The organism is Arthrobacter sp. PTI12 (assembly GCF_056679915.1).
Genome location: NZ_CM155256.1, coordinates 2,275,874 through 2,506,559, shown reverse-complemented (window position 1 = coordinate 2,506,559; position 230,686 = coordinate 2,275,874). Strand labels below are relative to the sequence as shown.

General features: G+C 63.1%; 204 protein-coding genes, 9 tRNA genes, 1 other RNA gene, 2 pseudogenes and 1 riboswitch (2 of these 217 cut by a window edge). Of the genes and pseudogenes, 124 read left to right on the top strand and 92 right to left on the bottom strand.

Features of this window, described 5'->3' with window-relative positions; genetic code table 11:
• Positions 1-1,003, bottom strand: the 5' portion of a protein-coding gene (locus AC1MBU_RS11995) for a nicotinate phosphoribosyltransferase (RefSeq protein WP_479789774.1). 263 nt of this gene lie to the left of the window's left edge; 1,003 of the gene's 1,266 nt are visible here — the first part of the coding sequence; it begins with the start codon at positions 1,001-1,003; the stop codon falls past the left edge of the window.
• 151 nt (positions 1,004-1,154) lie between these two features.
• Between AC1MBU_RS11995 and clpS the strand changes: the two genes are divergently transcribed.
• The 12 genes from clpS to AC1MBU_RS11935 all read left to right on the top strand — a co-directional run bounded on the left by clpS (position 1,155) and on the right by AC1MBU_RS11935 (position 9,931).
• Complete coding sequence (gene clpS, locus AC1MBU_RS11990) at positions 1,155-1,460, top strand: ATP-dependent Clp protease adapter ClpS (RefSeq protein ID WP_204531134.1); 306 nt, start codon at positions 1,155-1,157, stop codon at positions 1,458-1,460.
• Between the two features lie 9 nt (positions 1,461-1,469).
• Positions 1,470-2,036, top strand: coding sequence for a DUF2017 domain-containing protein (locus tag AC1MBU_RS11985; protein WP_056548123.1), 567 nt, complete (start codon positions 1,470-1,472; stop codon positions 2,034-2,036).
• A 105-nt stretch (positions 2,037-2,141) separates the two neighbouring features.
• Entirely contained in the window at positions 2,142-3,098 is a 957-nt protein-coding gene (gene murI, locus AC1MBU_RS11980; protein WP_346028121.1) for a glutamate racemase, read from the top strand.
• Positions 3,095-3,886: an MBL fold metallo-hydrolase gene (locus tag AC1MBU_RS11975; protein ID WP_479787263.1), complete on the top strand. Its 792-nt coding sequence runs from the start codon at positions 3,095-3,097 to the stop codon at positions 3,884-3,886. Before murI ends, AC1MBU_RS11975 begins: the two co-directional genes overlap by 4 nt.
• Before the next feature lie 57 nt (positions 3,887-3,943).
• A complete protein-coding gene (gene rph, locus AC1MBU_RS11970) occupies positions 3,944-4,741 on the top strand; it encodes a ribonuclease PH (protein WP_479787262.1) in 798 nt (265 codons plus the stop codon).
• The gene (gene rdgB, locus AC1MBU_RS11965) at positions 4,734-5,366 is read left to right on the top strand and encodes an RdgB/HAM1 family non-canonical purine NTP pyrophosphatase (protein ID WP_277358588.1); all 633 of its coding nucleotides are present in this window, start codon (positions 4,734-4,736) and stop codon (positions 5,364-5,366) included. Before rph ends, rdgB begins: the two co-directional genes overlap by 8 nt.
• A gap of 86 nt (positions 5,367-5,452) precedes the next feature.
• Positions 5,453-6,112: a DedA family protein gene (locus AC1MBU_RS11960; protein ID WP_277358587.1), complete on the top strand. Its 660-nt coding sequence runs from the start codon at positions 5,453-5,455 to the stop codon at positions 6,110-6,112.
• Positions 6,109-6,759, top strand: a complete 651-nt coding sequence (locus tag AC1MBU_RS11955) for a GNAT family N-acetyltransferase (protein WP_479787261.1) — start codon at positions 6,109-6,111, stop codon at positions 6,757-6,759. The genes AC1MBU_RS11960 and AC1MBU_RS11955 overlap by 4 nt, the downstream gene beginning before the upstream one ends.
• Positions 6,760-6,876: 117 nt before the next feature.
• Entirely contained in the window at positions 6,877-7,254 is a 378-nt protein-coding gene (locus AC1MBU_RS11950) for a GntR family transcriptional regulator (RefSeq protein WP_479789773.1), read from the top strand.
• Positions 7,251-8,171, top strand: coding sequence for an ABC transporter ATP-binding protein (locus tag AC1MBU_RS11945; protein WP_277358584.1), 921 nt, complete (start codon positions 7,251-7,253; stop codon positions 8,169-8,171). The genes AC1MBU_RS11950 and AC1MBU_RS11945 overlap by 4 nt, the downstream gene beginning before the upstream one ends.
• Positions 8,168-8,857, top strand: coding sequence for a hypothetical protein (locus tag AC1MBU_RS11940; RefSeq protein WP_277358583.1), 690 nt, complete (start codon positions 8,168-8,170; stop codon positions 8,855-8,857). Before AC1MBU_RS11945 ends, AC1MBU_RS11940 begins: the two co-directional genes overlap by 4 nt.
• An 84-nt stretch (positions 8,858-8,941) precedes the next feature.
• The gene (locus AC1MBU_RS11935; protein ID WP_277358582.1) at positions 8,942-9,931 is read left to right on the top strand and encodes a 3'-5' exonuclease; all 990 of its coding nucleotides are present in this window, start codon (positions 8,942-8,944) and stop codon (positions 9,929-9,931) included.
• Between the two features lie 8 nt (positions 9,932-9,939).
• On the opposite strand, the gene AC1MBU_RS11930 is transcribed toward AC1MBU_RS11935, so the two are convergent.
• The gene (locus tag AC1MBU_RS11930; protein WP_479787260.1) at positions 9,940-10,893 is read right to left on the bottom strand and encodes an ADP-ribosylglycohydrolase family protein; all 954 of its coding nucleotides are present in this window, start codon (positions 10,891-10,893) and stop codon (positions 9,940-9,942) included.
• 131 nt (positions 10,894-11,024) lie between these two features.
• Here AC1MBU_RS11930 and AC1MBU_RS11925 point away from each other — a divergent pair, with 131 nt between their 5' ends.
• The 4 genes from AC1MBU_RS11925 to AC1MBU_RS11910 all read left to right on the top strand — a co-directional run bounded on the left by AC1MBU_RS11925 (position 11,025) and on the right by AC1MBU_RS11910 (position 17,583).
• Positions 11,025-11,903 (top strand): aquaporin, encoded by an 879-nt coding sequence (locus AC1MBU_RS11925; RefSeq protein ID WP_346028124.1) that lies wholly within the window; start codon positions 11,025-11,027, stop codon positions 11,901-11,903.
• 86 nt (positions 11,904-11,989) lie between these two features.
• Entirely contained in the window at positions 11,990-13,150 is a 1,161-nt protein-coding gene (locus AC1MBU_RS11920) for an exonuclease SbcCD subunit D (protein ID WP_277358579.1), read from the top strand.
• Positions 13,147-16,242: an AAA family ATPase gene (locus tag AC1MBU_RS11915; RefSeq protein ID WP_479787259.1), complete on the top strand. Its 3,096-nt coding sequence runs from the start codon at positions 13,147-13,149 to the stop codon at positions 16,240-16,242. The genes AC1MBU_RS11920 and AC1MBU_RS11915 overlap by 4 nt, the downstream gene beginning before the upstream one ends.
• A 72-nt stretch (positions 16,243-16,314) precedes the next feature.
• The gene (locus AC1MBU_RS11910) at positions 16,315-17,583 is read left to right on the top strand and encodes an MFS transporter (RefSeq protein ID WP_479787258.1); all 1,269 of its coding nucleotides are present in this window, start codon (positions 16,315-16,317) and stop codon (positions 17,581-17,583) included.
• Here the strand turns inward: AC1MBU_RS11910 and AC1MBU_RS11905 are convergent.
• Complete coding sequence (locus AC1MBU_RS11905; RefSeq protein WP_346028127.1) at positions 17,576-18,289, bottom strand: IclR family transcriptional regulator; 714 nt, start codon at positions 18,287-18,289, stop codon at positions 17,576-17,578. The genes AC1MBU_RS11910 and AC1MBU_RS11905 overlap by 8 nt on opposite strands.
• 202 nt (positions 18,290-18,491) lie before the next feature.
• Here AC1MBU_RS11905 and AC1MBU_RS11900 point away from each other — a divergent pair, with 202 nt between their 5' ends.
• Positions 18,492-19,829 carry an MFS transporter gene (locus tag AC1MBU_RS11900; protein ID WP_277358574.1) on the top strand — a complete coding sequence of 446 codons (1,338 nt, stop codon included), beginning with the start codon at positions 18,492-18,494 and terminating at the stop codon, positions 19,827-19,829.
• Positions 19,830-20,083: 254 nt separating this feature from the next.
• Here AC1MBU_RS11900 and AC1MBU_RS11895 read toward each other — a convergent pair whose 3' ends face one another.
• The gene (locus AC1MBU_RS11895) at positions 20,084-20,755 is read right to left on the bottom strand and encodes a TetR/AcrR family transcriptional regulator (protein WP_479787257.1); all 672 of its coding nucleotides are present in this window, start codon (positions 20,753-20,755) and stop codon (positions 20,084-20,086) included.
• 148 nt (positions 20,756-20,903) lie between these two features.
• Between AC1MBU_RS11895 and AC1MBU_RS11890 the strand changes: the two genes are divergently transcribed.
• Together AC1MBU_RS11890 and AC1MBU_RS11885 are read left to right on the top strand one after the other, a co-directional pair.
• The gene (locus AC1MBU_RS11890; RefSeq protein WP_277358572.1) at positions 20,904-21,779 is read left to right on the top strand and encodes an Fpg/Nei family DNA glycosylase; all 876 of its coding nucleotides are present in this window, start codon (positions 20,904-20,906) and stop codon (positions 21,777-21,779) included.
• A 102-nt stretch (positions 21,780-21,881) separates the two neighbouring features.
• Positions 21,882-22,055: a hypothetical protein gene (locus tag AC1MBU_RS11885; protein ID WP_277358571.1), complete on the top strand. Its 174-nt coding sequence runs from the start codon at positions 21,882-21,884 to the stop codon at positions 22,053-22,055.
• A 31-nt stretch (positions 22,056-22,086) separates the two neighbouring features.
• Here AC1MBU_RS11885 and AC1MBU_RS11880 read toward each other — a convergent pair whose 3' ends face one another.
• Positions 22,087-23,049 (bottom strand): serine/threonine-protein kinase, encoded by a 963-nt coding sequence (locus AC1MBU_RS11880; protein WP_277358570.1) that lies wholly within the window; start codon positions 23,047-23,049, stop codon positions 22,087-22,089.
• 139 nt (positions 23,050-23,188) lie between these two features.
• Positions 23,189-23,989 carry an alpha/beta fold hydrolase gene (locus AC1MBU_RS11875; RefSeq protein ID WP_479787256.1) on the bottom strand — a complete coding sequence of 267 codons (801 nt, stop codon included), beginning with the start codon at positions 23,987-23,989 and terminating at the stop codon, positions 23,189-23,191.
• A 321-nt stretch (positions 23,990-24,310) separates the two neighbouring features.
• Here AC1MBU_RS11875 and AC1MBU_RS11870 point away from each other — a divergent pair, with 321 nt between their 5' ends.
• From AC1MBU_RS11870 to AC1MBU_RS11850, 5 genes are all read left to right on the top strand, one after another.
• A complete protein-coding gene (locus tag AC1MBU_RS11870; protein WP_277358568.1) occupies positions 24,311-25,030 on the top strand; it encodes an NUDIX hydrolase in 720 nt (239 codons plus the stop codon).
• 66 nt (positions 25,031-25,096) lie between these two features.
• Complete coding sequence (nadA, locus tag AC1MBU_RS11865; RefSeq protein WP_277358567.1) at positions 25,097-26,398, top strand: quinolinate synthase NadA; 1,302 nt, start codon at positions 25,097-25,099, stop codon at positions 26,396-26,398.
• The gene (gene nadB, locus AC1MBU_RS11860; RefSeq protein WP_479787255.1) at positions 26,395-27,936 is read left to right on the top strand and encodes an L-aspartate oxidase; all 1,542 of its coding nucleotides are present in this window, start codon (positions 26,395-26,397) and stop codon (positions 27,934-27,936) included. Before nadA ends, nadB begins: the two co-directional genes overlap by 4 nt.
• Positions 27,933-28,862 (top strand): carboxylating nicotinate-nucleotide diphosphorylase, encoded by a 930-nt coding sequence (gene nadC, locus AC1MBU_RS11855; RefSeq protein WP_277358565.1) that lies wholly within the window; start codon positions 27,933-27,935, stop codon positions 28,860-28,862. Before nadB ends, nadC begins: the two co-directional genes overlap by 4 nt.
• The gene (locus AC1MBU_RS11850; protein WP_479787254.1) at positions 28,859-30,007 is read left to right on the top strand and encodes a cysteine desulfurase family protein; all 1,149 of its coding nucleotides are present in this window, start codon (positions 28,859-28,861) and stop codon (positions 30,005-30,007) included. Before nadC ends, AC1MBU_RS11850 begins: the two co-directional genes overlap by 4 nt.
• Here the strand turns inward: AC1MBU_RS11850 and AC1MBU_RS11845 are convergent.
• The gene (locus AC1MBU_RS11845; RefSeq protein ID WP_479787253.1) at positions 29,969-30,862 is read right to left on the bottom strand and encodes an alpha/beta fold hydrolase; all 894 of its coding nucleotides are present in this window, start codon (positions 30,860-30,862) and stop codon (positions 29,969-29,971) included. The two genes, AC1MBU_RS11850 and AC1MBU_RS11845, sit on opposite strands and share 39 nt — an antisense overlap.
• Before the next feature lie 94 nt (positions 30,863-30,956).
• Here AC1MBU_RS11845 and AC1MBU_RS11840 point away from each other — a divergent pair, with 94 nt between their 5' ends.
• The gene (locus AC1MBU_RS11840) at positions 30,957-31,739 is read left to right on the top strand and encodes a hypothetical protein (RefSeq protein WP_479787252.1); all 783 of its coding nucleotides are present in this window, start codon (positions 30,957-30,959) and stop codon (positions 31,737-31,739) included.
• A gap of 128 nt (positions 31,740-31,867) precedes the next feature.
• Here the strand turns inward: AC1MBU_RS11840 and AC1MBU_RS11835 are convergent, their stop codons facing one another.
• Positions 31,868-32,791, bottom strand: a complete 924-nt coding sequence (locus tag AC1MBU_RS11835) for an oxidoreductase (RefSeq protein WP_277358561.1) — start codon at positions 32,789-32,791, stop codon at positions 31,868-31,870.
• A 91-nt stretch (positions 32,792-32,882) separates the two neighbouring features.
• Between AC1MBU_RS11835 and AC1MBU_RS11830 the strand changes: the two genes are divergently transcribed.
• On the top strand, positions 32,883-33,686 hold the full coding sequence (locus AC1MBU_RS11830; RefSeq protein ID WP_346028136.1) for a transglutaminase-like domain-containing protein: 804 nt from the start codon (positions 32,883-32,885) through the stop codon (positions 33,684-33,686).
• An 87-nt stretch (positions 33,687-33,773) separates the two neighbouring features.
• Here AC1MBU_RS11830 and AC1MBU_RS11825 read toward each other — a convergent pair whose 3' ends face one another.
• The 8 genes from AC1MBU_RS11825 to bcp form a co-directional block, all read right to left on the bottom strand.
• Positions 33,774-34,253 (bottom strand): MarR family winged helix-turn-helix transcriptional regulator, encoded by a 480-nt coding sequence (locus tag AC1MBU_RS11825; RefSeq protein WP_277358559.1) that lies wholly within the window; start codon positions 34,251-34,253, stop codon positions 33,774-33,776.
• Positions 34,246-35,328: an LLM class flavin-dependent oxidoreductase gene (locus AC1MBU_RS11820; RefSeq protein WP_479787251.1), complete on the bottom strand. Its 1,083-nt coding sequence runs from the start codon at positions 35,326-35,328 to the stop codon at positions 34,246-34,248. The genes AC1MBU_RS11825 and AC1MBU_RS11820 overlap by 8 nt, the downstream gene beginning before the upstream one ends.
• 35 nt (positions 35,329-35,363) lie before the next feature.
• The gene (locus tag AC1MBU_RS11815) at positions 35,364-38,534 is read right to left on the bottom strand and encodes an efflux RND transporter permease subunit (RefSeq protein ID WP_479787250.1); all 3,171 of its coding nucleotides are present in this window, start codon (positions 38,532-38,534) and stop codon (positions 35,364-35,366) included.
• A 44-nt stretch (positions 38,535-38,578) separates the two neighbouring features.
• The gene (locus tag AC1MBU_RS11810) at positions 38,579-40,075 is read right to left on the bottom strand and encodes a malate:quinone oxidoreductase (protein ID WP_277358557.1); all 1,497 of its coding nucleotides are present in this window, start codon (positions 40,073-40,075) and stop codon (positions 38,579-38,581) included.
• A gap of 151 nt (positions 40,076-40,226) precedes the next feature.
• Positions 40,227-41,951 (bottom strand): ABC transporter substrate-binding protein, encoded by a 1,725-nt coding sequence (locus AC1MBU_RS11805; protein ID WP_479787249.1) that lies wholly within the window; start codon positions 41,949-41,951, stop codon positions 40,227-40,229.
• Positions 41,952-42,196: 245 nt separating this feature from the next.
• Entirely contained in the window at positions 42,197-42,889 is a 693-nt protein-coding gene (locus AC1MBU_RS11800) for a fasciclin domain-containing protein (protein ID WP_479787248.1), read from the bottom strand.
• Between the two features lie 247 nt (positions 42,890-43,136).
• Positions 43,137-43,218 (bottom strand) — tRNA-Leu (locus AC1MBU_RS11795).
• A gap of 98 nt (positions 43,219-43,316) precedes the next feature.
• The gene (gene bcp / locus AC1MBU_RS11790; protein ID WP_277358555.1) at positions 43,317-43,787 is read right to left on the bottom strand and encodes a thioredoxin-dependent thiol peroxidase; all 471 of its coding nucleotides are present in this window, start codon (positions 43,785-43,787) and stop codon (positions 43,317-43,319) included.
• Between the two features lie 148 nt (positions 43,788-43,935).
• Here bcp and AC1MBU_RS11785 point away from each other — a divergent pair, with 148 nt between their 5' ends.
• A complete protein-coding gene (locus AC1MBU_RS11785; protein WP_346028140.1) occupies positions 43,936-44,430 on the top strand; it encodes a MarR family winged helix-turn-helix transcriptional regulator in 495 nt (164 codons plus the stop codon).
• Between the two features lie 77 nt (positions 44,431-44,507).
• Here AC1MBU_RS11785 and AC1MBU_RS11780 read toward each other — a convergent pair.
• Positions 44,508-44,580: transfer RNA gene (locus AC1MBU_RS11780), tRNA-Lys, on the bottom strand.
• A 90-nt stretch (positions 44,581-44,670) separates the two neighbouring features.
• A complete protein-coding gene (locus AC1MBU_RS11775; protein ID WP_471671818.1) occupies positions 44,671-45,807 on the bottom strand; it encodes a PQQ-dependent sugar dehydrogenase in 1,137 nt (378 codons plus the stop codon).
• A gap of 69 nt (positions 45,808-45,876) precedes the next feature.
• On the opposite strand from AC1MBU_RS11775, the gene AC1MBU_RS11770 reads away from it, so the two are divergent.
• Positions 45,877-46,845: a 2-hydroxyacid dehydrogenase gene (locus AC1MBU_RS11770; protein WP_479787247.1), complete on the top strand. Its 969-nt coding sequence runs from the start codon at positions 45,877-45,879 to the stop codon at positions 46,843-46,845.
• A 3-nt stretch (positions 46,846-46,848) separates the two neighbouring features.
• On the opposite strand, the gene AC1MBU_RS11765 is transcribed toward AC1MBU_RS11770, so the two are convergent.
• Entirely contained in the window at positions 46,849-47,325 is a 477-nt protein-coding gene (locus tag AC1MBU_RS11765; protein WP_277358551.1) for a hypothetical protein, read from the bottom strand.
• Positions 47,326-47,554: 229 nt separating this feature from the next.
• Here AC1MBU_RS11765 and ilvD point away from each other — a divergent pair, with 229 nt between their 5' ends.
• From ilvD to serA, 5 genes are all read left to right on the top strand, one after another.
• Complete coding sequence (gene ilvD / locus AC1MBU_RS11760) at positions 47,555-49,270, top strand: dihydroxy-acid dehydratase (protein ID WP_346028142.1); 1,716 nt, start codon at positions 47,555-47,557, stop codon at positions 49,268-49,270.
• Between the two features lie 346 nt (positions 49,271-49,616).
• A complete protein-coding gene (locus tag AC1MBU_RS11755; RefSeq protein WP_277358549.1) occupies positions 49,617-51,512 on the top strand; it encodes an acetolactate synthase large subunit in 1,896 nt (631 codons plus the stop codon).
• Between the two features lie 2 nt (positions 51,513-51,514).
• A complete protein-coding gene (gene ilvN / locus AC1MBU_RS11750) occupies positions 51,515-52,027 on the top strand; it encodes an acetolactate synthase small subunit (protein ID WP_056548179.1) in 513 nt (170 codons plus the stop codon).
• Positions 52,028-52,114: 87 nt separating this feature from the next.
• The gene (gene ilvC, locus AC1MBU_RS11745; RefSeq protein ID WP_056548180.1) at positions 52,115-53,140 is read left to right on the top strand and encodes a ketol-acid reductoisomerase; all 1,026 of its coding nucleotides are present in this window, start codon (positions 52,115-52,117) and stop codon (positions 53,138-53,140) included.
• Positions 53,141-53,346: 206 nt separating this feature from the next.
• Entirely contained in the window at positions 53,347-54,936 is a 1,590-nt protein-coding gene (gene serA / locus AC1MBU_RS11740; RefSeq protein WP_479787246.1) for a phosphoglycerate dehydrogenase, read from the top strand.
• Here serA and lepB (AC1MBU_RS11735) read toward each other — a convergent pair.
• Positions 54,933-55,445 carry a signal peptidase I gene (gene lepB, locus AC1MBU_RS11735; protein ID WP_277358547.1) on the bottom strand — a complete coding sequence of 171 codons (513 nt, stop codon included), beginning with the start codon at positions 55,443-55,445 and terminating at the stop codon, positions 54,933-54,935. The genes serA and lepB (AC1MBU_RS11735) overlap by 4 nt on opposite strands.
• A gap of 147 nt (positions 55,446-55,592) precedes the next feature.
• Here lepB (AC1MBU_RS11735) and AC1MBU_RS11730 point away from each other — a divergent pair, with 147 nt between their 5' ends.
• Complete coding sequence (locus AC1MBU_RS11730) at positions 55,593-61,304, top strand: peroxidase family protein (RefSeq protein WP_479787245.1); 5,712 nt, start codon at positions 55,593-55,595, stop codon at positions 61,302-61,304.
• A gap of 380 nt (positions 61,305-61,684) precedes the next feature.
• On the opposite strand, the pseudogene AC1MBU_RS11725 reads toward AC1MBU_RS11730, so the two are convergent.
• The 3 genes and pseudogenes from AC1MBU_RS11725 to AC1MBU_RS11715 form a co-directional block, all read right to left on the bottom strand.
• Positions 61,685-63,012: pseudogene (locus AC1MBU_RS11725) on the bottom strand (transposase).
• A 138-nt stretch (positions 63,013-63,150) separates the two neighbouring features.
• Positions 63,151-64,140, bottom strand: a complete 990-nt coding sequence (locus tag AC1MBU_RS11720; RefSeq protein WP_479787244.1) for an AfsR/SARP family transcriptional regulator — start codon at positions 64,138-64,140, stop codon at positions 63,151-63,153.
• Positions 64,141-64,328: 188 nt separating this feature from the next.
• Complete coding sequence (locus tag AC1MBU_RS11715) at positions 64,329-64,871, bottom strand: hypothetical protein (RefSeq protein WP_479787243.1); 543 nt, start codon at positions 64,869-64,871, stop codon at positions 64,329-64,331.
• Between the two features lie 99 nt (positions 64,872-64,970).
• Between AC1MBU_RS11715 and metG the strand changes: the two genes are divergently transcribed.
• Complete coding sequence (gene metG, locus AC1MBU_RS11710) at positions 64,971-66,539, top strand: methionine--tRNA ligase (protein ID WP_056548187.1); 1,569 nt, start codon at positions 64,971-64,973, stop codon at positions 66,537-66,539.
• Between the two features lie 11 nt (positions 66,540-66,550).
• Here the strand turns inward: metG and AC1MBU_RS11705 are convergent, their stop codons facing one another.
• The 6 genes from AC1MBU_RS11705 to AC1MBU_RS11680 form a co-directional block, all read right to left on the bottom strand.
• Entirely contained in the window at positions 66,551-67,060 is a 510-nt protein-coding gene (locus AC1MBU_RS11705) for a hypothetical protein (protein WP_277358542.1), read from the bottom strand.
• A gap of 58 nt (positions 67,061-67,118) precedes the next feature.
• A complete protein-coding gene (locus tag AC1MBU_RS11700) occupies positions 67,119-69,596 on the bottom strand; it encodes an ABC transporter permease (protein ID WP_479787242.1) in 2,478 nt (825 codons plus the stop codon).
• 2 nt (positions 69,597-69,598) lie between these two features.
• Entirely contained in the window at positions 69,599-70,366 is a 768-nt protein-coding gene (locus AC1MBU_RS11695) for an ABC transporter ATP-binding protein (RefSeq protein ID WP_346028146.1), read from the bottom strand.
• Between the two features lie 111 nt (positions 70,367-70,477).
• Positions 70,478-71,170, bottom strand: coding sequence for a response regulator (locus AC1MBU_RS11690; RefSeq protein ID WP_277358461.1), 693 nt, complete (start codon positions 71,168-71,170; stop codon positions 70,478-70,480).
• A complete protein-coding gene (locus AC1MBU_RS11685; RefSeq protein ID WP_479787241.1) occupies positions 71,171-72,370 on the bottom strand; it encodes a sensor histidine kinase in 1,200 nt (399 codons plus the stop codon).
• A 53-nt stretch (positions 72,371-72,423) separates the two neighbouring features.
• Positions 72,424-73,533 carry a hypothetical protein gene (locus AC1MBU_RS11680; protein WP_479787240.1) on the bottom strand — a complete coding sequence of 370 codons (1,110 nt, stop codon included), beginning with the start codon at positions 73,531-73,533 and terminating at the stop codon, positions 72,424-72,426.
• A gap of 195 nt (positions 73,534-73,728) precedes the next feature.
• On the opposite strand from AC1MBU_RS11680, the gene AC1MBU_RS11675 reads away from it, so the two are divergent.
• Both AC1MBU_RS11675 and AC1MBU_RS11670 read left to right on the top strand, forming a co-directional pair.
• Positions 73,729-74,784 (top strand): 3-isopropylmalate dehydrogenase, encoded by a 1,056-nt coding sequence (locus AC1MBU_RS11675; protein ID WP_479787239.1) that lies wholly within the window; start codon positions 73,729-73,731, stop codon positions 74,782-74,784.
• 117 nt (positions 74,785-74,901) lie between these two features.
• Positions 74,902-76,008 (top strand): branched-chain amino acid aminotransferase, encoded by a 1,107-nt coding sequence (locus AC1MBU_RS11670; RefSeq protein ID WP_277358464.1) that lies wholly within the window; start codon positions 74,902-74,904, stop codon positions 76,006-76,008.
• Between the two features lie 60 nt (positions 76,009-76,068).
• Here the strand turns inward: AC1MBU_RS11670 and AC1MBU_RS11665 are convergent, their stop codons facing one another.
• Genes AC1MBU_RS11665 through AC1MBU_RS11655 form a run of 3 tightly spaced genes read right to left on the bottom strand, consistent with a single transcriptional unit; the run spans position 76,069 to position 80,380 of the window.
• Complete coding sequence (locus tag AC1MBU_RS11665) at positions 76,069-77,622, bottom strand: putative bifunctional diguanylate cyclase/phosphodiesterase (protein ID WP_346028148.1); 1,554 nt, start codon at positions 77,620-77,622, stop codon at positions 76,069-76,071.
• Positions 77,612-77,995 (bottom strand): DUF7793 family protein, encoded by a 384-nt coding sequence (locus AC1MBU_RS11660; RefSeq protein WP_277358466.1) that lies wholly within the window; start codon positions 77,993-77,995, stop codon positions 77,612-77,614. The genes AC1MBU_RS11665 and AC1MBU_RS11660 overlap by 11 nt, the downstream gene beginning before the upstream one ends.
• 60 nt (positions 77,996-78,055) lie before the next feature.
• Positions 78,056-80,380: a glycosyltransferase family 2 protein gene (locus tag AC1MBU_RS11655; RefSeq protein ID WP_277358467.1), complete on the bottom strand. Its 2,325-nt coding sequence runs from the start codon at positions 80,378-80,380 to the stop codon at positions 78,056-78,058.
• 237 nt (positions 80,381-80,617) lie between these two features.
• Between AC1MBU_RS11655 and AC1MBU_RS11650 the strand changes: the two genes are divergently transcribed.
• Complete coding sequence (locus AC1MBU_RS11650) at positions 80,618-82,177, top strand: chitinase (RefSeq protein ID WP_346028150.1); 1,560 nt, start codon at positions 80,618-80,620, stop codon at positions 82,175-82,177.
• A gap of 58 nt (positions 82,178-82,235) precedes the next feature.
• Here the strand turns inward: AC1MBU_RS11650 and AC1MBU_RS11645 are convergent, their stop codons facing one another.
• Positions 82,236-83,279 (bottom strand): hypothetical protein, encoded by a 1,044-nt coding sequence (locus AC1MBU_RS11645; RefSeq protein WP_346028151.1) that lies wholly within the window; start codon positions 83,277-83,279, stop codon positions 82,236-82,238.
• Positions 83,280-83,517: 238 nt separating this feature from the next.
• On the opposite strand from AC1MBU_RS11645, the gene AC1MBU_RS11640 reads away from it, so the two are divergent.
• Positions 83,518-83,670: a hypothetical protein gene (locus AC1MBU_RS11640; RefSeq protein WP_277358470.1), complete on the top strand. Its 153-nt coding sequence runs from the start codon at positions 83,518-83,520 to the stop codon at positions 83,668-83,670.
• 79 nt (positions 83,671-83,749) lie between these two features.
• Here AC1MBU_RS11640 and AC1MBU_RS11635 read toward each other — a convergent pair whose 3' ends face one another.
• Entirely contained in the window at positions 83,750-84,778 is a 1,029-nt protein-coding gene (locus tag AC1MBU_RS11635; protein ID WP_479787238.1) for a hypothetical protein, read from the bottom strand.
• A gap of 457 nt (positions 84,779-85,235) precedes the next feature.
• On the opposite strand from AC1MBU_RS11635, the gene AC1MBU_RS11630 reads away from it, so the two are divergent.
• The 7 genes from AC1MBU_RS11630 (at position 85,236) to AC1MBU_RS11600 (ending at position 92,180) form a co-directional block, all read left to right on the top strand.
• Positions 85,236-86,009, top strand: coding sequence for a fumarylacetoacetate hydrolase family protein (locus AC1MBU_RS11630; protein ID WP_277358472.1), 774 nt, complete (start codon positions 85,236-85,238; stop codon positions 86,007-86,009).
• Positions 86,010-86,056: 47 nt separating this feature from the next.
• Positions 86,057-87,556 carry a glutamate--tRNA ligase gene (gene gltX / locus AC1MBU_RS11625; protein ID WP_277358473.1) on the top strand — a complete coding sequence of 500 codons (1,500 nt, stop codon included), beginning with the start codon at positions 86,057-86,059 and terminating at the stop codon, positions 87,554-87,556.
• Positions 87,546-88,274, top strand: a complete 729-nt coding sequence (locus tag AC1MBU_RS11620; RefSeq protein WP_479787237.1) for an HAD family hydrolase — start codon at positions 87,546-87,548, stop codon at positions 88,272-88,274. The genes gltX and AC1MBU_RS11620 overlap by 11 nt, the downstream gene beginning before the upstream one ends.
• Positions 88,275-88,342: 68 nt before the next feature.
• Positions 88,343-88,414 (top strand) — tRNA-Gln (locus AC1MBU_RS11615).
• A gap of 130 nt (positions 88,415-88,544) precedes the next feature.
• Positions 88,545-88,617: transfer RNA gene (locus AC1MBU_RS11610), tRNA-Glu, on the top strand.
• A gap of 102 nt (positions 88,618-88,719) precedes the next feature.
• Positions 88,720-90,525, top strand: coding sequence for a dynamin family protein (locus tag AC1MBU_RS11605; RefSeq protein WP_479787236.1), 1,806 nt, complete (start codon positions 88,720-88,722; stop codon positions 90,523-90,525).
• Positions 90,522-92,180: a GTPase family protein gene (locus AC1MBU_RS11600; RefSeq protein WP_479787235.1), complete on the top strand. Its 1,659-nt coding sequence runs from the start codon at positions 90,522-90,524 to the stop codon at positions 92,178-92,180. The genes AC1MBU_RS11605 and AC1MBU_RS11600 overlap by 4 nt, the downstream gene beginning before the upstream one ends.
• Before the next feature lies 1 nt (position 92,181).
• On the opposite strand, the gene AC1MBU_RS11595 is transcribed toward AC1MBU_RS11600, so the two are convergent.
• Positions 92,182-92,712 (bottom strand): DUF1697 domain-containing protein, encoded by a 531-nt coding sequence (locus AC1MBU_RS11595; RefSeq protein WP_277358477.1) that lies wholly within the window; start codon positions 92,710-92,712, stop codon positions 92,182-92,184.
• Positions 92,713-92,808: 96 nt separating this feature from the next.
• Positions 92,809-93,528 (bottom strand): IclR family transcriptional regulator, encoded by a 720-nt coding sequence (locus tag AC1MBU_RS11590; protein WP_056548220.1) that lies wholly within the window; start codon positions 93,526-93,528, stop codon positions 92,809-92,811.
• Between the two features lie 114 nt (positions 93,529-93,642).
• Here AC1MBU_RS11590 and leuC point away from each other — a divergent pair, with 114 nt between their 5' ends.
• From leuC to AC1MBU_RS11555, 7 genes are all read left to right on the top strand, one after another.
• Complete coding sequence (gene leuC, locus AC1MBU_RS11585; RefSeq protein ID WP_346028158.1) at positions 93,643-95,115, top strand: 3-isopropylmalate dehydratase large subunit; 1,473 nt, start codon at positions 93,643-93,645, stop codon at positions 95,113-95,115.
• Between the two features lie 23 nt (positions 95,116-95,138).
• Positions 95,139-95,738 (top strand): 3-isopropylmalate dehydratase small subunit, encoded by a 600-nt coding sequence (leuD, locus tag AC1MBU_RS11580; protein ID WP_277358479.1) that lies wholly within the window; start codon positions 95,139-95,141, stop codon positions 95,736-95,738.
• Positions 95,739-95,934: 196 nt separating this feature from the next.
• Positions 95,935-97,278, top strand: coding sequence for a UDP-N-acetylglucosamine 1-carboxyvinyltransferase (gene murA, locus AC1MBU_RS11575; protein ID WP_056548381.1), 1,344 nt, complete (start codon positions 95,935-95,937; stop codon positions 97,276-97,278).
• Between the two features lie 17 nt (positions 97,279-97,295).
• Positions 97,296-98,054 (top strand): lysophospholipid acyltransferase family protein, encoded by a 759-nt coding sequence (locus tag AC1MBU_RS11570; RefSeq protein ID WP_277358480.1) that lies wholly within the window; start codon positions 97,296-97,298, stop codon positions 98,052-98,054.
• Positions 98,051-99,076, top strand: coding sequence for an NAD(P)H-dependent glycerol-3-phosphate dehydrogenase (locus AC1MBU_RS11565; RefSeq protein ID WP_277358481.1), 1,026 nt, complete (start codon positions 98,051-98,053; stop codon positions 99,074-99,076). Before AC1MBU_RS11570 ends, AC1MBU_RS11565 begins: the two co-directional genes overlap by 4 nt.
• Positions 99,073-100,206, top strand: coding sequence for a D-alanine--D-alanine ligase family protein (locus AC1MBU_RS11560; RefSeq protein WP_404800718.1), 1,134 nt, complete (start codon positions 99,073-99,075; stop codon positions 100,204-100,206). The genes AC1MBU_RS11565 and AC1MBU_RS11560 overlap by 4 nt, the downstream gene beginning before the upstream one ends.
• A gap of 19 nt (positions 100,207-100,225) precedes the next feature.
• Positions 100,226-101,221 carry a LacI family DNA-binding transcriptional regulator gene (locus tag AC1MBU_RS11555; RefSeq protein WP_479787234.1) on the top strand — a complete coding sequence of 332 codons (996 nt, stop codon included), beginning with the start codon at positions 100,226-100,228 and terminating at the stop codon, positions 101,219-101,221.
• Between the two features lie 11 nt (positions 101,222-101,232).
• Here AC1MBU_RS11555 and AC1MBU_RS11550 read toward each other — a convergent pair whose 3' ends face one another.
• Genes AC1MBU_RS11550 through AC1MBU_RS11515 form a run of 8 tightly spaced genes read right to left on the bottom strand, consistent with a single transcriptional unit; the run spans position 101,233 to position 108,379 of the window.
• The gene (locus tag AC1MBU_RS11550) at positions 101,233-102,159 is read right to left on the bottom strand and encodes an aldose 1-epimerase family protein (RefSeq protein WP_479787233.1); all 927 of its coding nucleotides are present in this window, start codon (positions 102,157-102,159) and stop codon (positions 101,233-101,235) included.
• A gap of 53 nt (positions 102,160-102,212) precedes the next feature.
• Positions 102,213-102,479: a sortase domain-containing protein gene (locus AC1MBU_RS11545; RefSeq protein WP_479787232.1), complete on the bottom strand. Its 267-nt coding sequence runs from the start codon at positions 102,477-102,479 to the stop codon at positions 102,213-102,215.
• A gap of 49 nt (positions 102,480-102,528) precedes the next feature.
• Positions 102,529-102,936: a hypothetical protein gene (locus tag AC1MBU_RS11540; protein ID WP_479787231.1), complete on the bottom strand. Its 408-nt coding sequence runs from the start codon at positions 102,934-102,936 to the stop codon at positions 102,529-102,531.
• A gap of 22 nt (positions 102,937-102,958) precedes the next feature.
• Positions 102,959-103,450 (bottom strand): DUF3515 domain-containing protein, encoded by a 492-nt coding sequence (locus AC1MBU_RS11535; RefSeq protein ID WP_277358486.1) that lies wholly within the window; start codon positions 103,448-103,450, stop codon positions 102,959-102,961.
• Between the two features lie 52 nt (positions 103,451-103,502).
• A complete protein-coding gene (locus AC1MBU_RS11530) occupies positions 103,503-103,727 on the bottom strand; it encodes a hypothetical protein (protein ID WP_277358487.1) in 225 nt (74 codons plus the stop codon).
• 49 nt (positions 103,728-103,776) lie between these two features.
• On the bottom strand, positions 103,777-106,119 hold the full coding sequence (locus AC1MBU_RS11525) for a glycoside hydrolase family 65 protein (RefSeq protein ID WP_479787230.1): 2,343 nt from the start codon (positions 106,117-106,119) through the stop codon (positions 103,777-103,779).
• A gap of 43 nt (positions 106,120-106,162) precedes the next feature.
• Positions 106,163-107,095, bottom strand: a complete 933-nt coding sequence (locus tag AC1MBU_RS11520) for a PfkB family carbohydrate kinase (RefSeq protein ID WP_346028163.1) — start codon at positions 107,093-107,095, stop codon at positions 106,163-106,165.
• A gap of 33 nt (positions 107,096-107,128) precedes the next feature.
• Positions 107,129-108,379 (bottom strand): MFS transporter, encoded by a 1,251-nt coding sequence (locus AC1MBU_RS11515; protein WP_471671797.1) that lies wholly within the window; start codon positions 108,377-108,379, stop codon positions 107,129-107,131.
• A gap of 118 nt (positions 108,380-108,497) precedes the next feature.
• On the opposite strand from AC1MBU_RS11515, the gene AC1MBU_RS11510 reads away from it, so the two are divergent.
• From AC1MBU_RS11510 to AC1MBU_RS11490, 5 genes are all read left to right on the top strand, one after another.
• Positions 108,498-109,526, top strand: a complete 1,029-nt coding sequence (locus AC1MBU_RS11510; protein WP_277358491.1) for an LCP family protein — start codon at positions 108,498-108,500, stop codon at positions 109,524-109,526.
• Positions 109,501-110,154, top strand: a complete 654-nt coding sequence (locus AC1MBU_RS11505; protein ID WP_277358492.1) for a DedA family protein — start codon at positions 109,501-109,503, stop codon at positions 110,152-110,154. Before AC1MBU_RS11510 ends, AC1MBU_RS11505 begins: the two co-directional genes overlap by 26 nt.
• A gap of 85 nt (positions 110,155-110,239) precedes the next feature.
• Positions 110,240-111,244, top strand: a complete 1,005-nt coding sequence (locus AC1MBU_RS11500; RefSeq protein WP_479787229.1) for a thiamine-phosphate kinase — start codon at positions 110,240-110,242, stop codon at positions 111,242-111,244.
• 22 nt (positions 111,245-111,266) lie between these two features.
• Positions 111,267-112,241 carry a DAK2 domain-containing protein gene (locus AC1MBU_RS11495; protein ID WP_471673583.1) on the top strand — a complete coding sequence of 325 codons (975 nt, stop codon included), beginning with the start codon at positions 111,267-111,269 and terminating at the stop codon, positions 112,239-112,241.
• A gap of 107 nt (positions 112,242-112,348) precedes the next feature.
• A complete protein-coding gene (locus tag AC1MBU_RS11490; protein ID WP_479787228.1) occupies positions 112,349-113,551 on the top strand; it encodes an MFS transporter in 1,203 nt (400 codons plus the stop codon).
• A gap of 21 nt (positions 113,552-113,572) precedes the next feature.
• Here the strand turns inward: AC1MBU_RS11490 and AC1MBU_RS11485 are convergent, their stop codons facing one another.
• Entirely contained in the window at positions 113,573-114,034 is a 462-nt protein-coding gene (locus tag AC1MBU_RS11485; RefSeq protein WP_346028169.1) for a MarR family winged helix-turn-helix transcriptional regulator, read from the bottom strand.
• A gap of 189 nt (positions 114,035-114,223) precedes the next feature.
• Here AC1MBU_RS11485 and AC1MBU_RS11480 point away from each other — a divergent pair, with 189 nt between their 5' ends.
• Both AC1MBU_RS11480 and AC1MBU_RS11475 read left to right on the top strand, forming a co-directional pair.
• Entirely contained in the window at positions 114,224-115,021 is a 798-nt protein-coding gene (locus AC1MBU_RS11480; protein WP_346028170.1) for a GAF and ANTAR domain-containing protein, read from the top strand.
• 84 nt (positions 115,022-115,105) lie between these two features.
• Positions 115,106-117,319 carry an ATP-dependent DNA helicase RecG gene (locus AC1MBU_RS11475; RefSeq protein ID WP_479787227.1) on the top strand — a complete coding sequence of 738 codons (2,214 nt, stop codon included), beginning with the start codon at positions 115,106-115,108 and terminating at the stop codon, positions 117,317-117,319.
• Positions 117,320-117,333: 14 nt separating this feature from the next.
• On the opposite strand, the gene AC1MBU_RS11470 is transcribed toward AC1MBU_RS11475, so the two are convergent.
• Both AC1MBU_RS11470 and AC1MBU_RS11465 read right to left on the bottom strand, forming a co-directional pair.
• Positions 117,334-117,714, bottom strand: coding sequence for a GNAT family N-acetyltransferase (locus AC1MBU_RS11470; protein WP_056548248.1), 381 nt, complete (start codon positions 117,712-117,714; stop codon positions 117,334-117,336).
• 112 nt (positions 117,715-117,826) lie between these two features.
• The gene (locus AC1MBU_RS11465) at positions 117,827-118,087 is read right to left on the bottom strand and encodes a hypothetical protein (protein ID WP_346028173.1); all 261 of its coding nucleotides are present in this window, start codon (positions 118,085-118,087) and stop codon (positions 117,827-117,829) included.
• 270 nt (positions 118,088-118,357) lie between these two features.
• Between AC1MBU_RS11465 and AC1MBU_RS11460 the strand changes: the two genes are divergently transcribed.
• Both AC1MBU_RS11460 and AC1MBU_RS11455 read left to right on the top strand, forming a co-directional pair.
• Positions 118,358-119,224 carry a YsnF/AvaK domain-containing protein gene (locus tag AC1MBU_RS11460; RefSeq protein ID WP_346028174.1) on the top strand — a complete coding sequence of 289 codons (867 nt, stop codon included), beginning with the start codon at positions 118,358-118,360 and terminating at the stop codon, positions 119,222-119,224.
• Between the two features lie 18 nt (positions 119,225-119,242).
• Entirely contained in the window at positions 119,243-119,602 is a 360-nt protein-coding gene (locus AC1MBU_RS11455) for a hypothetical protein (protein ID WP_346028175.1), read from the top strand.
• Here AC1MBU_RS11455 and AC1MBU_RS11450 read toward each other — a convergent pair.
• Both AC1MBU_RS11450 and AC1MBU_RS11445 read right to left on the bottom strand, forming a co-directional pair.
• Positions 119,599-120,291, bottom strand: coding sequence for a class F sortase (locus AC1MBU_RS11450; RefSeq protein ID WP_479787226.1), 693 nt, complete (start codon positions 120,289-120,291; stop codon positions 119,599-119,601). The two genes, AC1MBU_RS11455 and AC1MBU_RS11450, sit on opposite strands and share 4 nt — an antisense overlap.
• An 8-nt stretch (positions 120,292-120,299) precedes the next feature.
• Positions 120,300-121,280 (bottom strand): hypothetical protein, encoded by a 981-nt coding sequence (locus AC1MBU_RS11445; protein WP_479787225.1) that lies wholly within the window; start codon positions 121,278-121,280, stop codon positions 120,300-120,302.
• 141 nt (positions 121,281-121,421) lie between these two features.
• On the opposite strand from AC1MBU_RS11445, the gene rsmD reads away from it, so the two are divergent.
• Both rsmD and AC1MBU_RS11435 read left to right on the top strand, forming a co-directional pair.
• A complete protein-coding gene (gene rsmD, locus AC1MBU_RS11440; protein WP_479787224.1) occupies positions 121,422-121,988 on the top strand; it encodes a 16S rRNA (guanine(966)-N(2))-methyltransferase RsmD in 567 nt (188 codons plus the stop codon).
• Between the two features lie 162 nt (positions 121,989-122,150).
• Positions 122,151-123,497, top strand: coding sequence for a UDP-glucose dehydrogenase family protein (locus AC1MBU_RS11435; protein WP_471671788.1), 1,347 nt, complete (start codon positions 122,151-122,153; stop codon positions 123,495-123,497).
• Here the strand turns inward: AC1MBU_RS11435 and AC1MBU_RS11430 are convergent.
• The 11 genes from AC1MBU_RS11430 to AC1MBU_RS11380 form a co-directional block, all read right to left on the bottom strand.
• Positions 123,494-123,802: a FitA-like ribbon-helix-helix domain-containing protein gene (locus tag AC1MBU_RS11430; RefSeq protein WP_479787223.1), complete on the bottom strand. Its 309-nt coding sequence runs from the start codon at positions 123,800-123,802 to the stop codon at positions 123,494-123,496. The genes AC1MBU_RS11435 and AC1MBU_RS11430 overlap by 4 nt on opposite strands.
• Positions 123,803-123,940: 138 nt before the next feature.
• The gene (locus tag AC1MBU_RS11425) at positions 123,941-124,222 is read right to left on the bottom strand and encodes a hypothetical protein (protein ID WP_277359083.1); all 282 of its coding nucleotides are present in this window, start codon (positions 124,220-124,222) and stop codon (positions 123,941-123,943) included.
• Positions 124,223-124,342: 120 nt separating this feature from the next.
• The gene (locus AC1MBU_RS11420; RefSeq protein ID WP_346028414.1) at positions 124,343-125,467 is read right to left on the bottom strand and encodes a phosphotransferase; all 1,125 of its coding nucleotides are present in this window, start codon (positions 125,465-125,467) and stop codon (positions 124,343-124,345) included.
• Complete coding sequence (locus tag AC1MBU_RS11415; RefSeq protein ID WP_277359084.1) at positions 125,467-126,663, bottom strand: phosphotransferase; 1,197 nt, start codon at positions 126,661-126,663, stop codon at positions 125,467-125,469. The genes AC1MBU_RS11420 and AC1MBU_RS11415 overlap by 1 nt, the downstream gene beginning before the upstream one ends.
• Positions 126,660-128,492: an ABC transporter ATP-binding protein gene (locus AC1MBU_RS11410; RefSeq protein WP_346028182.1), complete on the bottom strand. Its 1,833-nt coding sequence runs from the start codon at positions 128,490-128,492 to the stop codon at positions 126,660-126,662. The genes AC1MBU_RS11415 and AC1MBU_RS11410 overlap by 4 nt, the downstream gene beginning before the upstream one ends.
• Entirely contained in the window at positions 128,489-129,616 is a 1,128-nt protein-coding gene (locus tag AC1MBU_RS11405) for a glycosyltransferase family 4 protein (RefSeq protein ID WP_479787222.1), read from the bottom strand. The genes AC1MBU_RS11410 and AC1MBU_RS11405 overlap by 4 nt, the downstream gene beginning before the upstream one ends.
• Positions 129,613-130,932: a glycosyltransferase family 4 protein gene (locus AC1MBU_RS11400; protein WP_479787221.1), complete on the bottom strand. Its 1,320-nt coding sequence runs from the start codon at positions 130,930-130,932 to the stop codon at positions 129,613-129,615. Before AC1MBU_RS11400 ends, AC1MBU_RS11405 begins: the two co-directional genes overlap by 4 nt.
• Positions 130,919-132,160: a glycosyltransferase family protein gene (locus AC1MBU_RS11395; protein ID WP_479787220.1), complete on the bottom strand. Its 1,242-nt coding sequence runs from the start codon at positions 132,158-132,160 to the stop codon at positions 130,919-130,921. The genes AC1MBU_RS11400 and AC1MBU_RS11395 overlap by 14 nt, the downstream gene beginning before the upstream one ends.
• Positions 132,161-132,364: 204 nt before the next feature.
• On the bottom strand, positions 132,365-132,655 hold the full coding sequence (locus AC1MBU_RS11390; protein ID WP_056548383.1) for a DUF1540 domain-containing protein: 291 nt from the start codon (positions 132,653-132,655) through the stop codon (positions 132,365-132,367).
• A 108-nt stretch (positions 132,656-132,763) separates the two neighbouring features.
• Entirely contained in the window at positions 132,764-133,540 is a 777-nt protein-coding gene (locus tag AC1MBU_RS11385; protein WP_346028186.1) for a spermidine synthase, read from the bottom strand.
• Positions 133,537-134,763 carry an aminotransferase class I/II-fold pyridoxal phosphate-dependent enzyme gene (locus tag AC1MBU_RS11380; RefSeq protein ID WP_471671783.1) on the bottom strand — a complete coding sequence of 409 codons (1,227 nt, stop codon included), beginning with the start codon at positions 134,761-134,763 and terminating at the stop codon, positions 133,537-133,539. The genes AC1MBU_RS11385 and AC1MBU_RS11380 overlap by 4 nt, the downstream gene beginning before the upstream one ends.
• Positions 134,764-134,840: 77 nt before the next feature.
• Here AC1MBU_RS11380 and coaD point away from each other — a divergent pair, with 77 nt between their 5' ends.
• Entirely contained in the window at positions 134,841-135,317 is a 477-nt protein-coding gene (coaD, locus tag AC1MBU_RS11375) for a pantetheine-phosphate adenylyltransferase (RefSeq protein WP_479787219.1), read from the top strand.
• A 59-nt stretch (positions 135,318-135,376) separates the two neighbouring features.
• Positions 135,377-135,688, top strand: a complete 312-nt coding sequence (locus AC1MBU_RS11370) for a hypothetical protein (protein ID WP_471671782.1) — start codon at positions 135,377-135,379, stop codon at positions 135,686-135,688.
• A 4-nt stretch (positions 135,689-135,692) separates the two neighbouring features.
• Here the strand turns inward: AC1MBU_RS11370 and AC1MBU_RS11365 are convergent, their stop codons facing one another.
• Genes AC1MBU_RS11365 through AC1MBU_RS11350 form a run of 4 tightly spaced genes read right to left on the bottom strand, consistent with a single transcriptional unit; the run spans position 135,693 to position 138,704 of the window.
• Positions 135,693-136,730, bottom strand: a complete 1,038-nt coding sequence (locus AC1MBU_RS11365) for a sulfate/molybdate ABC transporter ATP-binding protein (protein ID WP_479787218.1) — start codon at positions 136,728-136,730, stop codon at positions 135,693-135,695.
• Entirely contained in the window at positions 136,727-137,497 is a 771-nt protein-coding gene (locus tag AC1MBU_RS11360; protein WP_479789769.1) for an ABC transporter permease, read from the bottom strand. Before AC1MBU_RS11360 ends, AC1MBU_RS11365 begins: the two co-directional genes overlap by 4 nt.
• Positions 137,498-137,514: 17 nt before the next feature.
• Entirely contained in the window at positions 137,515-138,273 is a 759-nt protein-coding gene (gene modA, locus AC1MBU_RS11355; protein ID WP_479787217.1) for a molybdate ABC transporter substrate-binding protein, read from the bottom strand.
• Entirely contained in the window at positions 138,270-138,704 is a 435-nt protein-coding gene (locus AC1MBU_RS11350; protein ID WP_471671779.1) for a TOBE domain-containing protein, read from the bottom strand. The genes modA and AC1MBU_RS11350 overlap by 4 nt, the downstream gene beginning before the upstream one ends.
• Before the next feature lie 217 nt (positions 138,705-138,921).
• On the opposite strand from AC1MBU_RS11350, the gene AC1MBU_RS11345 reads away from it, so the two are divergent.
• The 6 genes from AC1MBU_RS11345 to AC1MBU_RS11320 all read left to right on the top strand — a co-directional run bounded on the left by AC1MBU_RS11345 (position 138,922) and on the right by AC1MBU_RS11320 (position 143,057).
• Entirely contained in the window at positions 138,922-139,455 is a 534-nt protein-coding gene (locus AC1MBU_RS11345; protein WP_082566049.1) for a YceD family protein, read from the top strand.
• Positions 139,456-139,457: 2 nt separating this feature from the next.
• Positions 139,458-139,661, top strand: a complete 204-nt coding sequence (rpmF, locus tag AC1MBU_RS11340) for a 50S ribosomal protein L32 (protein ID WP_056548281.1) — start codon at positions 139,458-139,460, stop codon at positions 139,659-139,661.
• A gap of 56 nt (positions 139,662-139,717) precedes the next feature.
• Positions 139,718-140,449 (top strand): ribonuclease III, encoded by a 732-nt coding sequence (gene rnc / locus AC1MBU_RS11335; protein WP_056548283.1) that lies wholly within the window; start codon positions 139,718-139,720, stop codon positions 140,447-140,449.
• 15 nt (positions 140,450-140,464) lie between these two features.
• The gene (mutM, locus tag AC1MBU_RS11330; protein WP_346028190.1) at positions 140,465-141,475 is read left to right on the top strand and encodes a bifunctional DNA-formamidopyrimidine glycosylase/DNA-(apurinic or apyrimidinic site) lyase; all 1,011 of its coding nucleotides are present in this window, start codon (positions 140,465-140,467) and stop codon (positions 141,473-141,475) included.
• Positions 141,476-141,559: 84 nt separating this feature from the next.
• Positions 141,560-141,841 carry a hypothetical protein gene (locus AC1MBU_RS11325; RefSeq protein WP_056548287.1) on the top strand — a complete coding sequence of 94 codons (282 nt, stop codon included), beginning with the start codon at positions 141,560-141,562 and terminating at the stop codon, positions 141,839-141,841.
• 111 nt (positions 141,842-141,952) lie between these two features.
• A riboswitch (cyclic di-AMP (ydaO/yuaA leader) is annotated at positions 141,953-142,132 on the top strand.
• A gap of 4 nt (positions 142,133-142,136) precedes the next feature.
• Entirely contained in the window at positions 142,137-143,057 is a 921-nt protein-coding gene (locus tag AC1MBU_RS11320; protein ID WP_056548289.1) for a C40 family peptidase, read from the top strand.
• Between the two features lie 123 nt (positions 143,058-143,180).
• On the opposite strand, the gene AC1MBU_RS11315 is transcribed toward AC1MBU_RS11320, so the two are convergent.
• From AC1MBU_RS11315 to AC1MBU_RS11305, 3 genes are read right to left on the bottom strand one after another with little or no spacing between them, the layout of a single operon-like run.
• Positions 143,181-144,170, bottom strand: coding sequence for an NAD-dependent epimerase/dehydratase family protein (locus tag AC1MBU_RS11315; protein ID WP_346028192.1), 990 nt, complete (start codon positions 144,168-144,170; stop codon positions 143,181-143,183).
• Entirely contained in the window at positions 144,167-146,761 is a 2,595-nt protein-coding gene (locus AC1MBU_RS11310; protein WP_479787216.1) for an alpha/beta fold hydrolase, read from the bottom strand. The genes AC1MBU_RS11315 and AC1MBU_RS11310 overlap by 4 nt, the downstream gene beginning before the upstream one ends.
• On the bottom strand, positions 146,755-147,777 hold the full coding sequence (locus tag AC1MBU_RS11305; RefSeq protein WP_277359099.1) for a 3-oxoacyl-ACP synthase III: 1,023 nt from the start codon (positions 147,775-147,777) through the stop codon (positions 146,755-146,757). Before AC1MBU_RS11305 ends, AC1MBU_RS11310 begins: the two co-directional genes overlap by 7 nt.
• Before the next feature lie 281 nt (positions 147,778-148,058).
• Here AC1MBU_RS11305 and smc point away from each other — a divergent pair, with 281 nt between their 5' ends.
• Positions 148,059-151,631, top strand: coding sequence for a chromosome segregation protein SMC (gene smc, locus AC1MBU_RS11300; protein WP_479787215.1), 3,573 nt, complete (start codon positions 148,059-148,061; stop codon positions 151,629-151,631).
• Here the strand turns inward: smc and AC1MBU_RS11295 are convergent.
• Entirely contained in the window at positions 151,606-152,868 is a 1,263-nt protein-coding gene (locus AC1MBU_RS11295) for an MFS transporter (protein WP_404800683.1), read from the bottom strand. The two genes, smc and AC1MBU_RS11295, sit on opposite strands and share 26 nt — an antisense overlap.
• A 66-nt stretch (positions 152,869-152,934) precedes the next feature.
• On the opposite strand from AC1MBU_RS11295, the gene ftsY reads away from it, so the two are divergent.
• From ftsY to AC1MBU_RS11280, 3 genes are all read left to right on the top strand, one after another.
• On the top strand, positions 152,935-154,140 hold the full coding sequence (ftsY, locus tag AC1MBU_RS11290; RefSeq protein ID WP_277357237.1) for a signal recognition particle-docking protein FtsY: 1,206 nt from the start codon (positions 152,935-152,937) through the stop codon (positions 154,138-154,140).
• A 187-nt stretch (positions 154,141-154,327) separates the two neighbouring features.
• Positions 154,328-155,635 carry an ammonium transporter gene (locus AC1MBU_RS11285; RefSeq protein WP_479787214.1) on the top strand — a complete coding sequence of 436 codons (1,308 nt, stop codon included), beginning with the start codon at positions 154,328-154,330 and terminating at the stop codon, positions 155,633-155,635.
• Positions 155,632-155,970 carry a P-II family nitrogen regulator gene (locus AC1MBU_RS11280; protein WP_277357238.1) on the top strand — a complete coding sequence of 113 codons (339 nt, stop codon included), beginning with the start codon at positions 155,632-155,634 and terminating at the stop codon, positions 155,968-155,970. Before AC1MBU_RS11285 ends, AC1MBU_RS11280 begins: the two co-directional genes overlap by 4 nt.
• 63 nt (positions 155,971-156,033) lie before the next feature.
• On the opposite strand, the gene AC1MBU_RS11275 is transcribed toward AC1MBU_RS11280, so the two are convergent.
• Entirely contained in the window at positions 156,034-157,485 is a 1,452-nt protein-coding gene (locus AC1MBU_RS11275) for a glucose-6-phosphate dehydrogenase (protein ID WP_277357239.1), read from the bottom strand.
• Between the two features lie 114 nt (positions 157,486-157,599).
• On the opposite strand from AC1MBU_RS11275, the pseudogene ffh reads away from it, so the two are divergent.
• From ffh to AC1MBU_RS11185, 18 genes and pseudogenes are all read left to right on the top strand, one after another.
• Positions 157,600-159,181 (top strand): annotated as a pseudogene (gene ffh, locus AC1MBU_RS11270) (signal recognition particle protein).
• A 64-nt stretch (positions 159,182-159,245) separates the two neighbouring features.
• A complete protein-coding gene (locus AC1MBU_RS11265) occupies positions 159,246-159,968 on the top strand; it encodes an alpha/beta fold hydrolase (RefSeq protein WP_479787213.1) in 723 nt (240 codons plus the stop codon).
• A gap of 73 nt (positions 159,969-160,041) precedes the next feature.
• A complete protein-coding gene (locus tag AC1MBU_RS11260; RefSeq protein ID WP_479787212.1) occupies positions 160,042-160,926 on the top strand; it encodes a VOC family protein in 885 nt (294 codons plus the stop codon).
• A gap of 175 nt (positions 160,927-161,101) precedes the next feature.
• Positions 161,102-161,506 (top strand): 30S ribosomal protein S16, encoded by a 405-nt coding sequence (rpsP, locus tag AC1MBU_RS11255; RefSeq protein ID WP_056548307.1) that lies wholly within the window; start codon positions 161,102-161,104, stop codon positions 161,504-161,506.
• 1 nt (position 161,507) lies between these two features.
• Positions 161,508-161,750 carry an RNA-binding protein gene (locus tag AC1MBU_RS11250; protein WP_026543804.1) on the top strand — a complete coding sequence of 81 codons (243 nt, stop codon included), beginning with the start codon at positions 161,508-161,510 and terminating at the stop codon, positions 161,748-161,750.
• Between the two features lie 97 nt (positions 161,751-161,847).
• Entirely contained in the window at positions 161,848-162,426 is a 579-nt protein-coding gene (rimM, locus tag AC1MBU_RS11245; protein WP_277357242.1) for a ribosome maturation factor RimM, read from the top strand.
• Complete coding sequence (trmD, locus tag AC1MBU_RS11240; RefSeq protein ID WP_277357243.1) at positions 162,426-163,214, top strand: tRNA (guanosine(37)-N1)-methyltransferase TrmD; 789 nt, start codon at positions 162,426-162,428, stop codon at positions 163,212-163,214. The genes rimM and trmD overlap by 1 nt, the downstream gene beginning before the upstream one ends.
• A 216-nt stretch (positions 163,215-163,430) precedes the next feature.
• The gene (rplS, locus tag AC1MBU_RS11235; protein WP_056548310.1) at positions 163,431-163,790 is read left to right on the top strand and encodes a 50S ribosomal protein L19; all 360 of its coding nucleotides are present in this window, start codon (positions 163,431-163,433) and stop codon (positions 163,788-163,790) included.
• Positions 163,791-163,894: 104 nt separating this feature from the next.
• Complete coding sequence (gene lepB / locus AC1MBU_RS11230) at positions 163,895-164,533, top strand: signal peptidase I (protein WP_277357244.1); 639 nt, start codon at positions 163,895-163,897, stop codon at positions 164,531-164,533.
• On the top strand, positions 164,533-165,339 hold the full coding sequence (gene lepB / locus AC1MBU_RS11225) for a signal peptidase I (RefSeq protein ID WP_277357245.1): 807 nt from the start codon (positions 164,533-164,535) through the stop codon (positions 165,337-165,339). Before lepB (AC1MBU_RS11230) ends, lepB (AC1MBU_RS11225) begins: the two co-directional genes overlap by 1 nt.
• Positions 165,336-166,052, top strand: a complete 717-nt coding sequence (locus AC1MBU_RS11220; protein ID WP_277357246.1) for a ribonuclease HII — start codon at positions 165,336-165,338, stop codon at positions 166,050-166,052. Before lepB (AC1MBU_RS11225) ends, AC1MBU_RS11220 begins: the two co-directional genes overlap by 4 nt.
• A 7-nt stretch (positions 166,053-166,059) precedes the next feature.
• Positions 166,060-166,386 (top strand): DUF2469 domain-containing protein, encoded by a 327-nt coding sequence (locus AC1MBU_RS11215; protein WP_056548317.1) that lies wholly within the window; start codon positions 166,060-166,062, stop codon positions 166,384-166,386.
• Positions 166,387-166,490: 104 nt separating this feature from the next.
• Positions 166,491-166,847, top strand: a complete 357-nt coding sequence (locus tag AC1MBU_RS11210) for a YraN family protein (protein ID WP_056548318.1) — start codon at positions 166,491-166,493, stop codon at positions 166,845-166,847.
• Entirely contained in the window at positions 166,847-168,388 is a 1,542-nt protein-coding gene (locus tag AC1MBU_RS11205; RefSeq protein ID WP_277357247.1) for a YifB family Mg chelatase-like AAA ATPase, read from the top strand. The genes AC1MBU_RS11210 and AC1MBU_RS11205 overlap by 1 nt, the downstream gene beginning before the upstream one ends.
• A complete protein-coding gene (dprA, locus tag AC1MBU_RS11200; RefSeq protein WP_479787211.1) occupies positions 168,385-169,590 on the top strand; it encodes a DNA-processing protein DprA in 1,206 nt (401 codons plus the stop codon). The genes AC1MBU_RS11205 and dprA overlap by 4 nt, the downstream gene beginning before the upstream one ends.
• 69 nt (positions 169,591-169,659) lie before the next feature.
• Positions 169,660-170,226: a methylated-DNA--[protein]-cysteine S-methyltransferase gene (locus tag AC1MBU_RS11195; protein WP_277357249.1), complete on the top strand. Its 567-nt coding sequence runs from the start codon at positions 169,660-169,662 to the stop codon at positions 170,224-170,226.
• A gap of 172 nt (positions 170,227-170,398) precedes the next feature.
• Complete coding sequence (locus AC1MBU_RS11190) at positions 170,399-171,334, top strand: tyrosine recombinase XerC (RefSeq protein WP_277357250.1); 936 nt, start codon at positions 170,399-170,401, stop codon at positions 171,332-171,334.
• A gap of 218 nt (positions 171,335-171,552) precedes the next feature.
• Positions 171,553-172,056, top strand: coding sequence for a DUF3145 domain-containing protein (locus AC1MBU_RS11185; protein WP_056548325.1), 504 nt, complete (start codon positions 171,553-171,555; stop codon positions 172,054-172,056).
• An 86-nt stretch (positions 172,057-172,142) separates the two neighbouring features.
• Here the strand turns inward: AC1MBU_RS11185 and fabF are convergent, their stop codons facing one another.
• The 6 genes from fabF to aceE form a co-directional block, all read right to left on the bottom strand.
• Positions 172,143-173,378, bottom strand: a complete 1,236-nt coding sequence (gene fabF / locus AC1MBU_RS11180) for a beta-ketoacyl-ACP synthase II (protein ID WP_056548327.1) — start codon at positions 173,376-173,378, stop codon at positions 172,143-172,145.
• A 91-nt stretch (positions 173,379-173,469) separates the two neighbouring features.
• The gene (locus tag AC1MBU_RS11175) at positions 173,470-173,715 is read right to left on the bottom strand and encodes an acyl carrier protein (RefSeq protein ID WP_056548330.1); all 246 of its coding nucleotides are present in this window, start codon (positions 173,713-173,715) and stop codon (positions 173,470-173,472) included.
• A 76-nt stretch (positions 173,716-173,791) separates the two neighbouring features.
• Positions 173,792-174,847 carry a beta-ketoacyl-ACP synthase III gene (locus AC1MBU_RS11170; RefSeq protein ID WP_277357251.1) on the bottom strand — a complete coding sequence of 352 codons (1,056 nt, stop codon included), beginning with the start codon at positions 174,845-174,847 and terminating at the stop codon, positions 173,792-173,794.
• Positions 174,844-175,809: an ACP S-malonyltransferase gene (locus AC1MBU_RS11165; RefSeq protein WP_277357252.1), complete on the bottom strand. Its 966-nt coding sequence runs from the start codon at positions 175,807-175,809 to the stop codon at positions 174,844-174,846. The genes AC1MBU_RS11170 and AC1MBU_RS11165 overlap by 4 nt, the downstream gene beginning before the upstream one ends.
• A gap of 78 nt (positions 175,810-175,887) precedes the next feature.
• A complete protein-coding gene (locus AC1MBU_RS11160; protein ID WP_277357253.1) occupies positions 175,888-177,126 on the bottom strand; it encodes a PucR family transcriptional regulator in 1,239 nt (412 codons plus the stop codon).
• Between the two features lie 129 nt (positions 177,127-177,255).
• A complete protein-coding gene (gene aceE, locus AC1MBU_RS11155) occupies positions 177,256-180,000 on the bottom strand; it encodes a pyruvate dehydrogenase (acetyl-transferring), homodimeric type (RefSeq protein WP_479787210.1) in 2,745 nt (914 codons plus the stop codon).
• A 419-nt stretch (positions 180,001-180,419) separates the two neighbouring features.
• Here aceE and AC1MBU_RS11150 point away from each other — a divergent pair, with 419 nt between their 5' ends.
• The 5 genes from AC1MBU_RS11150 to gndA all read left to right on the top strand — a co-directional run bounded on the left by AC1MBU_RS11150 (position 180,420) and on the right by gndA (position 184,120).
• Complete coding sequence (locus AC1MBU_RS11150) at positions 180,420-180,839, top strand: DUF3052 domain-containing protein (protein ID WP_056546830.1); 420 nt, start codon at positions 180,420-180,422, stop codon at positions 180,837-180,839.
• The gene (locus AC1MBU_RS11145) at positions 180,840-181,328 is read left to right on the top strand and encodes a redoxin domain-containing protein (RefSeq protein WP_471671767.1); all 489 of its coding nucleotides are present in this window, start codon (positions 180,840-180,842) and stop codon (positions 181,326-181,328) included. It abuts the gene before it with no gap.
• Positions 181,325-182,281: an NAD-dependent protein deacetylase gene (locus AC1MBU_RS11140; protein ID WP_479787209.1), complete on the top strand. Its 957-nt coding sequence runs from the start codon at positions 181,325-181,327 to the stop codon at positions 182,279-182,281. Before AC1MBU_RS11145 ends, AC1MBU_RS11140 begins: the two co-directional genes overlap by 4 nt.
• Before the next feature lie 77 nt (positions 182,282-182,358).
• A tRNA-Val gene (locus AC1MBU_RS11135) sits at positions 182,359-182,434 on the top strand.
• Positions 182,435-182,683: 249 nt separating this feature from the next.
• The gene (gene gndA / locus AC1MBU_RS11130; protein ID WP_277357256.1) at positions 182,684-184,120 is read left to right on the top strand and encodes an NADP-dependent phosphogluconate dehydrogenase; all 1,437 of its coding nucleotides are present in this window, start codon (positions 182,684-182,686) and stop codon (positions 184,118-184,120) included.
• Positions 184,121-184,200: 80 nt separating this feature from the next.
• Here the strand turns inward: gndA and epsC are convergent, their stop codons facing one another.
• From epsC to msrA, 3 genes are all read right to left on the bottom strand, one after another.
• Positions 184,201-184,788, bottom strand: coding sequence for a serine O-acetyltransferase EpsC (gene epsC, locus AC1MBU_RS11125; protein ID WP_056546842.1), 588 nt, complete (start codon positions 184,786-184,788; stop codon positions 184,201-184,203).
• Positions 184,789-184,813: 25 nt separating this feature from the next.
• Positions 184,814-185,749 (bottom strand): cysteine synthase A, encoded by a 936-nt coding sequence (cysK, locus tag AC1MBU_RS11120; RefSeq protein WP_056546844.1) that lies wholly within the window; start codon positions 185,747-185,749, stop codon positions 184,814-184,816.
• A 74-nt stretch (positions 185,750-185,823) separates the two neighbouring features.
• Entirely contained in the window at positions 185,824-186,348 is a 525-nt protein-coding gene (gene msrA / locus AC1MBU_RS11115; RefSeq protein ID WP_277357257.1) for a peptide-methionine (S)-S-oxide reductase MsrA, read from the bottom strand.
• A 111-nt stretch (positions 186,349-186,459) separates the two neighbouring features.
• Between msrA and AC1MBU_RS11110 the strand changes: the two genes are divergently transcribed.
• The 3 genes from AC1MBU_RS11110 to AC1MBU_RS11100 all read left to right on the top strand — a co-directional run bounded on the left by AC1MBU_RS11110 (position 186,460) and on the right by AC1MBU_RS11100 (position 189,159).
• Positions 186,460-187,350 (top strand): Nif3-like dinuclear metal center hexameric protein, encoded by an 891-nt coding sequence (locus tag AC1MBU_RS11110; protein WP_277357258.1) that lies wholly within the window; start codon positions 186,460-186,462, stop codon positions 187,348-187,350.
• A gap of 92 nt (positions 187,351-187,442) precedes the next feature.
• The gene (locus tag AC1MBU_RS11105) at positions 187,443-188,183 is read left to right on the top strand and encodes a zinc ribbon domain-containing protein (protein WP_277357259.1); all 741 of its coding nucleotides are present in this window, start codon (positions 187,443-187,445) and stop codon (positions 188,181-188,183) included.
• Between the two features lie 4 nt (positions 188,184-188,187).
• Complete coding sequence (locus AC1MBU_RS11100; RefSeq protein WP_479787208.1) at positions 188,188-189,159, top strand: reverse transcriptase-like protein; 972 nt, start codon at positions 188,188-188,190, stop codon at positions 189,157-189,159.
• Between the two features lie 17 nt (positions 189,160-189,176).
• On the opposite strand, the gene AC1MBU_RS11095 is transcribed toward AC1MBU_RS11100, so the two are convergent.
• Positions 189,177-189,947 (bottom strand): YaaA family protein, encoded by a 771-nt coding sequence (locus AC1MBU_RS11095; protein ID WP_277357260.1) that lies wholly within the window; start codon positions 189,945-189,947, stop codon positions 189,177-189,179.
• 91 nt (positions 189,948-190,038) lie between these two features.
• Here AC1MBU_RS11095 and rnpB point away from each other — a divergent pair.
• Positions 190,039-190,424: RNase P RNA component class A (rnpB, locus tag AC1MBU_RS11090), an RNA gene on the top strand.
• Between the two features lie 166 nt (positions 190,425-190,590).
• Positions 190,591-191,826 (top strand): MFS transporter, encoded by a 1,236-nt coding sequence (locus tag AC1MBU_RS11085; protein WP_479787207.1) that lies wholly within the window; start codon positions 190,591-190,593, stop codon positions 191,824-191,826.
• Here AC1MBU_RS11085 and def read toward each other — a convergent pair.
• The 4 genes from def to orn form a co-directional block, all read right to left on the bottom strand.
• Positions 191,823-192,392: a peptide deformylase gene (def, locus tag AC1MBU_RS11080; protein ID WP_056546858.1), complete on the bottom strand. Its 570-nt coding sequence runs from the start codon at positions 192,390-192,392 to the stop codon at positions 191,823-191,825. The genes AC1MBU_RS11085 and def overlap by 4 nt on opposite strands.
• Positions 192,393-192,416: 24 nt before the next feature.
• Positions 192,417-193,571 (bottom strand): acyl-CoA dehydrogenase family protein, encoded by a 1,155-nt coding sequence (locus tag AC1MBU_RS11075; protein WP_346028206.1) that lies wholly within the window; start codon positions 193,569-193,571, stop codon positions 192,417-192,419.
• A gap of 122 nt (positions 193,572-193,693) precedes the next feature.
• Positions 193,694-193,769 (bottom strand) — tRNA-His (locus AC1MBU_RS11070).
• Between the two features lie 145 nt (positions 193,770-193,914).
• Positions 193,915-194,523, bottom strand: coding sequence for an oligoribonuclease (gene orn / locus AC1MBU_RS11065; RefSeq protein ID WP_471671763.1), 609 nt, complete (start codon positions 194,521-194,523; stop codon positions 193,915-193,917).
• A gap of 141 nt (positions 194,524-194,664) precedes the next feature.
• On the opposite strand from orn, the gene mptB reads away from it, so the two are divergent.
• Both mptB and AC1MBU_RS11055 read left to right on the top strand, forming a co-directional pair.
• Positions 194,665-196,179, top strand: a complete 1,515-nt coding sequence (gene mptB / locus AC1MBU_RS11060; protein ID WP_346028208.1) for a polyprenol phosphomannose-dependent alpha 1,6 mannosyltransferase MptB — start codon at positions 194,665-194,667, stop codon at positions 196,177-196,179.
• A 52-nt stretch (positions 196,180-196,231) separates the two neighbouring features.
• Positions 196,232-196,642, top strand: a complete 411-nt coding sequence (locus tag AC1MBU_RS11055; protein WP_277357265.1) for a DUF3224 domain-containing protein — start codon at positions 196,232-196,234, stop codon at positions 196,640-196,642.
• Between the two features lie 5 nt (positions 196,643-196,647).
• On the opposite strand, the gene AC1MBU_RS11050 is transcribed toward AC1MBU_RS11055, so the two are convergent.
• Positions 196,648-196,720, bottom strand: a tRNA-Arg gene (locus AC1MBU_RS11050).
• 183 nt (positions 196,721-196,903) lie between these two features.
• On the opposite strand from AC1MBU_RS11050, the gene AC1MBU_RS11045 reads away from it, so the two are divergent.
• The 3 genes from AC1MBU_RS11045 to ettA all read left to right on the top strand — a co-directional run bounded on the left by AC1MBU_RS11045 (position 196,904) and on the right by ettA (position 199,746).
• Positions 196,904-197,458 carry a single-stranded DNA-binding protein gene (locus AC1MBU_RS11045; RefSeq protein ID WP_277357266.1) on the top strand — a complete coding sequence of 185 codons (555 nt, stop codon included), beginning with the start codon at positions 196,904-196,906 and terminating at the stop codon, positions 197,456-197,458.
• Positions 197,459-197,740: 282 nt separating this feature from the next.
• Complete coding sequence (locus AC1MBU_RS11040; RefSeq protein ID WP_346028209.1) at positions 197,741-197,989, top strand: DUF6993 domain-containing protein; 249 nt, start codon at positions 197,741-197,743, stop codon at positions 197,987-197,989.
• A 74-nt stretch (positions 197,990-198,063) separates the two neighbouring features.
• Positions 198,064-199,746: an energy-dependent translational throttle protein EttA gene (ettA, locus tag AC1MBU_RS11035; protein WP_479787206.1), complete on the top strand. Its 1,683-nt coding sequence runs from the start codon at positions 198,064-198,066 to the stop codon at positions 199,744-199,746.
• A gap of 69 nt (positions 199,747-199,815) precedes the next feature.
• Here ettA and AC1MBU_RS11030 read toward each other — a convergent pair whose 3' ends face one another.
• Positions 199,816-200,772, bottom strand: a complete 957-nt coding sequence (locus tag AC1MBU_RS11030) for an acyl-CoA thioesterase (protein ID WP_277357269.1) — start codon at positions 200,770-200,772, stop codon at positions 199,816-199,818.
• Positions 200,773-200,914: 142 nt separating this feature from the next.
• On the opposite strand from AC1MBU_RS11030, the gene AC1MBU_RS11025 reads away from it, so the two are divergent.
• Positions 200,915-201,586 carry a DUF8185 domain-containing protein gene (locus tag AC1MBU_RS11025; RefSeq protein ID WP_346028211.1) on the top strand — a complete coding sequence of 224 codons (672 nt, stop codon included), beginning with the start codon at positions 200,915-200,917 and terminating at the stop codon, positions 201,584-201,586.
• 23 nt (positions 201,587-201,609) lie between these two features.
• Here the strand turns inward: AC1MBU_RS11025 and AC1MBU_RS11020 are convergent, their stop codons facing one another.
• From AC1MBU_RS11020 to pepN, 4 genes are all read right to left on the bottom strand, one after another.
• Positions 201,610-202,083, bottom strand: a complete 474-nt coding sequence (locus AC1MBU_RS11020) for a globin (protein WP_277357271.1) — start codon at positions 202,081-202,083, stop codon at positions 201,610-201,612.
• Positions 202,073-202,696, bottom strand: a complete 624-nt coding sequence (locus AC1MBU_RS11015; protein ID WP_277357272.1) for a mechanosensitive ion channel family protein — start codon at positions 202,694-202,696, stop codon at positions 202,073-202,075. The genes AC1MBU_RS11020 and AC1MBU_RS11015 overlap by 11 nt, the downstream gene beginning before the upstream one ends.
• Before the next feature lie 138 nt (positions 202,697-202,834).
• The gene (locus AC1MBU_RS11010; RefSeq protein WP_277357273.1) at positions 202,835-203,356 is read right to left on the bottom strand and encodes an OsmC family protein; all 522 of its coding nucleotides are present in this window, start codon (positions 203,354-203,356) and stop codon (positions 202,835-202,837) included.
• Positions 203,357-203,431: 75 nt separating this feature from the next.
• The gene (gene pepN, locus AC1MBU_RS11005; protein WP_479787205.1) at positions 203,432-205,984 is read right to left on the bottom strand and encodes an aminopeptidase N; all 2,553 of its coding nucleotides are present in this window, start codon (positions 205,982-205,984) and stop codon (positions 203,432-203,434) included.
• Between the two features lie 259 nt (positions 205,985-206,243).
• On the opposite strand from pepN, the gene AC1MBU_RS11000 reads away from it, so the two are divergent.
• On the top strand, positions 206,244-208,787 hold the full coding sequence (locus tag AC1MBU_RS11000; RefSeq protein ID WP_479787204.1) for an IPT/TIG domain-containing protein: 2,544 nt from the start codon (positions 206,244-206,246) through the stop codon (positions 208,785-208,787).
• Between the two features lie 492 nt (positions 208,788-209,279).
• Positions 209,280-212,462, top strand: coding sequence for a chitobiase/beta-hexosaminidase C-terminal domain-containing protein (locus AC1MBU_RS10995; protein ID WP_479787203.1), 3,183 nt, complete (start codon positions 209,280-209,282; stop codon positions 212,460-212,462).
• A gap of 643 nt (positions 212,463-213,105) precedes the next feature.
• Here the strand turns inward: AC1MBU_RS10995 and AC1MBU_RS10990 are convergent.
• Entirely contained in the window at positions 213,106-214,701 is a 1,596-nt protein-coding gene (locus AC1MBU_RS10990; protein ID WP_277357277.1) for a multicopper oxidase family protein, read from the bottom strand.
• Between the two features lie 163 nt (positions 214,702-214,864).
• On the opposite strand from AC1MBU_RS10990, the gene AC1MBU_RS10985 reads away from it, so the two are divergent.
• Positions 214,865-215,338, top strand: coding sequence for a ribose-5-phosphate isomerase (locus tag AC1MBU_RS10985; RefSeq protein WP_479787202.1), 474 nt, complete (start codon positions 214,865-214,867; stop codon positions 215,336-215,338).
• Entirely contained in the window at positions 215,338-216,234 is an 897-nt protein-coding gene (locus tag AC1MBU_RS10980; RefSeq protein ID WP_479787201.1) for an Fpg/Nei family DNA glycosylase, read from the top strand. The genes AC1MBU_RS10985 and AC1MBU_RS10980 overlap by 1 nt, the downstream gene beginning before the upstream one ends.
• Positions 216,235-216,275: 41 nt before the next feature.
• Here the strand turns inward: AC1MBU_RS10980 and AC1MBU_RS10975 are convergent.
• Positions 216,276-216,349 (bottom strand) — tRNA-Gly (locus AC1MBU_RS10975).
• A gap of 144 nt (positions 216,350-216,493) precedes the next feature.
• Here AC1MBU_RS10975 and AC1MBU_RS10970 point away from each other — a divergent pair.
• The 6 genes from AC1MBU_RS10970 (at position 216,494) to AC1MBU_RS10945 (ending at position 221,728) form a co-directional block, all read left to right on the top strand.
• Positions 216,494-216,567 (top strand) — tRNA-Pro (locus AC1MBU_RS10970).
• A gap of 110 nt (positions 216,568-216,677) precedes the next feature.
• Positions 216,678-218,105 (top strand): trigger factor, encoded by a 1,428-nt coding sequence (tig, locus tag AC1MBU_RS10965; protein ID WP_479787200.1) that lies wholly within the window; start codon positions 216,678-216,680, stop codon positions 218,103-218,105.
• Positions 218,106-218,300: 195 nt separating this feature from the next.
• The gene (locus tag AC1MBU_RS10960) at positions 218,301-218,897 is read left to right on the top strand and encodes an ATP-dependent Clp protease proteolytic subunit (RefSeq protein WP_056549607.1); all 597 of its coding nucleotides are present in this window, start codon (positions 218,301-218,303) and stop codon (positions 218,895-218,897) included.
• Between the two features lie 45 nt (positions 218,898-218,942).
• The gene (locus AC1MBU_RS10955) at positions 218,943-219,617 is read left to right on the top strand and encodes an ATP-dependent Clp protease proteolytic subunit (RefSeq protein ID WP_056549360.1); all 675 of its coding nucleotides are present in this window, start codon (positions 218,943-218,945) and stop codon (positions 219,615-219,617) included.
• Positions 219,618-219,803: 186 nt separating this feature from the next.
• Positions 219,804-221,096 (top strand): ATP-dependent Clp protease ATP-binding subunit ClpX, encoded by a 1,293-nt coding sequence (clpX, locus tag AC1MBU_RS10950; protein ID WP_277357281.1) that lies wholly within the window; start codon positions 219,804-219,806, stop codon positions 221,094-221,096.
• Positions 221,097-221,107: 11 nt separating this feature from the next.
• Positions 221,108-221,728 carry a mycothiol-dependent nitroreductase Rv2466c family protein gene (locus AC1MBU_RS10945; RefSeq protein ID WP_479787199.1) on the top strand — a complete coding sequence of 207 codons (621 nt, stop codon included), beginning with the start codon at positions 221,108-221,110 and terminating at the stop codon, positions 221,726-221,728.
• Between the two features lie 95 nt (positions 221,729-221,823).
• Here AC1MBU_RS10945 and valS read toward each other — a convergent pair whose 3' ends face one another.
• Positions 221,824-224,460, bottom strand: a complete 2,637-nt coding sequence (gene valS, locus AC1MBU_RS10940; protein ID WP_277357283.1) for a valine--tRNA ligase — start codon at positions 224,458-224,460, stop codon at positions 221,824-221,826.
• A gap of 65 nt (positions 224,461-224,525) precedes the next feature.
• Between valS and AC1MBU_RS10935 the strand changes: the two genes are divergently transcribed.
• The 4 genes from AC1MBU_RS10935 to AC1MBU_RS10920 all read left to right on the top strand — a co-directional run.
• Positions 224,526-225,281 carry an SDR family oxidoreductase gene (locus AC1MBU_RS10935; protein WP_056549367.1) on the top strand — a complete coding sequence of 252 codons (756 nt, stop codon included), beginning with the start codon at positions 224,526-224,528 and terminating at the stop codon, positions 225,279-225,281.
• A gap of 340 nt (positions 225,282-225,621) precedes the next feature.
• Entirely contained in the window at positions 225,622-228,930 is a 3,309-nt protein-coding gene (gene ileS, locus AC1MBU_RS10930) for an isoleucine--tRNA ligase (RefSeq protein WP_479787198.1), read from the top strand.
• On the top strand, positions 228,927-230,330 hold the full coding sequence (locus AC1MBU_RS10925) for a bifunctional folylpolyglutamate synthase/dihydrofolate synthase (protein WP_277357285.1): 1,404 nt from the start codon (positions 228,927-228,929) through the stop codon (positions 230,328-230,330). The genes ileS and AC1MBU_RS10925 overlap by 4 nt, the downstream gene beginning before the upstream one ends.
• Before the next feature lie 11 nt (positions 230,331-230,341).
• A protein-coding gene (locus tag AC1MBU_RS10920; RefSeq protein ID WP_346028221.1) for a DUF4233 domain-containing protein crosses the window boundary here: on the top strand, positions 230,342-230,686 show its 5' portion. It continues 114 nt past the right edge of the window; 345 of the gene's 459 nt are visible here — the first part of the coding sequence; it begins with the start codon at positions 230,342-230,344; its stop codon lies beyond the right edge, outside the window.

Here is a 230,686-nt window from a genome sequence, read left to right as displayed (position 1 = left end):
CATACTTGCGGCCGCCTACTGACGTTTTGTTCTTGGCCGCCTTCGCCACGGAGACGAAAGCGCCGTCGTCGTCGGTCCGGCTGACCAGCTTGTACACCATGCCGGCGGTCGGTGCGCCCGAGCCGGTGACGAGGGACGTGCCCACACCGTAGCTGTCTACGGGAGCGGAGGCGAGCAGCCCGATCGCGTACTCATCAAGGTCCGATGTCACCACAATGCGCGTCTGGTGGTTCCCCAGGTCATCGAGCAGCTGCCGCACCCAGCGGGCCTGCTCCACGAGATCACCGGAATCCAGGCGCACTGCGCCCAGGTCCGGCCCACCGGCGGCGACGGCGTTACGGACGCCCTGTTCGACGTCGTACGTGTCGACGAGGAGTGACGTGCCCTTTCCGAGGGCAGCCACCTGTGCCGCGAAGGCCTCAGGCTCCGAATCGTGTAGCAGCGTGAAGGAGTGCGCTGCGGTACCGACAGTGCGCAGGCCGTAACGGCGTCCCGCCTCGAGATTGGAGGTGGTGGCGAAACCACCGATGATGGCTGCGCGGGCGGCTGCCACCGCGGACTCCTCCTGCGTGCGCCGCGAACCCATCTCAATGCACGGGCGGGACCCGGCTGCTCCGGTCATACGGGATGCGGCGGAGGCGATGGCGCTGTCATGGTTGAGTACCGAGAGCAGATAGGTCTCGAGGATGCAGGCCTCAGCAAACGTGCCCTCCACAATGAGGATGGGGGAGGAGGGGAAGTATGCCTCGCCCTCGGCGTACCCCCAAATGTTTCCGGTGAAGCGGAAGTCGGCCAGCCAGGCCAATGTAGTGTCATCGACGACTCCGGCAGCGCGGAGAGCGTCCAGTTGCTCCTGCCCGAAGCGAAAGTGCGCCAGGCCCTCCAACAGGCGCCCGGTTCCTGCCACGACACCGTAGCGGCGGCCCTCGGGCAGCCGCCGGGTGAAGACTTCAAAGACCGATCTGCGATGCGCGGCCCCCGAGTGGAGGGAGGCCTGCAGCATTGTCAGCTCGTAGTGGTCCGTGTAGAGCGCGGAATTGGGGTGCTGCCAGGTTCGATGTGGGCTCACAGGAAAACTCTAGCCCCGTTCGCGCTCCGGGTGGCTCGAAGAGCGCAGCGCAGGCAGAACCATGCGCCAATCTACAATGGAGACCATGAGTGTTGGCGTAATTCCCGAAACCCACCAGCTTGAGGAGACGGAAGAAGATCTGGCAGCCGGCACCGCCGTTCCGTGGGTGGTCATCGTGTGGAATGACCCGGTGAACCTGATGAGCTACGTGACCTACGTATTCCAGACCTACTTTGGTTACAGCGAGGCGAAAGCGCGGACCCTCATGCTGGAAGTCCACGAACAGGGCAGATCGGTTGTCTCCACCGGTTCGCGCGAACAGGCGGAGCGTGACACGGTGGCAATGCATTCGTACGGCCTGTGGGCTACTTTCCAGACAGCGGACGCGTAGGGAGCAGCAGTGGCCAGGGCATTTCGCAAAACGCGGCGCGGTATCGCCGGTGAATTCGAACCGGGGGAGCTGCGGCTGCTCCGGCGCCTGTTCGCGGACGTCGTGCAGTTGCTCGAGACCGAGAAACGGGAGGACGAGGATCCGCTGGCGGCGCTGATCGGCCTCGACCTCGAGGCGGTGAAGCCCGAGGACAGCGCGGTGATCCGTCTGCTGCCGGACGCAGTAAGGAACGACGACGACGGCGCGCTGGAATTCCGTCGCCTCACCGAACGCTCGCTACGGGAGGAGAAGGTCAGTGCGCTGCGCGGGGCGGCGCTGCTGCTCGAGAACCCGCAGATGGTTCTGAATCCCGACCAGTCGCAGGTGCTGGCCCGTGCCCTCAATGATGTCCGGCTGGTGCTGGCGGACCGCCTGGAGATCAAGACAGACGAGGATGCAGCCCGGCTGCACGGGATCGCCGACCTTGAGGATGCCGAGGATCTTGAGTCCTACCTTGCCCTGGTCTACAACTTCGTCACGTGGGTGCAGGAGGGGCTGATGCAGGCTCTTCTGTCATCGGCAGGGCCCTCCGATTGACCGTCCTGGTGAAGGCTTCCGCCTGGAAACCGGAGCTGCGCTGTGATTAAGGACACGCCTTCCTGCTTAGCCAACTCCGGCGGTGCATCCTATCCTCAAAGGATCATGAGTTCTGACCCCGCCGACTCCGAGGCTGCCGAACTGGCCGCTCTGAGGTCCACCGAAGCCCCCATCGGCATCTTCGACTCAGGCGTCGGAGGCCTCACGGTGGCCCGGGCCGTCATCGATCAGCTGCCCCACGAATCGGTGCTTTATGTCGGAGACACCGCGCACGCACCGTACGGTCCGCTTCCCATTGCGCAGGTAAGGGCCTACGCACTCGGTGTCATGGACGAACTGGTGGATTCGGGCGTCAAACTGCTCGTCATCGCCTGCAACTCAGCGTCCGCTGCCGTTCTGCGTGATGCGCGTGAGCGCTACACCGCCCGGTACGGAATTCCCGTCATCGAAGTGATCCAGCCGGCAGTCCGCCGCGCAGTCGCCTCGACGAGGACCGGACGGATCGGCGTCATCGGAACCAGCGCAACCGTTGGATCCCGCGCCTATGAGGACACCTTCGCCGCGGCTCCCCACCTCGATATCTTTTCCGCCGCGTGCCCGGCGTTCGTCGACTATGTGGAAGCGGGCGTCACGGCCGGCTCGGACGTCCTCGAGACGGCCGCCCGCTACCTTCGTCCGCTGCAGGATGCCGACGTCGACACCCTGGTTCTTGGCTGCACCCACTATCCGCTTCTGACAGGCGTGATTTCCTACGTCATGGGTGACTCGGTGACCCTCGTCTCCAGCGCGGAGGAAACCGCCAAGGACGTCTACCGCGCGCTTGTGTCCCACAATCTCCTGCGCACCGGATCCGGGCAGCCGCGGCACCACTTCGTGGCTACGGGCAACGCAGCCCGCTTCGAGGAACTGGCGCGGCGCTTCCTTGGACCGGAAGTCTTGAGCGTGGAACATGTCGACCATGTGTCCGCGCAGTATCCGACAGGAAGCATGGCTCGGATCACGCCGGAAATGATTTCCACGGCCCGGGCGGACGCTGGCGCTGCCGGGAACCGCCGTCCATGAAGCTCACCATCGTCGGGTGCAGCGGATCGTTCCCCGGACCTCACTCGCCTGCCTCCTGTTACCTCGTGACGGTGCAGGAGGAGGGCAAGACCTGGCGGATCCTGCTCGACCTCGGCAACGGATCCATCGGCGCACTCCAGCGCTATATGGACCTGCGGGATATTGACGCTGTCCTGCTGACCCATCTCCATCCGGACCATTGCATGGACCTGTGCGGTCTGCATGTGGCAGTGCACTGGGACCCGGCAGGCTGGAACCAGCCGCGGATTCCCGTGTGGGGTCCCGCCGGAACCGCAGACCGGATGGCCACCGCCTACGGGCTGGACCTGGATCCGGGGATGCACGATGACTTCGACTTCCGCGCCTGGTCGCCGCGCACTCCCGTGCAGGTTGGTCCCTTCACCATTACTCCCTACCCCGTCCTGCACCCGGTGGACGAGGCGTACGCCCTTCGCATCGAGGTTACGGATCCGGAAGCTCCGGGCGGCAAGCGGGTCCTCACCTACTCGGGGGATACAGACGCATGTGACGGTTTGGTCGAGGCCGCCGCCGACTCAGGGATTTTCCTGTGCGAAGCAGCCTTCCACGAGGGCAGGGACGATGCCATCCGTGGCGTCCACCTCACTGGGAAACGCGCCGGGGAGGTCGCATCCGCTGCCTCATCGCGGCGGCTGCTGCTGACACACCTACCGGTGTGGAACGATGCCGTGCTCACCATGGAAGAGGCACGCAGCAGTTATCCGGGGGATGTCGCCGTTGCGGTTGCCGGGGTCTCGTACCTGGTCTGACCGTTTGCGTGCGGGCGTGAATAGCCCGCACCGAACCGGCTCTGGCAGACTGGAACCATGACTTCCCCCTCTTCTTCCGAGCCTGACTCTGCGCCTGTATCGACTTCCGAAAGCAACGGTGTCCGTGCGGATGGACGGACACCTGACCAGCTGAGGCCCATCAGCATCACGCGGGGCTGGTCCAACCAGGCCGAAGGGTCCGCGCTGATTGAATTCGGGAACACACGGGTGCTGTGTACTGCGTCGTTGACCACCGGAGTTCCGCGGTGGCTCAAGGGGGAGGGCAAGGGCTGGGTTACGGCCGAATATGCAATGCTTCCCCGGGCGACCAACACCCGCTCCGACCGCGAGTCCGTCAAGGGCCGCATTGGCGGGAGGACCCACGAGATCTCCCGCCTGATCGGACGCTCCCTCCGCTCGATCATTGATACGCGGGCCCTTGGGGAGAACACCATTGTTCTTGACTGCGACGTACTGCAGGCCGACGGCGGCACCCGCACGGCCGCTATCACCGGCGCCTACGTGGCGCTCGCGGAGGCAATCCGCTACGCCAAGGAACACAAGATGATCCCGCAGTCCTCCCGCCCGCTGACGGACACCGTGGCGGCCGTGAGCGTCGGCATCATCGACGGTGTGCCGATGCTTGACCTGCCCTATGTCGAAGATGTGCGCGCAGAGACAGACATGAACGTCGTGGTCACGGGAAGCGGAAGCTTCGTCGAGGTTCAGGGCACAGCCGAGAGTGCACCCTTTGACCGGGCGGAACTGGATGCGCTGCTTGATCTCGCACTGCTGGGCACGTCCCAGCTTGCCCAGATGCAGCGCGAGACACTGGGGGAGTCCGCCGGTGTCTGAACATCCTGTCGCTGCGCCGCGACTGGTCCTCGCAACGCGAAACGCGGGCAAGCTGCGTGAACTGCGCTCGCTGCTGCGCGGAAAGGTACCGGGGCTCGACGTCGATACCCAGGTGATTGACGCTGTCACCGCCGGCGCACCCGATGTGGTGGAAAGCGGCACAACCTTCGAGGAGAACGCTCTGCTCAAAGCACGTGCGGTTGCAGAGGCAACAGGCATCCTTGCGATCGCTGACGACTCCGGTCTGGCAGTCGACGTACTCGGCGGTGCTCCCGGCATCTTTTCGGCACGGTGGGCCGGCCGCCACGGCGATGACTCCGCAAACCTGAACCTCCTGCTCAGCCAGCTAGCCGACATTCCGGAGGGCCGGCGGCAGGCGCGGTTCGTCTGCGCGGCGGCTCTTGCACTACCCGGCGGCACCGACGTCGTGAGGCGTGGTGAACTGGAAGGAACGCTTCTGAGTGAGCCGCGGGGCGAGGGCGGCTTCGGATACGACCCCGCGCTTCAGCCCCTGGGAATGAACCGCAGTTGCGCCGAGCTGGCACCGGAGGAGAAGAATGCTATCAGCCATCGGGGGCAGGCGTTCGAGGCGCTGTTGCCGTCGATCGTCGAACTCCTGGGCTGACTGGCCGTTCAAAGGCAGCGGCCCGGTTGCCGCTTTCAGTGTGGGCGGCCTGATAGGGCAGACTTAACCGGGTTATGAGAACAATCATGAGTTACCTGCCCCTGCAGACCGGGAATGAATCCACACTCGGAGGTGTCGCTGACTGGGCGGTAACCATGATGGAGACGATCGGTGCACCCGGTGCGGGCCTGGCGATCGCCCTCGAGAATCTTTTCCCCCCGCTTCCCAGCGAGGTCATCCTCCCGCTTGCAGGTTTCACGGCCAGCAGGGGAGATTTCACCCTGTTCGAAGCACTCTTCTGGACCACCGCCGGCTCGGTGGTGGGTGCCTACCTGCTCTACCTGCTGGGAGTACTGCTCGGCCGGGACCGGATGAGGACTCTGGTGTCCAAGGTCCCCCTGGTCGATCTTGAGGATGTTGACAGCGTTGAGGCGTGGTTCGACCGCCACGGCTACAAGGCCGTTTTTTTCGGTCGGATGGTGCCGATTTTCCGCAGCCTGGTCTCCATTCCTGCCGGTATCGAACGCATGCCGGTGTGGAAGTTCCTTGGCCTGACCCTCGCGGGAAGCCTGATCTGGAACACCATCTTCGTGTTATCCGGCTACTACCTGGGTGAAAACTGGCATTTGGTGGAGCAGTATGCGGGCATCTTTCAGAAACTGGTGATTGCCGCCGTCGTGCTGGTGGTTGCCTTCTTCATTGTCAGCAAGGTACGGAAGGTGCGTCGCAAGCGCGAAGCCTCATGACCCGGCTGAGTGACGTGTGGCCGCTCTTCGGTCTGGAACTCCGGACGCCGCGGCTGTCGCTCACGCCGGTTCGGGACGAGCAGTTGCCGGAGCTGATCGATGCCGTGCTGGATGGAATCCATGACCCGGCGAAGATGCCGTTCGGTGTGCCGTGGACGGACGCGCCGCGGGACGTGTTGATCCGCGAGACCGTCAGGCACCAGTGGCGCCAGCGCTGCTCTGTTGAGCCGGGTTCCTGGACAATCAATTTCGCCGTGAGCTTTGAGGGCCGGGTGGTGGGAATGCAGGATGTCTCCGCCCGTGATTTCCCGCTTCTGCGCACCGTTCACAGCGGGTCCTGGCTCACGCAGCCTGTTCAGGGCAGGGGCCTCGGCAAGGAGATGCGCGCCGCAATACTCCTGTTCGCGTTCGATCACCTCGGTGCCGTCGCGGCGCTCTCGGAGGCAGCTGAGTGGAACAACTCCTCGCTCGGAGTTTCGCGCAGCCTCGGCTATAGAGCGAACGGTGTGTCGGAGATTGTTTCCCGGCCCGGTGAGGTGACGCGGCAGGAGCATCTTCGGCTGGAGGCAGCCGCGTTGGTCCGACCGGAGTGGACCCTCCGCGTGGATGGGATCGAGCCGGTCCTGCCCCTTCTCGCCGCAGGTTAGCCGCGCCCGCAGCACCTTAGCCATTGACAGCACCGTTTTTGGTTATATGGTTAGTTACATGAGTAATGAACCAGCTAAGCGCGTCGATCGCGCAGCCCCTGGTCCTGGAGCGCCATGCTGATCGACAACGGACGGCCGATCTTTCTCCAGATCGCTGAACGTATCGAGAGCGACATCATCTCCGGAACCCTGGCCGAGGAATCCCAGGTTCCGTCAACCAATGAGTTTGCGGCTTTCTACCGCATCAATCCGGCCACGGCGGCAAAGGGCGTCAACCGCCTGGTCGATGACGGGATTCTCTACAAGCAACGAGGAATCGGCATGTTCGTTTCAACCGGAGCCCGGACGGTGCTGATCCAGCGTCGGCGGGAGCAGTTCTTTGACCAGTACGTCCAGCCGCTTTCCAGGGAAGCCCGCAAGCTCGGCATTGAACCGGACGAACTTGCAGACATGATCAGGCAGGGCGAACACGCCCTGCAGGGGGGAGCGCAGTGAAAACCATCATCGAGGTCACCGACCTCACGAAGAAGTACCGGAAATCGGAGGCCCTGCGCGGGATCAACCTCGCGTTGGAGCCTGGCCGCATCTACGGGCTCCTCGGCCGTAATGGTGCCGGTAAGACCACCCTCATGTCGATCCTTACCGCCCAGGGTTTCGCATCATCCGGGGAAGTACGGGTTTTCGGCGAGCATCCCTACGAGAACGAGCGCGTCCTCAACCGCATCTGCTTCATCCGCGAATCCCAGAAGTACCCGGACTCCTTCACCGCGGAGCACGCCTTCAAATCCGCCGCGCTCTTCTTCGCAAACTGGAGCCAGGAACTTGCGGATCGCTTGGTTACGGATTTCCAGCTTCCGCTGCGCCGCAACATCAAGAAGCTGTCCCGAGGCCAGCTCTCAGCAGTAGGAGTAATCATCGGGCTGGCCTCCCGCGCGGAGCTCACGTTCTTTGATGAGCCCTACCTGGGACTCGACGCGGTTGCACGCCAGCTCTTCTACGACCGCCTGGTCGAGGACTACTCGCGGCACCCGCGCACAGTGGTCCTGTCGTCTCACCTGATCGACGAAGTAGCGAACCTGCTGGAGCACGTGATCGTGATCGATCAGGGGAGGATCATCATGGATGATGACGCCGAAACCATCCGCGGATCAGCATTCACGGTAGTGGGCTCGGCCGAGAAGGTTCGCACCTTCCTCGGCGGCCGCGAGGTGGTCCACGCAGACAATTTCGCTTCACTGGCGTCGGTAACGGCACTCGGCACGCTGAACGAGTCCGAAACCCGGGAAGCTGCTGAACTCGGCCTTGAGCTCGCGCCCGTTTCCCTGCAGCAACTCATTGTCCGCAGAACCATGTCCGCATCACCGGCAAGTTCCGGGGCCGCGGACCGGCCCCTCTCGGAGGTAGCACGATGAACCGCGTCGTCAAAGTCATGCGGATGCAACTGGCCAACCGCTGGATCTTCATCGGGATACCCCTGATCATCCTCGCCGCATCCTTTCTGCTGACCCTGATCATCTGGTCGTTCATTCCGAACGACGGCGGGGTGCGCATCTCAGGCGGATCCCAGGCTGTCATGTGGTACTTCTTCGCCCTGGGCATCCAGTCCCTGACGCTCACCTTCCCGTTCTCCCAGGGACTGAGCATCACCCGGCGCACCTTCTTTCTCGGCACCCTGTCCCTCTTCTCGCTGATAGCGCTTATCACCGCCGTGACCTACTGGTTGCTGGGACTGGTGGAGCAGGGGACCGGTGGCTGGGGAGTGGGCGGAAGCTTCTTCGCCCTCGACTGGATTGCGGACGGCCCCTGGTATCAACCAATAGCCTTCTACTTCGCCGTGATGATGGCTCTCTTCCTGATCGGGTTCTGGTCAGCCACAATTTACAAGCGCTGGCAGGCAACGGGATTGCTGATCGCCGGAATCAGTGTGGCTCTTGCGCTGGTGGGAACCCTGTACCTGATCGGCTCACGCAGCGCCTGGCCCGAGGTCGGAGCCTTCCTTGGTTCGCAGACGCAGCTAACAGTTGCCGGCTGGCTCGCCGTTCTGGCCCTTGCCCTTGCCGGCGGTTCGTTCCTCACCCTGCGTCGGGCAGAGCCTTAGTCGGTTCCGCCGTGAAGTGGAACCGGCCCCGCCACGCGGACTCGGTTCCACTGCCTACGCTTCTCCACCGGATACCGTGAGCGGGTGGGAATTGAGTTCACGGCCATCGACTTCGAGACTGCCAACGGGTTTCGCGGATCGCCCTGCGCCGTAGGGCTCACGAAGGTCCGCAATGGCCGAATCGTCGAGGAAGCGCAGTGGCTGATGCGCCCGCCGGCAGGCCACGACCACTTCGACTCCCGCAACGTCGCCATCCACGGGATCACCGCCGACATGGTGGCGCACCAGCCGACTTTCGGTGAGCTGTTCCCGGAGATCGGTGCCTTCATTGGAAGCGATGTCGTAGTGGCCCACAACGCTGCCTTCGACATGGGCGTTATCCGTTCGGCGCTTGAAGTGTCCAACCTGGCCGGTCCTGCTTACGACTACGCTTGCACGGTTCTGCTCTCGCGCCGCAGCTACTTCCTTGTCTCCTACTCGCTGCCTTACGTGGCGGAAGCTGCCGGAGTGCCGTTGGTGAACCACCATGACGCTGTTGAGGATGCCCGCGCCTGCGCAGGAATTCTGGTGGACATCGCGCGTCGCGCCGAAGCGGCGACGCTCGAGGAGCTTGTATCCGGGCACCGGCTGAAGCTGTCCCGTCTTGAAGCCTACGAGCCAGGAATTTCCGAGCTTTCGAAGGCGACCCGTACGGCGCTGGAACGGGGGCCCGCCACCGGCTGGGCAGGTTGGCCGGACGAAGGACTGAACCCGGACCCGAACCCGGCTGCGGATCCCACACACCCGTTGTACGGGCAGACTGTTGTCTTCACCGGCGACCTCGGGATTCCGCGGCCGCAGGCAAAGCAGCGGGCCGCTGTGCTCGGAGCGCAACCGGCAAGCGCCGTGACCCGCAAGACCACAGTGCTGGTGGTGGGGAACGGTTTCGTTGCCGCAGATCTGCGCAGTGGTCGGGTAACGGGCAAGGCACGACGCGTGATGGAGCTTCACGGCCGGGGCCAGAACATTGAAGTGCTCTCGGAAGCAGAGTTCCTGCAGATGACCGAGGGACGCTGGCCCGTCACGAGCCAGTAGAGCCTTTCCTATGCGCCCATTTCGGAGGCGAAGCGGCCGGCTAATTCCTCGACCGCCCGTGCTCCCGTGAGCTGATCAATTGCGGCGGCAGGGAGTACATCGCGTCCATGCAGTGCGCCGATGATTGCACCGGCAACAGCTCCGGTAACCCGCGCTGCAGGCGCATCCTGCTCCGCAGCAGCGGCGAGGAAAGCGCTCACATGGGCAGCGTCGTCGTCGGTTGCGGTGGCAAGCACCAGCCTGATTGCCTCGCACAGGATGTTTCCGGCAGTCGGTGAAGCAGTCGGGAGCGCGCCGGCATCCGGACTCGTGAGCTGGACCGAGAGGTCGGTCGACCCCAATGCCGCCGCGTGCGCTGCAGCTTCGGCTACAGCGTCCGACAGCGAGAGTTCCCGGTGGGCGATCGCATGAATCAGGCCGGCGAAGACTGCTGCGGGAATCCGGGCAGCGGGATTGCCGTGTGTGATCGCTGCGGCATCGAGTGTGAGCTTCTCGACCATCGCGGGCGGAACATTGGCGATGAGGCCGAAGGGTGCGGACCGCTGGAGCGCACCGGGGCCGTCGTCGTCCGTTTCAAGCGGCCGCTGACGGCTGCCCATCTCGCCGCTTCTGAGCGCACGGATGCTGGCAGCGTCCGAGTGCCGTCGGGTATGCAGGACGTCCTGCCTGTCGATCCAGCGGGCAGGAGGAGCGGGAGCGGACGACGGCGGTGCCTCTCCCTGAGTCCCGAGCCACCGGAGGTATGCAAGCCAGAGACAGGCGGTTTCATCGGCTGCGACGCCGTCGTTGGCCCACTCGAGCGCTTCAGTCATGCCGTCGACCGTGTAGAGCGTCAGTGCGGTGGCATCGCCGAAGATAGACGCATCGGGTGATCCTGCGGCAGCCTCACCGAGTGCACAGGCCAGGATCGAGCCGGTGATTCTGCTGCGCAATGCAGGGGGGAAGCATTCAGAAGATGTCACCCCGCTAGTCTAGGCAGTCCGCCCAGCCGATCCCTGCCACGATGCCTTCAGGAAACGCCCAGATACGAGTGGAACGCTTGACGGGTTTGCCTCGTGCCCAGCACGCACCACCATCGAAGGAATCAACCACCATGCACCCGATCAGCCAGGAAAAGCCCGCCACGGGCACTCGGTACGACGACAACGGCCCGGGCCTCATCACGGCTTCCCTGCTGGAGGCGCTTGGATCGTTTCTGGTGATCCTGGGCGGCTTGGGCGTGACCATGCTCAATCCGCAGGGCGGCATTGCTCCCGGTGTGGCATTCGGGCTGGGGATGGCCGCGGCCATCGCCGCATTCGGCCGGCTATCGGGCGGTTACTTCAACCCCGCTGTCACCCTCGGACTGGCGATGGCCGGGCGCCTGGCGTGGAGGTCGGTGCTGCCCTTCATCATGGCGCAGGTTCTTGGCGGGCTTGCGGCGTCCGGCCTGTTCTGGGTGATTTTCAGCGCGCACCCGCAGGACATCCAGACTGCCGGGCTGTTCTCGGCAGCGGCGAACGGATATGCGGAGCACTCCTCCACCCAGTTCCCGATCGCGAGTGTGCTGTTGATCGAGGTCACTGCGGCTGCTCTGCTGACCGCAGTAGTGCTTGGATCGACCGGCCGGTCACTTTCACGTGCAGCGGCTCCCTTCGCCATCGGCCTGGGATACGCCGTCTTGCTCACCGCGCTCGCTCCCATGGACAACGGCGCGATCAATCCTGCCCGGTCCACGGCAACGGCACTGTTCGCCGAGGCGTGGGCAGTCCAGCAGCTGTGGCTCTTTTGGCTTGCACCCCTGCTCGGTGCGCTGATCGCGGGCCTGCTCTACCGGAGCTTCGACCTCGCGATCCACAGCCGGCAGAGCGTGTCCGCCCCGGCGGGGGACAACGGCGCTCCGGAAACCGGCGACACTGCAGCCGGTTCCGCGGCAGCCGCCGCTACGCTGGCAGCCCGCCGTGACACCCATGACGACGACGGCACCCCGTAGCGCGTACCGACCGTCCGGGCGGCGTTCCAACCGGTGCTTCGGCGTTGCCGTCCGAAACTGTCGGAGACGGCCGGTAGCTTGGAATCATGAGGTTATTGCACACGTCAGACTGGCACTTGGGCCGCTCCTTCCACGGTGTTGGGATGCTCGAGGCTCAGCGGCTTTTCGTCGATCAGTTGGAGAAGACGGTCCGCGAGGAGAACGTGGACGTGGTGCTTATTGCCGGTGATGTCTATGATCGCGCTTTGCCTGGCGTTGACGTCGTCGAGCTCTTCGACGAGGCATTGGAACGGATTACGGTAGCCGGCGCGCAGGTGGTGGTCAGCAGCGGCAACCATGACTCGGCAGTGCGGCTGGGATTCGGCGGGAAGCTCATTGAGCGCGGAGGGGTCCACCTCCGTACCCGGTTGGAAGACATCGGGCGCCCTGCCGTTTTCAGAATTGACGAGGGGATTGAGGTTGCCGTCTACGGTGTGCCATATCTTGAACCCCGGATGGTTGCGGATCCGCTTAATTGTGAGAGTTCCACGCATACGGCAGTGACTGCTGCGGCGCTGGATCAGATCAGGTCGGACCTGCGGCGGCGCCGCACGCAATCAATCGTGCACTCGGTCGTCATGGCACATACCTTCGCCAGTGGCGGCGTCGGCTCGGACAGCGAACGGGAGCTCAGCATGGGCGGTCTCGGCGTTGTGCCCTTGAACCTCTTCGAAGGGTTTGACTACGTTGCGCTGGGCCACCTCCATGGGCAGCAGCAGTTGCAGGAGCGGGTACGTTATTCCGGATCTCCGCTGGCATATTCCTTCTCCGAGGCGCGGCAGTCGAAGGGAGCCTGGCTGGTAGACATCGATGAAGGTGGGGTAGGTGAAATCCAGCCGGTGAAGTGGGCCCCGCAACGCGAGCTTGCAATCCTGCGCGGTCCTATCGCTGAGCTCATCACTGCGCCGGAGCACGCAGCGGCAGAAAACGCGTGGTGCCAGGTGACGCTCACCGATGCCGAGCGGCCGCACCAGGCCATGGAACGGTTGCGGGCACGGTTTCCGGGAACCCTGGTGCTCGCGTTCGAACCGTCCCGAAACGCGGGGGAAGAGCGTACCTACAGTGAACGGATCGCCCAGGCCGCTGATGATGCTTCCATCTGCTGCGGGTTCCTTGAGCATGTACGTCAACGCAGTGCCAGCACCGAGGAGGCAGCCCTGTTCGCTGAGACGATCGACGCCCTGCGGGCAGCTGAAAGCGGCGCATGAGAATCCACAGACTCGAGATACAGGCCTTCGGGCCCTTTGCCGTGCGCCAGCACATCGATTTTGACGCCCTCACCGAACAAGGCCTGTTCCTGCTGAACGGGCCCACCGGGGCGGGTAAGTCCAGCGTGCTCGATGCCATCTGTTTCGCGCTGTATGGTTCCGTTCCGGGAGCACGTCAGAACGCGAAGCGGCTGCGCAGCGACCACGCCCCCGATGCGCTTGCGCCGGAAGTGGTGTGCGAGTTCTCGGCGGGATCCCGGCGTCTGGAAGTGACCCGAAACCCTTCCTGGAACCGGCCGTCCAAACGCGGAAGCGGAACAACCACAGAGCAGGCCAAGACCTTGCTGCGCGAAAGGGTTGCCGGCGAGTGGGTAACCCGGTCCACTCGCAATGATGAAGCGGGAGCGGAGCTCCAGAATCTTCTGGGAATGAACCGTGAACAGTTTACGCGCGTCGTCATGTTGCCGCAGGGAGAGTTTGCGGCTTTCCTCCGGTCGGACGCAGCCGCTCGCGGCGAGCTCCTGCAGCGGCTGTTCGCAACCGACCGGTTCTCGACTATGGAACACATGCTGGCAGAGCACTCCGCACGGACATCCGCGCGGCTCCAGGAGGCCGAGACCGAGCTGGAGGCCCTCCTCAGTCGGGCTGCAGAGGAAGTTGAGCGCCACGGCCTGACGCCCCGGCAGTCAAGCACCCCGGCGTCATTCCCGGAAGGAGAACCGGATGGTTCCGGCCACGAGGGCAGTGCCTCCGTTGATTGGACGCCTGATCCCGTGCTTCTTCAAGACCTGCTGACGGCGGCCGTGGCTGAGGGTCGGAAAAGGACCCGCGAGCTCAGGATCCTGCGCGATGCCGCCGCAGAGAGGCGCACCCGGTTTGAGGCGGAGCGCAGGGATCGCCTGACGTTCCGCGAGCTGGTTTCAGAAGCGCAGGCTAACCAGGGTGCCTTGGTCGGGGCTGGAACTCTGAGGGCAAAGCTGGCAGATCACCAACGCGCTCAAATCCTCCAGGGAGCGCTGCAATCGAGGGACGAGGCGGCTGCAGAGGTGCATAATCTGCGGGAGGGCCTGCAATCAGCAGCACGTCCGTTGCAAGCCGATCCCGCAGTCCGGCACGAAGCCCCCGAGGTTCTCCATCCCGACTCCCTGCGGTCGCTGGCCACGTTCGAACGTGCTCACGAGGTGGTTCGTGAATCTTTGGCCGCGACGCGCGCAGCCCTGCCGCTGGAAAAGGACCTCAGCCAGCTGTCAGCAAGGATTCGTCTTACCGAGACTGCTCTGGAGCGTCAGAAGGCCGAGGCAACGCGCTGCAGTGAAACAGATGAACAGTTGCGGCGGGAATACGTCGAACTGACATCGCGCCTGGAAGACGCGCAGGTGATGGCAGCCCGTGAAGGACAACTGGCAACGGAGTGCATCGAAGCGGCCAGCCGGTTGGAGTTGCTGGGGCAGGCGGACAGTGCGGAACGTGCTGTGCGTGAGCTGAACGAGCTGCAGCAGGAGCATCAAGCACTCTTTCTCACAGCGAAAGATGACTGGCTGCGGAAACTCCAGGCGCGTCTGGAACAGGCAGCTGCGGAGCTTGCCGAGCGGTTGGATGCAGGGGAGCCCTGTCCCGTCTGCGGGAGTGAGGATCATCCGGCGCCTGCAGCTGCGGATCCGCAGTCCCTCGTCACCCGCGAACACGAAGCACTTGCCAGGGAAGAGCAGGATGCAGCCGAGAACCGGCTGCGGAAGACCGCCGCGGCCCGCGACGAGGCCGCGTTGAAGGCCGCCGGGCTACGCGCCAGAAGCGGCGAAGCCGATGCCGGGCAGCTTCGCGCTACGCTTGTGTCCCTTGAGCAGGAGCATGCGGAAGCGGAACGGGCGGTCCGTCTGGCCACCGACCTCAGCACACGGAAGACCGCGGCGGATACAACGCTTGCCAGGCTGCACGAGCAACAGGCGGACCTTGCGCGGACTCAGGCAGAAGAATCATCACGGCTAGCCGCACTCGCGGAGCAGGAGGCGGCGTTGGCCGCAAAGCTGTCTGACGTGCGTGGTTCTTACGATTCCGTTGAGAAGAAAATCACGGCGCTCGAAGCAACGGAGCGGAGTCTTGGGGCGGTGTGCGCTGCCTTGAATCGCTGTGAGCAGGCAGAGGAGAACCTTGACAAGGCCGAAGCTGCATTGCGGACACGCCTGTCTATAACGGACTTCGCTTCAGCGGAAGCCGCCCGCGACGCGCTGCTGACCAGCACGGAGGCCGAAACCGCGGAGCGGGCCATCCGCGATGCCGAAAATTCTGCTCATCGGATCGAACGGGACCTGCGGCGGCCGGAGAACCTGGCCGCCGCCATTCTGGAGAAGGACGGCAGCCCCGTGCCGAACGAAGATGACATTGCGTCGGCCGCGACCGAGGAAGCGGACGCATCGAAGCTTCTTGACCAGGCTGTCCTGGAGGTGGGGCTGCTGGAGCAGTCAGTGGTTCAGATGGGCTCCTATGCGGACAGGGCAGCAGCGCTTGAGGAACGGCTCGTGCCGCTGCGGCACGCTCACCAGCTCGCCAGGTCGATTGCTGACACAGCCAGGGGCAACGGCGAGAACCTGTATCGGATGAGCTTGGCGACCTATGTGCTGGCGGCCCGCCTGGAACAGGTTGCAGGTGCCGCAACCGAGCGGCTGCAGAAAATGTCAGACGGCCGGTACTCGCTTGTCCACAGTGATTCCAAGTCGGGAAATCGAAAATCGGGCCTTGGTTTGAATGTCATTGACAGCTGGACCGGACTGCACCGGGATACGGCAACGCTGTCCGGCGGCGAGTCATTCATGGCATCATTGGCGCTCGCATTGGGGCTTGCCGACGTCGTGCAGCAGGAGTCAGGCGGCCTGGATATCGAGACGCTTTTCGTTGACGAGGGGTTTGGAAGTCTCGACGAGCATTCCCTCGAGCAGGTGATGGACGCCCTGGAGAGCCTGCGTGACGGCGGACGTGTAGTCGGACTCGTCAGCCATGTTGCCGACCTGATGCAGCGGATCCCCGCCCAGCTGCACGTTTCCAAGAGCCGGACAGGGTCTACCGTGCGCTTCGTCAATCAGCTGCAGCGAGTGTAAAATTGCTGGTGTTACCGGGTTGGGCGCATCGGGAGGAGGGACGATGCGCGTTTCATAGCACCCGGAGTGCACATGGCTACACCAACCTCTGAAGTAGATACCTCGCACCGCGGACGTTTCGGCCGGCTACCTGAGATTGCAGGCGCAGGTTTCCTTCCACTCGGCTTGATTGCCCGCCTGCCTCTGGCGATGCTCACCGTTGGAGCGCTCACCCTGGTGACAGCCGGCACGGATTCCTACGCTTTCGGTGGTTTTGCAGCCGGCGCTGTCGGCGTCGGTTCTGCACTGGGCGCGCCGGTCCTCGGTTTCCTGGCGGACCGCTACGGCCAACGCCCGGTCCTGCTGCTCTCAGCCGCACTCAATACCGTGGCGATCGTCGGTTCGATCATTGTCAGCGGCGTGTCGGGCATCGAAACAGGGCTGCTTCCCACGCTCATTGCTGCCTTCCTCATGGGCGCCACCTGCCCTCAAATCGGTCCATTGGCAAGGGTTCGCTGGATGGCACTGACCCAGGACAAACGACCAACGGATCTCGACACGGCGCTCTCCTACGAGAGCACGGCCGATGAGTTGACCTTCGTGCTGGGTCCTGCGCTGGTGGGACTGCTGGCGAGCCTGATTGCGCCCTGGCTGCCGCTAGCCCTCGCAGCAGCACTGACCCTGGCTTTTGTTTCCGCCTTCGCTGTGCACCCAACGGAACGGGCGGTAATTCCGCTGCGGCGCCGCCCTCGGACGCGAAGCTCGGAGGTGAAGACCCAGCGAAGAGCGCATACCGGTTTTCTTGTGGCGTTGCCGGTTCTCGGGATGGTGATGATGGGCACCTTCTTCGGTTCGACCCAGACCGCCTTGATCGCCTTCGCCGGAGGTTTCGGAGCGGAGACGGCGGCGGGCCTGCTGTATGCCGTCATGGGCGTCAGCTCCGCCCTCACCGCCTTGTCGGTAGCGTACTGGCCACAGCGATTCCGCCACCCACTGCGGTGGGTGGCTTCAGCGGCGATGATGAGCGCGGCCGCTTTCCTGCCCCTCCTTGCTCTGGACATTCCGTTCATGCTCGCAGCACTACTGATCCTCGGGATCCCGGTCGGTCCAACGATGGTCACAATTTTCAGCGTCGGCTCACTCGTGGCCCCGAAGCACCTGGTCGGCACGGTGATGACCCTGTTGGCTAGCGGCATTGTCGCCGGCACGGCGCTTGGAGCGTCCATAGCAGGAGCGCTGGCGGAGGCGAGCGTCCGTGAAGCTTTCGCGGTTCCGATGGCGGCCGCCGTCGTACTCCTGCTGTTGGGCGTGGTGTCGACCGTGGTGCTGCCCAGCAGGACTGACGCGGCGGAAGTCAGCTGAGCTGTTCCTCGATGGTGCGGGCGCTGCCCGCAATCCGCAGACCGAGTTCAGCCTCCGGGTGGGCTGAGCGGATGTAGACGACGGCCACCGCCGCAGGCAGTCCGCCGGCGAGCCGGATGGGAGCTGCAACGGACGACAGGCCGGCGATAACCTCATCGTGGCTGGTGGCGAAGCCCTGCAAGCGCGCTGCAGCAGCTTCTTCCCGGTAGAGCTGGCCCGGCGCGAGCCGCTCCCAATCCTCCTCGCTCACCGCCGACTGGATTGCAATGCCCGGCGCGCCCGCGCTGAAGGCGTGCCGTGTTCCCGGCCGCTGGGCGACGGCGGCGCTGGAGTGGCGCGGCTCGACCGTCACAAGCGTGACGCAGTCGTGGCGGTCCCAGACGGCGACAAATGCGGTCATACCGAGTTCGTTCGCCAGAACCGTCAATTCAGGAAGCGCTGCAGTCTGCAGGTCACGGGAAACTCCTCGCGCTAGGGCGGCCAGACCAGGGCCGGACGTGATTTTGCCGGCATCGTCCCTGACGATGAGCGAATGATCTTCCAGCGTGCGCACAATCCGGTATGCGATGGAGCGGTGGACGCCCAACTCCACTGACAACTCGGCAATTGATAGCGCCCGCGGAGCATCCGCGAGAATCTCGAGGGATCGCAGGCCGCGGGACAGGGTCTGCGAATGCTGGGGCGATGGTGTTGTGTCGGAGCTCACACTCGGATATTATTCTATATCGGAACGATATGTTCAACTATCGAACTGCAACTGCCTGTTTGGTCGGTTAACGGCAGCGGCGGGCAATAGGAGGCGTCGACTTCCGGTAATGCTGCGGTGTAGTGCCCCTGAAGAGTATGATCTGAACCACAGTTACCGAACGTTCTGTCGGTAATTAAAGTCCGTCCCACCTGGAGTAACAATGACGTCTTCAACGGCTGCCCCACGGCAGCGCATGTCTCGGGAGGACCGCAAGGTCGTCGCGGGGACCATGGTCGGTACCACCATCGAATGGTATGACTTCTTCATATTCGCGCAAGCCGCGGGTCTCGTCTTCGCGCAGCTGTACTTCGCGCCGCTGAACGAGGACAGTCCGGGCCTGGCGCAGCTGGTCTCATGGGCCACTATCGGCATCAGCTTCTTCTTCCGGCCGCTCGGAGCGGTAGTTGCAGGTCACCTGGGGGATCGCATCGGGCGCAAGGCCATGCTCGTCTTCACCCTGGTGATGATGGGTTCGGCCACCGCCTTGATCGGCCTCCTGCCGACCTACGCGCAGATCGGCGTGGCGGCGCCGATTCTGTTGATGCTGCTGCGCATCCTACAGGGCTTCTCGGCAGGCGGAGAATGGGGCGGTGCGGCCCTGATGGCGGTAGAGCACGCTCCGGTTCACAAGCGCGGCTTTTGGGGTGCATACCCCCAGATCGGTGTTCCCGTTGGCATGATCATCGCAACGTTGGTGCTGTTCCTGCTGCGCTCTTCCATGTCCCAGGAAGATTTCCTCGCCTGGGGCTGGCGGGTTCCGTTCCTGCTCTCCGTGGTCCTCATCGTTGTCGGCTACTTCATCCGCAAGGCAGTTGCGGAAAGCCCCGTTTTCAAGGAGATGACCGAGCGGAAGCAGGAATCATCTGTTCCGCTCAAGGAGCTCTTCCGCCACAACACCAAGCAGGTTGTACTGACCGCAGCCATCTTCATTGCTAACAACGCGGCAGGCTATCTCCTCATCGCCTTCTTCTCGGCGTACGCCCAGCGCACGCTGGGGATGCCCGGCGGGCCCGTGCTGTTCGCCACCCTGCTTGCCTCCTTCGGCTGGCTGATCTTCACGATGTACGGAGGCATTCTTTCCGACCGGATTGGCCGGGTGCGTACTTTCCAGATCGGCTATGGGCTCGTGTTCGTCTGGATGATCCCCCTGTTCCTGATGATCGACACGCGCAACATCCTCGCCTATGGAGTCGCTCTGTTCGTCCTTACGATCGGTTTGGGGCTGTCCTACGGACCGATGTCCGCGATGTATGCCGAAATGTTCCCTGCGAACGTGCGGTACTCCGGTATCGGAATCGGTTACGCACTGGGCGCCATCCTCGGTGGTGCCTTCGCCCCGCTGATTGCGGAAGCATTGCTGAGGGGCACCGGCTCGTCCATTTCGATCGGCGTCTACATCATGGTGCTCTGCGCCATCTCGTTCGCGGCTGTGACCATGGTGAAGGAGACACGCGGGGTACCGCTGCACGTCGGTTCCGGTCACACTCAGGCGAAGTAGCCGGAACGTCGGCGCCCGGCAGTGGAATCCATGGGTAGTTCTCCCCATGGCGTCCGCTGCCGGCCCTTCATACACTGAGGATCAAGACGGGCCTTGTACGAGGGGCCCGCCGCCGGACTGACGGGTCCGGTACACGAAAGGCCGGCTCGCCACGGGTTCCCCCAGCCCACCGAGCCGGCCTTTTGCATGTCCGGCCTCTGATTCAACAAACCGCATACGTTCAGCTGCGCGAACTTGTGCCGGTGTATTTGGCGTCACTGCTGATGCACTGCCGCCGCTGACTTGAGCCCAGTGATGAGTGAGTCAAGCCCGAGACCGAACGCAGCGTCCGCCTGCCGTTGGTTCGCCTGGTCCTTGCGCGCGGACACGGCAGCAGTGAATCGGGGATAAGCCCCTGCCAGAGGTCCCGATTCGAAGATCGTTTCCGGGGCCGTCGCGTCGAACGCGGACCCGAAGATAAAAGACTCAAGAGCAATGATTGCCGGCACGATCAAAGGTTCCGGCCAGCCGACCTTCTCAAATCCACGGGTCACTGCCTCATAGACGGCAAGGGTCTGCGACGCGCCGCTCACGGGCAGTACGGCGATCACCGGGATAAGCGGAGTATGCCGGGTGAAGACATCGCGATAGGACCAGGCGAACCGGCGGACAGCCTGCTCCCACGGTTCGGACTCGAAACCTGACACGTCCACCTGAGTCATGACGTGGTCCTGCAGAAGGATGAGTACGTCGCCTTTGGATTCCACGTGGTTATATAACGACGACGGCGCCACTTTGAGAGCGCGGGCAAGGGAAGACATGGTCAAGCCCTCATACCCGCGGGTTTCGATGAGCGTGAGAGCCGCCCGGGTGATTGCTTCCTGGGAAAGAATCCTGTTCAGCGGCCTGCCCGCTGAGCGGGGGGATGTACCGGTTGCGCCGACCATCGTTTGTGTTCCTGATTCCTTCCGGCCCGGAGCCGGCACCGTTCACCTGCTCCCTCCTACACGGTAGTGGAAGACCTGCTGCTCTGTTGCCCTGGAGGTTTCGTGGCGCAGCACTCGCAGCGAAGGCCTCCCGCGGTACCGTAGTGCCATGCCTGAGATGCCTGAGGTACAGGGACTGGCCCACTTCCTGGCCGGCAAATTAGTGCCGGAGGACGGTGAACCAGCCCGGGTAGGGAACGTTGAGCTTGGCTCTTTCGCCGTGCTGAAGACTGCCGAGGTTCCCCTTGACGCCGTGTCCTCGATGACCTTCACCGGCGTGGACAGGAGGGGAAAGTTCCTCATCCTGAGCCTTGAAGGCGTGTATCTCGTGATGCATCTCGCGCGAGCCGGCTGGCTGCGTTGGTCTAACGCGCTTCCGGATACCGCCCTGCGGCCGGGCAAGGGGCCGATTGCGTTGAGATTGAGATGTTCGGAACCAGCAGGCTACGGATTCGATCTCACCGAGGCGGGCACAAAGAAGTCAGCAGCGGTCTACCTCGTCCGGAAGGTGGCGGAGGTTCCGGGGGTAAGCCGGTTGGGACCCGAAGCGCTGGACATCGGCCGGGAGCAGTTCATGGCAATGCTCCATGGGCACCGCAGCCAGGTGAAGAGTGCGTTGCGGGACCAGTCTTTCATTGCGGGAATCGGCAACGCCTACAGCGACGAAATCCTGCATGCCGCCCGCCTGTCTCCGTTTGCCCTCGCATCCAAGCTGACTGATGAACAAGTGGGGGTGCTTCACGACGCGATGCACTCGGTCCTGCAATCGGCTATTGCTGCGGCCGACGGCAAGCCGGCGAAGGAGTTGAAGGATTCCAAGCGGCGGGAGATGAAGGTTCATGGCCGGACCGGTCAGCCCTGCCCGGTGTGCGGGGACTCTGTTCGTGAAATTTCATTCGCCGATTCCGCGCTCCAGTACTGCCCAACCTGCCAGACAGGAGGGAAGCAACTGGCAGATCGGCGGACCTCCAAATTTCTCAAGTGATTGGACATCGCCGGTCCTGGTGGCGGCTGCACCTTTCGCAGGCGACATCAATGACCCTAGGATCGAAGATGTAACAATCCGGTTCCAACTACGGAGGTCACCATGACGCATGATTCACACGACCGGGAAGACGACCGCCAGAGCGGGGATTCCACCAGCACGGAGCCGGAAGGAACCATACCCGACACCGAGGACGGTGTGGGCGCGACTACAACTGAGGAGCCGAGCAGCTTCGAACCGGAGGAAGACCCGGATGAGGACGGGGACTCCAAGTGAGGCACTGAGCGGTTTCTGACGCTGGAAGCTGCTAACCCAGTGACGGGGCGTGTGAGGGCGGTTCGGGAATGTGAACGTTTCCGGTCGTCACTCCGCCCGTGATCACGTCGGGTGTATCTGCCTGAGTGTCACTGGGTGTTGGCAGATTGAGGATCATGCCGCCGTCCTTATCGGAGTCGCTTCCCACGCGCAGCGCAAGCGCGACCTCATGCGCGTCAGGGCGCGACTGCGGATTTCTGGCGGTCATGCGCGTGAGGAGATTGACCCAGTCGGCGCCGAGGGACTCAGGAACATCCGGGTCCCGCAGGAGGCGGGCAACGGCGGCCTCGACGACGGGGCCGGGAAACGCCTTTTCCCCGGTAAGGCATTCCAGAAGCACCAGGCCGAGCGAATAGATGTCGCTGCTCGTTTCCACGTGCGCACCCTCTGCCTGCTCCGGACTGAGGTAGTTGGCCGTGCCGATGGTGGCGCCATGTGCGGTGGAGTGCGTTGCTTCCACCATTCGGGCAATGCCGAAGTCGGTGAGTTTGGGGTAGAGGCGGGTGTCCTGCTCCCCGGAGTGGTACATCAGGATATTCGCAGGTTTCACGTCGCGGTGGATGACTCCCTGCGAGTGGATGTAGGCCAGCGCATCCGCGAGATCCGCACCCAGTTGAGCCACGTGCTCGGAAGGAAGCGGACCGGATTTCAACAGCTTGCGCAGATCCAGTCCGTCGACCAGTTCCATGACAAGGAAACTGGTGGTCTTGCCGCTGCCGTCATCCTGCAGGCCGGCATCATGCAGCGTCACCAGCCCGGGATGGTTCAGCGTCGAGAGCAACAGGGTCTCTGTATGCTGACGCCGGTAATCGTCATCATCGGAGGTGGTGGGGTTGAATACCTTGATTGCCACGTCCCGGCCGAGGTTTCGGTCCAGTGCCCGAAACACCGATGCTGCGCCGCCGGTACCAATCAGCTCAATGGGTTGGTACCGCTCGGCCAGGAGTTCATCCACGTGAGACCTCCGGGGAAGAAAGAAAAGTTATGGGGGTGAAGAGCAGGTGATAAGCATGCTGATCACCTCTAACATTCTACCCTGCGCGGAGAGATGCGGAAGACCGCCCCGCGCCGCAGCCTCAAACGTTCAATAATCGTTACGCGGCGAGGAAATTGATGGCCGCGCTCTTGAAGGTCCGGGACGTTACTGCGTTGGTATGGGTTCTTCCTGGGAGCCAGAGTATTTCCGCATGGCCGCTCAGCTCCGCCAGTTCCGGGAGGGTCTGCGCTCGTTCGTCCTTGTCTCCGGCCACCAGGAGGAGCGGCATGTGAGGTATGGCGTCACCGGGCACGAAAGGCTCTCGCTTGATTGCCTCGACCATGGTGAGCAGTGCAAAGACGTCGTTTGTCGGAATAAGCCGTGCCATCCGAAGCAGACTGCTGGTCGACTCGTCGGCGATGGGTGACCCGTCGGTCAGGAATCGTTGCGCGGCTGCCAGGTCGAACGCCGCCAGCGGATCGCCGCTTCCAGGTCCGCCAAGCACCATACGGTGCACCAGTTCCGGTTGCGTGGCGCCGAATTCCCACGCCAGACGTGAACCGAGCGAGTATCCGATGATGTCGACGCCGCTGCCCGGCTGACCGTCGGCGAGGGGGTGGACGTGTGCATCGAGCAGTATCTGGAGCAGGTCCGCCCGGATGCGGCTGGGGGAGTAGGAGTCCATTTCTTCGGGAGCCGTACTTGATCCATGACCGGGGAGGTCGAGGGTGACGACTTTGCGGCCGGCGTCAGTAAGGGCACGAATCCAGCCGGAATCTTCCCAATTGAGCCGGGCCGAGGAGGCGAACCCGTGAAGGAGCAGGATGGGGCGCAGTGCTGACGGGCTCGCGGGCTCGTGGACAAGGACATTCAATCCCGGGTTTGTTCCCTCAACCAGATGATCGCTGTGACGTCCCATGAGTTCCTCCCCGGTGCTCTTGCTGCGGTCTTTCCTGAACTCTAGCGTCCCTTGCCGGGACTCGTACGAAAAGAAAAAGCGGCAGAGAACTGTGCTTCATTGAACAGATCTCCGCCGCCCGGCCAGCAGTGGCCAACCCGTGTGACTTTAGTCACCGCTTCTGCCCGGATGCAAATTGGCTGATAGTGCTTCGCTGTCATTCCCGGAATCTTCCGGCATGTCCGTCATGGAGCGCATCAATTCGGCGCCGATCGAGGTGCCGCGCTAGAATCACTTATAGTCATGATGACTATAAGTACGGAGGGTGAAGGGAGAGCCAGCATGAGCGCAACTTCAGCGAACGTCTCCGAACGACGCGTGCAGCCGCCGTCGTTGGCTATTTCCACAGTGATCTTCGCCCTGCGCCCGAGTGAGTCCTCGGGCAGGCCAACGCTGTGGTTGCCGTTGGTCAGGCGAATTCGCCAGCCGTACCTTGGCCAGTGGGCGCTGCCGGGTGGACCATTGGCGCACTCAGAGTCGCTCCAGGATGCGGCATCGCGCAACCTCCTCGAGACCACCGGGCTTGCACCTCGTTATCTGGAGCAGCTGTACGCCTTCGGAGGCCTGGACCGGTCTGCGGGGCAGCGTCTGGTGTCGATCGTGTACTGGGCGCTGGTTCAACCGGACGAGGCAGCGTTGACGCGCGAATCCGAGAACGTTCGGTGGTTCCGCGCGGACCGGTTGGAGTCGCTCGCCTTCGATCACAACGAAATCGTGAAGTACGCGCTCTGGCGGCTGCGCAACAAGATGGAGTACGGCTCGATTGCCTACCACCTTCTGGGCGAACGGTTCACGCTTGCGCAGGTCCGGGAGGTATACGAGGCGGTGCTCGACAAGGAACTGGACCCCGCCAACTTCCGTCGGCAGCTCCGTTCAACTCCGCACATCGAACCTACTGACGAGCACCTCACGGGCACACGGCACCGGCCACCGCGGCTCTACCGCTATGCCGGGCCCGTCCCGGACGGCAGTGTCAGGCAACCCCTGCCGGCCTCGCCTTGAAGGCACGCCCAGACCACCAAACACCCACCGGCTCACCGGAGCCCGTTTCCATCAGGGAGAACCACCATGACGAGCATTAATACCGCCATCCAACTCATGTCCCGCCAGGACGCCGAGCGGTCAAGCGCACGCGGTGGTACCTGCAGCCCGGACCTCGCGAGGGGACCATGGGAGTTCGACATGCCTGGCGTCTCCAATCAGGGTCCGGACTACGGGCCCGGCGCTTCGATGACTGACACGGCGCCGGTTTCAACGCCGCGGCAGGAGGTGCTTCCAGAGGAATACCAGCGGGCCGGTGAGGTGGAGCTCGAAGCGCGGATCCTCGCAGCAAAGGAAGCGATGGGCGAGCGCCTTGTCATCCTCGGCCACTTCTATCAGCGGGACGAGGTCGTCAAGCACGCTGACTTCGTGGGAGATTCCTTTCAGCTCGCCAACGCGGCGCTAACCCGGCCCGACGCCGAAGCCATCGTGTTTTGCGGAGTGCATTTCATGGCGGAGACCGCTGACATTCTGTCCAGTCCTGACCAGACTGTCATTCTGCCGAACCTTGCCGCGGGATGCTCGATGGCGGACATGGCTGACGCCGATTCGGTGGCGGACTGCTGGGAACAGCTCGAGGAGCTTTTCGGAACAGAGCCCGACGACGCCGGCCGCCAACCGGTCATCCCGGTCACCTACATGAATTCCTCAGCTGCGTTGAAGGCCTTCTGTGGCCGCCACGGCGGCATCGTTTGTACGTCGTCGAACGCTGCCACAGTGCTCGACTGGGCGTTCGAGCGGGGCCAGCGCGTTCTCTTCTTCCCGGATCAGCACCTGGGCCGGAATACAGCCAAAGCCATGGGGGTGCCGCTCGAGCGGATGCCCATGTGGAACCCCCGCAAGGTGCTGGGCGGCAACACCGAGCAGGAGCTCCTGGATTCGCAGGTCATCCTCTGGCACGGCTTTTGCTCCGTGCATAAGCGTTTCACCGTGAACCAGATCGAGAAGGCACGGGCTGATTACCCCGGGGTGAGGGTCATCGTGCACCCGGAGTGCCCCATGCCCGTTGTGGACGCCGCTGACGAAGCCGGGTCAACGGACTACATCCGGAAGGCAATCGCTGCGGCAGAGCCGGGTTCCGTGTTCGCGGTGGGGACAGAGATCAACATGGTGAACAGACTCGCCGCGGAGCATCCCGAGCACACCATCTTCTGCCTGGATCCCGTCATCTGCCCGTGCTCGACCATGTACCGGATCCATCCGGGCTATCTGGCATGGGTGCTTGAGGGACTGGTCGCAGGAGTGGTCCGCAATCAAATCGGAGTCGACTCCGACGTGGCGTCGGATGCACGGGTAGCGCTTGAGCGAATGCTGGCGGCCAAACCGTGACCGCCGTCCTCGTCATCGGCAGCGGAATCGCGGGGCTGTACACGGCGCTGGAGGTGCGCCGGCGAACTGATGCGCAGGTCACCGTTCTAGCCAAGGGCGCGCTTGTCGAGAGCAACACCTGGTACGCACAGGGCGGGATTGCTGCAGTGATTCCTGAGCCGGGCCAGGCCGGCGAGCGCCGCTTAGGCCTGCAGAATGACAGCATCGAGTCGCATGTAGCCGACACCCTTGCGGCAGGAGCGGGGCACTGCGACCGACGGGCCGCGCGCATTCTCTGTTCGGAGGCGGCCGCCCAGATTCAGAGGCTGGTGGATCTTGGAACACTCTTCGATCGCACCGCGGATGGTGATTTCGCAGTCGGTCGGGAAGCCGCGCACGCAGCCTCAAGGATTCTACATATTGGCGGGGATGCCACCGGGGCGGGAATCGCGGCTCCGCTCGTCCGTGCCGCTCAGGCGGATCCCGGCATCGGCGTGTGGGAGCACGCTTTTGCCGCGGACCTCGTCAGGGACAACGGGAGGGTAACCGGCGCCGTCGTCGTGCAGAACGGTGTCCATCGTGTAGTTTCCGCTGACGCGGTTGTGCTTGCGACAGGCGGTGCGGGAGGGCTCTTCCAGCACAGCACCAATCCGTCCGTGGCCACAGGCGACGGCGTCGCGGCGGCCTGGCGCGCCGGCGCGGCGGTGGCTGACCTCGAGTTTTTCCAGTTCCACCCGACATCGCTGAACGTCGCCGGGCATCCGCTCATTTCCGAGGCGGTGCGTGGGGAGGGCGCAGTGCTGAGGGACGCCTCAGGGCGTCGGTTCATGGCTGATTATCATCCTGCCGGTGAGCTTGCTCCGCGTGATGTTGTCTCCCGCAGCATCGCACTGCATCTTGCGCGGACCGGAGGGGAGGAAGTTTTTCTTGACGCGACGAACCTCGGTGCGGACTTCCTCGCTCAGCGGTTTCCGACGTTGAGCGCAGTGACTGCGCGTGCAGGCTTCGACTGGACACGCGACTTGCTCCCGGTTGTCCCTGCTGCCCACTACTGGATGGGCGGAGTGGTGACGGACACCGCAGGACGGACGTCCGTACCTGGGCTGTACGCCGTGGGGGAGGTTGCCCGAACCGGAGTGCACGGGGCCAACCGGCTCGCGTCCAACTCGCTGCTGGAGGGACTGGTGTTCGGCGCGCGGGCTGCGGAAGCGATCGCCGCAGAACGCATGCAGTGGCCGGCGGTCGAGGCGGAGGCGCTGAGCCTGGCGCCCGGTTCGGTACGCGCGGCCCGCGCTGACGTGCAGCGGGTGATGTCCGACCACGTCTCCATCCTGCGCGAGGATGCGGGGCTCCGTATTGCCTCGAAGCAACTCGCCGATTGGCATTCGAACGGCTCTTCTGTCGCGGAGCGGGAGACCGCGAATCTGCTCCTCTGTTCCCGGCTCGTCGCAGCGTCTGCGCTGGCACGCGCAGAATCGCGTGGAGCGCATTACCGAGCAGATTTTCCCGACACCTCCGCCCCCGAGGGCAGCCCCATCATCCTGAGGAGAGCTCCGTGAATTTCACACCGGCCAGACCATCCCCGGCCGACGTCGACCGCATTGTCGCAGCCGCGCTCGCCGAGGACGCGCCGTGGGGAGACATAACCTCGCAGGTACTCATTCCGGAGGAGGCACACGCTGAGGGGGTCGTTGTAGCGCGCGAACCCGGCATCTTCTGCGGAGAGCAGGTCATCGAGGCTTCCATGCGACTCACCGACCCGCGGATCCGCGTCACGTTCAGTGTGCGGGACGGCGACGCTTTCGACGCCGGCGCTGCGCTTGCTGCGGTGTCCGGTCCCGCCCGGTCGATCCTCACCGCTGAACGGGTCGCCCTGAACCTGGCGCAGCGACTGAGCGGTATCGCTACGCTCACCGGCAGATTTGTTGCGGAAGTAGCCGGGACCGGTGCGCGCGTGGTCGATACCCGCAAGACAACTCCCGGACTGCGCGTCCTGGAACGCCATGCGGTGCGCTGCGGCGGAGGGGCCAATCATCGCTTCAGCCTGTCCGATGCAGTGATGGCCAAGGACAACCATCTTGCGGTCCTGACCCAGGGCGGTGCGATCGGCCTTACGGAGGCACTCCGGGGAGTGCGTGCCAGGTTGCCGCATACCGTCCATTTCGAGGTCGAGGTTGACCGGCTCGATCAGATCGAGCCGGTGCTGGCAGCAGGCGTCGACACGATCATGCTCGACAACTTCAGCCTCGAGGATCTGGCCAGTGGAGTGAAGCAGGTCGCGGGGCGCGCGCTGGTGGAAGCAAGCGGCAACGTCCGGCTCGAGTCGATCGGCGCTATTGCGCGCACCGGCGTCGATATTATCTCGTCCGGTGCGCTCACCCACAGCGTTAAGGCACTGGACCTCGGGTTGGACATCCATATCGATGCGCTTGCGCGGGAGGACGGTTCCGGCTCCACCCGCGAAATTCCCGGGAGCGTGCGGTGATCTATCTCGATGCTGCGGCCACCACTCCGGTTCGCCGGGAGGCACTCGAAGCGATGTGGCCGCTGCTCACCACGGACTATGGTAATCCGTCGAGTTCCCATACGGTCGGTGAATCGGCCGCGCGCGCTCTCGACTACGCACGCCGTCTGGTGGCCAGGGAACTCAACTGCAAACCGAACGACGTCGTCTTCACCTCGGGCGGCACAGAGGCTGACAACCTGGCAATCAAGGGCATATCCCTGGCCCGTCCGAAGGGGAAGCATGTTGTTGCATCCGCAATCGAACATCCGGCCGTCCTGGAAACGCTGGACTATCTGCAGCGGTTTCACGGCTTCCGGATATCCCTTCTTCCTGTAACCGCGGAGGGACTGGTGGAGGAAGCGACTCTCCGCGCTGTCCTCACGGAAGAGACCACGTTGTGCACCATCATGTACGCGAATAACGAGGTGGGGACGGTGCAGTCAATTCCAGCGTTGGCCTCGATCTGCCGGGAACAGGGCGTTCCCTTCCACACCGATGCAGTGCAGGCGGCGGGATGGCTGCCGCTGGATAGTGCAGAGCTCGGCGTGGACGCTCTCAGCATCTCGGGTCACAAGCTCGGCGCGCCGAAGGGCTGTGGTGTTCTGTTCATCCGCTCGCGCCTTCCATTGGAACCGCTCGTTCATGGAGGCGGGCAGGAGCGGGGGAAGCGGTCAGGTACTGAGAATGTAGCGGGTGCGGTGGCCATGGCGACTGCCTTGAAGCTTGCCCAGCAGGAGCGTACCGCAAATACAGCGGCCTCGATCCTGCGCCGTGACCATCTGATCAGCGCCGTACTTAAGGGGGTCGAGGGCGCACTCCTGACGGGTCACCGGGAGCAGCGGTTGCCGAATATTGCCTCGTTCTGCTTTCCGGGCGCCAGCGGCGAGGCGATCCTGCTGGAACTGGAGCGCGCCGGAGTCGTGACCTCAAGCGGTTCGGCCTGCGCGGCCGGCGCCAGCGAGCCCTCGGCGGTTCTGCTGGCGCTGGGCCTGGGACCGGACATCGCCCAGACAGCACTGCGGTTGTCGTGGACGGCCGCAACGAGTGATGCAGAGATTGCGCTCGCCGGGCGCGCGGTTGTCGCTTCAGTCAGGAGCATCCAGAGTCTTGGAAGCCGCACGTAAGGCCGTCATCAACCCTGCCGTTTCGGCTGGATTTTCTATCTGCGCGAAGTGTCCGGTGCGGTTCAGCACCACGCTTTGTGAATGCGGCATGAGGGCAGCCAGGGAACGCAGCTCGCCGGGCGGGGTGAAGATGTCCTTGCTGCCGCGAGCGAGAACTACGGGGGCGGTGATGGAGTGCCAGGTGCCGGCGTCGTACTTTTTCAGAGCGTGTGCTGCAGCAATGAAGGACGCCGGCCGCGCATCGAGCGCAAGGTCAGCGAACACGGGGCGCTGCAGGTCAACAGGGGCGGCGAAGAACGGGCCAAGGACGAGCCTCAGTAATCCCGCGCGCTCTGCCCTACGCAGTAGCCAGGGGGCTGCTCTCCCGAGTATCCGCAGAATAAACATGAGTCCGAACATGCCAAGAAGCGGTGCCATGGAGGGATGGCGGAGCGGGTGGTTCAGGGCGGCGCCGGCTGTCAGTGCGGTTGGTGAAAGAGCGACGACGGCGTGCGTTTCTTCCGGATGCGACGCCGCAATGTCCAGCGCCAATACCGCGCCCATCGAATGCCCGAAGAGGTACCAGGACCGGTAGTTGAGACCCCTCAGGACCTCGGCGACGGCCCTGCTCTGCTGCTCAACCGTGAAGGGCAGCATGCCGGGGGATTCTCCCCAGCCCGGCAGGTCAATCATGACGTGGTCGCAGGTGTCCGGCAGCACTGGACTCCGAACGAGCTCACGGAACGTACGCCATGAGCCCGATGCGCCATGCAGCAGAACCCATGGCGGGGTGCCCGGTGTGATCCGGGCACTCGAATGGGCCGGGCGTACGCGCACTGCGACTGAGCCCAGGGATGTATGGATGAACCGCTTCATGTAGGTGATTCTGCGCCGCTCCCGCCGCGGATGTCTCCGAAGTGGTGTGCTTCACTGCATAGAGTGGACATCAGGTCATTCGAAAGGAGCTGTTATGAAACGCACCGTCGGGTCCCGTGCGCTGGGGGCTGTGCTGATTCTCGCCGTCGCAGCCACCATCACCGGCTGTGACGACTTCGTTGTCGGCGACCGGCCGCCTGCCAGTCCTGCTGCAAGTGCAACGAATGATGCTCCGGCTTCGGCAAGCGCCAGCCCTACTCCCGTTGCGCTTCCCATGCTCCCGGAACGGACGGCGCCGGGGAATGGATGGACCGCATTCACCGACGAACAGAGACTTGTCAGTTTCGAGGTGCCCGAGGACTGGACGGTGGAGCCGATCGAAGATTCGGGTGAGGGGTATGACGAGGGAGGCCTGCACTTCGACGTGTCGAACGCGGAGGGCGCCAGCATGGCAGAGCTGCATACCCGAATCATCCCGCCCTCCGAGGAATGCGGCGAGGAGGCAGCGAACCCGTACATCGTTCTGACCAGCGAGCCGGTTGATGTTCCATCCACAGCAGAGGCAGAGGGCTCGATCGAGCCGCGCTTTGTTGTGCGGCTCATCCAGGGCTACCGGTTCTTCAGCTCGTATGGGATCACGGACATGGTGGGCGGAGCCGATGGAGCGGCGTGTGTCCTGAACAACACAGTGCAGGGACCGGAGCACATCGGCCTGTACGCCTTCGGCGACGGCATCCAGCTCCAGGCACTGGATCCGACGCAGGTCGGCTCGCGGACGGAATCATTTGCGACCATCGCCGAGGCCCAGAAGCGATTCGATCAGGAGGACTTCGAGCGGATCCGCCGGATGATCATGTCCCTCCAGGTTGCGAGCTGACCTGGCGCCGCTTTCCTGCTTGGAAGCTCCGTTAGCGTGAAGCTCTGCGAGCGCGACCTACTCGGAGACGGCCTTGCTCACGTCAGCGGGCAGCATGCTTACTATCGCGTTCGGTTCAAGGGCAGGGATCAGGCGGCAGGAAGCCCCGCATACGTCACACCGGTCAGCTCTTCACTCGCCGCCCAGAGCTTCGCAGCAACACCCTCGTCGAGGACTGACGGAGCCGGAGCTACCAGCACGGCGTTCCCGTGGGTTTCGCCCGGTCCATCCGGGCCGTAGTAATCACCACCATGAACGTGCGGGCCGGTTGCTGCAAGAAGGATAGGCTGTGCGCCGTCCACATCCGACTGGCCCATGATCCGGAAGAATCCGCCCATGAGATCGAGCACGGCTGCTCCGCGCATCCCGGCCGTCAGGTTGGTCGTTGACAGACCCGGGTGGGCGGCAACGGCGATAAGCGGCCAACCGGCCGCCCGTACCCGCCGGTCGAGTTCCATGGTGAACATGAGGTTCGCGAGCTTGCTCTGGTTATAGGCCTTCCAGGCACGGTACCGGGCATCGGAATTCAGATCGGAAAAGTCGATGTGTCCGCGCTTGTGGGCCAGGGAAGAGACCGTCACAACCCTCGCGGACGGAGACTGCCGCAGGAAGTCCAACAGCAGGCCGGTCAGTGCGAAGTGCCCCAGATGGTTGATGCCGAACTGCTGCTCAAAACCATCAACCGTGCGCTTCAATGGTGTGGCCATGACTCCGGCATTGTTGACCAGGAGGTCCAGGGGGCCGGTCCAGTCTCGAGCGAACGAACGTACCGACTCCAGGTTTCCGAGATCGAGCTGCCGCAGCGTCAGTGACCCGCTGTCTGAGGCAATGCGTGCCCGCTCCAGCGCGGCCGCTCCGCGTTCCTCGCTGCGGCACGCCAGAACCACCGACGCCCCGCGCTGGGCCAGATCGATGACGGTCTGTAGCCCCAACCCGCTGTTGGCGCCGGTCACAACGGCGGTCAGGCCGTCCAGGCGGTGGTTTGCGGAGCTGTCAGTGGTAGAGCGATTCACCAGGGGCGCCTTTCTCGTCGTACCGTGTTACAGCCAGTGTTTCAGACCGGCACCGTTCACCGCTCATCGACGTCCGCCAGGAGCTACCGGAATGAATCGATCAGTCACGGCTCGTCTCACCGCAAATACCCGGGCCAACACATCAATGGCCTTTTCCGTAGCGGTGGCGCGAAACTCCGGGTATTCAGCGGTGAACGAAGTCCTTGAGATCACGGCCAACGGAGAACCGGTAGCGCCAACCCCCATCCGGGACAGCCATGGCGGGATCCTCCACACGCTCACCCTCGAGCAGCCGTCGGTGCTCGAACTGACCTACCGGGCCGAGGTACGGGGTTCAGCCGCCGCGCCGGAGGAGGACGACGCCGACCTCATCCGGTACGTCCGCCCAAGCCGATATTGTGAATCCGACCGGTTGCTGCCGACGTCGTACAGTCTGTTCGGAAACCTGCACGGCAGCGAGCTGCTGGCCGCTGTGCGCGCCTGGGTAAGCGGCAACATCAGTTATGTCTCGGGATCATCCCGGCCAACCGACGGTGCCACGCAGACACTGCTTGACCGCAGAGGAGTTTGCCGCGACTACGCCCATCTGGTGATCGCGCTGCTGCGGGCCAAGGACGTACCCGCGCGCCTGGTGTCCGTTTATGCTCCCGGCCTGAATCCGATGGACTTCCATGCGGTGGTTGAGGCCTGGGTGGACGAAGCGTGGCATGTCGTCGACGCAACAGGGCTCGCTCCTCGGACCAACCTGCTGCGCATCGCAACCGGGCGGGACGCCTCGGATACCGCGTTTCTCTCCACGGTCGGCGGGAGCCTCACCCTGGACACGCTGCAGGTCACCGCTGTGGCAGACACCTTGCACGACGACGACGGCACCTCGCCGGTCCAGCTCGGCTAGCGTAGAGCGGCCGGCCGGCCGGCTATTCAGCCAGCCGAAAGCGGAGCGAAGCGAGCGGAAACCGACGAAACCGACGACAAGTGGCGCTCAGTCCGGCCGGTGAGCGCCGTCGTCGTGCTCCAGGCCCGCCCGGAGCTTGGTGGTCAGGGTCAACAGCTGTTCCATTTCCTCTTCGTTCAGAAGGGGACCGAGCAGCGCGTGGATGGCGCGCACGTGTGCCGAACCGATCTCGCGCTGCAGGCGACGGCCTTCGTCGGTGAGTGACAACAGCACACCGCGCTGATCATCCGGCGCCTGCCTGCGCTGCACGAGGCCCTTGTGCTCAAGGCGCTCAGCCATCCGGCTCAGGCTTGGCTGGCTGATCAACAGATGGCTGTTCAGCTCGTTGAGCCGTGTCCAACCGGTGGGACAGCGGCTGAGGTTGAAAAGGACGTCATACTCCCCGATGGCGAGCGTCTGAAAGGAAGGATCCCGCCGGAGTCTGCGCATCACCGCCACCTGCGCCCGGAAGAGGGACTCCCAGGCGTCGGCAGTGAGGCGCAGCGGTGTTGCCGGAGACTCAGGCATGGGCAGACACCGCAGCCAGCCGGTTCTCGAAGGTCGGGGGAGCGGGTATCGAGGCCGGCGTGCGCTCAGCAATTTCCTTGCGCAGCGTGGGCAGCACATCGGAGCCGAACAGGTCCAACTGCTCCAGGACGGTTTTCAGTGGAAGTCCCGCGTGGTCCACGAGGAACAGCTGACGCTGGTAGTCCCCGAAGAACTCCCGGAAGGAGAGCGTCTTGTCAATCAGCTCCTGCGGACTGCCGACGGTCAGGGGTGTCTGCGAGGTGAAGTCCTCCAGCGACGGCCCGTGCCCGTAAACCGGTGCATTGTCGAAGTAGGGGCGGAAGTCGTTCACGGCGTCCTGGGACTTCGGCCGAATGAAGAACTGTCCGCCGAGCCCGACAATTGCCTGCTCGGGTGTGCCATGGCCGTAATGGGCGTACCGCTCGCGGTAAAGCGAGATCAGCTGTTGGTAGTGCTCCTTCGGCCAGAAGATGTTGTTGGCGAAGTAGCCGTCGCCATAATAGGCGGCGATCTCCGCGACCTGCGGCGTGCGGATGGTGCCGTGCCAGACGAAGGGTGCAACACCGTCGAGCGGCCGGGGTGTGGAGGTGAAGTTATGCAGGGGGGTGCGGTGCTTGCCCTCCCAGGTCACCACGTCCTCGTCCCAGAGCCGGCGCAGCAGATGGTAGTTCTCAACGGTGAGGTCCACGCTGTCCTGCGGATTTTTGCCAAACCAGGGGTAGACGGGCGCCGTGTTGCCGCGTCCCAGGATCAGGTCCACCCGACCATCGGCGAGATGCTGCAGCATCGCGTAATCTTCGGCGATCTTGACCGGGTCATTGGTGGTGATCAGCGTGGTCGAGGTGGAGAGGATGATCCGCGACGTCTGCGCTGCCACATAGCCAAGCATGGTGGTGGGGGAGCTGGGAACAAAGGGCCGGTTGTGGTGCTCACCGGTCGCGAAGACATCCATGCCGACGTCTTCGGCGTGCTTGGCGATGGTCACCATGGCCTTGATGCGCTCGTGTTCGCTCGGTGCTTTGCCCGTGGTGGGATCAACCGTTACGTCCCCGACGCTGAAGATACCGATCTGCATGGGATTCCTCCTCCTAGAAGTACATGCATTTGCATCTACTGTACTCCGTAACCAGCAGGCTCCGGGATTTGTTCCCGTTCACGACCCACCGCAGCACGCCGCTCCCGCCGGCCTTCGATGAGGCGGTAGAGCACCGGAACCAGTACCAGGGTCAACAGCGTCGAAGAGACAAGACCACCAACGACGACGACGGCAAGCGGTTGGGAGATGAACCCGCCTTCTCCGGTCAGACCGAGGGCCATCGGGGTCAGGGCGAAGACCGTTGCAAGGGCCGTCATCAGGATGGGACGAAGACGTTGCCTGGACCCGCGGGTGACTGCATCGGCAACGCTCAGCCCCGGCGAACCATTCTGCGGCCGGCGGTACTGGTTGATCAGGTCAATGAGCACGATCGCGTTCGTTACAACGATGCCGACCAGCATGAGCATGCCGATCAGTGAGGGCAGCCCGAGCGGGATTCCCGTGAGAACAAGCAGGGCAATCGCACCGGTGGCCGCGAAAGGAACCGAGACGAGGAGGATAAGCGGCTGGATGAGGCTCTTGAACGTTGCCACCATGATCACGTACACGATCGCCACCGCCGCCCAGAGCGCGAGGAAGAGCTGGCCGAAGGAATCAGCTTGCTGTTCGGACGCGCCGCCCAGTGTGGCAGTGGCCCCGGCTGGCAGCGTGACGGCGTCCAGCCGCTCAGTGACGGACGCCGTCAGTGCGCCCAGATTGTCCTGGGACGGCGTGATGGAAACCTGCGCTGTCCGCTCGCCGTTTGAACTGGTGATCGTCAGCGGAACCTGGACCTCTTCCACCGTGGCGACATCCGTCAGCGGGATTGGCCCGGCCGGCGTCGGCAACGAGAGATTGCGGAGTTGGTCCACGCTGGTGATTTCCGTTCCCTCACCGATCAGGATGGGGTAATCCGTGGCATCGAGCCGGACGGTGCCTCCCGGAACGGCGCTGATGCTGCCGCCCAACAGCGCGCCGATCTGGCCCTCGGTCAGCCCTGCCTCCACCGCCGCGTTCCGGTCCACGCTCACCTGGATCTGCGGCTGGGCGGCGGCGAGGTTCGACGTCACATCGCGAGCTCCCGGCACCCCCTGCATGGCGGCGACGACGGCCTGGCTTGCCTTAGCGAGGACGTCCGGTTCGGGGGCAGTGATATTGATGTCCACCGTGCTCGACGTCCCCAATCCACCCTGTTGGTTGGACAGCGAGATCTCGCCCGCTCCCTCAAGCTCGTTGAGCGCGGAGCGAACCTCGTTCTGCAGCTGCTGCTGGTCTGCGTCCTCCTCGGTAGTCACGGTGAACTGCGCGGTGGAAGCGCCGGCGGAAAAACGGGCTCCGACTGCCCCCGCTGCGTTCCCGACCGTGACCTGCACGTCACGGATCTCCTCGAAACCGGCCAGCGCTTCCTCCACGCGCCCCGCTTCGGCAACGGTGTTCTCAAGACTTGACCCCGGCTGCTGGCGCTGGATGACGCTGAAACTGTTCTGACCGGTGTTGCCCAGGAGATTGGTCTGCATGAAGGGAACCAGCGCCACTGTTCCGGCAAGCACTAGCGCTCCGGCCACCACAGTCCACACCGGATGGTGTTGGGTTATCCGGAGGATGGGAAGGTACCCCCGCTGGAGCCAGGACCGCTGCTCCTTTTCCTCAGCGCGGTGCCGCTGCTCCGCCGTAGCAGTCGCAGCCGACGCCGGATCTGCCTGATCGGCTGCGATCCGCGTCCGCGGCAGAAACCAGTAGGCCAGCACCGGGACGATTGTCAGCGACACAGCCAGGGACGCCAGCAGCGCAATCGTGACGGTCAACGCAAACGGCCGGAACAGCTCACCCGCCAGATCCCCGACAAAGGCGATCGGGGCAAAAACCGCCACCGTGGTCAGCGTGGAAGCTGTAATGGCGCCGGCAACCTCGCGGATGGCGGTGAGGATGGCCGAGCGTTTGTCCTCGCCGTAACTGAGGTGACGCTTGATGTTCTCAATGACCACGATCGAGTCATCAACGACCCGGCCGATCGCAATAGTCAGCGCACCGAGCGTCAGGATATTGAGCGAGTAGCCGGTAGCCCACAACCCGATGAACGTGATCAGCAGCGACAGCGGGATGGACACTGCGGTCACCAGCGTGGACCGCGCGGAGAGAAGGAAGACCAGAATAACGACGACGGCGAAGCCCAGCCCCAGCAGCCCCTCGGTTGTGAGGTCGGCGATGGAACGCTCGATGAAGGGCGCTTGGTCGAAGATCACCGTGATATTCGCGCCGTCGCCCAGTTCAGCCTCAAGCTCGGGGATCAGGGCAGTCACCGCATTGGAGAGAGTCACGGTATCTGCGGACGGAACCTTCGTTACCGTGAGCGCGAGTGTTTCGGTGCCGTTGGTACGCGTGATGGACGTGGCGTCGTCGTCGGCTATTGAAACCTCCGCAACCTCCCCAATTGTTGCCGGGTCGGTGGCGCCTGTACTGGCTTCCGGTGGCAGGATCGGCAGGGCGCGGATGTCGTCCAGCGACTGCACGGGACTGCCCGCCTGGATCGTAAGGGAACGTTCGCCCTCCTCGAGGGTGCCGATGGGAAACAGCTCGCCGTTGTTTTCGAGGGCGTCGATGATGTCGCCGGTGGATAGTCCCTGTGCAGCGAGATCTTCCTGGCGGGGAAGGATGGAGATGTGCTGTTCGGCACCGCCGGTGATCTCGGCGCTGCGAACACCCTCTACCTTTTGAAGCCGCGGCACCGTGAGCCTCGTCAGTTCCTCGCCCAGTTCGCTCAGGGAGCGGTCTGAGGACACGGCCATGAAGACAACGGGGAGGTCGTTGATGCTTCCGGCCAACGACTGCGGCTCAACGTCGTCCGGCAGGGCAGAACGTACGGTCGAGATGGCGCGGTCCACCTGCCCTCGGGCGCGGTCCAGATCCGTACCGTAGGCGAACATCAAGCTGACGGTGGAAACGCCGTTCCGCGACGTCGTCGAGGACGATTCAAGGCCTTCGACACCGCTGAGGGCACTTTCCAACGGTTCGCTGACCTGCTTGTCCAGGTACTCCGGCCCGGCCCCCGGCAATGAGGAAACCACAGTGATCTGCGGGAACTCCAGCGAGGGGATGAGCTCCTGCTTCAGGGAACCCATGGCGATCACACCGAACACCGCCGCACACACGGTGATGAGGGCAATCAGTGCGCGGTTCGCCAGGGATAGCTGCGCCAAACGGAACATCGGTTCTGCCTTCTGCGGGCATCCAGTCCTGGCGGCACCGCGGTCTAGTTGAGTCCCAGGACCCTGTCAGTCATTGACTGGATGTCATCGGCAAGCGACTCATTCTCGTTGAGCTTCGTGCCGTAGCCGGGGATCATTTCCTTCAATTTGGGCTCCCAGTCAGCAAGCTGGCCGGGGAAGCAACGACGCATGAGCTCAAGCATGATCGGCGCCGCAGTCGACGCCCCCGGAGATGCTCCCAGCAGGGCACCGACAGTGCCGTCTGCGGAAGTGATGACTTCCGTGCCGAACTGCAGAACGCCGCCCTTCCCGGGTGCCTTCTTGATGACCTGTACACGTTGCCCGGCGCTGATCAGTTCCCACCGGTTGCCATCAGCTGCGGGCAGGAACTCGTTGAGGTACTCATTTTTCGCCTCACGCTTCTTGAGCACCTCGCTGATCAGGTATTTGGTCAACGGGATATTGTCCTTGCCTACCGCCAGCATGGGCAGGAGGTTGGACGGGCGGATCGACGTTGGCAGGTCCAGCAGTGATCCGCGCTTGAGGAACTTGGTTGAAAAACCGGCGTAGGGGCCGAACAAGAGCGAACGTTCGCCATTGACGTAGCGGGTGTCGAGGTGCGGCACGGACATGGGCGGGGCACCGACCGACGCCTGCCCGTACACCTTGGCGTTGTGCCGTGTCACGGTCTTTGGGTTGGTGCAGCGCAGGAACTGTCCGGAGACCGGGAATCCGGCAAAACCGCGGCCTTCGGGGATGCCGCTCTTCTGCAGCAGATGCAGCGCACCGCCGCCGGCCCCGATGAAGACGAACCGCGTGTTCACGGTGTGCGCTTGCCCGGTTGCCCGGTTGCGAACGGTGACATCCCAGCGGTTCTGCGAGGTCTTCGAAAGATTGATGACGTCATGGCCGTAGCGCAGGTCAACGTCATTTTCGCCGAGGTAGCTTGTGAGACCGCGGGTAAGTGATCCGAAATCGACGTCCGTACCGCCGGTTACCCGTGATGCTGCGACGGGCTGACCAGGACTGCGGCCCTCCATGATGAGCGGAGTCCACTCTGCAATCTCCGCGTGCTCAGTGGCGAACTCAATGGTTTTGAAGAGTGGTTGCGTGCGGAGTGCCTCATAACGCCGACGGAGATACTCCACATTTGGTTCACCCCAGACGAAGCTCATATGCGGAACGGCGTTGATGAAGCCGCCCGGATCGCCGAGGTGGCCGTTCGAGACCATATGCGCCCAGAACTGCCTGGAGATCTGGAACTGCTCGTTGATGGCGATGGCTTTGGACGGGTCTACGGAGCCGTCCTTGCCTGCCGGCGAGTAGTTGAGCTCGCATAGGGCGGCGTGGCCGGTCCCCGCGTTGTTCCAGGGGTCGGAGCTCTCGAGCCCAGCGCGGTCAAGCCGCTCGAACAGAGTGATGCTCCAGTCCGGCTGCAGTTGCTTGAGGAACGCACCCAGGGTGGCGCTCATGATTCCGCCGCCGATAAGAACGACGTCAGTGTGATTCGCGGGCTTTCCCGCCTGGCTGTCAGCAGTCACGATGGGTCTCCAATAGCAAGGGCGCTAGCCCTAGAAGCGTAGCCTCTGGCAGAGGCGTTCCCTAAATCCGAATGCCGCACGGCGCAGTGATCCTCGTCCCAGTGCTCCGCCGAATTCACCCGGCTGGCAAGGTGCCGAATCAGTTCTCGGTTCAGGGGACCGGTTGTTCAACATCAGCGAGGTCAATGCTGTTGAAAACCTCGTGCATGACCGGGCTTACGGGGTAGCTGAGCACACGGGGAGACACCACTGCGGCCGAGATGGGAAAGGCGAGCGGAACGGCAGGAATGTCAACGGCGATGCTCTCACTTATCTCCTGGTACGCGGCAACGCGCTCCTCACCGTTGGGCAGCGTGACTGCCCTGGCAATCTTGCTGAAGAGCTGGTTGTCACGGAAAGCGAATTCTTCGCTGTAGCTGCCGAACAGGGCGCCCACGAAATTGTCGGGATCCTGGTAGCTCCCACTCCACCCGAGCAGGTGGAACGCACGGTTATCGTCATTTTGGACGGTCTCGATATAGCCGTCGGCCCATTCGGTCGGGACGGGCTGAAGATTGAATCCGGCGGCCGTGAGCTGACGGCTCAGCTCGGCGTACACCTTCTCCGGTGAGGAGAGATAGGGACGGGAGACGTTGCGGGGATAGTGGAAGGGGAGCGGCTCACCGCTGTACCCGGCCTCGTCCAGCAGTTCCCTCGCCAGCTCAGGATCGTACTCGTAATCGGTGATCTCTTCATTGGTCACCCCGAGCTTCGGCGGAATGAACTGGTTGGCCGGGCTGGTGCCGGCCAGGAAGCGGCCCTCGATGAGTGCATCTTTGTCGATCGCGTGGGCTACTGCCTGCCGGAACAGCACATCGTCGACGCCGGGAAAGTCCTGGTTCATCCCGAGGTACAGGACCGAATATGGATCGCGTTGCAGGATCTGCTGGCCCTCCCGGGCGAGCTCGGCGGCGTTGTCCACGGTCACGAGGTCGTATCCGTCGATTTCCTCGCTCAGCAGCGCACGCAATCGGGCAGCTGTGTTCGGAATGGTACGAAAAGTGACGGTCTGAATTTCACCCGCCGTGCCCCAGTAACCTTCAAAAGCGCTCAAGGTCACCTCATCCGCGGACCAACGGGTGAACGTGAACGGACCCGTTCCGACCGGACTGAGCGCGAACTCCGACAGTTGCCTGCCATTTCGTTCAACAGTCAGCTGGTTCGCGTTGAGCTCGTCGAGCGCTTTTGGCGAGGCCATTCCGAAGGCAGGCAAAGCAAGGGCGGGAATGAAGGACGTGAGGCGACCGGTCAGCCGGATGAGCACGGTGTGCTCTCCGAGCGGCTGACACGAATCGTAGACGGATTCCTCAGGTTCATCAGAGAAGGCTTTGAACACGGACTTGAACGCGATGGTGGCGTCCAGTACCCGGGTTTCGGGAGGCATCGTGTACCAGCGCTCGAAGTTTGCGCAGACCGCTGCGGCGTTGAACGGTTCGCCATCGTGGAAGACAACGTCCTGGCGCAGATCGAAGGCGTAGGCGCGGCCCTCGTCCCGTTCCTCCCATGACGTGGCCAGGAGCGGCGCCGGTTCTGAGGTCAGCGGGTCGATTCCGACGAGACCTTCCAACATCTGCCGGGTGATTCGGTAGGACTCAGTGTCTGCAACAAGTGCCGGATCAAGGCCGGTAGGCGTCGCGGCAGTGCCGAACGTGAACGTTGCGGTGGTGGTATTGCCAACCGGAGCCGCCGGCTCCGCACTGGTGGCGGGCGCCGTCGTCGTTGTTGGTACCGGCGTGGCTGCAGTGCACGCGGTCAGGCCGAGCACTGCTGCTCCCGCCAGCGCACGCAGGAACGGTCCCGACAGCTTACGACGGCGGTGCGTTGGGCTGGCTGGCATGGTCTCCTCGGGGCGCGCGTGCAGTAGGGCACGACTGCGGGCGGAATCTCCAGTTTAGGTCACGAGACTGAAGGGAAGCTGATCGCGGTGCATCGTACGACACGCCCGACACACAAAAACGGTGGGTATCTGCATCGGAGTGCAGATACCCACCGTGTCCCTGATCCAGATTAGAGGAGTCGAATCAAGGAGTCTTTGTCAGACGATTGCTCGCCTGGACTGCCGTGCCTGTTACCCGGGACTGACTACTCGCTCGGGGGCATCAGGATGGAGTCGATCAGGTAGACCGTTGCATTGGCGGTCTGAACGCCACCGCAGATGACCGCTGCGCCCTCTTCGCCGACGGTGATGGAGTCACCCTCGCCTTCGACCGTCAGCTCGGCACCGTTGAGCGTGGTGTGTGTTCCGGCAACCTCATCGGGAGCCAGCTGGCCCTCAACGACGTGGTAGGTAAGGATTCCGGAGAGGAGGTCTGCGTCGGTCTGCAGCGCCTCGACGGTTGCTGCATCGAGCGCTTCGAAGGCGTCGTCAACCGGCGCGAAGACGGTCAGCGCTTCAGATCCGTTGAGGGTGTCAACCAGATCGACATCAGGGTTGATGCCACCTGACACAGCGGCGGTCAGTTGAGTAAGCAGCGGGTTGTTCGAAGCAGCCGTCGCTACCGGATCCTGAGCCATGCCGGCTACCGAGCCGTCGCCGTCGGGCACCCGCTCCGCGTAACCTTCGCAGCCCGGGCCCACCAGGTTGGCGGCGGGGTCCATGGCCTCTTCGGTCATTTCCTCGGTCATCTCGGGTGCTGAGGATTCAGTCGTGGTTGATTCGGTGGTCTCCGAATCACTGGTGGCTGCTTCATCGCCACCGCCACAGGCTGCCAGGCCGAACATGGCTACAGCTGCGACACCGAATACGGAGAGATTCCTGCGCTTGAGAAGTTCCATTTCATTTCTCCTTCATTCATTCCGACCCCCACGGCAAAACGCGATGGTCTAATTTCCGGACGAACACATCGTGTCGATGTCTCACAGGTCATTCGGCTGAGCGATGAAGGTGGATGGGTGAGTGCTGAAAAAATTGTTGACAGCGGCTCGGGGCCGTGATTTCGCATTGGGGCTTAACGAGCCGGGCCCCCAGGCGTGAAGCCTGGGGGCCCGGATAATCGACGCCGATCACGTCTCCAGCTGGTAGTGCGCAAGGGGGGACTCGAACCCCCACGTCCGAAGACACTGGAACCTAAATCCAGCGCGTCTGCCAATTTCGCCACTCGCGCGTGGGCCTGCCGACCGGCCAGAACGATCCGGCGCACGGTCCATTGTACTGGTTCCATCACGGGCAACGGATGCCGCTTACGGACCTGCCGGTTTCGCGTTAGCTGATCCCTAAATCGCGGCGGAGCTTGGCTACATGACCGGTGGCCCTGACGTTGTACTGGGCGAGGCTGACCTGCCCGGATCCGTCGATCACCACTGTGGATCGGATGAGACCTTCATAGGTCTTCCCATAGTTCTTCTTTTCGCCCCACGCGCCATAGGCCTCTGCCACTGCATGATCCGGGTCGGAAAGCAGCGGGAAAGTCAGTGACTCCTTCTCACTGAAGGAGCGGAGCTTCGTTTCCGAATCGGGGGAAATTCCCAGGACCCTGTATCCTGCAGCGCCAAGCGAGGCGAGGTTGTCCCGGAAATCGCAGGCTTCGGTTGTGCAGCCCGGTGTCGCTGCTGCGGGATAGAAGTAGACGACGACATTCTCGCCGGCGAAGTCGCTGAGGGAAACGTCCGAACCGTCCGCGGACGAAAGCCTGAAATCGGGTGCGCGGTCCCCGGTCTGGAGTCGTTTTGACATATTGGTCTCTCTTTTCGGTCTCGATTGTGCATCAGCGGTGCAACTCTCCGGGTTTGCGGCCCGAGCAGTAGCTATCATATGTGGGTGGATTTCAAGGTCCCCAAGCGAAGCTACACGAGCTACGCGGGGTGAAAGGGAGTTTTTGCTGATGCCGCATCTCGAGCAATGGCCTACCGGTCGACTACTGACGACGGCCGCTCGGTTGGTGGAGCATGCGTGGAATGAACGGTTGGTTTCCATTGGTGTCACTCATGCCGGCGTGATTGCGCTCGGCGTGCTGGAAACCCAGGGAGCCATGACCCAGGCCAATCTTGCCCAGCTGGTGCGTGTCCAGGCGCAAACCATGGGCAAGACCCTGTCCCGCCTCGAACTGCGCGGACACATCTTGAGGACGCGCAGCGACATCGATCGCCGCAGCCATGCAGTCTCTATTACGCCCGCGGGCAGCCGGGTGCTCGGAGAAGCGAAAGATGTTGAGCGTACGCTCATCGCCGGCGAGGGGCTTGTCTCCAGTGAACTGAGGTCACACCTCCAGTCCGTCATTGAGGACCTCGGTGCCCCGCGCTGGAACTGGGAAGCTGATGGTGCGCCTGCAGCCTCACGGCGGGCTGGCCTTCCGGAGCCCGCGCTCATTGACGATTAGCGGGTCGCTCGGTTCTTGGAGTTAAAGCAGAAATCCTCCCGCCGGGCAGATGCCCAACGGGAGGATTTCTTTTTCTGTGCACCCCCCGGGACTTGAACCCGGAACCCATTGATTAAGAGTCAATTGCTCTGCCAATTGAGCTAGAGGTGCCTGCGGAATCCGGTCTCACCGCGTTCCGCAACAGCACTAAACTCTACCAGCACTGCGACGGAAAGTTGAAATCGGAGCGCTGCGTGTGAGCTATTGCATCTCCACCCGCAGGATCCTGGATCCACTGGTTTCATTAGTCGCAATGAGCAGGCTGCCGTCAACTCCCGCAAGAGTGTCCCTCAGCCGCCCGTGAGCGCCGTCGAGGAAGCTGGCCGGATTGCCGGCGGAACCTCCGGACACCGGTACACGCCAGAGCCGTTCACCCCGTAGACCGCCGATGTAGGCGACGTCTTCCACGATGGCCATGCCGCTGGGGGAAGCTGTAGCGGTGGACGGCCACACCACCTGGGCGTCAATAAAACCGCGCTGACCCGAAGCCCCGGTGACTGCAGGCCAGCCGTAGTTTCCGCCGGGCTCGATGAGGTTGAGCTCATCATCGCGCTCGGGGCCGAACTCGCTTGCCCAGAGCCGGTCCCCGGAGTCCCAGGCCAGACCCTGCACATTCCGGTGCCCCAGCGAATAGACGGCAGAGCCGAACGGACTATCCGGGGCGGGTTCGCCGTCAGCAGTAACCCGAAGGATTTTCCCGCCGAGGCTCGCCCTGTCCTGTGCGCTTTCTGCGTTGGACGCATCGCCCGTGCCGATGTACAGGTACCCGTCGGGGCCGAATTTGATACGGCCTCCGTTGTGGATGTTCGCCTTCGGTATGCCCGTCAGCACTTCTTCCGTGCCTTCAAGGGCACCGTTGCCATACGCCATGCTGATAACACGATTATCGTCGGTGCTCGTGTAGTAGAAGTAAAGGCGGGGGTCAGCCGTGAAGTCCGGCGGCACGGCAACGCCCAATAATCCGCCCTCGCCGTCGGCGTCGATGGCGTCCTGTACTACGCCGATGACATCAACCACGCCGTCGGTAATCCGTTTCACCTCCGCGCTTTCCCGCTCAGTGACGATGAGGCTGCCGTCCGGCAGCAACGCCATTGCCCACGGAACATCCAAGCCTGTTGCCACCTCCGCGGTGACTGCCGGAATTGGCTGCTCGGACACCGACGGCGCCGGTTCACCGGCGGTGGCACCCAGGGAGGTCGGAGCCTGCCGGACAATGGGGGCGGGCTCAGGTCCGGCATTGCATGAGGTGACTCCGGCGAGCAGACAGAACGCTGCGGCGAGACCCCGGAGTGCCGGGGTGATTCCATCGTTCCGTTTTTCCTGCTGCGCGGTGCGCATGACAGACACGTTACGACGACGGAAAACGGCTGTCCATGGGCCCCACGGTCGTCCGGCTACGCTGATCGCATGACCGCTCCCACAATCCGTACCGTGACAGTGCCTGACCAATACCTTCTGGAAGCACTCAGTCCTGCACCCGCCGGAATCACCCTCGCAGTGTGGGACTTCAAAGGCGAACCCCTTGGGGCTGACCTGCGGGAGGTCGACGTCGCAGTACTGCCCTATATGGCCAGGGGCGATTTCAGCTCACAGCTGCAGTCAGCTCCCGCGCTCAAACTGGTGCAGACCCAATCGACCGGGTATGAGGGCGTGCCGGAAATGGCAGGTGCCGGGGTTGCCGTCTGCAGTGCCGCCGGCGTCCACGCTGCGGCTACAGCCGAAATGGCAATCGGACTCGCCATTACCTCCCTTCGCGGCATCAACGTCGCAGTGTTGAACCAGCGGGAGCGGGTGTGGAAGCCCGAACGATTCCCGGGCCTTGCAGACCGCAGAGTGCTGCTCCTGGGAGTTGGCGGCATCGGAGAAGAAATAGCCAATCGACTCGATGCCTTCGAAGTCGAGCTCACGAGGGTCGGCAGGACAGCGCGTACCGACCAGCGCGGGCAGGTGCACGGCAGCGATGAACTTCTCGGACTGGCTGCCAACCACGATGTCCTGATCATCATTACGCCGCTGTCGGACTCCACCCGGGGACTGGTGGGAAGGGACGTGCTTGCGGCGTTGCCCGACGGCGCCCTCGTCATCAACGTTGCACGGGGCCCCGTGGTGGATTCGGAGGCACTCACGGCTGAGGTGGTCAGCGGCCGCCTGCATGCCGCAATCGATGTCTTCGATCCTGAGCCCCTTCCCGCGGATCATCCGCTCTGGGGTGCGGAAAACGCGATCATCACGCCCCACAACGGCGGGAATACCGGTGCGTTCCTCCCACGCATCGTGCGGCTGCTGCGGCGCCAGTTGGAGGCGTTCGCCGTCGGTCGGGAGCCGGTCAATCTGGTGGTGTCGGGACCGTGGGAAGCGGGGCGCCGCGACGTCTGAGGGCTATGCGAGCGTGATGAACGTCTGCATGAACAGTTCGAAGTCCGCGTAGTCGTCCGCCTGCTCGAGGTGGAGTTCCTGGTGGCGTGCAGGCTGGAAAATGACGTCCGGCTGAACCCCGAAGCGGAACGTCCTGCCGGTGTTTGTTGCCACCTCGTAATCGCCATCCGCCAACTGAAAGGCGTGGGCGAGGTTGGTCATGTTCAATTCGACTGGAACGCCGCCGCCGGTCAGGGTCTGCCCGTTGACGGGAGCCACCATGATCTCCGTGGGTTGCCAACGGTATCCGACGACGTAGTACCTCGGTGCGCTGATTCGCGTCCCGTCGGCGTCCCTGCCTTCGCGGCGAGCGTTCACAGCGAAGATGAGGTTGTAATCGCCGTAGTTAAGGATTTGGGAGTCGAAGATTCCGCGGAGGATGTTCTTCAGGGCATCGCTTCCGGGCTCGTCCTGTGAAGCGTGCGGCAACTGGGGAATCATTTTCGGCCTGGGTAGGGAAGTGCCCGCGGGACGGCTGGTCGGTATGCGGCCGCCGATGGCCGGCCGCACGTGGTCCGCGCCGACCACCCTACCCGAAATAAGCGGTGTCCATTCGGCCGGCGGGCGCGCTGAACGCCGGCCGCCTGTGACGCAGCACACCCCTAAGATGGGCTTAATAGGTCGGTCACACGCGCAGGGCGCACCTGCTTTCGGGCCTAGACTTTTACCCATGAGCGTGGATAGCGAAGCCAAGGCAACACCGGATATCAAGCCAAGAAGCCGTGCGGTCACTGATGGCATGGAGCGGGCACCTGCCCGAGGCATGCTGCGTGCAGTGGGAATGGGTGATGACGACTTCGCCAAGCCGCAGGTCGGCGTCGCGAGCTCCTGGAATGAAATCACGCCCTGCAATCTCTCCCTGAACCGCTTGGCCCAGGGCGCCAAGGAGGGCGTTCACGCGGCCGGCGGGTTCCCTATGCAGTTCGGAACAATCTCCGTCTCGGACGGCATCTCCATGGGCCACGAAGGAATGCACTTCTCGCTCGTATCCCGCGAGGTCATCGCCGACTCCGTTGAGACAGTGATGGAAGCGGAGCGCATTGACGGGTCGGTGCTTCTGGCAGGCTGTGACAAGTCATTGCCCGGCATGCTCATGGCTGCTGCGCGGCTGAATCTCTCGAGCGTTTTCCTGTATGCCGGCTCAATCATGCCGGGCTGGGTGAAGCTGGAAGACGGCACAGAGAAGGAAGTCACCCTGATTGACGCTTTCGAAGCCGTCGGGGCATGCGCGGCTGGAAAAATGTCGAGGGGTGACGTCGACCGCATCGAGCGCGCAATCTGCCCTGGTGAGGGCGCCTGCGGAGGTATGTATACCGCCAACACGATGGCCTGCATCGGTGAAGCGCTCGGTATGTCACTGCCCGGTTCGGCAGCGCCGCCGTCTGCGGACCGCCGTCGGGATGAATTTGCCCGAAAGTCCGGCGAAGCCGTCGTGAACCTGCTGAGACGAGGCATCACAGCGCGGGACATCATGACCAAAAAGGCGTTCGAAAACGCCATTGCTGTCACGATGGCCTTCGGTGGATCCACCAATGCAGTCCTGCACCTGCTCGCCATCGCACGCGAGGCGGAGGTGGATCTTACGCTCGATGACTTCAACCGCATCGGCGACCGCGTTCCGCACCTGGGTGACCTCAAGCCGTTCGGCCGCTACGTCATGACCGACGTGGACAAGATCGGCGGCGTGCCGGTGATCATGCGTGCCCTTCTGGACGCCGGACTCCTCCACGGAGACGTGCTGACGGTGACGGGCAAGACCCTCGCTGAAAATCTCGAGGCGATCAATCCGCCGGACGTTGACGGCAAGATCCTGCGTGCCCTGGATAACCCCATCCACAAAACCGGTGGCATTACCATCCTGCACGGCTCGATGGCTCCGGAAGGTGCGGTGGTGAAGAGCGCAGGCTTCGACGCAGAGGTGTTCGAAGGTACTGCGCGCGTCTTCGAACGCGAACAGGGGGCCTTGCAGGCTCTCGCTGCGGGGGAGGTGAAGGCGGGGGACGTCGTCGTCATCCGGTATGAGGGCCCCAAAGGCGGACCGGGCATGCGCGAAATGCTGGCCATCACCGGAGCCATCAAGGGCGCGGGACTGGGCAAGGATGTACTCCTACTGACGGACGGTAGGTTCTCGGGCGGCACCACCGGGCTGTGCATCGGCCACGTGGCTCCCGAGGCAGTGGACGGCGGCCCCATTGCGTTCGTCAAGGACGGGGACCGTATCCGCGCCGATATTCCGAACAAGACCTTCGACCTGCTGGTCGATCCCGAGGAACTGGAGCGCCGGAGGGTCGGTTGGGAGCCGCTTCCCGCCCGGTACACCAGGGGAGTGCTGGCGAAGTACGCGAAGCTGGTGCATTCAGCCTCCGAGGGCGCCTACACCGGCTAATCTGCGCCGGTTGGAAACCGGAACTGAAGACGACGACGGAGGCTGCGCGCCGGCGTCGTCGTCTTCAGTTAGTGTCCAGTAACTGGAATGGTTGTCCATATAGTGAGACGGTTCCGGGTGTTGTTGACACTGCTGGCGAGGGAGTGAAAACTACAGGTATGCAGCTCGTATCCGTAGTCCTAGTTACCAAGCGCGTGGCCTAAAAGCCCGGCTGGTACGTCTACGTCACGCGCAAACCCCTCGCAGAGCCCACCAGGCTGAGGGGTTTTTTTGTTCCCACCGAACAGATTCGCGCAGTACATTTGCGCAGCGATCAAGCTGTGCTGGATACAAAGGAAGTTCAAAGATGTCCAAGGGATCGCCCATCAGCCCGGCGCTGATGGCAACCAGACAACCCGCTCCGGCGGCACCGGTCCAGCAGCCGGGCAGGGACAACGCGGCTCCTTCCGCGCCCGCCAGTCCGGTGCTCGGGCTCAACCGCGTGGTGCCGCCAACCCAGATGACCGGATCCCAGGCGATTGTCCGCGCCCTTGAGGAACTCGGCGTTGATGACATCTTCGGCCTTCCCGGAGGCGCAATTCTTCCGACCTACGACCCGCTGATGGCCTCTACCAAACTTCGGCACATCCTCGTCCGCCATGAGCAGGGCGCCGGGCATGCGGCCCAGGGCTACGCCATGGTGACCGGGCGTCCGGGGGTCTGCATTGCTACGTCCGGGCCTGGGGCCACCAACCTGGTCACCGCAATAGCGGATGCGCATATGGATTCGGTGCCGATGGTGGCCATCACCGGCCAGGTATCCAGCGCCGTGATCGGATCGGATGCGTTCCAGGAAGCGGACATCGTCGGCATCACCATGCCGATCACCAAGCACTCCTACCTGGTGACCAAATCACAGGACATTCCCCGGGTTCTCGCTGAAGCATTCCACATCGCTTCGACGGGGCGGCCGGGACCGGTGCTCGTGGACATCGCAAAGGACGCCCAGGTCGGCGCGATGTCCTTCTCCTGGCCACCGAAAGTTGACTTGCCCGGCTACCGCACGGTGGTACGGGGTCACGCCAAGCAGGTCCGCGAGGCCGCCCGGCTCATCATGGCCTCGGAACGTCCCGTGTTTTACGTGGGCGGCGGTGTGGTCAAGGCCCATGCGGCAGCAGAATTGCTCGAGCTGGCGGAGCTGCTGGGCGCACCGGTTGTCACCACGCTGATGGCCCGCGGGGTTTTTCCCGACTCCCATCCGCAGCACGTCGGCATGCCCGGCATGCATGGCTCGGTGTCCGCGGTGACTGCCCTTCAGCAGTCGGATCTGCTGATTACGCTCGGCGCGCGGTTCGACGACCGCGTAACCGGTGTGCTTTCGAGCTTCGCGCCCGGGGCGAAAGTGATCCATGCGGACATCGATCCTGCCGAAATTTCGAAGAACCGGACGGCCGACGTACCGATTGTCGGCTCGGTGAAAGAGATCATTCCGGAGTTCACCGCGGCACTGCGCGAGCAGTTCGCCGCCTCCGGTGCGCCGGACTACAGCGCCTGGTGGATGGTGCTGAACCGGCTCCGCGAGAGCTACCCCATCGGGTTCACCCAGCCCGAAGACGGGCTCTCCGCCCCGCAGCACGTCATCCAGCGCATCGGTGAGCTCACCGGACCGGAGGGCGTGTATGCGGCAGGCGTTGGCCAGCACCAGATGTGGGCAGCCCAATTCATCAACTACGAGCGGCCGCATGCCTGGTTGAACTCCGGCGGCCTGGGCACCATGGGTTATGCGGTTCCGGCCGCCATGGGCGCCAAGGTCGGCAACCCTGACCGCGTGGTGTGGGCGATCGACGGCGACGGCTGTTTCCAGATGACCAACCAGGAGCTGGCCACCTGTGTGATCAACAACATTCCGATCAAGGTCGCCGTGATCAACAATTCCTCCTTGGGCATGGTGCGCCAGTGGCAGACCCTGTTCTACGAGGGCCGCTACTCGAACACGGACCTCAACACCGGGCACAACACCGTGAGGGTTCCGGACTTCGTGAAACTTGCCGACGCCTACGGCTGCGCCGGACTGCGTTGTGAGCGGGATGAGGACATTGATGCCACCATCCAGCAGGCACTGGACATCAACGACCGGCCCGTTGTGATCGATTTCGTGGTCAGCCGTGACTCGATGGTGTGGCCTATGGTCCCCACTGGCGTCAGTAACGACCTCATCCAGATTGCCCGCAACATGACCCCGGACTGGGAGCAGGAGGACTAACAATGGCCCGTCATACCCTTTCCGTTCTGGTCGAGGACGTCCCGGGCGTTTTGACCCGTGTCGCAAGCCTGTTTGCTCGACGCGCCTTCAACATCAACTCACTGGCCGTCGGTCCGACCGAAGTAACCGGGATGTCCCGGATAACTGTCGTGGTAGAGGCAGAAGGGGACCTGCTTGAGCAGGTCACAAAACAGCTGAACAAGCTCATCAATGTGATCAAGATTGTCGAGCTTGTCCCCGAATCCTCCGTGCAGCGGGACCACATCCTGGTCAAGGTCCGCGCGGATGCCGCAACACGGCTGCAGGTAACCCAGGCAGCAGACTTGTTCCGCGCTTCAGTGGTTGACGTGTCCACCGACTCGCTGATCATCGAAGCCACCGGCACTGCCGAAAAGCTTTCCGCGCTCCTGTCAGTGCTGGAGCCGTTCGGCATCCGCGAAATAGTGCAGTCCGGAACCCTGGCGATCAGCCGCGGCGCCAAATCGATGAGTGACAGGGCGCTCAGGAGCGCCTAGCCAGCAGCGCGAACTTCACTCTCAATACCTCAACCACGCCGGTCCACGTCAGGTGGGCGGCACAATCACATCACAGGAGAAACACAAGTGACCGAGTTGTTCTACGACGACGATGCAGACCTTTCGATCATCCAGGGCCGCACCGTGGCTGTTATCGGGTACGGCAGCCAGGGCCACGCCCATGCGCTGAGCCTCCGCGACTCGGGCGTTGACGTCCGCGTGGGCCTGAAGGAGGGCTCAAAGTCCCGCGCCAAGGCGGAAAGCGAGGGCCTGCGCGTCCTCAATGTCTCCGACGCCGTTGCCGAAGCCGACCTCATCATGGTCCTGACGCCGGATCAGGTCCAGCGCCACGTCTACGCTGAGGACATTGCTCCCAACCTGCAGGCAGGTGACGCCCTGTTCTTCGGTCACGGGTTCAACATCCGCTACGGCTACATCCAGCCTCCGGCCGACGTGGATGTTGCCCTCGTTGCGCCGAAGGGCCCGGGCCACATTGTTCGCCGCGAATTCGAAGCGGGACGCGGCGTTCCCGACCTGATCGCCGTTGAGCAGAACCCGTCCGGCAAGGCCCGCGAACTGGCACTGTCCTACGCGAAGGCAATCGGCGGCACCCGCGCGGGCGTCATCGAGACAACCTTCACCGAAGAGACCGAAACCGATCTTTTCGGGGAACAGGCTGTCCTGTGCGGCGGCGCGTCCCAGCTCATCCAGTACGGTTTCGAAACACTCACCGAGGCCGGCTACAAGCCGGAGGTCGCGTACTTCGAGGTACTGCACGAACTCAAGCTGATTGTTGACCTGATGGTGGAGGGCGGCATCGCCAAGCAGCGCTGGAGCGTCTCCGACACAGCAGAATACGGTGACTACGTCTCCGGCCCGCGCGTCATTGACCCGTCGGTGAAGGAAAACATGAAGGAAGTTCTCGCGGATATCCAGAACGGTGCCTTCGCCAAGCGCTTCATCGATGACCAGGACGCGGGTGCGCCCGAATTCGAGAAGCTGCGCAAGCAGGGCGAGGATCACCCGATCGAGGCAACGGGCCGCGAACTGCGCAAGCTGTTCTCGTGGATCAAGACCAACGACGACTACACCGAAGGTTCAGTCGCCCGCTGATCATCGTTGTTGACACCCTGGAGGCGACGGCCGGACCGGCGGAGTATCCCGCCGGTCCGGCCGTCGCCCATTGTGTGGCACTTCTCTCATCTGCTCTCCATAGCGGGTAACAAAGTGGGCTCGCCGGAGCGGCAAACTACACTTGAACAAAATTCCTGAACACACATCTGGAACACTTCTGCCCACCGCACTGCGAAGGATCTCCCGTGGAAAAACCAGTAGTTCTCCTTGCTGAAGAACTCTCGCCGGCAACCGTGGATGCGCTCGGACCGGATTTCGAGATCCGCCAGACCGACGGGGCTGACCGGTCCAAGCTGCTCTCCGCTATCGCAGAGGTGGACGCGATCCTGGTGCGTTCAGCAACCCAGGTGGACGCCGAGGCAATCGCCGCCGCCCGCAAGCTGAAGGTCATCGCCCGTGCCGGCGTCGGCCTGGACAACGTTGATATCAAGGCGGCCACGCAAGCGGGTGTGATGGTAGTCAACGCCCCCACCTCCAACATCATCTCCGCGGCCGAACTCACCGTCGGCCATATCCTCAGTCTCGCCAGGCACATTCCGCAGGCCAGCGGCGCTCTGAAGGGCGGCGAGTGGAAGCGGTCCAAGTACTCGGGGATCGAGCTCTACGAGAAGAAGGTCGGCATCATCGGCCTTGGCCGCATCGGTGCACTCGTTGCAGCCCGGCTCCAGGGTTTCGGCACTGACATCCTCGCCTATGATCCCTATGTCACCTCGGCGCGGGCAGCCCAGCTCGGGGTCCAGCTTGTGACACTCGATGAGCTGCTTGCGGAGTCGGACTTCGTGACCATCCACATGCCCAAGACGCCCGAGACCGTCGGCATGCTGGGAGCCTCAGCCTTTCAGAAGATGAAGAGCAGCGCGTACGTGGTGAACGTGGCCCGCGGCGGCCTGGTGGACGAGGAAGCGCTGTACAACGCGCTCAAGGAAGGGCAGATTGCCGGCGCCGGAGTTGATGTGTTCGTCAAGGAACCGAGCACCGATCTCCCGTTCTTCGAGCTGGACAACGTTGTGGTCACCCCGCACCTCGGCGCCTCCACGGCAGAGGCTCAGGAGAAGGCTGGTATCTCCGTTGCAAAATCGGTCCGCCTGGCACTCGCAGGAGAACTCGTGCCTGACGCCGTCAACGTCGCAGGCGGCGTCATTGCGCCGGAAGTACGTCCCGGTATCCCACTGATCGAGAAGCTGGGCCGTATCTTCACCGCACTCACCCATGATTCACTCACTCAGATCGAGGTCGAGGTAGCTGGCGAGATCGCCTCGTTGGACGTCAAGGCGTTGGAACTGGCCGCCCTCAAGGGTGTTTTCACCGACGTCGTCTCCGAGCAGGTTTCCTACGTCAATGCACCGGTTCTCGCCGAGCAGCGCGGCATCAACACGCGCCTGGTCACAACTGAGTCCTCGGAGGAGTACCGCAATGTGCTGACCATCCGCGGTGCGCTGTCTGACGGGTCCCAGATCTCGGTCGCCGGTACGCTCACAGGGCCGAAGCAGATTCAGAAGCTGGTCGGGGTCAACGGTTATGATCTCGAGATCCCGATCAGCGAGCACCTGCTCGTGATCCTGTACCAGGACCGGCCCGGTGTGATCGGAACCCTGGGCCGGGTGCTGGGGGAGCGCGAGATCAACATTGCCGGCATGCAGGTCGCCCGCAGCAAGGAGGGCGGCCAGGCGCTGTCGCTGCTCACCGTGGACAGCTCCGTGCCGCAGGATGCGCTGGAGAGCCTGAAGGACGCAATCGGCGCATCAGTGGCTCGTGAGGTGGATCTGCAGGATTAGTTCGGGAGCGGCCACACCACTGTGGCTTCGATGCTGTCGACTGGGAGCGGACCGAAGTCTCTGGAATCAATGGACTGAGCCCGGTTGTCGCCCATCACGAAGACATGCCCGGGAGGAACCGTGACGGGCCCGAAGTAGGTGCCGTCTATGAGCGCGTGGTCGACAAAAGGTTCGGATACCGGGACGCCGTCAATGTAGAGCAACGCATCTTCAATGGCAACGCTCTGCCCGCTGACGGCCACCACGCGTTTGAGCACGGTACCCGCTTCGGAGGGATTCCGGAACGAGACCAAAGCGCCCGGCGCCGGTTCCCCGTGCCGGTAGAGCACTACGATGCTCCCCTCGGGAACGGTGGGTTCCATGCTCGGCGAAGAGACCCAGAGCGGCTCGATCACCCAAAGCCGCAAGCCGACGAGCAGGAGTACAACGGCCATAAGTCCCGCCAGCGAGCGGTACCGCGGCCAGCGCGCAGACGAAGTTCGTGCGGTGCTCGCCTCCTGACCACCCATGCGATCGTCCTCCAACCGGTCATCCGTTAGTCGTTATCCTCCGCTCGGATGGTTGGGGAAACCCTGCACCTTCCAAGGTATTCATAACGCTCGTACGGGACTCTTGCGGCACCGGTGGAAGACCGTCGGTAGGTCTTGGGAGGAATTATGGGAAAGGCACAACACGCCTCGGAGGAGCACCCGGCTGCTCAGATGCGGCTCACAGGTTTTCCGTTTCGACGCACGCTTTCGGCACTCACATCACTGGCTATGCTCACGGGTATCGGCCTGCCACTGGTCGCGGCGCCCGCGCAGGCGGCGCCCGTCGGCCAGGGCTTTACCGTCACGACGTCCGACTTGGCGTTCATTCTGCGCCAGATCAAGATCGCTGAGGCACATGTCCGCAACACCACCAGCGAGACCGGTCCCTGCGGCGCACTGCTCGGTACCGGACCTGATCAGGTGCCCGGCCCGTTGGTTTCCTACGGACTGCGCACGGTGGATGGCTCCTGCAACAACCTCCAGGCAGGTCGCGAAGACTTTGCGGAGTCGAACCGTCTCTTCCCCCGTCTCACCACTCCCGATTACCTCGATGCCGACGACGGGGCCATCATCCGCCAGCCCGGTCCCACGACCTACGACGGCGTAGGCAACGTGGTCGATGCCGCCCCCCGCGTCATCAGCAATCTGATTGTGGACCAGACCTCTACGAATCCTGCGGCGGTTTCCGCAGCGCAGTACCCGGTACGGACGCAAAGCGGCGCCGACAGCGTGGTGCCCTGCGACGCCGGAGGGCTGCCGGCGGGCTGCGTGCCTGCCGGTGAAACACTCTTCATCCCGAACATCACCACAGACGTCGGCCTCTCGCCCCCGTACAACTCGTTGTTCACAATCTTCGGACAATTCTTCGACCACGGCCTCGACATGGTCAATAAGTCGGGCAGCGCGGTTTTCATCCCGCTGCAGCCGGATGACCCGCTGATTGCGGGGCCCGACGGCGTTACGCCGAGTGCGGACGATCTTCCCGCTCGCCAGCGGTTCATGGTCCTCACCCGCGCCACCAATCAGCCCGGCCTGGATGGGAAGTTGGGCACGGAGGATGATGTCCGCGAGGCGACCAACCGCACCGGCCCACTGGTAGACCAATCACAGACCTACAGCTCGGACCCGTCCCACCAGGTTTTCCTGAGGGAGTACACAAACAACGCCGGCGGCAGGCCGGTCTCCACCGGAGCGCTGCTGGCCTCCGACGACGGCGGCATGGGCACCTGGGCAATGCTGAAGGCCCAGGCGGCCGGTCAGCTGGGCCTCCTGCTCTCCGATATGGACGTGCACAATGTTCCGATGATCGCCGTCGACCCCTACGGAAAGTTCATCCCGGGTCCCGAGCACGGACTTCCGCAGTACGTCACTCCCGACGGCATGGTCGAAGGCAACACGGCGGCGCCGGTTGCCGTGCCGGCCAATGCGCTCCGGGTGAACGAATCCTTCCTCGATGACATCGCGCACAACGCTGTTCCGAAGGCGAACTTCCTTCCAGACGCCGACGACGCCATCAATCCTCCGGGAGCGCCGAGCACCAGCACTTATGACAACGAGATGCTGAATTCGCACTTCGTTGCCGGTGACGGCCGGGTCAATGAGAATGTCGCGCTGACCATGATCCATCAGGTGTTCCACTCGGAGCACAACCGCCTCCTCGAAGACATCAAGGCCACCCTCACCGCAGACACCTCACTCCGGGGAGTCACAGCTCTGGCGGAGTGGAAGAGCGCTGCCGGAGCCGGCGGCTGGAACGGTGAGCGCCTTTTCCAGGCTGCACGGTTCGTGACCGAAATGGAGTATCAGCATCTCGCCTTCGAGGAATTCGCCCGCAAGGTACAGCCGCTGATTGAACCGTTTGCCACCTATCACGACGACGTGGATCCGGCGATCACCGCCGAGTTCGCGCACGCCGTCTACCGCTTCGGTCACTCGATGCTTACCGACACCGTGTCCCGCACCAATGCCGATGGCACAACAAACGATGTGCCGTTGCTGGACGCCTTCCTGAATCCGCCGATGTACCACGACGGCGGCGGCACAGTGCCGCTCTCATCCAAGGATGCAGCCGGATCCATCGCCATGGGCATGTCGGATCAGGTCGGCAACGAGCTCGACGAGTTCGTCACCGACACGCTGCGGAACAACCTGCTTGGACTGCCGTTGGACCTGGCTGCCATCAATATTGCCCGTGCCCGTGAAACAGGCATTCCTTCGCTGAACAATCTGCGCAAGGAAATCTACAACAAGACCAACGACAGCCAGCTGAAGCCCTACGTGAACTGGATCGACTTCGGGTTGAATCTCAAGCACCCCGAGTCACTGGTCAACTTCGTGGCAGCGTACGGTCAACACCCGAGCATCACCGCCGCAACCACGCTGAAAGGTAAGCGGGACGCAGCACAGCTGATCGTGAATCCGCCGATCGATGCTGCAGCGGGCACCGTCCCTGCAGACGTTGCGGACTTCATGGGCGGCGTAGGCACTTGGGCTGGCAAGGAAACCGGCCTGAACCAGATCGACCTCTGGGTGGGCGGACTCGCCGAGCGCACCAACCTCTTCGGCGGTCTGCTCGGTTCAACGTTCAACTACGTGTTCGAGCAGCAGATGCTGGACCTGCAGAACGGCGACCGCTTCTACTACCTCGTCCGCACTCCGGGCATGAACCTGTTGGGTCAGCTGGAAGGCAACTCCTTTGCCGAGATGATCATGCGCAACACCAGCGCCACCGCCCTCAAGGCAGATGTATTCGGCACCTCCGACTGCAAGTTCGAACTTGGCCGGCTGCAGTTCAACGGCACCACGGTGCTGGACGATCCGCGGTCCGAGTGCAATGAGGAAGCCCTGCTGATCCGGATGCCGGATGGCACCATCCGCTACCGCACCACCAACTCGGAGGATCCGGCCGGCATCAACGGCCAGAGCGTCTTCAACGGAACCGCAGTAGCTGACCGTATCTGGGGCGGCGTCGACAATGACACCTTCCTCGGAAACGGTGGCAACGATGTCATCGAAGGCAGCGACGGCGCTGACACCGCCCTTGGAGGAGAGGGCAACGACATCGTGACCGACTCTGCGGGTGATGACGTGCTGAAGGGCGGTCCGGGCAATGATGCACTGGACGCCGGTCCAGGACTGGATCTTGTTCTTGGCGGCAGCGGCAGCGACTTCATCAATGGCGGAGCGAATACCAACGATTCGTTCGGCGGCGAGGGCAACGACTTCATGATTGCGGGCGGAGGCAACGACCTCTCCCGCGGCGACGCAGGAGACGACTGGCTCCAGGGCGGGGACGGCGCCGACCTCCTCATGGGAGATAGCGGTGCCCCGTTCTTCGACGATCCGAACACACCGGGCAATGACGTCCTGATGGGCCAGAACGGTGATGACGATTATGACGCCGAGGGCGGCGACGACATCATGCTCGCCGATCCCGGAATCGAGCGGAATGCAGGTGCTGCGGGCTTCGACTGGTCCTCGCACCAGGTCGACGGCCTGGCGGCGGACACGGACCTGACTCGTAACCTGTTGGGCGTGCCGCTTCCCGTGGACGTGCTGCGGGACCGTTATGCAGAAGTGGAAGGGGTCTCCGGAGCGGCGAAGAATGATGTTCTTCGCGGCGACGACGTTGTTCCCCGACTGGTTGAGGGTGAAGGAACGTCCGGCAAGAACTGGCTGGACGCCGAGGGAGTGGCACGGATCGCAGGCCTGGGCGAACTGCTTCCTGCAGGTGTCACGGCTAACGGCGGTATCTGGGGAGAGGGCAATATCATCCTCGGTGGTGCCGGCTCGGATGTGCTCGAGGGCAGGTCCGGCAACGATATCCTCGACGGCGACAAGGAATTGCGCGTCCGAATGAGTGTGCGTACTGATCCCGCCGATCCGGCTACGGAAATCGGCAGCACTGACAGCATTGAGAAGCCCTACCTGGCCAATGACCCGCGGACTTTGCAGGCCGCAGTCTTCGCCGGCGCAGTTGACCCGGGAAACATCGTCATCGTCCGTGAGATCGTCAATGCAGGGAGAACCGGCGACGCGGACGCTGCAGTCTTCTCCGACCTGGAGCAGAACTACACAGTGGCCACCGTACCGACGGGTGCTGTGCCGGGAGCCCCGGGAAGCGTCACCACGGTGACCCATCTCGGCGACGATCCCGACGCGCTTCCCCCACTGGGCGAGGGCGACGGCGTGGACACGCTGCGGAACATCGAGAAGCTGTTGTTCGCGGATTCCCTGGCTCCCGGTGTCCCGGAGATCGCCGCAGCAGTTGCCGGTGACCGCTCGGCCACTGTCGAATGGGGCGCACCGGTCTCACCGGTCACCACTTACGAGGTACGTGCAGTGGACGCAAATGGTGCTCCGGTGGGCGCTCTCCGCCAGGTTCCGGGCAATGAAACCAGCACCGTGATGACCGGACTGGCAAACGGTCAGGCATACCGCTTCCAGGTCCGCGCATCCAACGAACTGGGAACGAGTGCCTTCTCGCCGCTCTCCGCAGCGGTTGTTCCGGACGTCGTACCCAACGCGCCCACCAACGTAGCAGGCGTCGCGGGCAACGGCGTCGCCAATCTCTCCTGGACCGCCCCGGCTACCAGCTCCGGAACCGCTCTCACCGGTTACAAGGTGCAGGTGCTCGCTGGTGAGACTCTCGTACAGACGATTGCGCTCACCGGAACAGCGACGACGACAGAAGTCACCGGGCTGGCAAATGGCACGGCGTACAGCTTCAAGGTTCTTGGAGTGAACGCTCATGGGGATGGTGCACTCTCAGCAGCCTCGGCAACCGTCACTCCGCGATCGGTTCCCGGAACTCCGGTTCTGGGTGAAGCGACCGCGGCGGATGGATCGGTGACGGTCCGCTGGAGCGCGCCGGTTACCGACGGTGGATCCGCGATCACGGGATACGCAGTCCAGGTGGTCGGCGCTGACGGACAGCCGGTGGGAGCCCTGAGGACAGCAGGCGCAAGCGCCACGAGCCTCGAGATCACCGGGCTTGCCAATGGAACGGCCTACCGGTTCCAGGTGCGGGCAGTCAACGCGCTGGGTGCCGGGGAGTTCTCGGTCCTGTCACCGGCAGTCACACCCACCCGGCCGGAGCTGCGCGAAGACTTCGACGGCGACGGAAGGGCGGACATTGTCGCTCGCGACGGTGCAGGCACGCTGTGGCTGTACCGGGGAGACGGATTGAGTGGTTTCTTCCCCAGGACCGTAATGGGTACCGGATGGCAGGTGATGAATGACATCGTTGCGTCGACGGACTTCGACGGTGACAGCCTGGCTGACGTGCTGGCATACGACCGTAGCGGCCGGTTGTGGTTCTACCGCGGAGACGGCGCCGGAGGCCTGCAGACGCGGATTCAGATCGGCAGCGGATGGCTCGGCTACACCCTCGTGGCACCGAGCGATTTCGACGGGGACGGTCGCTCGGACCTCATTGCGAGGGACACCGTGGGACGTCTGTGGCTTTACTCCGGGACCGGAGCCGGGCGGGTGCATACCCGCACACAGATCGGCGCCGGGTGGAGCTCGTATCACCTTGCCAGTACAAGGGACTTCGACGGGGATAACCATTCCGATGTCATCGCCTACGACAGCGCAGGCACCATGTGGCTCTATCCGGGCAGCGGCACGGGAAGCTTCGAGACCCGTTCCCAATGGGGGGGCGGATGGCGGGGGTACGCCCTCGTCGGCGTTGGTGATTTCAGTGGCGACTCCCGAAGCGACGTAATAGCGAAGGACCAGTCAGGGCGACTATGGCTGTACGCGGGCACCGGTACAGGCAAGGTATCGACTAGGGTGCAGATCGGGAACGGCTGGGGAAGCTATCTGATTTCCTAGTTCTGAGGCGTCGACCCGCAGGGAAGGACCATGGCCGGGAGTACCGCGATGGTCCTTCCCTTGCGCGCCTGTGCCCGGGGACTTGGTCCCAGGGGCACTTGAACCGGCTCGCGGATAACGTGCCCCCGGACGCGGTCTACGGGGTGCGCGGTTCATGGCTCCCGGTGGACCGCGTCCGGCGATGTATTGTTCCGTCCGGGCTGCGCCAGTAGCTTCCCGTAGACACTAAGCCCGTATCCACCGGCCCGGTTGAGTGGCTGGTCCGATTCTGAATCTCCGAACTGCTCGTGAGGTTGGGCATGGTTGTGTGCCGGGCCTTTCTGCCCTTCGGTGTTCCACTGGTGGTCCTGGTTGCGCCGTGTCGGCTGGGTTGACGGAATTCAGGTTGTCTTTGGTGGCGGGTAGAGATGCTCGAAGAGTCGTTGCCATTGCGTTTCCCAGGCCCAGTTCTCGGGTAGGTGGAGCGTGATGCGTCGGGCCGAGGACGCGATACGGGCGGGAATGTTGATGAGCTTGTTCCGGATGGTCGCGGTTTCTGCTTTGCTGGCGCCCGCCGGCCAGGGTGCCTGCGGCGCGGGTGAGGTTGAACGCCATGGCCGCGGCCAGCAGCCAGGCGGCGTTCGCGTTGAACTTCCCCGAGGGCATCGAGGCCAGCGCCGAGTTCTTCAGATCAGCGTGGACCTGTTCAATGACCGCGTGGGCCCGGTGCGTCTTGTCCGCGGCCACCGTGTCCAGGACCGTTTTCTCGACGGTGGTGAAGAACGCGTGGAACCGGTGGACGTCAACAGTGTTTGTTGATCAGCGGTTTTCTTGTTCAGCTCCGGGATGCGGCGGACCACCAGACGCCCGGGAATCCGTTCGGCCCTCTTCCGGGAGCTGAACGCGGTGAACCGATTTCGGCGACCTCAGCCCCGGCGCGGGCAGCCGCGGTGGCCACCGTATGAGCGTAGAACGCTGAATCGGAGCGCAGCAGCACCATACCGGCGGCATCACTCGAGCGCAGCCGGGCCACGATGGCCAGCAGGTCAGAGACGAACTTCCCCGCCCCGCGGGCGGAGTTCGCTGCACCCTTACGCAGCCTCGTCCCTGCAATGAACGGGGCGCACTGGCTGGTCGAGACGGTCCCGATGAAAGCGTTGAGCCCACGGACACGGGAGTAGCCGTAGCCGGAGCCCTGCTTGGCGTAGCCGTGGACCTCGGTGATCGTGACATCGACATCGACATCGACATCGACATCGACATCGACGAAAACGAAGTCCTGCGGGCTCGGGGATCCCAGCAGCAGTGCCCGGGAAGCCAGATGGCAAGGAAACGGGAGGCGACAGCGTCGGGCTGACGCACGTGCCCGAAGGTGAATGAACGCAGGAACTAGCCCAGTGTCGAGGGTGCGTAGCAGGCGTTGAAAATGCGTTTCATTCCGCCGTGTCGCAGCGGTGCCATGTCATCGATCGAGGCGGTGCCGGCGACCATGCCAGCCGCCAGTGAGGCGACCGTCAGCCCCGGGCTGGCGCCCTTGTCCTAGGCACCGTCAACCACCGATCGCCCAGTTCGTGTGATCCGGCGTCCCGGGCCAACATCATAAATGGCAGCAGCCGGTGGTCGACACGAGATTCTGTTCGTCGAAGGCAACTGACGTGGTAGCGGATCTATGGGCAGACTTGCATCTGCGAGATGTCCTTCGACTTCGGGGTAATTGGTTCTGTGGCAAGTCCAATCTCCCCCGCCACGACGGGCATTTCTTATTCGAAACGCCGGAAACTACCAAATCCTCATCGTGGATCAAGACGAAGAGGGTTCCCGCCTGGTTGGGCGGAAACCCTCATTGGATACCTCTAACCGGATTCTCCTACGCTGCGGACATCGCCCGCACGAGGAAGGAGTTGATGACCAGCGTGGCGTCCCGCAGCGACTGCCGGACGTTCTGCGGAGCCGCAGCTGCAGCCACCGGAGCGGCAGTCCTGCTCAGCTGACCGTGAAGAACGAGCAGCGCGGACAGGACGTCGGACAGTTCGCCTTCGCTCTCTGCAGTAGCCTGCAGGAGACGGGCATGCGCGGCCTTCAGCCCCGGCCCGGGTGCGCACCCCAGCTCCCGAACCATTGCCCGCCGGCACTTCTCATAGCTCTGCAGGCCCTCGGCGTAGCGTCCTGTGCGCTCGAGGCCGGCAACCCGGGCCAACCATGCACGTTCATTGAGCGGGTCCATGGTGAGGGCCTTCTGGGCCCAGTCGATCGACTCGGAGACTGCACCGACCGCTGAGGCGGTTTCCGCTGCCAGAACCGTTGCCTCAAGGACCCGGGAGCTGTGCAGCTCCCGCTCGTCTTCTGCCCAGGCTGGGAGGAGCTCGTCGCCCAGCAGGGGAGCGGTGGCGAGTGTAAGTGCCTCGTGAAGGAGTTTGAGCGCTGCTTCCGGCGCGCTCTGCTGGGCCTGCCGCAGGAGCTGATCGAAGCGGAAGACGTCCAGGTCCACCATGGTTGCGTCCATCACGTAACCGCCGGTCGTGGTGCGCAGCGGACCCTGCTTGCCGCTGCCGGGCTGGATGTTCCGGCGCAGGACGCTGACGTAGCTTTCAAGGGTCGGAAGGGCTTCAGCAGGTGCGTGTCCTTCCCAAAGGACCTCGATCAGGCGGTCCTTGGAGACCGGTGTGCCGAGGCTCAGGAGGAGGATCTCCAGGATCTGGCGCGGCTTCGGCCCGCCGAGGGTCCGGGCGTTCAACACTGTGTCTCCGCGCCGTATACGGAGCGAGCCGATCAGCTGGACGGTCAGGAAAGCCGGCACGCCTGGTGCGTCCGCGGGGGAACCCGAATGTGCCGGTGAAAATGCGTCTGACTGCAACATGAGCGAGACCTCGTCTTTCGTGCTTGTGATGACGAGATCAAACCTAGGGATTGGAGAAACGGGGATCACGAGTAGGCCCTACCCGAAAAAATGCCCCCGATTCCGAAGGATTCGGGGGCACTACTCGAATTTCCCGGCGTAGCGGCAGGGTAGTTACCTGAGTAGCCGCTAAGGCTACTCAGGACCACTCACTGACCGGCCGTGTGGTGGTCAGTTCCGAGCGAAAGCCGCGCCTCGCCGTCGTCACTGAGTACCAGTGCGAGCGCCTTGTTCGGAATTTCGAAGACCAGCGTGGCATCAATCGTCTCTCCCTGTTCCGCGATGTGCTGTGACGGGGATGCCCAGATGACGTGCGGTTCCCCGGTGCCAAGCCCGTCGACGAAGTAGTCGGCGGCGCTGAAGGCGATGCCTTCCGGTTCCAGCGCAGTAAGTTCGAGCAGCACGCGGACGCGATGCGCGCCGTGGGGCACTGCGGTCTCAAGGGCAGCCCCGTTGGACGGAGGCACCCAGCCGTCGGATTCGAGCGGGAGTATTCCGTTGATCCGGGCAATTCCGCCGTCCACAGTGTCCGATGCACCCAGCATCGCGGCAGGTTCCTCCTCAACATTGTTGGTGAGTACCCAGGTTGCGCCGCCAAGCACGCCGATCAGAAGCGCGGCCGGGATGAGCATCCGATGCCGGGGGCGGGAAGCGCGGTGGGCGACGCGGCGGTCGTCGAGTTGCTGTGCCATGCAAGTAGTGTTCGCTCCCCACCATGGGAAAACCATGATCGCAGGAGCCAGGCAACGCAATGATGCGACAACCCCACGGCGGCAGGGTAACTTTCTAGGGTGAGTTCTGCGCAGAAACCCCCGTTCTACATCACTACAGCCATCACCTATCCCAACGGCGTGCCGCACATCGGGCATGCGTATGAGTATGTCGCCACCGACGCCATCGCGCGTTTCAAGCGGCTGGACGGCTATGACGTCATGTTCCTGACAGGTACTGATGAGCACGGGATGAAAATTGCTCAGACCGCGGAGAAAGAGGGGATCTCGCCGAAGGAGCTGGTGGACCGGAACGCCGCGGTCTACCAGGCTGCCCACGCTGACCTCGCCATCAGCTACGACCGGTTCATCCGGACCACCGATGAGGACCATTACGCGGCCTCGCAGGACATCTGGCGCCGGATGGAAGCGGCCGGAGACATCTACCTCGACAAGTACGCGGGCTGGTACTCGGTGCGTGACGAGGCGTACTACACCGAGGAAGAGACCGAGCTCCGCGAGGACGGCATCCGCTACTCGAAGGACACGGACACCGAGGTGACGTGGACGGAGGAGGAGAGCTACTTCTTCCGCCTATCCGCGTACCAGGACCGTCTACTGGCGCTGTACGCGGAGCAGCCCGAATTCGGCGCACCGCAATCCCGCTTCAACGAGGTCATCAGTTTCGTGAAGCGGGGTCTGGACGACCTCTCGATCAGCCGCACCACCTTCGACTGGGGTGTACCTGTGCCCGGCAATCCCCAGCACGTCATGTACGTCTGGGTGGATGCGCTCACCAACTATCTGACCGGGGTGGGCTACCCGGACACCGAGTCGGAGCAGTTCCGCAGGTTCTGGCCCGCAGACGTGCACGTGATCGGCAAGGATATCTCCCGCTTCCACGCGATCTACTGGCCCGCCTTCCTGATGTCCGCAGGCATTGAGCTGCCCAAGCGGGTCATGATCCACGGTTTCCTGCACAACAAGGGCGTGAAGATGTCCAAGTCCCTGGGCAACGTGATTGCGCCGAAGGACTGGATGGAGCAGTACGGCCGGGACCAGATCCGCTTTTTCCTGCTGCGCGAGGTGCCCTTCGGAGCGGATGGCTCCTACAGCCATGAGGCCATCGTGACCCGGATGAACTCGGACCTCGCGAACAACCTGGGGAACCTTGCGCAGCGGTCCCTGTCCATGGTGGCGAAGAACTGTGACTCGCTGGTGCCTGCGCCGTCGTCGTTGTCTGAGGCGGACCAGCGCATCCTGGCTGCGGCGAACACGCTGCTGGATACCTGCCGGGCCGCATATGACAAGCAGGAGCTGTCCCGCGCGCTCGAGGCGATCTGGGCGGTCCTGGGAGACACGAACGCGTACTTCGCCGAGCAGCAGCCCTGGGTGCTGCGGAAGACTGACCTCGACCGCATGAACACGGTCCTCTACGTGACCCTGGAGATCCTTCGGATCGTATCAATCCTGGTGCAGCCGGTGATGCCGGACGGCGCCGCGAAGCTGCTCACGGTTCTGGGCCAGGGCACCGTGAACGACGACGGCGCCCGCCGCTTCAGCGCGATCGCAACTCCATTGGTGCCCGGCATTGCCCTACCGGCGCCTGCTCCGATTTTCCCGAAGTACGAGGAGCCCGCGGAAGACTAAATCAACGCGGGTCACGCGCGGAAACGCTCGGCGGCCGTGCTCACCATGATGGCTGCAATTTCCCGCTGTTGTCCGCGCGCCCGCTCTGCAAGCTGGGTGAGGCGCTCGCGGTCGTATCCGGTGAAGGACCAGCCGTCGTCCAGCAGCGCCAGGAGGGTCTCCCACAGCGCTTCCTTCCCGCGGACGAGGCTCTGGAGTGCCTCCAGCTCCAGCTGTGCCCCCGGACCGTTCTCCGCCTTGCTCACATTGAGGGGATTCAGGCGGGCGGCGGCAGCGCTGAGATGCGCGAAGACCATCTTTGCGGGGTTCGGACGGTGGCCTTGAGAGCGCAGGGAGGTGAGGAGCTCACTGCGTTCGTGGTCAATCTCGTCGTGGAGGCGGGACAGCGTGCGCCCGTGCTGTGTGCCCTCCCAGGTCTGGGCAGCTGCCTGAAAGAGACGCACCCCGCCGGTCGCTCCGAGGAGATGGTCCTCCAAATAGCGAAACAGCCATTGCCGTTCTTCCCGAGTGGGGTTCTTCACCGGTCCTCCTGATTGCTTCACGGCCCGAGTGCGCGGACCGTGAAGCAATCCTTGCAGGTCAGCCCTCCACGGCCAATCCCTGGACGGGGGAGAGCCGCGCCGCGCGGCGGGCAGGCAGTACTGATGCCGCCAGTCCCGCAGCGGTAGCGACAACCAGCACGCCTGCCAGCTGCAGCCACGGGAACGACGGCGTCACAACAGCCACCATGCCCAGCGCCGATTGCGCGCCGAGCCAGCCGTAGAGCATTCCGAGTACGATCCCGATCAGCGCTGCCACTCCGGCGATCAGTACGGCTTCCACTGCCAGCATGCCGCGCAGCTGGCCCCGGGTCAGCCCCAGCGCCCGAAGGAGTGCCGATTCGCGTGTGCGCTCAAGCACCGAGAGGGAGAGCGTGTTGGCTACACCAATGAGCGCAATCAATACGGCGACCGCCAGGAGAGCTGTGACGACAAGCAGCAGCACATCGATGATCTGGTTGAAGGTTGCGCGTTCCAGCGCTGCTCCCGAGACGAGATACTCGGACACGCCCAGGGCGTCCACAACGCTCGTCCGAAGCTGCATGATCTCACCCGTTCCCAGAGAGTCGTCCAGCTTCAGCCAGAGAACTCCACCCGTGTCCGTTGCCTCCAGCTGCCCGAGCTGATCGGCAGTGGCCGGCGTAATGAGGGGAACGATCGTACGGCTTTCGGCTTCCTTCACGGGAAGAACCCGGGTAGTGGAGGAACCGGATACTTCCAGCTCGGTTACTCCGGTGCCGTCCGGCATCGCCACTTCACCATCCTGCGGGTACGCGGTCTCCGAGCGCAGAACCGCTTCCGCGTCGGCTGCCGAGAGACTGTAGACCGTCTGCCCGCCTGCTTCGTCTGTGGTGCGGCCCACCGGCATGGGTTGCACCACTGCGTCGACGCCCTCCAGCGCCTGCAGGGTACTCACAGCATCCGGGTCTTCTCCGCCTTCAAGCTGCACGGCCAGATCCACCGGGTAGTTCTGCGCCAGGGCGTCATCGAACGCTGTCCGCGATGTCTGTGCTCCGGCCATCATCATGCTGACGAGGGTGACGCCGACAAGCAGGGCCGTTGCGGTCGCCGTCGTTCGCGCCGGATTGCGTACTGCGTGCAGCGCAGCGAGCTTCCCGGGTACGCCCAGCGGCGAGGCAAGCCGGCCGACGCCCGTGACGAGTGCCGGGACAAACAGGCCGGCGCAGAGCAGGAATCCGAGAAAGGACAGTGCACCTCCGGGCAACGCCAGCAACAGGTTGGCCTGAGCGGCTCCGACCGCGAGCAGAGCGCTGCCTGCCACGACCGCCAGCACACCGATTCCCAGGCGGATCCGGCCGCGTCGGGTGGTGACACCGGCGTGTTCGGCCGGCCGGAGCGCGGCAAGTGGAGCGACGGCGGTGGCTGCCCGTGCCGGCACGAGGGCGGCTGCGATGGTCATGAGGATTCCAACCACCATGCCGCCCACGACAGCCGATGCCGGCACGGCGAGGGTGGCGAATTCACTGCCTGGAACAGTGCGTGCAAGGGACACGAGCACCCACATCACACCTGCGGCGAGCAGTACCCCGAGCGCGGAGGACACCGTGCCGACCACCGCGGCTTCCAGGAGGACCGAGCGGCGGATCTGCCCGCGGCCCGCCCCGATACAGCGCAGCAGCGCGAGTTCCCGCGTGCGCTGGGCGACGAGCACCGAGAACGTGTTGGCGATCACGAGAGCCGTGACGATCACCGCGACAACGGCGAACGCCAGCAGCACGATGGTCAGTTGGTCCTGTCCGCCGGACAGGGCAGCGACGTCCTCGGTCGTCTGTTCGACTGCGGTGAGCACGCTGGCGTCAGCACCGGCGTCCGCCAACACCTGGCCGACGGCGGTTCCCACCTGTGCCGCCTCGGCTGAATCCGTGAGAGTGAGCTGCAATTGTGTCGTTGCACCCTCCGGAACCAGTTCATCGACCTGGGACGGGACGGCATGGAGCGCGATGGCCCCGGAGAGGAAAGGGTGGGCGGACGGTTCGCTGAACCCGGTTACCGTCAGCCCGGTACCCGATGCTGCGAGGTTTTCCTCGAGGGTGCCCTCGCGAAGAGCCGCGCCCTGCACTGTGTCGCCGATTTCCACACCGAGTTGTTGAGCCGACGCAGCGTCAATCACTACCTGGCCGTCGGATTCGGGCAGGTTGCCTTCCTGCAGGACGAGGCCTTCCAGTACGGGCGGTGCCAGCGCGGAAAGATTCGCCATGTTTGTTGCGGTGCCGGCCCGGAGCACAAAATACCCCTGCTGTTCCGCATGCACCACATCGACTCCGGCTACTGAACGAACAGCGTCGGCCGTTGCCGGCGGCAAGGAGCCGTCAGCCGAGGTCACTACGAGGTCGGCTTTGGAGTACTCCGCACCGATGCTGTTCTGAAGAGTTGCAGTAGTGGTGGCGCCGACCATCAGGGTGGCGGCAAGGAAGCCGACGCCGAGCATGACAGCAAGCCCGACGGCGATGTAGCGGCGGGCATGCCGCGAAACCTGGGACAGGGCAACAGTCAGCACGGTCAGGCTCCCAGCTGTGAGAGGGCGGAGAGGATGGTGTCGGGGGTGCTTCGTTCCAGTTCCCCCACCAGGGCGCCGTCCTGCATCAGGATGACGCGGTCGGCGTAGGAAGCCGCAACCGGGTCGTGGGTCACCATGATGATGGTTTGTCCCATCTCCTGGCTACTGCGCCGCAGGAGGGCCAGCACCTCCGCTCCCGAACGGGAATCGAGGTTGCCGGTCGGCTCATCGCCGAAAATGACATCCGGGCGGGTGAGCAGCGCGCGTGCCACCGCCACCCGCTGCTGCTGCCCACCGGACAGTTCATGTGGACGGTGGCTGAGCCGGTCGGTCAGACCGAGGATGGTGCAGATCTGCTGCAGCCATTCGCGATCCACCTGCCTGCCGGCCAACGCGACGGGAAGAGTGATGTTCTGTTCCGCAGTAAGGGTGGGGATCAGGTTGAAGGACTGGAACACGAATCCCACGCGATCGCGTCGCAGCCGCGTCAGCTCGGCGTCGTTCAGTCCGGTGATGTCCGTGCCGCCCAGCAGGATCCGGCCGGAATCGGCAGTGTCGAGGCCGGCGAGGCAGTGCATGAGCGTGGACTTCCCGGAGCCTGAGGGGCCCATGATGGCGGTGAATCGTCCGCTCGGAAAACTGACGGAGACATCGCGCAGAGCGTGCACTGTGGTGTTGTCCCGGCCGTAGGACTTGTTGATGGATTCGGCAGCAACCGCTGCAGCGGAAACGGAGGACGGCGCGGCGGCCGTCGAAAGATTCGGTGTCATGCCTCCACGCTATGAAATGCGTGGGTTACCGCGGATCGGACGGCGGGAGGTTCTTCGCCGCGCCGTTCTCCTACTGGAGGATGAGACCGGCGACGGTTCGGGATGAGTGGGTCAGGGCTGTACGACGCCGGCCTCATAGGCCAGCACCACTGCCTGCACGCGGTCCCTCGCGCCCAACTTGGCGAGAATGTGTCCCACGTGTGTTTTCACTGTCGCCTCCGAAAGGAACAGATCCGAGGCGATCTCGGTGTTCGACCTGCCCTGCGCTATCAGCGTGAACACTTCGCGCTCGCGGACCGTGAGGCTCCCCACCAGGGACTTCGCCCGTTCGTTGGCTCCGGACGGCGCCCTCAGCAGCGGTGCCACGTGTTCCAGCAGCCTGCGCGTGGTTGACGGAGCGATGACGGCATCCCCCCGGTGAACCGTCCGCACCGCCTCGAGCAGCTCTTCGGGCGGCGCGTCCTTCAGCAGGAAGCCGCTGGCCCCGGCCTGGATGGCTGCGAGTGCGTATTCGTCCAGGTCGAACGTGGTCAGGACGATGATGCGCGGCCCGGATCCCTGTGCCTGCGCGAGAATGCGCCTGGTTGCCTCAATTCCGTCCATGCCGGGCATGCGGACATCCATCAGCACGACGTCGGCTGCCGTGGACGCGAGCACGGAGACCGCCTCGGTGCCGGTGCCTGCCTGGCACACGACGTCGAGATCCGGTTGTGAGTTGATCAGCATCGAAAAACCGCTGCGGACCAGTTGCTGGTCATCGACCAGCCCAACGCGGATGGTTGCGGTGGAGGACGGGGTGCTCATTCAGGCCTCCGTATAGGGAATCAGTGCATGGACTTCGAAACCGCCGCCGTCACGCGGACCGGTTTCCACAGTCCCATCGTAGAGTTTCAGCCGCTCGGCCATGCCACGGATGCCCTGGCCGGGGTGAGCGTTGTTCCCGTCAAGGAACCCGCCGTCGGATGCTGCGCCGCGCCCGTCGTCGTCGACTGCCACTTCCAGGCCCCTTCCGGTCCAGGACAGCGAAACGGACGCTGATGCGCGCGGGCCGGCGTGCTTGAGGACGTTTGTCAGTGCTTCCTGAATCACCCGGTAGACAGTGAGTTCTGCGCCCGTTGCCAACTGCCGGCGAGGAGTACCCTGCCAGGTCAGCGCGACGTCAAGGCCCGCCTGCCGCACTGTTCCGATCAGATCAGGAACATCGGCAAGGGACGGCAGGGGGCGGGTGGGGGCGTCGTCGTCGTTTCTCAAGACACCGAGCAGCCTGCGCATCTCCCGCAGCGATGCCCTGCCGGTCTCCGCAATGGTGCCCAAAGTAGAGGTAGCGACGGCGGGGTCCGCGGCACCGGCGTAGCGCGCGCCGTCGGCCTGGGCGATCATGACCGAGAGCGAATGGGCAACGATGTCATGCATCTCACGGGCGATGTGACTGCGTTCATCTGCGGCCGCGAGGTCGCGTTCCTGTTGGCGCTCAATTTCCAGCCGGCGGGCGCGGTCCTGCAGCGCCTGCAGCGCGAGCCTGCGGTTCCGGGCAAGGTCACCGAAGGCCCAGCACAACAGCACCACGGCCACGGCGAAGAAGATGTACAGCGCGTACAGGGGAAGAGCAGCAATGCCGGTCTGGTACTGGTTCAGTCCAAACTGCGCAACGCCGGCCACCATCCCGAAGGCTGCAACACCCACACCGCCCAGGCTTGCCCATCGTGGGGCATAGGCAGCGAGCGCGTACACCATGACGAGGACGCTGAGCTGGGCCGCAACAGGCGGCTGGTTGATCAGGAGTTGGCCGATGGACACTGCCGCGACCGTCGAAGCAGCCGCGACGGTCCTACTGCGCCGCCAGGCCAGGGGGATGACCAGCGCCGCCGATACTACGAACTCGACGGGTGAACCCAGGAGCACGTACGGCAGCGCCAGGAGGACGAAGGCCGCTGCCGCCACAAGGCGGTCGACTTTCTCCTGGTTCTCCCGTAGCCAGCGGGCTAACCGGTGGTGCGCATCCATAACGTCCCACTCTAGGGCGGCTTACTGCAGTGAACATCGCCCCAGGGGTGGAGTTACCGTACGCGCGCCGTAGGAGCAGAGACGCGGGTAGCGGATGCGTAGCCGGCTTTTGATCCGGTGACCGCCACCGTGAGCGCGCTGTGCCGGTCCGCCTTGAGGACCGTGTAGGTCATGACGGTTGCGCCCCGGATCGGGGTGCCGGCGCGGTACCACTGGTAGGTCAGTGCAGTTCCGGTGCTCCAGGAACCCGGGTTCGCGGTGAGCCTCTGGCCTACTTTTGCGGTGCCCGTGATGGTCGGCGCCGGCGCAAGGGGAATGGCCGGCAGCGTCGGTTCGGCAGCCCGGGGTGTGAAGGAGAAGTCGCGGATCGTGACCTGCTCGGGCCGGACCTGGTTCGGATACCCGCCCCCGCCTCCGGTGACCCACAGGTTGAAGTGGACCGCCTCCCGTGCGGGAACGGGAACGGTGGCACCCTCCAGGACAGTGCGTTTGAGCAGGGTGCCGGAGTAGCCCTCGCCGGCGAAGGTCTCATAAGTCAGCCTGCCGGGTTCCCAGACCAGCCGGTGAGTGAGCACGGGGTCCGGCGTGACATCGAAATTCACAACGGTGCTGCCGGTTCCGGCCGGCTTGGTGGCGTCGAACCAGTAACCATGGCCCTGCCGAACCGGACGCGACTCGCCCCAGGCCGCGCCGCCGCCCCACGCGGACGCTTCGCAGACGTCGATTTCGTTGTGGCCCGGTGCGGAATCGGGGTCATAGGTGAACATGCATCCCCACACCACTTCCTTCTGTAGCGTCTGCAGGTTCCGTTCGACCACTGCGCTGTATGTGCCGTAGCCGAAGCCGCGACGGGTGGACTGGAACTCTGCCGCCACGGGTGCATTTCCCGACGGATTGGTGAGAGCAAGGCTGACTTTCCCGTTCGCGTCCGGCCCACTGACATTGGCTGGATCGAAACTGCCGTTGTAGTGCGGACCTCCGGTCCACGAACGCTTGAGCCAGTTATAGCCTTCCCACGTGAAATCGCCGGCTGGACCGGGATCTGTGGTCATCGTCGAATTGTCGGCTGCGGAAGCGCCCGGTACAGCACTCACGGCCAGAACGACGACGACGGCGGCCGCTGCCGCTGTGAGCGGGCGGATGCGGGGGTAATGAACTTTCATGAGACTCCTGGAAGGCTGCAGACTCGCTGCGCGGTGACAGCGCCAGGATCGATTATCCGGATGAACCTGACGGTTTTCCGCAGAGATGGCGCCTGCCGAAGCGCAACGTTGGCTCAGGTTTTCCTTCCATGCAGTATGTCTCACTATCCGGAACTGAATTGTCCGTGATGCGGGATGGTTGCCTAGGCTGATCCCATGACTTCATCCAGCATCAATGTGGCAGTAATTCCCGGTGACGGCATCGGACCGGAGGTCATTACCGAAGCGGTCAAAGTGCTGCGCGCAGCAACGGCTGCTGCGGATGCGGAACTGACCCTGACGGATTACAAGCTCGGTGCCGAGCACTGGCTGACTACGGGGGAGACCCTCTCGGAGGAGGTACTGGACCGCCTGCGCTCCCACGACGCCATCCTTTTCGGGGCCGTCGGTGCCGCCCCGGGAGATACCCGCATCCCTTCGGGCCTCATCGAGCGCGAAATGCTGCTCAAGCTCCGTTTCAGCCTCGACCACTACGTCAACCTCCGTCCCTCACGCCTCTACCCCGGGGTGCCAAGCCCCCTTGCCGATCCCGGCGAGATCGACTTCGTGGTTGTGCGGGAGGGAACCGAAGGACCGTACGTAGGCAACGGCGGAGCCCTGCGCACGGGCACTCCCCATGAGATAGCCACTGAGGTCTCCGTGAATACCGCACACGGCGTTGAACGCGTGGTCCGTGACGCCTTCCGCAGGGCGAGCGAGAGGCCCCGCAAGCACCTCACCCTGGTGCACAAGCACAATGTGCTGGTGCACGCGGGCCACCTGTGGAAGCGCACCGTGGAGGCCGTGGCAGGCGAATTTCCGCAGGTTACCCACGATTACCTGCACGTCGATGCAGCCATGATCTTCCTGGTGACGGACCCCTCCCGTTTTGACGTCATTGTGACCGACAACCTCTTCGGGGACATCATCACGGACCTGGCGGCAGCCGTCACCGGCGGTATCGGCCTCGCCGCGTCCGGCAACATCAATATGGACCGCACGGCGCCCTCGATGTTCGAGCCGGTGCACGGTTCGGCGCCGGACATCGCGGGGCAGCAGAAAGCAGACCCCACTGCAGCGATCCTTTCGGCAGCGCTGCTGCTGCGCCACCTCGGTTTCAGTGAGCAGGCAGAGCGGATCGAGGGGGCGGTGGAGAACGACGTCGCCACCCGGTCCGGCGCTCCGCGCACTACCACTGAAATCGGCGATGCGATTGCGGCTGCAGTGTCCTAAGCTGGTTAGGAACCATTAACTCAAGTGATCGTCTGTGCGTATCCCGTTCGGGATCACCGCCAGGCATGATCGTGTCTTTCGTAGCGCTTGCGGAGGGCAGGTAACCGTGGAGGAACCATGACAGCTACGCAGCTGGAATTCGCCCAGTACCCGTCGGCCAGCCCGAGGTCGGAGGCGGACCGCGAAGCGATACTTGCAAACCCCGGGTTCGGTAACCATTTCACCGACCACACCGCGGTGGTGGATTTCGCTGTCGACACGGCAGGCGTCGGCGGGTGGAGGAATGCGCGACTGGAGGCGTATGGGCCTATCGCCATGGACCCGGCAGCGGCCGTGCTGCACTACGGGCAGGAGATCTTCGAAGGCATGAAGGCGTACCGTCACGCTGACGGTTCCATTTGGACCTTCCGGCCGGAGGCCAACGCGGCGCGGCTCAACCGTTCCGCTGCCCGGCTTGCACTCCCGCAGTTGCCCGAAGACGTGTTCCTGGAGTCCCTCCGCCAGTTGGTTGCCGCTGATCAGGAATGGGTGCCCACCCGCGAGGGCGAGAGCCTCTACCTGCGTCCGTTCATGATTGCCACCGAAGCGTTCCTGGGTGTTCGTCCGGCCCGTGAGGTCTCCTACCGGGTGATCGCCTCGCCCGCGGCGAACTACTTCGGCGGGGAACTGGCTCCAGTGTCAATCTGGGTCTCTCGCGAATACGCACGGGCAGGACGCGGCGGCACGGGCGCGGCCAAGTGCGGCGGCAACTACGCGGCCTCTCTCGCAGCACAGCTGGAGGCGGAGGCGCACGGCTGCAAGCAGGTGCTCTTCCTCGACCAGTTCAACAACAATGCCGTCGAGGAACTCGGTGGCATGAACGTCTTCTTCGTCTTCAAGGACGGCACTCTGGTCACACCCGCGTTGAGCGGCACCATCCTTGAAGGTATTACCCGTTCCTCGATCATTCAGCTGGCAAAGGACCGCGGCCTGGAGGTGCAGGAGCGCACTATCACGCTGGATGAGTGGCGCGACGGCGTGGGCAACGGTGATATCGCGGAGGTATTCGCGTGCGGCACCGCAGCAGTCATCACACCGATCGGCGAGCTGAAGGACGGCGACGAGGTCATCAGCGCGCCGAATCCTTCGGCAGGTGAGGTCACCATGAGCATCCGTGAACAGCTTCTGGGCATCCAGACAGGCAAGGTCGAGGACCCGCACGGCTGGATGACCCGCCTCGTGTAGCGGCTCCGCATCAGCATCAAGCCCGGCTTTCCCCGAGGAAGGCCGGGCTTCGGTGTTTCTTCAGCTCTGCACGGCCGGGCCGAGCGGGAGTGCGTTTCCTGAGCGCAGCAGCTCCGTGACCGCGGGCTCGGGAAGCGGCCTGCTGAAGTAGAAGCCCTGTCCGCTGATTTCTCCGAGGGATCTCAGGAAATCGGCCTGTTCCTGGGTTTCGATGCCCTCGAATACTGCCCCGAGGCCGGCAGCCCGGATGAGCTGGAAGACCGCTGCCACGAAGTCGGGCTGCCAGGAGCCTGTCGCGGGTTCCCGAAGGATGGATCGGTCCACCTTCACCATGTCGACCGGCAGATTGCGCAGGTAGCTGATCGAGGAGTAGCCCGTGCCGAAATCATCAATTTCAATGCACACGCCAAGCTGTTTGAGGCTTAGCAGCGAATAGGTTTCCACCTCGCCGCCGCTCACCAGCGCGGACTCGGTGATCTCAATGACAAGCGAGGGCGGCGGCACAGACATCCGTTTGAGAAGTCCGCGGACGAAGTCGACCATATCCAGCTGGCGCAGTTCGATTGCCGAGATATTGACGCGCACCTGAAAATTCTCGGGTACCAGGAGCGCCGCGCGCCAGATTGCATACTGTTGAAGGGCTGTCGCCATGACCCATCGGTCAACTTCGGAAATGGCGCCGATCTCCTCGGCAAGGGGAATGAACGAATCGGGAGGAATCATCCCGCGGGTCGGGTGGTTCCAGCGCACCAGGACTTCCACTCCATTGACCGAACCATCGCGCAGATTCACGATCGGCTGGTAGTGCACGCACAGCTGGTCCGTCCCAATGGCATCGCGCAGTTCGGATGCCATCAGCGTCCGGAGCTGCCGGTCGTAAAGCATGACCGGCTCGAAGGTCTTGATGATGCTGCGCCCCTCGTTTTTCGCCGCGTACATAGCTGTATCGGCTTCATACAGGAGGGACTCGGCGGTGTGCTCCGGGGTAGCGAGGCGCAGGCCTATGCTGGCGCGTGGATGCACACTGAACTCGTCCACGTCGATGCTCTTCGCGAGGACTTCCAGCGTACGGTTGGCAACTCCGAGCGCAATCTCCATGGTTGATTGCGTCACGAGGATCGCGAACTCGTCCCCGCCCAGGCGGGCCACAGTGTCAGTTGCCCGTACAACTCCACGGAGGCGCTCCGCCACTTCGCGCAGAACGTCGTCGCCGGCGTCGTGCCCGAAGCGGTCGTTGACATTCTTGAACGAATCAAGGTCCAGGAGCAGCAGCGCGGGAGGAGGATCGCCGTCGGCTTGGCCTGAGAGGGACTGCTCAATTTTCTCGACGAGATCCACTCGGTTGGACAACCCGGTCAGCGCGTCTGTCATTGCCATCCGCTTCATGTCCAGATGTGCCTGGTGCAGCATTGCCGTGCGGTTTTCCACGCGCATTTCGAACTGTCGGTAGACCAGTTCGAGTTCTTCAGCCAGAAGATTCACGCCGGTGATGACGGCGTCGACATCATCACGCACGGGGGAGGGCGTCATCCTGCTGCTGAGGTCTCCCCGGGAGAGCCGCACAATGCCGTCGACCAGCATCGCCAGGCGGGGGTCCCCGCCGTCAGCGGTCATCCGCACGCTCCAACAGCCAGGCAACGGCCGTATCCTCGTCCCCGAAGTAGCGGGTGGGGCACGGGGGAGGCTCGCCTCCCAGGAGGAAATTCGCGAGTACCCGGTCCACCGCGCTGGTTCCCAACACTGCAATAGCTGATGCTGAGCGGGAGCGGCTCAGAACGGCGCGCGCCTCGCGGCTGATCGACGCCACACCGGTGATGTCAAGAAGGATCGGTTTCAGGCCGCCGCCGGCTTCTGCACGGGCACGCTGCGCAAAAGCCTCAGCTATCTCTTCGGAGATGTGCTCGGCCTGCGGCAGAACCAGGCGGATGACGGATACCGGAGCCGTGGTGTCCGATACCTCGGTAGGTATCAGCCAGAGTGCATTCATGCCGAGCGTCACTTTCCTTGCTGGAGCGCCGGGGTACGGCGCTGCATCCGGTTCTTGAAACTACCGTACAGAAATACGACGGCGGCGGTCATTGCCCTGACGCATGTCGCGGTTCAGCCGTCGGTCGCCGTGGTAGAGGATCGCTTCCCAATCGGCCTCTTCGGGTGCCTTGTCGATGACGGGTGACACCTGCTGCCGTGGCTCCCGAGGCGCGACATGGAGCCAGTTCAGCACGCCCAGCACCATGTCCACGGCAGAGTTTTTCAGGCCGATGTAGGCACGGATGGCGTAGAAGGCCAGAAACGCGTTGAGCAGCGCAAAGGCCGCGTTGCCCCAATTTTCACTGACGACATCCCGCCAGACTGTGAAGAGGGAGTACGCGACAATCAGGAAAGGCACAACGACATAGAGCGCCGGCGCAGCTGTCCTGTCCTTGACCTTGGGTGTGCGGACGAAAGGGATCTTCTCGCCGGTGAACGCCTGTTGAACGGATTTCAGGACGCCGGCCAGATTCACGGGCAGGAGCACGATATTGAATCCGTAGATCCTGAAAATATCGCTGAAGCGGTGCCCGCAGTCCCGGAGGTCACTGCCCATTGCCAGGAAATAGGGAAGCGCAGTGATAAACACCAGCGGACTGAGTAAGCGGCTGTCGTAGGGGTAGCCGAGCAGGAACAGCAGACCGAAACTGGCCCAGGCGATGGAGGCCATGTAGTTCACCCGCAGCAGGATCTCCCGCGCGAGGATCCGTTCCCGGCGGTGTTTGCGCTCCCGCATCTGATTCCACAGCTTGGGAAGGATCAGCAGCCCGCCGTTGGCCCACCGGCGCCGCTGCACCACGAGTGAACCGAAGTCCGGCGGTGTGGCGCTGTAGCTGAGCCGCTCGGGGTAATTCACCAGGGTCCAGCCGTGAGTTCCGAGGTCAACACTCGACTCCGTGTCTTCGATGACTGTGCGGTCCTGGATGTAGGTTTTGATATCGAATCCGCCAACGCTCTCCACCTCGACAATGTCTTCGATCGCGCGCTTGCGGATGACTGCGTTGGCGCCGACCCAGAAGGTGGCGCCGTAGTAGGTCATGCCCTGGTGAAGGATGTGCTGGATGTCGGTCGTGGCGCCGGCAACGCGCTCAATACGAGTAGGCGCACCGCGGAACGAGGAGTAGGGAGTCTGCGTGACAGCCACCCGTTCATTACCGGGTGACTCCAGCAGGTGAACCAGGCGGAGGCAGTAATCGCGCAGCAGGAGGGAATCGGCGTCGAGCGTGAGCAGGTAAGTCGAGTCTGGGATCTCCAGGTCATCGACGTGGTGTTCTGTGGCAGGACGAAGCACAACGCCGTTGGCCGCCTTCTCTTTGTGCCAACGCCCGCCCATGAGGGAAATGTAGGCGTTGAGGTTCATTGCCTTGTTCGCCTCGTGTGAGAGGGAGGCGTAGAGCTTGCGCTCGAACGTGTTCATGGAAGCGGTGAAGATGCGTGCCAGGCGCACGTAGAGCTCCACCATTCGGTCCGGGTCCGGCGCAGCGTGCTGGGCGTCGGCAGCGGTCAGAGCGAGAACGGTCAGGCGCAATTCACGCGCCAGGCCCATCAGCACCAGGTCAACGAAGAATTCATCGACGTGATCCCCGACGGTCTCATTCTCAGCCATCGTTTCCAGCCACACCGCGGCTGCCTCGTATTCGGCGATCAGGCGCGGCAGTTCATCGCTGGCCGGCGTGTCCGACGCCAGGCGCTCCTGGTATGCGGACAGTGCGCTGGTGAAGCGCATGGAGGGCTCGAGGAGCCGGCCTTCGATCTCGGCAGCGAGTGCACGCGTGGCCTCAAGCCGGGCCAGAACGCCCGGGTCTGTTGGAAACGGCGGGTCATCGAGCAGCAGCGTGACCCGCAGGTTGGGGAACTCCTGAAGCGCCGCGGACCAGAGCGTTGCGCGGACCACCTCGGGCTCTTCAGCGTAGGACGGCACCAGGACAGTGATGCTCTCGTCGTAGCGGGCGAAGTGCCGATCGAGTTCACCGCGCGGGACGCGGCGGTGGTCGCGGAAACGGTACAGCGCTCCCTGCCGGGCCAGCAGGTACATCAGTGCGGAGAATGTCAGGAAGGTGACCACCACGAGGTAGAAAACCGCTTCGAGCTGGAATCGGAAGCTGGCCGACGGGTTCTCTGCGAGCTCCCTCAGGATCGTCGAGACGACATACGCAACCCATCCGAGGATTGTGACCACGATCGCCAACCGGCCCAGCGCGACCTTCCGGCGCGAGGGTGCCGGATGGACAATCGAAAGCGGTTCGGACCGCTTCTCCGATCCCCACTGACGCCGCCGCGATACCGTGCCGGACGTCGAAGACGCACCGACAGCCGATTCCGGCACAGAGACTTGCTGGTTCATCCGCCCCCCAAATAATCTGATGGACATTCCTTACGGAGAGTCCTGTGAGTGTCGCTGCGGCAGGTGACGGGCCCGACGTTCAGCAGTGTCCATCCCGGTCCGGCTGAGGTGACGGCTCAGCGGCATCGGTGTGCGGGATGTGACGGACGAAACAGTACACCATTTTGATTCAGTGCTCTTCCACCGTTACGATACGCTCACCGTTCCCGTCCGAACGGTCTTGTATCTGGGGGACCCATGTCCAAACGTTTTCCCGGCCGCCGGCTTTCGCCTGTGCGCCTCACCGTCCTGGCTGCCATCGTCGGCACGCTGGTAGCGTCCACTGTTGTGGGTTGGAACCGGCTCGAGGATGTGCGCGCTGCCGCCAACGGCGGGTCGTGGTTCGCCGGGTATGTGGATGCCACCGCAACGCCTTTCTATCCTTTCGAGCAGCCCGCCTCGGAGCAGGGCAAGAGCGTCGTGTTGTCGTTCATTGTTGCTGATCCTGCCGAGGACTGCCGCCCATCGTGGGGTGCTGCGTACTCGCTGGACGAGGCGCAGTCGGAGCTGGATCTCGACCGCCGAATTGCGCGGCTGATCCAGGATGGCGGCGAGGTTGCTGTGTCGTTCGGCGGGCTGATCAACAATGAGCTGGCCCGGACCTGTACGGACGTCCGCCAACTCACAAGCGCTTACCGTGCCGTCGTTGAACGGTACAACCTGACAACAATCGACCTCGACATCGAGGGTGAGGACCTGGCCGATTCCGAAGCTGCGGCACGTAGGGCAGAAGCGGTGGCCGCGTTGCAGGAGGAACGGCGTGCGGATGGCAAGCCACTCAACGTCTGGCTGACGCTGCCTGTGGCCCCGTCGGGTTTGACCCTTCAGGGCACCGACGCGGTGACAACCATGCTTGAGGGCGGCGTGGATCTCGCGGGCGTGAATATCATGACCATGGATTACGGCGGAAGCAGGGAACCTGGGGTTTCCCAGCTGGACGCTTCAGTCGCGGCTGCTCGGGCAACTCACGCCCAACTCGGAATCCTTTATGACAGGGCGGGCACCAGCCTCGGTCCGCAGACGCTGTGGAAGAAGATCGGGCTGACGCCCATGATCGGTCAAAATGATGTCCCGGCGGAGGTGTTCGACCTGGAAGCAGCTGCCGCTTTCAACGCCTTCGCCCTGGAAACAGGCGTTGGGCGGATGTCAATGTGGTCGCTCAACCGTGATGCCACCTGCAGCGACAACTATGGCAACGCGAAGATCGTGTCGGACAGCTGCAGCGGCATTGAGCAGGACGGCACGCTGTTCGCGGACGTTCTGGGCGCAGGATTCGAGGGGCGCGCGGCGACCCTGAATTCGGCACCCACCACAGACGAACCCACACCCGAGCTGGTCGTTGATGATCCGGAGACCAGCCCGTACCCGATCTGGTCAGAGGAAGCGACCTACGTGTTGGATGACCGCGTCGTGTGGCGCGGCAAAGTGTATTCAGCGAAGTACTGGACCTCGGGTGACCTGCCGGATAACCCGGTGCTGCAGGCTGCCGAGACTCCGTGGACGCTGATCGGTCCGGTACTGCCCGGAGAAAAGCCGGTCCCTGTTGTGACTGCTCCGGCAGGAACTTACCCCGGCTGGGATGCCGAGAAGACGTATGAGAAGGGCGATCGGATCCTGTTCGACGGCCATGTCTTCGAAGCGAAGTGGTGGAATCGGAGCGACAGCCCGGAGGCAGCGCTACAGACCTCCGATGCGTCCCCGTGGCGTAAGTTCTCCAACGATGAGGTTCAGGACGTACTCGAGGAACTGGAGCCTTGATTGGACGTTGGCGGGGAGAAGCTTTGACTGGCCGTTGGCGGCGAGAACGTCCGGGGGCCTAGGCTTCGGCCCGTCGGTGGACCTCGTCGATCAGCTTCCCGACCTGCGCCTCGCGGTCGGGGGCACCTGATTGCCTGAACAGTTCCTGGCTCTTTTCGAGCTGGAACAGCCCTTCCAGCGCATCGCCGGACCGCGCGAGCGCCTGCCCTAACAGCAGGTACGCTTCCGCGGCCGTCTGGCTGGCAATAAGGGAAGACGCGTCGCAGATAGGCCTCAATCGTTCTACGGCAGCATCGTACTGTGCAGTAAGGAACAGCCAGTGTGCACGGGTGAGGGACAGCTCAAGCTTGTCCCGCTCGCTTCCGCCCACAATGGAGGCAGCCAGCTCAGCCCTTTCGATACACTCAAGCGTCTCAGGCTCCACAACGCCGCCGGCCAGGCGAAGCGCGGCGGAAGCGCGATTGAACCGGGCCCACAGGTCAAGGTCGTTCGAGGGTGAAAGATTACTGGCCGCGCGCCGGTGGTAATCAGTTCCTGTAGCTGCATCCCGCCGAAGATAGGCCACATTCCCGATGACCCAGTAGGCCTTGCCGGCAGTTTGTGAGTTGACGTCAGGTGTGATGAGTTCAGCCAGGCGGAGGCACTCTTCCCATGCATCATCAAGCTGGTCGCTCTCCGCGAGGGCTGCAATGAGTGCGTGCTGCGCTCGTATCCGAAGATCAGGAGATCCGGAAGCCTGCTCAGATTCAGCAACCGCGTGGCGTGCTTCGATTACTGCCGACTCCAGATTTCCCATGCCTACGAGGGTGTCGGCGAGAAATGTCGAGACCCTGGCGGCCAGGTCCGGATAGTGCTGGGTCAAGGGATGCATTCGAACCGTCTCCGCGGTCGCAGCCGCGTCCTCAAAAAAGCCTTCCTTCTTCAGGCATTCAACCTGCAGAAAGGCCATATTCCAAGATGCGTTTTCATCCCCGTTGGCATCGGCAGCACGTTGAGCCTCTCCGGCAATTTCCCGCGCTGCCCCATAGTCTCGCTGAGTCCACGCATCCCGGGCACGCAGTTCCAGGAAAACGTGCTGTCCGGGTTCCTGTGTATGCTCCATGGCCTCGCTCCAACGGTGTGCTGTGATGGGTCCCCGCGGATCATTCTGTCAGAATGACTAGCCAATATTCCCTCGGGCAAGTATCGAGTTTGCCATTTCTTCAGAGTGCAGGAAAAAACTGCGGAAAAGATGAGACAAAAGTCTCTGAATTATCGTAACTCGATCCATATACTGGGGATGCTGTGCAACGCAGAAGGCATATCGTTCTTCTGCGTCCATCAAGTGACAAGGAACAAGTATGAAGAAGGTCTCCGCAACTCTGTTGCTGACTGCGTTGCTTCTGGTTGGGGGCGGCACGGCTGCTCAAGCTGCCAAGAGTGGAAACTGGCCGGACACGGTCACAACGACGAAGAGCGGCAACTGGCCGGACAGCACATACCAGGCTGTTTAGTCGTCATTGTTCCAAAGGCCGTGGAGAGCAAGCTAATTAGCTGATCTTCACGGCCTTTTGCATGCCTACAGGAGTAACTTCAGCTTCGAATGTCGGCCACAATGTCGCGGACGTGCGCGGCCCTGTCCGGTGCACCGGCGTCGTCGAAGCACTGTTCACTGGTTTCGAAGTGAGCGAACGCCTCGAGCTCCTCCCCGCGGGCCGACAGCGCCTGGGCTAGCAGCAGGTTTGCCTCTCCCTCTGTCTGCCGGGAGAGCGCCGAGCCCTCAGCGCAGATTGGCCGCAGGCGTTCGACTGCGGCGTTGAGTTGGCCTGTGAGGAAGAGCCAGTGAGCCCTGGTGAGAGAAAGCTGGAGTTGGTCCCGCTCCGTGCCGCCAACAATTGAGCTGGCGATCTCCGCCCGCTCAATGCACTCAAGCGTCTCCGCATCGACAACTCCGGCGGTGAGGCGTAGCGCAGCCGAGGCACGGTTGAAATGAGCCCACAACTCCAGGTCGTTGTTTGGAGTGAGCTGTTCGGCTGCGAGCCCGTGGAACCGGATGCCGTCGCCCACCTGGTGGCGCATGAACGCCACATTTCCAATGACCCAATGGGCCTTACCCGCGGTCTGCGTGTGGATGGCCGGCGTAATGTGGGTTGAAAGGTCCAGGCACGTGCTCCAGGCTTCATCCAACCGGTCGCTTTCGGCAAGCGCAGCGATCAGAGCGTGATGGGCCTCAATCTGAAGCTCAGGGGAGTCGGCTACCACTGAAGCGCTTTTCACCGCCATACTGGCGTTGTTCACAGCCTGATCAAGATGTCCCAGACCCTGCTGACAGACGGCAGCCAGGGTATGGACTCGTGCGCTCAGAGCTTCCGATTCCAGGGTGAGGCTGCTTTCCTCTAAGGCCTCAGCGCATCGGAGGGATTCCTCCAGCGACCCTTCCTCCCGCAGACATTCAGCCTGAAGGAACGTCATGTTCCACCAGGCATGGTGGTCTTCCGTATGTGCACCAAGTTCTACCGCGGCAGCTGCGAGAAGCCGTGCTGTCCGGTAATCCCGCTGGCTCCAAGCTTCCCTCGCACGCAGCTCATACATCACGAGTTCGCCTGACTGCTGTGCTGCCACACTTCCCCCTCATTCAAAGGCTGCGTCGGACAGGCAGGGGACTCCCGGCGCACTCGACGTGACTGTCCTTGAGTTTATGCGCAAAGTTCCGGTTGAGACAGAGTCGGGCAAAGCTAAAGAGATCCGCTCGTTAGGGGTGTTGCATATCACAGATGCTTCGTATACTGAACTTATCTGGTGTCAGTGACGCTGTACTCCTACCGTTAAGGAATCCGTTATGAAACGACTTTCCGCAGTTCTCCTGATTACAGCAGCCCTGGCAGTGGGAGGGGGGGCCGCAGCTGTCGCCAACGACAGCGCGCCCGCACAGAGGACGGGTGTTGTCACCTATGGCACGCTCATTGACAATTGGCCTCACTGATCACCGCTGAAGTTTGACACTGGGACCGTTCAGAGGACCAATGTTCTCTGAACGGTTTCTAGCGTTTACTGACCAGGTCTGTACTAGCCTGTGTTCATGCGTATAGCCCGATTTGTGCTCAATGATGATCCAGCGTTCGGCCTTGTTGAGGGCCTCGTTGGCGAAGAAGAGGTAGCCGTCATCAGCGGCGACCCATTCTACGGAGGGGTACAGCCGACGGGCGTGCGCCACAAACTGGAGGATGTCCGGCTGCTGGCGCCGGTGATTCCGCGCAGTAAGGTCATCGGTATCGGCCGCAACTATGCTGACCATGCCGCCGAGCTGGGGAACGAGGTGCCGCCGGCGCCGCTGATGTTCCTCAAGCCCAATACATCGGTTGTGGGTCCCGGAGATCCTGTCGTGCTTCCGTCTTTCTCTGACGAGATTTCCTACGAGTCCGAACTGGCCGTCATCATCGGCCGGATCTGCAAGGACGTGCCCATAGAGCGGGTGGATGACGTCGTATTCGGGTATACCTGCGCCAATGACCTCACGGCCCGCGATATCCAGAAGACTGACAACCAGTGGGCCCGGGCGAAGGGGTTTGACACATCCTGCCCGATCGGGCCCTGGATCGAAACGGAGCTTGATACCGAGAACCTTGCCGTCCGCGGATGGCTCGACGGAGAACTGATGCAGGACGGCACCACCAGCCAGATGATCTGGGGTGTGAAAGAGCTGGTTTCCTACGTCTCCCAGGCCTTCACTCTCCTGCCCGGCGACATCATTCTTACCGGAACCCCTGCCGGTGTGGGCCTGATCAACGAGGGGCAGAGGTATGACGTGGAGATCGAGGGGATCGGCAGGCTGTCCAACCCGGTGCGCCGCTGACAGGAATGCCCCGTGGCCAACAGCCAGGACAGTAGACTGAGCCCATCATGACTACTGCTGATCTCCCCACTGTCACGCCCGAAACTCCCGTACGGGTTCGCTTCTGCCCATCGCCTACCGGAGTCCCGCATGTCGGTTTGATCCGGACCGCCCTGTTCAACTGGGCATATGCGAGACATACCGGTGGAAAGATGATCTTCCGCATCGAGGACACGGACGCCGCGCGTGACAGCGAAGAGAGCTACGAGCAGCTCCTCGATGCGCTGAAGTGGCTGGGGATCGACTGGGATGAGGGCGTGGAGGTCGGAGGACCGCACGCTCCCTACCGTCAGTCGCAGCGGAGCGGGATCTACCAGGATGTCATCTCGCGGCTCGTCGCTGCCGGGCATCTGTACAAGTCTTATTCCACACCGGACGAGGTCGAGCAGCGGCACAGGTCCGCCGGCCGGGATGTAAAGCTCGGGTACGACAATTTTGACCGCAATCTTTCAGCGGATCAGCAGGCGTCCTACGAAGCGGAAGGTCGTCCTGCCGTTCTGCGTTTACGCATGCCGGACGAGGACATCACCTTCACCGACCTTGTGCGCGGAGACATCACGTTCGCAGCCGGGAGCGTGCCGGACTTTGCAGTAGTGCGGGCAAACGGCGCACCTCTCTATACGCTGGTAAACCCGGTCGATGACGCGCTGATGGGCATTACCCATGTGCTGCGCGGTGAGGACCTCCTTTCCTCGACGCCCCGCCAGGTTGCGCTGTACCGGGCCCTCATCGATATCGGCGTGGCCCGGTATATGCCGCTCTTCGGTCACCTGCCCTATGTCATGGGCCAGGGCAACAAGAAGCTGTCCAAGCGTGACCCCGAGTCGAACCTTTTCTTGCACCGGGAGCGCGGGTTCATCCGGGAAGGACTCCTTAACTACCTCTCATTGCTCGGCTGGTCCCTTAGCGCTGACGAGGATATCTTCACCGTGGACCAACTCGTTGAGAAGTTCGACATCCATGATGTCCTCGCCAACCCGGCACGCTTTGATGTCAAAAAGGCCGAAGCCATCAACGGTTCACACGTGCGTCTGCTGGACCCTGAGGACTTCCGGATGCGGCTGGTTCCATACCTGCAGTCGGCAGGTCTGGTCGGTCAGACTCTCAGCCCCGGCGAGCTGTCCATTCTCACTGAGGCAGCGCCGCTCATCCAGGAAAGGATCACCCTTTTGGGGGAGGCACCTGAGATGCTCGGCTTCCTGTTCCATCCGGACGGCGAGGTGGAGGTCGCTGCCGATGCCAGCAAAGGCCTGCCCGCCAACTACGAAGAGGTTCTCGATGCCGCGCTCGGAGCGCTCGAACCCATCGGGGACTGGACCGCTGACTCCATCCAGGCGGCTCTGCGCGCTGCCCTCGTCGACGAGCTTGGGCTCAAACCCAGGCTCGCCTTCGGGCCGGTGCGGACTGCGGTGTCGGGACGCAAAATCTCACCGCCGTTGTTCGAATCCATGGTGATTCTCGGCAAGGAGTCGTCGCTCGCCCGAATAAGGACTCTGCGTGGTCAGTGAGCTAACCGCGCATTCCATTCAGGGGGTCCTCTTCGATATCGATGACACCCTGGTGGACCTTGAGACTGCGATGGGGCGCACCCTGCACCACATCGGGGCTGAAACCCTGGCGCATCTCACCGAGGCCGAGTGGGCGGAATACAAGTCGTTGTACACCCGGGATCCTCACGGCTACTACGACCAGTTCCTGGCCGGAGAACTGAGCTTCACGGAGCAACGGATCCACCGCGCTCGGCACGCCCAGGCCGAGTTCCTCAGTGAACCGCTTGAAGGCGCTTCAGCGGCACGGTGGAACAAAGCATACGAGGCAACACTGCCGCTCCACTTCGAACCGTATGAGGACGTCGTTCCAGTCCTCGATGAGCTGGACCGGCTGGGAATCCCGTACGGTGCGGTCAGTAACAACGTGCACGATTACCAGCGTGCAAAGCTGGACAAAGCTGGCTTGCATCGGGTCGCCGCGCTCGTCGGAATCGACGCCGTCGGGGTCGCAAAGCCCAATGCAGCGATCTATCTCGAGGGTGCGCGGCTGCTCGGAACCGATCCTGCAAACACCCTTTATGTTGGGGACAACCCTGTTGTCGATGCACAGGGAGCGGATGCGGCGGGGCTCATCGGCATCTGGCTGGACCGTCGCAGTCGGCAAGACGAGGGCTTCAGCGGCCACCGGATCACCAGCCTGACCGACGTTTTGCGCATCGTGCAGGAGATCCGGTAAAGTTGTTTCTCGGCGCGGAGGGGGTTGACCTGCTGCGAAGCAGGGTAAACATCACCCGAAAGTGCCATTGGGGTATGGTGTAATTGGCAACACACTGGTTTCTGGTACCAACATTCTAGGTTCGAGTCCTGGTACCCCAGCGCTGTAAAAGCACAAATTGAGCGAACAGAAGCCTCGGCGGAACGGTCTGCTTCAATTTGGTTTCACAGCATCGGATGTGAAAGAATCATCTAGCTCGTTTGGCGGGAGACCGGCAAACAACTCAGTACTGGCCCCATCGTATAGCGGCCTAGTACGCTGCCCTCTCACGGCGGTAACGCGGGTTCGAATCCCGCTGGGGTCACACAAGGGTCCGCCTCAACCATTCCGGTTGAGGCGGATTCTCATTTAAGCGGCCGACTCCTCAAATCCCGGACAACACGTGCAGAACTGGCATGATGGGACCATGAATGCCTCGCTGCCGGACGCTGATGTTGCGGGGCTTGCCGATCTGCTGGGCAGTGTCCGCGAAACGCTCAGCCGTCTCACCTTCCCCCTGGACACTCCCGGGGCTACTGCCGCCAAACTTCAAACGCGCACCGCGGCCGAGCAGCTCGACGACTACATCCTGCCCCGCATCAAGAGCCTGGACGCACCGCTCCTGGCGGTCGTAGGCGGCTCCACCGGAGCGGGCAAATCAACACTGGTGAACGCTCTGGTGGGACATCCGGTGACCCGCTCCGGACCGATCAGGCCCACTACCCGCCAACCGATCCTGCTGCACCACCCGGCGGAAGGGCACTGGTTCGCCGATGACCGCGTGCTGCCCTCGCTCACCAGACAGCGCGCCGTCGTCGTCACTGAGGAAGCGGAAACCGTGCCGGCGTCCCACATCCCTTCAACGCACGACGCCGGCAGCGCGGCCCAACTGCTGCTACAACCGGACACGATGATCCCCCTCGGGCTTGCCCTGCTGGATGCACCGGATATCGATTCCATCGCAGACGAAAACCGCCGCCTCGCCTCACAGCTGTTGGCGGCAGCTGATCTGTGGCTGTTCGTCACTACAGCGAACCGCTATGCCGACGCCGTCCCCTGGAAGCTGCTGAGGGAAGCGGCGCAGCGTGACATTCTGCTCGCCATTGTTCTTGACCGGGTTCCGCACGGCGTGGAGGAGGAGGTGCGCGCTGATCTGCACACTCTGCTAGCCGCCGAGCAGCTGGGGCATGCTCCTATCTTCGTGGTTCCCGAAGAACAGCTTGACCCGCTCGGCATGCTCCCGCCGGAGAGCGTGGAGCCGCTGCAGCGCTGGCTGCGTGCTATTTCGGCTGACGCGGAGGGCCGGCGGGAAATTGCCCGGCGCACTCTGGAAGGTGCGCTGAGGGCACTCGGGCACCGCGTGCAGAACGTTGCCGATGCCCTCGACGATCAGGCGGAAACCGCCGCACGGCTCGGGGAAGCGGCGCGTGAGTCATACGCCGCAGCGCTCGACGCCGTCCTTGAGTCGACCAAGGACGGCACCCTGCTTCGCGGTGAGGTGCTTGCCCGGTGGCAGGACTTCGTCGGTACCGGAGAGTTCATGCGCGGTCTGGAATCCACGGTTGGGCGCATCCGGGACCGGATCGGCGGATTCCTTACCGGCAAACCCCCGCGTGCGGTAACCGTCGAGGATGCAATTGAAAGCGGACTGCAGACCGTGATCGTCGAGGAAGCGGCGAAGGCTGCCGACCGCACCCAGCGGCAATGGCGAGCCGAACCTGCAGGGCGCGCGCTGCTGGATCCTGGAACCCCCGTCATGTCACCTGATTTCACCGACACCGTCGCCCGCGAAATCCGTGCGTGGCAGAAAGATCTGTTGGACCTGGTGCGTTCCGAGGGTGCAGACAAGCGTTTCGCCGCCAGGATGCTCTCCTTCGGGGTCAACGGTGTTGCAGTGGCGCTCATGATCGTTGTATTCGCATCCACTGCCGGCCTAACGGGAGGTGAGGTCCTCATTGCAGGCGGCTCCGCCGTCGTCGGGCAGAAGCTGCTGGAGGCCATCTTCGGCGAAGACGCGGTACGGCGGCTTACACGGACGGCGCGCATGCAGCTGCAGCAACGATGCGAGAAGCTGCTCGCAGAAGAGCGGAAGCGCTTCACCGACACGCTGCACGTACTGGCTGGGGAACCAACTTCGCAGGACCTCCGCGCACTGGCTGTGAATCTGACGCAGCGGCGCTCAGTGGCTGAGGATCTGCGGAACGACGGCGCCCTGCCGGAGGGTGGGCAGTGAGCCGGCACCGCGGAGAGGGATCATCCTCGCGACTGCAGGTTCGCCTCGAGTCGCTCAACGCAGCCCGGGAGCTGGCTGAGGGGCGGGTTGATGAGGATCAGCTCGGCGCCGTCTACGAGGTATTGGACCGGGCGAGCTCGCGCAGGTCTCTGTCCTCAGCACACACTGTGGTGGGTATTTTCGGACCGACAGGCAGCGGCAAGTCGTCGCTGCTGAACGCGCTCACCGGAACTGATCTGGCGCGGGTTGCCGCACGCCGCCCAACAACCGCCGAACCTCTTGCAGTGATCTGGAACGAGGATGGAAGCGAGGATCTGCTCGACTGGCTGCAGGTGCCCAACCGCCACGTCATGCCGGACGGCGCGCAACTGCTCGCCGTTTCCGGCGACCGCAGACGTGGCAGCAGCGACGGCGGCGTTGACGGCGGGTTGATCCTGCTCGACCTGCCGGACTTCGATTCGACGGAGCTAGGGCACCGCGTGATTGTGGAGCGTCTTGCAGGGCAGGTGGATGTCCTGCTGTGGATCACCGATCCGCAGAAATACGCGGACGCCGCCCTGCACCGGGAGTTTCTGGAACCGCTGGCAACCCACGAGTCCGTCATACTGGTTGCGTTGAATCAGTCTGACAGGCTCTCGGAATCCGACCTCACGCAGGTAACCGGATCGCTGAAACAGATTCTGGCCGCTGAAGGCCATGGCTCCGCCGTAGTCCACACGGTCTCCGCACTCACCGGAACAGGCTTGGGTGGCCTCGCCGAAGAGATCAGAACCATCGTGCGCCGGAAGGAGGCCGCGACCGGTCGGTTGTCAGCGGACGTCGACGTCGCCGTTGAATCGCTGCAGAAGTTCAGCGGCCCAGAACTTCCGCCTCCGTCGAAAGCGGCGCGTGCTGCGCTCTCGGACCGCCTCGCGGGGGCCACAGGTGCTGATGCGGTGATCGACGCCGTCGTCCGTTCCTACCGCCGGGACGCCCACGCTGTCACGGGGTGGCCGGTAACGCGCTGGCTCGGCAGACTCCGCTCGGATCCGCTGCGGCGCCTCAACCTCCGGCGTGGGGACGTGCAGGACTTCGTCGGCCGGACGTCCCTCCCGGAACCCGGCCCGGCGCAGCGGGCGTCCGTTGACCGGGCGTTGAGAACGTTCGGCGACGAGCTCTCAGCCGGTGCGGTGGAACCGTGGCGGACAGCCATTCGCGACGCAGCGAAGAGCCCTGAACCGGAGCTTCTGGAGCATCTGGATGAGGCTGTTGCCCGCACTGATTTCGCCTCCGGTTCACGGGCCTGGTGGTGGCCGGTGGCCGGAGTGCTGCAATGGTTCTTCCTGGCCGCGATGGTGGTGGGAATCGGTTGGCTGGCGCTGCTGGCAGCGCTGGCGTTCCTGCAGTTTCCTGTTCCGGAATCACCGACCGTAGAGGGGATTCCCGTTCCGACGCTGCTGGCCGTAGGGGGAGTGGCAGCAGGCATAGCGATCGGCATTCTGTGTGCCGGGCTGGCTCGCCTCGGAGCCCGGAGGCGGGGAAAGCGCGTACGACGGCGGCTGGTCGCCTCGATCAGCGAGACCACAGAGACGGTGGCGGTTGGGCCGGCGGCGGCGGAGATCGAACGCTACAACGGCTTCGTCCGCGCTGTGGCTGCAGCGGGTTCACGCCGGTAAGTCAGCCCTGCAGGGCGGCGAGCACCTTCTGCAGCGTGCGCAGGTTTCGCGTGGTCGTTGCCCTTTTGAAGGCAGCCCGGTTGGTGAAGGCGTTGAGCGGACTGTCCAGGGTTCCGCCCTTCGGCGTCTGCCAGGCAGCGGCGATGGTCCCGAGGGGCTGGACCGGTTCATTGATCGAGAAAGCGAACTCGACCATCCCGGTCAGCACGGCGGGGTCGGAGAAGAGCGTGAGGTAGGTGTGCGTGTCTGGATCGTCCGCTGGAAAGGGACAGTCCTCAACAATGCTTCCCACGGTGGCGGCGTCCAGCACAACCACCCAGGCTTCATACCCGAAGCGCTGCCGCAGCGATTGTTCGCTTTGGAATTTCAGCTCATCCGCTGTGAGGTCGCTGCTGCAGACGACGTTGCCGGACGCCAGCAAGGTTCTCACACCGGAGACAGGGAGCCCCTCAAAGGTTGCCCGAAGGTCTGCTGACTTGATGGTGACGCCGCCTACGTTGACGCCGCGCAGAAAGACCGCATATCTGGTCATGAGGTCAGCCTAGCGCGCTCCAGGTTCCAGGAAATTTCGGGCAGCTGCGGCGACGTGGTCAGCATCCGAAGCCGCCATAGATGCGCAAAAGTTCCGTTATTCCGCGGACTTGCCGATTGCGTTGGTCAGCTGGAGTGCGGCGGTCACAACAACCTCGGCATGGATCCTGCCGGGCTGGCGAGTGAGGCGTTCAATGGGTCCGGAGATCGACACGGCGGCGATGACGCGCCCGGAAGGGCCGCGCACCGGGGCCGAAACCGAGGCGACCCCGGCCTCACGTTCACCGAGGCTCTGAGCCCACCCCCGCCGTCGTACTCCTGCCAGCACGGTGGGCGTGAACCGTGCGTTCTGGAGGCCCTGGAGAAGGCGGTCGTGATCTTCCCAGGCGAGGAGGCACTGGGCGGCTGATCCGGCTCTCATCGATAATTGGGTACCTACCGGAATGGTGTCGCGCAGGCCGATCGGGCGTTCGGCAGAGGCGACGCAGACCCGTGCGTCTCCCTGGCGCCGGAAGAGCTGGGCGCTCTCGCCGGTTGCATCGCGCAACTGGAGGAGGACGGGACCGGCGGAGGCAATCAGCCGATCCTCTCCTGCGGCGGAGGCTAGCTCCACAAGGCGGCTACCCAGCACAAACCTGCCCTGGATATCCCTGCTGACCAGTCGGTGGTGAACCAGCGCGAGGGCGAGCCGGTGAACTGTCGGACGTGCCAGGCCGGTGGACGTAACCAGTTGGGCGAGCGTAGTTGGGCCGGCTTCCAACGCGTCCAGAACAAGAGCCGCTTTATCAATGACGCCGACACCACTAGAATTGTCCATAGACTGATATTGCCGTCTCATTATCTGAGACGCAAGTGTTCGGAGTGGCGCGCATGGACACGCTCCTGCTTCAGTTATTGAAAGATCTGATCAAGGCACGCGGAGGAACCGGCCATGGGCAAGACGCTCGCAGAAAAAGTCTGGGAATCGCATATTGTGCGCAAGGGTGAGGTTGTCAATGGACAGGCCGAGCCGGACCTGCTGTACATTGACCTGCACCTCGTCCATGAGGTCACCTCCCCGCAGGCGTTCGAGGGCCTCCGCTTGGCCGGCCGGAAGCTGCGCCGGCCGGATCTGACAATTGCCACCGAGGACCACAACACTCCGACGATCGACATTGACAAGCCGATCGCGGACGTGACGAGCCGCACGCAAATAGAGACCCTGCGCGCCAACTGCAAGGAGTTCGGTGTCCGGCTGCACTCGCTGGGGGACGCGCAGCAGGGCATCGTTCACATCATCGGTCCGCAGCTCGGCCTCACCCAGCCCGGACTCACCGTGGTGTGTGGAGACTCGCATACCTCCACGCACGGCGCCTTCGGAGCGCTGGCCATGGGCATTGGAACCTCCGAGGTCGAGCACGTCATGGCCACCCAGTCCCTTTCCCTGAACCCGTTCAAGACCATGGCGATCAACGTCGAGGGGACGCTCAAGCCGGGCGTTACGTCCAAGGACATCATCCTGGCTGTCATCGCCAAGATCGGAACCGGCGGCGGGCAGGGTTATGTCCTGGAGTACCGGGGCTCCGCTATCCGTGCCCTGTCCATGGACGCCCGCATGACCATCTGCAACATGTCGATCGAGGCCGGAGCCCGGGCCGGCATGGTTGCACCGGATGACACCACCTTCAAGTACCTCAAGGGTCGTCCCCACGCACCGCAGGGTGAGGACTGGGACGCCGCCGTCGAGAACTGGCGCACGCTTCGAACCGACGATGACGCGGTGTTCGACGCGGAGGTCTTCCTGGACGCGGATGAGCTCGAACCATTCGTCACGTGGGGAACCAACCCCGGTCAGGGCGTCTCGCTCAGCCAGGCAGTCCCGTCTCCGGATGACTTCGCCGACGAAAATGAGAAGGCGGCCTGCAGCCGGGCGCTGGAGTACATGGCCCTTGAAGCCGGTACGCCAATGAAGGACATCCGGGTGGACACCGTCTTCCTGGGTTCGTGCACCAACAGCCGCGTTGAGGACCTGCGGCTGGCAGCGGACATCATTCGTGGACGGCAGAAAGATCCGGACATCCGCATGATGGTGGTGCCCGGTTCCGCCCGCGTGCGCCTTGAGGCTGAGGCAGAGGGACTGGATAAGGTTTTCAAGGAATTCGGTGCGGAATGGCGCTTCGCCGGGTGCTCGATGTGTCTGGGCATGAACCCGGACCAGCTGGCGCCGGGGGAGAGGTGCGCGTCGACATCGAACCGCAACTTCGAAGGCCGTCAGGGCAAGGGCGGGCGGACGCACCTGGTTTCTCCCGTCGTCGCGGCAGCCACTGCCGTGCGCGGAACGCTGAGTTCGCCTTCCGATCTGGACCCCGTACCGCCCGCCGCGGCGGTGCAGGCCGGAAACAGCTCCACCATCCACGCTGCCTGAGACCGGGGCAAGAGGAGAAGACCATGGAAAAGATCACTACACACACCGGGATCGGCGTTCCCCTGCGGCAGAGCAACGTGGACACTGACCAAATCATCCCGGCCGTCTACCTGAAACGGATCACCCGAACCGGGTTCGAAGACGCGCTGTTCGCCGCATGGCGGAAGGACGAGAACTTCATCCTCAACCGGGAGCCGTTCAACCACGGTTCGGTGCTGGTTGCAGGACCTGACTTCGGTACCGGGTCCTCCCGGGAGCACGCCGTCTGGGCCTTGAAGGATTTCGGTTTCAGGGCTGTGCTCGCGTCGCGGTTCGCCGATATCTTCCGCGGTAACTCCGGCAAGCAGGGGCTCGTAGCCGCTCAGGTGGCCCAGGACGACATCGAGCTGATCTGGAAAGAGCTCGAGAACCATCCGGGCACCGAGATTACAGTCGACCTCGAGTCACGTCTGGTTACCTGCGGGGCGATCATCGCCGGGTTCCAGATCGATGACTACACACGCTGGCGTCTCCTGGAAGGGCTCGATGACATTGGACTGACGCTGCGCCATGAAGAGGCCATCACCGCTTATGAAGCCGTGCGCCCGAGCTTCAAGCCCACAACCCTGCCTGCCCGAACCTGACCTGGTTCACCGGTGCAAGGAAAATCACGTCCCGCACCGGAATTTCGGACTGAGCCGGGCTGTTTGCACTCCGTGAAGGGACCAACACGGTCCCGCTGACAAGCCGTCGGTATTTCAGTCTGGTAACAGTAGCTCCTATGCTTAGCAGGAGTCTTATCTGCTGTTGGGGCTTACACGTTGAAGGAAATAGGTGTTCATGGGTAGCGTTCTGACAATCCGTGGTGGTGTCCCTCTCGCAGGCAAGGTCACCGTCCGCGGTGCCAAGAATCTGGTACCGAAAGCGATGGTCGCCGCGCTTCTGGGGAACTCTCCGTCGGTTCTCAGGAACGTCCCTGAGATCAAGGACGTCGAGGTCGTCACCAGCCTTTTGAAGCTGCATGGCGTCGAGGTGAGCAAGGATCCGGTCACCGGAGACCTCACTATGGATCCCGCCAACGCCAAAATGGCAGCGTCGAAGGACATCGACGCGCACGCCGGCGATTCCCGCATTCCCATTCTCTTTTGTGGTCCGCTCATGCACAGCATCGGTGAGGCATTCATCCCCGACCTGGGTGGATGCAAAATTGGCGACCGGCCCATTGACTACCACCTTCAGGTGTTGCGGAATTTCGGTGCCGTGGTCGACAAGCGTCCCGGCGGGATCTCGATCTCCGCGCCCAAGGGTCTCCACGGAGCAAAGCTCGAGCTGCCGTACCCGAGTGTCGGTGCCACCGAGCAGGTGCTGCTGACCGCCACCCGCGCAGAGGGCATCACCGAGCTCAAGGGCGCAGCCGTTGAGCCGGAGATCATGGATCTCATCGCCGTGCTGCAGAAGATGGGCGCCATCATCACCGTGCAGACGGACCGGACAATCCGGATCGAGGGAGTGGCCGAGTTGGGCGGCTTCAACCACAAGGCCATCTCCGATCGCAATGAGACGGCGTCGTGGGCTTCTGCTGCTCTGGTAACGCGCGGCGACATCTATGTTGAAGGTGCACGCCAGCTGGACCTCACCGCCTTCCTGAACACATACCGCAAAATCGGCGGTGCCTTCGATGTGAATGACGACGGCATCCGTTTCTACCACCCGGGCGGCAAGCTCTCGCCTCTGGTTCTGGAGACGGACGTCCACCCCGGTTTCATGACTGACTGGCAGCAACCGCTGGTGGTTGCGCTTACGCAGGCGGAGGGCGTCTCGATCGTGCACGAGACCGTGTATGAGAACCGCTTCGGCTTCACTGACGCCCTCGTGCGCATGGGCGCCAACATTCAGGTGCACCGCGAATGCCTCGGCAGCGTCCCCTGCCGATTCGGCCAGCGGAACTTCCTGCATTCAGCCGTCATCTCCGGGCCTGTGCAACTGCACGGAACCGATATCGACGTGCCGGATCTTCGCGGCGGATTCAGCCACCTCATTGCCGCATTGGCGGCGAACGGAACTTCCCGCGTCACCGGTATCGAGCTCATCAACCGCGGTTACGAGCGGTTCCAGGACAAGCTTGAAGGACTCGGCGCTGATTTTGACGTCGCCGAAACGGCAGACGCGGGAATCGGCCGCTGAACGCGGCCGCACACAGCATGACCGAACCCGCTTCGTCCCGCGCAACCTTCGCGATTCTAGCCACCATTCTCCGGCCCCTCATGAATGCAATGATGGCCAAGGAATGGAAAGGCGCCGAGAACCTCCCACGCGACACCGGCTTCATCGTGTGCCCCAACCACGTCACGGAGATCGACCCAATTGTGATCGGGCATTTCCTCTACAACAACAAGGTGCTGCCGCACTTCCTCGCGAAAGCATCGCTGTTCAAGGTTCCGGTATTCGGCGCCGCGTTGCGTGCCACACTGCAGGTGCCGGTGGAACGGACGACGGCGGGAGCCAACCACTCGCTCGATGTCGCCAGAGAGGCGATCGACGGCGGCGGAGGAATCATCATCTACCCCGAAGGGACGCTGACGAGGGATCCTGACATGTGGCCCATGAAGGGCCGCACCGGTGCTGCGCGCCTGGCCCTTCAGACGGGTGCGCCGGTTGTTCCCATTGCACACTGGGGCGCGCAGGAGGTTTTTCCGCGCTACGCGAAGCGCCTCTACCTGTTTCCGCGCAAGAAGTCCCGCGTCCTCGTGGGGAAGCCTGTGGACCTCTCTGAGTTCCACGGCGGCCCCATTACCCGTACCACGCTGGATGCGGCAACTACCCGCATCATGGATGCGCTGACCGAGCTCGTTGCCGAGCTGCGCGGCGAAACACCGCCGGCCCAGCGGTGGGACCCTGCGTCAAAGAACCAGAAGCAGACGGGTCGAAACTTCCGGTCGCCTGCGGGTGAGGCTCAGTGACCCGTCGGCCTCCCGCCGTCGTTGCCGTTCTGGGCTCCGGTAGCTGGGGGACCACGTTCGCGAAGGTGCTGGCTGACGCCGGTGAGAGTGCTGACACACAGGTGCGCCTGTGGGCGCGTCGCGGGGAGATCGCCGATGAAATCAACACCCACCACACAAACAGCCGCTACCTTGCCGAGACGGTATTACCTGACAACATCAGCTGCTCCACTGATACTGCTGCCGTCCTTGACGGCGTGGAGCTCGTGGTCATTGCGGTGCCGGCTCAGTCCCTTCGCTCGCAGCTTTCAGCCTGGAAGCCGTTGATCTCACCGGATGCAGTGGTCGTTTCGCTGATGAAGGGCCTGGAAGTCGGCACCGACGCGCGCATGAGCCAGGTTCTTGCCGAAGAACTCGGCCTTCCCGAGGACCGCATCGCCGTTGTCTCCGGTCCCAATCTGGCCATGGAGATCGCCCGCTGTGAGCCGACCGCCTCTGTGGTGGCCTGCCCGGATGCCGAAGTGGCCACGTGGATTGCCGCAGCCTGCACGGCAACATATTTCCGGCCGTATACCAACACCGATGTGGTCGGGGTGGAAATCGGCGGCATCGTGAAGAACGTCATCGCACTGGCGGTCGGCATTTGCGAGGGCAAGCAGATGGGGGATAACACCAAGGCCTCGGTCATCACGCGTGGTCTCACCGAGACAACGCGGCTCGCCGTTGCGCTGGGTGGGGAACCGGAGACAATGTCCGGGCTTGCCGGTATGGGAGACCTCATCGCCACGTGTTCATCCGCGCTCTCACGTAACCACACGGCTGGCAGGCTGCTGGGCCAGGGGCTCAGCCTTGATGAAGTAACAGCGCACATGAACCAGACGGCCGAGGGCATCAAATCCGCACAGGCGGTGCTTGATCTCGCGCACCAACTCAAGGTCTATATGCCCATTACGGATAGTGTTGTTGCGGTACTTCAGGGCAACCTGTCCGTACATGATCTCGGCCCGCGACTGCTGGCCCGCGAACTGAAATCCGAAGGCTGATTGTGACCCTATCTGCGAAGCCCCGCGTCCTTGTGCTCTTCGGCGGGCGCTCGAGTGAACATGCAGTGAGCTGCGTGACTGCCGCAGGCGTGCTGGAAGCGATTGACCGCAGCAAGTATGAGGTCGTTCCGGTGGGTATTGCGAAGAACGGTCAGTGGTCATTGGTGTCCCTGGATCCGTCCCAGTGGTCGCTGCGCTCGACAGTGCTTCCGGAGGTTCCGGTGTCGCCGGAGTCCGTGGTGCTGGCAACAGCTTCCGACGGCGGTGCAGCACAGGAACTCGTGGCAACCGCAACGGAACGGATGCCACGCAGCCTTGGCGCAGTGGATGTCGTGCTGCCGCTGCTGCACGGCCCCTTCGGCGAGGACGGCACCCTCCAGGGAATGCTCGAGATGGCCGACATCCGTTACGTCGGCGCAGGCGTTCTGGCGTCCGCCGTGGGGATGGACAAGCATTATATGAAGGTCGTATTTGCCTCCGCGGGACTTAGCGTCGGTCCGTACGAGGTGCTCACCGACCGGGAATGGTCACGCAACCGTTCAGGATGCCTTGAACGTGCCGGGAAGCTCGAATTCCCGGTCTTCGTCAAGCCGGCCCGCGCGGGTTCGTCGATGGGCATCTCGCGGGCGGCCTCTCCGGCGGAACTTGAGGCAGCCGTGGAAACCGCGCGCCAGTTCGACCCGAAGGTGATCGTCGAGGCCGGGATCACTGGCCGGGAGATCGAGGTCGCGGTCCTGCAGGGTCGGGGCCTGGATGAGCCGCGCACCAGCCTGCCTGGGGAGGTTGCAGTCCAGCCCGGGGAGCACGAGTGGTATGACTTCGAGGCAAAATACGTTGACGGTGCCGCAGCGGAGCTGAGCTGCCCGGCTGACCTCCCGCCGGATGTCACGGATCGTGTTCGGGCGCTGGCTGCCCATGCATTCGACGCACTTGGCACCGAGGGGCTTGCCCGGGTTGACTTCTTCTACACTCCTGCCGGCGAGCTCATCATCAACGAGATCAACACGATGCCCGGCTTCACCCCGATCAGCATGTACCCGCAAATGTGGGCAAAGTCGGGGCTGACCTACACTGAACTGATCGACGAACTCATCGAGCTGGCGCTCGAACGCAAGACGGGCCTGCGCTAGGCGCAGCCGGGACCAGTTCATGGACGAGCCAAGGCGGCCTACCCTCCGTGATATCGCCCTCGCGGCGGGTCTTTCCAAAGCAGCCACGTCCTACGCGCTGCGGGGGATTCGTGGCTCTGAGAAAACCATTGCCCGGGTACAGGGCATCGCCCGGGACATGGGTTGGACTGCGGATCCGGTAGCCCGCGCCCTCGCGGGAGGCCGCAGCGGAAACGTGGCAATCATCGGATCGCTGGGAGACCTCTGGCGTCAGGGCCTTGCGGTGATGCTGTCTGAGGCGCTGCACGAGCAAGGCATGTTTTCGGCAATCTCCGACGTCGATACATCCCCTGAACGCGAGCGGAACGCGCTGCGCGCCCTCACGCTTCGCCGGGTGGATGCAGCAATAGTGCTACCGGTCGATCCATCCGCGCTCTACTGGGCTGAGGTTCCCGAGCGAATTCAACTGGTATCGATCGGGGACGCGCTCCTGCACCGGCCGGTTGCACACACCGTACTGTTCGACAATGAGTACGGGATCAGCACCGCACTCGGACACCTCGCCGAACTGGGGCATCAGTCCATCGGGCTTCTTGCGCCGTCGTTGCCGTCGACGCCCGGCCGCCCGGCGCAGCTGCTGGTGCAGCAACTGGGCCAGGAGAGGGGAATGAGCGTTGCCGTTGCGTCGTCGGCGTCCTCAGTTGCCGGTGCAGCGGAAGCGGCAACGGCCCTCCTTGCCCGTAAAGCGCGTCCGACGGCGTTGCTGTGCCTGAGTGATTCGCTCGCCTTCGGCGCGTACCGGGCCGCCAGGTCCCTTAATCTGGACATCCCCCGAGACGTCTCGATTCTGGGCTTCGACGACAGCGAGTTGGCTCCCCTCATCAGCCCCGCCCTCACCACCTTTGGCTGGGACGAAGCCGCGATTGTGGCCGCCGCAATTGAGTCAGTGGTGAAGGACGATGCTCCGGCCTCTGTCTCGTTCCGCCCCGAGTTCCTCGTGCGAAGCTCAACCGGGCGCTGCACTTCTGCGCCTTAGCCGGCAGATGCCTACAGTGCGTGAATGCGCCAGCCGACCGAGTGGGATGCGCCAGGTTCGAGCACGATCAGGTCCGTCCCCGAGTTGAACGCGTCCGGCGGGCAGGTCATAGGCTCAGCGGCCAGGCCGAGCCGCGAGACCGCTGGATCCGGCTTGTCCGCGGTGTGAATCTGTACCCAGGGGCAGCCACGGTCGAAGGTGATGGCCGTTCCCTTGCCGTCTGAAGCGCGCACCGAGACGGTGGCGGTGGCGTCGGCGTCGTAGTTGATGCCCGTGTAGGCGTGGTCCACGAATGTGTCCCCGATGAGGCGAGGCTCGCGGAAATCAAAGTGCGACGACGCGACGTCGGTCAGTTCCATCGGGATCAGCCGGTCTTCGGTCACCTGGAGGACCGATGACGCCGGCACCTCCAGCGTCCAGTCGTCCACCAGTCCTTCGCCGGCTACCAGGTAAGGATGCGCCGACGCCCCATAGGGTGCTGCTGACGGGCCTGGATTCGCGGCGGTGATCGTAGTGGTGAGGCCGCTGTCGTCGAGGGAGTAGAGCACTTCGACCTCAAGCCGGAACGGGTATCCCTTCTGCGGGATAACGGATGCGCTCAGGCGGACCGAGGCCGGCGCCTGGCCTGCGAGCGTCCAGTCCACCCACCCGAGGAGGCCGTGAATGGCGTGGGAGCGCTGAGGCTCGGTGAGGGCGAGCTGATGTGCCGCGCCGTTGAATGAGTACTTGCCGTCCACCACCCGGTTGGGCCAGGGCGCCAGCACCGCGCCGCGGAAGGAGGGACGGATCTCCTCGGCATCATAGGGGACCACGAGGTCGCGGTCGTTCCGGCGTAGGTACCGCAGGGTTGCTCCGACGCTGGCGATCGACGCCGTGTACGCGCCGTGCTGGAGGGTGTACTGGGTACCGGACAGTGGAGTGGAATCGGTGGTCTTCATCGAACCCAAGTCTAGGGCGTGGCCTCTCCGACGTGGCATTTTCAGGACACAGGTCAGGCCGTGTCCACCAGTTTCGCGTACACCACCAGGTTGTCCTCAAACTCGCCCGACGACGCCGCGAAGCCATCACAGGTGATGAGCCGCAGTTCCGCCTGGTCCACCGGGAAGTAGACGGCTTTCGTAGGGAACTCGTTCTTGGAATAAACCTCGCTCTGATAGACCTCGAAGATAGCGGTTGAGCCGTCTTCACGATCCACCGTGATCCGGTCTCCCGGTTTCAAAGCTTCGAGGTTGTAGAACACCGGTTTCGAGGCGTCCATCGCCAGCTCCATCTCTGGCGGCGCATCGGCAGCGGACGACGACGGCACCTCAGAAGGTGTGGACGGCGGTGTCGGCGCCACCGGGGAGGGCGACGATGAGGCGGTGTGCGCGTTCCCGGACGGTTCCGCGCCCGTACCGCAGGAGGTCAAAGGCAGGAAGAGGAGCGCCGCCCCCGCGGCAAGGCGGAGGCGGCGCTCCCGAGCACTGTTGTTCATGGGTGCTCAGCGGTCGGCAACCATGCGCCGGCGAACTGCGTACGACCGTTCCGGCAGCAAGGGCGTCCTGGGTTTCCCGGTTCAGCTCAAACGTCCGCTCGTAGGTGTAGCTGCTGCCCGAAGGGGCAACGGTTACATCCGTGCCGGCAGCAGGTCCGGTGCTGCCCTCGAGGGACAGGGTGGTACCGATTGAGCCGTAGGCGCCGGTCGCGTGATCGGCCATTGCAGGTGCTGCTGCCATGGTGGTGAGCCGACGACGGCCGCTAACCTTCCGAGGGCAGGTCCACCGTGTCATTCAGGCTCAGGCACTGCTCGGTCTGCTCGACCTGAGAAACTGCGCCGCCGAGGTCAACCAGAACCGTACTGGAAGCGACCTGGTTCGGATCGAAGAGAACTTCCACGGCCGGGTCGCGGCCATACGTGGTGGCTGTCCAGATGTCATTTTCCGTGGATTCCTGGATGATCCAATCCACATCGTTCACCGACGCGCAGGCATCGGTGGTGGGTCCCGGAATCTGGACACCGCAGCGCAGGACAACCTGCGACGGGTCACCCCATGCTGCTGTTGCCTGGCTGTTGGTTTCACGCAGTTCGTTGCCTGCGACCTGCTCGGGCAGCGCGATCATCACGCTCGCGCAGGCCGGGTTGACCGCATCCGGAGCAGCATCGACATCGACAATGGGGGAGCATGCGCTCAGCGACGCCGCGAGGAGTAAAGCGGCGACCGGCATGAAGGAACGCGGTTTCAGAGGCATTGACCCAGTTTATGGGTGTTTCAGGCGGCAAGGACCCGAGGGCACTGGACTGTCAGTCCTCGTAGGAATCGGCAAGCTTCCTGCGTTCGTGTTGGCGTCTGCTGTAGGTGGCCTCGCGAATCGCCTCGTCGCTGTCGAAGTTCGAGCCGAGAGCTCCTGCGATGGTGCCCAGGGATGCCGCCAGCCACGACAGTTTCGCGCAGTGGACGAGACCGACAGGGCGCTCCAGCGCTGTCCCGCCGGGGTCGGCAACCAGCCCAAGCGTTACTTTCCTCATCGGCGCATCCATTCCGAGTATCGCCCTAGGGCGAGGGGCAGCGAGGTGTTCAGGTTCGTGGTTCCCTCCCCGGCGGTTGGCGCGGCGTCGTCGTTATTGGTCTTGGCTCGACCAGCGGTACTGTTACCGGTTGCGCTGCTGTAAGACGCAAGAGGCGACCGTCGATCCACACCTGCTGATCCGTCTCATCCTCATCAAGCATCCGCACTGTGGTCCCCGAGCGGAGGATCTCGACAGCGATCCGGCTGCCCTGCCACCTCAGCCGGAAAGCAATTCGGTTCAACCGTGCAGGTAGGCGGGGAGCAAGGCGCAGTTGCACATCATCCATTGTCAGACCACCGAAACCACTGACCAGCGCGAGCCACGCTCCGGCCATCGCCGCGAGGTGCACGCCGCGGTGGCTGTCGCCCCGCACATCCCGCAAGTCCGCCAGCGCAGATTCACGCAGGTAGGCGAGGGCGAGGTCGAGATGCCCTGTCCGTGCACAGACAACCGACTGAACGGCGGCGGACAGCGATGAATCACGGACGGTGCGCTGCTCGTAGTACTCAAGATTGCGGGCGCTCTGGTCCTCGGTGAAGGACTCCGAACACCACAACAAAGCAAGTACCAGGTCCGCCTGCTTCACAACCTGCCGTCGGTAGATCTTGGCGTAGTGCGAGTGCTCCTGCACCGGATAAGCGTCGCGGCGGCCCTCAAAGTCCCATTCCCGGTAGGTCGTGAAGCCGTCATTGGCCGGGTGGACCTGGCGGAGGTCGTCGTACGGCACGTACATGGCACCGGCCACTGCGCGCCACTGATCCACCTCGGACTGGTTCACGCCGAGCCGTGCGGCGGGTTCGGTATAGGCAAGACAAGCGTCAGCCGCCGCGGTGAGATTGCGCTGTGCCATGAGATTCGTGAAGACGTTGTCGTCCACCACCCCTGTGTACTCATCAGGCCCGGTCACACCGCGCAGGTGGAAGCGCCCGTCGTCGTCCTGATGAACAGTCGACGCCCACATGCGGGCTGTTTCAATAAGGACATCCACGCCGGCAATTTCGGTGAGCGGCCGTCCCGTTGCGTTGGCATGCAGGGTATAGGCACGGGAGATGCCGGCATTGAGGTGCATGGCCGCAGTGCTCGCTGGCCAGTATGCCGAGACCTCGTTCCCATCGATCGTGCGCCAGGCGAATGAAGCTCCCTTCACGCCCAGGACGTCGGCGCGCTCGCGGGCGGCATCCAGGGTTGATGCCCTCCAGCGAAGGAGCCGCGCAGCGCCGTCAGGATTGAGCAGCGTCAGCGTGGGTGCGACGAACCCTTCGATGTCCCAGAACGTGTGCCCGCTGTATCCCGGTCCGGTGAGCGCTTTGGCTCCGATCGGGGCGTTACTGAGGCAAACCGATGCCTGGAGAATATGAAACAGATCGAAGCGGAGAGCCAGCTGAAGGTCCGTCTCGGGGTCCACTTCCACGTCCGAGTCGTCCCAGAACCCATTGAGGAAAGCGCGTTGGTCAGCGGCGAGGCCTTCCCAACCGCGGCTCCGCGCATCACTCATCGCCGCGAGCGCTTGGGCGGCGAGGTCGGTAGGGGAGTCATCGGCTGACCGTGTATGGGTCAGGTATTTGACGAACGCCACCTTTTCGCCCGGCTCGAGGTCAGCAACCACGGTTGTGAGCACCTCGTCCTGGCTGCCGGAGGTGGAAACGTGGGCGCCCGCAGGAAGCTGAACGTCGTGTTGAGCCATCGCGGCTACACCGATCCGGCTGCCGCGTGTCCTATGTACGAGCAGCCCGCCGACTTCGTAGACCCGGTGGAAGCAAGGAGCGAAGGGCTGCGTGAGCGCTTCGCCGACCCGGGGATCGGGGTTATCCACCTGCCGGGCGGTCCGGTTGACAGCCAGGTCCGAACGAACAACTACTTGGACCGCTGAGTCCACCGCTTCCACTTCATAACGGATTGCTGTGGCTGAGCGTTGCGTCAATGAAACCAGCCGGGTGGAGCGCAACCGCATGCGGCGGCCACCGGCTGTAGTCCACTCCGTCTCGCGATCCAGCGTTCCCGCGCGCAGGTCGAGAGTGCGCGCATGCCGTTCGAGGGGTGCGTGCCGGATGTCGAGCGGCTCGCCGTCGACCTCCACCGTGATCAGAGTGCCGTCTGCAACGCCCACTATTGCCTGGCCCCGGTCTGGATGCCCGTATCCGTCCTCCGGGTAGGAGAGCGGATGGAACTCGAACACGCCTGACATGAATGTTCCGGGGAAAACGCCCGGTTCTCCTTCGTCCAAGGTGCCGCGCGTCCCGATGTATCCATTGGACAGTGCAAAGACGGATTCTGCGACTTCAGGCTCATCCCAAGCGAATGCGGACTCTGTAATCCGCCAGAAGTCTGTCTCGATCGGAAGGTCGGCCACACAGTAATGCTAACCGTACTGATGATTGGCCCGCACGGCAGGCCTACCCGTGTACGTCCCGCGCCCGGCGCGCTGCGGCACGCAGTTCACCGAGGTTGAGTTGGGGTCTGCCGCCGGACTTACCAACTACCTCCGCGGAGGCTGCTGCTGCCAGCCATGCGGCGGACCGCGGGTCATCGTCCTGCAGGAGGCTGATAGCCAGGGCGGCGACAAACGCGTCACCGGCGCCGGTGGGGTCCACTGGATCTTCATCTAGCAGTGGCAGCACCACGAGCCCTTCCGCCCACGCCACCACGTTTCCGCCGGTGGGGCAAGCGAGGGCGGCGATGCGCGGACCGGCCTCGACGAGGGACTGCGCAGCTTTGATGGTGTGAGCCAGATCGCGGGGTTTCCATCCAAGCAGTGCTTCGGTTTCCTCCGCATCGGCGCGCACGACGGCGGCGCAGCGCAGTACCAGCTCACGCGTCTCCCTATCCGGCGGCGCGCCGTCCGTCACTACCATTGCGCCGCCGGATGCAGCGACGTCGAGCGCCATCGAGACGGCCTGAGCGGGCTGCTGCAGTTGAACGAGCACGGCGTCCGCCGCACCCAGCACCTCTTTGCTCGCGCGGAGGTCTTCCGCCGTCAGCAGCACCCGTTCATCGACATCTTCAAAGAGGCGTCGAACTCCACCGGACTCGACGATGTCCACGAGCAGGGCGGTTGGGGCACCCTTCCGCCGAATGACACCGCCAACGCCGATACCGTCCGCTGCGGCTTGACCCGTAACGGTGCGGCCGGGCTCGTCATCCCCGACGACGCCGACAAGTTCCACTTCTGCCTTCAGCTGACGGCACGCGACCGCCTGATTAGCTCCCTTCCCGCCGAGCAGCTCGGAACGCTCCTGCACGGGAACCGAGCGTCCTTCTGCCGGCATCCCTTCGATCCTCAGCACGAGATCCCTCGCCACCTGACCCACAACCACGACACTCGGCATCGCTTTCCTCCTTGCTTGGTTCCGCAGAAACAGTCAGGATTCGACGTCGGCTGCGTCTATTGCCTTGTCGGTGACAATCGGCATCAGAACCAGCAGGGCCAGCGTCAGCACTCCCATGATTCCGAACATTGCCTGAAGTCCAAGCCACGTCGCAAGAAGACCGCCTGCCGCTGCGCCCAGCGGCATGGTGCCCCAAGCGAGGAGACGGTAGGCGCTGTTGACGCGCCCCAGCAGGCGATTGGGCGTGATGCGCTGCCGGAGGGAGACGGTGATGACATTCCATAGCATGACCAGCACCCCGCCCACGAAGAACACGAAGCCAAGGATGTAGGGGTTGTCCGTGAGCGCAGGCGCGCCCACAAAAAACGATCCGCCGAAGATCGTCAGCGCCAGCGACTTTGACCGGCCCAGTTTCCGCTCCGCCCATTCCGAGATGAAAGAGCCGAGAAGTGCGCCGATCGCCGAGGTTGTGAGGAGCACTCCAAAGCCGACCTCTGAAAGTTGCATCGCTGACGACGGTCCGACGGCAAAGAGCACGAACAGGGCAAAGGCCGCACTCGAGGCAAAGTTGAAGGTGCCGGTCATGACGGCGAGCGTGCGCAGGATCTTCTGGTGCCAGAGGAAGCGTAAGCCCTCGGCGATGTCGTGTCGCAGCGTCGTTTTTTGTTCCCGTTCGATCCGGAAGTTTCCTCGCACCAGGAACAGTGAACCCACGGCTGCGAGCCACAGGACGGCTGGAACTGCGAACCCGCCGATTACTCCGGCTGCCACGAGCAGCCCGCCCAACGGCGGACCAATGAACTGGTTGGTCGTCAGTTCAACGGCGTACAGCCGCCCGTTGGCCCGTGAAAGCTGATCGCGGTGCACCAGCTGCGGCATGATGGACTGCGCGGACGTGTCATACAACGTTTCAGCGACCCCCACCAGCAGTGCGATGACATAAAGGGCCCAGATCGAGCCGAGATCGAGCAGGATCACCGCAATGAGCATGGCCGGTAAGGCTGCCCGGGTGAGATTGGCGACGAGCATCAGCCGACGGCGGTCCAGGCGGTCCGCAAGGGCGCCGGCTGTCAGCGCAAAGAGAAGCCATGGCAGGGTAGCGACGAACGACACCCCGGCGATCAGGGTGGGCGACTGCGTGAACTGGATGGCAAGCAGTGGCAGCGCAATCTTGAACACACCGTCGGCGAGGTTTGAGAGACCGGATGATGTCCATAGCTTCCAGTAGGAAGCGCCGAGCGGCGCACGGGCCTGTTCATTGACCTGCACTGATTCGCTAACCATGGGTGAACAGTCCCACAGCGATTGGGAAAACTCAAGGACAAGGGGAGGGAGTTGCTCAGGGAGCTCTCCTGCCCGCTCGGTAGCATAGGGCCAGCAACTATGGCAGGGAGTGTCCGTATTGACCACGCATGACTACACTGATCCCGTTCCGCAACGCGCCACGAAGAAAAAGCGGCCGCTGCGCACTGCCGTGCTGGTGCTGCTCGGCGTCGTTCTCGCACTTGCGGCACTTCTTGCCGGCTACCTGATCAGCCTCGCCATAGCATTCGAGACCAAAACGAACACCATCGAACCAGCGTTTCCGGACTCGTCAACGCGGCCCGAGCGTACAGCGGCCGCAGAAGGCGCCATGAACATCCTGCTGATGGGCAGTGACGCGAGGCCGGAGGCATCCGAAGACGGATTTACCGATTCCCGATCCGACACCATGATGCTTGTGCACATCCCTGCGGACCGGGAGAACGTTTATGTCATGTCAATCCTGCGCGATACCTGGACCGATATCCCCGGGCACGGCGAGAACAAGATCAACGCTGCGATCTCGCTCGGAGGAGTGCCGCTGGTTGTCCAGACCGTCGAGAACATGTTTGATGCGCCCGTTGATCACGTGATGATTGTCGACTTCGAGGGTTTCAAAGGCCTCACGGACGCTCTGGGAGGAGTGACGGTCGACAATCCCATTGCTTTCGAGTCCGAGGGAACAGAGGGGGAGTTCTTCGAACAGGGCCCGGTCACGCTCGACGGCGAGTCGGCGTTGAAGTTCGTGCGTGAACGCAAGGCGTTCAGCGACGGTGACTTTCAGCGGGTACAGAACCAGCAGCTCTTCATTAAGGGCATTATGTCCGAACTGTTGAGTGCCGAGACCTTCACCAACCCCGTGAAGCTCAGCCGGGTCGTGAATGAAATATCCCCCTACCTGAGTGTCGATGCGGACTTCGGCGCGCTGACTGCCGGTTCCCTCGCGCTCGGTATGTGGCAGGTCCGGTCCGAGGACGTCGTCTTCTTCACGCTGCCGAATCTGGGAGTCGGAACTTCGCCGGACGGCCAGTCCATTGTCGTGAAGGATGAAGAAGCAATAGCCCGCATCGCTGAGGCACTCGATCAGGGAACACTGGGGGAGTATGTGGACAACACCAGCGCAGGCTAGTACGGGCGGAGCCCAGGATCAGTCAGGGCTGACCGGAGTCATCACGGATGTCATGAGTGCGCTCGGCGAAATTGGTGTCGGCGTACTCGTGCTCCTGGAAACGGTATTTCCTCCGATCCCGAGTGAAGTCGTCCTGCCGCTGGCCGGCTTCCTGTCCCAGCAAGGCGAGATGAACGCGGTGCTTGTACTCGCGCTTGCCACCCTTGGTAGCTTCATCGGCGCTCTGCTCCTGTACCTACTCGGTGCGAAGCTGGGCGAGGAACGGGTGGTGCGCGGGCTCTCCAGGCTGCCGCTGGTGGACCGCGACGACTTCGAGCAGGCGGCGCGCTGGTTTCACCGCCATGGTCGCTCGGCGGTCTTCTTCGGCCGGTTGATACCGGGTGTCAGGAGCCTGATTTCCCTGCCGGCGGGTGCCGAACACATGCCGCTGGCCACGTTCACTCTCTTCACCGTCGCAGGAAGTCTGCTGTGGAACGTGCTGCTCATCGGCCTGGGCTATTTCCTCGGAACCCAGTACCACCTTGTTGACCAGTACTCCCAGTACTTTGACCTTCTTCTTTATGCGGCTCTCGCCGCTTTTCTCGGTTGGCTCATCTTCCGACGGGTACGACGACGGAGGGCAGGCTAGCCCCGCGAGTCCCTTCCTGTGGGTGCTGACTGCCCTTGTCCACAGGCGACACCCGAATGTGCGGGGTGCAAAGTACGGTGGAAGTATGCCACTTACCGTCAGCCACCTGAGCGAATCGGCCCTGCTCGAACGCATTCTGCCGCGTCTTCACAGCCCTGTTGGCAGCCCCTCAAGTGTGCTGCTCGGCCCGGGGGATGACGCCGCCATCGTTGCCGCCGCGGACGCACGGGTGCTCATCTCCATCGATACCCAGGTCCAGGACATGGATTTTCGGCTGCACTGGCCCAATAGGTACAGCACCACCGGGTTCGACGTCGGGTGGAAGGCCGCCGCGCAGAACCTGAGTGACATCAACGCGATGGGTGGTCGTGCCACCTCCCTCGTCGTCAGTCTCACACTGCCCGGGAACACAACGGTCGAGTGGGTTGAGGACCTAGCGGACGGCCTCACGGCGGCGATTCATGAGCTGAGGGCTTCCACCTGTGCAGTAGTCGGGGGTGACCTGGGGCGTGGAACCGAAATTTCGGTCACTGCGGCGGTTACGGGTTCACTGGATGGGCGCCCTCCGGTGCTGCGGTCAGGAGCGCAGCCGGGAGACGTCGTCGTACTGGCCGGAACGGTCGGGCGCGCCGCGGCAGGATTGGCGCTGCTGGAGTCCGTACATGAATACGGTTCGCTGGAAGAGAAACTACGTGGGTTCATTCGTGCGCAGTGCCGGCCGCGTCCGCCGCTGGAGTCGGGACCAGCGGCCGCAGCGGCCGGTGCAACCGCAATGATGGATGTTTCCGATGGCCTGGTGCGTGATGCAGGAAGGATCGCCGCGGCCAGCTCCGTACGCATTGACCTGGATCCCGAAGCCCTGCGGTATCTCGGCGAACCGCTTCGCGGAGCCGCGAGTCTGCTGGGAATGGACCCGCTGGAATGGGTTCTGGGCGGGGGCGAGGACCATGGGCTGCTGGCCACCGTTAACCCAAACGTTATGCCGCTGGCAGGATTCACTGCGGTAGGCTCGGTAGAGGCCGGACATGCCGAAGTGACCGTCGGGTCACAGTCTCCAGCCAACGTGGGATGGGATCACTTTGCAGACTAAAATCACCGCAAACGCGACTGCGATGAAGCGATGGTTGAGTAAGGCTGAAGTCTCCCTTGGCAACCACAGCGACCGCCTCAATGCCATCAACATTTTTCCTGTAGCTGACGGGGACACCGGCACCAACCTTTACCTGACTGTTCGGGCAGCAGCGCAGGCTGCAGCGGATCATGACACCCATGACCTCGGTGACTTGCTGAAGGTTGCCGGACAGGCCGCCATGGAAGATGCGCGTGGCAACTCCGGGACGCTTTTTGCCGTCTTCCTGTCCGCAATAGCAGAGCCGCTGCACGGCGCGTCCCGTCTCTCAGGGCCGTTGTTGGCCACCGCACTGAACCGCGCGCAGATCCGCAGCTGGTCGGCGCTCAGTGACCCTGTTCCCGGCACCATGCTTTCGGTGCTTGAGGCCGCATCGGTCGGAGCTGCCACCGTGGATCAGGCCAACGAGGGAGATGACAGTAACCACGCCCTCGCCATGACTCTGCAAGGAGCAGTGGAGGCGGCGCTTGAGGCTGTCGTGCAGACCGAGAGCCAGCTTGGCGCACTCACTGAAGCGAAAGTGGTTGATGCCGGTGGTGTGGGGTTCCTGCTCATCATGGATGCGCTCCGCGCGGCCTCACTCGGTGAAGAATTGCAGGACGAACTGCTTGACGGCCTTCATGGCTATGACGTCCAGGCGCCGCACATCCACAACGGGATGCCGGCCGAGGGCGTCGAGGTCATGTGTACCATCAACCTCAGCCCGCTGGAGGCTGCAACTCTTCGGCTTCACCTCGATGAGGTGGGAGATTCCGTCATTATGAGCGCAGTAACGGAGGTCGAGGAGGGCTATCGCTGGCGCGTGCACGTCCACGTTCCCGAAGCTGCCCTGGCACTCAGATACATCGAAGAAGCGGGGCAGCCCAGTCACATCGCCGTGACCCAGCTCGCCGGTGCCGGTGCTGTCAGCCCCCAGGAACCGGGGTACTTCGAGCAACAGGAACGTTACGGGTCCTGACGTCGGTCCGCGGTCATCCGCCGCAGGTACCGCTTGTTCGGCGCTAGGCTGGAACCGGAAGCGCGTCGCAGGCGCTCCGCCTGCCACCGAAGGACGGAAACCGCACGATGCCCACTGCCACCCGAAAAGCGACAGAACGATCCTCCCGTTTCGGGTTCGCCTTCATCGGCGTTCTGCTCATCGCCGTCAACCTTCGGGTATCTTTTGTCAGCGTTGGGCCGGTTCTCGGGAATATCAGCAGCGACCTTCAACTCTCGAGTGCCGCAGCAGGATTCCTCACTGGTTTGCCGCTTATCGCATTCGCGGTCTTTTCGCCCGTAGCTCCGGCGTTCGCTTCCCGGCTCGGACTTGATCGGGCGCTTTGGCTGTCCCTGCTGATCCTTGCGTCAGGCATAGTGCTCCGTTCCATACCGGTGTCGGGCCTGATTTGGGTGGGCACCGCCTTGATAGGCCTCGCCATCGCGTTTCTCAACGTCCTTGTTCCTTCCCTTGTGAAGCGGGACTTTCCAACCAGGGTCAGCCAGATCACCGGCAGTTACACAGCAACACAAGCCGCGTTCGCCGCGATCGGGGCCGCCGTCGTCGTGCCGGTGGCACAGACGTCGCCCGCCGGATGGCGGCTGGCGCTCGGAATTTGGGTGGGACTGGCGTTGATTGCCATGGCAGTCCTCCTGCCCTGGCTGCGCAGACACGCCTCTGACACCGTGCGCGTTTCAAAACCCGAGGCGACCTACCGGTCGCCGTGGTCTTCGGCGTTGGGTTGGCAGGTGACGCTGTTCATGGGACTGCAGTCAATCGCCTTCTACGTTCTGATGGCCTGGTTGCCGACCATCGAGCAAAGCCGCGGCGTTTCGGCGACAACGGCGGGGCTGCACCTGTCCGTGTTTCTTCTTGTCAGCGTATTCGCCAGCCTTGCTGCCGGCGGAATCCTTCATCGGGGTGCAGACCAGCGAATGATGTCCTTCACCAGCGGCGCACTCACTTTCGTGACGTTTGTCGGGCTGGCGGTTGCGCCGGACCTCACATTGCTGTGGGTGCTCCTGGGAGCGATTGGATGCGGAAGCCTCATTGTCATCGCTCTGTCACTCTTCAGCCTGCGGACGGTCAACTATCCGCAGGCCGCAGCCTTATCCGGCATGGCGCAGTCCGTCGGTTATGGCCTCGGCGCGGTTGGACCGGTCATGTTCGGTGGCCTGCGTGATCTCAGTGGCGACTGGACGCTTCCGCTGCTCGTGACTGCAGCCATCATGGCAATGTTGGCCCTGACGGGCGTGCTCGCTGGGCGGGACCGGGTGATCAGCGGCCCTTGAGCACGCGGGTCTGAGGTCAAACTACGCTGAAGCGACCAGTTGCGGCTCGGGCACCGGTCCTGGAGCGAGCAGGTTGTCACGGGTGGCATTGATCACGCTGATCAGTGCGGCGCGCAAATCTTCTTCCGCATAGCCTGCACCGCCAAGAGGTACACCTTCACCCTGCTGCACCTCATCGAGGATTGTGCGGCCCGCGGGAGTGAGGGCGACGAAAGTCACCCGGCGGTCCGACTCACTCTTTTGCCGCGTGACCAGCGCGCGCATCTCCAGCCGTTCCAGAGCTTTACCGACTGTCTGCGCCTGAACCCGCACGATCTGCGCCAATTTCACTTGGCTCATCGATCCCGCAGAGGCCAGCACTTTCAGGATTGTCACACCGGAATGTGTAACGCCGATGCTGCGCAACCGCTCGTTGTCACGGTTTTCATTGAGCCGGGCCGCTGTGCTCAGCAGGCGGCTTGTTGACCAATACGACGTGTCCATGCCTTGACCCTCTAACCCCGAAAGAACGACTGCACCGGCGAAGTGCTGCGCTCTGTAACTTGACCCGGTGGGACGGCACCGGCGACGCCAGACGCTGCGGGGTACGAGACCCATTGGAGATGCGAAGGGCGCTTAGTGAAGTATCCTATGCGATGAAAGTTGAGGTTTGGACCATTGAAAGGTGGAACCGTGGGCGAACTCGTCTCCTTCGAGCCTGATGAGGAGTTCGACGCACCCGGTCGGCTGACCGCGCAGACAGTGGGGACGGGTGAACGTTCGCTTCTTGAGGAGTTGCAGGATCTTGTGCTGTCCACCACGGATATGCAGGAGTTCCTCAACGAACTTGCCGTCCTTTCAGCGCGCAGCGTCAGCGGGCACGAGGAGACGGTGCTGTGCGGCATCACACTGTTGCGCCGCCGTCGGGCGGCGACTGTCGCCTACAACTCGGAGACTGCGAAGTCCATGGATGAACTGCAGTACGCCTTCAAGGAGGGTCCGTGCCTCACAGCAGCCAAGGAGCAGCGCACCATCGTCGTGGAGGATTTTGCTAGCGAGAGCAGATGGCCCGAATATTCAGAGGCGGTCTCCGGATACGGGCTGCGCTCTATTCTTTCTGCCCCCTTTACCATCGGGGCGGGAGCACACGCGGCGATGAACCTGTATTCCTACCGTCCGAGTTCTTTCAGGAGCGAGGAAGTCACTTTCGCCGAGTCATACGCGCGTCAGGCGTCAAAAGGACTGCAGTTGGCGTTGCGGATGGCACACTACAGCGAGGAAGCGGACAACCGCAGCCGCGCCATGGAGTCCCGAACGCATATCGACGTGGCAGTCGGGATCGTCATGGCGCAAAACCGCTGCTCGCAGGATGAAGCCTTCACGATCCTGCAACGGGCCTCGAACGCACGCAACGTGAAGCTGCGCGTGATCGCCGCGGAGATTGCCCAACGGGTTTCCGGCGCGTCACCTGCAACCCACTTCGACGGGTAACGGGATCGTCAGAGCGCGGCGCTAAGCTCGACACTACGTCTCGCTGGTTCCTGCTGCTCAGGAAAAAGGCTTTCAGGAAGGTATATGAAGAACAGGCGCCCGCCCGAGCTTTCCGCACCATTGGACCCCAAATTGCTTGGCACCAAAGTGGTTAAGGTTTTTGGGGAGAGCCTTGAGATTCACTCCGTCGGAGCGCTTCTGAACCACTTTCCCCGTACTTACCTTCCGCCTGGGGAGCTGACGGGGTTGTCCGGCGTCCCGCTCGATGAAGACGTCACCCTGGTCGCCCGGGTGCAATCGGCAAACTCGCGATGGATGCGGACGCGCAAGGGCAAACTGCTGGATGTTGTTATCACCGACGACGACGCCGGGAGTCTCGGGACCATGCATGTCACCTTCTTCAACGCTCATGTTGCTGAACGACAGCTCACCGTTGGAACTCGCGCCGTCTTCTCCGGAAAAACGGGCAGTTACCGGGGACAGTTGACCCTCACCAATCCACGGTTCTCGCTACTCGATGAAGACGACGCCGGCATGGACAAGCATCTCGTGCCTATCCCCGTGTATCCGGCGTCTGAGCACATCAGCAGTGATCAGATCAAGAAGTCCATCGAGAAGGTACTTGACACCCTCGTTCATTCACAGCTGAATGACCCGGTTCCCGCGCACATCGCCCGCCGTGACCGGCTGATGAACATCACCCAGGCCTATGAGTTGATCCACCGACCTGCCGAGGTGGAGGATGCCTACCGTGCCCAACACCGTTTCCGTTACCAGGAAGCGTTGGTCCTGCAGACTGCCTTGGCACGGCGACGGGCTGAAGTCCTCGCAGAGGAGGCAACGTCACGCCCGCTGATCCAAGGTGGGTTGCGCGATCAATTTGATGCTTCGCTGCCGTTCACGTTGACCTCGGGCCAACAGCAGGTGGGGGAGGAGCTTGCAAAGGACCTTGCCGGTGCCCATCCAATGAATCGGCTGCTTCAGGGCGAGGTTGGGTCGGGAAAAACGCTTGTTGCCTTGCGGGCGATGCTGCAGGTCATTGACGCAGGGGGGCAGGCGGCCCTTCTGGCACCTACTGAAGTGCTTGCGGCGCAGCACCATCAATCCATTACTCGTACCCTCGGCCCGCTGGCTGAGGGAGGAATGCTCGGCGGGGCGGTGGACGGGACACGGGTTGTGCTCCTGACGGGGTCCATGTCAACGGCGCAAAGGCGTGAGGCGCTGCTTGCAGCCGCATCGGGTGACGCCGGCATTGTCATCGGCACACACGCCCTGTTGTCGGAAAACGTTCAGTTCTTCGATCTCGGGTTGATTGTTGTCGATGAGCAGCACCGTTTCGGCGTGGAGCAGAGGGACGCACTCCGGGCGAAGGCCGCCGCTGCGCCGCACATGCTTGTCATGACGGCTACCCCCATTCCCAGGACTGTTGCGATGACTGTTTTCAGTGACCTGGATGTATCCACCCTGACGGAACTTCCCGCCGGCCGTGCCCCCATTGCGACTCACGTCGTAGGGCTTTTCGAGAATCCCAACTGGGTGGATCGCGCGTGGGCTCGGACGCGGGAGGAGATTGACGCCGGCCGGCAGGTTTACGTCGTGTGCCCAAAGATCGGCAACTCGCAAACGGAACCTGACAGTGCTGATGCAATGGAACTCTACGAAGGTGCGCCTCCGAACAAGCAGGAACTGACGTCCGTTGTGGAACTGTTTGAGTCCCTGCAGGATGTGCCCGCCCTTGCCGGAGTGAAGATGGGCCTGCTGCACGGGCGCCTTGATCCGGCAGAGAAATCCGCCACTATGGCTGGATTCAATGACGGCGTCATCAGTCTCCTGATCTCCACTACCGTGATTGAGGTCGGAGTTGACGTTCCCAATGCCACTCTCATGGTGATCATGGATGCGGACCGCTTCGGTATCTCACAACTCCATCAGCTGCGGGGAAGGATCGGTCGCGGTGGGCACCCGGGTACCTGCCTGCTTGTCACGCAACTCGAACCGGCACACCCCAGCCGGGAACGGCTGGACGCTGTCGCTTCAACGTCCGACGGCTTCGAACTGTCCCAAAAGGACCTGGAGCTCCGCCGCGAAGGAGACATCCTGGGCGCATCACAGTCGGGAGGCAGGTCGGCACTGCGCTTCCTCAAAGTGATTCAGCATGCCAAGGTGATCGAAAAAGCCCGTCAGGACGCACAGGAACTGATCGATGCTGACCCAACACTTGCGGAGCACCCTGAGCTCGAAGAAGCGCTGGATCTCTATCTGAACGCCGAGAAAGAAGCCTTCCTCGAACGGGGATAAGCGGAACCACTGGATCAGGAAGCGCGGGACGCCGTCTTTCGCGATCTGGAAGCAGGAGTGAGGCGGAAGCGGGAGCGCTCGGAGGCCGGTATCAGGGAGGCCCACTCGGGGTGACCTCCCAGGTATCCACGGACGGTAGGACAGAACGGCATGACCGCCAACCGCCGCCGGTGCAGGTTTTCGAGCACGTTTCCTACGAAGTAGGTATCCAGGCGTGCGCGCTTGAAACGCTGCTCGATAGTCGTGTGCAGCAGCCAGATCTGGCCCTGCCGGTTCTCGTATTGAAGGTAGCCGACGTTGTCTCCGTCAACGTACAGCTCGAACCGGCTCAGCTTCATATTGTCGCGGACTGCCGTCCGCAGGCTTGTTGAGCGGTCGGGATAACGCAGGTCCATGTGAACTCCCACAGTCGAGAGGCTGGTGAGGCTCGCTGCTGAACCGTACAAACAACTATAGCGACAATCAGTAGGCTGACAAAGCAGCCCGCAGGTTCAGGCAATGGCGCGTTCAGGCGATGCCCGAGATGCTTTGACGGAAGGCGAGTTCGTCACAGGCGGCCTGGTAGCGCTCCAGGGCTCGGAGATCGGGCATCTCGGAATCCAACTCAAGGAAGAGGGCGTCGCACAACTCGGCAAGCCGGCGTTCCGGAACTGAAGAGAGATCGACGGGGAAATCGTCGTCGGTTTCGGTCCAGGCGGGAGCGTTATCCCCGGGTTCGCGGATAGATAGTAGAGGTGGCTCAATGAATGAGCGCGACTGAGCGTCCATGAGGTGGCACTCCCACAAGTAGGTCTTACTGTGGCTCGCTGCTGAACCTGTTGCCAGTCTAATCGGCTGCTATTTTGTGGCAACCCCGAGACCGGTTCACACACTGTATCTCTGCCCGGATGCCTGTCAGGCCAGGGTTTCAACCCGATTTCGTAAGCCGACTTTCAATAAAAGTAATAAGCATGCTTCCAATTAAGCGACTGATGTGCCTACCCTTGTGCAACCGGATACTTCGGACAAGCCCTCTGCAATCAATCTCGAGGAGATAAAATGATCACGCAGGAACATATCGACCGCATTCTTGATGGCAACGGGAACGTTGTGGACCAGGACGGCAACAAGGTTGGATCCGCGGGCCAGGTGTACGTGGATGACCACACAGGAGAGCCCAGCTGGGTCACGGTGAAGACGGGACTCTTCGGTACGTCTGAATCGTTCGCGCCGCTGCAGGGCGCTTCCATGGACGGCGATGATGTGCGTATTGCCTACACCAAGGACCAGGTCAAGGACGCACCTAAGGTTGACCCGGACCAGAATTTGAGCGAGGCGGAGGAAGAGGAACTCTACCGCCACTACTCCCTGAACAGGCCAGGTGGAGGTTACGACGCCGCCGAACACGGTACGTACTCGGGCACCACCACCGGGTCGGACGATTTCCGTGACTCCAATCCCGGCATCGCAAGCGCCGGCGAGAGGGACCGCTACGACGCGGACCGCGGTGACCGAACAGTTGGACATGACACTTCCGGGCCCACCACGGATGATGCCATGACCCGGTCCGAGGAACGGCTGCATGTCGGCACGGAGGAGCAGGAGACCGGGCGTGCCCGCCTCCGCAAATACGTAGTGACGGAGAACGTCACCAAGACCGTGCCGGTCCAGCGGGAGGAAGTGCGGGTCGAGCGTGAGCCGATCACCGACGCCAACCGCGGCGACGCTCATGATGGACCCGCCATCAGCGAAGAGGAGCACGAGGTGACCCTTCACGAGGAACGACCCGTCGTGGAGAAGGAAGCTGTGCCGGTGGAGCGGGTGCGCCTCGACAAGGAAGTTGTCACGGACGAGCAGACCGTGAGTGAGGAAGTGCGTAAGGAAGAGATCGAGACAGACGGCGACGATTCCCGTCGCGGGCTCTGACCGGGGCGGCGTCCGGCAATGAACGAACGCTGGTTTCGCCGCGTGTTCCGGTGGGTAGGTGCTGGACGCTCGGAAGCTACGCTTCCGGGCGTCCAGCCACATGTGGAGCGCGCTGACATCAACGAGCGGGTGAGGCACCTCAACTCCGCACAGCTGTGCCGGGCATGGCGAATCAGCTTCCTGGCTGTCATCAGCGCCAAGACAGCGGCGGAACTGGAAGAGCTCGCGCGGAAGCGGCGGCTGTACCTTGAGGAAATGGAATCGCGGAATCCCGCCGGCTTTGCGTGCTGGCTGGCAAGTTCGCCCGCAGCATCAAGTGACCCGGAGCCTTACCTGCTCCACCAGGATGCAGGGCGGCGCCGGTTCGGCTCGCTCTAGGGTGAATCCGTCGGACTTGCGGTCACTACAACGTTCTTGCCCCAGGGATCTTCGGTGTAACAGCTGATGAGAACAAGCCTGTTCGGCGTGATATCCCAGATATTGCTGTCCTTGAGGGTGTCCTTGTCATGAGTGACAATCGAATCGACTACGTAGTGCTGCACACCGGAGCCGGTGTGCAGCACTATTTCGTGCCCCACCTCCACATCGGTGCTTATGCGGTTGAACGGAGCCTCACGATCCTCCCAGCTGTGTCCGGTGATGTACGTGGTGTCGTTCGATCCGCGCCCGGGCATGCCGAATGAGGTAAGCCAGTAGCCGTCCATGGTGAACGGTGGGACGAGGGATTGTGACGCCTCGTCTGCCGAGGTGGGAGTGAGAGGTAAAACTGCTACATCGATGCCGGCGGATTCCACGATCAGCCGCTCCGGAGCGGCGGCACGAGGTTTCGGAGCGGCTGCCTGAGCAGTGGGACTGGGACTGGGGCTGGCTTCCGGGGTGGGGGTGTGCGTGGCACTGGCAGCCATGGTTGCGGGGCGCGCCGGCTCCTCCGGCGCTGCCTGTGGTGCAAATGCCCCGCTGAGCGCTGTGGTGGAAACGAGCGCGCCCAACACTGCTGCCCCCGCAACCCATAGCCGCATTCGCGGCCGGGGAGCGGGGGCAGCAGCGTCACGCTGTGTAGCTGTCATCGAGTGGGTTAGGCCCGGCCCGCGCTTCGACGACGAACGACGACGACGGCACCGGCCGCTGTTACCGCACCGAATCCTGCCAGCCCGGCCAGGAGGGTGAGGTTCGCGGGATCTGTGGCTCCGGCGTCGTCCGCTGCGGTCTGAATGTTCAGGCCGCGCTGCTGCGGAGCGGCTGGCCGGGCGACCGGCGTATGGGCACTAGGCGTCTGCGCGACCGGCGTGTGTGCAACGGCGGGAGCGGAGCACGCGGCAACGACGGCGTCGGCGAGGGCGATCAGTTGCTGAGGATCTGAGCCCTCAGTCAGACTGAGGCGAACGAGGGCGTCATCGAAAGATGCTGCTGCGGTCTCGACCTGCGCCTCAAGAGCAAGGATCTCAGGAGTGCCGTAAGCAGCGTCAAAAGCCAACACGTAAGCCTGGTCAGCCTCGTCGTACTCCATGAAGGCGGCGTCCAACGCTGCTTGGGCTGCAGCTTCATCTGTTGTGGCCTGCACGGTGGCCGCAGCCGCAATGTCTAACCGCGCCTGTGCCTGCTCCAGCTCTGCTTCAGCAGCTTCCAGCGCAGGATCGCCGTCCGGCAATCCATCCACCACCGCTTGTGCGGCGTCCCGATCCGCGAGCGCGGTAGCTTCGGCCGACTGCGTAGCGGCCAGGAGCGCCGCGGCAGCGTTGAATATCTCCGACGCCTCGAAGACGGCGGCGTCCGCGGCGTCAAGGGCAGCAAGCTCATCGGCCACTGCAAGGTCGGCCTCTACGTACAGAGGCTCGAGCTGTGCGCCGAGCGATTCGAATGTAGCTATGGCGGCGCGCAGTTGATTTGCCAAAGCAATATCGACCGATGCAACGCCGAGCTGTGCGCCAAGTGCGCTCTGAGCCGTGAGACATTCAGCCGATCCGGGAGCAGCAGATGCGGGCGCAGCCGTAAGCACCGAGCCTGTCGCGAGAAGTGCTGAGACACCGACGGTGAGCAGGCAGGAACGAGTATTCATATGTGTTGTCTTTCGTGAAAAGCCCCCAAGTCCCCCTTGAGCGGCGCGCGCCGCTCGCACTTCGCTAACGCGGCTGCTTTTCGGCTGCACTTATTGGACCACGCGGAAACTGTTTCTGCTAGTGGTTTAGAGTGTTTTTTCATGAGTCGAATCATCGCCGGGGCCGCAGGTGGCACTACGCTGACCAGCGTCCCGGGCCAGGCGACGCGACCCACCACTGACCGGGTCAAGGAAGCCTTGTTCTCCCGCTTGGATGCCTACAACGTTCTGGCCGGCGCGCATGTGCTGGATCTCTTCGCTGGATCGGGGTCGCTGGGGGTGGAAGCGGCGAGCCGGGGAGCTGCAGCCGTGGACCTTGTCGAATCCGCGGACCGGGCTGCTGCCGCCTGCCGTGCAAACGCCGACGCGATGAACCAGGTCCTTGGTTGGACTTGCGTTCGCGTGCACCGATCGAAGGTTGAGACCTATCTTAATCGGGTCCCGGAAGACGCACTATGGGATGTGGTGCTCATGGACCCGCCCTATCCGCTCGAGGACGCGCCACTGGTGACCATCCTGTCCACTCTTGTTCCGCACCTGGCCGAAGGGGCCGTCGTCGTGCTCGAACGTTCCTCGCGCTCAGGGGAGCCAAATTGGCCCGACGGGATTGAGCGCTTCGCCGACAAGAAGTATGGCGAGACCCGGCTCTGGTACCTGGAACCGGTCTAACGCTTCCGCCGTTCAGTCCGCCCGGTAGCCGGGGCGCTGATCTGACTACCTGATCTCATCTAACTCTCATCTCTGGTTCATCTGCGCCCCATGCAGCATCCGTACGGTGTTTGCAGGACACGGAAACGGGACCCAGAAATACGAAAGCTAGGGGCGTTCATCATGCGGTTATCGGTCATCGGATGCGGGTATCTCGGAGCGGTGCATGCGGCGTGCATGGCGAAGCTGGGGCACGAGGTGGTGGGCATCGACGTCGATGGTGCGAAAGTTGCGGCCCTGAGTGCCGGGGACGCTCCCTTTTTTGAGCCAGGGCTTCCGGAATTACTCGCTGAGGCGCTTGAAACTGGCCGGTTGCGTTTCTCAACCGACATCGCCGATGCGGCCGGCTCCGCTGTGCATTTCATCGCGGTCGGCACACCACAGAAGCGAACAGAGAACGGAGCAGACCTCAGCCATGTCTATGCGGGCGTCGACGCACTGTTGCCCCATGTGAATGCAGGCGACGTTGTGGTGGGGAAATCCACCGTTCCCGTTGGTACTGCCCGCGACCTTTCCGTACGTATCTCCGAGGCATGCCCTTCAGTGACGCTGGCCTGGAACCCGGAATTTCTGCGCGAGGGCTTCGCCGTCAAGGACACGCTGGAACCGGACCGCCTGGTGTACGGGCTGGATGATGCAGCCAGTGGTGCTCAGCTGATCCTGGATGAGGTGTACGCTCAGGCGCTCGCTGGAGGGACCCCGCGATTGGTGATGGACTATGAGACAGCTGAGCTGGTAAAGGTATCCGCAAACGCCTTCCTGGCCACGAAGATCTCTTTCATCAACGCAATGGCGGAAGTCTGCGAGGCCACCGGAGCTGATGTCTCCATGCTCGCGGACGCCATTGGCCACGACGCACGGATCGGCCGGAAGTTCCTCAACGCAGGTCTCGGGTTCGGTGGTGGGTGCCTCCCGAAGGACATCCGCGCTTTTATGGCGCGAGCGGGTGAGCTCGGCGCCGATCAGGCCCTGACCTTCCTGCGCGAAGTCGACTCTATCAATATGCGGCGGCGCTCCCGCATGGTGGATCTGGCGCGGGAGGTCTGCGGCGGGTCACTGCTCGGGCAACGGATAGCCGTTCTCGGTCTGGCTTTCAAGCCCAACTCCGATGACGTCCGTGATTCGCCGGCGCTCAGCGTCGCCGCCCAGTTGCAGCTTCAGGGAGCGGCGGTCACAGCTACCGATCCTCAAGCCGTGCCGAACGCGTCGCGACGCTTCCCTGACCTCGCCTACGCCACCTCGGTTGAAGAGTCAGTCCAGAATGCCGATGCTGTGCTGGTGCTGACTGAATGGGAGCAGTACTGCGCGCTGAATCCAATGGATCTCCGTGCACTGGTGGCTCGTCCAGCGATCGTGGACGGACGAAACTGCCTGGACCCGGTGGCCTGGCGCGACGCGGGCTGGACCTATCGGGCGCTCGGACGTCCAAAAGCCGCCGCCGTACCCGCGCCCACCGCTGCAGTGCGTTAGGACACCTTCCAGCGTCCCGTGCATAGCGCGGTGCCGTGTTTCCCGGAAGAGCGTGTTCGGCGATCTGCGAATGGCCGCGTAAACCTCGGCAACTCGATCCGCACATCTGCCAGATCGGTGTACCAGCGAGGTAGCGGCATCATTGACAGCTGATAGTCCGCGAGCAGCGATTCCCAGGGCAAGGCCGCGAACTGATCGAGTAGTGCTCTGAGCTCGGCCTGCAGCGAGCGTCCATTCGCCGCCGCTATCCGTTTCAGCTCATCGAGCGTGTGTTGATCGACGTTGCGGATACTGATGCTCGGCATAGGTGTTCCTTCCAGAAGGGTGCATGTGCATGCGTTGCATGCATTGAGTGCAGTACATGCACCCTTCTGGAACAAGGCGGTCCCCCCGTATGTGCGGAAAGGGCAGCTTTACGGTGGCTGTGTGGAGGAGCGGTGCTGCTACTGGTTCCGTTCCGAGCCGCGATTGATCCGCCGCGCCAGATCGACAACGGCGCCGCCTCCCAGGACGATCGATCCTGCGACCGCGGCAAGCATGAGGTAGAGCCACACAACGCTGCCCACGGCGTTCTCCGGGACGCTGAGCATCTCGAACCACTCCAACGACCCGCCGATCCAGAAAGCTGCCACTGCGATCAGCACTATCACTGCAGGTGCACAATCCCAACGCAGAATCCCGCTTGCCTTTGTCTTGACTGTCTCCTCGAGTTGCTGCGTTCCCATGAGTCCAGTATTGAACAGCTAGCTGAGCATTCCGTGTCGTGTCGTCGTGTCGTTAGCTAATCGGGACAGGTCCGTTACCCGGCGTTAATCAATACGTCGGTCGTTACCTCGGAAGAGGGGTCAGGCAGGCATTCCTGAGAGGAAACTGCGTTTGCCAAGACGCTCCTCAAGCTCACTGAACCACGTAGATGCCATGTCCCGGTAGGGCGGCCTGAACGCATAAACGCAGGCCAGCCGAAGAGCTGTCGCTGCAGCATAGGCCTCAAATCGCGGGAAAGGTACCGCCAGGACCTCGGCCACTTCGTGGATATAGTGACCGCCAACGGTCGCGGTGCCAGCAGGCAACAGTCCCTGGGCCTCCCGGAAATTCAGGTGAATCGCCAGGTTAGCCAGGTCGAGCGCGGGCTCAGCGAGGGCAAGTGTGTCGCAGTCAATGATTCCCACCGACCGGGTCCCCGGGTCTACTAGAACCTGTTTGTCGTGCAGGTCACGGTGCGCAAGTCCGGCGGGCGAGGAACTATTGAGCAGGGACGTGCCGACCGACGCCGATACGCGGCGAAGTCGGTCCTCCGATACACCGAGAGCATCGAACTCGACTGCCAGTCCAACCCACCGTTCGAGGGTACGAACTTCATCCTGCGCTGAATGAATCCGTGCGGCCATGGAAGGTTCGTTGCTGATAGACGTGCCGACGAAAGCGGGCCATCGTTCTGCCCAGAGTGCCCAGGCACGGCTCCACGCGTCCAGCGGCCTGGAGCCATGGTCGGAGCCGACACCGGAAGCCGACCAAGTGCCGGCGTCCAGACCTCTACCCAGATCGTGCAGGCTCACTCCGGGTACGGCAGATAACGTGATGCTGTGCTCACTGGCAGCTACCACATCGGGCGCAACAACTCCGGATCCAGCCAGCCCGGCAGCAGCCGCCAGATGTGCGTCTCTGACAGCGGCGGCCTTCCCACCCGCAAGAAACTTCGTGTACCGCCCGTCGGCACGCACGACGGCGCGTCGCTTCAAACGGTGCACCAGCAGTTCTCCTGAAGGATCGGCATCCAACCCGGGCAGTGCGCGATCGTCGCGAAACGGCACCAGGGACGCGCAGCCCTCGGCATCGATGCGGCCGGCACGGATCCGACCAGTTCGCGGTTCCCGGCCTTCGATGACCAGACTCCCGTCACTGCGGGGCCAGACGCGGTGGATACGAACCGGCGGACCGCCGTCGTTCGGCAACTCAACCGGTATGTGCATCACCACAAAACCTCTTCAATCATCGTGAGACGGCGGTCGACCTGCTGCCGCCAATCCGGTGCACAGGCGCGGAATGGTTCGCGAAGCCGGTTCAGCAGGTGAAAGGCGGTCCACGCCACTGTCTCGGAGTCATGTACGGTGGCACGCCCGGTGCCGTACCCATTGAGCAGGGCAGCCGTTCGCGGCAGCCCGAGGACGTTGCGGCCGTCGGCCATGGGGGATTCCAGCGCCTCGGCGGCGGCGAAGCTACCCAGGTCGGACGCTGCGGCACCGTAAGTGCTCCACTCGAAGTCGATCAACCGTACCTGCCTGCCGTCCACGAGCACCTGGTCGGCCGAGAAATCTCCGTGGATTACCGCAGCCCTGCCCGGCTGGCGCAGCAGAGCCTCCAGCTCCGCGGACACTCGCTCCAGGCGACCCCCGTTTTCCGGTATCAGCTCGGCATTCTCACGGATGAGTGAACGAAGCCGTCCTGCAGGTGCCCGCCACGCGTGCGTCTTGTGGATCGGTGCTTGATCGTGCAGTAGGGCCAGCGCTTTACCCGCGGACCGGGCAGGCAGTTCCGCAACCTGAAGCGGGACGGTGCTGAGGTCTCCGGAGCCGTACCACGGCAGGTACTCAAGATGCTTGGAGGTAGGTAGGCCCGGCGGCAACAGTGCCGAGTCGAGAGGAAGGACGACGGGCACCCCGCCATCCGCCAGTTCAGAGAGCATTCCGTGGGTAATAGAGTGTCCGCCCGCACTCGCCCTTCCTATGAGACGCGGGGTGCCAGCGGCATCCACGCTGAACACCAGGCGCCGGAACGGGTTGTACTTGAGCACTCCGAGGCCCGGCGACGGCACCTCCAGGCCAGCCCGCCTGAACCCACGAAGCACCGGGTACAAGCGCGGATCCAGCGCGATCGGCCCGCTTGCCAATATTCCGTCATCAAGTGCGAAGCGCTCCCACGCCACATCCTGGGTGAGCGCGCGCCGGAAGGTTTTCTCCAGCTTCACCGACGAATCGGTGCTGTACATCGCCAGCCAGCGGACGCCGCCGTCGTCATCGTGGAGACGCGCGACCGCCGACCTGCCGCGCTTCCAACGCAGGTGAGCGGCACGTACCGGACGTTTGAACAGGGAGCTCAGCGCGTCCGGATCGAAGAGCAACTCGAGTGATCGGAGGTGGGAGTCAAGCGGAGTGCGCAGGCTGCTCATGGCACGCTCCCAGCCGGCACCGTTGCGGTCGTACGGTTCTGTGCGGAAGCGCGTTGCTCCTCGACCCAGCGTGCAAACAGCGGGTAACGCAGCAGCTCCTCCGGTGATCCGTCCAGCAGCACCCGCCCGTCCTGAAGCCAGAGCACGCGGTCGCTCTGCAACGCCACGGAAGCCTCATGGGTCACCGCTACGGTGGTTCGTCCCGCGCTGAGCGTCGTGAGGGCGCCGAGAACCTCGGTCCGCGCGTCATGGTCCAGCCCTGTCGTCACTTCATCGAGGAGCACCACCGGTGCATCGCGCAGGATGGCGCGGGCAATCGCGATACGTTGCCGCTGCCCCCCGGAGAGAGTCCCGCCGCGCTCGCCGACAGTCGTGTCGTAACCCTTGGGAAAGCTGGTGATGAAACCATGGGCCTGCGCCAGGTGCGCTGCCCGCTCAACCTCGCCGTCCGTCGCTGACAGGCGCCCGAAACGGATGTTCTCGCGGATACTGCCGGTAAACAGGACCGCCTCCTGCAGGACGAGGCTGACGTTCGATCGGAGGGAAGCGAGTGTGATGTCGGTGAGGTTCACGCCGTCGAGGCGCACTGAACCGCGCTCCGGATCCATAGTGCGCACCAGGAGGGACAGCAGTGTGGACTTACCGGATCCGGACGGTCCCACGATGGCCGTGGTGCGGCCCTCCTGCAGGCATAGGGTGAGATCGGACAGGACCACCCGCCCCTCATAGGATGCCGAGACGTGGCGGAACTCGAGCTCGCCCCACACCTTGCCCAGCGGAAGGGCCGTAGGGGAGTCGGTGATGTCCACCGCCTCGTCGAGCAGTTCGGCCACGCGCTCGCCGGACGCCGTGGCGCGCGCGATCCGGCCGGTGTACTTCGCGAGGTCCCGTAACGGCTTCATGGCAGTCTTCAAATACATCAGGAAGAGCACCAGGTCACCCGGCGTCATGGCTCCCTGAACCACCCGCCACCCGCCCCCGGCAAGGACGACGGCGGTCGCGACGCCCACAATCACATCCGTCCTTCGCTCCAGGGCGGCTGCGAGGCGGCGGGACCTCACGCCGTCCTTGAGAGTTTTCTGGTTGCTGCTGCCGAACCGGTCGGACAGCGCCCGTTCCAGGCCGTACGTCTGTACAACCCGGATGGCGCCCAGGCTCTCCTGGGCGGTGTTCGCGAGGGAACCTTCACCCTTGCGGGTAAGCCGTGCAGCCACAGTGATCTTGTCCGTGCTGATTCGTGAAAGGAGCAGGAATCCCGCGCATGCGGCGATGACCACCAGTGCCAGCAGCGGATCGAGCCAGAACATTACTCCGGCCATCGCAACCAGGGTGATGCAGTTGGCCAATAGCGGCATACCGGCCGTGACGGCGACCTCCTGGAGCCTGCCGACGTCGCCGACCAATCGCTGGACCGTGTCGCCGGTGCGATTGACCGAGTGGAACCGCGCGGAGAGGGACTGGACGTGATCGAACACCTTAGCTCGCAGTTTGGTAGCAACCCGCGATCCGACCAGAGCGAAAGCGAGTGTAGCGAAGAAGTTGCAGACCGCGCGCATACCGGTGAAAAAGACGAGGGCGGCGCCGCAGGCCAGGAGCAGCAGGGGAGTCGCCTCCGGTCCGGTGCCTGCAAAATCAGCGCCCAGGCTCCGGGTGACCGCGTCCACCACAAATTTCACCGGCCACGGTTCGAGGACCCGGAACGCGACCTCACACAGCAGCACCAGGACACCGCCGGCCATGAGCAGTCCCTGACCAGACAAATGCGGCCTGAGGATCTGCAGCGTACGACGAAGGGCTGATTTCTCGGGTATGACGACCGCCTTAGTCATGCCGGCACCTCCTCGGTGATGCGGTTCAGGACGGTGTCCCAGCTGTGACGATCAGTCGCCGCTGCCCGTGCGGCGGAGGACATCGCCGCCCGGGCAAGCGGAGCCGAGGCCAGCCCATCAATGGCTTCAGCCAGCGCGGACGGATCGGACGGTTCGACCAGAAGTCCGGTGACGCCGTCGTCAATGATGTAGGGCACCTGCCCCACCCGGGAGGCGACAACGGGCAACCCGGCGGCACAGTATTCGTAGATTTTCAGCGGGGAGAAGTACTGGTCGCCGTGGCTCGCGCGTGGGTACGGGGCAGCCGCGATCGAACATCCGGCGAGGGCCTCCGGAACGTGCTCCGGTGCGATTGCGCCGGTGAACTCAACGTCGGCCCCCACACTCTCGGCCAGGCCGCGCAACTCCGCCCCCTGTGGGCCGTCCCCGACTATGCGGAGCGTCCACTCGCGCGATCCCGCAGCCTGCGCTTCTATCAGCGTTTCCACCCCGTGCCAGGGCTTCAGGGTTCCGACGAATGCAACGACCGGCATGCCGGGCGCTTCAGACGAGGGGCGGATGCGGTGGACGTTGACGCCGTTGGCAACTGTGCGGATCCGCTCATGGTGCTCCGGGTCAACGCGATTCCGGACCCAGTCGGCCACCGGATCGGAGACACAAACAGTTCGGGTCGCGGCGCCGACCTGTTCCCGCAAAGCCGCGTACGCCGCGGTTTCATCAATCAGGCTCCGGTGGGTCCGCTGTTCCTCGATCAGCGGCGCGTTGACCTCGAGGAAGCCAGGAACCCGCAGTTGACCCGTAACGCGCGCAAGCGTGTCGCTGAACAGCGAGTAGCGCTCGTAGACGGCATCCGCGCCGTCGTCCAGAATCCGCTGGGCGAGTTCAGCGGCAGCGGCAGCCTGTGAGTTCTCACGAGCCGCCCCTTTCCCGGTCACCGGTACGACGACGACGGCGAGGTCCGCCAGATCAGCCGGGACGTCGCTGCCGGGCCGCGTGCAGTACACCGTCACCTCCGCGCCGCGGTTCCGCCAGGCCCGGACAATTTCCTGAACGTGGACGGACGCACCCTTGGCGCCGAACACCGGCACACCCGGGTCGATGCACACATAAGCGATGCGCTTCATCGGACCACCGCCTCGAGTTCGGGGGAAGTGAAGGACGACGACGATACGGACGACGGGTGCTCTGCGCGGACAGGAGTCTCCGCCTCCGCCGCTGCCGTCCCGCACAAACGCTGCAGTTGTGCGGACTGTGAGCGGGAATCAAAGCAGCGTTCAATCAATGACCGGGCAGCCAGAGCAGTTGCCGTCCGGTCGAACGAGTCGGACGCCGCCGTCCGCAGCGCCAGAATCAGGTCCTCGACGTTACCGGCGCGGACAAGCAGACCGGTGGCGGCGCCGTCCATTCCGCCGAGGACCTCCGGAATCCCGGTGACGTCCGACCCGATGCAGACCACACCCATCGCCATTGCCTCAAGCAGCACCGTCGGCAGTCCGTCGGCGTTGCCGTCTGCACCGATGATGCAGGGAGCGGCGAATACATCGGCCCACCTCAGGAGTTCGATGACTTCGCTCTGCGTGCGGGGGCCGAGGAGGTGTATTTGATCGCTCAAGCCGAGGAGCCTGACGCGGTCGGCCAGGCTATCAGCCAACTCCCCACCTCCTGCTATGCGCACGTCTACCTGGACGCCGGAGCGCACGAGCGCCGAAACAGCGTCAATCAGGAGCGAGAAGCCTTTCTTTTCCACGAGCCGTCCAACTGCGGCGATCCGGAAGGGCGTGTGGATGGGAGCGGGTTCCCTGAAAGGGAAGCGGCTGAGCTCCAGCCCGTTGTAGACGCGGTGGAGCCGGCCCGATGCGGCCTGCGCAAGGGTTGAGAGGTACCGGTAGTTGAAGTTGCTCACGGTGACCGTGTGGTGCGCCGCCTGTATGAGGCGGATGAGTTCAGCCTGGTCAACCTGCTCGTGGTAGATGTCCTTGGCATGGGCAGTGAAGGAGAACGGAACGCCCGTGAGCGCGGAGGCAATGCGGGCGGTGCGTGCTGCGATCGATCCGAAATGGGCGTGGAGATGGGTAATTCCCCGCTCAGTTACCCGGGTTGCCAGTTCGACGCCCTGGTGCACCTCAGATGCCTCGCATTCAGCGAGATCGGGCAGGAGAGCGGCGAAGCGCTGGGCGAAGTTGGGGATCACGTTGTGGGCGGCGGCAATGATGGGCCAGCCCTCGGACAATTTCTGCGGGCGGGCCACGTAGGTAACGGGTGCCTGGACACGGGCCAGCTCGGGGTGGAAGCGGGGGTCAACGGGCGGGCGAAGCGAGAAGATCTCGAGGTCCTCGCCGGCTGCTTCACGGGCGAGGATTTCCGTGACAATGAAAGTTTCCGAAAAGCGTGGGTAGATTTTCAGGACGTAACCGACGCGCCCCTCGTTAGACAGCTGCATGACGGGTCCAATCCGTGCGTCGTTGGGAGCTGTTGTCCGGCTGGGCCAGGAGCTCGGATGCATACTCGTAGGTTGTTGCGAGTCCATCGAGGTTGACTCCATCGCGGGCAACCTCCTGCCCGCCCACTTGCGCCCACCAGGTGGAAAGTGTGTCCGGGGTGAACTCGTCGGGGTGGCAGAAATCGAGCAACCGGTGCCGAGCCAGGCCGCGTGCGCGAATCAGCTGCTCCCGGCGCGGGTGGACCCGCGGCACAATCAGGGCAGGGGTGGTGGTGCTCATGATTTCGCACACGGTGTTGTACCCGCCCATGGCGACGACAGCCGCCGCCGACTGTATCTCTGCAAGGGCGTCCCGCACGGATCCGACGACATGCGTGCCGGGGCCGGCCGCCGCCTCAACCTGTGCACGGTCGCCTTTCGGCATCTGGGGACCGGTGACAATGAGGTGCTCGAGCCCCTCCGGGAGCCTGGCGCGGGCGGCGGTCAGGGTTACGTCAAGACCGTCGGATCCGCCGCCGGCCATCGTGACGACGAAGGGGACCCCGGTGGCGCCGGTACGACGCCGGACCGGACGGCCGAGGGAAAGGTATCCGGTGTGCCGCACGAGGTGGGCGAGGCTGCCTGGAATTTCGCCGGAGCGCACCGGATCGTGGACTAACGGATCCCCGTACACCCAAAACTCATCGAACGTCCGGTCCACACGGTCCAGATCCAGTGCGGTCCATTCACGACGTGCAGCCGAGGGTTGGTCGAGAACTTCGCGCAAGCCGAGCACTACCCGGCACGACGGATGCTCGCGCCGCAGCTGCTCCAGCCCGTTCGCCAGTTCATGCTCCACTCCAAACGGGTGCCGGTCTACAACCACAAGGTGAGGACGGAAGTCGTGGAACACTGCAGCGATCAGGGATGACCGAAGTTTGATGATGTCCTTCTGCTGAACACTCAGGTGCCGGGCTTCATAGCCTCCCGTGCCCTTCGCGATACCCGGCACCACCACCCAGTCCCACCCCTCGGGGATTTCGAAGCGGGTGGCTGCGGCGACTCCCGTGACCAGCACTCCGCTCACCGTCCGGCCTGCCCGCCTGAAGCTGCCGGTGAGAGCATGCGCCAGCGCGAGGTTGCGGCGGGTATGTCCCAACCCCTGGGAATCGTGCGAGTACAGGACCACGCGAAGCGTCCCGCGTTTCTGCGCTCCGGCCGTCGTGGACCTGCTGTCCTTCACCGTCATGGCTTGCATCCAACTTTCCCCGCAGCCAACTGGAACCGCAGGTTTCCCATTTAGCCAGCCGGCTATGAGACGTCGGTGAGCTATTCATGAGAGAGCTCTCATATGAAGTGGTGTGTGGAGCGGAAGTTAGTGGGTGCACGTAGGAGTGCCCGTCCCCTGCAGCCACAGATGCAGGGGACGGGCACTATTCATGCCGGAGCGGCGCTACCGTGGCTGGTAGGAAAGGCAGTCAGCCAGATCAGAACCGGACCCGATCTTCACGTCGTGCTTGTTGCACATGAGATGGCTGTTGTGAACGCACTCGTTGCGTTGGCAGGCACCCACATGCGCAAGGACCATCGGCAGGCCGCCGGTCTCCGAGGTATCGATGAAGGTTGCGCAGGAAGCGTGCTCGGGACTGCCGCTGACTGTGATGGCATACGCGGTGCAGCCGTCGTGGTTGAAGGCGCAGGTGTGAACGGTGCAATCGGATACTTCAGTGACTTCCGTTGTCATGATTCCTCCATCAACGGTGATCGGAAAATTGTCCGTGCAGTAGTTCAACGGTACTGCGGGTTATGGCCCGTGACACGGGTTCTTTAGCGCATGAAAACTGCGCGTAAATCAGCGCTTTCTACCGGCGAAATCCGTGTAGTCGGCGCCGGTCAGGAGTGCGGCCGGATGCGGTCCCGCAGCCGCAAGGGGCGCCGTCCACGCCGGGTTCCACCATGTTGACGCCGCCAGCACGATGTTTCCCGCGTGCTGCCCGGTGAACATGGCGGTCTCGCCCAGCGCCGCGACGTCGTACCCGGTCTCCAGCAGCAGGCGCGCCTGTTCGCGGGCGAAGGTCAGCGGAGGATCATCGCCTACGTTCACAAGCACAACGCCGCCGGGTGCGGCAGCCCTGGTGAGCAGGCGGTAAACCTCCGGCGTGGCCAATTCGGTGGCCCCGTCGGCACCGGAGAACACATCGAGAACGACGGCGTCAAACGCACCTTCAGTGCAGGCGGCGAGTGTGTCGCTCGCGTCTTCTACCAGTAGCTCGCAGTCGGTACCCGGTGGTAGCGGCAGGTGCTCCACCACGAAAGCAAGCAGTTCCCGCTCGCGCTCGACGGCAACCTGGCGGGATCCGGGACGGGTGGCCTGTACGTAACGGGCCAGGGTCAGTGCACCTGCTCCGAGGTGCAGGACGCGTATCGGCTCCCCGGCTGGCTTGAACACGTCAAGGACGTTCGCGATCCGGCGGAGGTACTCATAGAAAACGTTGTGTGGATCGGCGAGGTCGACGTGCGACTGCTGCGCACCGCCGATGCTCAGGATGAAGGCGCCGTCGTTATAGGCATCCATGTCAATTTCAGCATGCGCACCTGCCGCGCGGAGGTAGCGGGACGGCACGCTCACAGCCGCTCCCGGAGCGAGGACAGGCGGTGTACCGCGTCGGCGAGCACTTCCTCCTTCTTGCAGAACGCGAAGCGCAGGAGTGAGCGGGTGCGCCGTGCTCCTGCCTCATGACAGAACACCGGAACGGGGATTGCCGCCACACCAACCAGTTCCGGCATGCGCCTGGCCAGGGCGACGGCATCGGTGACGCCGAGCGGAGCTGCATCGACGACGGTGAAGTAAGTCGCCTGCGGGGTGAAGACGTCAAAGCCGGCGGCACTGAGGCCTTCCCCCAGGAGGTCCCGCCTGTACCGGAGGGAGTCGGCGATCGAGCGGTAGAAGGAGTCCTCCAGGCCCAACCCGAGCGCCACAGCGCCCTGAAACGGAGTGCCGGAACTGTAGCTGAGGAAGGATTTCACGCTGCGGACTGAATCCACCAGGTCAGCAGGCCCGGTCAACCAACCAATTTTCCAGCCGGTCACCGAAAACGTCTTTCCTGCTGAGGAGATCGTGACTGTGCGCTCCCATGCGCCGGGCAGAGTGGCTACCGGGATATGTGTCGCTGCGAACGTCAGATGCTCGTACACCTCGTCGGTGACAATGATGGCGCCGAAGCGCTCGGCCAGTTCAACGACGCGGACAAGCGTTTCCCGGGTGAACACGGTGCCCATGGGATTATGCGGGTTATTCACCACGATCACCCGGGTACGCTCGCTCATGGCGGCTTCAAGGGCTTCCAGATCCGGTTGGTACGCCGGCGCGACCAGCGGCGCAGTGGTGTGCCGGGCTCCGCTGAGGCCGATGATGGCACCGTAGGAGTCATAGAACGGCTCGAACGTCAGCACCTCGTCCCCCGGTCCGGCGAAGGCGAGGATTGACGCGGCTATCGCCTCAGTGGCGCCGGTGGACACAACAACTTCCCGTTCGGCGTCAAGGGGCAGTCCGTAGAAGCGCTGCTGGTGAGCTGCAATCGCCTCCCGGAGCACGGGGAGCCCACGCCCGGGGGCGTACTGGTTCATACCGGAGGCGATGTTCTCGCGGGCGGCATTCAGGAGGAGTTCAGGCCCGTCCTCGTCCGGGTAGCCCTGGCCCAGGTTGATCGCATTGTGCTGCCCGGCGAGCGCCGTTATCTCTTCAAAAATAACGGTTCCGAGGCTGCCGTCGGGGGAGAGAAGGTTTGCACCCCGGGCGGTTCGCTGCCAACCGGAGAGTGGTCTTGCCGCGGCGGATTGGTTCGATTCCATGTCATCCAGTATCCCGAACCCGCGATTCCGGTTGGGACACGACTGAAAACCCTCCTCTCACGCGGTAGATTCGTTGTATGCGTCGAGCCGTCTGCCCTGGATCCTTTGACCCCATCCACAATGGGCATCTCGAGGTTATTGCCCGTGCCGCCAGCCTTTTCGACGAAGTGATCGTCGCAGTCTCCACCAACTACGCCAAGAAGTACCGGTTCGAGCTCGAGGACCGGCTGGAGATTGCCCGCGAAACTCTCACATTCCTCCGCGGCGTTTCTGTGCTGCACATGGGCGACGGACTCCTGGCGGATTTCTGCCGGAAGCAGGGTGCAAACCTGATCGTCAAGGGCGTGCGGTCAAGCGCGGACTTCGAGTACGAGCTGCCGATGGCTGCAATGAACCGCCAGTTGGCCGGAGTTGAGACCGTGTTCATACCGGCGGAGGCAAGCTACTCGCACCTCTCGTCGACGCTTTTGAAGGAGGTCGCGGGCCTGGGCGGTGACATTTCGCCCTTTGTTCCCAAGGCTGTGCTCAAGCGGCTGAACGAAGATGCCCACTGAATTGCCTACGCTTCAGTAGAATCAGGAATACCAGTGCCGGGCGGACAAAAGAGGACACAGTGGGCAAGAGCCGAATCAAGCCTCAGGACACGTTTCCTGACAACCTGAATCAGCTTGAGGATAACCAGGTAGAGGTCCTCAACAGCAAGGTGCATCGTCAGCTTGAGGTCGAGTACGTCGAGGAAGGCACCCCGGACCCGGAGACGGAACACCGGCAGGAGGAGCTGAACGAGGAACTTGATGACAGGGACCTCCTGTCGGAGGTTTCTACCGAGCACACCGGGCCGGCGTCTTCAAACCACGACGCCGGTGCGCCGCAGGTTGCTGGTTCGCCCGAAGATGCTGTCGATCGGAAAGCCGACAGCCGCTGAGGGCTCAGCGCAGATAGATCTCAACTTCGGCGGACTTCACGCTGAAGTACACCTCTGCCCCCGGCAGCAGGTCGAGTTCCGCTGCAGACGCCGTGGTGATCTCCGCGCTCAGATGATCGGCCCGCACAGTGGTGCGTCCGCCGTGCTGCTCGAGGTCGGTGATGGTCACGGCCAGCACGTTCCGCGGACTACCTGTCGGTCGGAGCCGGTGGACCGCCACGGCGCGCGGGCTGAAGACGGCAGCAGCCTCCTCGCCCGCCGGAAGATCCCGATCCCGCAGCGCCGCCAGCTGTACGCCTCCCGGCGTAAGGAGACCATCGCGCGTTGTCGTGCCGGTCATGAGGTTCACCCCGGCGAGTCCTGCAGCGAAGCTGCTGCGCGGCCGTTCGAGGACCAGCCGGGTGGGTCCGTCCTCAACGATCCGCCCGCCGTCGACAATCACAACGCGGTCGGCCAGCAGCAGAGCGTCGACGATGTCATGGGTGACGATGATCGCGCTTCGCCCCTCGAGTACCCGTCGGAGCATCCTGCGCACCATTGGTGCCACCGAAATGTCCAGTGCAGCCAATGGCTCGTCCAACAGCAGAAGCGCAGGCTCAGCGGCCAACGCCCGTGCAACGGCCACCCGTTGCGCCTGTCCGCCGGAAAGGCTCACCGGCCGGCGGTGTGCAAGATCGGCTGCATCCACTTCTCGAAGCCAGCGGTGGGCTTCTTTGCGGGCTGCGCTCCGCGGCACGCCGGCGCACCGGGGGCCAAAGGCAACGTTCTCCAGAACCGAAAGGTGCGGGAAAAGCAGCGCATCCTGCGCCAACAGGGCGATACCGCGGGTATGCGGCGCAAGCCACTCGCCGTCGTCGTACAGGGTTTTTCCATCCAGGGTGGCCGAGCCACAGTCCGGGCGAAGCAGGCCGGCCAGCACGCTGAGCAGCGTGGATTTCCCAGCGCCATTAGGCCCCATCAGCGCTACCGTCTCTCCGGTGGCGAGGGAGAACCGGACGTCGAAATCCCGGGCTGGAACGTGCGCGGTGAAATCCAGGCTCATGGTGCATTGCCCTCATGAATCCGGTGCGCCACGGCGACCACCAGCACCGCAACCGCGACGAGCACGAGGGACAACGCCACCGCGGCGTCCGGGTCAGTCTCCCGCTGCAGATAGATTTCGAGCGGCAGCGTCCGGGTGACGCCCTGCAGGCTTCCGGCGAACGTCAGCGTCGCCCCGAACTCGCCGAGGGCGCGCGCGAAGGACAGCACGGCACCGGAAACGATCCCGGGCCCCACGAGGGGGAGGCTTACCCGCCGCAGCACCGTGGTGGGTCCCGCCCCCAGCGTTGCAGCGACGGCCTCGTACCGGGTACCTGCAGTGCGCAGGGCGCCCTCGAGGCTCAGCACGAGGAACGGCAGCGCGACAAAAGTCTGCGCCAGCACGACGGCGGCGGTCGAGAACGCGATGTCCACCCCTAACACCCGCAGCGACTCGCCAAGCAAGCCCTGCCTGCCGAACGTGTAGAGCAGAGCGATACCGCCGACCACAGGCGGCAGCACCAACGGCAGGAGCACGAGCGCCCGGAGGACGCGCTGGCCCCTGAACCGGGTGCGCGCGAGGGCGAACGCCATGGGTACACCGAAAAGGACGCAGAGCAACGTACTTGTTCCTGAGGTCTGGAGGCTCAGGAGCAGCGCGGCGCGTGAGGAGTCGGAGGCTACCAACTCTGCGAACCGGGACCAGTCCACGCGAAGAACGAGTGCGGCGAGCGGCACAATGAGGAACAGGGCACCCGCCGCTGCGACCGCAAGAAGCCAGCGCGGCATTCCGGAATAGACTCCGGTCACTGGTCGGGCTTCCCGAAGCCGTGGGAGGACAGTATCTCCTGGCCGCTCCCTCCAAGGACGAGGTCAATGAAGTCCGAGGCCGAATCCCCGCTGCTTCCAACCGCTGCGATCGGATAGGTATTTACTGCCTGCGCGGCGGCATCGAACGGTACGCCGTCCACGGCGCCGCCCGAGGCGTCAACATCGGTGACATAGACCAGCCCGGCGTCGGCCTGCCCGGAGGAGACCTTGCCAAGGACGTCGGTAACCGAGCCCTCCTCGCTGACGGGCTCAAGCCAGACGCCGCCTACTTCCTGCGCTGCCGCAGCCGCGGCTCCGCAGGGCACCTGCGGAGCGCACAGCACCGTGGCAATACCAGGCTCTGTGAGTGACTCAAGAGATTCGATGCCGAGCGGGTTTCCCGCTGCCACTGCGATGGTCAGCACGTTGGTGGCAAACGTCTTCGACGGCGAGGCCAGCAGGCCCTCGGCAGCTACCTGCTCCATCGTGGCAGTATTCGCCGGGGCGAAGACCTCGGCGGGCGCCCCGGCGATGATCTGCGTCGCCAGGTCCGATGATCCCGCAAGGTTCAGTTGCACGCTCAGCCCTGGATGGACGGCTTCGAATTCAGTGGCGATTTCCTCAAAGGGGGCCTGGAGTGAAGCGGCTGCGTAGACGTTGAGGACGCCATCCGCCGCCGGATCCGTGTTGCTGCAGGAGGCAAGGGCACACACGACGACGACGGCGCTCACCAGCCTGCGCAAGCGGCGCGTCACCTGGGGCCGCCGGCTGATCGGGGTTGAGAGGTGAAATTATCCGCTGATGTCTCAACGATGACGTTAGTTGCTTTGATGACAGCAACAGCAACGGTGCCCGGCTCTATCCCAAGCTCGCGTACCGCTTCGCTGCTCATCAGGGAAACAACCCGGAGCGGTCCGCACTGGAGCTCGACCTGCGACATCACTCTGTCGCTGGTTACCTCTGTCACCAGCCCCACAAAGCGGTTGCGGGCGGACGTTGCAACACCGTGCGGGTCTGCGGGAAGGACAGCGCGATCGCGTGCCAGGCGTGCGAGCTCCAGTCCGTCGACAGAGAGGACACCCGATGAGCGCTTAGCGCCCAGGATTCCATCGTCGATCCAGCGGCGCACGGTATCGGTACTGACGCCCAGAAACTGCGCGGCGTCTCGGATGCGTACTTGAGTCATAACATCCAACCTATCGTGGTATGTGCAACCAAATGACCCGTATCTGAACAGATTTTTCCATCCCGGTCGAGACCATGGCGGAATGGGTTTGGGGCGGGGCTTGGTTTCGGGCTAAGATGGTTCGTCGGTCACATGTTCTACAGGAGTTTTCATCAAAAGCGATCTCAGTTCGCCCCTGGTCTTCAACGTCAGGGATCTTGGGCGCAGCCCGGGGAGCATGCGGACAGTCGAAGAACATGTGCCCGCGCCGAAAGATTTTGGTGTGGCGCTCATCGGCGTTCAGGAAGGCTCCAGCATGGAGTTGGACCTGAGGTTCGAGGCTGTGCACGAGGGGATCCTGGTATCGGGAACCGTTGACGTCGAAGTATCCGGCGAATGCGGTAGGTGCCTGGACCCGCTCAGCTACGGCACCAGTGTCGATGTGCAGGAACTCTTCTACTACGACGCCCCTGAGATGGCGGAGGATGAAGAGGAGGACCTGCAGCGTCAGGTCGAGAATGACACAGTCAATCTCGAACCGGTGCTGCGGGACGCAGTAGTGACATCGCTGCCGTTCCAACCGGTATGCCGGGAGGACTGCCAGGGTTTGTGCGCTGAATGTGGTGCTCGCCTGGAAGATGACCCCGGACACCGGCACGAGGTCCTTGACCCCCGCTGGGCTGCTCTGACAGGGTTGGCCGGTGCGGCCGCCGGCCCTGAGGCAGCGGAACCAGAAGTTAAGACAGAGTCAGACAAGAGAGAAGAGAGTTAGTCGTGGCTGTTCCCAAGCGGAAAATGTCCCGCTCGAATACGCGTGCACGCCGGTCCCAGTGGAAGGCTGTTGCTCCCAAGCTGGTGAAGACGGTGGAGAACGGTCGCGTCACTTACAGCCTTGCCCACCAGGCCAAGGTTGTCACCGATTCCGCCGGCACTGAGTTGTTCCTTGAGTACAAGGGCCGCAAGGTAGCCGACGTCTAAACGCCAAGAGCACCGGTTTACGGTGCTTGAGGCTTCGATCGCGAAAGCGTCGCCGCGTGGAGAGTTCAGAAGATCTTTTGAAGCGTCTCGGTGTCACTATTGACGCCGAGACGCTTCGTCTTGCCCTGACACATCGGTCCTATGCGTATGAACAGGGCGGAATCCCTACCAACGAACGCCTCGAATTCCTCGGCGACTCCGTCCTCGGGCTTTCGGTCACGGACGCTCTCTACCGGGACAATCCTGATCTTTCAGAGGGTGAACTCGCCAAGAGGCGTTCGGCGGTGGTGAGTACCCGCGCCCTCGCGAAGATTGCCCGCGGCCTTGATCTCGGGCAGCACATCCTCCTGGGACAGGGAGAGAAGCTCACCAATGGCTGGGACAAATCCTCAATTCTTGCTGACACCATGGAAGCCATCATCGGCGCCACCTATCTCAGCAACGGCATGGAGACCGCACGGTGCCTCGTCATGCGCATCATCGGTCCGGTGCTCCGGGACGCCGCAGCCCTTGGCGCCGGAACGGACTGGAAGACCAGCATCCAGGAAATCGCCGCGGCACAGCGCATGGGGGTTATCGACTACAAGGTGACGGGCTTCGGGCCTGACCATGACCGCCGGTTCGAGGCCGTCCTGGTGATCGGCGGAGCGACCTACGGTTCGGGTTCCGGGCGCTCCAAGAAGGAGGCCGAGCAAGAGGCTGCCTCTGCCTCGTGGAAGCTCCTTCAGCCTGAGGTAAACCAACTGCCTCTCGCACACGCGGACGCACAGCTCCGCCACTCCACGTGATCTTTGCACCTCGTTATGCCTGAGCTTCCTGAGGTGGAGGTAGTGCGCAGGGGTCTCGCGCGCTGGGTCCGCGGGCGCCGCATCGAGGCGGTCGACGTCCTGGACCCCCGTTCAATCCGCCGCCATGCCCTCGGCATCGAGGATTTCATTGGAAACCTCATCGGAGCCCGCGTCAGCGATGCCGTGCGTCGGGGCAAGTTCCTCTGGCTGCCCCTTACCCTCACCGATGACGACGGCGGCTCCCGGCCTGCGCCGTCACCGGACCTGGCGTCCTCAAAGGAACTCCCGGACGGCAGGCCGCCAGTTGCGCTCATGGCTCATCTTGGAATGAGCGGCCAGTTGCTGGTCGAGGACCGCACCCAGCCGGACGAGAAGCACCTGAAGGTTCGCCTTCGGCTGTCTCCGGCTGCTGGGCCTCAGCCGGTGCCGGAGGAGCTTCGTTTCGTGGACCAGCGGATCTTCGGCGGGCTTTTTGTCACGAGCATGGTGGCAACAGCTGATGGTCTTCCCGGCGGACTGGGGGAGGACCTCGTTCCCCTGGTGCCGGTTGAAGCGACGCACATCGCACGTGACCCGCTGGACCCTGCATTCTCCTTCGAGGATTTCTATCGCAAGCTGCATTCCCGCCGCACGGGGCTCAAACGCGCCTTGCTCGACCAGACGCTCGTCTCGGGAATCGGAAACATCTATGCCGACGAATCATTGTGGGCAGCGAAGCTGCACTACGCCCGCCCCACTGACACCCTTCGGCGTGCAGAAGCCTCGCGACTGGTCGAGTCGTGTAGGGACGTCATGATCCGGGCGCTCGAGGCAGGCGGCACCAGCTTCGATTCGCTTTACGTAAACGTGAACGGCGCGTCCGGATACTTTGAGCGCGCGCTGAACGCCTACGGGCGGGAGCGGAAGCCCTGTCGGCGATGCTTCGAGAATGGTTTGGATTCCCTGATCCGGCGCGACACCTTCATGAACCGGTCCTCATACACGTGCCCCAGGTGCCAGCCACGGCCGCGTAACGGACGCTGGTGAGCGGCTCCGACGTGACAAAAGTAAGTAAGCTGACTAGATTCGATATCTCAGTATCTCAGTACCCGACACGTCAGGAGTATCGCGATGAAGAACAAGTTGGTTTTTGCAGCAGGTATGGCAGCAGGCTACGTTCTGGGCGCCCGGGCCGGTCGTGCAAGCTATGAGCAGATCAAAGTGAAGGCCAACGAGCTCTGGAACAACCCGAAGGTCCAGGACAAGGTTTCCCAGGCATCGGAGACGGTAAAAACGAAGGCTCCGGAGGTTCAGGCGCAGGCAGAGCAGGCCCTGAAAAAGGCGCAGTCAGCCATGCACCGCAATGGCGATCAGGACGGCCCCAAAAGCGCGCAGGACGAGTACAAAATCTAATCCGGCGCGGCTGAACCGGCGTTTCTCGTGATTGAAATGTGACATCCAGCCCGAAAGAATGTAACGTTATGGACACGCCGGGCTCAAAAGCCCGGCTTCCTTCTGGTGGATTGCCTAATCCTGCCGCCGTCGGAAGGTCCGTTCGCTACACACTGCGGCAGGAGCGGGGGAACCAGATAGCGGGCTTCTTCAGAAGTCCTAGGGGTGAAGACTCACCGGTCCAAGACCGGTAGTCCGGGTGGCTCCCATCCGAATCCGACAGCTAACTCCGCCGGCATTGGGAGAGGCTATTTCCGTGTCCAAAAACCGTCATATCGCACGCCACCGTGCAACCCCGCCCAGCACCATGCAGGTCGTTTCCAAGGCAGTGAGCTCACACGCCGGCACCGTTGGCCGCCCAGCAGCCGTTGTTGTAGCAGCTTCCGGAATCATGTTCGGAGCGGCCCTGCCAGCAAGCGCGGGCACCACCACTTACACCCCAGCACCGTCAGTTGAGGCCAACGTCCAGGCTGCAGCCGCTCCTGTGGCCCCGGCAGCTCCGGTTGCTCCGGCTCCCGTGGCGCCGGCTCCGGCCGTCAATGCTCCTACCCACACTGTGCAGTCCGGGGACACTCTCGGCTCGATCGCAGCGAACTATGGCGTCAGCCTGGACGCCGTGTTCGCTGCTAACGGCCTCGGCTGGGATTCGATCATTTACCCGGGTCAGGTCATCAGCCTCTCCGGTAGCGCTGCTGCCGCTCCGGCTCCTGCCGCAGCTCCGGCGCCCGCTCCGGTACAGCAGATTCAGGTAGCAGCTCCGGCAGCCGCGCCTGCAGTGCAGGTACAGGCAGCTGCTGTTGCTCCGGCACCGGTCGAGACCAGCACCATGGGCATCAGCCTTGCCTCCAGCAACATCCAGGTTGCAGACAACTCGGGCAGCGCCAGCGGCGCAGGCATCCTCGCGTCGGCTAGGGCCCAGCTCGCAGCCGGTGCTATCCAGGATTGCACCGTGCTCCTCGAAAAGGCCCTTGGTACGGGCGATCTCGGACCGGCACAGTTCGCTGCGTACGGTACCCCGGTTAGCACACCTGCACCGGGCGACATTGTCATCACGGGCGGACACGTAGCCGTCTACGCCGGCAACGGCCAGGTCATCAGCAGCGGAATGAATGGTGCAAACCTCACCATGCAGCACCCGCTGAGCGATCTGCCGGGCGCCTACTTCGTGCGCGTCTAATCTTCGCGTTAGTCTCTCGTCGCTGGGGAGGACCTGTAAAGGTCCTTCCCAGCGGGATTTAATGAACCAACGCGACAGGTGGCAGGCTGAGGGTCCGATCGCAAACCGTCAGTTATCTGAACATCAGTGCCTGATGCGCGACGCTGAATCGCCATAGTGCGCGGCGAGGCGTGCAAAACCCTCGTCCAGGCTCACCTCCGGAGTCCAGCCAAGCAGGGACCTGGTGTGCCGCTGGTCGAACCAATGGGCCGTTGACAACTGCTCCGCGAGGAAGCGGGTCATGGGAGGCTCGCTGTCGGCCTTGGAAGCGCGCCAGATACTTTCGACGACGCTGCCGGCCGCTCTGCCTGCCCAGCCTGGGATCGATCTCCGGGGTTCCCGGACGCCGCCGGCGGAGCAAATGCGGGTGAGGAGCTCACCGATCGGGCGCGGTTCACCGTTCGTGATGACCAGCGGGGATCCGGAGATGTACTCCATCCGGTCAAGGGCGGCAGCGATGGCCGACGCCGCATTGTCCACGTAGGTTGTGTCAACGAGCGCGGTTCCACCGGCAAGCAGTGGCAGCCTGCCCGCGCGGGCCCGGCTGAGTACCCGCTCTACCAGCTGGGTGTCACCGGGTCCCCAGACAATATGGGGGCGCAGAACCGCGACCGGCATCTGGCCGTCGTTCGCCTCGAGAGCAAGGATCTCCGCCTGCGCCTTGGTGCGCGCATAGGATCCGCGGGCGAGCTCCGGCTGAGCCGGCCCGGCAACCGCGCCAACCAGCGACGCTCCGGTGTGGGCCACTGACGGCGAGGAAACGTGCACGAAGTGCTGAACGCCCGCGGACCGGGCCGCAGCCAGGAGCCCAGCTGTGCCGAGCACATTGGTGCGGTAGAAAGCATCCGGATTGCCGGTGACAGACACCTTTGCCGCGAGGTGAATGACGGCGTCGACCCCCGCGACAGCGTTCGCAAGGGCGGAACCGTCAGCGAGGTCACCTGCTAGGTCCTCCGCGCCCGGCACACCGGAGGGACGCCGCTGGAAGGTCCTGACATCGCGGCCGTTGCGCAGGAGCAGGGACGCCACCGCGCCGCCCAGCATCCCGCTGGCACCGGTGACGAGGACCTTCACGGCTTCTTCCTCCCACGCCCCTGGAGCGCGTCGCCGGCCCACGCAGCTACTGCTGTACGGTCGATTTTTGCGTTATGCCGGATATCGGTCGGAAGGGCGGACAGCGTGAGGACTGCAGCGAGACGGACTCCGCCCGGCCGGACAACGTCCCGGACCATATCCGACAAAGGGCCAGGCGCCAGGCCCGCCTGATCGGCAGCTTCCACAGGAACGACGACGGCGACAACGGCCTGTGTGCCCGTTGGACCGACACCGACCACGGCCGCCTGGCGAACCTCCTTCAACTGTTCGATCGACTGCTCGGGGCCCACGGGTGTCAGAACGCCGTCTGCGGACGTGATGACGTGTGCAAGCCGGCCCTCCACCCAGAGCCGTCCGTCCGCGTCGAGATGCCCGACGTCGCCGGTGCGGTGCCAGCCCGCGGTGCGTGATGATGCCCGCTCCGTGATCCATAACCGGTAATAGCGGTCTTTGACGTGCGGAGCACGCACGAGGATCTCGCCCGTAACGCCTGGCAAATCCGAGGGCACACCGGTGGCAGTGCCCGTGGGGTCAAGCGCGCTGATGCTGACCTCCGCACCCGGTACCGCTCGTCCAACACAGACGCCGTTCCCGGCTCCTGCTACCGAACTGTCCAGGGCCTCGCGAATGTCCTCGAGCTGTATGTCAGTGACGGGCAGCGCTTCCGTCATGCCGTAGGGCGTGTGCAGTGCGGCACCGGGTACCAATGGCTGCAATTGCTCCAGGAGGTTCACGGGGATAGGGGCTCCCGCAGAAAGCAGCACCCTGACGCGTTGCAAGGCATCCTTGCGGCCGGGGACAATGCCCGAGGCTGTGGCCAGGACGTTGCGCAGGGCAGCGGGGGAAGCGAAAACCGTGGTGGCGTCGATGGCCGCGGCGGCATCGGCCAGCGCCCGTGCAGTCAGCGTTCGCGGAGCGGTGACGTCCATATCGGGTGTAACCGAAGCCGCTCCCAGTGCGGGGCCAAGCAGGGCGAAGGGCGCAAAACCAGCAACGAGAGCGCTGCCCGGCGCAAGGTTGAGAGTTGCAGAGAGAGTGTCCCGCATCGCCGACAGCTGGCGGTGTGTGTACACAACACCTTTCGCCGGTCCTGTCGATCCGGAGGTGAACAGGATCGCCGCGTCGGAATCGGGGGCGGGATCATCGCCCGCATAGCTCGGGTGCCCAGCGAGGAGGTCTTCGAGGCGGTGACGCGCACCGAGGAGCCGAGCCCGTGGCGCTGCTCCGACGCTGACGCGGGTGCCCGGCCACCCGAACAGCCTGCCGGCGACGAGCGCGCGTTCAATGCCGATGAGGAAGTCCGGCACAGTGCCGCGAACGGCGCGGCTGAGCCCCTTGACCCCCAGCCCGGCGTCCGCGACCACGATCACAGCGCCCAATCTCAGGCAGGCATAAATCAACGTGGTCAGCTCAATGCCCGGGGGAACCATCAGGCTGACCCTGCTTCCCGCCTTGACTCCGATCCGGCTGAGGCCGGCGGCGAGGCGGCTGACCCTGTCCTCCAGTTCCTTCCACGACAGCGAGTCGGCCACCGCACCGTAGCTTCCCATATCTGCCACCGCCAGCATGTCAGCAGCAGGACCGCTGCTCCGCTCGTGGATCTGCTGCCAGAGCGGGGTGAACGCTGCGGAGGGACGGGCGGGACGGCCGTCGTCGTCGTTCTCGGTGCGGTGGTCAAGCCAATCAAAGATTGGCGAGGCGATGTCACGGTCTTCAGCGACCAAATGGCTTGCGCCCTCGAAGCGGTGTATATCAGCCTGCGGAAGGCGTTCCGCCAGGTCATCGAGATAGGTGTCCGAAAAAATCGGATCTGCCGGGCCCCACAGCAGAAACACGGGCACGTCGAGTGTACGGATGGAGTCGGCAATCCGGCTCAACTCCGCGTGGCTTGGGTGCCCGGGACCAACGGGAATGTCAGCGACGAACTGTTCGATGCCTCGGCGTCGGGCGGCTGTCCGGTAAGGCAGGCGGTAAGCCGCCCGTACATCCCGGGTGAGACGCGGGCGGGCCAGCGCAAGCGTTGTATCGAGGAAAGCGGTTGTTGTCGACGTTCCCACCCGGTGCACGGCGCCGCTGAGAGCGAGGCGCAGCGGCGCGGGAATGGGGGAGCCCGGGTTCTGGTGGATTGCCGTATTGGTCAGGACGACGGCGGTGAGGTTCGCGCGATTGCGGTCGGCGAAGCCAAGGCTGACGACGCCGCCCCAGTCGTGTCCAACTGTCACTAGAGGTCCGCTGAGCCCGACCGCGGAGACGAAATCCTCGAGGTCGCGTACGCGGTCGGCGAGACGCCGGGCGCGTCCGGTCCGTTCGGAATAGCCCATCTCGAGCTGGTCAACGGCGATGACCCGCCAACCGTGCTCGGCACCCGCGGCCAGCAAGCTGCGCCAGAGGTAGGACCAGGTGGGATTGCCGTGGACACAGAGCAGCGTGCCGCGGAGATCACCGGTTACGGAGGCCAGGTTGTCCAGGTAGTGCCACCGGTTGATGGTTCCAGCCGGATCAACGTCGGCTGTGGACGGCACGTCGAGGTAGGCCGACCACGACGGGTCGACGCCGGGAAGTTCTACCACTCAATCTCCAGCATCGCGGTGTTGAGGCCGGAGCCCACACCCATGCACAGCACGCGGTCGCCGGTAGTAAGCCGCTGGGCTTCCGCGGCGAGCGTCATGGGCAGTGACGCCGGCCCGACGTTGCCCCAGAGAGGGAAGGTCTGGGGGACCCGGGCTGGATCGAGATCGACGGCTTCGATGATTGCCTTGGTATGGGTGGTACTCACCTGGTGGGTGACATAGCGGTCCATGTCCGACCAGTTCCAGTCCTGTTGGGCTTCGGTCCAGGCGTCAACCACCAGCTCCAGGCCGCCGTCGAGCAGCCCCTGTGCGTCCGTATACATGCCGTCGATACCTCCGACGCACAATTCGTGATGCTCAGTACCGGCACGCGCCACTCCGCCGAGGACGCGGTGGGAGCCCGGGTGGAGATCCGCCGGGCCCAGAATGGCGGCGGCTGCGCCGGAACCTAAGGTCAGCGTTGCAAACTCCTGCATGAAACTCTCACGCGTGGCCGTTGGCTCATTCAGCCGCCGAAGGGTGGCTTCCTGGGTGGCCTGGGCGTCTTCACCATTGACCACCATGGCGTACTGGATCTGGCCGGCTTCGATCATGTTTGCCGCCAGGGTCATCCCATTGACGAAACCCAGACACGCGTTGGCGACATCAAAATTCATGGCGGAGGACGGCAGCCCCAGACCGTTGTGGATCTTCACCGCAACGGATGGTTCGAGATTGGTGCGGGAGACCGAGGTGTTGATCAGCAGCCCGATCTGGGAAGCCGCGATACCTGTTGATGCGAGGGCCTTGGCGCCCGCTTCGATGGCGCCGTCTTCGAATCCCGTTCCGGGTGCCCACCAGCGCCGCTCGGTGATTCCCGCCACGCGCTGCAAAAGCCCTTTGGACAGCCGGAGCCGTTTCAGGGCCGGGGAGAGGATGCGATCGAATTCCGCAGACGTGACGATGACCGGTGCCTCAACACTTTCCACGCCGAGGAGCGCGGTGTTGTGATGTCGGAAGTTGAAATTACCGGTCAAATTTCCTGCCTCGTGTCCGTCTATTCCCTGTGCGGGTGGTCCGCTGGTCCGCTGTTCGCTGCACCGGAACCGATAGCGCTTTGCCGGCAGTGGATGCCAATCTGAAAATGATAAGCATACTTCGGTTACTAACGTTCCTGAGGAAAGCCTAGTTCCTCCGGCAGATAACGGCACGTTGACACCGGAGATACCCGGGTGGAGCTGCGTGGGTAAATGCCGTGAAACCGGCTGTGAACGCAGTAGATTATGGGTAACAATCCCTTTTTGGAGACCCGAGACCCGTGCACCTGAAAAGTCTGACCGTTCGAGGCTTCAAGTCTTTTGCCTCTGCGACGACCTTCGACTTTGAACCTGGAGTCACCGCCGTCGTCGGTCCCAACGGATCCGGCAAATCGAACGTTGTGGACGCCCTCGCCTGGGTGATGGGCGAGCAGGGCGCGAAGACGCTGCGCGGCGGAAAAATGGAAGACGTCATCTTCGCGGGCACCTCCGGCAGGCCGCCGCTGGGCCGCGCCCAGGTGTCGTTGACCATTGACAATGCCGACGGAGCGCTGCCGATCGAGTATTCAGAGGTGACAATATCCCGCACCCTTTTCCGGGCGGGCGGCTCCGAGTACGCAATCAACGGAAATAATTGCCGGCTCCTCGACATCCAGGAGCTGCTCTCCGATTCCGGGCTCGGGAGGGAGATGCACGTCATCGTCGGGCAGGGCCAGCTGGATCGTGTGTTGCACGCAACACCTGAAGACCGGCGGGGGTTCATCGAGGAAGCCGCCGGAATACTGAAGCACCGCCGGCGCAAGGAAAAGACGGTCCGCAAGCTCGAGGCCATGCAGGCCAACCTCACCCGGCTCACCGACCTCACCGGCGAGCTGCGACGGCAGCTGACCCCGCTCGGCAAGCAGGCGGATGTCGCCCGCCGTGCCCAACAGGTGCAGTTCGAGGCCCGCGATGCGCGTGCGCGGCTGCTCGCCGACGACCTGGTGCAGCTCACCTCGTCTTTCGAGCAGGAGATTGCTGACGAGACTGCACTGAAGCAACGGCGTGCCGAGGTCGAGTCCCTCCTTGAGGCCGGGCGGTCCCGGCAGGCGGAACTTGAAGGCCTTGCCGCGGAGGCTACCCCGCGGCTGAATGCAGCACGTGACACCTGGTACCGACTTTCATCCGCCCGCGAACGCTTCAGGTCCCTCGGCGCCCTCGCCGAGGAGCGCCGTCGTCTGCTGGGGTCTGTGGACACCGCAGGGGAGGGTGGGCGTGACCCCGCTGAGTTGGACCGGCAGGCCGCGGTTGTCCGTGCCGAAGAGACTGAGCTGCACGAACGCGTTGCCGAGCTTTCCGACATGCTTGAGGACGCGCTCGAGCAGCGCGCCGAGGCGGAAGACGCGGCCGCCGCCGAGGAGCAGCGCCTCGCGTCGCTGCTGCGCGCAGCTTCGGACCGGCGGGAAGGGCTCGCTAAGCTGTCCGGTCAGGTGGGCGCAGCGCGGTCCCGGGTCGAAGCGGCGGAGGCAGAACTGGGCAGGCTCCGCGAGTCCGTCGTCGAGGTGGCCGAACGTCGTCGTCGTGCGCAGAGCGAGTTCACTGCGCTCGAATCGCAGGTTGCCGGTGCGGAGGAAGGCGAAGAGGGCCTGGACGCCGATTATGAGGAAGCCGGCGCCGCCCTTGACGCTGTGCTGGAGAGGCTGGAAGACCTCAAGGCGCAGGAGCGGTCGGCCGAGCGGGAACGCGGCGCGCTCCAGGCACGAGTCGAAGCCCTGCGTCTCGGCCTGGAGCGCAAAGACGGGTCAAGGACCCTGTTGGCGGCCGGGATGGACGGGGTGCTCGGGCCGGTTGCGGGGCTGCTGACGGTGGAGCCGGGCTACGAGGCCGCCATAGCGGCCGCGCTGGGCTCGTTGTCCGAGGGAGTCGCAGTTGAATCGCTCGGTGCCGCCGGTGCTGCCCTTCAACGTATGAAGGACGACGACGCCGGCCGGGTCGAGCTTCTCGTCGCGGTCCCGGCCGGTCAGGAGACAGGCGTTGAAGCGCTGCCCGACGGCGCCCGCGCCGCCGCTTCGCTCGTCACCAGCCGCGGCGGCGTGGAAGCGGCCGTGCGCGCCCTGCTGTCTGCCGTCGTCGTCGTTGAGTCGCTTGCGGACGCCGCGGATCTGGTGCAGCGGCATCCTTCGCTGACCGCAGTGACACGTGAGGGTGACGTCTATACGGCGGTCTCAGTGCGGGGAGGCACTGCCGCGGCGCCCGGCACCCTGGAAATTCAGGCAGCTGTCGATGAGGCAACCGAAGCCCTTCGTATCGCTACCGAACGGAACGAGCGCGCCCGCTTCGGGATTTCTGCAGCCACCGCACAGCGGAAGGAGGCTCAGGAACGGGCAGACGCGGCGCTGGAGAGGCTGCATGAGTCGGATGCACGGCTCGCTGCCGTCGCAGAGAAGCTGGGCCAGCTGGGATCAGTCCTGCGCTCCGCCTCAGGGGAAACCGAGCGGCTGACACGCCTGGCGGAAGCGGCCGAGGAAAACCTTGCCGCGGAGCAGGGCCGCCTTGAGGAAATCGCGCAACGGCTCGCGCACGCACAGGACGCTCCGGCGGACGCTGAGCCCGACACCCAGAGCCGGGACATGCTCGCTCTGGCCGCGACACACGCGCGTCAGGCGGAAATGGAGGCACGTCTTGCGCTGCGGAGCGCTGAGGAGCAGCTGCGGGCAACCGCAAGTCGGGCAGTGTCCCTGGAGCGTGCGGCGCAGACGGAGCGGGCAGCACGGGAACAGGCAGCGGAGCGGGCCAGGATCCGCCGGCTCCAGAGCGCCAAGGCAGCCGCCGTAGGAAAGGCCGCGCACCAGGCCGTGGCCTTCCTCGACGTCTCAGTCAACCGTGCCGGCCGCGCCCGGAACGCTGCTGACGAGGTACGGTCCGCGTGGGAGGCCGAGCTCGCCGGAGTCCGCGCTCGCAACGAGTCGCTGATGGAAGAGCTGGCGGAGTTGACCGATTCCGTGCACCGGGATGAATTGGCCCGCGCCCAGCAGCGGCTGAGGATCGAGGCACTTCAGAACCGGGCTATCGATGAGCTGGGGCTCACTGCGGATCACCTGGTCGCCGAATTCGGACCGGACCAACCCGTTCCGGCCCCCGCGCAGCCGGCGGACAAGTGGGCGGAGCTGCACGTGGCCGTGGACGACGACGGCAATGCCATCCGTGAGGGCGTGCCGTATGTCCGCGGAGAGCAGGAGAAGCGCCTCAAGCGGGCCGAGCGGGATCTTTCGGCGCTCGGCAAGGTGAATCCGCTGGCGCTGGAGGAGTTTGCGGCGCTCGAGGAGCGTCACCAGTTCCTCAGCACCCAGCTGGAGGACCTCAAAGCCACCCGTAAGGACTTGCTGGACATCATCCGCGAGGTCGACGAGCGCGTGGAACAGGTGTTCACCGCCGCCTACCGGGACACTGCGGAGCAGTTCGAGCGCGTGTTCGGTCGTTTGTTCCCAGGCGGCGAGGGCCGGTTGGTCCTGACCGATCCGGAGGACATGCTGACCACTGGCATCGAGGTCGAGGCGAGGCCGGCGGGCAAGAAGATCAAGAGGCTCTCACTGCTGTCCGGCGGCGAAAGGTCACTCACCGCCGTCGCACTCCTGGTGGCGATCTTCAAGGCCCGCCCCTCCCCGTTCTATGTGATGGACGAGGTGGAGGCGGCACTCGATGACACCAACCTTGGCCGGCTCATCACCATCTTCGAGGAACTGCGGGAGTCAAGCCAGCTCATCGTCATCACCCACCAGAAACGCACCATGGAGGTGGCGGACGCGCTCTACGGCGTGACGATGCGCGGCGATGGCGTGTCTACGGTGATCAGCCAGCGGCTGGTGGACGCCTGACGGACAGGTCCGTATCGACCAGCGTCTCGCGTGCCGCCGTCCACATCAGGAAAGCGGCCAGGGCCGTCACGCCGGTGAGCCCGAAGGCCCAGCCGTAGGAGAAGGCATCGACGAGCAGCCCGGCCAGGATCGGCCCGAAGATGGCTCCGGTATCGGTGCTCATCTGGAAGGCGGCCAGCACCTTGCCGCCGCTCCTGTCGTTGCCGATGACGTCGGCGACAGCCGCCTGCTGTGCCGGGTTGAGGATGCCTGCGCCGATGCCCGCGACCACTGAGACGGCGAGGAATGTCGTCACATCCGTGGTGAGGCCAAGGCATGCCATCGCGGCGCCGTTGACGGCCAATCCGGTGAGTACGAGCGGTTTCCGGCCGAGTGAATCGGCCAGCCTGCCGGAGACTGTCAGAGCGAGTGCAGTCCCGCCGGCGAAGAAGGCGAGGGCGATTCCGGCCACCTCCGGGCCTGCTCCGAGCACTGCCGCTGCGAACAGCGGCACGAGCGCCATGCGCACGCCGAAGGACGCCCAACCGTTTGCGAAGCCGGACACGAGCGCGGCCCGGTACGCCGAATCCCGGACGGCTTTTCGCACGGTGAGGGCCGGCTGGGCGGCAGCTGCCGTGCGGGTGCCCAGCGTGGAGTCCTTGAGCTGGAAGAAGACGACGGCGGCCGCAATCAGCAGCGCGCCCGCATACACAAGAAACGGAACCCTCAGGCCGAACCCGGCCAGCAATCCGCCCAGGAACGGGCCGGCAATGCTTCCGAGGAGAAACGCCGAGGCATAGGCGCCCGTCACCCGTCCCCGCATCCCAGCCGGCGCAATACGGACAATGAGACCCATCGCCGAGATTGTGAACATGGTCGAGCCGATGCCGCCAAGGCCGCGGAAGACCAGCAACTGCCCGTAGTCAGCTGCGAACGCGCATGCCGCCGTCGACAGCGCGACAATCAGCAGGCCGGCCACATACACCGGACGCTCACCGAGGCGTTCGACCAACTTGCCGCCGGCGGGCGCAAAGACAAGCCGGGTGAACGCGAAGGCGCTGACGATCACGGCAGCCGCTGTCGCCTCCACGCCGAAGCTCTGGGCGAACTGCGGGAGCACCGGCGCAACGAGCCCGAAGCCGATCGCGATGACGAAGGCCGCGGCGATGAGTACCTTGATCTCGCGCGGCAGGCGCGGGCGTTCTTCAGCGGCGGAGCCGGGTTTCGTGCGCCGGGGAAAGTTTCTGAAAGCAACCACGATTCATGATTCTCCCAGTTTCTGCGCGCCCCAACTGCCGGGCGGCCGTGTGAGAAGCTTGGAAGCGTGAACGAGATCCTCCCGATAGTTATTTACATAGTCGTCGCCCTGGCTGTTCTGGGTTCGCTTGCAGCCCTGTTGGTGCGTTCCCGCCGCACCCCGCCGGGTACCTACTCCACCACGCGGGACCCGGATGACGACGGCGGTACCGCCGCACGCGGCGTCGGAACCGACACTCTGGAGAGGCCCTCCGGCCTCGATACCGGGCCGGACGTCGTCGTGCCTGATGACCTCAGGGATCTTGAGGACACCCCCACCGGCGTCGAGACCGTACCGGTCGAGACTCCAGATCCTGTGCAGGGCCGCCTGGCCAGACTGCGCGCCAGACTGGCGAAGTCCAACAATGCGCTCGGTAAGGGACTTCTGGCGCTGTTGTCCCGCGACCGCATCGATGAGGACGTCTGGGACGAGATCGAGGAAACGCTGCTCCTGGCGGACCTCGGAACTGAACCGACCACCGAACTTGTCGATGCTCTTCGCGAACGCGTGAAAATCGCGGGCAGCCGCAGTCCGGAGGAGGTCAAGGGGATGCTCCGGGAGGAGCTGATCAAGCTCGTTGACCCCACGATGGACCGGTCGCTTGCCACCGACCGCCACGCTGACCGCCCTGCCATTGTGATGGTTGTCGGAGTGAACGGCGTGGGAAAGACCACCACGGTCGGCAAGCTCGCCCGTGTGCTCGTGGCAGAGGACAAGGACGTGCTGCTCGGTGCAGCAGACACCTTTCGCGCAGCCGCTGCGGAGCAGCTGGCCACCTGGGGACAGCGGGTCGGGGTGCCCACGGTGAAATCAGATGTCGACGGCGCAGATCCTGCCTCCGTGGCCTTTGAGGCGGTCAAGGCTGGAATCGAAGGTGAGGTCGACGTCGTCATGATCGATACCGCCGGCCGCCTGCAGAACAAGGTTGGCTTGATGGACGAACTCGGCAAAGTCAAGCGCGTCATTGAGAAGCAGGGCACCGTCGATGAGGTGCTGCTCGTTCTTGACGCCACTACCGGTCAGAACGGTCTGAACCAGGCCAAGGTGTTCTCAGAGGTTGTCAACATCACGGGAATCGTCCTGACCAAACTGGACGGTACCGCCAAGGGCGGCATCGTCGTCGCAATCCAGCGCTCGCTGGGGGTACCGGTCAAGCTGATCGGTCTGGGTGAGGGCGCTGATGACCTCGCGCCGTTCGAAGCCGAGGAATTTGTCGACGCGCTCCTGAACTGACCCAAGGACGGCGGTTCAAGGTTCCGCTCCACCCGCGAAACACGGCGGAAACACCGGGGACACGCACTCTTTACGTCAGTGCGTCCGGCGTAACCTCCCGGCAACACAGTTCCCAACGTGCTGAAACACGTCGTTGCAAGACTTCTCTGCAGCGGGAAGTGCCCGCCACTCGCGAGAGGACGTAACGATGGATCTGACAGCAGGTCACGTCTGGGTCATGGTTTCCGCCGCCCTGGTATTGCTGATGACCCCCGGACTGGCATTTTTCTACGGCGGCATGACCCGTGCCAAAGCAGCACTGAACATGATGATGATGAGCTTCATCGCCGTCGGACTGGTGGGTATCGTCTGGGTGCTGTGGGGCTACTCGATGACGGTGGGCGACGGCGTTGCCCAGCTCTTCGGGAATCCGTTCTCCTCCTTCGGGCTTGAGGGCCTCATCGGAACAGAGGACATGATCGGCGCAGGCTACGGCGTTACGTTTGCGATCATCACGGTGGCCCTGATCAGCGGCGCAATCGCGGACCGCGCCAAGTTCGGCGCCTGGTCGCTCTTCGTGCCCATCTGGGTCACAGCGGTCTACTGCCCGCTGGCCTTCATGGTCTGGGGCGGCGGACTGCTCAGTGCGGAGGGTGCTATCGGAAGCACCGTCGGTGAGGCCATTGACTTCGCGGGCGGCACCGTCGTCCACATCAGCGCCGGCGTCGCGGCACTGGTACTGGCCATCATCCTCGGCAAGCGGCAGGGATTCGGCAAGGACCCGGCACACCGGCCGCACAACGTCCCGCTGGTCATGCTTGGCGCCGCCCTGCTGTGGTTCGGCTGGTTCGGTTTCAACGGCGGTGCCGCAAGTACTGCCGAAGAAGCAGGGCTGATCTGGGTCAACACCATGGCCGCGCCCGCAGCAGCAATGGTCGGCTGGCTCGTCCTCGAGCGTTTCCGCGACGGCCGGCCCACATCCCTCGGAGCAGCCTCGGGCATCGTCGCCGGCCTCGTTGCCATCACGCCGGCCTGTGCAAGTGTCAGTCCCATCGGAGCGGTCGGGCTGGGTCTGGTATCGGGTGCCGTGTGTGCGCTGGCAGTCGGTTTGAAGTACAAGCTCGGCTTTGATGACTCACTCGATGTGGTCGCAGTGCACCTGGTGGCGGGCACCCTGGGAACCATCGCGATCGGCTTCATTGCCCTGCCTGTCGACGGCGAAGGCGGCGGGTTGTTTTATGGCGGCGGCAGCGGTCAGCTTGTCGCGCAGATCGTCTCTGTCCTGGTAGCCGTAACGCTGTCTGCGGTGATGACGGCCGTGATCGGGCTGGCGATCCACAAGACCATCGGATTCCGGGTTACTGCAGACAACGAAGTCTCCGGCGTCGACCTTTCCGAACACGCAGAAACTGCCTACGAATTCGGAGGGCTCGGCGTTGGAGGACAGTTCCACCCATTCCACGCAACTGCCAAGGTCTCCGTTGCCGATCCCGGCCAGCAGAAGGTGACGTCATGAAACTGGTTACTGCCATTGTTCGTCCGGACAAACTGGACAGCGTGAGGGGAGCCCTGGAGAACTACGGCGTTCAGGGCCTTACCGTCAGCCAGGCGAGCGGTTACGGCCGCCAGCGCGGGCACACGGAGGTTTACAGGGGAGCGGAGTACACCGTCGACCTCCTCCAGAAAGCCCGCGTAGAGGTGCTCGTGTCGGACGCCTCGGTCACCGACATCGTGGACGTGCTGGTCTCAACAGCAAACACGGGCCGGGCTGGCGACGGGAAGGTGTGGGTCCTCCCGGTGGAAGATGCCGTCCGCGTCCGTACGGGCGAACGCGGGGAAGCGGCGCTCTAGCGTTCCAAGGATGTTTTGTGCAGCTGTGGCGGGATGGGATCGGCCTATCCCGCCATAGCTGCACTATTTTTCGCCTCCCACTTCGGCTGTGCTCCAGTTCGACGGACCGGCCGATCCCGCTGGATATTCGTCCATCGGTACATCGTTTGCTTTCCAGGCCTCCAGCACCGGTTCCACGATGCGCCAGCAATCCTCAGCCGTGTCGCCGCGTACGGACAGCGTGGGGTCACCGGACAGCACGCCGTCAAGAACTTCACCGTAGGGCAGGAGTTCCGAGGCATTCAGTTCCGCCTGCAGGGTTGCCCGGTCCAGGCAGAACACGTCGCCGGGACCGTTCACATCAAGGTCCAACTCAAGGGTGTCCGGACCGAAGCCGATGCGCAGCCGCGTAGGGGAGTCCACTCCTGTGAAGCCGTCCGGAAGGTGGTTAACCGGCTTGAAGGTGATCACTGCTTCCTTGCGGGTCCGGCCGAGGGACTTCCCTGACCGCAAGCGGAATGGAACTCCCGCCCACCGCTCGTTGTTGATTGACACTACAATTTCGGCGAGCGTCTCGGTGCCACGGGAGGGATCGACGCCGCTCTCATCCACATAATTTGGAACCTCGCGCCCGTCGATGCTTCCCGCGGTGTAGCGGGCGCGTCGGGTACTGGAACGGAAATCCGGGTGCACCGAGCTGGCCCTCAGCACGGTTCCGATATGGTCCCTCAGGTCCCGCTCGTGCAGCGTCGAGGGCGCATTCATTGCGATGAGAGCCATCACCTGCAGCAGGTGGCTTTGGATCATATCCTTCAACGCACCAGCGCCGTCGTAATAGCGCGCACGGTTTTCGAGCGTCAGCTTCTCGTCGAAGACAATGTCTACCGAATCGATGTGGAGGCTGTTCCACACCGGTTCCAGCAGGCGGTTCGCGAACCGCAGTCCAAGGATGTTCAGCACCGTCGCCTTACCGAGGAAATGGTCCACCCGGTGGATGTGGTCTTCAGGCACCAACCGGCCCAGAATCGTGTTCAATCGGGTTGCCGATTCCCTGTCGGTGCCGAACGGTTTCTCCATCACCAGGCGTGATCCGTCCGGGAGGTCCTCAGGTTCGAGTGTGGCGCAGGCCTTCTCGCTGACGGCCGGCGGCAGTGCGAAATAGATCGCGACCGGCGGCTGGAGGCCGGCAATCAGCTCTGCCAGTGAACCCTCCGCTGTGACATCAACCTGATGATAAGTACTGCCCGCGCAGATCTGTTCAAGGGCGCCGTCATCGTTGCGGGTACCGGTATCCGGCGATGCAGCGGCGAAGGACGTGGCGAGGCGCTCCTGCCAATCCTCAGTGCTCCAGGCGTCCGAGCCGGCTCCGACCAGGGTTATCCCTTCGGCTTTCCCGTGTCTCACTAGCCGCGCCAGCCCGGGCAACAGCAGGCGGCCGGTGAGGTCGCCAGAGGCGCCGAGGATCAGCAACGTCTTGATGGCCTGCCCCTGGAATTGGTGTCCGGAAGCCTGTTCGTCAATCGCATGAGTAGTCACCCTTAACACCCTGCCACTGCAAGGGGGTAGCTGTCTGCTGCCTGTTGGAGCGAACCCAGTTGCTACCCTAGATAGTTGAATCCACTTGAGTTCGAGGAAAGCAGTTCACGCACCGTGTTCAATTCACTTTCAGACCGGTTGACAGCGACCTTCAAGAACCTGCGCGGAAAGGGCCGGCTGTCGGAGGCAGACGTCGACGCAACGGTTCGCGAAATCCGTCGCGCCCTGCTTGACGCGGACGTTGCTGTGCCGGTGGTTCGCGCCTTCACAGCGCAGGTCAAGGAACGCGCCCTTGGTCTTGAGGTCTCACAGGCCCTCAACCCCGGACAGCAGATCGTCAAGATTGTGAACGAGGAGCTGGTGGGCATCCTCGGCGGCGAGACCCGACGCCTTCGACTCGCCAAGAACCCGCCCACGGTCATCATGCTTGCCGGTCTTCAGGGTGCCGGCAAAACCACCTTGGCGGGCAAGCTGGCCAAGTGGCTCAAGGGCCAGGGCCATAGTCCTCTGCTGGTTGCCTGTGATCTCCAGCGTCCCAACGCGGTCAAGCAGCTGCAGGTCAACGGGCAGCGCGCAGGCGTTCCCGTGTTCGCTCCACATCCCGGTGTGAGTTCCGAATTCGAGGCGTCGACCGGCAATCCTGTGGATGTTGCCCGACAGGGCGTCGCCGAGGCACGAACCAAGCTCCACGACATCGTCATTGTCGACACCGCCGGCCGTCTCGGCATCGATGCCGAGCTCATGCAGCAGGCGTCGGACATCCGTGATGCCGTCAACCCGGATGAAGTGCTCTTCGTTATTGACGCGATGATCGGCCAGGATGCGGTGAATACCGCACAGGCCTTCAACGAGGGCGTCAACTTCACCGGTGTGGTTCTGACCAAGCTGGACGGCGACGCCCGCGGCGCGCGCCCTTTCTGTGGCGTCGGTGACCGGCAAGCCGGTTATGTTTGCTTCCACAGGCGAGGCCCTCACCGACTTCGAGGTCTTCCATCCGGACCGTATGGCATCCCGCATCCTCGACATGGGAGACATCCTCACCCTGATCGAGCAGGCCGAGAAGGCATGGGACAAGGACGAGGCCGCCCGGATGGCGAAGAAATTCGCCGACCAGGAGGATTTCACCCTCGATGACTTCCTTGCGCAAATGCAGCAGATCCGCAATATGGGCTCCATGAAGAAGATGCTCATGATGATGCCGGGCGCCGCGAACATGCGTGAGCAGCTGGAGAACTTCGACGAGCGCGAGATTGACCGCGTAGAAGCGATCGTGCGTTCAATGACCCCTCATGAGCGGGTCGCGCCGAAAATCATCAACGGCTCGAGGCGCGCCCGCATCGCCCGCGGCTCCGGCGTCCACGTCTCTGAGGTCAACGGGCTGCTCGACCGTTTCGGGCAGGCACAGAAGATGATGCGCAAGATGGCTGCCGGTGGCGGCATTCCCGGCATGCCCGGTATGCCAGGTCCCGGCGGCTTCAATGGCGGTGCACGGAAGGGCAAAGCAAACGCCAAGGGAAAGAAAAAGCCCCGCTCGGGCAACCCGGCCAAGGCTGCCCAGGAGGCTGCTGCCGCAGAAGCGCGTCGGAACGGTCAGCGCACATCCGTGCCCACCGGTGCCGCTTTCGGCCAGCAGGAAAACTTCGATCCCTCGTCACTGAACTTGCCCAAAGGTTTCGAGAAGTTCCTCGGGAAATAGTTCGATCGGGACGGTGGAACGTCAACCGGACGGGTTTGTCGGAGGCGGCAGCTAGGTTGAGGTCATGAAAAGTGATCGCGTTGTCTTCGTACATGGTGCCGGGACTTTTGGTGCAGCTGCCTGGCCCAGACAGCACGGAATGGCACGTGAGTTCGACTGCCTGTTTGTACGCCGTCATGGGTTTGATCCTGTTGCTGCTCCGCTCCCGACAGATTTCGAGGCGGACCAGCAGATCGTCGAGGAGGCACTGGGGCGAGGCGGTCATCTCGTAGCGGCGTCGCAAGGAGCCGTGTCGGCAATGATGTTGGCCGTCGAGAGGCCGGATCTTGTCCGGTCCCTGGTTCTGGCTGAGCCGGCCTGCCTGTCCCTTACCAAAGAACTGCCGGCAACAGCAGCACACCGGGCGCGGGTGGAGCCGCTTTTCATGCGCGCTGCCGAGCTGACTGATGAGGACTTCAACAGGGAGTTTGCCCGGGCGGTTTTCGGTTCTGAACCCCGGCCCCTGAACACCGCCGAAGATCGTGACCGCGCCCGGCGTCTCAGGATGCAGGCGCCTCCGTGGACGGCTCCGCTCGCTATAGTTCCCGGCGTGCCCACCCTCGTCCTGACCGGTGGTTGGGAGCCGCTCTACGAAGAGGTCGCTGAGTACCTCGCCGGGACTGGGGCGGTGCATCGCGTTGTTGGCGGAGGGCATCGTCCGCAGGACACTGAGGAAGGGAACACCATCCTTCGCCGGTTCATCCGAGACCATGCGGAAAAAGGCCCTGAACTGGGAGTTGATGCTTGACCGTACAGTGTTGCTGGGAATAACTTTAAGCTTCAAGTAGTTGGATCGAGTGAACCACACACTTGGAGGAATCATGATGACCGACGACCTGCTTCCCGCGGATACTGCAATGGGCACTGTGATGCTGAAGGTCGGAGATCTTGACCGGATGGCGAACTACTACCGGAGCGCACTTGGCCTGGTCGACACCGCAGAATCCGACGGCGGGCTGTACCTGGGACGAGCCGGCGAACGGCTGATTCACCTTGCTCCAGCCGCCGGCTTGAAGTTGCCCGATCCTACTGAAGCGGGGCTGTTCCATACCGCACTGCTTTTCAGGGACCGCGCCGATCTTGCCGCAACCGTGGCATCCGCGGCTCATGTCGCGCAGTCCGCAGAAGGCCGGTACGTGGGAAGCGCAGACCATCTGGTCAGTGAGGCGTTCTACTTCTCTGATCCCGAAGGCAACGGGATCGAACTGTATTTCGACAAGCCGCGGGAAACCTGGGACTGGACCATTAGCGAAGGAAAGCGGACCGTCGTCATGGACAATGCTCCACTTCCTGCGAGGCAATACCTGGAAAGTAACCTGACAGAGGAGTCGGTGACCAAACAGCAGCAGGCGGCCGCCGACGTCGGGCACGTCCATCTGCAGGTGGGGGATGTGCAGACGGCAGAGCAGTTCTATGTGAGTACCCTCGGGTTCGAGCGCACTGCCGGCTGGCATGGGCAGGCGCTGTTCGTCTCCGCCGGAGGTTACCACCATCACATGGCGATGAACGTCTGGAACAGTCGTGGCGCAGGCCCGCGCAAGGACACACTGGGGCTCGGGGAAGTCCTTATCCGCGTACCTACTGCGGATGAAGTCGGGGCACTGGCTGAGCGCTTGAAAAGTGCAGGTATCGAGCACCATCACACCGGCCAGGAACTGCGGTTCGACGACCCGTGGCGAAACAAGCTCAGGGTTTCAGCGAGCTGAACGTGTGCCAGGTCGCCGGGAAGCATCAACTTCTGGCACAATGGATTCGTACCCAATCTGCGCAGCCCCTCTCTCTGCGTGCGTTGTGTCCTTCAGAGCTCCCAAACGTATGGCCCGCCCCACGGGTGCAGAAACCGGAGTTCGCCCTTTTGATCAACAAGGAGTGACCACACAAGTGGCCGTAAAGATTCGTCTGAAGCGCTTCGGCAAGATGCGCGCACCGTACTACCGCATTGTCGTCATGGACTCCCGCGCCAAGCGTGATGGCCGTGCCATTGAGGAAATCGGCAAGTACCACCCCACCGAGGAGCCCTCGTTCATCGAGGTCAAGTCGGATCGTGCACAGTACTGGCTCGGCGTGGGCGCACAGCCTTCCGAGCAGGTCGCCGCGATCCTGAAGATCACCGGTGACTGGCAGAAGTTCAAGGGTATCGAGGGCCAGGAAGGCACCTTGAAGACCAAGGCTCCCAAGGAGACCTTCACGGCTCCTGAAAAGGGTTCCGTCATTGTTCCCGAGGCAATCACGCCGAAGAGCAAGAAGGCCGACGAGCCTGAGGCTGAAGCTACCGAGGCTGAGTAAGTTGCTTGCTGAAGCGCTGGAGCACCTCGTCCGCGGAATCGTGGACAGCCCTGATGATGTGCAGGTTTCCTCCAAGTCGAACCGTCGCGGTGAGACTCTGGAGGTTCGTGTGCATCAGGAAGACCTCGGCCGTGTCATCGGTCGGCAGGGACGCACGGCACGCGCATTGCGCACCGTCATTTCCGCTCTTGCGGATGGCGAGCCGGTGCGGGTAGATGTCGTGGATACCGATCGCCGCCGCTGATCAGCAGCACCTATGCCTGAAGTCCGGCCCCAACTCTCAAGGCGTTGGGGCCGGACTTTTTACTGTTTCGACACGCTCTCTACCTACCGGAGAATCCATGGATCTGCAGGTCGCCCGCATTGGAAAGCCCCACGGTATTCGGGGTGAAGTAACCGTTCAGCTCTTCACGGACGCCCCTGAGGAGCGGTTCGAGCCCGGCGCCGTCTTCCGGGTGGAGCCGGAAGCTCAGGGACCGCTCACCTGTTCCAGCGCCCGTTGGAACAAGGACATCCTGATCCTCGGATTCGAGGAGGTTCCGGACCGCAACGCTGCCGAGCTGCTGAGAGGTGCGAAGCTCTTCATCGAATCCGGTGGCACTTCAGACGACGACGGCGATGCCTGGTATGAGCACGAGCTGGTGGGACTCGAGGTGCGTGTAGGAGACGCCGTCGTCGGCCGGGTCAGCGCTCTGCGCACCCTGATGGTCCAGGACCTGCTCATCATCGAAGGCTCCGATGGTGAAGAGATTCTGGTGCCGTTCGTTGAGGAGATTGTTCCCGAGGTCGATGTCGAGGGTGGCTTTGTTGTCCTGACCCCTCCAGAAGGCCTGCTTGAGCTGAACCTCCCTGGATCGAACCAGGCAGAGTCCGATTCTGCGGAGGGCGGCAACGCTGAAGGAAAGGCAGACCGCAACTAGTGCGTATCGACGTCGTCAGCATTTTTCCGGAGTACCTGGAAGCACTCAATCTTTCACTGATCGGGAAGGCCCGGAATGACGGTCTGCTGACGCTCGAGGTCCATAATCTTCGAGACTTCACCACCGACCGCCACCGGACCGTCGATGACACACCGTATGGCGGTGGGGCCGGTATGGTGATGAAACCGGAACCGTGGGCACAGGCTCTTGAGACAGTGCGGGAAAATAAACGACCGGTCCTCATCGTCCCATCACCGGCTGGAACGGTCTTCACTCAAGCGATGGCATCGACACTGGCTCAGGAAGACCACCTGGTGTTTGCCTGCGGACGCTATGAAGGAATCGACGAGAGGGTGCTCGACTGGGCCGAAGGTTCGTTCGACGTGCTTCCGCTCAGCCTGGGCGACTACGTGTTGAACGGCGGCGAGGTTGCTGTGCTCGCGATAGTGGAGGCAGTGGCCCGGCTCTTGCCCGGAGTTGTTGGCAACCCGGAATCCCTCGTCGAAGAATCGCACTCGGATGGCTTGCTGGAGTACCCGGTGTACACGAAGCCCTCCTCCTGGCGGAACCTGAATATTCCTGAAGTTCTCCTCAGCGGAAACCATGCGCGCATTGCGCGTCACCGGCGTGACGAGCAGCTGCGCAGGACGGCGCTGCGACGGCCGGACCTCCTCGAGAAGCTCGACCCGGCAGGCCTGGACGCGGCAGACCGCGCCGTACTCACGATGCACGGTTTCGCCGTCGTGGAGGGGAAAGTGGCACGTGCCGCCACGTCCTCGCCGCACTAGTCGCCGGATTCCGGCTGTCCCCGTCGTTGTGGCATAATTGAAGCTTGTGTCAACTGGTACGCACCTGCCACAGGGGGAGCGTAGCCAACAGTATGGCACTCCGGAATGCGCCAAAGGGCATGACGGTATCTAATCTTCAACGGCAACTGCCTGCATGCAGGTCTTGGTCGTTGTGACCAACGTGAGGGACCTGTGGCGTTCACCAGGAGCAATTTCATGCATATTCTCGACAATGTGGACGCAGCATCGCTGCGTAATGACGTTCCCGACTTCCGTGCGGGTGACACGCTCAAAGTTCACGTCAACATCATTGAAGGCAAGAACACGCGTGTTCAGGTCTTCCAGGGCTTCGTTCTCGGCCGCCAGGGCGACGGCGTTCGTGAAACCTTCACGGTCCGCAAAGTCAGCTTCGGGGTCGGCGTGGAGCGTACCTTCCCGGTGCACTCCCCGGTTATCGACAAGATCGAGGTAGTCAGCAAGGGTGACGTGCGCCGCGCGAAGCTGTACTACATGCGCAATCTTCGCGGCAAGGCTGCCAAGATCAAGGAAAAGCGCGATCCAAAGACCGCCAAGTAACTTTCTTCCTGTCTATGCCTGAATTTTCCGACGGACGGAAACCCTCCAGGCAGCCGCCGAAGCGCTGGCCCGGTATCACGGGCCGGCGCTTCGCCTTTTGTGCCGTGGCTTTCGTCTGTGTTGCCGTAGTCGCCGTCAGGGCACTGCTCGCCGATATCTTCTACATACCCTCCGGTTCAATGGAGCCGCTGCTCGAAGAAAATGATCGTGTCCTGGTTTCAAAAACCGACTACGTCTTCGGCGATATCAAGCGAGGCGACGTCGTCGTCTTTGACGGCAGGGGATCGTTCGCACCGCTAGGCGAGGGCGGACTCCAGCAGGCAATATCGGATGCAGCGCACTTCTTCGGTGTCGGCGTCTCCGGGACTAACTACGTGAAGCGTGTGATCGGCACGAGTGGAGATACCGTGGTGTGCTGCGATTCTGCAGGGCGACTGTCCGTCAACGGGAACGCCATTGCGGAGCCTTACGTTTTCCCCATGGACGAGCCGAGTGATACGCAGTTCGAGGTCGCAGTTCCAGAGGGTAAATTATGGCTCATGGGTGATCACCGTTCGGAGTCCTTTGACTCGCGCGGGCTGTTGGGCGCACCAGGCGGCGGGCTTGTCTCCCAGGAACGGGTTATTGGCCGTGCAACCCACGTGCTGTGGCCTTTCGACCGTTTCACCGCAATACCGCGCCCTGCGGATTCTTCATCGTCGGCCCGACTTTCTCCGAACGCACAGCAGAGGAACAGCAAATAATGGCTAAAGCCCACTCGGGGGCGCCGAACGACGGCGCGGGAGACCCCGCAGAGACTTCCCGTTCCACCTCCCCGGACAAAGAGGTTGCTTCCGGTGGGTCAGCCGCCCGCAGCCTCGGCAGCTGGGCGAAGGAAGTACTCATCATCGTCGCAGTTGCTTTGCTGCTTTCGTTCCTCATCAAGACGTTCCTCTTTCGCGCGTTCTTCATTCCGTCAGGGTCGATGGAAAACACCCTTGAAATCGACGATCGCATCTTTGTGAACCAGCTTGTGCCTGAGCCTTTCGAGCTCAAGCGCGGCGACATCGTCGTCTTTCGCGATACCCAGGGCTGGCTGCCCGAACCTGCGGCTGGAACGACGGACAGCAACTGGTTCAAGGATGCGCTCATCTTCGTCGGCCTCGTGCCCGATGAGTCCCAACAGCATCTCGTCAAGCGTGTCATCGGTCTGGAGGGTGACCGTGTAATCTGCTGCGATGCCGAAGGAAGGATCACGGTCAACGGGGAAGCCCTAGACGAGCCGTACCTGTTCCCGGGTGCCAGCCCGTCGGACGTGCCGTTCGACGTCACAGTGCCTGAAGGAAAGATCTGGGTCATGGGTGATCATCGGAACGCTTCGGCGGATTCACGAGCCAACACGGACAAGCCCGGTGGTGGTTTCATCGATGTGGATGACATCGAAGGTAAGGCTTCCGTGATTGCATGGCCGCTGGACCGAATGGGCTTCCTGGGAAACTACCCCGACGTGTTCGCTGACGTTCCTGAGGCACCCCAGAGCAGCACCGGGCGGGAACAGTCGGCGCCGTGACCGGAAAGGCTCCAACGCTGCGCTACGAACGCTCCTTCCTGGCCGAGGGCCACCGCTTCCTCGCCGGCTGCGACGAAGTGGGGCGAGGCGCACTGGCCGGGCCGGTGACTGTTGGCCTGGTGGTGGTCGACCTGACGACTGTGAAAGGCCTGCGGGGGGTGCGGGACAGCAAGCTTCTGAGTGCGCCTGACCGCGAAGCGCTGGTGCCAAAGATCCAACGCTGGGCGGCCTCATACGGGGTTGGGCATGCTACAGCTGCGGAGATCGACGCTACGGGTCTTATGGCGGCGCTCCGCGCCGCAGGCAACCGCGCCTGGTCGCAGGTGATACGCGAAGTACGCCCGGACGCCGTCATCCTGGACGGAAACCACAACTGGCTGGCGCCTGTTTCACAGGGATCACTTTTTGGTGACGCAGAAACTTCTTCCGAAGTCAGTTGCGATGCCCCTGTGCACACCCGGATCAAAGCCGACCTGCAGTGCTTGAGCGTCGCTGCTGCGAGTGTCCTTGCCAAGGTGGAACGGGATCGGCTGATGATCGACTTCGCGCAGGATTATCCGGGGTACGGCTGGGACGTCAACAAGGGATATGCAACGTCTGCTCACCGCGCCGCGATTGACGGGCTGGGTCCATGCGTCGAACATCGTCGGACGTGGCGTCTTGGCACCGCTATTGCGGGTCCCGGCGTGGCTGCCGGCGATATTGGGAGATGATGGGGTCATGAGTGCCGAAGATCTCGAAAACTACGAAACCGACATGGAATTGCAGCTCTACCGTGAGTACCGCGATGTCGTCAGCCTCTTCAACTACGTGGTCGAAACGGAGCGCCGGTTCTACCTTGCTAACCACGTTGACCTTCAGGCCCGTTCGGCGGAGGGGGAAATCTACTTCGATCTCACGCTGAATGACGCATGGGTGTGGGACGTTTACCGCTCGGCCCGGTTCGTCAAGACCGTGCGTGTCATCACGTTCAAGGACGTAAACGTCGAGGAGCTGGCCAAGACCGATGACATCCCACTTCCGAAGGACGGATCACTGGGGGCCTGACTCCTGCTCCACAACCGGGCAGGTTTAGTGCAGTTGCCCACATAGGAATGTAGCCGAGCGCCACCGGTAGTCAGTTGATCCACGCTGGTACCGGAGGTGTTTTCATGAGACACAAGGACGAGCTCGGCAAACGGGGAGAAGCCCTCGCGGCGCGCTATCTTGAGGACGCAGGGCTGCGGATTATTGATCGCAACTGGCGCTGTACGCTCGGCGAAATTGACCTTGTAGCGGTGGACGGCGCCACTCTGGTGGTTGTTGAGGTCAAGACCAGATCCTCTGAGGCATACGGTCATCCGTTAGAGGCAATCACCCCGGGCAAACTGGAACGGCTGTATCTTCTGGCATCGCGCTGGGCGCGGGCACACGACCTCCGGTTCTCCGGCTTCCGGGTGGACGCCGTAGCGATCGTGGATGGCGGCGTGGAAGAACCGGTCATCGAGCACCTGCGGGCGGTGAGCTGATGCCGCTCGGCCGCTCCTATGCTGTTTCCCTGGTGGGATTGAACGGCTACATCGTTGAAGTTGAGTCTGATATTGGTCAGACACTTCCAGCTTTCGTTCTGCTCGGGCTCCCGGATGCTTCACTGTCTGAAGCCAGAGAGCGAATTCGTGCAGCGGCGCGCAATGCCGGCCTGCCCCTCACCCGCCGGAAGATCACAGTCAACCTGGTTCCGGCGTCGTTGCCGAAGCGAGGCTCAGGTTTCGATCTCGCAATCGTCATGTCCGCTTTGGCAGCGGCGGGGGATGTGCGCAATTGTGGGCGAACCGTGTTTCTTTCCGAACTCGGCCTGGACGGCAGGCTTCGGCCCATTCGTGGAGTGCTCCCGGCAGTCATGGCTGCCGTGGAGGCCGGCTTTACGAGCGTCGTCGTCTCCAGTGGGAACGCCGCAGAAGCGGCCCTCGTCCCGAGTGCCGAGGTGAGAAGTTATGACTCACTCGCTGAGGTCGCGTTGGCGTTCGGCGCGGATCCGGCGTGTGTCGAACTTCCTGCCCCGCAGCTGTCCGAGGCTTCAGCGCGGGCAGACCAGCCCGGCGCCGTAGTCATACCGAAGGACATGTCTGACGTAGCCGGCCAGTCCGAGGCTCGTTTCGCGGTGGAAGTGGCTGCCGCCGGAGCACACAACCTGATGATGGTGGGCCCGCCAGGAGCCGGGAAGACCATGCTGGCCGAGCGCATGCCCGGCATCCTCCCGGACCTCACCGACAAGCAGGCTATGGAGGTTACCGCCATACATTCCCTGGGCAGCAGTGAATTCTGTCGGGAGCTGCAACGGCGGCCGCCGTTCGAAAGTCCGCATCACACCGCCAGCGCGGCATCGATCATCGGTGGAGGCAGCGGCATACCCCGTCCGGGTGCGGCCTCCCGCGCCCATCGCGGGGTTCTGTTTCTTGACGAAGCACCGGAATACCAGCGCCGCATTCTGGATGCGCTTCGCGAACCGCTGGAGAGCGGCGAACTGGTCCTCCACCGCGCGGCAGGAACTGCCACCTATCCGGCACGCTTTCAGCTGATTCTCGCCGCAAATCCCTGCCCCTGCGGACAAGCTACAGGTAAGGGAATCGGCTGCAACTGCTCAGCTCAGCAACGCCGGCGCTACTTCGACCGCATGTCCGCTCCGCTCCTCGACCGCGTCGACCTGCAATTGGCTGTACACCGGGTCGCCCTGCAGGATTTCTCCGGCACAGCCACAGCGGATTCATCCGCTGCGGTGGCCACACGCGTTGCGGCTGCTCGAGCCGCTCAACACGAGCGGCTCAGCAAGTGGGAGCTTTCGACCAACGCGGAAGTTCCCGCGCCACTGCTGCACAACGACCTCCGGCTCACCCGAAAGGCGACTGTCTCGGTGGATAAGAAGATAGAGAAGGCAGCCATCACCAAGCGTGGCTATGACCGTGTGCTCCGCGTTGCGTGGACAATCGCTGATTTGGCGGGAAGGTCCTCGCCCAATGCAGACGACGTCACCACGGCACTGCTCTTTCGAACCCAGGAGGAGCCGGCATGACCGGCTCCGTGTGGAGCGACGAGCAGATTGCCCGCGCCGCACTGGCTCGGCTCCTCGAACCATTGGACAATGTCGGTCTGGCCCTCGTGGCCGCGGCAGGACCCGTGGAAGCACTGCAGATTGCCACGGGCGCGACAACGTGTGGTCCCCAGGTACACCGCGCGTTCCTCGAGGTGCTGGACGCAAGCGGACACCGGGTGAGGACGGATGTCCTCATCCAGGCGATCGCCCGCTGGCAAACTCGCGTCGGCGCACTCGCACCCCTCAGGGATCTGGAAACGGTTCGCAGATTTGGAGGCACCCTGCTCATCCCCGAGTCGGACTGGTGGCCGAAAGCCCTCGCGGATCTTCAGCTTGAAGAACCAATGTGCCTGTGGGTACGCGGAGACAACCCCGCGCCGATCCCTTCGCAGGAACGCGTACTGGCGGTCGTCGGGTCACGGGACAGCACCAGTTACGGATTGGAGGTGACCGGAGATCTGGCAGCCGGTCTTGTCGCGCGCGGGTACACCGTCGTTTCCGGGGGTGCCTATGGGATTGACGCGCGAGCTCACCGTGGAGCGCTGAAGGCAGCACGGGAGGATCACCCGCTGCCGACCCTGAGCGTCCTTGCCTGCGGCATCGACCGATACTACCCCGCCGGAAATGAGGATCTGCTGCGTGAAGTAGCTCGTGAGGGACTGCTCGTGTCGGAGGTCCCACCGGGGTCCTCGCCCACGCGTTACAGGTTCCTCCAACGGAATCGGATCATCGCTGCGCTCAGCTCGGTCACAGTGGTGGTCGAGGCACGATGGCGTTCGGGAGCGCTCAGCACAGCTCATCACGCGGCCGGCCTGGGCCGCTCGGTCGGAGCGGTGCCCGGTTCTGTCCATTCCGTCAATTCAGCTGGATGTCATCGGCTCCTCCGGGAGGGTAGCGCCATCTGTGTCACAGACGCCGCGGAGGTGGCGGAGCTGACTGGCCCCCTGCTCGCCGAGCTTGAGGAAAAACGTGAGGACAAGCCGGCGCTGCACGACGGACTGGTGGTCGAGGACCTGCTGCTTCTGGACGCTCTCCCGGTTCGCTCGTCCTCAACAGTGGACAAGCTTGCGACGGTCGCCGGTCTCAGTGTTCCCGGCGTTCTTGCGGGGCTCGGCCGCCTGGAGACCGACGGGCTCGCCCAGCGAACTGACGACGGCGGATGGCGGAAGCGCTCCCGGTGAATCGTCAGCGATTCCCGCCGCAAAGCATCGCAACCCTGCAGTAATGAATCATCAAGAGAGGAAACAACCATGAACATCTTCACGATCATCGACAGTCCGATCGGGGGACTGGTCCTCGTGGCCGGGAACGACTCGCTCGTTGGGGTCTACCACGAGTATCATTCGCCGGAGCCCTCTCCGGTTCTGCTTGGATTGCCCATCCAGGCGGACTCCCAGCACCGCTCTTCCTTGAAACCTGCTCCGGAGGAGCCGCCCGCCATCAATGAAGAAGCTGCGTCCGAGGTGTTCCTTAGGACGAGTGACTGGCTTCGCGGGTACTTCAGTGGAACCGTTGCCGAGCCTTTGTCGTATGGTCTGCCCGCCGGGACGGAGTTCCAGCGTGCCGTCTGGGGAGCCGTTGCTGATATTCCGTACGGAGAAACCCGCACCTACAAAGACATCGCAGAAGGTCTGGGCAATGAACTGATGGGGCGGGCAGTTGGTGCTGCGGTACGCGCCAATCCGTTGTCCCTGGTCATACCAGGGCATCGTGTAGTGGGCGCCGGCGGAGCAATCACAGGCTATGCGGCGGGCGTCGCCGTCAAACGTGCGCTGCTCGAACTGGAAGCTACGGTTGCAGCCGGAGCGGCCGCCTGAATTCCTGCCGCGAAGGTAACGGAGCAACCAGCAGCGCCGCTTCTTTGTTCTGGGCAATTGCACTCCGCGGCGGAGAGCCTCCTTGAGAGCCGACGCATCCTGGCGCAGACTGAACCCGCTGGATCATGCGTCGCAGACGGAGCACGTCACAGACAGAACGGAGAGGGAGGCCATGAGCGGACTCTCTGGAGATAGCCTTCCACCTCCTTTCACCCGTGAAGCGGAGGGATTCATCGGCTACCTCTCCAGGGAGCGGAATCGTTCAATCCACACTGTGCGCGCTTACCGGGGAGACCTTGCGGAATTTGCATCTTTCGCGGCCGAGCGGGGTATCGCGGATCTCACGGAGGTGGATTTGAGTTGCCTGCGGGCATGGCTTGGTTCACTCGATCAGCACGGGCTCTCCAGGGCAACCATTGCCCGCCGTGCAGCAACGGTCCGCAATTTTCTCGCCTGGGCTACCCGTGAAGGTTACTTGCAAGACAACCCCGCACTCCGGCTGAAAGCGCCTCGCCGTCAGAACGGTCTACCTGACGTCCTGTCGGAATCCCAGCTGCAGCCCTTGCTGGCATCCACGCTAGAGGCGGCGCTGGAAGGCGACCCCGCAGCGCTACGCTCCCGTGCTGTGCTTGAGTTGCTGTACGGGTCCGGCATCCGTGTCGGTGAATTGGTTGGCCTGGACATCGACGACCTCGACCACGATCGACGCACTGTCCGTGTGCTCGGCAAGGGCAACAAGGAGCGCACCGTGCCGTATGGCGTGCCGGCGGCTCACGCACTCAACGACTGGCTCACACGCGGAAGAAGGCTCTGGATCGGTCCCGACAGCGGGACCGCTCTGTTCCTCGGACCAAGGGGGCGCCGCCTCGACCAGCGTCAGGCCCGGTCCATCGTGGAAAGATTGCTCGCGTCGGTCGATGGCACCGGCGCCAGAGGCCCGCACGCTCTGCGGCATACGGCCGCTACCCATCTGCTCGACGGCGGCGCGGATTTACGAGCAGTGCAGGAACTTCTCGGGCACCAAAGCCTGGCAACCACTCAGTTGTATACCCATGTCTCAGTAGACCGGCTTCGCCGAAGTTACGAGCAGGCTCACCCTCGGGCATGACCGCAGGCAATTTTTCCCATGGCGCGCTATGGATACTGCGGAGGTAAGTACAGTGGCGCCGTTCGCTTTCATAGGGCAGAATGATGCTAGTTCAATACTCGTGGACTGAGAGCCCCAGTGAAACGTCACTGAAAATCATCGCCACGCTGCAACTCAGGCGCTACCACCTGTAACTGAAGGTCGTTGGGGAAGACGTACCTACAGCTATGGAGGATGGAATGTCTGTTGTGATGGCGCGCGGTGTTTTGTATCTACACTCAGCCCCTTCTGCGTTGTGCCCTCATATCGAGTGGGCCGTCGGATCGGTCATTGACCAGCGCGTGGATTTGCAGTGGTCTCCGCAGCCTGCTGCGCCCGGAATGTTCCGCGCGGAACTCTCCTGGGTTGCGGCGCAAGGGTCCGGGGCTAAGCTGGCTTCTGCCCTGCGGGGGTGGGCGCACCTCCGTTACGAGGTAACCGAAGAGCAGAGCGCCGGCGCTGACGGCGGCCGCTGGTCGCATACCCCGGAGTTGGGCATCTTCCACGCGACCACCGATGTCCACGGCAATGTCATGGTCACCGAAGATCGCATCAGGTATGCATACGAGGCTGGTGCCGGTGATCCGGCGGCCGTCTACCACGAACTTTCGCTTGCACTGGGTGAATCATGGGATGAGGAACTGGAACCGTTCCGGCATGCCGGAGAGGGAGCTCCAGTCCGCTGGCTGCATCAAGTCGGCTAACTGATTCGCTTGCGCTTCGAGGCAATGCGGCCCGGGTACCAGTTGGTACCCGGGCCGCATTCCTGCTCTGCGTCACTTCCCGCAGGTTAGACGTTCTTCACCACGATGACCGCATTGTGGCCGCCGAAACCAAAGGAGTTGCTGAGCGCCACGACATCACCCGAGGGCAGATCGCGTGCGGAGGTGACCACGTCCAGCGGAATCTGCGGGTCCTGGTTCTCGAGGTTGATGGTAACCGGTGCCCGTCGCTCATAGACGGCGAGCACGGTCATAACCGCCTCAACAGCACCGGATGCTCCAAGCAGGTGCCCTGTCTGCGACTTGGTAGCCGAAACAGCCACTGACTCCACCTGGTTGCCCAGCGCGGTCTTGAGGGCGACATACTCCGGCTGGTCCCCGACAGGCGTGGATGTGGCGTGTGCATTGACATGCACAATATCGGACGGCTGAACACGCGCGTCGAACATCGCTGCCTTCAGAGCCCGGGTAGCACCGAGCCCCCCGGGATCCGGCGCAGTGATGTGATACGCATCCGCGGTGACGGATGTTCCCGCCAGTTCCCCATAGATTTTTGCGCCGCGCGCAAGAGCATGCTCCTCCGCCTCGAGTAGCAATGCTCCTGCGCCCTCGCCCATGACAAAGCCGTCGCGGTCCACATCATAGGGGCGGGAGGCGTGCTCGGGATCATCATTGCGGCGAGACAGAGCCTGCATGGAAGCAAACGCCGCAATCGGCATCGGGTGGATAGCGGCTTCCGCGCCACCGCACATGACCACGTCGGCTTTTCCGGACCGGATCAGTTCAAGTCCCTGATGAAGGGCTTCGGTTCCGGATGCGCACGCGGACACGGGAGTATGTGCCCCCGCGCGGGCCCCCAAATCAAGACTGACTGCTGCTGCCGGGCCGTTGGGCATGAGCATGGGAACCGTCATCGGCAGGACTCGCCGCGGTCCCTTGGCCCGGAGGGTATCCCAAGCATCCAGGAGGGTCCACACGCCTCCGATTCCGGTAGCGAAAGCCACGGCGAAGCGATCGTGGTCAACCTCTTCGATCCCGGAGTCGCGCCATGCTTCACGCGCAGCAATGACCGCGAACTGGGTGGAGGGGTCCATTCGCTTGGCCTCCACGCGGGAAAGGACTTCGCTTGCCGGAGTCGAAACCTGGGCGGCGAAAGTGACCGGTAGCTCGTACTCGGCGACCCAGTCGGCCTCGATGGTGCGCGCGCCGGAGACGCCCTTCAGCGCGTTTGCCCACATGGTGGGAACATCGCCGCCGATGGGGGTGGTGGCGCCCAAGCCGGTGATGACTACTTTGCGTGCCATGGTTCACTCTCTGATGCGTCGTTGTTTCCGTGTGGAAAATGTGCCTGATGAGGCGGCGATGGCGACTTCAGGAAGCCACCGCCGCACGCCACTAGGACTGTGCGTTGGCGATGAAATTCACTGCATCGCCGACGGTCTTGAGGTTCTTGACTTCCTCGTCCGGAATGCGCACGCCGAACTTCTCCTCGGCGTTGACAACGATGGTCATCATGGAAATTGAGTCAATGTCCAGGTCGTCGGTGAAGGACTTGTCCGTCTCCACGGACTCGGGCGCCAAACCGGTCTCTTCGTTGACGATTTCTGCCAGTCCTGCGAGGATCTCTTCGTTGCTAGCCATGATGGCTCCTTTTCTTTGAGTCCGGTGTATCCGGATCGATTCGATCAGACCGCACGGTGCGGGCTGAAGTGGAAAACTACGGGAGCACAACCACCTGGGCTCCAAAGACGAGCCCGGCCCCGAACCCAATCTGCAGGGCAAGACCTCCGCTAAGGTCTGGGTTCTCGGACAACAGGCGATGCATTGCAAGGGGAATCGAAGCAGCGGAGGTGTTGCCGGCATCGACAATATCCCGAGCGACAGCCACATGCTCGGGCAGTCCCAACTGTTTCACCATCTCGTCAATGATCCGGATGTTCGCCTGGTGCGGGACGAAGGCAACGAGGTCCTCTGCTCGGATTCCGGCGGCGTCGAGCGCCTGCTGCGCCACTTTCGCCATTTCCCAGACCGCCCACCGGAAAACGGTCGGGCCGTCCTGGCGCATGGTGGGCCAGATTGCGGATTCCGCGGCTGAGGCCAGCGCTTCCGGGCCGCCCGAAAGCGCCGCAGAAGAGAGTTCACGCACATCGAGCAGCGAATGCGTCATACGAATCGATTCGTGCTTGCTGCCGTCCGAGCCCCATACAGAAGGGCCGATGCCGGGCGAGTCCGAGGGACCAATGACAACTGCTCCGGCTCCATCACCAAGCAGGAAGGAAATAGTGCGTTCCGTGTTGTCAATGAAATCGGAGAGCTTCTCCACGCCAACCACGAGTACGTAATCGGCAGTTCCCGCGTGCACCAGAGCATCGGCCTGGGCAATGCCGTAGCAGTAACCGGCGCAGGCCGCCGAGATGTCATACGCCGGCGCAGGGGTAGCCCCCAGGCGGTCAGCCAGTTGCGCGGCTGCGGACGGGGTTGCGTACGGATGTGTGACGGTCGAGACCAGCACAGCGCCCAGCTGCGAGGCTTCGATACCTGCATCCGTGAGAGCGGCCCGCGCTGCTGCTTCTCCCATATCGATGACACTGGTGTCCTTGTCAGCCCGGTGACGCGTGACGATCCCCGTTCGTTGACGGATCCATTCGTCGGACGAATCGATCCACTGGCAGATGTCCTCGTTTGTGACAATTACCTCGGGACGGTAGATGCCCAGGCCGTGAATGCGGGTGTGCTCGCGCAGTGTGGACTGTTTGAGGGTAGGTGTAGTCACGCGTTTCCTTTGACGATGGGGGCGTCCGCCGGGGGAGCGGTGCGCGAATGCTCTTCCATAAAGTCCCGCGCGTTGTCGATGTCCTCAGGCGTTTTGACTGCGAGGCTGGCTGTGCCGCGCATCCCGCGTTTCGCCAGCCCTGTCAGCGTACCCGCGGGCGGAAGCTCAAGCACTCCCGAGACGCCCATGTCCTGAAGCCGCTGCATGCACAGGTCCCATCGAACGGGACGGGAGATCTGCGCGATCAGGCTATCAAGGTTCAGCTCCCCGGAGGCGACTGGTTCGCCGTCGTAGTTGGAAAGCAGCGTGGCGAGGGGAGCCGTGGGTGAAAGTGAGGGCCGAAGAGCTTCAAGGGCTTCTACCGCGGGAGCCATGTGGTGGGTATGGAAGGCACCCGCCACCTTGAGTGGGATTACGCGCGCTCTCTGTGGCGGGTCGGCAGCAAGTGAAGCCAGCTGATCGAGTGTGCCGGCCGCAACAATCTGGCCGCCGCCATTGGCGTTCGCAGCGGTAAGTCCGTGCCGTTGCAAAGTGTCAGCGACATCGGCGGGCTCCCCGCCCAGAACAGCGCTCATACCGGTCGGCGTGGCGGCGGCTGCCGCCGCCATTGATTGCGCACGGGTGCGTACCAGCGCGACTGCGTCCTGCTCGGTCAGTGCGCCCGCGACGGCGGAGGCGGTCAATTCACCCACCGAGTGCCCGGCCACGACTGTGGCGGAGGTCAACGGTGTAGTACCGAGAAGCACACGGACAGCGACCAGGCCAGCAGCAACGATGAGCGGTTGTGCCACTGCCGTATCCCGGATGGTTTCTTCGTCAGAAACAGTGCCGTGCCGCACCAGGTCGACACCGGCGGATTCGCTGAGAGCCGCCAGATGCTCGCGTACACCCGGGAGATCGAGCCAGGGATTGAGGAATCCGGGGGACTGGGAGCCTTGTCCAGGGCAGAGAATTGCAAGCACGTATCAAGCTTTCCAAATGGGCGGTCAGAAGCAGGGTGTTCGGGTGCACGAAGCTCCCCGAGCCACTTTGTAGGAAGTCTACAACGATGCCGTCCGATCCATTCGTGTCGACGGACGCTCCGCTGCACCTCTGGGCGGTGGAGAGAGACGGCCGATGACGAGGGCCGTCTGGAGAACAAAAGCCTCGCGTGGAAGCAGCGGATCCCACCCCGTGATGTCGCACACGCGCCGCAGGCGGTAACGCACCGTATTGGCATGGACGAACAGTTCGCGGGAGGTAGCTTCCAGGGAATGTCCGAGGGCGATGTACGCCGAGAGCGTCTCCTCAAGACCGTTCTGCGCACTGGCAAGAGGGCGGTAGATGTTTCGCAGCAGCGCCTTGCGGGCCGTTTCGTCGCCGGAAATGACGCGTTCCGGCCATAGATCGTCGGCAGCTACCGGACGTGGGGCCGACGGCCACGCGCGCGCGGCCGTGAGCCCCGCGAAGGCGGCCTGGGCGGAACCGCTGGCGGCAACGAGGGAAGCTGATTCAGGCCCATAGACTACTGGGCCCGGTCCGAAAAGCTCGCTCAGCCGGGAATAGGAGTTATCGCGGTCCTGGACGCCTCCGAGGACAAGGATGAGGCGATCCCCCTGGATACCGACCAGGGTGTCTTCCGCCAGCCGGCCTGTTGTGCGGCGTAGCTCATTGAGGAACATGGCATTCGGTTCAGCGGGAGAGCTGCCAACCATGACCGTGATCGGTGCCTGGGACTTCCAGCCCACCGCAGCGATCCGGGAGCGCAGTGCGTCGGAGCTTTCTCCCCGCAGAATGGCGTCCACCACCAACGCTTCAAGCCGCGTATCCCATGAACCGCGCGTTTCGGCCGCCCGGGCATAGACATCGGCTGCCGCAAAAGCGACCTCTCGGGAGTACCTGAGCACGGCCTCCCGAAGCGGCCACTGGTCGGCGTCCGCGGCAAGGTCAGGAACCTGATCCTCCACTACCTGCACGACGACGCGAATGAGCTGGAGAGCTTTCTGGAGACTGATGGAACGCGTGAGTTCGGTGGGGGCAGTCCCGAATACATCACTGAGGACCCAGGCAGGGGAGACCGGCTTCTGATACCAGTTGACGAAGGATGCGATGCCCTTCTGGGCGACCAGGCCAAGCGCGGACCGCTCGTCGGGACGCAGATTGCGGTACCAGGGAAGGGAAGAATCCAATTGTTTCAGGGTGGCCGTCGAAAGCGCGCCGATCTGTGTCCGCAGCCGGTCTACCGTCGCCGGATCCGGAATGGGCAGGGATGTTCCGCGCGGCGGAGTGGGCGATGCCATTGAACGAGCATACGGCTCTGCCACCCAAGGCTCCATTTTGTACGAAGGCTACAAAGGAACGGCTTAAGATACGAGCAGGATCCGCCGGGCTCACATGGATGCCGGCGGACCCTGCTCGAACAGAAAGGGTTAGGAGTCTCCGCCCGCGTTGCCCGTTGTTCCCGCGTTGACGTCGAGGAGCGCGTACTTCTCGATTGCCTGGCGCGGAGCGTCTGCGTCTACCTCTCCCCGCTTCGCGAGGAGCTCAAGAGTGCGTACGACGACGGAGTGGGAGTCGATCTTGAAGTACCGCCTGGCTGCGGCGCGTGTGTCTGAAAAGCCGAACCCGTCCGCTCCGAGTGTGGCGAAGTCCTGCGGCAGGAACTGGCGGATTTGATCCGGAACAGCCTTCATGTAGTCGGTGACGGCCACGATCGGTCCGGGTGCGTCGCCGAGCCGCTTGGTGACGAAGGGAACGCGGGCCTCTGCATCGGGGTTGAGGAACGCCTCCTCCTCGGCGGCGAGTGCGTCACGCCGCAGCTCCGTCCACGAGGTCACCGACCACACATCGGCGGAGACATTCCACTCCTCGGCAAGAATGCGCTGCGCCTCGAGCGCCCACGGGACGGCCACGCCGGAGGCCAGGATCTGTGACCTCGGAGTATTCTCCGCGGAATGCCCGTCCTTGAGCTTATAGATGCCGCGGAGCAGCCCGTCCACATCGAGGTTCTCCGGCTCTACCGGCTGGATGATGGGCTCGTTGTAGACAGTGAGGTAGTACATGACGTTGGGATCGGCCCCGGAGACTGCGTTGCCGTTACCGTACATCCGCTCGAGGCCATCGTGGACAATGTGCCCGATCTCGTATCCGTAGGCCGGGTCGTAGGTGATGACGGCGGGGTTGGTGGAGGCAAGGATGGGTGAGTGTCCGTCGGCGTGTTGGAGGCCTTCGCCGGTGAGGGTGGTACGGCCTGCGGTGGCGCCGATGATGAACCCGCGGGTCATCTGGTCACCGGCTGCCCAGAAGGAATCTCCCGTGCGCTGGAATCCGAACATCGAGTAGAACACGTAGATCGGAATCAGCGGCTCGCCCTGCGTGGCGTACGCCGTGCCAGCCGCGGTGAACGCAGCAACTGATCCGGCTTCATTGATGCCGGCGTGGAGGATTTGGCCTTGAATCGATTCCTTGTACGCGAGAACCAGGTCGCGGTCTACCGAGAGGTAGTTCTGGCCCTTGGGGTTGTAGATCTTCGCTGTCGGGAAAAAGGCATCAATGCCGAACGTCCGGGCCTCGTCCGGAATGATTGGCACCACCCGCTTGCCGAACTCCTTGTCCCGCATGAGGTCCTTGAGGAGACGGACGAAGGCCATCGTGGTGGCGGCCTGCTGCTTCCCCGAGCCGCGCTTGGCCACTTCATAGGTCTTGTCTCCCGGGAGGGCGACCTCTGAATGCTTGGTACGGCGTTCCGGTAGGTACCCTCCGAGGGCCTTGCGGCGTTCGTGGAGGTATTTGATTTCGGGGGAGTCGGGTCCGGGGTGGTAGTAGGGCGCGTTGTAGAGGTCGGCTTCGAGTGCTTCGTCGGGGATGGGGATGCGCAGGTGGTCGCGGAAGTCCTTGAGGTCCTGAAGGGTGAGTTTCTTCATCTGGTGGGTCGCGTTACGGCCCTCGAAGTGTGAACCCAACCCGTATCCCTTGACCGTTTTGGCCAGAATCACGGTCGGTTTGCCCTTGAACTCGGTGGCGGCCTTGTACGCCGCGTACACCTTCCGGTAATCATGCCCGCCGCGCTTGAGTCCCCACACCTGCGCATCATCCATATCCGCCACGAGATCCTTCGTGGCCGGGGTCTTCCCGAAGAAGTGATCGCGCACAAACCCACCGGATTCCGCCTTGTAGGTCTGGTAATCCCCGTCAGCGGTCTCATTCATGATCTTCACCAGATCCCCGGTGGTGTCCCTGGCAAGCAGGTCATCCCACTCCCGGCCCCACACCACCTTGATCACGTTCCACCCCGCACCGCGGAAGAACGCCTCGAGTTCCTGCATGATCTTCCCGTTACCACGCACTGGCCCGTCCAGGCGCTGCAGGTTGCAGTTGATCACGAAGTTCAGGTTGTCCAGATTCTCATTGGCCGCCAACTGCAACAACCCCCGCGATTCGGGCTCATCCATCTCCCCATCCCCCAGGAACGCCCACACCTGCTGATCACTGGTGTCTTTCAACCCGCGGTTCTGCAGATACCGGTTGGACTGCGCCTGATAGATCGCGTTCATCGGCCCGATCCCCATCGACACCGTCGGGAACTCCCAGAACTCCGGCATCAACCTGGGGTGCGGATACGAGGACAACGCATGACCGGCCTTGGACTTCTCCTGCCGGAACCCGTCCAGATCCTCCTCGGTCAGCCGGCCCTCCAGGAACGCGCGCGCATACATCCCCGGCGACGCGTGGCCCTGGAAGAACACCTGATCCCCACCCGAGGGGTGGTCCTTACCCTTGAAGAAATGATTGAACCCCACCTCATACAGGGTCGCCGCACCCGCATACGTGGAAATATGGCCGCCCACACCGATCTCCGGACGCTGCGCCCGATGCACCATCACCGCAGCATTCCACCGCATCCACGCCCGGTACTTCCGCTCGATCTCCTCATCCCCAGGGAACTCAGGCTCCTCATCGACCGGAATCGAGTTCACATAATCAGTAGTCACAACACTGGGAAGACCCACCGACCGGCCACCAGCACGCGCCAGCAAACGCCCCAAAACATCACGGGCACGATCAGAACCACGCTGATCAATCAACTGATCAAAGGACTCAATCCACTCAGCCGTCTCCTCAGGATCCGAATCCCCACCAACACCCGAACCCACAATCCCCTGATCAGCAACCATGCCAAACCCTCCCAATCCGCAGATTATGTCTGCGACGTCTACGACTTCGTGCTTCGGGCCGTTGCTCGTCGAAGCGGTCAGAATCCGGTCGGCGTTCGCCGCACCTATGGATTCACTGTGACACTCTAGCCCCGCGGGCTGTTTGATGCGTAGCTGAACGGGTACCGGTGGGGCCAGGTTACGCCCTCACCGAACACCCCTCTCTTTCCTCTGCTCACCGGCTGTTTCCGGCTGGCGAAGGTCCGGGCGCGGGCGGACGGGCCGTCGTCGTTGTGCTGGCGGCGCGGAAAGCGCGGGTTGAAGCGTGGCGCTTAAGGGTGTTGGCTGGTAATAATGCATATCAACGTACTGTGGATCCGGGGCCAGAGGCACCACCGAGACAATCGCAGTGACAATCGCAGCCTTTCGGAAGGAAAAAAGTGAGCGAGGCCGAAGCCGCCACAGCAGGAAGCGTGGCGGGCAAACTGGGTTTCAAGGACGGCGACCTTGTTCAGGAACTTGGGTACGACGAGGATGTTGATTTCGACTTCCGTGCGGATCTGGAAGATGAGATCGGATCGGAACTGCTGACGGAGGACGATCAGGATGTTGTCGACGGCGTAGTCCTATGGTGGCGTACTGATGACGGCGATCTGGTGGATGCGCTGGTGGATTCACTGACTTCGCTCGATGATGGCGGCGTGGTCTGGCTGCTGACACCGAAGTCGGGCCGGGACGGGTATGTCCCGCCGTCTGAAATCCAGGAGGCAGCGCCTACTGCCGGACTTCATGCCACGTCTTCAGCCGGAGTCTCCCGGGACTGGGCGGCAACCCGGCTAGTGGCCCGTCGCAAACAGTAGGTGACAATTCAGCCGGCGCCCGGCCACCTTGCTCCGGGGTTTGAACTCCCCAACCAACACGGGGAGCCGGTCAGTCTGAGCGCGCTGCGCGGTACCGCCGTCGTGCTGGTGTTCTACCCGTTCGCGTTCTCCCGCGTCTGCACCGATGAACTGGATGAACTACAGGCGAATCTGGGGGAGTTCCGGAGCCGCAGCGCGAGAGTGCTGGCCGTCTCGATCGATCACCGGTATGCCCTGCGCACTTACGCAGAGCAGAGGGGATACGGGTTCGACCTCCTCTCTGACTTCTGGCCGCACGGTGAGGTGGCTGAACAGTATCGTGTGCTGAATTTGTCAGAGGGATATGCGCGTCGAAGTACTTTCTTCATCGATCCTGCCGGACTCATCAATTCGCGCGTGGACGCTCCTCTGGGAGAGGGCCGGGCCTTCGAGACCTACCGTTCCGCTCTCCTCAGTCTTTCCCAACACACCGCAGAATCTCCGCGATGACATCTTCGCCGCTGCCGCACGCATCGTCGCTCCCAGGATTCGGAACAACAGGATTCGTCCGGGGTGAGCCTGCCGCGGCAAGCTCTCTGACGGCTTCGCAGCTGACGAGCCTGCGTGGGGTGGCTGATCTTCTTGCGCATCTGCGCCTCACTGTTCTGACTGGCGCAGGTTTGAGCACGGATTCCGGTATCCCGGATTACCGCGGACCGAATTCCGTCCCCCGGAATCCCATGACGTACCAACAGTTCGTGGGCGACGACGCACTAAGGCGGCGCTATTGGGCACGTAACCATATCGGCTGGCACCACCTGCGTCGGGCGCACCCGAACGACGGCCACCGTGCCCTGGTGCGGATGGAGCAGCGGGGGCTGCTGACCGGCTTGATCACACAGAATGTGGACCGGCTGCATTCGTCGGCCGGCAGCACGAAGGTTGTGGATCTGCACGGAACGTATGATCGCGTGTTGTGTCTGAGCTGTCGTACCTTGTTCAGCCGCCAGGACATCGCGGGGCTGCTTGAGCGGCTCAATCCCGGGTACCTCGAGCGCACCGGCAACGCCGGTGACGTTGCACCTGATGCAGATGCCGATGTTGACGACACCTCCGACTTCATGGTTGCGCCTTGCCCGGTGTGCGGCGGCATGCTCAAGCCGGACTTCGTCTACTTCGGTGAAAACGTACCCAAGGATCGCGTGGATCGGGCGTATGCGATGGTGGATGACGCCGGCGCCCTCCTGGTTGCGGGCTCGTCACTGACAGTCATGAGCGGCCTGCGATTTGTGCGCCATGCGGCCAAGCAGGCAAAACCGGTTGTCATCATCAACCGGGGTGCAACCCGAGGAGACGACTTCGCGTCGTTGAAGCTTGAACTCGGCGTCTCGGAATCGTTGGCGTACCTCGCGGACGCCTTACCCGGGGCTACGACCGAGGAGGTGGGACCAGCGAGACGCTGATTGGCATTGCAGAGCGTCGATCCGGTACAGTAATTCCTCGTGGTGGAGAGCAGGTCAGTCCAGCCCCGCCGTGTCAAGGGTCTTTAGCTCAGCTGGTAGAGCGCCACGTTTACACCGTGGATGTCATCGGTTCGATCCCGGTAGGACCCACCAAGAAAAACCCCGTTGTTCCCGGCCCTGCGGCCTGGGCAGCGGGGTTTTTCGCGTGTCTGTTCTTGTTCGTATCCGGTGCTTTTTGCTCGACGCTTCCATGCACGAATGTTTCGACGGATTACCTCAGCGCGGAAGCGCCGTCTGGCTTCGAACATGACGCCGGTAATAGGGTGGGAGAGCCAAGGCGCACAGGGGCGTCGCTAAGTGATGTGTCCCTGACCACGGGGGCAACCTGCAGATGGAGACTTGATGAGTGCACAAATCGGCGTGACCGGCCTTGCCGTCATGGGAGCAAACCTGGCACGGAACCTCGCACGCAACGGGTACACCGTAGCCCTTCACAACCGCTCGGTTGAGAAGACCGATGCTTTGCTTGAGAAGCACGGAAGCGAGGGCGATTTCATCCGGACGGAGTCCCTCCAGGAACTGGTTGACTCGCTGGAGAAGCCGCGCCGGGTGCTCATCATGGTAAAGGCGGGCGCTCCGGTGGACTCCGTCATCGAGCAGCTCGAACCGCTGCTGGAAGCGGGGGACATCATCATTGATGCCGGCAACTCACACTATGAAGACACGCGCCGGCGAGAAGCGGCGCTTGCGGAGAAGAATCTTCACTTCGTTGGGGTCGGTGTTTCCGGTGGCGAGGAGGGAGCGCTGCTCGGACCCTCCATCATGCCCGGTGGCTCACGTGAGTCCTATGACTCGCTTGGTCCCATGCTGGAGAAGATCTCTGCCAAGTACAACGGCGAGGCGTGCTGCCGGTGGATCGGCACCGACGGCGCCGGGCACTTCGTCAAGATGGTGCACAACGGCATTGAGTATGCCGACATGCAGGTTATTGGCGAGGCCTATGATGTCCTTCGCACTGCTGCTGGGATTGAGCCGGCAGACCAGGCAAAGATCTTCAGCGAATGGAACACCGGAACACTCTCGTCCTTCCTGATCGAGATCACGGCTGAAGTCCTCGCCCACACCGACGAGCGCACCGGCAAGCCGTTCGTCGACGTCGTCGTCGATTCAGCGGGCCAGAAGGGTACCGGCCGCTGGACTGTCGTTTCGGCACTTGAACTCGGTAGCCCCACCTCAGGCATCGCGGAATCCGTGTTCGCACGCGGCCTCTCCTCACAGCGGGGTCAGCGTGAGCTTGCACAGGGCATTCTTGAGGGTCACGAGGGCACAGTTGAATTGCCCGAGGGTTTCGTTGAAGACGTTCGTCTCGCGCTGTACGCGTCGAAGCTGGTCAGCTACGCCCAGGGCATTGACATGCTGACAGCGGCTGCAACGGAGTACGGCTGGGACCTGAAGCTCGACGAGATCGCTTCACTCTGGAGGGCCGGTTGCATCATTCGCGCCGAGCTGCTCGACGACATCATGAAGGCTTACGCGGGAGATGAGAGGCCGGCTAACCTGCTCCTGGCTCCGGCGTTCGCTGAATCCATTGCAGGTGCGGTTCCCGCATGGCGCCGCGTCGTTGCAACTGCGGTCCAGCTGGGCATCCCGGTTCCGGTGTTCTCCTCGTCCCTGGCCTACTACGATGGCCTCCGCCGCAAACGACTGCCTGCCGCACTCACCCAGGGCCTCCGCGATCTCTTCGGAGCCCACACCTATAACCGCGTGGACGCTGAGGGCACATTCCACACGCTCTGGGGCGAAGACCGCTCGGAAGTCGAAGCCGTCGACACACACTAGGAAACCTGAAGCACGAAATAGCGCCCCAGCGGAACAATCCGATCCGCCGGGGCGCTATTTGTCGTTCTCGCCAGCTTTGGCTAGATATACAGGGCCGGGTCAATGTACTCGGCTGGATCCACCGCAGGCAGCGTTTCGCGTGCGGAGTCCCGGTGACGGAAAGTCGCGGGAATGCCGGTGATGATGGAGTCGGGTGGCGTATCCTTCACAACGACGGCGTTGGCACCCACCGCGCTGCCCGCACCGATGGTGATCGGACCAAGAACCTTGGCGCCGGCCCCGATCGTGACGCGGTCGCCGATGGTTGGGTGCCGCTTGACCTTCTCCAGGGACCGCCCGCCGAGGGTCACTCCCTGATACATCATGACGTCGTCGCCGATTTCAGCGGTGCCGCCGATCACCACACCCATACCGTGGTCTATGAAGAAGCGCCGGCCGATAGTAGCCTGCGGGTGTATCTCGATACCCGTCAGGAACCGGGCCGTCTGGGCGAGGATCCGGGCCGGAAACCGTAGCGGTGGAACCCGCCACATACGATGCGTCAGGCGGTGTACCCAGATGGCGTGCAGCCCTGAGTACACGATTCCGTTCTCGACGTCCCCTCGGGCTGCCGGATCATGGGCGCGGGCGGCCTCGAGGTCTTCTCGCATTCTCGCTAGGAAGCTCACAAACCACCCTCTGTTGAAGAAATGACTAACCCCGGATGTCGTCGAACAGTACGGTGGAAATGTAGCGCTCTCCGAAATCGCAGACGACGGCGACAATGAGCTTACCTGCGTTTTCAGGACGTTTGGCCAACTCCAGTGCTGCCCAGACGATGGCTCCGGAGGAGATACCGCCGAGGATGCCTTCCTGGGTACCCAGTGCACGTGCTACACGGACGGAATCTTCGACGCTGGCATCCATGACCTCGTCGTAGATGGAGGTATCGAGAATCTCGGGAACGAAATTGGCCCCAAGCCCCTGGATCTTGTGGGGACCGGGCGCGCCACCATTGAGGATTGCGGAATCCGCCGGCTCCACGGCCACAATCTGTACGCCCGGCTTCCGGTCCTTGAGTACCTGCCCGACGCCGGTGACGGTCCCGCCGGTCCCGACTCCGGCGACGAAGATGTCCACCTTGCCGTCGGTGTCATTCCACACTTCCTCGGCAGTGGTTTCGCGATGAACTGCCGGGTTTGCTTCGTTAGCGAACTGACGGGCCCAGATGGCATTGTCGCTGGCGGCTACGATTTCCTTCGCGCGATCTACAGCTCCACGCATGCCCTCGGAGCCGGGGGTGAGAACGATCTCCGCACCATAGGCCCGCAGCATCACCCGGCGCTCGGTGGACATGGTCTCCGGCATGGTGAGGACAACCTTGTAGCCGCGGGCAGCGCCCACCATGGCCAGTGCGATACCTGTATTACCCGAAGTGCCCTCGACGATCGTGCCGCCCGGCTTCAACGCCCCCGCTTTCTCGGCGGCATCGATGATTGCGACGCCGATGCGGTCCTTGACGCTGTTGGCGGGGTTATAGAACTCAAGCTTGACCGCTACTTCCGCATCCAGCCCTTCGGTCAGGCGGTTCAGGCGCACCAGCGGAGTGCGTCCTACCAACTGGGTGACGTCGTCGTAAATCGGTGCCATGAGATTCCTGTCTGGGTTAGGTGAAGGAGTTGAAGCAAAACTGTGCTCAGCCTAGTCAGCGGCCGGAAGCAGAACTATGCCATGAGCCATTCAGCGTAATATTTCCGGGCTTTGGCAAGCTTCGGATTGATAATCACCTGGCAGTAGCCCTGCTCCGGGTGCTTGGCGTAGAAGTTCTGGTGATACTCCTCCGCTACGTAGAACCGCGGAAGGCGGACCACCTCGGTCACGATCGGGTTTGCCCAGTCCTCCTGATGCCGCTCGATGGCGCGCTCGAACAGCTCCTTTTGCTCAGCGTCCTGGTAGAACATTGATGAGCGGTACTGCGTGCCGACGTCGTAACCCTGGCGGTTGAGCGTTGTCGGATCATGTGAAGCAAAGAAGATGCCGAAGATCACTTCGACGGGCACCACCGTCTCATCGAAAGTGACGGCAACGACCTCCGCGTGACCGGTGATGCCGGAGCACACGGAATCGTAGTTGGGTTCGGGGTCGTGGCCACCGGTATAGCCGGACACGACCTCTGTTACACCCTGGGTTTTTTGGTAGACGGCATCGAGGCACCAAAAGCAGCCCCCGCCCAGCACGAAAGTCATCATGGTGTTAACAATGCTTCGATCAGCGCGATGATTCCCGTCGCACCGCACCAGGGCACAGCGAGTTGGCGCCGAAGCCTGACCGGGCTTTTGGAAGCTGGTAGAACTAGGGCTATGGAAGCTGACGAAGAACACTCCCCAGCAGTGGACGAGGCGAGTGACTCGAGACCCACTGTCGGCGACGTCCTGCTCGCAATCGAAGAATTGTGGCCCGAGTCGCTGGCGGAGGGATGGGACGCCGTCGGCCTTGTTGTCGGTCGTCCGGATCGGGAGGTTTCGACGATTGTCTTCGCTGTGGATCCCTCGGAGGCTGTCGTCGGCGATGCCAGGAAACTTGGAGCGGATCTCATCGTTGCGCATCATCCGCTCATGTTGAAGCCGGTGAATTCGGTGGCGGCCACCCATGCCAAGGGCGCGGCCGTCCACGGGCTCATCGAGGCAGGCTGCGCGCTGGTTACTGTGCACACAAATGGGGACAGCGCGGTTGGCGGCGTTTCGGACGTCCTCGCTGACGCATTCGGACTGACCAATGTGGAACCGCTCGCAGGTTCAGCCGATGGGCTGCCTGAAGAAGGTATCGGCCGCGTCGGCGATCTGGCAGAGGTGACTTCGCTTGGAGAATTTGCGGAGCTGGTCTTCGGTCTGCTGCCCGCTGTTGCCGGCGGAATGCGGGTGGCCGGTGATCGTCACGGTCTTGTCCGGCGGGTAGCTGTCTGCGGCGGGGCGGGGGACAACCTGTTCGATCAGGTGCGTGCAAGCCAGGCTGATGTCTACGTGACCGCGGACCTCCGGCACCACCCGGCACTGGAAGCGCGGGAAGCCGCAGTGAACGGGCGCCCGTACCTTATTGATGTGTCCCACTTCGGCAGTGAGTGGCTCTGGCTGACGCCCGCGGCGAACGCGCTGTCCAACGTCCTGTCCGATCAGGGATTCACCGTTGACGTCCGGGTCAGTGCCGTTAATTCGGACCCCTGGGATTTTGTGCTCACGCCCGGTGAAGGCTAGCAGGCCGCACAAAATTGCCGACGCGCGGTGTGCTCAAGCGCGTGCCATAAGGTAGACGGACAACGAAATTCGGCGACGGCGGAGGACTATCGGTGGCAAAAGCACCTCAGGCGGAACAACTACGGCTTCTTGACCTGCAGGCCAGTGATTCCAAACTCAATCAGTTGCAGCGGCAAGCGGCCACCGTCAGCGCTAATCCTGAGTTGGTCGCGCTGGCAGCGCAGGTAGCGGACGCCGAGTCCGCACTGGTGTCTGCAGCCACAAACCTCGGGGATGCCGAGCGGGATCTCACCCGCGCGGAGGATGACGTGCAGGCAGTCGTCACAAGGCTGGAGCGTGATGAGCAGCGCTTGAACAGCGGCTCCGGCACGTCGAAGGACCTCACGGCGCTTCAAAGTGAGGTCACCTCGCTCACCCGGCGCCGCTCGGACCTTGAGGATATCGAGCTCGAGGTGATGGAGCGGGTCGAAGCCGCGAGGGCAGCACGGGATGATGCCCGCAAAAGGTCGGAGACAGTCCGGAGTCAGCTCGGGGAACTTGAGCGGGCTCGGGACGAGGAACTGGGCCGGATCGATGCCGAGCGCGCCGAGGTCCAGGCCGCACGCGATCAACTGGCGGCTTCTTTTGAGCCGGCCCTTCTCGCAATCTACGAGAGGACACTGGCCAAGCGCGGAGTCGGCGCGGCTCGTCTCTTCCACGGCCGGTCCGAGGGATCAGGCATGGAGCTCAGCCCCGGTGATCTCGCCGACATCTCACGCGCCGCGGCAGACGACGTCGTCTTCTGCCCCGACTCTGGCTGCATCCTTGTGCGTTCGTCCGAGTGGGGAAGCTGAGAAAGTGCAGGACTCCGCCGGAACACTGTTCGACGACGCATTTCCCTCCGCCACCGACGAGAGCCCTGACGGCCCTGCCCGTGACCTCCTGATCGTTGAAGCTGACGGCGGCTCCCGGGGAAATCCGGGCCATGCGGGCTACGGTGCGCTGGTACGTGATCCAAAGACGGGCGCGATCCTCGTGGAGAAAGCCGGCTACATCGGTATTGCATCCAATAACGTGGCGGAATACTCGGGGCTCCTCGCGGGCCTCACATTGGCGGATGAAATTGACTCCGGCTGTCGAATCCTTGTCAAGATGGATTCGAAGCTTGTCGTCGAGCAGATGAGCGGACGCTGGAAGATCAAGCATGCGGACATGCAGAAGCTGGCCGGGCGGGCCCGCCGCATCGTGGATCCCCGCCGCGTCCAGTACGAGTGGATTCCCCGCGAGAAGAACAAGGACGCAGACAGGCTCTCGAACGAGGCTATGGATGCAGGAATGGCAGGGGTTGAGTGGAAGCCCAAGAGCTCCCCGAGCCCGCAGGAAGATTCTAGGCCGGGCGAGAATGCCGACGTCGGTGGTCCACGGATAGCGTCAGGGACCCTGCATCATGTCGAGATCTGGATTCAGGATCTTAATGCCGCGCGCAGCAGTATGGGGTGGCTATTCGAACGGTTAGGGTTCCTTCCCAAGGACAGCTGGGAGAACGGCGCAAGCTGGGCAGGCAACGGTACCTACCTCGTGCTCGAGGCCGGCCCTGATGTCCTGTCGGGGCCACACGAGCGGCGCCGGCAAGGCGTCAATCACCTCGCCTTCAACGCCGGTACGCGAGCGCAGGTGGACCTGCTCGCGCGCCGGGCTGGAAGCCATGGATGGACCCTCCTGTTCCGTGATCGGCACCCCTACGCGGGTGGGCGGGAGCATTACGCAGCCTACCTGGAGAACGCAGAGGGGTTTGAGGTTGAACTCGTTGCGGACCAGAACGCGCAATAGCCCCGGACCAGGACGAGTCAGGCGGAGTGTGCCAGGACAACGTTCAGTTGAGCCGCTTTCCTACTGGTTGCAGGCACGAGGTCGCACGTCCATCGCTCCGATGCGGCCCGGAGTAATTGCTCTGGTGTCGCCGGCGGTTTTCCCCTGCGGGTGAGTAGGTGACGAGCCAGTTCGCCGCGGGTCTGTTTGGCGAAGTGGGAGACGGCCGTCCTCACTCCCTTGCGTTGCTGGAACACGTTCACTGCGACCGTTCGCTCCGGCACTCCGGACCACACGGTGGCGTAGGTGCTTGAGCGGCAGTCGACGATGAGTGAATCGCCGGCCCGCTCATCGAGGACGGACCGGAGCCGTTGCCGCCAGAAAGATGCCAGCCTGCCCGTGCCAGGCAGGTCAACTGACATCGAGAGCCGGTAGGCCGGCACTGCATCGGTGAACCCGACGGCACCCCACAGTGCAGAAACGACGACGACGGCGGAATCCGCCTTTCGCTTTTGCGTGGGGGTCATGCTGCGGTATCCCAGGGCATCATAGAGCACTCCGGAGTAGATGGAGTGGGCCGGCGCGGCGGGAACGTGGCGCAATTCGGTATTGCGGCGTACTTCCGCCGCGAGGGAATTCCCCACTCCGAGAACAGCATGTGCGTCATGGTGGGCGCTGGTCTTCGCAAGTGCGGCCAGCACTTCCGACCGGGCATCAGTCAACCCCGGAAATGCAAGCGAAGCCAGATCGAGGGGGCGCCCTTTGACTGCAGCCGTTTTTCCTTCAGAGGGCGGGAGCAGAATAAGCACCTCAACACTCTACCGTCGAGGGATCAGCGAAATGCTGCACACCAGGTCCGCGGCACATACGGCGTCTCCCGGCGCGTAGAATCGGAATGGATGGGTTGGCCAGGCGGCCGCGTGTGAAGCGCTTTTCGTGCTTCTCCCGAGGAACGTCCGGGCTCCGCAGGGCAGGGTGGTGGGTAACGCCCACTCGGGGTAACCCGCAGGCAAGTGCCACAGAGAATAGACCGCCCCGCTGGTTCGCCCAGAGGGGGTAAGGGTGAAACGGTGGTGTAAGAGACCACCAGCGCACCGGGTGACCGGAGCGGCTAGGTAAACCCCACCCGGAGCAAGGCCAGACAGGACACGGTTGAGGGCTGCCCGCCCGAGTGTCCGGGTAGGCCGCTGGAGGGCGCCGGCAACGGCGTTCGTAGATGGATGGCCGCCACTGCAGCTCCTCACGGATCCGCAGGACAGAACCCGGCGTATCGGCCAGCCCATCCACTTTCCGCAGGTTTTGCTCCACCGGCTCTGCATAATCCGTGGGAAGCGGTGTTTCGTCAAGAGTGCGGGCCCGTTCCCGACCAGTCATCCACAACCGGGCTTATCACCAGAGACGTTCCATTACGCTAAGGGAATGGCCGAGACGACTGCACCCAGAGCTTCCCTGGTGAGTCGCAATCCTAAGTTCAGGGCTCTGTGGTTATCGGCTACGGTAGGCGTTTTCGGCACTGCCGTTGCAGCTGTCGCCCTGCCGATCATTGCGGCGGTTGAGCTCGCGGCCAGCGACTTTGCGGTGGCGGCCCTTGCCGGCATGGCGTTCCTGCCCTGGCTGCTTTTCGGCCTGCCTATCGGAGTATGGGTTGACCGCTGGAAGCGCAAGCCTGTCATTGTCTGGTCCCTCGTGGCACGGATAGCGTCGCTCGCGACACTTCCGGTTGCGTACTGGTTTGGAATGCTTACGGTCACCCACCTGTTCGTTGTCGCATTCATAGCCGGTTTGTCATCGGTTTTCTTCAGCCTCGCCGATCAGGCGTTGGTGCAGCAGGCGCTCTCGGGGGATGAGCTGGTCGAGGGGAACGGCATCATCACCGCGTCCGGCGCCTCCGCAGACGCGGCGGGCAGGGGTATCGCGGGGTGGCTCACCGTGGTGATGGGAGCCTCCAACACACTTCTTGTGCAGGTGGGGGCGTCGCTCGCCTCTCTCGCTGCAATCTCGTCGTTGCGCATCGAAGAAAAGCCGGTCGCTGTTCGGGAGCGGCGCATCTTCGTGGAGATGATGGACGGGCTGCGGTACACCTTCAGCACGGCGCCGCTCCGGGCAATCCTCTTCAACGCTGCACTGTGGAACCTGGGCGGCAGCATGGTCGCCTCGCTGATGGTGCTGTTGGTTGTCCGGGTGCTGCAGGAGTCGGAAATCTGGCTCGGTCTGTTGATGGCTGCAACGTCGGTGGGAGGGGCTGTAGGCGGGCTAAGCGCCAAACGGCTTACCGAACGACTGGGTTCCGGACCGGTGTGGCGGTGGTCCATGGTTCCGGGCGTGCTTGGGTACGCGTCGCTCCTCATCATGACTCCGGGTCCAGGAATGGTGATCGGACTGGTCGGGATGTTCGTTATGGGTGTATCGATCGCGCTGAATATCGTTGTCGGCACAAGCTTCCGCCAACGTGTCTGTCCGCCGGCAATGATGGGAAGGCTGGGAGCTGCAACGAGGATGGTCAGTTGGGGGATGCTCGGCATCGCCAGCATCCTCGGCGGAGTCCTCGCCGAAGTGTTCGGCATTACCTCAGCCGTGCTGGTGGGTGTACTGCTGGCTGCTACAGCTCCAATGGTGGCGCTGTTCGGATCGCTTCGTTCGGTGGACCGTCTCGAAGACCTCGCGCGCGAGCCGCTGCCGGCTGACTAGTGGCCGAATGGGTCCGGATCGACACCCGGCATCCAGGTCAATCCCGGCTGACCCCACCCGTTGACCTTGGCGGCTTTCCTTGCTTTCCGCGAGTACTGCGCATTCAGCCGGTCAACATACAGCGTGCCGTTCAGATGATCGAACTCGTGCTGCATGCAGCGCGCAAACCACCCGGTTGCCTCGAACTCGACCGCGTTGCCCTCGCCGTCATACCCGTTGACCTTCGCCCACTCTGCGCGCTTGAGCGGGAAGGACTCTCCCGGGAATGAGAGGCACCCCTCCGACTCTTCCTCGTCCGGTTCGGCGCCGGAAACCTTCGTGGTGACCAGTGTGGGATTGACCAGGACTCCACGAGGGGGAACGTCGTCGTCATTCGCCATTCCGTAAACAAAGATGCGCAGACCCACCCCGATCTGCGGTGCCGCGAGGCCAACACCGTTCGCCTCGTCCATCGTCTCGTACATGTCTGCAATGAGGGAGCGCAGCTCATCGTCGAATTGTTCGACGTCGACAGCGCGCCGGTGCAGCACGGGTTCGCCGGCGATGGTGATGGGACGGACAGGCATAGGGACTCTTCCTTGCTCCGGTGGCTAGCGGGCGATATGGCGGCCGACGGTTTCGCGCATGATCTCACTCGTGCCGCCGAAAATGCTCAGGAGACGGACAGCGAGGAAGGCCTGCGCGATCGGGTATTCGAGGATATAGCCGTAGCCACCGTGGAGTTGCAGGCAACGATCCGTCACCGACTTCACCCGTTCGCTGGCCCATAGTTTGACCCGGGCGGCGCTGACGGCGTCCAGCGCTCCTTCATTGAACGCCACGACGGCCCGATCAACATAGGTTTCCAGAACCTCGACCTCGGTCTGGATGTCCGCAAGTTCAAACCGGGTGTTCTGGAAGTCGATGATCCGCTCGCCGAAGGCATTGCGTTCCTTCGCGTAGTGCACGGTTGTCTCATACATGGTCCGCGCCACGGCCGAGGATGCAACGGCAATCGCCAGACGCCCCTGCGGCAACTGTTCGGCCACGTACCGCAGCCCGTGCCCGGCCTCGCCGACGAGGTTCGCCTCCGGTACTCGCACGCTGTCGAAGAAGAGCTCGGACGTATCGGAGGCCTTCAGCCCCATCTTGTCCAACTGCTTCCCGGTCTCATATCCGGGACCCTTCTCGACCATGAACAGGGAGAAGGACTCGCTGCCGCCGCGTCCGGTGGAGCCATCCGTGCGGGCGAGGACCAGCGAGGCATCACCGCTGATCCCGTTTCCAATGAAAGTCTTCTGTCCGTTGATCAGCCAGCCGTCGCCGTCGCGCACGGCCTTGGTCCGGACGCCCCGCAAGTCACTGCCGGCGCCAGGCTCAGTCCATGCCACGGACGTGATCTTTTCGCCGGTGACCATGCCGGGCAGCCACTGCTGCTTGAGCTCGTCCGAGCCGTAGGCGAGCAGGTGGGGAAGGACCATGTCGTCGTGCAGGTGAAGAGCCAGCGCTGCGCCAAGGTGGTTGGCCCGGGCAAACTCTTCGTCGAGGACTACCCGGAAGCGGTAATCGGGCATGCCGGCTCCACCAAATTCCTCGGGCACGGCCAGGCCAAGCAGCCCCTGTTGACCGGCGGCGCTCCACATGCTGCGCGGCATAATGCGTTCCCGGTCCCACTGCGCGTAGTGCGGGGCAATCTCCCGTGCGTTGAACTCCTGCGCCACGTCCCGGAACAGTTCGTGGTCCTCCTCGAACAACGCCCGTTTCATACAGTTTTCCCTTCTGCTGATCCCCGTTTCGCGCAGCTCTAAACGAAGCGAGGAAATGCCAATGGCCGCCCCGAAATTACAGGACGGCCACGGAAGCCTGCGGCTACTGCCGGCGGGCGAAATGGGGTGAGTAACGGGGTTTGAACCCGCGACCTCCTGGACCACAACCAGGCGCTCTGCCAACTGAGCTATACCCACCATGCGACTCGGTAAGCAACCCGAGCCTGCACCGCACGGGGGGCGGGCTTGCTGGGGCTGAACGAGGCAGCGCAAACAATTCTACACACTTTTCGGACCACTTTTTCCAGGCACTCGGAACCCCAGCGCCCTGGACCGGTGACGCCTAGCTTCCGGCGGTGAGATTCCGCGCTGCCGTGCGGCTGGTCTCCGAATCGGGTCCGGGACCAGGAACAAAGATGGTGCTCCGGTAGTACTGCAGTTCCCGGATCGAATCCCTGATGTCGCCCAGCGCCCTGTGGTTGCCGATCTTCTCCGGAGCTTGGAAGTAGGCGCGTGGATACCAACGACGAGCCAACTCCTTGATGGTGGACACGTCCACCACCCGGTAATGGAGGTGTTCAACCACCAGAGGCATGTCGCGGGCAAGGAACACCCTGTCGGTTCCCACGGAGTTGCCACCCAGTTGTGCGCGGCGCGGTTCCGGCACATGCGCGGTGATGTACTTGAGTACGCGGTCCTGGGCTTCCTGCATGGTGACTCCGGACGGCAGCTCTTCCAGCAGGCCTGAAGCGGTATGCATGTTGCGCACGAAGTCGCCCATGGACTCCAGTGCGCCGGGAGGCGGTGCAATGACGACGTCGACCCCCTCACCGAGAATATTCAGTTCAGAGTCGGTGACGATGACTGCCACCTCAATCAGGGCATCCGCGACGGAGTCCAGGCCCGTCATCTCGCAGTCGATCCAGACGATGGGCTCACTAGTTATCGGCACCCGACAAATGTACCGGGTTATCGGTTGACCCCGGTCTATGTGTACAACCGTTCGGCGGCGTCCGGGCAGGTGAATGCTAAAATCGAGCGACCTCGATTCCTCCTCGCCGCCCTGTCAGACTGACGATCGGACCCTCCCGCAATGACCGCCCCTGCGCCTGCTTCCGTTGCGACCGCGCACATCGGGCGCCCCAGGATTGCGATCATTCAGGGCTTCATTGGCTCAATGCTCATGCTTGTCGGATCGTTCGGCGTAGGCTGGCTCTCGCTCGCTTCCAGGGAACTCCGGCAGGTGCAGGTGATCATCTGGCTGCGGTTCGAACCTGCCGGCGCTGTCCTTTCCGTCATTCTGCTTGCGTTGGGAGGGATGCTCCTGGTCAGGTCATGGCTGAGGCTCGGTCAACGTCTGCAGGGGTGGGGACCGGAGACGCATCGGACAATCCTGACCGCAATCCTCGCCTGGGCTGCCCCTATGTGCTTCGCGCTGCCCCTGTTCAGCAGGGATGTTTTCGCTTATATCGCTCAGGGCCAGGTCATGGTCGCCGGGCTTAACCCGTACGAAGACGGCTATTCCCAGATCTCCAACTATCTGCAGATCGGAGCGGATGATCTGTGGGCACAGAGCCCAACTCCGTACGGTCCTATTTTTCTCTGGATGGAAGAGCTGATAGTCCGTGCGACCGGAGGGCAGCCTGACCTGTCCATCCTGCTCTTTCGCCTGCTGGCGCTCGTGGGCGTTGCCTTGTGCATCTATTACGTGCCGCGACTCGCAGAACTGCATGGAGTGAATCCACATCGAGCGCTGTGGCTCACCGTTGCCAACCCGCTCTTCCTGACCAATTTCGTAGCGAGCATCCATAACGACTCCCTTATGGTGGGCCTTGCAGTGGCCGGACTCTATTTCGCAGCGAAGGGACGTTATGTCACGTCGGTTCTCCTGGTCACACTGTCCATCGGTATCAAGCCGATCACGCTGATTTTCCTCCCGTTCATCGGCCTGATGTGGGCAGGCCGCGATGCAAGTTGGCCGCGCAAGATCCTCTACTGGGCCATCACGGCGGGGATGTCCCTCGGAATCCTTTGGATTCTGGGAATCATGAACGGTTTCGGCTTCGGGTGGGTCGGCGCGCTCAGCACACCCGGCAGCGTGTGGATCTGGTATGCACCGGTCGGGTTCCTGGGCATGGTCGTGGCAGTGACCGGAGACGCCCTCGGTTTCGACGGCTGGTCATGGGCGGATGTTGTCCACACGATCGGCACTTTGGTGTCGCTGGTACTGATCACCTGGCTCATTTTCAAGGGGGACCATGCGCACCTCGTCCGCCGGCTGGCGCTGGCGCTCACCGCCGTCGTACTCCTAGCGCCAATGATCCAGGCCTGGTATGTCGTATGGCTGATTCCGTTGTTTGCCGTGACCGGGATCAGGGATGACTGGCAGGTGAAGGTGCTGTACTTTCTGGTGTCCTTTTTCATGATTTATGCGATCTCCGACCAACTGGACATATTCCCCTATATCGAACTTGACCTTGGAACTGCCCGCCAGATTGCCGCAGTGGTCGGGGTGGCGTTTGCGACCTATCTCGTGCTGTTGGATCCGCGAACGAAGACCCTCTTTCGAGGGTCGCGATCAACGGATCAGCTCCCTCTTAGCCGATAAGCACCGGTCCAGCGAACATGCGAAGCGTGCCTGATGACGCAATACTGGAAGGATGAGCGAACTGCAGGAACAGGTTGTCCGGGCCGCATTTGATATCTCGCAGTGGGAACCTGAGTCATATTCGGTGGAAGGCGCTGACAGTGAACTGACGCGTGTTCGCGCGACGAAAGAGTTCGCCGGAGACATCGAAGGTTCTTCGGTTGCTGAACTGCTCATGGCCGGCAATAACAGGGGAGCCGGTTATGTGGCATCAGAAGTCTTCACGGGTAGCGTTCTTGGGCGGCGCGGTAGCGTGATCGTCCAGCATTGGGGGCTGGCTGAAGGAAACGCAGCGGCGAGTTCCGGACACATCATTCCCGGGTCAGGGACTGATGAACTGGAGGGTATCGCTGGCCGGGCAGAGTACTCGCAGGACGTTGCGGGCCAGCACTATCTCGAACTGAGAGTGACCTTTCCCGAATGATTCGGTGCCCCCGGCGCGACTCGAACGCGCAACCTACGGATTAGAAGGCCGTTGCTCTATCCATTGAGCTACGGGGGCCTGGCGGGCGAACTGCCCACATGAGTTTAGCGGTTCCTAGTCTGCGTTATCTCCTCCACAGCGGACAAATTGCACTGCACTTTCGCACATAGCCGCATCCACAGGCCACTGGGCAAGCGATCCCGTCACAGACTGGAATCAGCCGACGCACCGGTGTCGGTTCTCGTTTTCTTGAAGGGACGCATGATGAGCAACTATGTGACAATCCGCGGTTTTGTGGGTACCGAGATCAAGTGCGCTGTAGCAGGTAGTGGGCTGCCGATCGCCAAATTCAGGCTGGGTAGTTCTGATCGCTACTTCGACAAGAAGACCAACGCGTGGGTGGATGGCGACACCAACTGGTATTCAGTGTCAATGTTCCGGCAGTTGGCCACCAACGCCGGCGTAAGCCTGCAGAAAGGCGACCGCATCATTGTCACGGGCAAACTAAGGGTTCGCACCTGGATCACTGACGAGGGTAAAAGCGGCACCACCGTTGAAATTGATGCGGATTCAGCCGGGCATGACCTCGTGTTCGGCACAGCCAGTTTCCGGAGATCAAGTGCAGATCGGAATGACTCTGCGGTGCAGGAAGGTGCAGATGAGGGTTTCGATGGCGTGAACTACGCCACCGGCGAGATTTCCACACCCGGTTACGGGGCGCCCGGTACAGCCGTTGAGGAGTCGCCCGAGCCATCGGATGACCCGGCGGAGACGGAGGTCGGCGGGGACCGGGAATTGGCGTCGGCGCCCTTCTAGACGAATTCCCGGCAGCGCCATGACAGAATTGCTGCATACGGAGACCGGTGAGGGGCAAGGATGGACATCAGGACAGTACGATCGGCTGCGCTGTCGTGCATCCTGTGTGTGGGCATCGGAATCGGCGCCAGCGGCTGCGGGACGGGCGCTGCCGGAAGTGAACCCCGGGCTATCCGAATGGCACCGGCAGCGCAAAGCCCCGGTACTGCAGTATCGACGACCGCCCCCAATCCCTCCGATATCGGCGCTCTTACCTCCAGTCTCAAGGACTCCTTGAGTTCGTTGGCAGCTGAGACAGATGACCCGGATGCAGAAGCGCTGCTGGCTGCCTTCGAGGCGGCGGGAGCGGACCAGCGTTCCGTCGAGGTGTCCATTGATACCACTCCAACCGGTCTCGAAGTAGACGCGATGACCGCCGCCGTGCCGCTTGGAGACACCTGCGTCTTCGGGCACATCCGTGATGGCTCTTCAACAGTCACTCAACTTCCCGTCCTCGCCAGCGGCAGGTGCTTCGTCGGGGACCAGCGGTAAAAGCCCACAGCCGGGCGCACCAACGGGACGCCGTCGAATATGTTCTAGGCGTCCTCACGCCGTAGCCTTGGACTATGGCGGAATTTATCTACACAATGACCAAGGCCCGTAAGGCCGTTGGGGACAAAGTAATTCTCGACGACGTAAGTATGTCGTTCTACCCGGGCGCCAAAATCGGTGTCGTGGGGCCCAACGGCGCGGGAAAGTCCACCATCCTGAAAATCATGGCTGGTTTGGATACTCCCTCGAATGGCGAGGCACGGCTTAGCCCTGGATACACAGTTGGCATCCTCCTCCAGGAACCGCCCCTGAACGAGGAAAAGACGGTTCTCGGCAACGTGCAGGAGGGCGTCGGAGAAATCTATGGCAAGATCCAGCGCTTCAACGAGATCTCCGAAGAAATGGCCAACCCTGACTCCGATTACGATCGGCTGCTCGATGAAATGGGCAAGCTCCAGGAAGCCATTGACGCCGCAGACGCCTGGGACATCGATTCCCAGCTCGAGCAGGCGATGGATGCCCTGCGCTGCCCACCGCCCGAGGCTGACGTGTCGATACTCTCCGGTGGAGAGCGGCGCCGCGTTGCGCTGTGCAAGCTGCTGCTCCAGAAGCCGGACCTGCTGTTGCTGGACGAACCGACCAACCACCTTGACGCTGAAAGCGTGCTGTGGCTCGAGCAGCATCTGTCTGCCTACCCCGGCGCAGTTCTCGCCGTCACTCACGACCGCTACTTCCTTGACCATGTCGCTGAGTGGATTGCGGAGGTTGACCGCGGACATCTCTACCCCTATGAAGGCAACTACTCCACGTATCTGGAGAAGAAGCGTGCGCGGCTCGAGATTCAGGGCAAGAAGGACCAGAAGCTTTCCAAGAGGCTTACTGAGGAGCTTGAATGGGTGCGGTCAAACGCGAAGGGTCGCCAGACCAAATCCAAGGCGCGTCTTGCCCGCTATGAGGAGATGGCATCGGAAGCAGAGCGGACCAGAAAGCTGGACTTCGAAGAAATCCAGATTCCACCCGGCCCGCGCCTCGGCAGCCAGGTGATTGAAGCACATGATCTCCGGAAGGGTTATGACGATCGCATCCTCATCGATGGACTGTCCTTCTCTCTGCCCCGGAACGGTATCGTCGGAGTAATCGGCCCGAACGGCGTCGGAAAGACCACCCTGTTCAAGACCATCGTCGGTCTGGAACCGCTCGACGGCGGAGAACTGAGGATCGGCGAGTCCGTCAAGATTTCCTATGTGGACCAGTCCCGTGGCGGGATCGATCCCAATAAGTCGCTGTGGGAAGTAGTGTCGGACGGCCTTGACTACATTCAGGTCGGCCAGGTCGAAATGCCGTCCCGTGCTTACGTGTCCGCGTTTGGTTTCAAGGGACCCGACCAGCAGAAGAAGGCGGGAGTGTTGTCCGGCGGCGAGCGTAACCGGCTGAACCTCGCGCTGACGCTGAAGCAGGGTGGAAATCTGCTCCTCCTCGACGAGCCCACCAACGACCTCGATGTCGAGACTCTTTCCAGCCTGGAAAACGCGCTGCTCGAATTCCCAGGCTGCGCCGTTGTGGTCTCGCACGACCGGTGGTTTCTGGACCGGGTAGCTACCCACATCCTGTCTTACGAGGGCACTGAGGAAGACCCGGCGAACTGGTACTGGTTCGAGGGTAACTTCGAGGCGTATGAGGAAAACAAGGTTGAGCGGCTTGGCCCTGATGCCGCCAAACCTCACCGTGTGACACACCGGCGTCTCACCCGCGACTAGAAAAGCGAGCTGACATTGACTGAGGGAGCGTGCGGACCGCGCGCTCCCTCAGTCAGTTAAGCACGGATCTCAATTCTTCCAGCGACGCATCTTCTGGTCCATCAGCTTTTTCTGCACGGCACCCTTCAGCTTGCTGCCTGCGTCGTCAGGCACGCGGATCATGCCCTCTTGCGCGACTGTGGCAACGAGATGGCCGGAGCGGTTATAGATTTTTCCTAACGCCAGCCCGCGGGCACCGGAAGCGCTGGGTGATGCCTGGATGTACAGCAGCCATTCATCGACCCGAACCGGGCGATGCCACCACATGGCATGGTCTAGACTCGCCACGCTCATCCCCGGGTGAATCCAGGTAAGGCCGTGCGGGCGCAGGATCGATTCGAGCAGCGTGTAGTCGCTCGCGTACGCAAGAGCCGCCTGATGCATCGCGGGATCTGCGGGCATCGCTCCGAATGTTTTCATCCAGACGGCGTTCACAGGTTCATCCGATCCTGTGTTCTCGACATAGAGCGGGGAGTCGATATGGCGGATGTCGAACGGGCGATCATAGGCCCACGCTTTCGCGACCGGATGATCGAAGCGTCCCAGGAGATCCGCCGTCGAGGGGAGCGACTCCGGCTCCGGGACGTCGGCCGGCATGGACTCCTGGTGCGTGATTCCCTCATCAGGTTGTTGGAAGGAAGCGATCATTGACAGGATGGGCACGCCGTTCTGGTATGCGTGAACCCGACGCGCCGAGAATGACCGTCCGTCGCGCAGCCGCTGTACCCCGAAGGTGATGGGCAGGGCGGCATCGCCGGCCCTCAGGAAGTAGCCGTGCATTGAGTGCACAAAGCGCGCCGATTCCACGGTGCGGATAGAAGCCATCAGAGCCTGGGCGAGCACCTGGCCTCCGAACACACGCTTGCCCGGTTGCTTCACCGGAGTAGCCACAAAGATCTCCTCGTCCGTCTGGGCTCCTGCGGCGCTGTCCAGGTCGAGAAGGGTGACAAGCGCGGCTGTAGGGTCCTGTGAGGGCTGGACGGACATGGTGATGGTTGGCTCCTTGTACTACACGGCGCTGTGCCTGGACGGCTCCCGGCTCATCCGGCAGCATGCCTTCAGTGGAACCATCACCGACATTAGACTGCGCGGCGTTCAGCCTCAACTGCGCGGATGAGAGAATTGCACCATGTCTCAACCCTCCACCATGTCCCGAGAACTCTCACTTGCCGATCCACAGGTGATGCTGGACCTGCGCACTTACGTAGGACGCGCACGCGCAGCCGAGGACGGAGCAGTCCGTCTCCAAGCCAGCGGGAAGGTGCTGGCGGCGTACGTGTGCATCCTCGCCCCCCGCATTCTCGGCGAGGCGACGCCGACGGTCCTCGGCCTGCGCACCATTCCGCTCGCGGAACCGGGACAGCTGGACACAACGGTGGCTTTAGCGTCCGTGTCCGACCGGCTGGCCCGCATGACGGAGAACGACGTCGTTCTGCCGGTGCCGCCGACAACGGTCACTGAAATCTGGGCTGGAGTTCTGCCGCCGCGGGCCGGCTGGGAATCGAAAGGCTCGATGTCAACTGACCTGCTGCTCGCCGCTGCCTCGGAGGGTATCCGGGAAGTGGCTCAATCAGTGCCGCAGTCTCCCGGCGCCATCGTTGTGAACAACGCACGCGGCATCATTTGGGGACGCCCGGTTGCAGAGGCACCGGCGGATCTGCCCGCAGGGGCAGCTTTTGGTGCGTTTGTCCTCGGTTTCCTGAAACCGGGCGAGCGGGCAAGCATCTTCACCAACAACCGTTGGACGCGCCTGAGTACGGGAACCGGGCACGTCCTCGTACGCCAGGCCGCTGTTCTCTAAACCGCAGCAGGGCTCTGCAGACCTCAGGCTGAATTGACCATGGAATGTGCCGCCCGATCCAGATAGTCCCATAGCGTCGCCTCGTGCAGCGGTGAAAGTTCAAGGGAATCGACGGCGTCGCGCATATGCGTCAGCCAGCGGTCGCGGGCAGCCGGTGTGACGTGGAAGGGCTGGTGGCGCATCCGCAGACGGGGGTGGCCACGAGTCTCACCGTAGGTTTTCGGTCCGCCCCAGTACTGCTCAAGAAACAGCAGGAGGCGTTCCTTGGCTGGACCCAGATCCTCTTCCGGGTACATGGGACGCAGCAACTCATCCGATGCCACGCCGGCGTAAAACACATCGACCAGGCGGACGAACGTTTCATGCCCACCGACGGCCTCGTAAAAGTTGTCGGTATAAGACGGCTGGTCAAAACGCGGCCCCACCGGGGTCAACTGGGCAATCGGTTCACCGAATCTCGACGGGATGGGAATCGGACCGGGTGTTTCACTGCTCATTGGCTTTTTCCACCTTTTCGTCATCTGCTGCGGGCGGAACGTAGTTGCCCTGTGTCCTGTTGCCTACCTTCATGATGTCACCGTTTCGGATGTACCAGATTGCACCGTTCTCATCCACCATGCGTGTGATTCGCAGTCCGACGGACTGCACAACCCCGACGGTATCTCCCACCTCGATGACGTCGCCGATGCCGTACTGATCTTCGATGGTGATGAAAAATCCCAGGAACGCGTCCCGGATTACTTCCCGGGCTCCGAAACCGATGGCAATACCGACGATCCCGACGCTTGCGAGGATAGGACCGATGTTGACTCCGAGCTGCTCGATTGCGGTCATGAGCGCGATGATCGCGATCGTGACCGCCGTCGTGCTGCGCAGTAGCGCACCGATGGTCTCGGCTCGTTGCATTCGCCGCTTGTGGTCAAGTGTGCGCAACACCGGCTGCGCCCACTGGAAATGCGGTTTCTTGAACATCTCATAGCCGTTCTGCACACGCTTCACCATGCGGTTGATCAACGCGCGAAGTATGAGCCAGAGTATGAGAGCAGCCAGCAGGATCAGCGCGGCGGCGATGATGTTTCCGCCGTAACCGAGCTGGTCAAGAAACTGCATGGGAATACCTTTCATCGGGCTGTACGCGGCCGGGAACATTCAGGGCTCGTCGGGCAGCTCAAGATTACCCGTCGTCGGCAGGCGCGAGCGCACACTGGTTTCCGGCGGCAATCGCGCTGCGCAGCTTAGATTAGCTGGTCAGGCGGTGGTCTTCTGGCGGGAAAGCTCGGTGACCGGGTTCGCTGTGCCGCCAACCATGACAACCGGTTCATGCAAGACGGGGAAATTGACTGATCGTCCGATGAAGCAGGCCGCAGCCGCGTCGGTGTGGATTGACTGGGCCGTATGTTTGACCGTGCTGTCCGTGATGGTGACCCGAGGCTTCAGTATGACGCCGGTGAACTCACCACTGCCATCAGCGTTGAGCCGCATGGTTCCCTCGGCCGCATCTTCATAGGCAGTCACAACAATGCCGTTCTTGACCGCCATATGAAGATAGGACAGCATATGGCACTGCGAAAGAGCGGCAAGGAGGAGCTGCTCCGGGTTCCAACGTTCGGGATTGCCGTGGAACGTCGGGTCTGCCGACCCGGGAATGATGGGGACGCCGGCTGATGCCACCTCGTGATCGCGGGTGTAGGACCGGTAGGAGGATGTGCCGGCACCGCGGTTCCCCGTCCACACCACGCGTACCTGATAGTGATGCTCAGAGAGGTTCATAGCCACAAAGTACACCCGTTGGCCGATAACCGCAGTGCGCGGACCGGCCAACGGGTGCAACTAGCGGCTTCTTCGCTACTTATCTGCTGCCTGCGCCCTGAGAGCGCGTGCCACGCCGTCCCGGTTTTCCAGAACGAGCCGGCGAAGCGAGGCAAGGTCCGGATCCAGAGTTGCCAGGAACTCGTCAGTGGCCGCGAGTGTGCCTTGCGTAGTCAATCGCGATGGATAGAGGCCGACAATAATCTGCTGGGCGATCTCATGCGTGCGGTTTGCCCACACATCCTTCGCCGAAGCGAAGTACTTCCCGGCGAAAGGTTCCAGAAGATTCGTGTCATGGACCCGTGTGAAGCCGGCGATCGCCGAACGCTGTGCAGCGTTTGGCATGTCTGAGCGCTCCACGATGGCCGTCCAGGCTTCCTCCTTTGCTTCAGCGGTCGGGATGGCCGCCTTCGCCTGCGCAGCGGCAAGGGCGCCGGTGGCCGTGGCGTCCTGCTCGAGTTCGGCGTCAATATCCCTCTGGGTCTTCCGGCCACCCACCACGAGGCTGGTCAATAGCTCCCACCGCAGGTCAGCATCCACAGTGAGTCCCTCTGGTGCAGCGGAACCGTCAAGGATCCGTTCGATGATGTCGAGCTGTGGTCCGGTTTGAGCGTGAACGGCGAACGCCTTCACGAACTGTAGCTGCGAGTCCGACCCGGCGTCAGCACCCTCCGCCAACTGCCACAGGCTGTCCGCGGCAGCTATCTCCATTGGCTGCCGGTCAGCCGGACTCACGTAGAGGGCGAGAGTGGTTGCGAGTTGCCGCAGGAGCACCAGAACCACTGAGGAGTCAGACTCTGAGGCGATGTTCTGCAGGATCAGCTCGACGTAATTGCGTGCAGGTGTCTCTCCGTCGCGGGCTGCATCCCAGGCCGACGCCCACACCAGCGTGCGGGGCAGGGACTCGCTGAAGTCCTTCAGATGACGGGTAGCGGTTCGCAGCGACCGGTCGTCAAGCCGGATTTTCGCGTAGGCGAGATCGTCGTCGTTGAGCAGCACAAGATCCGGCTGCTGCAACCCGATGAGTTCATCGACAACCGTGCGTTCTCCCGCAATATCGAGTTCAACCCGGTGCGAGCGCTCAAGCTGCCCGTTGCCTGTCAAATCATAGAAACCGATCGCCAAGCGGTGCGAACGGATCGTCGGAAAGTCCGCCACCGCGGACTGTTGGACCGCGAAGGAGGTGATAGCGCCGTCGTCGTTGGAAGTGATCTCCGGACGGAGGGTGTTGACACCGGCCGTTTCCAGCCACTGGGCTGACCACTCCTTCAGGTCACGGCCGCTTGCTTTCTCAAGCTCGACGAGCAGGTCGGAGAGCTCGGTATTGGACCAGGCGTGCTTGCCGAAGTATTCCCGCACTCCCTGCATGAACTTGTCCTGACCGACCCACGCCACCAGCTGTTTGAGCACGGAAGCGCCCTTGGCATAGGTGATGCCGTCGAAGTTGACCTGCACGTCCTCCAGGTCATTGATCGGAGCCACGATGGGATGGGTGGAGGGCAGCTGGTCCTGACGGTACGCCCAGGCCTTCTCGAGGGATGCGAACGTGGTCCACGACTGTGTGAACTTCGTTGCCTCCGCGGACGCCAGGGTGGACATGAACTCTGCAAAGGACTCGTTGAGCCACAGGTCATTCCACCAGCGCATGGTCACCAGGTCACCGAACCACATGTGGGCGAGTTCATGGAGGATAGTGATAGCGCGGCGTTCAATGGTGGCTTCGGTCACCCGGGAACGGAACACATAGCTTTCAAGGAAGGTCACCGCGCCGGCGTTTTCCATCGCTCCCGCGTTGAACTCGGGAACGAACAGCTGATCGTACTTCTCGAACGGATAAGGGGCGCCGAACTGCTCTTCGAAGAACTCGAAGCCCTGGCGGGTCAGCTCGAAGACGTTCTCGGCGTCGAGGTGTTGCATGAGCGACTTGCGTGCAAAGACGCCGAGGGGGATGGTCCGTCCGTCCGAGCTCGTGAGTTCACTGCGCACGGACTGGTACGGCCCGGCGATGAGGGCCGTGACGTAGGAAGAGAGCACCGGTGTTGGCTCGAAGGCCCAGGTGGAGCGTGCCCCGCCTTCATCAGCCGAGCCGGCTTCAGCGGGCTGGGGCGTGGGGGAGTTGGAAATGACATCCCAGTGCGACGGCGCAGTCACGGTGAATCGGAATGTCGCCTTCAGATCCGGCTGCTCGAAGACGGCAAAAACACGACGGGAATCCGGAACCTCGAATTGCGTATAGAGGTACACCTCATTGTCGACTGGATCGACGAAGCGATGCAGGCCCTCACCGGTGTTCATGTAGAGCATGTCGGCATCGATCACGAGCTCGTTGGACACAGCAAGGTTATCCAGACGGATGCGGACGCCGTCAGAGACATCCGCCACATCAAGGTCTACACCGTTGAGCGTCACCCGGTGGACCGATGCGGTGACGGCGTCAATGAACGTCGATGTACCCTGCTCGGCGTCGAAGGACACTACGGTGGTTGACCCGAAGATCGAGTCACCACGGGTCAGGTCAAGATTGATGGCGTAGCTGTGGACGCTGACTATGGCCGCGCGCTGGCGTGCTTCGTCCCGCGTCAGGTTCATACCTGGCAAGGTGATGCCTCCGAGAGTGGGGGAGTGGTACCGCGCGGTAACGCGGTGTGATCCACCTTACGCAGAACGGTGCACCTTCACCATTTCGCCGTTGCCCTTGCGCGGGCGATAGCGCTGTCCGGTTGAAGGCCGAGCTCAACCTGTTCACAAGGTCCCTTCCTTACCGTTGCATCAGCACGCAGTCGTGCAACGTCCCGCCACCGGTGGCGGTTTGGCGATGCGGCTGTCCGGATTGCATAGGAGTGTGAATATGTCCTCGAGATGGAGCACTGCGAGGGTCACCGCGATAGCGTCGGCGCTCGCGATTGGTGGCACAGCGATGGTTGCAACGCCAACGCTCGGCGCCCCCGGCGATGCGGATGCGTCGGCCGTGAAACTGCAACTGTCGCTGGAGTTGGGCCGCTCAATCCTGCTGGACGTAGACGCAGGTGCAGCAATTGAGGCGACGGGCGAAGTTGCCATACCGGACCTCTCAGCGCATCTCGGTGCGCTAACAGGAGCCAGCGTGGCAGGTACCGCTGCGCTCACGACGACGTCAGGCGCGGAAGGAACAACCAGCTCGGTTCTCGTCGAGGATCTGTCGGTTTCAATGTTCGGCTTGGCAGCGGTAGAGGCAAAACAAGTGGCCTCCTCCGCGGACTGCCTACCCGGAACTTCCCCCGCAGCCGAGACGGATTCCCAGGATGTGACCATTCTGGGAACACCGGTTGACATGGACGAGGTGCCAGTGGAAGGGCAGAGGATCGCAGCAGCGGCGACCGTGCCGGGGATGACAGCCGCTGAACTTGTCGCCAGAGTTCTACCGGCCACAGCCACCCAGAACGCCTCTTCAGCCACAGCTTCGGGCTTGACTGTCAACCTCTCGCTCACCGGGTCAGCTCCCGAGGTGGGCAAGATCGCTACAATCTGGCTTGGCCGCATCTCAATTGGAGACGTGAACTGCGAGCATCTGGAGGCACCGGAAGCGCCGACGGCGGAAGAACTGCTGCCGGCAAATGGCGTCAGTACCGGGGGAGACGCGGTGACGCTCCGAGGGTCCGGTTTCACAGCGGACACAACAGTTGCCATTGGTGGGACCGAAGCACGCGGAGTCGTCGTCGTGTCCGACAGGGAACTCACTTTCACTACTCCGGCAGGCACCGCCGGCCCGGCAGTGGTGACTGCAACGACTCCCTCCGGAACAACCAACGGGCTCGAATTCACCTATGCCGAACCTGCTCCCGAGGCCCCGGAGGTTGAGGAAGTCGATCCGGACGATACGGCATCGACCGGAGGCGAGGAGGTCTGGGTGTTCGGATCGGGATTCGTCAGGGGACAGACAAGCGTCACCGTCGGGGACACTGTAATTTCTCCGGACGACGTAGAGGTAATGAACACAGGAACGCTCATTGTGAATGCGCCGGCCCATCCGGCAGGGATTGCACCGCTGAGCGTCACCACTCCGGTTGGCACGAGCGGCACCGTGGATCTGACCTACATTGCAGCGGCTGCGCCTCCAGTCATCACGTCCATCACTCCGGACAAAGGTCCGCTGGAAGGTACCACCGTGGTCACGTTACGAGGCGCGGGCTTCCTATCCGACGCAACCATGGTGACCATGGGACCTGCATCATTCCTTGATGATGACGTCACCGTCGTGTCCGACACGGAGCTGTCCTTCACGGTCGAAGCGAATACAGCGGGACCGGTTGCGATCTTCATTACGACGCCGGCCGGCGTCTCCAATGAGGTGACCTACACCTACACCGCGGCGGCGCCCACACCGACAGCCACAGCGCTGTCGCCGACTTCCGGTTCGACTGAAGGCGGAACGTCCGTGACGGTGCTTGGCGGCGGTTTCGTTCCAGGCGAAACCTCGGTCACAGTGGACGGAGTGAGCATTCCAGCTGGGAACGTCGCGGTTTCCTCCTCTACGGAACTCTCCTTCGCTACTCCCGTCCACACAGCGGGCAGCGCGGACGTCGTGATCTCAACGTCGAACGGCGATTCCGCCCCGCTGAGCTTCTCCTACCTAGCGGCCACCGCGCCGCCAGCTGGTATTGATGGTCACGATTTTTCGGGTGACGGGAAGGTTGATGTGCTGGCTCGTGACCGGGATGGCCGGTTGTGGCAGTACCGCGGTGATGGGGCGGCGGGTTGGCAGCCTCGTGAGCAGGTTGGTGCTGGTTGGAACGTGATGACCAGCATCCTTGCCCCGGGTGACTTCTCCGGGGACGGGAAGGTTGATGTGCTGGCTCGTGACCGGGATGGCCGGTTGTGGCTGTACCGCGGTGATGGGGCGGCGGGTTGGCAGCCTCGTGAGCAGGTTGGTGCTGGTTGGAACGTGATGACCAGCATCCTTGCCCCGGGTGACTTCTCCGGGGACGGGAAGGTTGATGTGCTGGCTCGTGACCGGGATGGCCGGTTGTGGCTGTACCGCGGTGATGGGGCGGCGGGTTGGCAGCCTCGTGAGCAGGTTGGTGCTGGTTGGAACGTGATGACCAGCATCCATGGGCCCGGTGACTTCTCCGGGGACGGGAAGGTTGATGTGCTGGCTCGTGACCGGGATGGCCGGTTGTGGCTGTACCGCGGTGATGGGGCGGCGGGTTGGCAGCCTCGTGAGCAGGTTGGTGCTGGTTGGAACGTGATGACCAGCATCCATGGGCCCGGTGACTTCTCCGGGGACGGGAAGGTTGATGTGCTGGCTCGTGACCGGGATGGCCGGTTGTGGCTGTACCGCGGTGATGGGGCGGCGGGTTGGCAGCCTCGTGAGCAGGTTGGTGCCGGCTGGAACATCATGACCAGCATCCTCTAACACCCACAGGGCTATCCCGGCCCAAACATAAGCAAGGCTTCCGGCGCTGTACAAGCGTCGGGGGCCTTGCTCTTGCACAAAGCTGATCCGTGAAATGCCGAGTGCCCGCAGTGAACCGTTCCAGCTTCGGCAGCCGGCGTGTTCGCCGGGCGCTCAGCTGCGCGCTGCCGCCAGCGAACATCTCAAGGTATTCCCAGCCTCCACTCGGCACAGTTGCCCCAGGGCAAGTTTTACCTCTGCCTCACCCGGGAGCGGTCTCGTTCGTCGGGGGACTCGGAAACCATCAGGGAGACGATGATGAAATCGAACGGAACACACCTTGCGGCAGGGGCAACTCCGCGCGCAAGCAAGTTATGGAGGGGGACCGGTATAACTGCGACGGCGGTTGTGCTCCTGTCCACTTTCGGTCCACCAGCTGGCGCCATTCCGCAGGCGTCCACCGCAATACTGCCGGCAGCTGTAGCAACGGGCCCGCAAGGGAGCGTCGGCCCTGTGAACCCGGAGACGGGGTATCCGTATTGGTACGGCGACAAGACTGGCCTCCGGCTCGAGCTTTGCCTTGATGTCGCCACTGTGTGCCCCGTGGTCGCGGAGGGTTTCGATCCGGCACAGCCACCGGCTATCCCGGGCAACTTTCCGGACGAGTCGTTCTGGTACTCAGCGGAAGCATCCCTGCCGTTATCGACGGGGGAAGAAGCACGCCTCATCATGGCCACGGAAGCGGCGTTCGGCGGAGCCGGCGACGTTGCGCAGGGCCAGCAGAACGCGTTCGCCCGGATGCGTATCCGCTTTGATGGAGCCCAACCGCTGGAAACCTATACGGCGACGACACCGTACGGGATCTTTGAAGTGACGGCAGACGATCGCGGACGGGTGCGCTTCACCGAGGATCTCGGCTGCCTCCAGCAGCCGTGTGACTGGACAGAGCCGCTAAGCGGAAAGATCGGACCATTCCTGCGGTGGGATGCGGAAGCTCCGGCCGGATCAATCGGTGATCCAAACATTCCGCATACCGTAACCGGAAGCCCGTCTGGTATGAACCTTTTCCGCCTTGAAGGTCCCGGCATGGAAACTGCTGAGACGGACCTCTTTGCAGTGCAGGGCAAGATCGCCACGGTACGTGTGGGCGTGGACAAGCCTGGCGGCGTCTACAGGGCGGCCACTACGGTCAACATCCAGGCGTCCTTCCCCGATGAGGCGAAGATCATCTACACGACCGACAACAGCGAGCCGATGGCCGAGGACGGTACCGTGAGCGCCACGGCAACCGTGTGGACACCATCCGAGGGTGATGAGGATGTGGCTCCTGTAGAACTCGCCACCCCCGGTAAGACGGTGTTGAAGTACATGGCCGTCAGCATGACCGAGCCGACTCAGCGGACCGGCATCCAGACTGAAACCTACACTCTCGATGCCACGAGCCCCTGGATCGAGGCAGCACCGAGCGCAACGCCCGGTCCCCACGCAGGACCTCAGCAGGTCACGCTGGCTGGAACCACAGAGTTGGGCGAAGCAGCGAAGATCTACTACACCCTCGATGGTTCGGAACCGACGTACGATGCCGTCGGCGTCGCCGTTGGCTCCACGATCGCCTACGACGGCAAGCCCATCCCGGTGACCAGCACAACGCTCATCCGGGCTATGTCGGTCGATGGCGACGGAACGGCCGGTGAGATCCGGAACTTCAACTACGTCATCCACAACCTGAAAACCGTAGGTCCCGTTGCAGTTTCCGGAGACGGTCAGCACGGCTATCCCTCATTCCTTGAGGACAATGGGTGGGCAGCTAGTGAAGGCGTGGCCGCACAGGACCCAGTAAAGCTGGAATTGTGCCTCAACGATCCGCTGTGTCCCATCATCGAAGAACTGCCGTTCCCCTTGGACCCACTGCAGTTCCCGCGGAACTTCCCCGGTGAGTCCTTCTGGTGGGCTGCTGAAGCGTTCCTGCCAGTCGGCGACGAGGAGGTGCGCCTGACGCTCGCTCTGGAAGCAGCATTCACGGGCGAAGGAGCCGCGGTGGGAGATGAAGTCGCTTTCGGTCGCATCCGCGTTCGGGGTGATGCAGTGTTCGAAAGCGGCGCCACCTACGAGATCACCCATCCGTACGGGAAGTTTCAGGTTGTCGCTGATGACACCGGAAGCCTCCGCTACACAGAGGACCTCGGAAGCATGAACGGCAACGGTGAATTCTCACCATTGCTCGAAGCGAAGATCGGACCGTTCCTGCGGTGGACTGAAGGGGCACCCGCGGGCTACCTCGGAGACGGTAGTACACCTCACGCCGTCGTCGGCAGCCCCTACGACACCAACTATTTTGAAATCCACAAGGTCTTGACGACCGACAACGTGCCGGTTCGGGAGATTATCGGAACGAGGACGACCGACTTCGTTGTCCAGGGCAAGACGGTCGGTGCCACTCCACCGGAAGCCCCGGCTGTAGCAGCAAGCATTGCGGGAGGGGCGTTCAATACGCCGCAAACCGTGACGCTTACATCCAACCCGGGTGACTTGCCGATCTTCTTCACCACTGACGGTACGCCTCCCGAGCCCGATGGCAACCTATACACCGGACCCATCACCATCAACGCGGACACGGTTTTGCAGTTCATCGCGGTGAATCAGGGAGTCGCATCGCCAATCGTTACGGAGACGTACACGATCGATACGGTGGCTCCGGAGCTGACAACCACAACGCCGGGCGGTACGTTCACCGCAGCGACGACAGCGACTCTCGCCGCCAGCGAAGGCGCAGCAATCCGTTTCACCACGGATGGGACTGAACCCACGGTGGCCAGCACGCTGTACACCGCGCCAATCGCAATAGCTCAGACCACAACGCTCCGTGCGATTGCGGTCGACGCTGCCGGCAACGTCAGTCCACTCGGGCAATGGGTGTTCACCATCAATGCCCCAGCTGGTATTGATGGTCACGATTTTTCGGGTGACGGGAAGGTTGATGTGCTGGCTCGTGACCGGGATGGCCGGTTGTGGCTGTACCGCGGTGATGGGGCGGCGGGTTGGCAGCCTCGTGAGCAGGTTGGTGCTGGTTGGAACGTGATGACCAGCATCCTTGCCCCGGGTGACTTCTCCGGGGACGGGAAGGTTGATGTGCTGGCTCGTGACCGGGATGGCCGGTTGTGGCTGTACCGCGGTGATGGGGCGGCGGGTTGGCAGCCTCGTGAGCAGGTTGGTGCTGGTTGGAACGTGATGACCAGCATCCTTGCCCCGGGTGACTTCTCCGGGGACGGGAAGGTTGATGTGCTGGCTCGTGACCGGGATGGCCGGTTGTGGCTGTACCGCGGTGATGGGGCGGCGGGTTGGCAGCCTCGTGAGCAGGTTGGTGCTGGTTGGAACGTGATGACCAGCATCCATGGGCCCGGTGACTTCTCCGGGGACGGGAAGGTTGATGTGCTGGCTCGTGACCGGGATGGCCGGTTGTGGCTGTACCGCGGTGATGGGGCGGCGGGTTGGCAGCCTCGTGAGCAGGTTGGTGCTGGTTGGAACGTGATGACCAGCATCCATGGGCCCGGTGACTTCTCCGGGGACGGGAAGGTTGATGTGCTGGCTCGTGACCGGGATGGCCGGTTGTGGCTGTACCGCGGTGATGGGGCGGCGGGTTGGCAGCCTCGTCAGCAGGTTGGTGCCGGCTGGAACATCATGACCAGCATCCTCTAACACCCACAGGGCTATCCCGGCCCAAACATAAGCAAGGCTTCCGGCGCTGTACAAGCGTCGGGGGCCTTGCTTATATCCTGCTCAGATCCCGCAAAGCCCCTGCGAGGCCGCCGCATCCAACGGCAGCTCCGGCGGGCTCACGCCATAAGGACGATGCTGTTGCACCCGTTGTACCGCTGAGGGTGGTTGGCTGTCACCTGCGGGCACCGGCTGTCCAAGGTTCTCAGCGGCGGACGTCGTGATGGCCAAAATAGCGGGAATGACAAGCCCGCTATGAATGTCCCGTCTCTAGCCCGTTTGTACAGTGAGGGCTCCCGCCGCGAGACCGGGTGCGGGTGGTGGCGGGGACTCAGACAGCTGCAACGGGGTCTGCCCGCAAGCGGGTAGGCAGCAGCAGTCTCATCCCGCCGCTGAAAACGAGTGACACAGCCGCTGCCGGCCGCCGTCGTAATCGTACAGGTGGATGACACCAGACACTTCGAGACTTTCGCGGTGCCTGCACAACGTACGCACGGCTGGTCCCTCCGCGAGCGTTCCATTGTGCACGCACACCTACCGCAGTCCGTATCCACCCACAGAAAAGTCCAGGCGGCCTTCCCGTTGCCGGGAATGCCGCCTGGACTGAGATGCCGAGGCGGAGGGCTTACTCGCCGTCCCAGAAAGCGGGTGCGGCCTTCATCGGATCGTTGAGGTCCACATCGCCCGGCTTCAGGCCCACGCTGAACTGGGTCATCATGTCGTGGTCCTCGTGCGGCAGATTGTGGCAGTGGATCATGTACTTACCGCGGTGCGGCCCGAACTTCATGAGCAGGCGAACGGTTTCCCCTTCGCCCACATACACAACGTCCTTCGGGCCCATTTCATAGGAGAAAGGTGCACGACCGTTGCGGCTGAGGATCTGAAAGTCGATGAGGTGGATGTGGATCGGATGGAACCACCCGCCGGAACTGTTCTCGAACTCCCAAATCTCGGTGTCTCCTAGGCCTGGATCAGCGCATACCCGGCGATACCCGCTGGCAATGATGTCTGCCCACGAATCTTCCCCGATGACCCAGACGCTGTCATCTCTCTTCACACGGAACTTGCGGACGCGGGTATCGCGGGCTGGGCGAAGATTCATCACCTCGTGCGAAACCAGCGTTTCGGGGATCGTCTTCCAGGTGTGGTCCGCGGTGTCCACCGGCTGATCCGTGACATCGAAAGCCATGATCCGATCGGTGAAGTCGTAGTCAACGTTGTTCTTGTTCGACAGGTTCCGCAGCTCAACGCGCTGTCCGGGCTGATAGCCCGAGAAGTCCACCAGGATCTCGTAGCGCTCGGCGCCGGCATGGCGCCAGGACTCAACCGCCTGCGTCTTCGGCATCAGTCCGCCGTCAGTGGCCACGACATAAACAGGTTCACCCGTGCTGAGCGTCGGGCGGAAGGAACGTGAAATGGACGCGTTCAGAATGCGGAAGCGGTAAACGCGTCGCTGGACCTTCATTACCGGCCACGGCTTGCCGTTCACGAGGATGACGTCGCCCCAGAGTCCCGAATGGGAGTTGTCGTCATAGGCGAGACCCCCGTCCGCGGCGAACATGGCATCAGAGAGCGTCAGGGGAACATCGAACTCGTTTTGCGGGAGTAGATCGCGCTCCGCAGGATCATGCATGCAGAATTGCGCTGACAGACCGGAGTACGCATTCTCCGCGGTGGTGTGCACGTTGTGATCGTGGTACCAAAGCGTACGAGCCGACTGGAAGTTCGGGTACTCGTAGTTCTTCGCAAATCCGGGAGGCGTCACGTCACTGGCATACCCATCGAACTGGGGGAGCGAGGCTGACCCGTGCAGGTGGGTCGACGTCGAAAGGGTGTGCCCGTGCCGGGGGTGAACCTGCGGCAGCTGGTTGCGGATCTTGAGCACCGCCCGCGTTCCCTGAAGCAGGTCGATAGTGGGACCGGGAAAGATTCCGTTGTAGCCGAGAATCGGCGTGGTCAGCCGCGGAAGTATCTTTGCGAGACCGGCCTTCTGCGTGACGCTGTAATAATGGACCTTCGCACCGTCCGGCGCGCGTCCCACCGCATAGGGCTCCAAAATCGGCGGGACCGTAAGCGGTACGCGGTACGGCAGCGGCATGTCACTGTCCGCCAGCTTGCTGGCGGACTTGGCGCTGACGGAGCTGAACGGAACGGCCAGCGCCCCGGCTCCAATTACCCCAAGTCCCCCCATTGTGAGGACCTGTCGCCGAGATACAGACATCGGTCTTCCTTCCCTTGGATGTATGAAAAGGATGTACTTCGCTACTTGGAGAAAACTAGGACTCCAGGGTTCAGGAGCGATAGCCGGGCTTGCTGCGGCACCGCCGCTCGGCAGGCACTAATCTGGGAGGGAAACCTGCAACCTTCCTGGAACGGACCCCTACATGCGCGTTCATATTGCAACCGACCACGCCGGCATGGAGCTCAGTGCGCACCTCGTTACTCATCTGAGAGCGAAGGGGCACGAGCTGATCGACCACGGTCCCTCCGTCTACGATGCAGAAGACGATTACCCTTCCTTCTGCATAAGAGCGGCGCTGGCAGTGGTTGACGATCAGCTTTCGGGCGTCGAGGCGCTCGGCATCGTGCTCGGCGGTTCAGGCAACGGGGAGCAGATTGCTGCGAACAAGGTCCGTGGGGTACGCGCAGCATTGGCCTGGAACCTGGACACTGCCAGGCTTGCGCGCGAACACAATGACGCGAACGTGGTGGCGCTGGGCGGGCGCCAGCACTCTCTCGAAGAGGCCACCGCCATTGTCGAAGCCTTTCTGGAGGAGCCTTTCAGCGGTGCTGAGCGGCACGTACGGCGCATCAGCAAGATCGCTGCCTACGAGACCACCGGCGAGATTCTTCCGTAGTGCCGGAGGGACATTCCATCCACCGGCTCGCACGCCAGTTCACCTCGGTCTTCGCCGGTGAGGCGCTGAGGGCGAGCAGTCCGCAGGGCCGTTTCGCCGACGGCGCGGAACGTATCGACGGAGCTGTCCTGACCCGCGCCCGCGCACACGGCAAGCAGTTGTTCCTCGAGTTCGACAATGACCTGGTAATGCGTGTTCACCTCGGTCTGTATGGTGCGTGGAGCTTCGGTGGTGACAGTCGGTTCCGGGGAGCGTCCAGCATCGGCGCACCCCGGCGCGTTGGGGAGAGGGAAACCGCCGACGACGACGCCCCCGCCGTTTATGCCGGCCCACCACTGCCCGTGGGAGCAGTCCGCGTGAGGCTAGTGTCCGCACACGGTTGGGCGGACTTGCGCGGGCCGACAGCCTGCGAAGTCATTACCGGCGCGGAGCGGGATGCAATCATTGCCAGGCTTGGACCGGATCCGTTGGACCCGGACACTCCTCCGGCGGAATTCATTGCACGGGTACAGCGGACCCGCACCGCCGTCGGCCTGTCGCTCATGAATCAAGCCGTGATCGCCGGAGTCGGCAACGTCTACCGCGCCGAGGTGCTCTTCCGGCGTCGTGTGCATCCATGGCTCCCGGGCCCGGCGCTCGGGGATGCTGGCGCGTTGGCACTGTGGGAAGACCTGGTTCTACTGATGAACGAGGGCGTGCGTGCAGGACGCATTATTACGACGACGCCGAACCATCGGTCCTCCGGCGCAGGGAACGGCTCCGCTGTGCCCGCTGAGGAGGCCCACTACGTCTACAAAAGGACCGGGCAGGAATGCCGAATCTGCGGCACGTCGGTGGCGATGGCAGAGATGGGTGCTCGCAAGCTGTACTGGTGTCCATACTGTCAGGCTGCCTGATCCAGATGCGGAAGGGGCCGGAGAGCTGGGTATGGGGGAGGTGGAGGGGATGACGGGAATCGAACCCGCGTAATCAGTTTGGAAGACTGAGGCTTTACCATTAAGCTACATCCCCGTGACAACCTAAGGACTGGATCGCAGTGCAAGCTGTGCGATTTCCGGGTTGGTCTGGAACGCATATAACTACACCATAAGGGCGTCGAATTCTCAAAATGTGCAACCTTGCGGTTTCTTTCGTAGACTTGCCTCTGCACTTCAACGGGGTGTAGCTCAGCTTGGTAGAGCGCCTGCTTTGGGAGCAGGAAGTCGCAGGTTCAACTCCTGTCACCCCGACTCTGTGTTCAACGGTGCAGAAACCTGCACCAAACAGTGCAGACATGATCCTTCGCGGGATACGTATACCCGGTGCAGAACCGATCCCTATCATTCAGGAGAACTAGGCTGTGAAGAGCGCTGTCGAAAACCTCACTCCCACGCGAGTGAAGCTCAACGTGGAGGTCCCTTTCGAGGAACTCAAGCCGAACATCGAAGCTGCCTACAAGACCATCGCCACCCAGGTGCAGGTTCCGGGTTTCCGCAAAGGCAAAGTCCCCAACAAGCTGATTGACCAGCGGGTAGGGCGCGGTTACGTCATCGAGACGGCCATCAACGACGGCCTCAATGGCTTCTACCAAAGTGCCGTCCAGGAAATGAAGATCCGCCCGCTGAGCCGGCCCGAGGTGGAAATCACCGAGGTTCCCGACCCCACGGCGCAGGACGGCCAGCTCCTCTTCACGGTTGAGCTCGATATCCGCCCCGAGATTGAACTTCCGGAGTACTCCGGGCTCGAAGTCACCGTTGAGGCTGCGAAAGCTTCTGATGAAGACGTCGTGAAGTCACTTGACGAGCTGCGCGGACGCTTCGGCACCCTCAAGGATGTGGACCGCCCCGCTACCGACGGTGACTTCCTGACCCTTGATCTGACTGCCAAGATCGACGGCGAGGAAGTGGACTCCGCTGTCGACATCTCTTACCAGGTGGGATCCGGCACCATGCTGGAAGGCATGGATGAAGCCGTGACCGGCCTGAGTGCTGACGAGTCGTCGACCTTCGAGACCACGCTCGCCGGCGGCGAGCACACCGGTAAGGCTGCCGAGGTTACGGTTTCGGTGAAGGCCGTGAAAGAGCGCGAGCTCCCTGACGCCAACGATGATTTCGCTCAGCTCGCCAGCGAGTTCGACACCATTGATGAGCTGCGTGCTGATCTGGCGAAGCGCTCTTCAGAAGACAAGCTCGTTGAGCAGGGCGTGGAAGCGCGCGACAAGGTGCTTGAGAAACTGCTGGAACTCGTCGAGGTTCCGGTGCCTGAATCCGTCATCGAAGAGCAGCTTGAGCAGCACTTCAATTCGGAGAGCAGCCACTCGGCCGGCGCGGACCACGACACCGAGGAACACCGCGCAGAGGTTCGCGGGAACACCGAGCAGGCATTCCGCAATGAGATTGTCCTGGATGCGGTCGCCGAGAAGGAAGAAATCGGTGTCAGCCAGAACGAGCTGATCGACTACATCGTTACGTCGGCAAGCCAGTACGGCATGGAACCAAACCAGTTCGCGCAGATGCTTGACCAGAGCGGACAGGTACCGATGATCGTCGGTGAAGTCCGCCGTCGCAAGGCCCTGGCCAAGGTTCTGGAGCTTGCAGTGGTTACCGATACCAACGGCGAAACTGTCGACCTTTCGGACTTCGTTCGCCCGGCCGGAGATGTTGAGCAGGCGGAGAGCGAGACAGCGGCTGAGGAGGCCTCCGAGGAGGCAGTCGAGGCGTCGGCTGTCGAGTCCGATGCTCCCGCTTCAGACACTGATGAAGCGGATGCGGAGTCCACGAAGGCTTAGCTCGACCTAGCGGAAACAGATGCCGTCAGCGCCCTGCTGGCGGCATCTGCCGTTAAGCCTCCCGCTTCCTAACGCCGTCAGCGAACAGCTCACGGCACGGGAGCAAAACAGTACGCAAACAGGTTAGTGTCCAGTGAGAGAAAAACCTGAGTGAGAGGTCAATCAGCAATGGCATCCGAATCCACCACACCGACCATGGCAACCGTTGATCCTGCCAGCCGTGACGACTACATCTACAACCGGCTTCTGAAGGAGCGGATCATCTGGCTCGGATCTGAAGTGCGGGACGAAAACGCTAACGCCATCTGCTCGCAGTTGCTCCTGCTGTCGGCGGAAGATCCTGAGAAGGACATTTTCCTCTACATCAACTCACCCGGCGGATCAGTGACTGCGGGCATGGCCATCTATGACACCATGCAGTTCATCCCGAACGACGTCGTCACAGTGGCTACGGGCCTTGCAGCTTCGATGGGTCAGTTCCTGCTGTCCTCCGGCACCAAGGGCAAGCGTTACGCCACCCCGCACGCCCGCATCCTGATGCACCAGCCGTCCGGCGGGATCGGAGGCACCGCTTCTGACATCAAGATTCAGGCAGAGCTGATCCTGCACATGAAGCGCGTTATGGCCGAACTCACCGCCGAGCAGACCGGACAGTCGGTGGAGACCATCCTCAAGGACAATGACCGGGACAAGTGGTTCACGGCGCAGGATGCCCTGGAATACGGGTTCTTTGACCATATTTCGGCGCATGCCGGATCCGTCTCCGGCGGCGGCGGAACCCAGCGCGACTGACCCGCATCACGCCCACTCCCATAGACCTGCCACACAGGAGGCACCATGAACCACGATTTCCAGGCCGCAGCCGGCGGCCGGGCTCCCCAGCTGCCGACAAGCCGTTATGTCCTTCCGCAGTTCGAAGAGCGCACGCCCTACGGTTTCAAGCGCCAGGACCCCTACACGAAGTTGTTCGAGGACAGGATCATCTTCCTTGGCGTTCAGGTGGATGACGCTTCCGCGGATGATGTGATGGCGCAGCTGCTCGTTCTTGAGTCCACTGACCCCGAGCGCGACATCACGCTGTACATCAACTCTCCCGGTGGATCGTTCACGGCGATGACCGCCATCTACGACACCATGCAGTTCATTCGTCCCGAGATCCAGACCGTCTGCCTCGGTCAGGCTGCCAGCGCGGCAGCCGTGCTGTTGGCCGCTGGTGCCCCCGGCAAGCGCCTTGCGCTTCCCAACGCCCGTGTGCTGATCCACCAGCCGGCACTCGGCGGCGGCCAGGGCGGCCAGGCTTCGGACCTCGAGATCCAGGCCAACGAGGTCATGCGTATGCGGGCCTGGCTTGAGGACACCCTCGCGCTGCACAGCGGAAAGACCTCCGAGCAGGTCAACATTGACATCGAGCGGGACAAGATTCTGACCGCCGAAGATGCAAAGGCCTACGGTCTCGTGGATGAGGTACTCACCTCACGCAAAATCACACCGCCGAAGATCAACAAGCCGTAGCTGGTGACAGTGGCGCCCGTGGTCCCTCCAAATGGGGAAAGACCACGGGCGCTATATTGCTGATTCGGGGCACCAAGTGGCCTAGAGTGGAACCTAGTCGACGCATGGAGACCGTCCCATTGCAGCAGTTGGCAGCGGCCAAAGATCTAGACGGAACACTCCAGGACCACGTTAGGGGACTGACACATGGCTCGCATTGGTGAGAGCACCGATCTACTCAAGTGCTCTTTCTGTGGCAAAAGCCAGAAGCAGGTCCGGAAGCTCATTGCGGGCCCGGGCGTATATATCTGCGACGAATGCATAGAACTGTGCAATGAAATCATCGAGGAAGAGCTTTCCGAAGTTGCTGATCTCGGTACATTCGAGTTGCCGAAGCCCCGTGAAATCTTCGACTTCCTGCAGGAATACGTCATCGGACAGGAGCCGGCCAAGCGATCGCTGGCTGTGGCTGTCTACAACCACTACAAGCGGATCCAGTCGGGCCACACGCCCCGCGCCTCGGCTAACCTGTCGGATGCGTCTCCGGCTGAAGATGTCGAGATCGCAAAGTCGAACATCCTGCTGATCGGACCCACGGGCTGCGGCAAGACGTACCTCGCGCAGACCCTCGCAAGGCGGCTGAACGTGCCGTTTGCAGTTGCTGACGCCACTGCACTGACCGAGGCCGGCTACGTAGGTGAAGACGTAGAGAACATCCTGCTAAAGCTCATCCAGGCAGCTGACTATGACGTCAAGAAGGCTGAGCAAGGCATTATCTACATCGATGAAATCGACAAGATTTCGCGTAAGAGTGAGAATCCGTCAATCACCCGGGATGTCTCGGGTGAGGGTGTCCAGCAGGCGCTGCTGAAAATCCTGGAGGGAACGGTGGCATCCGTGCCGCCGCAGGGCGGACGCAAACACCCACACCAGGAGTTCATCCAGATCGACACCACCAACGTGCTCTTCATCGTTGCAGGTGCTTTCGCAGGGCTGGAGGAGATTATTGGTTCGCGGGCAGGGCGGAAGGGCATCGGCTTCGGCGCACCGCTCAGTTCGCTCACGAACGAGGAAGTCAGCTACGGCGATGTCATGCCGGAGGACCTCCTCAAGTTTGGTCTGATTCCGGAGTTCATTGGACGCCTGCCAGTGATCACCACCGTCACGCACCTTGACCGGCCGGCCCTGATGCAGATTCTGACGGAGCCCAAGAATGCGCTGATCAAGCAGTATCAAAAGATGTTCGCCCTGGACGGTGTGGAGCTGGTCTTCGAACCACAGGCACTGGAAGCAATCGCCGACCAGGCTCTCGAGCGCGGAACCGGCGCCAGGGGACTGCGCGCCATCATGGAAGAGGTCCTCCTTCCTGTGATGTTTGACCTCCCAAGCCGGGAAGACATCGCAACCGTGGTCATCAGCGGAGCAGTTGTCGACAAATCGGCCGAGCCCACACTGATCTCCCATGACGTAGTGGCCAAGCGCCGTAACAAGTCCGCCTAGGAGTTTTGTTCATGATTGCTGCCAACCAGACCGCAAAAAAGGCCGACTTCTGGTTTGATCCGGTGTGCCCGTTCGCCTGGATTACCTCCCGCTGGATGGGAGAGGTCGAAAAGGTTCGCGAGGTCTCAGTTGACTGGCATGTGATGAGCCTGTCTGTCCTCAACGAAGGCCGGGACCTTCCTGAGGATTACGAGGAGCTAATGAATCGTGCCTGGGCTCCGGTGCGGGTGATCATCGCCGCCTCCGAGCTACACGGGCGGGAGAACATCAAGAAGCTCTATGACGCCATGGGCACCCGCATCCATAATGGCGGCGCCTCCGATTACGAAGCAGTGATCCGTGAGGCACTTGAAGAGACCGGTCTTCCCGCTTCTCTGTCCGAGTACGCCACCAGCGATGAATATGACACCCAGTTGCGGGCATCGCACCAGGAGGGCATCGATAGGGTCGGCGACGAGGTTGGAACCCCAGTCGTTGCATTCGACGGAACGGCTTTCTTCGGTCCGGTTCTTACACGCATTCCCCGCGGAGAGGAAGCCGGGCGCATCTTCGACGGCGCGGTCATGATGGCGGAATTCCCCGAGTTCTTCGAGCTGAAGCGATCCCGCACGTCCAGCCCCTCCTTCGACTGAGACAGATCGTGGCTGAGTAGACCGGAATAACGAACGCCAAAGCCCCTCCGCCATTGCCTGGCTGGAGGGGCTTCTGCATGGTGGACCAGGCAGGGTCAGGCCGGGGCCGAGGGTTCCTCCGGCGGCGCCAGTCGGACGTCGCTCACGGAAAGGTCACCGTCGGAAACGCGGAGTTCAAGGCCGCTCGCATTGCCGGCGGCGCTCAGATCGGAAAGCGCTTCCTCAAGCTGCCGGACCTGCGCTTCTGAGCCGCTGATGACCGCCGACAGCACCTGTGTGCGCTGCTTGACCTTTGCTTCCGACTTGGCCTTTCGAAGACCACCCAGCGCAGCGCCCACGGTTGCGAGCATTCCGGTATCGGCGTCAAGAGCCGCGGAGGCCAGCATGCCTGCGGCAGGCCAGGCCGACCGGTGCACGGACCCGCGGCGCCACCAGCTCCACACTTCCTCCGTAGCGAACGGAAGAACCGGGGCAAAGAGGCGAAGCAGCCGGTCAAGGGTGGTTGCCAGGGCCGCGAGCACAGATGCTTTCTCGGAATCTCCCGCGCTACCGTACGCGCGGTCCTTGATGAGCTCGACGTAGTCGTCCGTGAATGACCAGAAGAACGTCTCGGTGAGCTGCAGAGCGCGCGCGTAGTCGTACTTCTCAAAGGCAGCCGTGGCCTGTTCAACCACCTCATCGAGGGAGGCCAGGAGCGAACGGTCGAGCGGATTGGTAACCGCCGCTGCGTCCTGGGAGATGATGTCTGCTTCTGTGGCGCCAAGGTTGAGCACGAACTTGGACGCGTTGAGCAGCTTGATGGCCAACCTTCGGCCAATCTTCATCTGCGCGATTTCGTAGGCGGTGTCCGCACCTAGCTTGGCTGACGCCGCCCAATAGCGGACTGCGTCCGAGCCAAACTGATCAAGTGCATCCGTGGGAACAACGACATTGCCCTTGGACTTGGACATCTTCTTGCGGTCAGGATCAAGAATCCAGCCCGAAATGGCGGCGTGCTTCCACGGCGCGGAGTCGAGCAGCGAGTCAGCGCGAACCACCGAAGAGAACATCCAGGTGCGGATGATGTCGTGTCCCTGCGGGCGTAAATCGAAAGGGTAGACCTTGGCGAACAGGTCCTCGTCCCGTGACCAGCCGCCGATAATCTGTGGCGAGAGCGACGACGTCGCCCAGGTGTCCAGAACGTCGGGGTCTCCCATGAAGCCGCCCGGCTGATCCCGCTGCGCTTCGTCGAACCCCGGCGCCGGCTCTGCAGCCGGGTCAACGGGCAGCATGTCATCGGACGGGATGACCGGGTTCTCGTAGTCAGGTGTTCCGTGCTCATCGAGGGCGTACCAGACCGGGAACGGCACCCCGAAGAACCGCTGGCGGGAGATCAGCCAGTCACCGTTGAGGCCCTCGATCCAGTTCTCATACCTACTGCGCATGAACGATGGATGGAAGTCGATCTCGCGGCCGCGTGCGATGAGGCGTTCACGACGGTCGGCATCCCTGCCGCCGTTGCGGATGTACCACTGTCGGCTGGTGACTACTTCGAGCGGTTTGTCGCCCTTTTCGAAGAAATTCACGGGGTGGGTGATCTTCTTGGGCTCGCCGTCGAGCAAATCTGCTTCGTTGAGCATCTCCGCTACGGCTTCCTTCGCGGAGAAGACGGTCTTACCGGCGATGCGGGAGTAGTTGTCCCGGCCGGCCGTCGTCGTAATCCAGTCCGGGGTGTCCGCAAGAATCCGGCCGTCGCGGCCAACGATCGCGCGGGTGGGCAGTTCGAGCTCGCGCCACCAGGTGACGTCGGTGAGGTCTCCGAACGTGCAGACCATCGCAATGCCGGCGCCCTTGTCCGGCTTGGCCAGGGGATGCGCCTTGACCTCGACCTCCACGCCGAAGAGGGGTGAGGTGACCGTGGTACCGAAGTAAGGCTGGAAACGCTCATCATCCGGGTGTGCCACCAGGGCGACGCACGCGGCGAGGAGTTCGGGTCGCGTGGTTTCGATGTGGATCCGGGTGCCGTCCGCGGCCTCGAAGGGATAGCGGTAATACGCCCCCGGAACTTCGCGGTCCTCGAGCTCGGCCTGCGCAACGGCGGTCCGGAAGGTCACATCCCAGAGGGTGGGTGCCTCAGCGAGGTACGCGTCGCCCTGCTTGAGGTTGGCCAGGAAGGCACGCTGGGAGACGGCGCGGGAGGTTGAATCGATGGTGCGGTAGGTCAGGTTCCAGTCCACGGACAGGCCGAGGGACAGGAAGAGGTTCTCGAAAACCTTCTCATCCTCCACGGCGAGTTCCTCGCAAAGCTCGATGAAGTTGCGGCGGGAGACTACGTCGAAATCCCGCTGGTTCTTCGCGGCCTGAGCCGGCGGACGGTAGTCGGGGCTGTATGGCACGGAGGGATCGCAGCGGACCCCGTAGTAGTTCTGCACGCGCCGCTCGGTGGGCAGGCCGTTGTCATCCCAGCCCATCGGGTAGAAGACGTTCTTGCCCGTCATGCGCTGATAGCGCGCCATGACGTCGGTCTGCGTGTAGGAGAACACGTGGCCCACATGCAGGGATCCGGATGCCGTGGGAGGCGGGGTGTCGATGGAGTAGACGTTCTCACGCGACGTCTCAGGATTGAAGGTGTAGGTTCCCTCGGTGCGCCAGCGCGTGTTCAGCGCGGCTTCCAGGCCCTCGAGCGCGGGCTTGTCGGGAACGTTGATGGGCGCCGGTGTGGGCGTGTCTGTACCCTCGTTGATGTTTGCCATGCATCGATTGTTTCATGCTGGCCGGATACACCGACTTCTGGGCCTCCATGGGCTAGTTTGGGTCAATGACTTCCAGAAAGAACAGGGCCGCAGTTGTCACAGGAGCAAGCTCCGGCATCGGTGAGGCCACCGTGCGCCGGTTGACGGCTGATGGTTGGCGTGTCTGGGCGGTTGCCCGCCGTCAGGATCGCCTGGAACAGCTCGGCGGGGAAACCGGAGCAGTGCCGGTAGCGCTGGATATCACCGACGACGACGGCGTTGCCCGCCTGGTCCGCGACGTCACCGAAGCAGGCGGCATCGACACCCTGATCAATATTGCCGGCGGGGCACGGGGCGCGGACTGGGTGGCGGATGCGCGCACCGAGGACTGGGAGTGGATGTACGGCGCGAACGTTATCGGCAGCATGAAGCTGATTCGTGCGTTCCTGCCGATGCTGCGGACGCATGGGGAGGGCACCGTCGTGAACCTGACGTCAACAGCGGCATTGGTTGCCTATGAGGGCGGCGCCGGCTACAACGCCGCGAAAGCAGCCCAACGGGCCATGACCAGGGCGCTCCGCCTTGAAGAGGTTGAGAACAATGTGCGCGTCGTCGAGGTTCTTCCCGGCATGGTGCAGACCGAGGAGTTTGCCCTGAACCGGCTCGGCGACGAGGAGGCCGCAGAGAAGGTGTACGCCGGTGTTGAAAAGCCGTTGACGGCTGCGGATGTCGCGGACGTTATCGCCTATGCCGTGTCTGTGCCGCATCACGTGAACCTTGACGAGATTGTAGTGCGGCCGTTGGCCCAGGCAGCCGTGCACAAGGTGGTCCGCCGGCGCTGAGCGGCGGGAGGCCGTGCAGGTGGCGGATGGTTCGCCCGATTGAGCGCAGCCGGTTAGAATTGGTGCAACAGCTGTGACCCGGCCATCACCGGTGAGCTTCCGGAAGAACGCCCGCAGATGAAGTTTCGCGTCCCGCGGGTCAGTAGAACCGGACGGGTAAGCCCGTAACAGCAGACATGAAGCGGCTTGCGCTGTTCGGCCCGTATCCGGGCGGAGTAGGGCAGGCAAGCGAGGTGGTACCGCGGATTACTCACCGGGCTTTCACTGCCGGCAGGGGGATTCGTCCTTGCAGAATGGTTGTTACTGCCCGCCGAACGTCGCCAGCTTCAGGACACACCTCATGTCACAGATTTATCCCAAGGCCTCCGCCGCGGACCCGGCTGTCTCCGGCTCTGCCTCGCCCAGATTCCCCGAACTCGAGGAACGCGTCCTGTCCTATTGGGACGGGGACGGCACGTTTCAGGCGTCCATTGACCAGCGCGACGCCGGTGAGAACGGGACCAATGAGTTCGTCTTCTATGATGGACCGCCCTTCGCCAATGGCCTGCCGCATTACGGACACCTTCTGACCGGCTATGCCAAGGACCTCGTGGGTCGCTACCAGACCCAGCGCGGCCGCCGTGTTGAGCGGCGGTTCGGTTGGGACACACACGGGCTTCCCGCTGAGCTGGAGGCCATGAAGCAGCTCGGCATGAGCGACAAGCAGCAGATCGAAGCCATGGGCATCGACAAGTTCAATGACGCCTGCCGCGCTTCGGTGATGAAGTACGCGGGGGAGTGGCGTGACTATGTCACCCGCCAGGCGCGCTGGGTGGACTTCGAGAACGACTACAAGACCCTGAACGTCGAGTACATGGAGTCGGTGCTCTGGGCCTTCAAGACCCTGCACACAAAGGGTCTGACCTACAACGGATACCGTGTGCTGCCGTACTGCTGGAAGGACGAGACTCCGCTGTCCAACCATGAGTTGCGCATGGATGACGACGTCTATCAGGACCGCCAGGACCAGACAGTCACTGTAACGTTCCCGATCACGGCCGGGGAGTCCGCCCTGTCGAAGGAGCTTGCCGGCGTCGAGGCCCTTGCCTGGACCACCACACCCTGGACGCTGCCCACCAATGCGGCCCTCGCGGTCGGGCCGGAGATCCACTACGTCGTCATCCCCGGCGGGTCGACGGAAGCCGGGGACCTGGAGGGACGCCGCTTCCTCATCGCCGAGGAACTGCTGTCCGGGTATGCAAAGGACCTGGGATATTCCTCCGCTGAAGAGGCGCGTGCCGCCGTCGTCGGAACGCACCGCGGCACGGAGCTGGGCGGACTGCAGTATGAGCCGCTCTGGGACTACTTCGTCGATCCTGAACGCGGCGGCTACCGCAAAGCGTTCCGGTTCCTCGTTGCCGACTACGTCACGACGACGGACGGCACCGGTATTGTGCACCAGTCGCCGGCGTACGGCGAAGAGGACCAGAAGATCTGCGAGGACGCTGGAATCCAGGTGATCCTCTCGGTCGACGAGGGCGCGCGCTTCCTGCGCACCTTCGAACAAGGCCCCCTGGCCGACATCGTCGGATTGCAGGTCTTCGACGCGAACAAGGCCATCACCCGCGTGCTGCGTGATAGCGGCAGGCTGGTGCGGCAGGCAAGCTACGTGCACAGCTACCCGCACTGCTGGCGCTGCCGCAACCCGCTCATCTACCGCGCCGTTTCGTCCTGGTTCGTCGAGGTCACGAAGATCAAGGACCGCATGGTCGAGCTGAACCAGCAGATCAACTGGATCCCGGACAACGTCAAGGACGGCCAGTTCGGCAAATGGCTCGAGAACGCCCGGGACTGGTCGATCAGCCGCAACCGCTACTGGGGCAGCCCTATCCCGGTCTGGGTGTCGGATGATCCGAACTACCCACGTACTGATGTCTACGGTTCCCTGGCGGAGATCGAGCGCGACTTCGGGCGCCTGCCGCGCAACGCAGCGGGCGACGTAGACCTGCACCGCCCCTTCATCGATGAGCTGACCCGCCCCAACCCGGATGATCCACGGTCCCCTGAGGAGGGCCAGTCGACTATGCGCCGCGTGGCGGACGTTCTTGACGTATGGTTCGATTCCGGTTCCATGCCGTATGCACAGGTTCATTACCCGATGCAGAACCAGGACTGGTTCGAGTCCCACAACCCTGCCGACTTCATTGTCGAGTACATCGGCCAGACACGCGGTTGGTTCTACACGCTGCACGTCCTGGCCACCGCGCTGTTTGACCGGCCGACGTTCAAGAACGTCATCAGCCACGGCATCGTCCTCGGCTCGGACGGTCAGAAGATGTCCAAGAGCCTGCAGAACTACCCGGACGTGTCCGAGGTTCTGGACCGGGACGGCTCGGATGCCATGCGCTGGTTCCTGATGGCCTCACCCATCCTGCGCGGCGGCAACCTCGTGGTGACCGAGCAGGGCATCCGGGATGGAGTCCGGCAGGTCATCCTGCCGCTGTGGAACGTGTGGCACTTCTTCCGCCTGTACACGAATGCCGCCGCCGGTAGAGCAGGCTATGAGGCCAGAACGGTGACGGCCGAGGCCGCCGAGGCCCTTGCGGACCCGCTGGACCGCTATATCCTCGCCTACACGGGGAACCTGGTGGAGGACATGACGGCCTCCCTTGACGCGTTCAACATCAGCGACGCCTGCGAGTCGCTGCGACGCTACCTGGACACGCTGACCAACTGGTACGTCCGCCGCGGCAGGCAGCGGTTCTTCGACGAGGACACAGCGGCTTTCGACGTGCTCTACACCTGCCTGGAGGCGGTCACCCGCGTTGCGGCTCCGCTGCTGCCGCTGGTCACCGAAGAGATCTGGCGCGGCCTGACCGGCGGGCGCTCGGTGCACCTGACGGACTGGGCGTCGCCGTCGTTGTTCGCTGCAGCGCCGGAACTGGTGGAGCGGATGGAACGCACCCGCCAGATCTGCTCCACGGGATCGAGCCTACGGAAGGCAGCGAACCTTCGCGTGCGCCTGCCGTTGGCCGAGCTGACCGTCGTGGCACCGCAAGCCGGGGAGCTGGAGGGCCAGTACCGGGCAATCATCGCTGATGAGCTGAACATCAAGTCCGTCCGGCTGATCGATTCCGCGGATGTCTCGCCGGAGGAGTTCGGGATCTCGCAGCGGTTGGCTATCAACGCCCGCGCCGCCGGACCGCGTCTGGGCAAGAACGTCCAGAGTGCCATCAAAGCAGCGAAGGCGGGGGACTGGTTGGTGGACGACAACGGTGCCGTCACTGCGGGCGGCCTGGCTCTGGAGCCGAGCGAATACACCCTCGAGACGGTGGTCGACAGGAACGACGACGCCGGCGCAACCACCGCCGTGACGGTGCTGCCCGGCGGGGGCTTCCTTGTGCTCAACACGGAAGTCACGCCCGAACTCGCAGCGGAAGGTACGGCCCGGGACATCATCCGGTCCATCCAGCAGGCGCGCCGGGACGCTGATCTCCATATCAGTGACCGGGTGGTGACCACCGTGGAGGCGGACGCCCAGACCCTGTCCGCACTCGAGGCACACGCCGAGCTGGTCAAGCAGGAAACGTTGACAGACGAACTGGAACTCGTTACTGCGGCCACCTCCGGGACGGATGGAGTATCAGTGAAGGTGGAGAGGCAGGCATGAACGCTGGAATGAACGCTGAGGGCTTTCCAACCGGAAGCGAACGGGGAATCGATCAGTTCTCGGTCGAAAGCGTGTATGCCGAATTGTTGAGCCGTGCGCCGGAAAACAAGATGGAGCCCCGGATGGCTCCCTTGTTCCGTGCGATGGAAATCCTCGGTGAACCTAATCGGGCAGTTCCGATCATCCACATCACCGGGACCAACGGAAAGACCTCTACGGCGCGGATGATCGAGGGCCTGCTGCGGGCGCACGATCTTCGCACGGGCCGCTACACCAGTCCGCATCTGGCCCGGGTAACGGAGCGGATCAGCATCGACGGGGAACCTGTTTCGGACGAGACGTTCGTGCGGGTCTGGGACGAGATCCGGCCATACCTGGAGATGGTAGACGCTGAGCTGGACGCCGCTGGCGACCCGCGGCTGACCTACTTCGAATGCGTCACGATCCTCGCGTTTGCCGTCTTCGCCGACGAGCCGGTGGATGTAGCTGTCATTGAAGTGGGACTTGGCGGCATCACGGACGCCACCAACGTGGGTGACGGCGCGGTCGCCGTCGTCACACCCATCTCCCTCGATCACACCGAGTTGCTCGGTGACACTCCGGGGGACATCGCGCTGGAGAAGGCTGGAATCATCAAGCCGGGCGGATTCCTGGTCAGTGCTGCCCAGCCGGCGGATGCAGCGCAGGTGCTTCTGGAGAAGGCACGTGATACCGGCGTCGAGTTCCGTTTCGAAGGAGTGGAATTCGGAGTGGAGGACCGGCGCATTGCCGTCGGCGGGCAACAACTCACGGTGGCGGGCATCGCCGGCCGTTATGAGGACCTGCTTCTGCCACTTCACGGGGAACACCAGGCGCAGAACGCGGCGGTCGCCGTTGCGGCGGTAGAAGCGTTTCTCGGCGGCGGGTCACGGCAACTGGATGACGACGTCGTCCGCGATGGATTGAACGCCGTCACCTCACCCGGCCGGCTGGAACTGGTAAGGACCGCCCCCAGCATTCTTGTGGATGCCGCCCACAACGCGGCCGGCGCCCGTGCTGCAGCGAAAGCAATCAACGAAGCGTTCGAATTCACCAAGCTCGTACTCGTTATCGGCGTCCTCAAGGACAAGGATGCAGGAGCGATCCTGAGCGAGCTGCACGAGGAACTCGGCGGAGTGCTCGAGGACGTCTGTCTCACCCAGTCCACCTCGCCGCGGGCCATCCCGGCGGAGGAACTGCGGCGGCTGGCGGTGATTGCCGGCTTCGCGGACAATCGCGTCCATGTTGCCGAGCGGCTGGACGATGCCCTCGAGTGGGCCGTCCTGACTGCCGAGGAGGGCACAGAGCTCGGCGGCGCAGGTGTCCTCGTCACAGGATCAATCACTGTGGTGGGCGAAGCCCGCACGCTGCTGGGGAAGTAAGGGGAACGCAGATGGCTCGCCAGACGAAAGCGCAGCGCGAATGGCGGCCGGGTATGCCGAAGAAGCGGCGCTCGGTCAAGGTCATGTTCGCGTCAACGGTGCTCCTGCTCGAAGCCTTCGTTGTGCTGTTCGCCACGCTGGTGGTGTTCGGCCTGCGCTCGGACACCATCCCGGTGGGCGTGATCCTCGGCGTCGGGCTTACCCTGAGCGCGGTGCTCATTGTCTCCTGCGCGCTTCTCACGAAGCCGTACGGAATTCTGATCGGGTGGATTCTGCAGGTGCTCATCATAGCCACGGGCATAGCTGAACCGATGATGTTCCTTGTGGGTATCCTGTTCGCGTTGACCTGGCTGTAC

Excerpts from the sequence above, each read along its gene's own strand:
- AC1MBU_RS11775 (WP_471671818.1), bottom strand. The coding sequence starts at position 45,807 with ATGCGCACCGCGCAGCAGGAAAAACGGAACGATGGAATCACCCCGGCA.
- dprA (WP_479787211.1), top strand. The coding sequence starts at position 168,385 with ATGACCGGCTCCGTGTGGAGCGACGAGCAGATTGCCCGCGCCGCACTG.
- AC1MBU_RS11925 (WP_346028124.1), top strand. The coding sequence starts at position 11,025 with ATGCACCCGATCAGCCAGGAAAAGCCCGCCACGGGCACTCGGTACGAC.
- AC1MBU_RS10990 (WP_277357277.1), bottom strand. The coding sequence starts at position 214,701 with ATGTCTGTATCTCGGCGACAGGTCCTCACAATGGGGGGACTTGGGGTA.
- mutM (WP_346028190.1), top strand. The coding sequence starts at position 140,465 with ATGCCTGAGCTTCCTGAGGTGGAGGTAGTGCGCAGGGGTCTCGCGCGC.
- AC1MBU_RS11955 (WP_479787261.1), top strand. The coding sequence starts at position 6,109 with ATGACCCGGCTGAGTGACGTGTGGCCGCTCTTCGGTCTGGAACTCCGG.
- AC1MBU_RS11450 (WP_479787226.1), bottom strand. The coding sequence starts at position 120,291 with ATGACAGCTACACAGCGTGACGCTGCTGCCCCCGCTCCCCGGCCGCGA.
- AC1MBU_RS11030 (WP_277357269.1), bottom strand. The coding sequence starts at position 200,772 with ATGTCCGTCCAGCCCTCACAGGACCCTACAGCCGCGCTTGTCACCCTT.
- AC1MBU_RS11675 (WP_479787239.1), top strand. The coding sequence starts at position 73,729 with ATGACTTCATCCAGCATCAATGTGGCAGTAATTCCCGGTGACGGCATC.
- AC1MBU_RS11280 (WP_277357238.1), top strand. The coding sequence starts at position 155,632 with ATGAAACTGGTTACTGCCATTGTTCGTCCGGACAAACTGGACAGCGTG.
- ilvN (WP_056548179.1), top strand. The coding sequence starts at position 51,515 with ATGGCCCGTCATACCCTTTCCGTTCTGGTCGAGGACGTCCCGGGCGTT.
- AC1MBU_RS11195 (WP_277357249.1), top strand. The coding sequence starts at position 169,660 with ATGAACATCTTCACGATCATCGACAGTCCGATCGGGGGACTGGTCCTC.
- AC1MBU_RS11595 (WP_277358477.1), bottom strand. The coding sequence starts at position 92,712 with ATGACCAGATATGCGGTCTTTCTGCGCGGCGTCAACGTAGGCGGCGTC.
- AC1MBU_RS11500 (WP_479787229.1), top strand. The coding sequence starts at position 110,240 with ATGCCACTTACCGTCAGCCACCTGAGCGAATCGGCCCTGCTCGAACGC.
- cysK (WP_056546844.1), bottom strand. The coding sequence starts at position 185,749 with ATGGCACCGATTTACGACGACGTCACCCAGTTGGTAGGACGCACTCCG.
- AC1MBU_RS11410 (WP_346028182.1), bottom strand. The coding sequence starts at position 128,492 with ATGACTAAGGCGGTCGTCATACCCGAGAAATCAGCCCTTCGTCGTACG.
- AC1MBU_RS11940 (WP_277358583.1), top strand. The coding sequence starts at position 8,168 with ATGAACCGCGTCGTCAAAGTCATGCGGATGCAACTGGCCAACCGCTGG.
- ettA (WP_479787206.1), top strand. The coding sequence starts at position 198,064 with ATGGCGGAATTTATCTACACAATGACCAAGGCCCGTAAGGCCGTTGGG.
- AC1MBU_RS11570 (WP_277358480.1), top strand. The coding sequence starts at position 97,296 with ATGACCGAACCCGCTTCGTCCCGCGCAACCTTCGCGATTCTAGCCACC.
- AC1MBU_RS11075 (WP_346028206.1), bottom strand. The coding sequence starts at position 193,571 with ATGAAACGGGCGTTGTTCGAGGAGGACCACGAACTGTTCCGGGACGTG.
- fabF (WP_056548327.1), bottom strand. The coding sequence starts at position 173,378 with ATGGCACGCAAAGTAGTCATCACCGGCTTGGGCGCCACCACCCCCATC.
- AC1MBU_RS11000 (WP_479787204.1), top strand. The coding sequence starts at position 206,244 with ATGTCCTCGAGATGGAGCACTGCGAGGGTCACCGCGATAGCGTCGGCG.
- AC1MBU_RS11920 (WP_277358579.1), top strand. The coding sequence starts at position 11,990 with ATGAGGTTATTGCACACGTCAGACTGGCACTTGGGCCGCTCCTTCCAC.
- gltX (WP_277358473.1), top strand. The coding sequence starts at position 86,057 with ATGACTACTGCTGATCTCCCCACTGTCACGCCCGAAACTCCCGTACGG.
- coaD (WP_479787219.1), top strand. The coding sequence starts at position 134,841 with ATGCGTCGAGCCGTCTGCCCTGGATCCTTTGACCCCATCCACAATGGG.
- AC1MBU_RS11025 (WP_346028211.1), top strand. The coding sequence starts at position 200,915 with ATGTCTCAACCCTCCACCATGTCCCGAGAACTCTCACTTGCCGATCCA.
- pepN (WP_479787205.1), bottom strand. The coding sequence starts at position 205,984 with ATGAACCTGACGCGGGACGAAGCACGCCAGCGCGCGGCCATAGTCAGC.
- AC1MBU_RS11685 (WP_479787241.1), bottom strand. The coding sequence starts at position 72,370 with ATGGATGCGCACCACCGGTTAGCCCGCTGGCTACGGGAGAACCAGGAG.
- lepB (WP_277358547.1), bottom strand. The coding sequence starts at position 55,445 with ATGGGTGGTCAGGAGGCGAGCACCGCACGAACTTCGTCTGCGCGCTGG.
- AC1MBU_RS11670 (WP_277358464.1), top strand. The coding sequence starts at position 74,902 with ATGACAGCTACGCAGCTGGAATTCGCCCAGTACCCGTCGGCCAGCCCG.
- AC1MBU_RS11840 (WP_479787252.1), top strand. The coding sequence starts at position 30,957 with ATGAAACGCACCGTCGGGTCCCGTGCGCTGGGGGCTGTGCTGATTCTC.
- AC1MBU_RS11645 (WP_346028151.1), bottom strand. The coding sequence starts at position 83,279 with ATGGAGCATACACAGGAACCCGGACAGCACGTTTTCCTGGAACTGCGT.
- AC1MBU_RS11605 (WP_479787236.1), top strand. The coding sequence starts at position 88,720 with ATGAATGCCTCGCTGCCGGACGCTGATGTTGCGGGGCTTGCCGATCTG.
- AC1MBU_RS11815 (WP_479787250.1), bottom strand. The coding sequence starts at position 38,534 with ATGTTCCGTTTGGCGCAGCTATCCCTGGCGAACCGCGCACTGATTGCC.
- AC1MBU_RS11555 (WP_479787234.1), top strand. The coding sequence starts at position 100,226 with ATGGACGAGCCAAGGCGGCCTACCCTCCGTGATATCGCCCTCGCGGCG.
- AC1MBU_RS11650 (WP_346028150.1), top strand. The coding sequence starts at position 80,618 with ATGTCCAAACGTTTTCCCGGCCGCCGGCTTTCGCCTGTGCGCCTCACC.
- AC1MBU_RS10985 (WP_479787202.1), top strand. The coding sequence starts at position 214,865 with ATGCGCGTTCATATTGCAACCGACCACGCCGGCATGGAGCTCAGTGCG.
- nadA (WP_277358567.1), top strand. The coding sequence starts at position 25,097 with ATGACGAGCATTAATACCGCCATCCAACTCATGTCCCGCCAGGACGCC.
- AC1MBU_RS11875 (WP_479787256.1), bottom strand. The coding sequence starts at position 23,989 with ATGGGACGTCACAGCGATCATCTGGTTGAGGGAACAAACCCGGGATTG.
- AC1MBU_RS11715 (WP_479787243.1), bottom strand. The coding sequence starts at position 64,871 with ATGGCACAGCAACTCGACGACCGCCGCGTCGCCCACCGCGCTTCCCGC.
- AC1MBU_RS11160 (WP_277357253.1), bottom strand. The coding sequence starts at position 177,126 with ATGGCATCGCCCACTCCGCCGCGCGGAACATCCCTGCCCATTCCGGAT.
- ileS (WP_479787198.1), top strand. The coding sequence starts at position 225,622 with ATGTCACAGATTTATCCCAAGGCCTCCGCCGCGGACCCGGCTGTCTCC.
- AC1MBU_RS11845 (WP_479787253.1), bottom strand. The coding sequence starts at position 30,862 with ATGAAGCGGTTCATCCATACATCCCTGGGCTCAGTCGCAGTGCGCGTA.
- gndA (WP_277357256.1), top strand. The coding sequence starts at position 182,684 with ATGAGTGCACAAATCGGCGTGACCGGCCTTGCCGTCATGGGAGCAAAC.
- AC1MBU_RS11520 (WP_346028163.1), bottom strand. The coding sequence starts at position 107,095 with ATGCCGAGTGTCGTGGTTGTGGGTCAGGTGGCGAGGGATCTCGTGCTG.
- AC1MBU_RS11455 (WP_346028175.1), top strand. The coding sequence starts at position 119,243 with ATGAACGAACGCTGGTTTCGCCGCGTGTTCCGGTGGGTAGGTGCTGGA.
- rimM (WP_277357242.1), top strand. The coding sequence starts at position 161,848 with ATGGATCTGCAGGTCGCCCGCATTGGAAAGCCCCACGGTATTCGGGGT.
- AC1MBU_RS11395 (WP_479787220.1), bottom strand. The coding sequence starts at position 132,160 with ATGACGGTGAAGGACAGCAGGTCCACGACGGCCGGAGCGCAGAAACGC.
- rsmD (WP_479787224.1), top strand. The coding sequence starts at position 121,422 with ATGAGTCGAATCATCGCCGGGGCCGCAGGTGGCACTACGCTGACCAGC.
- AC1MBU_RS11470 (WP_056548248.1), bottom strand. The coding sequence starts at position 117,714 with ATGGACCTGCGTTATCCCGACCGCTCAACAAGCCTGCGGACGGCAGTC.
- AC1MBU_RS11110 (WP_277357258.1), top strand. The coding sequence starts at position 186,460 with ATGGAAGCTGACGAAGAACACTCCCCAGCAGTGGACGAGGCGAGTGAC.
- AC1MBU_RS11140 (WP_479787209.1), top strand. The coding sequence starts at position 181,325 with ATGACATCTTCGCCGCTGCCGCACGCATCGTCGCTCCCAGGATTCGGA.
- aceE (WP_479787210.1), bottom strand. The coding sequence starts at position 180,000 with ATGGTTGCTGATCAGGGGATTGTGGGTTCGGGTGTTGGTGGGGATTCG.
- AC1MBU_RS11435 (WP_471671788.1), top strand. The coding sequence starts at position 122,151 with ATGCGGTTATCGGTCATCGGATGCGGGTATCTCGGAGCGGTGCATGCG.
- AC1MBU_RS11015 (WP_277357272.1), bottom strand. The coding sequence starts at position 202,696 with ATGCAGTTTCTTGACCAGCTCGGTTACGGCGGAAACATCATCGCCGCC.
- AC1MBU_RS11175 (WP_056548330.1), bottom strand. The coding sequence starts at position 173,715 with ATGGCTAGCAACGAAGAGATCCTCGCAGGACTGGCAGAAATCGTCAAC.
- AC1MBU_RS11010 (WP_277357273.1), bottom strand. The coding sequence starts at position 203,356 with ATGAACCTCTCTGAGCATCACTATCAGGTACGCGTGGTGTGGACGGGG.
- AC1MBU_RS11055 (WP_277357265.1), top strand. The coding sequence starts at position 196,232 with ATGAGCGAACTGCAGGAACAGGTTGTCCGGGCCGCATTTGATATCTCG.
- lepB (WP_277357245.1), top strand. The coding sequence starts at position 164,533 with ATGGCTAAAGCCCACTCGGGGGCGCCGAACGACGGCGCGGGAGACCCC.
- AC1MBU_RS10960 (WP_056549607.1), top strand. The coding sequence starts at position 218,301 with ATGGCAACCGTTGATCCTGCCAGCCGTGACGACTACATCTACAACCGG.
- AC1MBU_RS11695 (WP_346028146.1), bottom strand. The coding sequence starts at position 70,366 with ATGACACCGAATCTTTCGACGGCCGCCGCGCCGTCCTCCGTTTCCGCT.
- AC1MBU_RS11900 (WP_277358574.1), top strand. The coding sequence starts at position 18,492 with ATGACGTCTTCAACGGCTGCCCCACGGCAGCGCATGTCTCGGGAGGAC.
- AC1MBU_RS11870 (WP_277358568.1), top strand. The coding sequence starts at position 24,311 with ATGAGCGCAACTTCAGCGAACGTCTCCGAACGACGCGTGCAGCCGCCG.
- AC1MBU_RS11420 (WP_346028414.1), bottom strand. The coding sequence starts at position 125,467 with ATGCACATACCGGTTGAGTTGCCGAACGACGGCGGTCCGCCGGTTCGT.
- AC1MBU_RS11785 (WP_346028140.1), top strand. The coding sequence starts at position 43,936 with ATGCCGCATCTCGAGCAATGGCCTACCGGTCGACTACTGACGACGGCC.
- AC1MBU_RS11515 (WP_471671797.1), bottom strand. The coding sequence starts at position 108,379 with ATGGTTAGCGAATCAGTGCAGGTCAATGAACAGGCCCGTGCGCCGCTC.
- AC1MBU_RS11820 (WP_479787251.1), bottom strand. The coding sequence starts at position 35,328 with ATGCAGATCGGTATCTTCAGCGTCGGGGACGTAACGGTTGATCCCACC.
- AC1MBU_RS10935 (WP_056549367.1), top strand. The coding sequence starts at position 224,526 with ATGACTTCCAGAAAGAACAGGGCCGCAGTTGTCACAGGAGCAAGCTCC.
- leuD (WP_277358479.1), top strand. The coding sequence starts at position 95,139 with ATGGAAAAGATCACTACACACACCGGGATCGGCGTTCCCCTGCGGCAG.
- AC1MBU_RS11545 (WP_479787232.1), bottom strand. The coding sequence starts at position 102,479 with ATGGACGCCTCGAAACCGGTGTTCTACAACCTCGAAGCTTTGAAACCG.
- clpS (WP_204531134.1), top strand. The coding sequence starts at position 1,155 with ATGAGTGTTGGCGTAATTCCCGAAACCCACCAGCTTGAGGAGACGGAA.
- AC1MBU_RS11460 (WP_346028174.1), top strand. The coding sequence starts at position 118,358 with ATGATCACGCAGGAACATATCGACCGCATTCTTGATGGCAACGGGAAC.
- mptB (WP_346028208.1), top strand. The coding sequence starts at position 194,665 with ATGACCGCCCCTGCGCCTGCTTCCGTTGCGACCGCGCACATCGGGCGC.
- AC1MBU_RS11205 (WP_277357247.1), top strand. The coding sequence starts at position 166,847 with ATGCCGCTCGGCCGCTCCTATGCTGTTTCCCTGGTGGGATTGAACGGC.
- AC1MBU_RS11475 (WP_479787227.1), top strand. The coding sequence starts at position 115,106 with ATGAAGAACAGGCGCCCGCCCGAGCTTTCCGCACCATTGGACCCCAAA.
- AC1MBU_RS11895 (WP_479787257.1), bottom strand. The coding sequence starts at position 20,755 with ATGGTCGGCGCAACCGGTACATCCCCCCGCTCAGCGGGCAGGCCGCTG.
- AC1MBU_RS11975 (WP_479787263.1), top strand. The coding sequence starts at position 3,095 with ATGAAGCTCACCATCGTCGGGTGCAGCGGATCGTTCCCCGGACCTCAC.
- AC1MBU_RS11495 (WP_471673583.1), top strand. The coding sequence starts at position 111,267 with ATGAAGCGATGGTTGAGTAAGGCTGAAGTCTCCCTTGGCAACCACAGC.
- AC1MBU_RS11830 (WP_346028136.1), top strand. The coding sequence starts at position 32,883 with ATGAATCGATCAGTCACGGCTCGTCTCACCGCAAATACCCGGGCCAAC.
- AC1MBU_RS11415 (WP_277359084.1), bottom strand. The coding sequence starts at position 126,663 with ATGAGCAGCCTGCGCACTCCGCTTGACTCCCACCTCCGATCACTCGAG.
- AC1MBU_RS11825 (WP_277358559.1), bottom strand. The coding sequence starts at position 34,253 with ATGCCTGAGTCTCCGGCAACACCGCTGCGCCTCACTGCCGACGCCTGG.
- AC1MBU_RS11805 (WP_479787249.1), bottom strand. The coding sequence starts at position 41,951 with ATGCCAGCCAGCCCAACGCACCGCCGTCGTAAGCTGTCGGGACCGTTC.
- rplS (WP_056548310.1), top strand. The coding sequence starts at position 163,431 with ATGCATATTCTCGACAATGTGGACGCAGCATCGCTGCGTAATGACGTT.
- AC1MBU_RS11465 (WP_346028173.1), bottom strand. The coding sequence starts at position 118,087 with ATGGACGCTCAGTCGCGCTCATTCATTGAGCCACCTCTACTATCTATC.
- AC1MBU_RS11380 (WP_471671783.1), bottom strand. The coding sequence starts at position 134,763 with ATGGAATCGAACCAATCCGCCGCGGCAAGACCACTCTCCGGTTGGCAG.
- AC1MBU_RS11490 (WP_479787228.1), top strand. The coding sequence starts at position 112,349 with ATGCCCACTGCCACCCGAAAAGCGACAGAACGATCCTCCCGTTTCGGG.
- AC1MBU_RS11365 (WP_479787218.1), bottom strand. The coding sequence starts at position 136,730 with ATGAGCCTGGATTTCACCGCGCACGTTCCAGCCCGGGATTTCGACGTC.
- AC1MBU_RS11770 (WP_479787247.1), top strand. The coding sequence starts at position 45,877 with ATGACCGCTCCCACAATCCGTACCGTGACAGTGCCTGACCAATACCTT.
- AC1MBU_RS11665 (WP_346028148.1), bottom strand. The coding sequence starts at position 77,622 with ATGACCGCTGACGGCGGGGACCCCCGCCTGGCGATGCTGGTCGACGGC.
- def (WP_056546858.1), bottom strand. The coding sequence starts at position 192,392 with ATGCCTGTCCGTCCCATCACCATCGCCGGCGAACCCGTGCTGCACCGG.
- AC1MBU_RS11540 (WP_479787231.1), bottom strand. The coding sequence starts at position 102,936 with ATGGCAGCAGCACCTGCAATGGCCGATCACGCGACCGGCGCCTACGGC.
- AC1MBU_RS11755 (WP_277358549.1), top strand. The coding sequence starts at position 49,617 with ATGTCCAAGGGATCGCCCATCAGCCCGGCGCTGATGGCAACCAGACAA.
- AC1MBU_RS11960 (WP_277358587.1), top strand. The coding sequence starts at position 5,453 with ATGAGTTACCTGCCCCTGCAGACCGGGAATGAATCCACACTCGGAGGT.
- AC1MBU_RS11765 (WP_277358551.1), bottom strand. The coding sequence starts at position 47,325 with ATGATTCCCCAGTTGCCGCACGCTTCACAGGACGAGCCCGGAAGCGAT.
- AC1MBU_RS11260 (WP_479787212.1), top strand. The coding sequence starts at position 160,042 with ATGATGACCGACGACCTGCTTCCCGCGGATACTGCAATGGGCACTGTG.
- leuC (WP_346028158.1), top strand. The coding sequence starts at position 93,643 with ATGGGCAAGACGCTCGCAGAAAAAGTCTGGGAATCGCATATTGTGCGC.
- AC1MBU_RS11590 (WP_056548220.1), bottom strand. The coding sequence starts at position 93,528 with ATGGACAATTCTAGTGGTGTCGGCGTCATTGATAAAGCGGCTCTTGTT.
- AC1MBU_RS11265 (WP_479787213.1), top strand. The coding sequence starts at position 159,246 with ATGAAAAGTGATCGCGTTGTCTTCGTACATGGTGCCGGGACTTTTGGT.
- AC1MBU_RS11390 (WP_056548383.1), bottom strand. The coding sequence starts at position 132,655 with ATGACAACGGAAGTCACTGAAGTATCCGATTGCACCGTTCACACCTGC.
- AC1MBU_RS11890 (WP_277358572.1), top strand. The coding sequence starts at position 20,904 with ATGCCTGAGATGCCTGAGGTACAGGGACTGGCCCACTTCCTGGCCGGC.
- murI (WP_346028121.1), top strand. The coding sequence starts at position 2,142 with ATGAGTTCTGACCCCGCCGACTCCGAGGCTGCCGAACTGGCCGCTCTG.
- AC1MBU_RS11660 (WP_277358466.1), bottom strand. The coding sequence starts at position 77,995 with ATGAATGCACTCTGGCTGATACCTACCGAGGTATCGGACACCACGGCT.
- ilvD (WP_346028142.1), top strand. The coding sequence starts at position 47,555 with ATGAGCGTGGATAGCGAAGCCAAGGCAACACCGGATATCAAGCCAAGA.
- AC1MBU_RS11915 (WP_479787259.1), top strand. The coding sequence starts at position 13,147 with ATGAGAATCCACAGACTCGAGATACAGGCCTTCGGGCCCTTTGCCGTG.
- AC1MBU_RS11630 (WP_277358472.1), top strand. The coding sequence starts at position 85,236 with ATGCGTATAGCCCGATTTGTGCTCAATGATGATCCAGCGTTCGGCCTT.
- AC1MBU_RS11425 (WP_277359083.1), bottom strand. The coding sequence starts at position 124,222 with ATGGGAACGCAGCAACTCGAGGAGACAGTCAAGACAAAGGCAAGCGGG.
- AC1MBU_RS11345 (WP_082566049.1), top strand. The coding sequence starts at position 138,922 with ATGCGGACAGTCGAAGAACATGTGCCCGCGCCGAAAGATTTTGGTGTG.
- bcp (WP_277358555.1), bottom strand. The coding sequence starts at position 43,787 with ATGTCAAAACGACTCCAGACCGGGGACCGCGCACCCGATTTCAGGCTT.
- AC1MBU_RS11535 (WP_277358486.1), bottom strand. The coding sequence starts at position 103,450 with ATGCCTCTGAAACCGCGTTCCTTCATGCCGGTCGCCGCTTTACTCCTC.
- AC1MBU_RS11505 (WP_277358492.1), top strand. The coding sequence starts at position 109,501 with ATGTGGACAACACCAGCGCAGGCTAGTACGGGCGGAGCCCAGGATCAG.
- AC1MBU_RS11020 (WP_277357271.1), bottom strand. The coding sequence starts at position 202,083 with ATGAGCAGTGAAACACCCGGTCCGATTCCCATCCCGTCGAGATTCGGT.
- AC1MBU_RS11215 (WP_056548317.1), top strand. The coding sequence starts at position 166,060 with ATGAGTGCCGAAGATCTCGAAAACTACGAAACCGACATGGAATTGCAG.
- AC1MBU_RS10925 (WP_277357285.1), top strand. The coding sequence starts at position 228,927 with ATGAACGCTGGAATGAACGCTGAGGGCTTTCCAACCGGAAGCGAACGG.
- AC1MBU_RS11400 (WP_479787221.1), bottom strand. The coding sequence starts at position 130,932 with ATGCAGCTGTCTAACGAGGGGCGCGTCGGTTACGTCCTGAAAATCTAC.
- AC1MBU_RS11720 (WP_479787244.1), bottom strand. The coding sequence starts at position 64,140 with ATGTTGCAGTCAGACGCATTTTCACCGGCACATTCGGGTTCCCCCGCG.
- AC1MBU_RS11360 (WP_479789769.1), bottom strand. The coding sequence starts at position 137,497 with ATGCCGCGCTGGCTTCTTGCGGTCGCAGCGGCGGGTGCCCTGTTCCTC.
- AC1MBU_RS11530 (WP_277358487.1), bottom strand. The coding sequence starts at position 103,727 with ATGAGGAAAGTAACGCTTGGGCTGGTTGCCGACCCCGGCGGGACAGCG.
- AC1MBU_RS11730 (WP_479787245.1), top strand. The coding sequence starts at position 55,593 with ATGGGAAAGGCACAACACGCCTCGGAGGAGCACCCGGCTGCTCAGATG.
- AC1MBU_RS11885 (WP_277358571.1), top strand. The coding sequence starts at position 21,882 with ATGACGCATGATTCACACGACCGGGAAGACGACCGCCAGAGCGGGGAT.
- valS (WP_277357283.1), bottom strand. The coding sequence starts at position 224,460 with ATGGCAAACATCAACGAGGGTACAGACACGCCCACACCGGCGCCCATC.
- AC1MBU_RS11350 (WP_471671779.1), bottom strand. The coding sequence starts at position 138,704 with ATGACTCAAGTACGCATCCGAGACGCCGCGCAGTTTCTGGGCGTCAGT.
- AC1MBU_RS11485 (WP_346028169.1), bottom strand. The coding sequence starts at position 114,034 with ATGGACACGTCGTATTGGTCAACAAGCCGCCTGCTGAGCACAGCGGCC.
- AC1MBU_RS11655 (WP_277358467.1), bottom strand. The coding sequence starts at position 80,380 with ATGAACCAGCAAGTCTCTGTGCCGGAATCGGCTGTCGGTGCGTCTTCG.
- AC1MBU_RS10955 (WP_056549360.1), top strand. The coding sequence starts at position 218,943 with ATGAACCACGATTTCCAGGCCGCAGCCGGCGGCCGGGCTCCCCAGCTG.
- AC1MBU_RS11430 (WP_479787223.1), bottom strand. The coding sequence starts at position 123,802 with ATGCCGAGCATCAGTATCCGCAACGTCGATCAACACACGCTCGATGAG.
- AC1MBU_RS11680 (WP_479787240.1), bottom strand. The coding sequence starts at position 73,533 with ATGAAAGTTCATTACCCCCGCATCCGCCCGCTCACAGCGGCAGCGGCC.
- AC1MBU_RS11910 (WP_479787258.1), top strand. The coding sequence starts at position 16,315 with ATGGCTACACCAACCTCTGAAGTAGATACCTCGCACCGCGGACGTTTC.
- AC1MBU_RS11190 (WP_277357250.1), top strand. The coding sequence starts at position 170,399 with ATGAGCGGACTCTCTGGAGATAGCCTTCCACCTCCTTTCACCCGTGAA.
- rph (WP_479787262.1), top strand. The coding sequence starts at position 3,944 with ATGACTTCCCCCTCTTCTTCCGAGCCTGACTCTGCGCCTGTATCGACT.
- AC1MBU_RS11640 (WP_277358470.1), top strand. The coding sequence starts at position 83,518 with ATGAAGAAGGTCTCCGCAACTCTGTTGCTGACTGCGTTGCTTCTGGTT.
- AC1MBU_RS11045 (WP_277357266.1), top strand. The coding sequence starts at position 196,904 with ATGATGAGCAACTATGTGACAATCCGCGGTTTTGTGGGTACCGAGATC.
- msrA (WP_277357257.1), bottom strand. The coding sequence starts at position 186,348 with ATGATGACTTTCGTGCTGGGCGGGGGCTGCTTTTGGTGCCTCGATGCC.
- AC1MBU_RS10945 (WP_479787199.1), top strand. The coding sequence starts at position 221,108 with ATGATTGCTGCCAACCAGACCGCAAAAAAGGCCGACTTCTGGTTTGAT.
- AC1MBU_RS11185 (WP_056548325.1), top strand. The coding sequence starts at position 171,553 with ATGTCTGTTGTGATGGCGCGCGGTGTTTTGTATCTACACTCAGCCCCT.
- AC1MBU_RS11210 (WP_056548318.1), top strand. The coding sequence starts at position 166,491 with ATGAGACACAAGGACGAGCTCGGCAAACGGGGAGAAGCCCTCGCGGCG.
- AC1MBU_RS11690 (WP_277358461.1), bottom strand. The coding sequence starts at position 71,170 with ATGAGCACCCCGTCCTCCACCGCAACCATCCGCGTTGGGCTGGTCGAT.
- AC1MBU_RS11285 (WP_479787214.1), top strand. The coding sequence starts at position 154,328 with ATGGATCTGACAGCAGGTCACGTCTGGGTCATGGTTTCCGCCGCCCTG.
- murA (WP_056548381.1), top strand. The coding sequence starts at position 95,935 with ATGGGTAGCGTTCTGACAATCCGTGGTGGTGTCCCTCTCGCAGGCAAG.
- AC1MBU_RS11445 (WP_479787225.1), bottom strand. The coding sequence starts at position 121,280 with ATGAATACTCGTTCCTGCCTGCTCACCGTCGGTGTCTCAGCACTTCTC.
- clpX (WP_277357281.1), top strand. The coding sequence starts at position 219,804 with ATGGCTCGCATTGGTGAGAGCACCGATCTACTCAAGTGCTCTTTCTGT.
- AC1MBU_RS11800 (WP_479787248.1), bottom strand. The coding sequence starts at position 42,889 with ATGGAACTTCTCAAGCGCAGGAATCTCTCCGTATTCGGTGTCGCAGCT.
- AC1MBU_RS11325 (WP_056548287.1), top strand. The coding sequence starts at position 141,560 with ATGAAGAACAAGTTGGTTTTTGCAGCAGGTATGGCAGCAGGCTACGTT.
- AC1MBU_RS11405 (WP_479787222.1), bottom strand. The coding sequence starts at position 129,616 with ATGAAGCGCATCGCTTATGTGTGCATCGACCCGGGTGTGCCGGTGTTC.
- AC1MBU_RS11550 (WP_479787233.1), bottom strand. The coding sequence starts at position 102,159 with ATGAAGACCACCGATTCCACTCCACTGTCCGGTACCCAGTACACCCTC.